A 221,287-nucleotide genomic window follows, 5' to 3' on the forward strand; every position below is an offset into this window, starting at 1 on the left:
TCCGAGCAGGGCATCGCGGGCGCCGAGGGGCAGCAGACGGCGCTGGACGACTTCGTCGACTGGTGTGTCAAGGACATCGCCTGCCCGCTGGGCCAGGACGCGCGGCGCGCCGGTGAGCAGGTCGTGCAGCTGGTCCACTCCCTCGACGAGGATCCCGTGTCGACCGACCTGGGCCAACAGTTCACCGGCCAGGACCTCGTGGGCGCCATCGGACAGGGCCTGTACAGCGAGGAGTTGTGGCCCTCGCTGGAGCGGGCCCTGGCCCAGCTCGTGGAGGACGGCGACACCCGCGGTGTCATGGCGTTCGCGCATGGCGGCTTCTCGCCCTCCGCACCCCACGCGGGAAACGGCGGCCTGGTCGACGAGGACGACGTCCCGCTCGACAATCTCCCCGCGGCGCTGATGGCGATCAACTGCGCCGACGATCCCGACCGCCCCAGCGCCGAGCAGCTCACCAAGGACCTGGTCCGGCTCCGGGCCCAGTACGAGGAGGCCTCCCCCGTCTTCGGCCGCTATCGGCTCACCCAACTGCTCATGTGCTACGGCCGCCCCAAGGGCACCGACTACATCCGCGACGAGGTGCGCGACCTCCACTCGGCCAGGATGCTCCTGGTCGGCACCCGCGGAGACCCGGCGACCCCCTACCGGTGGACCGTGGAGACCGCGAAACGGCTCGGCTCCTCGGCCGTGGTCCTCGACAACAGGGGCGAGGGTCACACCGGTTACGGCTCCTCCAAGTGCGTGCACCGGAAGGTCGACGACTTCCTGCTCTACGGCTCCCTGCCCCCGAGCGGCAGCTCGTGCGGGGCGGACGAGGACGACTGACGAGGACGTCACTCGTCCCAGTGGGCGAGCCGGTGCAGCGCGCCGGCCGTGCGGACGAAGCCCTCCTCGCCGAGGAGGGCTCGCAGTTCGGCGTTGAAGGCGTCGATCTCCGGTTGCGCGGCCCGCAGGGCGTCCGCGCCCATGTCGGTCAACTCCAGCACCACGGCCCGGTGTTGGCGTGGATGCGGTCGCTTGCTCAGCAGGCCCGCGGAGCTGAGCCGGGTGACCAGCGCGGTGATGGCGGACTCGCGCAGCCCGAGGGTGCGGGCGAGTTCCTGCTGGGTGGTGCCGGGCCGGTCCCGCACGGCGAACAGCGCCCCCAGCTGGGCCGTGGTGACTCCGGCCGCGGCCACGCAGCGCCGGTCCGCCGTGGTGCGCAGCCGGTGTGCGGCGCGTTGCAGCAGGAAGAACAGGCGCTGGTCGGGCTCGGACATGGGCCGATGTTGACAGAGGACACCGTCGCGCGCCACCCTCACTTCACTGGTGAACTGAGGCTGGAGGTGCGCGGCGATGGATCTTGAGCTCGCCCGGAAGACCCTCGCGGAGCAGCCCTTCAGCCGTCTGCTGGGCGCCCGCCTGACGGCCTTCGGGGACGGTGAGGCCACGCTGGAGCTGGACATCCGCGAGGACCTGCTCCAGCAGTACGGCTTCGTCCACGGCGGGGTCCTGTCCTACGCCGCCGACAACACGCTGACGATCGCCGCGGCCACGGTGGCCGGGCCCGGCCTGATCACCTCCGGTTTCACCATCGACTACCTGCGCCCCGCCACCGGCGAGACCCTGCGCGCCCATGCCCAGGTGATACGGGCGGGCCGGACCCGGATCGTGTGCCGCTGCGACCTGACGACCGTCGACGGCGCCGGGGCGCGGACCCTGTGCGCGGTGGCACAGGGCAACATCGCGGTGACCGCGCCCCGCTAGTGATCGCGCCGGTTCGGCATCAAGCGGCACCTCCGAGGGCGACAAGGTGCCGGGCCGTGCCGGCCGGGTCGACCAGCTGGTGGAGGTGGGCGCCGGGCAGGTGGACCACCCGCCAGCCACGTCCGCGTGCCTCGGCGGCGAGGTCGTCGTACGGAGGTCCGAACAGCAGGTAGGAACAGGGGTGGTCGTCCCAGCCGGCCGGGACCGGGATGCGCTGCTCGTAGTAGGACAGCGGCAGGGTGGGCTGCTCCTGGACGACCGCCCTGCGCACCTCGGGATCGGGGAGCATCGGCGCGACGTCCGCCTCCTCCCACCAGTCGGTCCAGCGGGGCAGTCTGCCGCCGACCGCCATCGGACGCAGGAAGCCGAGCAACTCCGGTGACGCGACCGGGGTTGCCCCGCTCCGGGCAGGCAGCGCGGCGTCGACGAAGACCGAGGCGGCGACCGGTCGCTCGAGGCCGGCGCGGATCATCGGAAGGAACAGGCCCGCGTTGCTGTGGGCGACCAGCGTGACGGGGCTGTCCGTGGGGACCTGCCGCAGGTCGTCGCGGACGGCGGCGGCGACGCGCGGCCAGAAGGGCGGGCCACCGGCGCCGACGTGCAGCAGGGACGGCACCCGTACCTCATGGCCCGCGGCCGTCAGGTGGTCGGCCACCGGACGCCAGGTCGAGGGGCCCACGGACGGACTGTGCACGAGAACGAAGATCGACGGCATGGGACGATCCTGTCCCTCGTGCCGGACGGGGCGCGAGCACCTTGGCCGACAGCAGAACGCGACCCGCCCTGCTGCCACCCCGTACATCCACCCCGTGCATCCTGTTCGCCCGCCTCCTTGCCCCTAATGCCCCATCCGCGAAACGGTCCTATGGTGCTTGTTATGGAGCACGACCTGAGTCCCGCAACCCTGTCCGAGCTCCGGCGCCCACGGCCCTATCCGGCCGTGTCCGTGCTGACGCCGACGCATCGTCGGGAGCCCGACAACGCCCAGGATCCGGTCCGGCTGCGCAATGTGGTGGCCGAGGCCAAGAAGCAGCTGGAGTCCGATCCCGCGGTCACCCGGGAGCGGCGCTCCGACGTCGTCCACCAGCTCGACCAGGCCCTCGCCGAGGTGGACCTGGCGCACGCCGAGGACGGTCTGGTGATCTTCGCCGCTCCCGGTGAGCACCAGGTGTGGTCGCTGGCCCGTGCGGTGCCGGAGCGTGTGGTGCTCTCCGACACCTTCCTGACCCGCAACCTGGTCTCCGCGCAGGCCGCCGAACGGCCGTTCTGGGTGCTGTCGGTCTCCGCCGACCGGGCCACCCTCTGGAGCGGCGGCACGGACCGGGTCGTGGAGGACCACTCCGGCGGCTTCCCGATGACCAGAAGCCTCGAGAACTTCGACGCCGAGCGCCAGGAACGCATCGGCGACATGCCGAGCACCTTCCGCGACGAGGGCACCCGGCACTTCCTGCGCGAGGCCGACGCGACGCTGGGCATGGTGCTGCGCGAACAGCCCCGTCTGCTGTACGTCACCGGCGAACAGGCCGCCCTGTCGCTGCTGGACGAGGTCGGCAGCGTGACCAAGGAGGCCGTGCACATCCCGCACGGCGGTCTCGCGCACGGCACACCCGAGGCGGTGTGGCAGGCGGTACGGCCGATGGTCGCCGCCCAGGCCCGCAAGGGCACCGACGCCGTGGCCCGCGAGCTGGAATCGGCCCGCAGCCGCAAGGCGTTCGCGGCCGGCGTCGACGAGGTCTGGCACAGCGCCCGCGAGGGCCGGCTGCGGCTGCTGGCCGTCGAGGAGAACTACCGCGTCACGGTGAGCGATGTCCTCGGCGACCACCTGGTCCCGGCCGCGGGCGGTGACCTCGACGCCCGTGAGGACATCGTGGACGAGATCGTCGAGCAGTGCCTGGAGACCGGCGCGGAGGTCCGCTTCGTCCCGGACGGCATGCTCGGCGACGCGCACGGGATCGCGGGCGTCCTGCGGTACTGAACGGCCCTACCGGCTGCCTCCCTTGACGACCAGGAAGACCATGAAAAACCCTGGCCGTCGAGGGAAGGGAGCCGACCGATCGTGTCTGAAGTGCTGGGAGTGGCCGTCCTGGGTGCGGGCCACATGGGTGCCGATCACATACGACGCCTCGACCGGGTGGTGAGCGGAGCCAGGGTCGTCGCGGTCGCGGATCCCGATGCCGGCCGGGCCGAGGATGCGGTGGCGGGCATCGACGGGGCCTGGGTGCACACGGATGTGGCGGGCGCTCGCGACGCCCCGGGTGTCGCGGCCGTACTGATCGCCTCGCCCGGTCCGGCGCACGAGGAGGCACTGCTCGCCTGCTTCGCCCGCGGGCTGCCGGTGCTGTGCGAGAAGCCCATGGTGCCCGACTCCACCGGCGCCCTGCGGGTCGTGGAGGCGGAGGCCCGCCTGGGGCGGCGGCTGGCGCAGATCGGCTTCATGCGGCGGTACGACGCCGGGTACCGCCGGCTCAAGTCCCTGCTGGACGACGGCCGGATGGGACGTCCGCTGATGCTGCACTGCACCCACCGCAATGTGGCGTCCCCGCCCGGGTTCACCTCGGCCATGCTGATCAACAGCTCGGTGTCGCACGAGATCGACGCGGCCCGCTGGCTGCTCGGCCAGGAACTCACGGCGGTGACCGTGCTGCGCCCCCGCTCCTGCGCCGGTGCGCCGGACGGCCTGCTGGACCCGCAGTTCGTCGTCTTCGAGACCGCGGAGGGAGCCCTCGTCGACGTCGAGGTCTTCGTCAACTGCGGTTTCGGCTATCAGGTGCGCTGCGAGGCCGTCTGCGAGGCGGGCAGCGCCCGGATCGGCGACGAGCAGGCGATGCGCGTCACCGCGCGGGGCACCGAGGCCCGGGAGGTGCCCCAGGACTACCTCGTCCGGTTCGCCGACGCCTACGACCGCGAGGTGCAGAGCTGGGTCGACGCCACCCGGCAGGGCAGGGTCACCGGTCCGAGCGCCTGGGACGGCTACGCGGCATCCGTCGTCGCCGAGGCGGGGGTGAGGGCGCTGGAGAGCGGCGCCCGCGTGGCCGTCGACCTCGCACCGCGCCCGGATCCGTACACCGGGCCCGGACACTGACGCGCGGGAGCGACCGGCTCAGACGTTGCCGAACAGGGAGCTCAGTCCGCGGTCGACGACCTCGCCGAGGTCCTCCTCGCCGACCCCGACCACGGCGTAGGTGCGCAGCAGGAACCGGCGCAGGGCCGAGGTGTCGAACTGCAGCAGGGCCAGGCCGTAGGGCGAGTGCAGCTCCAGGACCGTACGGGCCCGGCCGCACGGCCAGATGTGCACGTCACCGCCGCCGGCCGGGCCGCGCAGCCCGTCCTCCAGCAGCGCGCGGCCGAAGGTCCAGGTGACGCCGGTGCCGTCGAGGGAGACCTCCGGCGGGAAGTCCAGGTGCACGGCCAGCGGGTCCGTGGAGACGTACCGCAGGGTCGTCGGTACGGGCAGTTCCTGCTCGTCGGAGGTGATCAGGCGGCCGCGGGCGGGCTGCTCGAGGGTGATGTCCATGGTCGGTCTCCCCTGCGGTCGGAGGTCGGCCGGTGTGCCGATCTGTTGTTACGACTCCGCAGGAACCGATCGCATTACGTGGAAGCGCTTTCCAGTTTGTGTGACCTGCGTCACTACCGGTTGAGGCGTGGCGCACGCCGGGCATGCTCGAACAAGCACCCGTCGAACAAGCGGCTGAGCACCCGCTCGAGCTCGGCTACGATGCCCCAAGTCACGTACGTCACCTACGACTTGACCCACCCGGCGCGGTAGGCGATACGCGCAGCCGGACCGGTTCGTGGAGACGCTGGCATATGCCAGAAGCACCACCGTATCGTGTGTTGCCAAATCCCTTACAGCGCGTCGCGGGCTGTGCAACAGTCGTAACGGTCCCTCCATCCGCCTTGGTCGTACCGTCCCCGCATCGGAGTGCGTCATGCCGTCCCACCTCTCTGCGGATCACCCAGCCGCCCAGCCGCCGGGGCGCGGCTCGGTCGACGCGCTGATTACGCAGACGCGACGGCTGAAGGGCGACGTGGACGCCGTACGGCGGGACACCCACGGCGACGGTTCGGACCCCGAGGAGCGGTGGCAGCGCGCGCTCTGCGATCTGGCGCTGCATCAACTCGACGACCTGGGTGCCCACTTGGCACAACTGCGGGACGGCCCGGCCCCCCTCGCCCCCGTCCAGGAGACGGCCTCCCCCGCCGCAGCCGTGCCGTCCGCTCCCCGGCGCGGCTCGCTGCTCAGCAGGGTCGGCAGCGCCGAATGGAATCTGCTGACCGACGAGGCCAGTTGGTCCGGCGAGCTGTACCAGATCCTGGGCCGCCACCCCGCCGCTCCTCCACTCACCCTCGACGAACTGCCGTCCCTGGTGCTGGACGAGGACCGCACGAAGCTGACGGCGATGGTCACCGACTGTCTCGTGGACGCCAAGCCCATCGACGGGGAGTTCCGCGTCGTACGCCCGGACGGCGAGACGCGGACCGTGCACATGATGGGCGAGCCCGTGCTCGACGCCGACGGCAGCACCGCCTCCATGTGGGCCGTGCTGCGGGACGTCAGCGAACTGCGCCGCAGCCAGCGGGCGGTGAGCGAGACCCGTGACTCGCTGCACCGCCACCAGCAGCGCGCACAGACCGAGCACCGGCTCGCGGTGGAGCTGCAGGAGGCCGTGCTGCCGCCATGGCGTGGCTCCCTGCGGCTCCCGCACCAGGGCCCCGAGACCCTGGACCTCGCGGCCCACTATCTGCCGGCGTCCCGGAGCGCGCTCATCGGCGGCAACTGGTACGACGCCCTCGAACTGCCCGACGGCCAGACCCTGTTGAGCGTCGGCGACCTCACCGGTCACGGCGTCACCGTCACCTCCGGCATGGCGATGCTGCTCGGCGCCCTGCGGGGCATGGCGATGGCCGGCACCGATCCGGGCCATCTGCTGTCCCTGCTCAACCAGTTACTCGACGCCACCGTGCAACCCGCCCTCGGCAGCGCCGTCTGCTGCCGCTACCGGCCCGAGACCCGCACCCTGACCTGGGCGCAGGCCGGACACCCCGCCCCGCTGCTGTTCCGCGACGGGACGGGGCGCAGGCTGCGGGCACCGGGCGGTGTCCTGCTGGGCGCGACCGCCGGTGCCTCCTACGAGCAGACCGAACAGACCCTCCAACCAGGCGACCTGTTACTGCTGCACACGGACGGGCTGGTGCCCGCGGACAGCCGTGACGAGGCCGTGGGCCGTCTCCTCGACCTGGCCCCGCGCTTCGGCGAGGCGCGCACCGCACAGGACTGCGTGCGGACGGTCATGGAGGAGTTCGGTGGTGAGACCGAGCGCGAGGACGACGCGTGCGTGCTCGTCGCCCGAGCGATGTAGTACGAAGCGATCGTCCCGCTACACCCGTGCGCTGCCGCCGCCCTTCGCCGGCTTGGGCAGGGCCAGTTTGATCTCCTCACGCAGCTCGTGGATCTTCGGGTAGCTGGAGTACTCGGCGGTCAGCCGGTACATCTGGCGCAGCCGGTCCCAGGTGCGGTGGGAGGAGTTGGATCCCATCGACATCAGGGCCAGCCGTGCGTACCGGTCGGCCTGCTCGGGGTCGTCGGCGATGAAGCAGGCCGACGCCATGGACAGGAAGTCGAAGATCTTCGACCGCTGACGGCCGTCGACCCGGAGCGCCAGGGCCTTCTCCGCGTAGTGCTGGGCGTGCACGGCCGCGCCCGGCTCGTGCTCGGCCAGCGTGCGGTAGGCCAGGGCCTGCATGCCGTAGAGGTCCTCCTCGCGGAACATCTGCATCCAGCTCGGCGGCGGCACGTCCCCCTTGTCGGAGACAAAGAGGTCCTCCGCCTGGCCGAGAGTGCGCCGCATCGCCTGGCCCTTGCCCATGGAAGCCTGCGCCCAGGCCTCGATGGTGTAGAGCATGGCCCGGGTGCGCGGCAGCACCTCGTCGCCGGAGCCGGACCGGGCGAGCTTCATCAGGTCGAGCGCGTCGTCGGGCCGGCCCAGGTGCACCATCTGGCGCGCCGCCCGGGAGAGCGCCTCCCCCGCGCGGGGCCGGTCGCCGCCTTCTCTGGCCGCGTGGGCGGCGATGACGAAGTACTTCTGGGCCGTGGGCTCCAGGCCGACGTCGTGCGACATCCAGCCCGCGAGGACGGCGAGGTTGGCGGCGACGCCCCACAGGCGCCGCTGCAGATGGTCGGGGTGACGGTAGGCGAGCATGCCGCCCACCTCGTTGAGCTGCCCCACGACTGCCTTGCGCTGCAGCCCGCCGCCGCGGGCGGCGTCCCAGGCCCGGAACACCTCGACCGAGCGCTCCAGTTCCTCGATCTCCTGCGACCCGATGGGGGCGGCCTCATAGCGGTCGAACCCAGCGGGGTCGGCGTGCAGAGGGTCGTCGAACTGGGGGGCGTCGGCCTTGAGGGCCGGGTCGGTGTGCAGCCAGTCGTGCATGGCGCTGCTGAGTGCGGATCCCGCGGTGAGCGCGACACCCGCACCCACCAAGCCGCGTCGGTTGAGCATGAGGTCCATTCCCGTGAATTCGGTGAGGACCGCCGCTGTCCGCTCGGGCGCCCACGGCACACCGTCGGGATGCTCCACACTCCCGCCGTCCTGCCGTTTCCCCGTACGCCCGTGCCGGACCAGACCGAGGTCCTCGATGGTCACGACACGGCCGAGACGCTCGGTGAACAGAGCCGCCAGCACCCGCGGCACCGGATCGCGGGGGATCTCCCCCGTGTCGATCCAACGCCGCACCCGGGAGGTGTCGGTCGACAGCTGGGGGTGGCCCATGGCCGCCGCCTGCCGGTTGACCAGCCTCGCGAGTTCACCCTTGGACCAGCCGGCCAGGCCGAACAGGTCCGCAAGGCGGGTGTTGGGTTGTCCGCTCACGTCAAGCCCCCAGGTTCTCGGCTGAGTTGACAGTAGCCCGGGGAGAGTTGCCGGGCGACTATTCGCCAGGGTTCGCCAGGGTGCGCCAGATGGTGTGCCACTGGACGACGGGTGTCAGGTAGGAACGCGCCACCCCGACCCGGTCGCCCTTTCGCAAGAACGGCCGCATTCCCCAGGATGCGTCCGAGCGGCCGGGCCGGGCAGCGCACTTGAGCAGACAGGCACAGCAGGCACACGAAGGGATCTGTTTCGCCCATGTACGCAGCATCGTCCTCCGTGTCCGCCCCGCCCCGGTCGCTGTACCCCCGCCCGGCGGGCAGCGGCCCCTACCTCGACCCCGCCGCCCGGCAGGCGGCCCCCGTGCTCGGTGCGGGTCGGCCACGGCGTCCGGCGGGGCTCGGCACCCAACCGCTCAGCGGGAGACTCGACTTGTCCGGCCCCCAGGGCGCCCAGCTGCGTACGGCGATCGCGTCGGTGCACCGCATCTGCCCGGAGTTCGCTCCGGTGCAGGTGCTGCGGCGCAGCGGACGGTCCGTGCTCCTGGTCGGTACGACCGGGCGCAGCACGGCCGTCGCCAAGTGTTTACTCGATCACTCCCCCGCGTGGTCCGAGCGGATCCGGCACGAGATAGCGGCTTACCGCTCGTTCGTCCGGCACCGCCCCCCGGTGCGGGTGCCGAGACTGATCGCGGCGGACCCGGACAACTGCACCCTGGTCATCGAGCGGATGCCGGGACGGGTGGCGGCGCTGCAGCGGCACCCGGCCGAGGCCCCGCCGCGGGCGGACATCAGGGCGGCCCTCGGCGCGATCTGCCGGCTCAACGCCTGGCGACCGCCGGCGGGCACCTTCGACGCCCCGCTCGACTACGCGGCCCGCATCTCCCGGTATCACGAGCTGGGGCTGCTCACCGACCGGGACATGGGCGATCTGCAGAAGCTGCTGCACGGCATCGCGGCGACCGCGGGCCGGCAGGGCATGGGCCAGTTCTGCCACGGCGACGCACTCCTGTCGAACATCCTGTTGTCCCCGGCCGGTCCAGTGCTGGTGGACTGGGAGCACGCGGGCTGGTACCTGCCGGGCTACGACCTGGCGGTGCTGTGGTCGGTCCTCGGGGACGCGCCGGTGGCACGCCGTCAGATCAGCCAGATCGCCCAGTCGGCGGGCCCCGCCTCGAGGGACGCGTTCCTGGTGAACCTGATGCTCGTCCTGACCCGGGAGATCCGTACCTACGAGACGGCCGTGCAGCGTTCGATGCACGACGCGACCCCGGCGGCACCGGGAGCGGCCCACCCGGGTGCTGCGCCGTCCGGCGAGGAGCAACGGCTGCTGCTGCGGCGGCTGCACGACGACTGCCAGCTGGCCCGCAAGGCCGTGCGCGCGGCGGTCGGCACTCGCTGACGGGGACGGCGGTCCGCGGTGCGCCACCGACGGCGCACCGCGGATCTTCGTATGTCCGGGGCCGGTGCGGACACGGCCATTGGTGTGGGCCACTGACGCCCCGCAGGCCCGCACACCGCCCCCGCGAAACTCCGCCGCCCTCGTGTTGACATGGGAAATCTCCCGCCTCTGGGCATGATTGACGGATCGTCGGCCAGCGGGTACCACTGACCCACCGCTCGGCCCGGAGGGCACCGTGTGTCACAGCCCTGCACGCCCCGTCACGCTCGTCCGTCCCAGGAGGCTGCGTTGAGAGGATCCGTCACCGACCCCGCGTCCACCCCCGGCCACAGACGCGCCCGCACGGTCGCGGGCGCCCTCGCCTCGGCGGCCCTGCTGCTGCCGCTGCTCGGCGCGGCCCCGGCCGCCGGCACCCCCGCGTCGTCCGCGGGATCACTGCAGCGTGCGTTCGCCGCCGCGGCCGCCGAGTACCACGTCCCGCCGAGCGTGCTGCTCGGCGTCTCCTACCTCCAGTCCCGCTGGGACGCGCACGACGGCGCGCCGAGCGTGAGCGGCGGTTACGGCCCGATGCACCTCACCGACGCGCGCACCGCGCTCGCCGCCACCTCGCACCACAGCGAGGGCACGGAGGACGCCCGCGGCGACGGCGCCCGCCGCGCCCTGCACCCCACCGCCACCGTGCCGGCCGGGTCCCGGCTCCCCGCACGCCTGGAGACGCTGCCGAAGGCGGCCGCACTGACCGGCATCCCGGCCGGGCGGCTGCGTACCGACGAGGCGGCCAACGTCGCCGGCGGTGCCGCACTCCTCGCCGCGGCCCAGAAGGACCTCGGCGAGCCGCTGAGCGGCGACCCGGCGGACTGGTACGGAGCGGTCGCCCGCTTCTCCGGCGCGGACGACACCGCGACCGCGGCCGCCTATGCCAACGATGTCTTCGACGTGCTCCGCACCGGCGAGCAGCGCACCACGGACGCCGGTCAGCGGGTCGCCCTGGCCGCCGAGCCCGGCCTCGCCCCCGACACCGCGCAGATCGGAAGGACGGGCCTGCGCACCCTGTCCGGCGACGGCACCGAGTGCCCGAAGTCGGTGTCCTGCGAGTGGATCCCGGCGCCGTACCAGCAGTTCGGCGACAACGACTACGGAAACCACGACCTGGGCGACCGCCCCGCCTCGCAGAGCATCAAGTACATCGTCGTCCATGACACCGAGGGCGCCTGGGACGGTGTGCTCAACCTGGTCCAGGACCCCACCTATGTGTCGTGGAACTACACCATCCGCTCCACCGACGGTCTCATCGCCCAGCATGTGAAGGCCAAGGACGTGGCCTGGCACGCGGGCAACTGGTACATCAACGCCAAGTCGATCGGCATCGAGCACGAGGGCTTCCTGGCCGCGCCGGACGCCTGGTACACGGAGGCCATGTACCGCTCCTCGGCCCGGCTGGTGCGCTATCTGGCCGCGAAGCACCGCATTCCGCTGGACCGCCAGCACATCCTCGGCCACGAGAACGTGCCCGGCCCGACCACGTCGACCATCCCCGGCATGCACACCGACCCGGGCCCCTACTGGGACTGGCGGCACTACTTCGAGCTGCTGGGCCACCCCTTCAAGCGGACCGCGGGCAAGAGCGGCGCGCTGGTGACGATCCTGCCCGACTACGCCGCCAACCGGCCGGTGTACACCGGCTGCGTCGCCTCGGGCGGGGCGTGCGCGGCGCACGGTTCCGGCGAGGTGCGGCTGTACTCCGACCACGACGAGAACTCCGCCCTGATCAAGGACGTCGGGCTGCACAAGGGCGCGGACTCCACGATCGACGTCAACGACGTGGGCTCACGCGTCTCCACCGGCCAGCAGTACGCGGTCGCCGGGCACTACAAGGACTGGACGGCGATCTGGTACCTCGGGCAGAAGGCCTGGTTCAAGAACCCGAAGAAGCACCCGACGGCGGTGCCGGCCTCGGGTCTCGTCGTCACGCCGAAGGCCGGCCTGGACAGCGTCCCGGTGTACGGACGCGCCTACCCGGAGGCCGCCGCGTACCCGGCGCGAGTGCCGGTCCAGGCGGTGTCCCCGCTGCCGTACACCCTGCCGAAGGGGCAGAAGTACGTGGTCGGGGATCTGGTGCCGGGTGAGTACTACTACGCGGTCACCTTCACCACCGACACGCACCGGGTCGTCAGGGGCAAGGACCTGTACTACGAGATCCAGTTCGGCCACCGGGTGGAGTTCGTCCGGGCGGCGGACGTGCGGCTGCTGCCCGCGGGCAAGTAGGCGAGCCGCGTCAGCCCTGCTGGAAAAGCTCCGCCGGGAGCGGCTTCAGCAGGGCGTACAGGTCGTCGGTGATGGGCCGGTCCCAGGCGGCGATGGTCACCAGGACGTTGTCACTGCGGTCGAACTGGACGCAGGAGATCCGGCTCTCCGACAGCTTCAGGCGGCGCACGATCAGCAGGTTGTCGCCCTGCATGACGGGCATGTCCTCGACGCCGACGACGGTGACCTCCTCCTCGTTCTCCAGCGCGAGCAGCAGCTGGGCCACCTCGAAGGGGATCTCGCCCTCGCCGACCTCGCGGGCCGGGGAGCCCTCGGGGAGGTTGCCGATGATCATCGCGGGGCCGCGGCCGCCGAAGAGGTCGTAGCGCAGGAAGACGCCCTGGCAGGTGCCGTCGGGGGCGGGCAGCAGACCGGCGCCGAGGTTGCCGGGCCAGTCGCCCGGGTCCATGGCCAGGACGTCGAAGTCGGGGCCGGCGGGGGTGGCGTTGCGGCGGCGGAGGAACGACATGCGCCCATGGTAATGGGACGGGGGGCCGTACCGCGGGCGCGGGTGCGGGCGGGACCCAAGCCCCTCTCAGGTCGTCCTCAGCGCGGCCGGCAGTCCGGTGATCTCCGTGCCCATCTTGCGGCAGACCGCCGAGAGCAGGCGGACCGCCATCGGCTCGTCGATCTGCATCTCCCGGGCGATCTCCGCCTCGACGAGTCCCTCGGCCGCCAGGTTCGCGGCGGTGCGTTCGCGGGCCGTCAGGGTGTCCGTCTCCGTGCTGTGCAGACGGCGGGGACGCAGCCCGGCCGCGGTGAGTTCCTCGCGGGCCGACTCGACCAGTCCGTCGGCGCCGCACTGGACCGCCGCGTCGAGACCGCGGTAGAGGTGTTCGGCGGCTTCGCGGGGGCGGCCGGTGCGGCGGAGTTCGGTGCCGAGGGCGACCAGGGCGCAGGCGAGTTCGTAGGCGGCCGGGGAGCGCTCCAGATGGGTGACCGCCTCCTCCAGGTACTTGACGCGGGCCGATCCCGAGGAGACCTCCGCCGCGGTGCGCAGGGCCTGGCCCACGGCGGACGGGGTGCCGTACTGGCGGGCGCGGGCGAGCGCTTCGAGGGCGGTGGCGACGGCCCGCTCGGGGGTCTCGTGGGCCTCGGCGCGGGCGAGGTGGAGCTGCCAGGGGCACCAGGCCGGGTTGCGCATGCCGCGCGGTTCCAGGCGGCGGCCCGCGGCGGCCAGTTCCTCCGCCGCCTCCTTGGTCAGGCCGCGGGCGAGCAGGAGCTCGCCGTGGACGGTCTGGGCGTCGGGGAAGACGACGGCGGCCGGGAAGGGCGCGCAGAAGGAGTAGTCCTCGCCGACATGGGTGGCCTCGGTGAGCCGGCCGCGGGCGAGCAGGACCTCGATGAGGATGCCGACGGCGTACCAGTGGGCGGGGGTGCCGGGGCCGACGCGCTCGGCGAGGCGGAGGCCGGCGCGGACGAAGTCCTCCGCCTCGGCGAGCCGGCCGCGTCGGTAGCGGACGTAGGCGAGGAGGGTGTAGGCGAAGGAGAGGTGGGCGCCGCGCCAGCCCTGGCGTTCGAAGTCGGCGATGCCGGCCGCGAAGAGTTCCTCGGTGCGGCCGGGCCGGTCGGCGTACATGAAGGCGAGGGCGACCAGGACGGGCACCTCGAAGCCGCGGTCGGGCTCGGCCCAGCCGAGGCCGCCGTCGAGGGCGCGTTCGGCGTGCTGGAGGGCGATGTGGGCGGGCTCGCCGCGCAGGGTGGCGTCCCAGGCGCGCAGGCCGATGATGTACCGCTCGGTGAGGTCACGGCCCTTGAGCCGGTCGGCGAGCTTGGTGAGGCGGCGGGAGCGCGAGGGGTGGTCGGGTTCGTCGGCGCGGAAGGCGTCCCACATGAACTCCTCCGACACCATGCGCAGCTTGACCCGGGCGTCGTCGGTCACCCGGATCTCGCGGGCCAGGGTGTCGGAGGCCTCGGCGAGGCGGTCGCTGTGGGCGAGGACCTGGGAGAGCCGGTAGACGATGCGGTGGCGCAGGCCGGCGTCGGCGATGGGCTCCTCGAGGGCGGCGCGCAGATGGTTGACGGTGGTGGCGGGCTCGGTGAGCAGCGAGGCGGAGCCCAGTTCGTACAGGACGGCGGCGCGGTCCTCGGCGTTCGGGGGTTCGCGCAGGGCGCGGGCGAGGTAGCTGCGCGCGGCGTCGGGGGCGCCGGCGCGCAAGGTCTGCTCGGCGGCGGCGCGCAGCTGCTGCACGACCCAGGTGTCGCCCTCGGGGTGGGTCTCCAGGAGGTGCCGGGCGGCCGCGGCGGGGCCCAGTCCCGCGTCGATCACGCACCAGGCGGCCTGGCCGTGCAGGGCGACGCGAACGCCGGGCGGGATGGCCCGGTAGACGGCGGTGGCGATCAGGGGGTGGACGAACTCCAGGGTCTCGCCGCCGGTGAGGATGCGGGCTCCGCGCAGGGCGTCGGCGGCGTCGGCGGCCTCCTCGTGGCCGAGGCCGGCGACGGCGGCGGCGAGCAGCGGATGGATCTCGGTGCCCAGAACGGCGCAGGCCCAGGCGAAGCGGACGGTCGAGGCGCCCAGACGTTCGAGGCGGGCGACGAGGCCGCTGCCCTTGACGGCGGCGGCCAGATCGCGCAGCAGATGAGCGCTGTTCTCGGTGGGGGTGAGACCGCGGTCGCGCACCTTGGCGATCAACTCGACCGTCTCGAAGGGACTTCCGGCGGTGACGGCCCAGCACTCGCGGCAGAAGGCGTCGTCGGCGTGCGGCCCGAAGGTCTCGCGCACCAGGCGGGCGACCGCGGCGGAGCTGAGCGGCTCCAGGTCCAGGGGGCGTCCGCCCGCACGGCCTGGCAGTCCTCGTAACGGCTCGGCGTGGTCGGGGAGTTCGTCGGGCCGGTAGGCGACGACGACCAGCAGCGGCAGCTGTTCGGCGCGTGGGGCGAACGCGGCGAGCCAGCGCAGGGATTCGGGGTCGGCCCAGTGGGCGTCGTCCAGCACCAGCACCATCGGGGCGCGCAGCACGGCGAGATGGGTCAGCACCCAGTCCATGCCGTCGCGCAGGCCCTGCGGGTCGGGCGGGGCGGCGGCGGTCGGCGCGCACAGTCCGAGGGCGGGGCCGACGATGTCGTACCAACTGCCCAGCGAGGTCCGCAGATCGCTCTCGCCGGAGCCGGCGAACTCGGGCTGCAGCAACTGGCGTGCCACGTGGAAGGCGACCCGCTGCTCCTGGTCGCCACCGCGCGCGGAGAGCACGGTGCAGCCCCGCGCGGTGGCGCGCCGACGGATCTCGGCAAGGAGGGTGGTCTTGCCGATGCCGGCGCGTCCGGCGACGGCCAGCAGCGCGCCCCGGGGACGCTCGGCCGCCTCGGCGCCGTCCGTGCGCAGTCCGGCCAGCTCGTCCAACGCCTCGTCGACAGCGGCGAGTTCGCTCTCGCGCTCGAAGAGGGTGCGCTTGCTCCGTACGATGCGCTGCACCATGTGTACCCCCCGCCCCGGTGGTGCGCCCGCGCGGGGAGCGAGCGCGCACCGTGGCCTACAGGCTGCTCAGAGTACGCCTCACGGGGACACCGCGCCCCGGTCTGACCGTTACTGCCGGACCCGGAAACACTTCCTTCATGCGGGAAGTATTTAGGGGTAACGCCCTCTGCCTAGCCTCCCTTGCGCCCCCCACGGCATCCCCCCAACCCCCGGCAAGGAGGCCCGGCGTGAGCACCGAGCCACGACTGGCAGACGTCACCGATCCGCAGGCCCCACAGGCGGCACCGAGCGACGACCAGGCCGTCAAGGAGACGCTGGAGGACTACACCCTCCGTTTCGCGCCCCGCAGTTACCGCCGCTGGACCCCGATGGTCGTGGCGACGACCGCGCTCGGCGGGATCGCCTACATGGCCCACTTCTCCATCGGCGCCGGCATCGGGCTCGCCCACGGCACCGGCAACGCGCTGCTCGCGATCCTCGTCGCGGCCGCCGTCATCTTCGTCACCGGATTCCCGCTGGCGTACTACGGAGCCCGCTACAACATCGACCTGGACCTCATCACCCGTGGTTCCGGCTTCGGTTACTTCGGATCGGTCCTCACCAGCGTCATCTTCGCCAGCTTCACCTTCATCTTCTTCGCCCTCGAGGGCTCGATCATGGCGCAGGGCCTGAAGCTGGGACTCGGACTGCCGCTGTGGCTGGGCTACTTGGTCTCCACGTTCATGGTGATCCCGCTGGTGATCTACGGCATGAAGGCGCTGAGCAAGCTCCAGGTGTGGACGACGCCGGTCTGGCTGCTGCTGATGGTCGGCCCGCTCGTCTACCTGATCGCCGAGGACCCCGGCACCGTCGACCGCTTCCTCGCCTACGCGGGCACCGACGGCGACGGCGGCGTGAACACGGCCTCGGTGCTGCTGGGCGCCGGCGTGTGTCTGTCCCTCATCGCGCAGATCGGCGAGCAGATCGACTACCTGCGCTTCATGCCGCCCAGGACCGAGGCGAACAAGCGCACCTGGTGGACCGCGGTCGTGATGGCGGGGCCGGGCTGGGTGGTGCTGGGCGCGCTGAAGCAGACCATCGGGGTCTTCCTCGCGGTCTACATCATCGGCGAGGTCGGCGCCAGCGCGGCGCCCGAGCCGATCCAGCAGTTCAAGGGCGCGTTCGACGCGATGATGCCGTCCTGGCTGGTCGTCCCGCTCGCTGTGGTCCTCGTGGTGATCAGCCAGATCAAGATCAACGTGACCAACGCCTACTCCGGCTCCCTGGCCTGGACGAACTCCTTCACCCGGGTCACCCGACACTACCCCGGACGCATGGTCTTCGTGCTGGTCAACCTCGGCTTCGCGCTCGCCCTGATGGAGGCCGACATGTTCAGCTTCCTCAACAGCATCCTGGGCTTCTACTCGAACTGCGCGATCGCCTGGGTGGTCACCGTCGCCACCGACATCGGGATCAACAAGTACGTCCTCGAACTCTCCCCGCGTCGGCCCGAGTTCCGCCGCGGCATGCTGTACGCCGTCAACCCGGTCGGCGTCGTCGCCTTCGTCGCCGCGTCCGGGCTGTCGATCGCGATGTACTTCCACGCGCTGGGCGACACCCTGCAGCCGTACTCGCCCGTCGCCGCCGCGGTCATCGCCTTCGCGCTCACGCCGCTGATGGCGGTCCTCACCAAGGGCCGGTACTACCTGCGCCGCACCGACGACGGCATCGCCGAGCCGGTCCTCGACGCGGACGGCAACCCGAGCGCCGTCGGGTTCGAGTGCCATGTGTGCCGTCAGCAGTTCGAGCGCCCGGACGTGGCGGCCTGCCGGACGCACGACGCCGTCGTCTGCTCGCTGTGCCTGAGCACCGACAACCTCGGCGACCACGTCTTGCCCGCCGCGCCGGCCGTGCGGCCGGATCAGAGGGTGAGCAGCTCCTCGTAGAACCCGCCGAACTCCCGCTCCCGGTCGACCAGATGGATCTCCAGGATCCAGTGGCAGCGGCGCCCGGCCTTGTCGGTGCGCCGCAGCGGGGTGTCGTTGGCGGGGGTGATGTACGACTCGGTGTGCGCGCCCTCGATCGTCTCGTGGGGGAACTCCCCGACCAGATGCCCGGCGTGCCAGCCGCCCAGCTCCCAGCCGGCGTCCTTCGCGAGCCGCTCGACCTCGGCGTACAGCCCGGCGCCGGTGATGTCCGGGTCGGCCGCGAAGAACCGCTTGCCGGCGTCGAAGATCTCCGCCAGGTCGTCGCGCAGGCGGTGCTTGACCGGGTCGTCGCCGAGGACGAAGGTCCGGCCGAAGTCGGACTCGTACTCCTCGAAGATCGGGCCGAAGTCGGCGAACACGATGTCGTCCGCGCCGATCGTCCGGTCCGGCGGATTCTCCCGGTACGGCATCAGGGTGTTCGGCCCGGAACGCACGATCCGTTTGTGCCAGTGCCGGGTCGTGCCGAACAGGTCGTTCGCCAGATCCCGGATCCGGTCACTGACGGCCCGCTCCCCCTCGCCGGGCGCCACGAGTCCGCGCACCTCGATCTGTGCGAAGAGCCGCTCGGCCTTCGCCTGGGCGTCCAGCAGCCTCGCCGCGCGCGTGATCTCGTCATCCGCCATGCGGCCGACCGTAATCACCGCGATCGTGTACGGCAACGCGATTCTGGGGGCCTCGGGTGCGCCCCCCCTGGGCTGATCCTCATCGAGGGCGGGGTCACGGGTGTCACGTCCACCTGGGGTAGTCGCCGTCCACCCGGATCGCGTCGATGCCGCTGATGTGCCGGGCGCCGCAGCGGTCCTGCGGCAGGACGAGTTGGGGTCCCGTGCGGTCGAGCGGGGTGCGGTCGATGGTCACCGCGAGCAGGACGGGTGCCTGGCCGAATTCCGGGTCGATCTCCGCCCGGGACAGCAGGGCGTGGTGGCCGTCCGTACCGGACGCGGCGATCAGGAAGCGCAGGCGGTCCTTGCGGCGGGCGGGGTCGAAGACGGGTCCGGCCGCTGTCAGTACGTCGTGCAGCAGCGCCCCGGTGAAGCGGTGGTGCTGGACGCCGCTGGTGGCGCACTCGAAGCTCACCTCGGCCGTGTGCTGCGGCCAGGCCGGCAGGTCGGGCACCGTCAGCCGGGCCGGACGGGTCAGATCGCCGGTGAGGGCGAGTTCCGCCACCGGTGCGGCGGCTGGGAGGGACTGGCTCACGGGCTACCACCTCCTGGATGACCGTACCCGGCCGCACTCCCCGTACAAACGCACATGCCAACCTGGCAGATCACAATTCCGGCTCATGCGATGTGACAGGATACTTTTCCCTCGCATCTGCGGCACTATCCTCTGTGTATGCACACCTACCGGATCGGAGACGCCGCCGTGTTGCTCGGCGTCAGCACCGACACCGTGAGGCGTCTGGTCGACGGTGGCAGACTCACCGCCGACCGGGACGAGATGGGCCACCGGATCATCCCCGGGCCCGCTCTCGCGGCCTACGCCCGGCGGTTGCACGGCACGGAGCGGGAGACCACCGGCTCCTCGGCCCGCAACCGCTTCTCCGGGATCGTCACGGACGTGATCCTCGGGGACGTGTCGGCGCAGGTGGAGATCCAGGCCGGGCCGTTCCGGGTGGTGGCGACGGTCAGCCGGGAGTCGGCCGAGGAGCTGACGCTGGAGCCGGGGGTTCCGGCGGTGGCCGTGATCAAGTCGACCAACGTGGTCGTCGAGAGGCCGTGACTGGTCCGCCCGGACCAGACGTGATGTTGTGTCCGTGAGGACCAGAGGGAGTGGACCCGTGATGACCCGTACCGCGCGCCGGAACCGCCGGACCCTGCAGGTGGCCGGCGTGGGCGCCGCAGCGCTGCTGGCCCTGAGTGCCTGCTCGTCGTCCGACTCGGACTCCTCCTCGGGGAAGTCGGACTCCTCCGCGTCCGCCTCCGGCTCCGCCGCGACGAAGATGTCCGGCACGGTGACCGTCTTCGCGGCCGCCTCGCTCCAGGAGAGCTTCACGGCCCTGGGCAAGGAGTTCGAGAAGGAGCACCCGGGCACCAAGGTCAATTTCAGCTTCGGCGGCAGCGACACCCTCGCCGCGCAGATCACCGGCGGCGCGCCCGCCGACGTGTTCGCCGCGGCCAGCCCTAAGACGATGAAGATCGTGACGGACAAGGGGGACGCGGTCGGCACCCCGGCCACCTTCGTCCGCAACCAGCTGGAGATCGCCACCCTGCCGGGCAACCCCGACAAGATCTCCTCCCTGAAGGACCTCACCAAGTCCTCGCTGAAGGTGGTGCTGTGCGACAAGACGGTGCCGTGCGGCGCCGCCGCCCAGAAGGCGCTGACGGCGAGCAAGCTCACGCTCACCCCCGCCTCCTACGAGCAGGACGTCAAGTCCGCGCTCAACAAGGTGGTGCTGAAGGAGGCCGACGCCGCCGTCGTCTACAAGACGGACGTGAAGGCGGCCGGCAGCAAGGTGCAGGGCGTGGAGTTCCCCGAGTCGGCGAACGCCATCAACGACTACCCGATCACCCTGGTCAAGAACGCCCCCGACTCCGTGGCGGCCAAGGCGTTCATCGCGCTCGTGCAGTCCGCCGAGGGCCAGAAGGTCCTGACCGGGGCCGGGTTCCTCAAGCCGTGACCAAGGTGGACGCCTCCGACGCCGCGCCCGAATCCCTGGTGGCCGGGGCGCGGCGGCGGCGCGCGCGGTGGTGGGGCCGCGGGGTGCCGCTGCCGCTGCTGGTGCCGGCGCTGATCGGCCTGGCCTTTCTGCTCGTACCGCTCGTCGCGCTGCTCGTGCGGACCGAATGGCACGACCTGCCGGACCAGTTGAGCAGTCCCGCCGTGTGGCAGGCGCTCAAGCTGTCCCTGCTGTGCGCCACCGCCGCGACCGCTGTGAGCCTGGTGCTCGGCGTCCCGCTGGCCTGGCTGCTGGCCCGCGTGGAGTTCCCCGGCCGTGGCCTGGTCCGGGCCCTGGTCACCCTGCCGCTGGTGCTGCCGCCGGTGGTCGGCGGAGTGGCGCTGCTGATGGCGCTGGGCCGCAATGGGGTCGTCGGGCGGTTGCTGGACTCCTGGTTCGGCGTCACCCTTCCCTTCACCACGGCGGGCGTGGTGGTGGCCGAGGCGTTCGTCGCGATGCCGTTCCTCGTCATCAGCGTCGAGGGCACGCTCCGGGCCGCAGACCCGCGCTACGAGGAGGCCGCGACCACCCTGGGCGCCTCCCGCTTCACCGCGTTCCGCCGGGTCACGCTGCCGCTTATCGCGCCGGGCATCGGGGCCGGCGCGGTCCTCGCGTGGGCCCGCGCCCTCGGCGAGTTCGGCGCGACCATCACCTTCGCCGGGAACTTCCCCGGCCGTACCCAGACCATGCCGCTGGCCGTCTATCTCGCCCTGCAGAACGACCCCGAGGCGGCCATCGCCCTCAGTCTGGTGCTGCTCGCGGTGTCCATCGCGGTGCTGGCCGGGCTGCGAGACCGTTGGATGAGCGCCGGATGACCGGGACCTACGACGTGCGCGCCGACAGCGCCCTGGACGGGCTGGACGCCCGCCTGGTCGTCGAGCGGGGCGCCTTCCGCCTGGACGTGACCCTGCGCGTCGCGCCCGGCGAGGTGGTCGCGCTGCTCGGTCCGAACGGGGCGGGCAAGACGACCGCGCTGCGCGCCCTCGCCGGTCTGACCCCTTTGACGGGCGGGCATCTGCGGCTGGACGGCGAGGAGCTGGACCGTACTCCGCCGGAGTCCCGCCCGATCGGCGTGGTCTTCCAGGACTATCTGCTCTTCCCCCACCTCACGGCCCTGGACAACGTGGCCTTCGGCCCGCGCTGCCAGGGTGCCGGCAAGGCGGAGGCGCGGGCGCGGGCCGCCGAGTGGCTCGACCGCATGGGGCTGGCGGACCACGCGGCCGTGAAGCCGCGCCGGCTCTCCGGCGGCCAGGCCCAGCGCGTGGCCCTCGCCCGGGCCCTGGCCACCCGTCCCCGCCTGCTGCTCCTGGACGAGCCCCTCGCCGCCCTGGACGCCCGCACCCGTCTCGATGTACGGGCCCAACTCCGCCGTCATCTGGTCGGGTTCGAGGCCGTCGCCGTGCTCGTCACGCACGATCCGCTGGACGCGATGGTCCTGGCCGACCGTCTGGTCGTCGTCGAGCACGGCTCGGTCGTCCAGGAGGGCACCCCGTCCGGTATCGCCCGGCACCCGCGCACGGAGTACGTCGCGCAGCTCGTCGGCCTGAACCTCTACCGCGGGCAGGCCCGCGGCCACACCGTCCGCCTCGACACCGGCCCCGCCATCACCACCACCGAGGACCTCACCGGCCCGGTGTTCGTGGCCTTCCCGCCCAGCGCCGTCACCCTCTACCGGGACCGCCCCACCGGCTCCAGCGCCCGCAACCTCTGGCGCTGCGAGGTCGCCGGACTGGAGACGCACGGCGACCAGATCCGCGCCGACCTCACCGGCGAACTCCCGCTGGCCGCCGACCTCACCACGGTCGCCGCCGCCGAACTCGACCTGCACCAGGGCGCGTCGGTGTGGGCGACGGTGAAGGCGACACAGACACACGCCTATCCGGTCTGAACACACCTTTGACAGCGGCGGAGCCGCCGTGCCGACAGGTCACGGGCTTTTCGGACAGGCCGACCGGTCACAGGGCTTCCGAAGGGGCCGACCGGCACCCGGAGCGGGTCGACCGGGTCCTCCCGTCGGCGCGGGGCCCGTTCCAGTCTGGAGGCAGGAGATCCTCGGGGGACTCTCGGGGAGGGGAAGGTCATGGCGTCCGTCATCTTCGACAAGGCGACCCGTCACTTCGCGGGGATGGACCGACCGGCCGTGTGCGAGCTCGATCTCGACATAGCCGACGGTGAGTTCATGGTCCTGGTGGGTCCTTCCGGCTGCGGCAAGTCGACCAGCCTGCGGATGCTCGCCGGGCTCGAGGAGGTCGACTCCGGGACCATCCGCATCGGCGACCGGGACGTGACACACCTGCCGCCCAAGGATCGCGACATCGCGATGGTGTTCCAGAACTACGCGCTGTACCCGCACATGACCACGGCCGACAACATGGGCTTTGCCCTGAAGATCGCGCGGATGTCGAAGCCGCGCATCCGGCAGCGGGTGGAGGAGGCGGCCGCCGTCCTCGATCTGCGGGACTACCTGGACCGCAAGCCCAAGTCCCTCTCGGGCGGCCAGCGGCAGCGCGTCGCGATGGGCCGCGCCATCGTGCGCGAACCGCGGGTGTTCCTGATGGACGAGCCGCTGTCCAATCTGGACGCCAAGCTGCGGGTGCAGACCCGGACACAGATCGCCGTGCTGCAGCGGCGACTGGGCACCACCACCGTGTACGTCACCCACGACCAGGTGGAGGCCATGACCATGGGAGACCGGCTGGCCGTGCTCAAGGACGGCGTGCTGCAGCAGGTGGGCACACCCAAGGACGTGTTCGAGCGGCCCGCCAACACGTTCGTCGGCTCCTTCATCGGCTCTCCGGCGATGAACCTCTTCCGGCTCCCACTCGCTGCGGACGGCGTCGAACTGGGCGGATTGGTGGTTCCGTTGACGCGCGACACAGTGCGGGCCGCCGGTGCCGCCGGTGCCACGGAGATCATGCTCGGCGTCCGTCCGGAGCAGTTCGCCGTCCTCGCCCCCGAGGATCTGGAGACGCCCGCGCTGGACCTCGTGGTGGACGCTGTGGAGGACACGGGTGCCGTCGCCTACCTCCACACGACCGCCAAGATCGGCCCTGAGCTCGTCCCGGTGGTCGTCCGTCTCCCCGGACGGCCGACCCAGGACAAGGGCGCCCAACTACGCGTCACCGTACGCCCGGACGCGGTGCACTGCTTCTCGGCCGGGACCGGCCTGCGGATCGACACGACGGACGGATCGACGCCGATCCACGTGCGCTTTCCGGAGGACTCCGGCTCTCGGCCCCGGTAGGGCCGTGCCATGGTCGTCGTCGCCGTGATGCTCCAACTGCTCATCTTGGTGGGCATGTTGTACGACACCGCCCAACTGTCGGCGCGGGACGCGGGGCACCCTTCCCGGCGGCGCCGCGAGCACACGGAACGGCGGCTCGTCCGGCGCCGGTTGGCGGGCCGGATCGACGCCGCCACCTATCGGGCGCGCATGCACGCCCTCGCCGACGACGAGGACGTGCCGCGCCCCGGCCACCCCACGTAGGGCCGCGATACAGGGAAGCACCCGCGGCGCAAGGGTCTCAATGGCCTTCATGTCGGGTCCCCCGTCCCTACAGGAGCGCAGTTCTCGGAGTGATCATCGAAGTAGGCGCAGGCGTCGGCCACGGCACCGTCTGGGGCTCCCCCGTCCCCAGCCGTACCGGCGTCTGCGCCACGGTGCGGCTGGTCGCGAAGGTGTCCGCGCCGAGAGGGACGAACGGCCCCTGCCGTGACGATCGCGTCCACCGCACGCTGGAGAAGTGGCGGCCGAGCGGTCCCCCGATGGAGGCGGTTGCCGGCATGAACGCGGACGGCAATGGTGCGGACAGGGAAACGCGGGTGCTGGTCGTCGAGGACGACCGCGGCATCGCGGAGTCCCTGGTGCGCGGACTGCGCCAGGCCGGTTACGTCGTCGACGGCGTCGGTACGGGCCGCGCCGCCCTGTCGTCGCCCACACCCGACGTCGTCCTGCTCGATCTGGGGCTGCCCGACATCGACGGCGTCGAGGTGTGCCGGATGCTGCGTGCCCGCTCCGACGCCGTGATCATCGCGGTGACCGCGCGCGGGGAGGAGGCGGACCGGGTGGTGGCCCTGGACGAGGGGGCCGACGACTACCTGGTCAAGCCGTTCGGGCTGGCCGAGCTGCTGGCCCGGATCCGGGCCGTGCTGCGCCGCAGGCGTCCGGCCGGCCCCGAGGTCGTACGGCACGGTCCGCTCGCGCTGGACCTGCGCACCCGGCAGGTCTCGGTGGACGGCCGCGCGATCGCTCTGACGCCGAAGGAGTTCGGCATCCTGGAGTGTCTGGCCGCCGACCCCGGACGGGTGGTGAGCCGGCAGCAGATCCTCGAGCGGGCCTGGGACGCCCACTGGTACGGCCCGACGAAGGTGCTGGACGTGCACATCGCCGCGCTGCGCAGGAAGCTCGGCGTGCCGGGCCTGGTCGAAACGGTCTACGGACACGGTTTCCGGCTCGGCGCTCCCGGGGACCCGCCATGACCCGCCGTATCGCCTGGACGCTGCTGATCCTGACCTCCGTGCTGCTGGTCCTCGCGGTCGTCCCCCTGGGGGTGCTGCTGACGGCACGCGAACGGGTCGCCTTCCGGGACGACCAGCGGGCGGCCACGCGGGTGATCGCGGCGGCTGCCGAGGAGCATCTCTCCGACCACAAGCCGGCAACCGCCATGCGCCGGGAGCTTCGCGCCGCGGCCCGGGCGGGTGACTGCGCCGCCGTGTACGACTCCGCCGCTCGCCTGGTGGCCGCAACCCCGTGTTCGGCGGCCCGGGGCGGGGAGGCCTCGGAGCTGGTCGCCCGGGTGCTGGGCGGGCACGAGCCGGAGCCTCCGGAGGACGAGGGACGGCTGCTGACGGCGGAACCGGTCGGCGAGGTGCGCCGGCCGGTCGGCGCGGTCGTCCTGGCCCGGTCCGCCGCGCCGCTCGACTCCAGGATCACGGCCGTGTGGGGCTGGTCGGCGGCGATCGGCGCCGCGGGCCTGGGCGCTTCCGTGCTGCTGTCCGTCCATCTGGCGCGCTGGGTGGGCCGTCCCCTGTCGAGGCTGGACGACAGCGCGCGGCGGCTGGGCGAGGGCGCTCTCGACGAACGGGCCGACGTCGGCGGCGGTCCGCCGGAGGTACGACGACTGGCCGCCACCTTCAACACCATGGCGGCCCGTACCGAGGCGCTGGTGCACGGTCACCGGGCCGTGATCGCGGACGTCTCCCATCAGCTGCGGACCCCACTGGCCGCCCTGCGGCTGCGGCTCGATGTCCTCGCCGCCGGAGCCCGGGGCGACACCGCCGAGGAACTGGCCGGAGCGCAGGAGGAGATCGCCCGGCTGTCGCGGCTGGTCGACGGACTGCTGGCGGTGGCGCGCGCCGAGCAGGCCACGCCCCGTCCGAGCGCCGTGCGGGTCGTGGAGACGCTGACCGAGCGGGTCGCCGCCTGGTCGCCGGTGGCCGAGGAACGCGGTGTGCGTCTGACCAGCGTCTCCGGGCCCGCTCTCACCGCCGCGCTGGGCGCCGGTCACCTGGAGCAGGTCCTGGACAATCTGATCGCGAACGCGGTGGAGGCCGTGTCCGAGGGCGGGAGTGTGACGCTCGACCACGCTGCGGTCGGCGGCTCGGTCCGGGTCCGGGTGCGGGACGACGGACCGGGAATGCCGGCGGAGGCGAAGGCGGTCGCGTTCCGCCGGTTCGGCAACCCGGAGGCCCGGGGCACCGGGCTGGGGCTGGCCATCGTCCACCGGCTCGTCACCGCCAACGGCGGAACGGCGGCGCTGGAGGACACCCCTGGCGGCGGGCTGACCGTCGTACTGGAATTGCCGCTGTGGTCCGAGCGGGGCCATGGGCGGCCGGGGCCGAGATCTTTACCGGTTCTGAAGAAGACGTGAGCGAGTTCCCGGGAGCCGGGACCGGAGCCTGGAGGTGAACGCGGCCGCTCAGGGCCGCCGATGCCCCAGGAGCCGCCGCCATGGTCTCCCCGCCCGACGACTTCCGGCACAGCGAAACTCCTGCCGGATCGCCACGAGCACGTGATCACGGTCTGCGCCGGACCAATCGGTTGACCCGCTGGATCGCCGTCGGCGCCGTGGCCGCGACGGCGGCTCTCGGCGGCGTCTACAGCCATCTGCTGCCGGGCCATTCCGCGGCCTCCGCGCCCCCGACCTCGCCCGCGCGCCAGAACCAGACCCCCTCCGCCACCACGAACAAAACCCCCTCCGCCACCACGAGCACGCAGCACGGCGAGGCGGACGACGAAGGCGGCGACGACGGCGCCGCCGCCCCCGCGCCGCAGCCTCCCGCCCACCCGCCGGCCGCCACCCACCAGCAGCCGCAGACCACCACGGGGGCGTCATGACCACGAGCGCCCCCGCACCGTCTCCCGCCGAGGTCTCCTTCCCGGCCCTCGGCACCACGGCCGCCCTGCTCGTCACCGACCCGCGCGCCCTGCCCGCGGCCGAAGCGGTCCTGCGCGAGGAACTGACCGCTGTCGACCTCACATGCAGCCGCTTCCGGCCCGACTCCGAACTCACCCGCGTCAACCTGTCCGCCGGCACGCCCACGACGGTCGGCGAACGCTTCGCCGAGGCCCTGGGCACCGCTCTGCGCGCCGCCCGTCTCACCGACGGTGCAGTGGACCCGACCGTGGGGAACGCTGTGATCGCCCTCGGTTACGACCGTACGTTCGTCTCCCTGCGTCCCGACGACGCTCGCCCACTGCCCGTCGCCCGCCCCGCCACCGGCTGGCGGAGCATCGCCTGGAACCCGCGCACGCGCCGACTGCTCCTGCCCCCGCACACACGCCTGGACCTCGGTGCCACCGCCAAGGCCCTGACCTCCGACCGCGCGGCCCGGCGCGCCGCCGCGGCCACCGGCTGCGGAGTCCTGGTCAACCTGGGCGGCGACCTCGCGACGGCCGGCCCCGCGCCCGAAGGCGGCTGGCGGATCGCCCTGGCCGACGATCACGCCCGGCCCTCCGTCGACGGACCCGCCGTCACGATGAGCAGCGGCGCGCTGGCGACCTCCGGCATCCGTGTGCGCACCTGGCGGCGCGCAGGACGCACCCTGCACCACATCGTGGATCCGGCCACCGGCGAACCGGCCGCCCCCGTCTGGCGCACCGCCACCGTCGCGGCCGCCGGCTGCGTGGACGCCAACACCGCCGCCACCGCGGCGATCGTGCTGGGGGAATGTGCCGTCGACTGGCTGCGGGGCGCCGGCCTCCCCGCGCGTCTGGTGCGCCTCGACGGCACGGTCGTACGGCTCGGCGGCTGGCCCCTCGACGGAGGTGCGCGATGACGGCCCTGGCCCTGGCCGGCAGCCCATTGTGGTATGCGAGCCGTGCGGGCGGCACCCTGGCGCTGGTCCTGCTCACGGCGACCGTCGTGCTCGGCATCGCCTCCGGTGGGCGTGCGGCGCCCCGGCGCGTCGGCCGGTTCGAGATCGGTCTGCTGCACCGCAATCTGTCCCTGCTCACCCTGGTTTTCCTCGTCGTGCACGTGGTTACCGCGGTGCTCGATCCGTTCGTCCACCTCGGCTGGGCCGTCGCCGTGCTGCCGTTCACCGCCTCCTACCGCCCGCTCTGGCTCGGGCTCGGCACGGTCGCGCTCGATCTGCTGCTGGCCGTGCTCGTCACCAGTGCCGTGCGCAGTCGCCTGGGGGTGCGCCGCTGGAAGGCCGTGCACTGGCTGGCGTACGCGGCTTGGCCCTTCGCCCTTTTCCACGGTGCGGGGACGGGCACCGACACCCGTCTCTCACTCCAACTGTGGCTGTACGCCGGGTGTCTTGCCGTCGTGATGGCGTCCGTGTGGTGGCGCCTGGCGAAGGCGGGGCCCGGCCGGGTCGTCGGACGGCTGGTGGCAGCCCTGACCGCGACCGCCGTTCCGCTGGTGCTCGGCGCGTTCCTCGCCACCGGCCCGCTGCAGCCAGGCTGGTCCCAGCGCGCCGCCGCCACCGCGATGCTTCTCGGAGGTGGCCGGTGACCTCCGCGACCATGACGGGCTTCCGTCTGCCGCCCGCGCCCGACGCGCCGCGACTGCTGGCGGGCTGGTACGCGACCGGGCGGCCGGCGTCCCTGTCCGATCACCTCCGGCACTACGGACCCTCGCCCGTCACCCGGACCATCGGCACGCGCGCGGCGATGCCGTTGCTGCACGCCGTGGAGGCGGCCGGGCTCACCGGGCGCGGCGGAGCCGGCTTCCCCACCGCCCGCAAGCTGCGGACCGTGGCCGGCGGTCGCCGTCGCGCCGTGGTCGTCGTCAACGCGATGGAGAGCGAACCGGCCAGCCGCAAGGACGAGTTCCTGCTCGCCGTGGCTCCCCACCTCGTCCTCGACGGCGCGGTACTGGCAGCGCTGGCCGTCGGCGCCGACAGCGTCCATGTGTGCCTGCCCCGTACTCGTCGCGCGCAGTACCAGCAGCTGGATGCGGCCCTGGCGGAGCGTCGCGGTGCGCGCGTCGACGCCGTACGACTGCGTCTGCACGATCTTCCGCACACCTACGTCTCCAGCGAGTCGACGTCGTTGGTGCGCTGGCTCGACGGAGGGCCCGCCCGGCCCCGGGGCGGGCCGCCGCGCATCGAGGAACGCGGGGTGGGCCGGCGCCCCACCCTTCTGCACAACGCCGAGACCCTCGCCCATGTCGCGCTCGTCGCACGCTACGGGCCGGCCTGGTTCCGGCAGGCCGGAACCGCCGAGGAACCCGGCACGGCACTCCTGACCGTCTCCGGGGCCGTCTCGGTCCCCGGCGTCATGGAGGTCCCGCTCGGCACGCCGCTCACCACGGTCCTCGACCTCGCCGGCGGACCCACCGAGCCTCTGCGGGCTGTACTCGTGGGCGGCTTCGCCGGGGCCTGGCTAGGGGCGGCCCATCTGAACGCGCCCCTCTCCCGGCGCGGCCTGGCTCCGCTGGGTGCCGCGCCGGGCGCGGGCGTGCTTATAGCGCTCCCTCACTCCGCCTGCGGGCTGGCCGAAACCGCTCGGATCCTGGGCTACCTGGCCGCCCACAGCGCCCGCCAGTGCGGCCCCTGCCACTTCGGACTGCCCGCCGTCGCCGCGGACTTCGCCGCCCTGGCCGCCGGCCGAGCGGACGCCGTTCTCCTCGACCGGCTGCGCCGTCGAACGGCCCTCCTGCCGGACCGTGGCGCCTGCCGTCACCCCGACGGTGCCGCCCGTCTCGCCACCTCGGCCCTGGACACGTTCGCCGACGACGTCGACCGGCACCTCGAGGACGGGGCCTGCCCCGCCGCGCACCGGCCGCCCCGCCTGCCCGTACCGCCCGCCACACCACCGGAGACCTGGCGATGAACCGCACCCGGACCCTGCGCGTGGACCGTATCGCCTGCACCGGCGAGGGCCTGTGCGCCGAACTGCTCCCCGAACTCATCGGCCTCGACGAGTGGAGCTATCCGATCGTCAGGGACCGCATCGTCCCCGCGCACCTGCGGGGCCACGCCCGCCGGGCCGTCGCGGCCTGCCCACGCCTGGCCCTGCACACCGATGCCTGAAGGGTGTCGACCTCCGATCGTCCGGGCCGCACGTCACCACCGGGACGGGCCACTTGGCCCTGCTGCCGCGTCCGTCCCCGGTGGCACGGTGACATCAGGCCGCTTCCGGCCACTGCCGCTCTCCCGAGGAGGTCCTCGCCATGCCCCGTTCCGTGACCGTCGGAGTGGACGGCTCCCCCGAAAGCCTGGCCGCGGCGCGGTGGGCCGCCCGTGAGGCGGAGCGGCGGGACCTGCCCCTGCGCCTGGTGCACGCCTGGGACTGGCAGCCGTACGCCGGGCCGGTGCCCGAAGACGCCACGCACCGGCACTGGGGCGGGCGCGTGCTGAGCGAGGCGACCGAGGAACTGCGCGCCACTCACCCGCAGTTGGAGATCATCGCGGAGCAGGTGCGGCAGCCGCCCGTCACGGCTCTGCTGGCGGCCTCCGCCGAGGCCGACCCGCTGGTCGTCGGCTCCCGGGGTCTCGGCGGTGTGGTCGGCTTCCTGGTCGGTTCGGTCGGGCTCGCACTCGCGGCGCAGGCCGACCGTCCCGTCGTCCTCGTCCGTTCCGGCACGGGTCCCGAGGACGAGCGCCGGCCGGATGCGGACGGCCGCCCCTCGACCCGCACGCCATACCGGGACGTCGTCCTGGGCCTCAACCCCGAGCAGCCCGACGACACGGTCATCGCGTACGCGTTCGAGGCCGCGACCCGTCGCGCCGCTCGGCTGCGGGTCGTCCACGGCTGGAGCCTGCCGCCGTACCTCGGCTACGGCCTTCCGCTGGATCCGGCGCTCGGCGAGGAACTCGCCGACCAGGAGACCAACGCCGTCGAGAAGGTCCTGGCGCCCTGGCGGGAGCGGTTTCCCGGCGTGGAGGTCGTCGAGCAGACCGCGGTGGGCAGCGCGGGGGCCCATCTCGTGGACGCGGCGGCCGACGCCTCACTGGTGGTCGTCGGTCACCGCGTCCGGCACACCCCACAGGCCTTCCACCTCGGCCCCGTCATCCACGCCGTACTGCACCACGCCACGGCACCGGTCGCGGTCGTGCCGCACGGCTAGAGACGGCCACCTGGAACGCCGTCATGTCACGTCCCGGATCTCCATACCGCCCGGCTCCGGGCCGCCCAGGTCGAGGCGGAAGGGGGGATAGGCGTCCGTCATGAGGGCGACGTAGGCGGCGACCCGCAGGATCCAGCGGTTGAGGCCGAGGATGAAGTCGAACAGGCCCTTGGGGTACTTCTCGGTGAAGGTCAGGATCACCGCGGCGATCAGGGCGAGTACGGCGACGAGCCCGCCCTCCCACCAGCCGACGCGCCAGCCGCCGAGGAAGAACCCGATGACGATGTAGTGGGGTATGGCCAGCAGCCACCACTTCACCAGCACCAGTCCCCGGGAGAGCCGCTCGGGATAGGCGATCTCCAGCCGCGCCGGATAGCCGGGCTCCTCGCCCAGGCTGAACGGCGGATACCGGTCGGTGCCCAGAGCGCCGTACGAGTAGTACCCGACCCGCCAGGACCAGCGCAGCACTCCCAGGTTGAAGTCGAACAGGGCGCGTGGGTAGCGCTCGGTGAACAGGATGCTGAAGAACGCGATCACGCTGACGACGGTGAAGGCGATCCACAGGAAGAACAGCGCCACGTAGTGCGGAATGATCAGGATCCACTTCACCAGCCACAGCCACCGTGACAGTGGCGCGTCGAGCACGGCGTCCACCCGGACCGGTCGGTCGGGTACTCCGGCGAGCGTTGTCATGGCAATCAACTCCTTCGGCCCCCGGCGCCGAAGGCCGTCAGGGCCCTCACTACCAGACTGAACCCCATGCGCGTCCCGGGCATGAGGGGCTGTTCGGGCCGCCCATGGGGCCCACCGGCCCCGAAGAGGCGAGGGGACCGAAGGTCGGGCCCTTCGGCCCTGCCGGCCGCGGTGCGGGCCGAGGTTGTATGGGGGTGGCGGAAAGGACCGGAAAAGGCGCGAGAGACGAGCGGCCGACACCGCGCACCGCGCGATCAGGATCCGCGAGAAGCGGGTGGTCCTCTCCGCCGCTCTCTTCCCTGCCAGGCGCCGGCTGGGCTCAGGTCCCCCCGGTCGCCCGTACCGTGCGGGGTGAGGCGCCCAGTTCCCGGTGGCAGGTCTTGTTGAAGGCCTGCAGGTCGGGGATGCCGACCGTGGCCGCGATCGCCGGGATCGCGAGGGTCGAGGCGATCAGCAGGTGCCGGGCGCGCTCCATGCGGCGGCGCCGGATGTAGGCGACGACCGTGTGCCCGGTGCCGTCGCGGAACAGCCGGGTCAGATGGGTGTGCGAGACGCCGGCGGCCCGGGCGATGTCCGGGATGGTCAGGGGGCCGGCCAGCTGCTCCTCGATGTACGCCATGGCGGTGCGCAACGCGGGGTGCCGGACGCCTGGGCGGTGCTCGGCCGCGTCGGCCAGGGCCGTCGTACGCCACAGCACCGTCCACAGTTCCGCCGAGGCCCGCGCCGGGGACTGGGTGCCCGCGGCGACCGTCTGCCGCAGCAGCCCGCTGAGCACGGCCGCCTCCGCGCCCGCGTCCTGCATCGCCGGCACCCGGCGCCGCTCGCCCTCGCCGGGGAGACGAAAGTGTGCGTACAGGTGTTCGCAGCGGGGAGCGTCGTAGTGGAAGTGGACCTCCGTGTCGGGCGGTACGAGGCTGATGTGGCCCGGGCGGATGGGATGCCGGGTGCCGCCGAACTCCAGGACGCCCGAGTAGCCGTACAGATGCACCTGCCACAGGCGCGGGAGGCGGAAGACCTCGTGCGGGCCGGCCGATCCGTGGACGCCGACGCCCGCGTTGACGACCTGCGGCGGCAGGTCGAGGGCCAGGTCCACGTGCTGAAGCATGGTGGAAATTTACCAGTGCTCGCCGAATACAGCCCACGACAGGCGGACCAGGGCTTTCTACGGTTGCCGTATGCCAACCACACGACAGCTGCTGAACTCCGTCCAGGTGGCGCGGTTCGTGGCCCACGGTTTCCTGCGTCTCGACGCGGTCGTGCCCCCGGAGATGAACGAGGAGGCCCTCGGCGTCTTCGACACCGGGCTCGACCCGGTGCCGTACGGCTCCGAGGTGCCGAAGGCGTTCCCCGAGGGCTCCTTCGCCCGCCGGCTCGTCGAACTGCCCGCCGTCGCGGGCGCGCTGGAGAGCCTCGTGGGGCCGGACCCGGCCGTGGACCACCACTTCGTGCACACCCGCGAGCCGCACCAGGGCAGCGCCCAGCCGCTGCACGCGGATGCCCTGATCGACCTGCGCACCGACGCGTTCGACGTGCAGCTCATGTACTACCCGCAGGAGGTCACCGCGGACATGGGCGGCACGCTCATCGTCCCGGGCAGCCACCTGCGCCGCACCAACGAGAGCGACACCGGCCGCTACCAGAACCTCCTCGGCCAGACCCGCCTGACCTGCCCGGCCGGCACGGTCGCCCTGCTGCACCACGGCATCTGGCACGGCGGCCGGCGCAACGACAGCGACACCGTCCGCCACATGTACAAGATCCGCTTCAACCCGACCGTGCCGCAGGTGCGGCTGTGGGACACGGCCGACCTGGACGACCCGGCCGTCCGGGAGGAGCTGCGGCGGGTCTTTCCCTGGTACGAGACCGCCACCGGCCGCCTGGAGCTCCACAACCGCGTCCTGCTGTGGCGCTCGCTGACCGGCGACATCGGCTTCGACATCGACCACTGGGCCACCCGGATCTCCAACCGGCCCGCCTCGCGAAGGAGCACGGTGTGACCACCCGACAGCAGGTCCTCGTCCTGTACCTGGGCACCTCCGCCCTCGACTCCGACGTCGTCGGCTGGGCCCGCTACGACGGCACGGGCGGCAGCCGGCCCACGACGGGCGACAGCGACGAGCCGCCGTACAAGACGGGCGTGGCCGCCCTGGAGGACGGCTGGCGGCTGTTCCAGGCGGCCCAGCTCGTCCCGCCGTACCCGGGGGCGGAGCACGAGACGTCGTTCCTCAAGCACGAGTTCTTCTTCGAGAAGCTCGTCGAGGTGTGAGCACCCGGGAGGGTGCTGAGAGGTGACCACCGGGAGGGTGTCACTCCTCCGCCGGCGTCGGCGGCACCACCGCGACCGGGCTGACCGCGTGCAGCAGGACCGCGTGGGTGACCGAGCCCAGCATGCGGGCCGGGGCCAGCAGTCGCCGGCGGTGGCGGCCGACCACGACCAGGTCGGCGTCGCGGGAGGCGGCGACCAGCAGGCCCGCCGCGTCGCCCGGCATGGCGTACGCCTCGGCGCGGACGTCGGGGTGGTTCTTGCGATGGGGGGCGAGGAAGCCCTCGGCGAGGGTCCAGGTGTCGCGCTCGACGGCCTCCTGGTCGACCATCAGCGGCATGAGCTCCGAGGGGGCGGCCCAGGACTGCACCGGCCAGGCGTAGGCGGCGATCACCTGCAGGCGGGCGCCGCGCAGCGCGGCCTCGGTGAAGGCGAAGTCCAGGGTGGTCTCGTCGGGGCTGTCGACCTGCAGCCCGACGACGACACGGGGGCCGGGCTCGGCGGGCGCTTCGCCGTGCACCTCGCGGCCGGGCCGCGGGATCACCACCACGGGGCACTCGGCGTCCCGTGCGGCGGCCATGCCGTTGGAGCCGAGCAGCAGACTGGCGAAGCCGCCGCGCCCCCGCGAACCCAGCACCAACAGCTGTGCGGTGGACCCCAGTTCGGGCAGCAGAGCGGTGGGCGCGCCCTCCAGACCCACGTACTCGATGTCCGGCCGGTCCGGGACTCCCGCGACATACGCGTGGACCTGGTCCAGCACCGAATCGGCATCCGGGTCCGGTGGCCCCGCGACCAGGACATCGGGCTGCGCCCAGACGGCGTACTGCCGCACATGGACCACCCGCAGCGGCGCCCCGCGTCTGCGGGAGGTGTCGAGGGCCCAGTCCAGGGCGCGCAGGCTGTCGTCCGAACCGTCGACCGCCGCGATGACCGGCAGGGTGCTCATGGGTTCCTCACCTCCGGAGTACGACCGTCCCCCGGGGCCAGCCTCGCTCAGGCGGCGGTCCCGGGGACGTGCTCACGGTCGCGTGTCCGGAAAAACCGGCGAAACGCACCTCCGACGGTTCACCCGGGCCGCCCCGCCGTTCGGCTTGACGGGGTTCGGGCCCCCGCGGTTCAGGTGAGGTCGAACTCGCCCTCCCTGGCACCCGACACGAACGCACCCCACTCCGCCGGGGTGAAGATCAGGGAAGGGCTCTCCGGGCGGCCGCTGTTGCGCATCGCGATGAATCCCTCGACAAAGGCGATCTGGACATCCCCCAGACCACGGCTGCTCGAGTGCCAGTCGGCGTTGCTGAGGTCCAGCTCCGGCTTGTCCCAGCCCGCGAACGGGTGCTGCTGGATGGTGCTCTCGGCCACGTCCGTGCTCCTCCCGATTTCGTCGTCCGCGGTCAGCCTAGCGATCGGGTCCGACCGCCGACAGGCCACGTGAGGAGGACCTTTCGGGAACCTTTCAGGACTCGGGGGGTTCGGAGCCCACCAGCCACATCGAGAAGAACTGCGATCCGCCGCCGTAGGCGTGCCCGAGCACCCGCCGGGCCCCGTCCACCTGGTGCTCTCCGGCCTGCCCGCGCGCCTGGAGCGCCGCCTCGGCGAAGCGGATCATGCCCGACGCCCCGATCGGATTGGTCGACAGGACCCCGCCCGACATGTTGACGGGAAGATCGCCGTCCAGCTCGGTGACCCCGGACTCGGTGAGTTTCCACCCCTCGCCCTCGTCGGCGAAGCCGAGGTTCTCCAGCCACATCGGCTCGTACCAGGAGAACGGCACGTACATCTCGACGGCGTCGATGTCCCGGCGCGGATCGGCGATGCCGGCCTGCCGGTAGACGTCGGCGGCGCAGTCCTTGCCGGCCTGGGGCGAGACGAAGTCCTTGCCGGCGAAGAGGGTCGGTTCGCTGCGCATGGCGCCGCCCAGCATCCAGGCGGGCGGCCGGGGCGCCCGCGCGGCGCCCGCCCGGTCGGTCAGCACCATCGCGCAGGCGCCGTCGGAGGACGGACAGGTCTCCGAGTACCGGATCGGGTCCCACAGCATGGGTGAGGCCTGGACCTTCTCCAGGGTGATGTCGTGCTCGTGAAGATGGGCGTAGGGGTTCTTCAGCGCGTTGCGCCGGTCCTTGTACGCCACCAGGGAGCCGACCGTGTCCGGGGCGCCGCTGCGCCGCATGTACGCGCGCACGTGCGGGGCGAAGAAGCCGCCCGCCCCGGCCAGCAGCGGCTGCTGGAAGGGGATCGGCAGGGACAGGCCCCACATGGCGTTCGACTCGGACTGCTTCTCGAAGGCCAGCGTCAGCACCGTGCCGTGGACGCGGGCCGCGACCAGGTTGGCGGCGACGAGGGCCGTCGATCCGCCGACGCTGCCCGCGGTGTGCACCCGCAGCATCGGCTTGCCGACCGCGCCGAGGGCGTCGGCGAGGTACAGCTCGGGCATCATGACGCCCTCGAAGAAGTCGGGCGCCTTGCCGATGACGACGGCGTCGACGTCGGCCCAGGTCAGCTCGGCGTCCTCGAGCGCCCGCGCGGCGGCCTCGCGGACGAGGCCCGCGATCGACACGTCCCGGCGCGCCGCCACGTGCTTGGTCTGGCCGATCCCTACGACGGCCACGGGCTCCTTGCTCATCGCGGATCCCCTTCGAGTACGGCGACCAGGTTCTGTTGCAGACAGGGGCCCGAGGTGGCGTGGGCCAGTGCCCGGTCGGACTCCCCCCGGTGGATGCCGGCCGCGGCCTCACCGATGCGGATCAGGCCGGCGGCCATCATCGGGTTGGCGGCGAGGGCGCCCCCGGAGGGGTTGACGCGCACGCTGTCGCCGAGCCGCAGCGCCTTGCGCAGCACGACCTCCTGGGAAGTGAACGGCGCGTGCAACTCGGCGGTGTCGACGGGCCGTTCGAAGGCGCCCGCCCTCTCGGCGGCCAGCCGCGTGGACGGCGAGTCGGTCAGGTCCCGCACGCCCAGGCTGTGCGCCTCGATGCGGTGGTCGATGCCCCGGATCCACGCGGGGCGCTCGCACAGTTCCCGGGCCCGCTCCCCCGCCGCGAGGACGACGGCGGCGGCGCCGTCGCCGATCGGCGGGCAGTCGCCGGTGCGCAGGGGCCGTACCAGATACTCGCCCTGCGGCACCGAACCCCTCAGCTGTGCGTGGGAGTTGGCGGTGGCGTCCGCGCGGCTGCGGGCGGCGACGGCCGCGAGGGCCGGCTCGTCGGTCTCACCCGCGTCGATGAGGGCCTGCGCCTGCAGGGCGGCCAGGGCGACCGAGTCCGGCCACAGGGGCGCCACGTAGTACGGGTCCAGCTGCCGGGTCAGGACGTCACGGACGGAGCCGGGCGAGGACTTGCCGTACGAGTAGACGAGCGCGGTGTCCGCGTCGCCCGTGAGCAGCTTGGTCCACGCCTCGTACAGCGCCCAGGCGCCGTCCATCTCGACGTGCGACTCGGAGATCGGCGGCCAGGCGCCGACCCCGTCGAGGGCGAGGGTGAAGGAGAAGGCGCGGCCGGCGAGGTAGTCGCTGGAGCCGGAGCAGGTGAAGCCGATGTCGGCGGTCTTCAGGCCGGTCCGGTCCAGCACCTCGTGCAGCACGGGCATGAGCATCTCCACCTCGGAGAGCTCGTCGGTGGTGCGCCGGTGGTCGGTCTGGGCGAAGGCGACGACCGCGATGTCCCGGGTCACAGCAGCTCCTTGTAGGTGTCGTACTCCGCGTCGGGCTCGCCGGTGGGCCGGTAGTGGTCGGGGTAGCGGGCGCCCTCCGTCCACACCGCCTCGACGCGCAGTCCCATGCGCACCTGGTCGTAGGGGATGCCGCCGATCCGGCCGTGCAGGGCGAGGTCGGCGCCGTCGAGGGCGATGTGGGCGTAGACGTAGGGCACTTCGATGTCGAGGTTCTTGGCCTTGATGTTGACGATGCAGAAGGTGGTGACCGTGCCGCGCGGGCCCACTTCGACGTGTTCGGCCGTGGCGACGCCGCAGGTGGGACAGGCGCCCCTCGGCGGCACGTACACCTTGCGGCAGGAGGGGCAGCGCTCGCCGACCGTGCGCCGCTCGGAGAGGGCGTGGATGTAGTCGGACTGCGCGCGTCCCGGGGAGTAGGTGTAGTCGAGGCGGGCGAAGGCGACGATGCCGCTGATCGAGTCCGCGAACTCGCCGCTGTGGCCGGTCGGCCCGGCCGGCTCGCCGTCGTACGGCTCGAAGCAGGCGATGTCGGTGATGGCACCGGAGCGCTCCTCGGCCCAGCGGACGCGGACGCGCATCCCCGTGTGCACGGCGTCGGGGCCGGGGGCGTCGAGGGCGTGCAGGAGAGCGGTGTCGGCGCCGTCGAGGCGGACCAGGACCCAGGCGAAGGGCGTGTCGAGGGGCTGGCCACGACGGGGTTCGTGGTTCCAGGCCCAGGTGGTGACGGTGCCGGTGGGGGCGACCTCGACGAGATCGCGGATCTCCTCGGCGGTGACGGGGTCGTACTCGACGGGTGGGACGAGGGTGCGGCCGTCCTTCGCCTTCACGCCGAGGACGACGCACTCGCGCAGACCGGTCAGGAAGGCGCTCTGCACCGGGCCGAGGGAGCGGGTGAAGGGGAATTCGACGGCGAGGGGGGCTTTGAGGACTTCGGGCATGCCCGGTCTCCTTCGGTGGGGTCAGGCGCGTTTGTAGACGGGCTGCCGTTTCTCCGCGAAGGCTCGGGCGCCTTCCTTCGCGTCGGCCGTGTCGAAGATCGGCCAGCCGCGCTTGAGTTCGGAGGCGAGGCCGTCGGTCTCCGTCATCTCGGCCGTCTCGTAGACGGAGGCCTTGATCGCCTCGACCGCCAACGGCCCGCACGCGTTGACCTGTTCGGCGATCTCCAGTGCCCTGTCGAGTGCGGTGCCGTCCGGTACGACATGGCCGATCAGCCCGATGCCGGCGGCCTCGCGGGCGGTGTAGGGGCGGCCGGTGAGCAGCATCTCCAGGGCGTGGGTGCGCGGGATCTGCCGTTGCAGCCGGACGGTCGACCCGCCGATCGGGAACAGACCGCGTTTGACCTCGTAGAGCCCGAAGGTCGCCGACTCGCCCGCGACCCGGATGTCGGTGCCCTGGAGGATCTCGGTGCCGCCCGCCACGCAGTAGCCCTCGACGGCGGCGATCACCGGTTTGCGGGGGCGGTGATGGCGCAGCAGTGCCTTCCAGTGCAGGTCCGGGTCGGCCTTGAGGCGGTCCCGGTAGTGCTCGCCGTCCGTGCCCCGGCCCGCGAGGGCCTTGAGGTCCATGCCGGCGCAGAACGAGTCCCCGGCGCCGGTGAGCACGATCGAGCGCACCGCTTCGTCCTCGTCGGCCTCCACCCAGCCGTCGTACAGCCCGATCAGCATCGGCAGCGAGAGCGCGTTCTTGGCTTCGGGCCTGTTGAGCGTGAGCACCAGTGTGGCGCCTTCGCGCCGCACGGTGAGGTGTTCCGTCCCACCCATGGCCAACTCCCCTCTCCTGGAACGAGAACAGGTTGCAGTAGCCGGGGAGGCACTTCAAGAGTTTTCTGACAGTCAGTCAGATTTCTTCGCGCGAACCCTTCACAGTTGCCGCGCCCTTTGCTCTGATGACCGGCGAACCGAGGGATGCGCCTTTCTTGGTCATGGCTGCCGGGGTCAGGAGGAGCGGTGGAGTACAACCTTGCGGACCTGTTCGAGTCGGTCGTCGACGCGGTGCCGGACCGCGAGGCCCTGGTGTACATCGACCACCCCGGCACGGGCGCCGAGCGCCGGCTGACGTACGCGGAGCTGGACGCGGCGGCGAACAGGATCGGCCACCATCTGATCGACGCGGGGATCCGGCCGGGCGAGCACCTCGGCCTGCACCTCTACAACGGGGTCGAGTACCTGCAGACGGTGCTCGGCTGCCTCAAGGCGCGGGTCGTACCGGTCAACGTCAACTACCGGTACGTCGAAGAGGAGTTGGTGTACCTCTACCGGGACGCCGACCTCGTCGCCCTCGTCTTCGACGCGGAGTTCGGCGACCGGGTGGCGGCCGCGCTGCCCCAGTGTCCGAAGCTGCGGCATCTCGTCCGGGTGGGGGAAGCGGCCGACATGGCCTCCGTGCTGTCCTTCTCCGAGGCGGAGGCGGGCAGTTCGGCCGAGCGCGGGTTCCCCCCGCGGTCGGGGGACGACCAGTTCATCATCTACACCGGCGGCACGACCGGGATGCCCAAGGGTGTGATGTGGCGCCAGGAGGACCTGTTCTTCTCGGGGCTGGGCGGCGGCGCGCCGACCGGTGAGCCGGTCAAGAAGCCGGAGGAGCTGGCCGAGCGGGTGGCTGCCGGGGGCAGCGGGATCACGTTCTTCCCCACTCCCCCATTGATGCACGGCACCTCCACCCTCACCTCCTTCATCGGCTTCAACTTCGGCCAGCGGGTGGTGATCCACCGCAAGTTCGTGCCCGAGGAGGTGCTGCGGACCGTCGAGAAGGAGAAGGTCACCAGCATGTCCCTGGTGGGCGACGCCATGCTGCGGCCGCTGATCGACGCGCTCAAGGGGCCGATGAAGGGTACGGACTGCTCCTCGGTGTTCAGCGTCTCCTCCTCCGGCGCGGTGATGTCGGAGACGGTGCGCCGGCAGTTCCAGGAGCTGCTCCCGGGCGCCATGCTGCTCAACAACTACGGCTCCTCCGAGTCCGGCTTCAACGGCACGGCGACGGCGGACTCCGGGGCCGGACAGAGCTTCCGCATCCGCGTCAACGCCCGTACGCAGGTCGTCGATCCGGCCACGCACGAGGCGGTCGCGGTGGGTGAGGTGGGCCGGGTCGCCCAGTGCGGCCATGTGCCGCTCGGCTACTACAACGACCCCCGGAAAACCGCCGAGACCTTCTTCGAGAAGGACGGCCGGCGCTGGGTGCTGCTCGGCGACATGGCCACGGTGGACGAGGAGGGCGTGGTCACCGTCCTGGGCCGTGGCTCGCAGTGCATCAACACCGGGGGCGAGAAGGTGTACCCGGAGGAGGTCGAACAGGCGCTGAAGTCCCACCCGGACGTGTACGACGCGCTGGTGGCCGGGGTGCCGGACGCGCAGTGGGGCAACCATGTGGCGGCGGTGGTCCAACTTCGCGAGGGCGCGTCGCGGCCGTCCCTGGAGGACATCCAGTCGCACTGCCGCACCCATCTCGCCGGCTACAAGATCCCACGCCAGCTGGTGATCGCCGAGACGATACGGCGCTCACCCAGCGGCAAGGCGGACTACCGCTGGGCCAAGGAAGTGGCGGTGGCGGCGGATCGTTAGGGGGCGTGGGGCAGCGGGAGTCGAGGGGCTCGTGGGACGGGGGCGCGGGCAGGGCACCGTGTGGTGACCGGTTCGCGGGGGTGATGCGGGGGGCAGGGCAGCGGGGTCGTCGCGGGCGGGCGTAGTCTTTGCGCGCGGTTGACCCGGGCGCTTGAACGCGGGGTTACGTGGGGCCGTACGCGAGGTTGGTGGCCCTGGCCTGCAGGTCCGGTCCGCCGTGTCATCACCGCGCTCCGCATGGAAGGACCCTCGGGTGTCGCACCTCACGCCCCCTCGCCAACTGCCGACTGCCGATCCCACGGCACCGGACCCGGCGGAGGAGGCCTCGACCGCCCCGACGGCGACCGACCCGGAGCCGGGTGCCGTGGCCGACGTACGGACGAGGGACGAGCGGGTGCCCGAGACGACGGACGACGCGCCCGCAGCGGACGCGGAGACGGAGAGGGAGAGGGAGAAGGCGCGGGAAGAGGCCGAGCCGGGAACGGACGACGCAGCGGAGGAAACGGCAGACCGGGCAGAGGACGGAGAAACCCCGTCCGCCGAGGGAGCCGTCCCGCCCACGACCCCCACCAGCGCCGCCAAACCCGAGAAGTCCACCGGCGGGACGACCGCCGCATCGGCCGCCGTGACCGCCGACGCATCCAGTGCCGAGCCGAGCGACGAATCCGTCGCCGCGACCGAGGCCGAAGTCGCCACCGCGGCCGACGACGATCCTCCCACCGAGACGACGGCCGCCCCCGCCGCAAACGTGGCCGGCCCCGACCCGGATCCGGACCTGGCAGCCTCCTCCCCCGGCACTCGCCCCGGCTGGTTCGGGTGGCGGCGGCGTTACCCCCGTGCCGCGGGTGTCGTGCGGGTGGCGACGACCGTGTTGGCCGGTGTGTTCGTGATCGTCGCGGATCTCGTGCCGGACAGGCTCGACCGGATCACCCTCCAGTCGGTCGTCCGACTCCCCGTCGAGCCGATCCTCCTCGCGATCGTGCTGCTCGCCCTGCCCGCGAAGGCGCGGCGCGTCGGGGCCGTCGTCGCGGGCACCTTCCTCGGTCTGACCACCGTGCTGAAGTTCATCGACATGGGCTTCTACCAGACCCTCGCCCGGCCGTTCGACCTGGTCTTCGACTGGACCCTGCTCAGCGACGGCGCGGACTGGGTGAAGGACTCCTTCGGCCGCTCGGGCGAGGTGCTCGCCGTGATCGGCGTGATCGTCCTGTTCATCGCCGTGCTCGTGCTGAGCGCGCTCGCGGTGCTGCGGCTGGCGGACACGATGGGCCGGCACCGCTCCACGGCCGTCGGCACCACGCTCGTCCTCGGCACCGTGTGGATCACCTGTTTCACGCTGAGCGTGGAGTTCGGCAGCGTTCCGTTCGCGACGAAGGGCTACAGCCAGTTCCTCGCCCACCGCATGCAGTCCGTCAGCGACGGACTGGGGGACGCGAAGGTCTTCGCGAAGCAGCTCCACGTCGACAAGTACGCCAACACCCCGTCCGACCAGCTGCTGACCGGGCTGCGCGGCAAGGACGTGATGTTCACCTTCATCGAGAGCTACGGGCGGGTGGCCATCGACGATCCGGCGATGGCACCGGAGATCGACGCGACTCTCAAGCAGGGTGACGCCAGGCTGAAGGCGGCCGGCTTCGCCTCCCGGAGTGGCTGGCTGCGCTCGCCGGTCACGGGCGCCGGCAGCTGGCTCGCGCACTCGACGTTCCTGTCCGGACTGTGGATCAAGAACCAGGAGCGGTACCGGACGCTGACGACCAGCGACCGCGCGACCCTGACCAGCTACTTCCAGAAGACCGGCGCCTGGCGCACGGTCGGCATCGTGCCGGGTGTGCGCAAGTCCTGGCCGGAGGGCAAGTACTTCGGCCTCGACCACATCTACGACTCCACGCACCTCGGCTACCAGGGGCCGTACTTCAGCTGGACGCCGGTGCCGGACCAGTTCAGCCTGGAGGCCTTCCAGAAGCTGGAGCACGGCAAGAAGAACCGTGACCCGATCATGGCGGAGATCATCCTGGCCTCCAGCCACAACCCCTGGTCGCCCATCGCCCACATGATCGACTGGAAGGACCTCGGGGACGGCAAGGTCTTCTACAAGATCAAGAAGGAGGGCACGAACCCCACGGAGGTCTGGAAGAGCGCGTCACGCGTGCGGACCGAGTACCGCAAGGCGATCCAGTACTCCCTGGACAGCCTGACCGAGTGGATGCAGCGCTACGGCGACGACAACACCGTCCTCGTCTTCCTCGGCGACCACCAGCCCGTCCCGACGGTCACCCGGGGCACCGCCAACAGGGACGTCCCGGTCACCATCGTCGCCCGCGACCCCAAGGTGCTGGACCGCGTCGCGAACTGGGGCTGGACGGACGGCCTCAAGCCCGCGCCCAACGCCCCCGAGTGGACCATGGACACGTTCCGCGACCGCTTCATAGCGGCATACGGCCCGAACGGCGGCTGACACCCCGGGCAGGAAGCCTCCGGACGGCGTAGCAGGACGCGCCCGGGCGGGGCGGGGTCCCTAGGGTCGGATCACGGTGACGGAGGTCACCGCGCCCGAAGGGACCCCCCATGAACGCAGGCATACGCGCGCTCACCACCGCCGCGCTGACGATCCTCGTGACCACCGGTCCGGCGGCCGTGGCCGCCCACGCTCAGAACAACCTGAACTGCGGTGACTTCGCCACGCAGGAGGACGCCCAGGCGGAGTTCAACCGCGATCCCAGCGACCCCAACCGCCTGGACGCGGACAACGACGGCATCGCCTGTGAGGACCTGCCGCGCCGAGGTGCCACCGCCATCCCCTCCACCCTGCCGCCCACGCGAGGCGTCAACGGGGGTGTCGGCGGTAGCCAGGGGCCGTCCGGCTTCGAGGTGGCGGGCGGGGTCGGGCTGACCGCGCTCGGGGTGGGGCTCGCCGCCGGTCATGTTCTGCTTCGGCGCCGCCGCGCAACGGCCTGGGCTCAGCGGCGTCACTGAGTCAAGGAGTCTCCTTCCGGCTGGACGGACGGCCGTGCGGGCACTCGCCGCCCGTCCAGGAAACGCGTGACCCGGCCGGCGAACCAGTCGGGGTCGTCCAGCCACGGGTAGTGCCCCGCGCCGGGCTGGACGGTGAAGTCGGCGTTCGGGAACGCGTCGGCGGCGGCCCGGGCCAGTTCGGGGCGTGGGCCGCCGTCGAGTTCTCCGGCGAGGACCAGGACCGGAGCGGTGAGGCGGGCGAGTGCGGCACGGGTGGCGGGTGGGTCGTAGGCGCCCTCCGACCCGTACCTCTCGGACGCCTCGTCGTTGAACTGCTCCTCCGCGCGCGCCTCGTGCCGCCGAGCCGTGTCGTCCCAGCGGCCGTAGAAGAAGGGCGCGCATGCGGGGTCGTAGTCGGACCGCCCCGCCAGCCACCGCTCGAGGGCCGGGAACGCCTCCGGGAACCACGGCTCGCCGCTCCTCAGCCGTGCCGCCGCCAGCCGCTGCTCGGCGGTCGCCGGCAGGCCCAGCGCCCACGGAATGGCGGTCACCAGCACCAGCCTCGCCACCCGCTCCGGGTACCTGGCCGCGTACAACATCGCGAGGCTGCCGCCCGCCGAGTGGGCGAGGACGTCCATCCGGTCGAGTCCCAGGTGCGCGCGCAGGGCCTCCACGTCGGCCACGAGCCGGTCGCAGCGGTACGAGCCCGGATCGGCCGGTGTCGCGGAGTCGCCCGTGCCACGCAGGTCGAGCAGGACCAGGCGCCGGTGCGCGGAGAGACCGCCCAGGTCACCGAGGTAGGCGGAGGCCTGCATGGGGCCGCCGGGCAGGACGACGAGCGGGGCGCCCTCACCTCGCAGGTGGTAGGCGAGCTCGGTCCCGTCGGCGGCGGTGAAGGTCGGCATGCGCCGATCTTCACCGGCGGCGGAACGGCGCCGCAACGGAGTTCCAGAAAATGCGGCCAGACCTCTTGCCTGCGCCTGGACGGCCTGAATTACTGATCCCGAACATCTCGACCGAATGATCGGTCGTCCGTATTGATGCGGTTGGTTAGGGAGAAGTCCCGATGGCTGATGTGACGGAGCTGCTGGACGCGGGGGAAAGGCTGGACGCCGGGGCGTTGCGGACGCTGCAGCTGGAACGGCTGCGGTCCTCACTGCGGCACGCCTACGAACACGTGCCCTTCTACCGGGAGTCCTTCGACAAGGCCGGCGTCCACCCGGACGACTGCCGGTCCCTGGAAGACCTGGCCCGCTTCCCGTTCACCACCAAGGCCGACCTGCGCGAGAACTACCCGTACGGCATGTTCGCCGTACCCCGGGACCGCGTCCGCCGCATCCACGCCTCCAGCGGCACCACCGGCCGCCCGACCATCGTCGGCTACACGGACAACGACCTCTCCCTGTGGGCCGACATGGTGGCCCGCTCGATCCGCGCCGCGGGCGGCCGAGCGGGCGACACGGTCCATGTGGCGTACGGATACGGCCTGTTCACCGGCGGCCTGGGCGCGCACTACGGCGCCGAACGGCTCGGCTGTACGGTCGTCCCCGCGTCCGGCGGCATGACGGCCCGTCAGGTGCAGCTGATCCAGGACCTCGCACCGCGGATCATCATGGTGACGCCGTCGTACATGCTGACGCTGCTCGACGAGTTCGAGCGGCAGGGCGTCGATCCGCGCTCCACCTCGCTGCGGACGGGCGTGTTCGGTGCCGAGCCCTGGACGGAGGAGATGCGGCGGGAGATCGAGGAGCGGTTCGCGATCGACGCCGTGGACATATACGGACTGTCGGAGGTGATCGGCCCGGGCGTGGCGCAGGAGTGCGTGGAGACCAAGGACGGGCTGCACATCTGGGAGGACCACTTCTATCCGGAGATCGTCGACCCGATCACGGGTGAGGTGCTGCCGGACGGCGAGGAGGGCGAGCTGGTCTTCACCTCGCTGACCAAGGAGGCCATGCCCGTCGTGCGGTACCGCACGCGCGATCTGACCCGGCTGCTGCCGGGGACGGCGCGGGTGTTCCGGCGCATGGAGAAGGTCACCGGCCGCAGCGACGACATGGTGATCCTGCGCGGGGTGAACCTCTTCCCGACACAGATCGAGGAGATCGTGCTGCGCACGCCGGGCGTGGCGCCCCACTTCCAGCTGCGGCTGACCCGTGAGGGACGTCTGGACGCGCTCACGGTACGGGCCGAGGCCCGCCCCGACGCCGCGCCGGAGGTCCGTGACGCGGCCGCGCGGGCCATCGCGGCGGCCGTGAAGGACGGCATCGGTGTCTCGGTGGCCGTCGAGATCGTCGAACCGGAGTCACTGGAACGGTCGGTGGGCAAGATCCGCCGGATCGTTGACCTCCGGCGCGGATGACCGGGGGACGGAGTCCCTGCCGGCCCGCGCCTCGGTCGGCGGAGGCCCCTGCAACCCCCGCCCGCACGCCCCCGCACGCCGGGCACAACACAGCCCCCTGTCGGCCCAGCCACCCGCGCGCCAGGCCTGCGGAGACTGCTGTCAACCCGCCGCGCCGGTCGCGCCCAAGGACGCCAGGGACGGCCGGGTGATCCCGGACAGGTCGCGGTAGACCACGCTGTTGCGGTCGGTGACGGAGCGGCCGAGCGCGTGGTGCGGCCACAGGCCCCCGGCCATGCGCCGGCTGCGCTCGCCCCACTCCAGGGCCTCGGCGCCGCGCGCCTTGAAGAAGTTGAGGGCGTAGCCGCCGGTGTGGACGCGCAGCAGGCTGAAGCCGCCGGGGTACTCCTTGGCGGCGCCGACCTCCTGCAGGGCCACGTGCGGTGCCTGTGGCAGCACGGTGCGCTTGTTGCGGTGGGTGTGGCCGGCGTGGTGGAGGAAGACGCCCGGGGTGGCGGCATAGGCCTCCAGGATGGCCCGGGCCTGGCGTCGGCCCAGGCGCTGGCCCGCGCCGACGGGGAAGAGCGAGTCCCGTACGGTCAGCGGATGGTGGCCGAAGACGACGGTGGGCTGCTCCCGCTGCTCGCGCAACCGGCTGCGGAACCAGGCCAGTTGCTCGGCGCCGAGCCCGCCGGAGTCGGCGCCGTTGCCGCGCTTCTCGTAGGTGTCGAGCCCGATGATGCGCAGCCCGCCCAGGTCGCGCTCGAAGTACCCCGGCTCGTCCGGCCGGCCGAAGCCGCGGCGGAAGGTGTCGCCGTCGGACTCCTCGACCGCTCCGGGCCGGTCGTGATTGCCCCGGACGACGAAGTAGTCCCGTCCGTGCGTCCCGAAGCCGTCCAGGATGCCCCTGGCCCGCGCGAGATCGGCGGCCGAGCCGCCGGCCGAGATGTCGCCCGCGGCCAGCAGTACGTCGGCCCCTCGTCTGCGGGCCTCCTGCACCAGGGCCCGGGTCATGAGCTCCGGGTAGGGCGCGAGCCCCGGCTGCTGGGAGATTCCGCGCATGAAGGGGATGCCGCCCACGAGCCCGGCGGTGGTCTCGCCGAGGTGCAGGTCGTTGCAGAGAGCGAGGGAGATCAGATGCCGGCCGGGCGGGGGCAGGGGCGTGGTGAAGGAGTACGGGCCGCCGTGCGAACCCAGGCCGTGCAGGGAGGTGCCGGCGGCGTTGCCGCGGATCAGGTGCAGCGCGGTGGGCCGGGCGGCCACGCCCCGGGAGCGGGCCTGGTAGTAGTACGTCTGCCCGGGCTCCAGGCCGGTGAGTTCCACGTGGTGGTGGGCCGTGGGCAGGTCCTCGCCGGCGACCCGGTTGAGCCGGCCGGGATGGGTGCCGTAGACGACCTCGCCCTCGGTGAGGGCGGGCAGCATGTGCCCGAAGCCGTCGTCGGTGCCCGGGATGCCGGTGTACCAGGTGATGATCGCGCGGTCCTCGATCAGGGTGACCAGTTCCAGATGGACGGCGGCGATCGGGTGGTGGTGCGGCAGTCGGGTGCGGGCGGCGGAGACGGCGCGCAGCAGCGCCGGGGCGAGCAGTGCTCCGGAACGCAGCACCTCACAGGGGCCGGGGACTCCGGCGAGGGCGGCGAGAGGAGCGGGGAAGCAGCAACGCATGCCTGGTTTGTGTCCTCCTGCCATGAACAGGAGCCATGCTACTGGCGGCCGTGCCGGGTACGAAACGGGTCTTTCCTGTGCATCGCATCACGTGCCCGGGAAGGGGCACGTCGGGTACCCGGGCCGCGCCGCATCATGCACCGAGGCTGTCCCGCAGCTCCCGTTTCAGGATCTTCCCGCTGGCGTTGCGCGGGAGTTCGTCGACGAACACCACCCGCTTCGGGGCCTTGAAGTGCGACAACTGCTCGCGGGTGTGGGCGATGAGCTCTTCCTCGGTGACCTCGCCGCGTGGTACGACGACCGCCGTGACGGCCTCGACCCACCGCTCGTCGGGCAGGCCGATCACGGCGACCTCGGCGACCGCCTCGTGGGTGTAGAGGACGTCCTCGACCTGGCGTGAAGCGACCAGGACGCCACCGGAGTTGATGACGTCCTTCACCCGGTCGACGATCGTGTAGTAGCCGTGCGCGTCGCGCACCGCGAGGTCGCCGGAGTGGAACCAGCCGTCCCGGAAGGCCTCCGCGGTCTCCTCCGGCTTGTCCCAGTAGCCCTCGCACAACTGCGGCGAGCGGTAGACGATTTCACCGGGCGTGCCGTCGGGGACGTCCTTGCCGTCCTCGTCGACCACGCGGGCGTCGACGAAGAGCACGGGCCGGCCGCAGGAATCCATGCGGCCCTTGTGCTCGTCCGGGGCGAGGACGGTGGCCAGGGGGCCGATCTCGCTCTGGCCGAAGCAGTTGAAGAAGCCGAGCTTCGGCAGCCGTTCGCGCAGCCGCTCCAGGACGGGCACCGGCATGATCGAGGCGCCGTAGTAGGCCTTGCGGAGGCCGCTCAGGTCCCGGGTGGCGAAGTCGGGGCGGTTGGACAGACCGATCCAGACCGTCGGCGGCGCGAACAGGCTGTCCACGCGGCCCGCTTCGATCAGGTCGAAGAGGCGGTCGCCGTCGGGCGCGTCGAGGATGATGTTGGTGGCGCCGACGGCGATGTACGGCAGCAGGAACACATGCATCTGCGCCGAGTGGTAGAGCGGCAGGGAGTGCACCGGCCGGTCACCGGCGGACAGGTCCAGGGCGGTGATGGCGCTGAGGTACTCGTGGACCAGCGCGCGGTGCGTCATCATCGCGCCCTTGGGCAGGGCGGTCGTACCGGAGGTGTACAGCAGCTGGACCAGGTCCTCGGTGCGCGGCTCGGGGCCGTCGTACGCGGGCGCGGTCGTGAGCCGGGCGAGCAGGGAGTCGTCGGTGTCGCGCAGCGGCAGGGTCCGGACGTCGTGGGCGAGCCGGTCCGCGAGGTCGGGATCGGTGAGGACGAGCGAGCTGCCCGACTGGCCGACGATGTAGGCGAGATCGTCGCCGGTCAGGTTCTGGTTGACCGGGACGTGCACGAGGCCGGCGCGGGCGCAGGCGAGGAAGGCGATCAGGTAGGCGTCGGAGTTGTGGCCGTAGGCGCCGACCCGGTCGCCCGGCTCCAGCCCCTGGCCGAGCAGGACGCTCGCCGCGCGGGAGACGGCCTCGTCGAGTTCGCCGTACGTCCATGACCGCTCGCCGTACTCCACCGCGACCCGCGCGGGGGTGCGCCGGGCGCTGCGCCGCAGCACCCCGTCAACCGTGCTGCCGTGTCCCTGCGTCATGACTCATGATCCTCGGTCCGTGACCGGGGCAGGTCAAGCACGTTCGTACGGCCAATCGCAGCTTCCCCCGATGACGTTGGGAGACACCCTTGCGCATCCGCCCGAGACGACTGCTCATCGCGGCGTTAGCCCTGCTCACCGCATCCACCGCGGTGCCCGCCGCCGCGGCGGACCGGCAGGCCCGTCAGGAGAGTCCGGCCCGCGGCGGACTGTCCGCCGTGATCCGCTACACCGAGTACGGCATTCCGCACATCGTCGCCGAGGACTACCCGGACCTCGGCTTCGGCACCGGCTGGGCGCAGGCCGCCGACCAGGTGTGCACGCTCGCCGACGGCTTCGTGACCGTGCGCGGTGAGCGTTCGCGCTACTTCGGAGCCGACGCGTCGACCGACTTCTCGCTCTCGTCGGCCGCCGACAACCTCTCCAGCGACCTGTACTTCCGTGGCGTGCGGGAGTCCCGCACGGTGGAGAAGCTGCTCGCCGAACCGGCACCGCTGGGCCCGAGCAGGGACGCCAAGGACCTGATGCGGGGCTTCGCCGCCGGGTACAACGCCTGGCTCGCGCAGAACCGGATCAATGACCCGGCGTGCCGCAGTGCCGCCTGGGTGCGGCCGGTCACGACCACGGACGTGGCCGCCCGCTTCTACGCCATCTCGGTGCTCGGCGGCCAGGGCGGCGCCGTGGACGAGATCACCGGCGCGCAGCCGCCCACCGGCACCGGCACCGGCACCGGCACCAAAGCCATGCTCGACGCCCAGGCCCTGATCAGGGCCGTGCGCGCCCGGACCGCCGACTCGGACATGGGGTCGAACGCCGTCGCCTTCAGCGGTGCCACCACGGCGAACGGACGGGGTCTGCTGCTGGGCAACCCGCACTACCCGTGGCACGGCGGGCGCCGCTTCTGGCAGGTGCAGCAGACCATCCCGGGCGAGCTGAACGTCGCCGGAGCCTCGCTGCTGGGCTCGCCGACCGTCTCCATCGGCTACAACTCCCGTGTGGCGTGGAGCCACACCGTCGCGACCGGGGTTCCGTTCAACCTCACCCGGCTGACGCTCGACCCGGCCGACCCCACCGTCTATCTCGTCGACGGCAAGCCGGAGCGGATGACCGGGCGGACCGTCACGGTGGCGGTCAAGGACGGCGCCCCCGTGACCCGCACCCAGTGGTGGACCCGCTACGGCCCCGTCGTCGCCGACCCGCAGGGCGATCCGCCGCTGCCCTGGACGGCCACGACGGCCTACGCGCTCAACGATCCCAACGCCGCCAACCTGCGGTTCGCCGACACCTCGCTGGGCTTCGGCAAGGCACGCGGCACGGCGGACATCCTCACGTCCCTCGACCGGCACCAGGGGCTGCCGTGGGTGAACACCATCGCCGCGGACTCCTCGGGGCACTCCCTCTACACCCAGTCGCAGATCCTGCCCCGCATCACCGACGACCTCGCGGCGCGCTGCTCCACGGACCTCGGCAAGGTCACCTACGCGCAGGCGGGCCTGGCGGTCCTCGACGGCTCGCGGGGCGACTGTGCGCCCGGCAGTGACAAGGACGCCGTGCAGCCCGGCACCTTCGGGCCTTCCCGGATGCCGACGCTTCTGGACGCCCCCTACGCGGAGAACTCCAACGGCAGTCCCTGGCTGACGAACGCCGACCACCCCCTCACGGGATACGAGCGCGTCTTCGGGGACATCGGCACTCAGCGTCAGTTGCGGACACGGGGTGCGATCGAGGACGTGGCGGCGCTGGCGAAGCGGGGCGGGCTCACGGTCCGGGACCTGCAGCGGCAGGAGTTCGCCAATCGGGCGCCCGCGGGCGAGCTGGCGGCGGCCGACACGGCGAAGGCGTGTGCCGCGCTGCCCGGCGGCACGGCAACGGCCAGTGACGGGAAGGTGGTTGACGTCGCCGAGGCCTGCGGGACGCTCGCGGCCTGGGACCGGACCATGAACACCGACAGCCGGGGCGCCCTGCTCTTCGACCGCTTCTGGCGCAGGCTGACGGCCACGGTGCCGGCGGCCCGGTTCTGGAAGGTGCCGTTCTCGGCGGCCGACCCGGTCCACACACCGAACACGCTCAACACCGCCGCTCCCGGCTTCACCACGGCCCTCGCGGACACGGTCGGCGAGCTCCGGGCGGCGGGCATCCCGCTCGACTCCCCGCTCGGCGAGCACCAGTTCGTGGTGCGGGGCGGCAAGCGCATCCCCGTCCCGGGCGGTACGGAGAGGCTGGGTGTGTGGAACAAGATCGAGCCGGTGTGGGACGCGGCGCGGGGCGGCTACACGGAGGTGACGACGGGCTCCAGCCACATCCAGGCCGTCGGCTGGGACGGCAGCGGCTGCCCGGTGGCCCGCACCCTGCTGACGTACGCCCAGTCCGAGAACCCGAACTCGCCGCACTACAGCGACCAGACCCGGCTGTTCTCGGGCGAGAAGTGGGTGACCGCCCGCTTCTGCGAGAAGGACATCCGGTCCTCGCCGGTCCTCAGGGTGATCCGGGTCCGGTCGTGACGGCCGCTCACACCGGACGGGTGCGGCCCTCCCAGTAGGGGTCCCGCAGCCGGCGTTTGTACAGCTTGCCGTTGGGGTCGCGGGGCATCTCGGCGATGAAGTCGACGCTCTTGGGCCGTTTGTAGCCGGCGAGTTGTCCGGCGCAGTGGGCGAGGAGGTCGGCGGCGAGGTCCGGTCCGGGTTCATGGCCCGGGGCCGGTTCCACGACCGCCTTGACCTCCTCGCCCCAGTCGTCGTGCGGGATGCCGAAGACGGCGGCGTCGGCGACGGCCGGGTGGGCGAGCAGGGCGGACTCGATCTCCGCGGGGTAGATGTTGACTCCACCGGAGATGATCATGTCGATCTTGCGGTCGCGGAGGAAGAGGTAGCCGTCCTCGTCGAGGTAGCCGAGGTCGCCGACGGTGAAGAAGTCTCCGATGCGGTTCTTCTTCGTCTTGGCCTCGTCCTTGTGGTAGGCGAAGCCGCCGGTGTTCATCTTCATGTAGACGGTGCCGAGTTCGCCGGGCGGCAGCCGGTTGCCGTCGTCGTCGAACACGGCGAGTTCGCTGATCGGCCAGGCCTTGCCGACCGTGCCGGGCTTCTTCAGCCAGTCCTCGGCGGTGGCGAAGGCGCCACCGCCCTCGCTGGCCGCGTAGTACTCCTCGACCGAGTCGCCCCACCAGTCGATCATGGCCCGCTTGACGTGGTCCGGGCAGGGGGCCGCGCCGTGGATGGCGTGCCGCATGGACGAGACGTCGTAGGACCGCCGTACCGGCTCCGGCAGGGCGAGCAGGCGGTGGAACTGGGTGGGGACCATGTGCGTGTGGGTGCACCTGTGGGTGTCGATCAGACGGAGCATCTCCTCGGGCGTCCACTTGTCCATCAGCACGAGGCGGTGCCCGATGTGCAGCGACGCGCCCGCGAACTGCAGTACCGCCGTGTGGTAGAGCGGCGAGCAGACCAGGTGGACGTTGTCGTCGAACGGTTTGATGCCGAAGATGCCGAGGAAACCGCCGAGATACGCCTCCTCGGGGCGCTTTCCGGGCAGCGGGCGGCGGATGCCGCGGGGACGGCCTGTGGTGCCCGAGGTGTAGTTCATGACCCAGCCGAGCTCGCGGTCGGAGGGCGCCGACTCCGGCTGTCCGTCGAGGAGTTCGGCGTAGGGCCGGAAGCCCTCGACCGTGCCGACGGCGTAGCGGTGGCTCGCCGGTAGCCCGGCCTCGTCGGCCGCGTGGCGGGCGGGGGCGGCGAAACGCTCGTGGGAGATGAGCACCTTGGCGCCCGAGTCGGCGACGATCCAGCCGATCTCCGGACCGACGAAGTGGTGGTTGACCGGGACCAGGTAGAGGCCCGCCTGGCTGGCGGCCAGGTACGCGGTGAAGAACTCGGGGCCGTTCGGGAGGACGACCGCGAAGGCGTCCCCGCGTTCGAGGCCGGCGGCGCGCAGGCCATGGACGAGCCGGTTGGTTACGGCGTGCAGGCGTCCGGCGGTCCACTCCTCGCCGTCGGGTGCGATCAGCACCGTGCGGTCGGGGTCGTGGGTGGCCTGGGCCCAGAATCCGGCGGGGGGCGTGCTGGTCACTTGCCGCTCCTTCCGGCGATGCGGTTGACGCGGTCGACGGCTTTCTCGAAACCGCGGGTGAGGTCGTCGAAGACGGCCTGGACACTGCGTTCGCTGGTCATCCGGCCGACGATCTGCCCGACGGGCGTGCCGAGCAGGGGCGCGACCTCGTACTTCTGGATGCGGGTGAGGGCTTCGGCGACGAGCAGGCCCTGCAGGGGCATGGGGAGGGTGCCGGGGCCGTTCGGGTCGTCCCAGGCGTCGGTCCACTCGGTGCGCAGTTGCCGGGCCGGTTTTCCGGTCAGGGCGCGGGAGCGGACGGTGTCGCCGGATCCGGCGGCGAGCAGTTTCCTGGTCACCGCGGGCGAGGACATGTCGGCCTCCGTGCAGGTCAGCCAGAGGGAACCGAGCCATACGCCCTGGGCGCCGAGGGCGAGCGCGGCGGCGACCTGCTGTCCGCTGCCGATGCCGCCGGCGGCCAGCACCGGAAGAGGGTCGACGGCCTCGACGACCTCGGGGGTGAGCACCATGGAGGCGATCTCGCCGGTGTGCCCGCCGGCCTCGTAGCCCTGGGCGACGACGATGTCGATGCCGCCCTCCTTGTGCTTGACCGCGTGCCGGGCGCTGCCCGCGAGGGCGGCGACGAGGACGTCGTGCTCGTGGGCGCGGGCGACGACGTCGGCGGGCGGGGAGCCGAGGGCGTTGGCGAGCAGCCGTATCGGATAGTCGAAGGCGACGTCGAGCTGGGTGCGGGCGACCTGCTCCATCCACCCGGTGATGCGCCACCCGGACGCCTCCCCCTCGGCCAGCTCGGGCACGCCGTACTTGGCGAGGGTGTCCTTGACGAACTGCCGGTGCCCTTCGGGGATCATCGCCTCGACGTCGGCCTCGGTGACGCCCTCCACCTTCTTGGCGGGCATGACGACGTCGAGGCCGTAGGGCTTGCCGTCGACGTGGGCCTCGATCCAGTCGAGGTCGCGTTTGAGGTCGTCGGGGGCGGTGTAGCGGACCGCGCCGAGCACACCGAAACCGCCGGCCCGGCTGATGGCCGCGGCGACGGCGGGGAACGGCGTGAAGCCGAAAATGGCGTGCTCGACTCCCAGTGTGTTGCTCAGCTCCGTCTGCATGGGCGCAGGATGCCGCAGTCCTCCGGCCGACGGAAGACTTTTTCTGACGCTCCATCAGACTTCTGCGGCGCCGGGCCCCTTGGGGGGCGCCGGCGCCGGTCCGCTGCCGACGGATCGTCAGATGTCGTGCCCCGGGCGCTCGAACGGGTCGAAGGACTCGTCGTCCTGCCGGACCACGCACAGGGCCCAGATGATGAATCCCGACATCGCGATCATCACGACCGACCACACCGGGTAGTACGGCAGCGAGAGGAAGTTGGCGATGATGATGAGCGCGGCGATCCCCACTCCGGCGACCCGCGCCCACGTCATGGCCTGGAACAGCCCGAAGCTGACGAGCACGCCGACCGCGCCCAGGATCAGGTGGATCCAGCCCCAGCCGGTGAGGTCGAACTGGAAGACGTAGTTGCGGGTGTTGACGAAGATGTCGTCCGAGGCGATCGCCATGATGCCCCGGAAGACGTCCAGCAGTCCGGCGATCATGAGCATCACGGCCCCGAAGGTCATCAGCCCGCCGGCCCAGGCCTGCCTGGTCGCGTGCGCGTGTGCGGGGTGTGTGGCGGTCATGGTGCTGCCTCGATTCCTGTCGTCCGGTGTGCCTCAGAGGTGGCCGGCGGACGAGCCGACGCCACCCGCGCGGTCGGGGGCCCCTGAACCGCTGAGGACCAGTTCCTTGGCCCGGCGGTAGTCGTCGTCCGTGATGTCGCCGCGGGAGCGCATCTCGGACAGCTTGGCGAGATCGTCGACACTGCTGGTGCCGCCGCCCTTGGCCGTCTCCCGGACGTAGCTGTCGAAGGCGTCCTGCTGTGCGCGCGCCTGTGCGATCTCCCGGCGCCCCATGTTCTTGCCCCGCGCGATCACGTAGACGAAGACGCCCAGGAAGGGCAGGACGATGACGAACACCAGCCAGCCGGCCTTGCCCCAGCCGCTCATCTCGTCGTCGCGGAAGATGTCGACGACGATCCGGAAGAGCAGGACGAACCACATGATCCACAGGAAGAACACCAGCATGGACCAGAAGACGCTCAGCAGCGGATAGTCGTACGCGAGGTACGTCGGCGCGTTCATGGCTCTCCTTCGTCCCGGGCGGCCGCCCGGCCGCCGGTTTGTCTGCTTTCAGCGTGGGCACGGCAAGCCGGTCGGGCATCACCCCGCGCGGGTGAGTCCGGAGGGCGCGTCGGCCGCCGGAGCCACGGCGGCGGCGACCCGCACGGCGAAAAGGACGGCGAGCACGAGGCCGAGCACGAGGATCACCCCGCCGACCGTGGGGTGGTTCCACAGCACCAGGGCCAGGGCTCCGGCGCCGATCACCAGGCCGGTGATCCACTTCCCGTGGGTGTCCAGCCACCGTCCCGTGCCGCCCGTGCGCACTCCGGCCCGGCCCAGCGCCCGCCCGGTGGCGGTGGTGCCGCGCCGGGCGAGCCCCCGCAGTCGGCGGGCGACCCGGCCAGGGCCGTGCAGATAGGCGGCGAGCGCCGTGATCACGGCGACGACCAGAAGCGTCCGGGTGCTGTCGCGCAGGAAGCGGACGAAGGTGTCGTAGATCGCCGCGGCGGCGTCGGTGGGCAGCGTGTCCGAGGGGACCGAGTCCAGGTAGACGCGTCGCAGGACGGCCAGCGCGACGAGCAGCACCACCGTCATCACGCCGATGCCCGAGGCCGTGATCAGCAGCATCAGCCGGTGCGCCGGAGCGGCCCACACGGCGCAGGCGGCCGTGACCAGGGTCAGTACGGGCAGCCAGGTGCCCAGGACGTCCAGCAGCCGCATGCCGTCCTGGGCCCTGCCGAGCTGCTCGGTGCGGAACAGGGTGATCGTCCGGTCGCTGTCCGGGATGGCGGCGGCCTTCTCGAAACCGGCGTCGACGAGCCGCTGCCGTACCTGGTCGACCACCGGGCCCAGGTCGAGCTGGACGGTGTCGCCCTCGGCACGCAGCGCACCGCTCCTGTCGCCGGTCAGCATGCGCACGACGGCGGCGTGGGCGCGGCGGTTGGAGCCCTCCCATGCCTGCCGGAAGGCGTCACTGGTGATCACGCGGCTCACGTTGCGGTGGACGACGCCCGTGACCGCGGAACGCAGAGGGCCGGCCAGCGCCGTGGAGCTCTCGACGACACGGGGCGGGGCTCCCGACTTCCGCAGAGCGGTGGTGAGCGAGGCCGTGAGCGCGTCGACGTCGAGGTTGGAGACGACACGGTGGGTCAGCCGGTCGATGAGGACGTCCTGCACGGCCGGGTCGGAGGCGAGGGGCGCCACCGTCCGGACGTAGCGGGCGGTGTCGGCGACCTCGTCGTGGACCCAGGCCGCCACCAGGGCCAACGGTGTGAGCAGCATGGTCAGCACCAGCAGGACCGTGGCCACGGCGTGGCGGAGATGCCGGTGGCGGACGGTGGCCGCTCGGCGCAGCCGCCGGTACTCGGCGTGCTCGTCGGCGGTCAGGACGTGAGCGGCTTGCGCGGTGCCGCTGTCGGCATGTGGTGCGGAGACCTTGTCGGTACCCATGGGTCCCCCCCTGTCGTATGCGGCGGGGGCTCCTGGGACGAGGAGACCGGCCCGCGGGCCCCCGACTGTTGTCAGTCAGGTGCGGCGGGCCCGCCCCGGTTCGCCGCCAGGGCCCTGTGCAGAGCGCTTCGCCAGGCCAGGGCGAGGGCGAGTTCGGCCACGCCGAGCAGGACCAGCCACACTCCGAGCAGCCGGGTCAGGGCGCGGGCCGAGTCGGTGGGCGTGGCCAGCACCAGGATTCCGGCTACGCAGGCGAGCGCCGCGGCGCCCAGGACGAAGCCGCGGTGCGGGAGGTCCCGGGCGGCCAGCGCGGTGTACGCCGTCAGGATGCCGCCGACCAGCCAGACCGCCCCGACGATCAGGGACAGCGTGGCGACGGTCTGCAGCGGGTGGCGCAGGCACAGCACACCCGCCAGCACGAACAGCACCGCCACCAGCAGGGCGGGCAGGCGTTCGCCGTGCTCGCGGCGGGAGAAGGCCGTGACGAACCGGAACACCCCGCCCACCAGCAGGTACAGCCCGATCAGCACCGCGAGGACGTGCAGTGTCTCGTCCGGCCACACCAGGACGATGACGCCGGGCACCAGAGTGGCGATCGCCGAGGCGAGGATCCAGGTCCACGATCCGCCGAGACCCGCGAGGACGTCCGCCGGGTCGCCGGGCGGGGCGGGCCGCGCCTGCTCGCCGGGCGGGTACCCCGGTGCGGTACGGGGTGCCGGGTCACGCGACACGGTCATGGCGCCTCCTCGCGTGATCGGGTGGACCGCGACGGCCGCCGGCGAGGCCGTGCGCGCGGGACTCCCACCCGGCCAGCGTCCCGCCCGCCACCGGTCGCCGGGTCACCCCTCGCGGGTGATCCCTGTGCGCGGGTGCGGCGGTGAGGTGGGGTGAGAACCCGTTCCGGAGGTGTCACCATGTCCGCACACAGCCCGTTCACGTCCACCCTGTCGGTGCCGGACAGGGTTTCCTACGGCAAGAGCGAGCGCGGCCGTCTCCCGCGTTCGAGCCACGGCCGGTTCGACCCCGGGCCGGAGCGGCCGGACCCGATCGCCGTGATAGAGCGTCAGTCCGCCACGCGGGTGCCCGAGTTGGTACCGATCCGCTACGGCCGGATGCTCGAGTCGCCGTTCCGCTTCTACCGCGGCGCCGCCGCCATCATGGCGACCGACCTGGGCGCACTGCCCCACAGCGGTCTGCGCGTGCAGCTGTGCGGGGACGCCCATCTGCTGAACTTCCGGATGCTGGCCTCTCCGGAACGGCACCTGGTGTTCGACATCAACGACTTCGACGAGACGTATCCCGGCCCCTTCGAGTGGGACGTCAAGCGCCTCGCGGCCAGCTTCGTGATCGCGGCCCGCGCCAACGGATTCCCGACCGCGGAGCAGGACCGCGCCGTCCGGGTCTGCGTGCGCACCTACCGGGAGCGGATGCGGGAGTTCGCCGGCATGCGCACCCTCGACATCTGGTACGCCCTGGACGACGTGGACAAGCTGCGCGGACTGATGGCCTCCTCGATGGACAAGAAGGAGCGCCGCCGCACGGCACGCGCGGCGGAGCAGGCCCGCACCCGCACCCATATGCAGGCCTTCGCCAAGCTCACGCATGACACCCCCGAGGGCCGGCGCATCGCCCCGGACCCGCCGCTGATCACCCCGTTCGAGGACCTGCAGACGGAGCCGGGCGAGGAAGGGCGTGAGAAGGAGCTGCACACCCTGGTCGAGGACTACGCGCCGACGCTGTCCTCCGAGCGCCGGCACCTTCTGCGCCACTACCGCCTGGTCGACATGGCCCGCAAGGTGGTGGGCGTCGGCAGTGTCGGCACCCGCTGCTGGATCCTGCTGCTGCTCGGCCGCGACGACGACGATCCCCTGCTGCTGCAGGCCAAGGAGGCGCAGGAGTCGGTCCTCGCGGCCCACGCGGGCGGCGAGCGGTTCGACAACCAGGGCCGCCGGGTGGTGACCGGGCAGCGGCTCATCCAGACGACCAGCGACATCTTCCTCGGCTACACCCACGTCGTCGGCCTCGACGGCCAGGAGCGGGACTTCTACGTACGACAGCTGCGGGACTGGAAGGGCATCGCCCGGCCCGAGACCATGGACCCGGACATGCTGAACCTGTTCGCTCAGGTGTGCGGGGCCTCGCTGGCCCGGGCCCACGCCCGTTCCGGCGATCCCATCGCGATCGGCGCCTACCTGGGCTCCGGCGACGGCTTCGACCGCGCGCTCGTCGGGTTCGCGCAGGCCTACGCCGACCAGAACGAGCGGGACTACGCGGCGCTCCGGGTCGCCGTGGACTCCGGCAGGGTCACCGCCGAGACACTCTGACACCGCAACCGGTCACTCGGGCACCTGACACATCTCGACCACACGCAGCCCAAGAGACTGGCAGCGGGTCAGCAGCCCGTACAGCTGTGCCTCGTCGACGACCGGGCCGTACAGCACGGTCTGATCCGACATCACCACGTGATCGAGTTCGGGGAAGGCCGCGGTCAGGGTCGTCGACAGCTGACCGTCGATGCGGATCTCGTAGCGCTGCATGAGCCGGCCTCTCTCTGAACGGATGATCCCGGTGGGGCGGGCGTTCAGTGCGTCAGAAAGATCTTGAGCATGATGATCAGCAGACCGAGCACCAGGTTGACCACGGCGGTCGCGGTCACCAGCGGCCAGCCGGCGCCGGCGCGCCGGGCCGCCGCCATCGACCAGCCAATCTGACCCGCGACGGCGACGCAGAGCGCCAGCCAGAGTGCGCCCTGGATGTCCAGGCCCAGCAGCGGGCTGACCGCCACCGCCACGGCCGGCGGCACCGCCGCCTTGACGATCGGCCACTCCTCCCGGCAGACCCGCCAGACGACCCGGCGGTCGAGGGCCTGCCGGGCCAGCCGGGCGCCGAACAGCTGGGCGTGCACATGCGCGATCCAGAACGCCAGGCCGGTCAGCAACAGCAGCAGCACCAGTTCCGGGCGCGGGAACGAGTCCTGCGTGGCTGCCCCGACCACCACGGACGCGGCGAGCATGGAGCCGTAGACGCCGCCCGTGTAGTCGGAGGCGGCCCGGTGCTCCACGCTCCGAGCCCCCGGCATGATCCGGTCCGTGCGGGACATGACGGCCGCCCCCTTCTCAGCTCGTGCCGCCGACGGCCTGCGCCGCCGTTCCTGCCTTGGGCTGCCGGGCCCGCGCGGCCGGGGCGCCCGGCAGGCCCGGGGTGACCAGGAAGCTCGCGAGGGTGATGCCGCCGGCGGCGAGGATCGCCGCCTTCAACCCCTGGAGCTGGGCGGCGGCGTACGAGTCCGTGAGCGCGTCGACCTCGCCGGGTGGCAGTCCCGCGCGTTCGGCCGCCGTGTGCACCTGGTCGGTGGAGACGAAGCTGATGCCGGACTCGAGGGCCACGCTCGTCTCGTGACGGGCCTGGTCCGACAGCTGCGGGTTGTTCTCCACCTGGGTGGTGAAGGCGTGGGCCAGTGCGCCGATGAGCAGCGAGCCGATGAGCGCGGTGCCCAGCGCCGAGCCCAGGTTCTGGGCCGTGAACTGCAGCCCGCCGGCCTCACTGCGCTCCTCCTCACCGGCGCTGGACTGCACGACGTTGCCCAGCTGGGAGGCGAGCAGCCCCATGCCGATGCCCAGCACGGCCATGGCGCCGGCGAACTGGGCGTCGTCGATGTCCGGGTCGATCGTGGCCAGCAGCCAGATGATCGCCCCGGTCAGGGTCAGCAGCGCCAGCCGGACCACCCGGCGCGGGCCGATGACGCGCCCCAGCCGGGAGGCGACCGTGGAGGACGCGAGCATGGTGATGGAGACCGGCAGCAGGCGCAGCCCGGTCTGGAACGCGTCGAAGCCCTGCACCACCTGCAGATACAGGGGGATGGCGAAGAACAGGCCCAGCAGGATGAGGTTCTGGCTGAGCAGCGTCAGCAGCCCGGACCGCAGGGCCGGCCGGCGCAGCAGCACCAGGTGGACGAGGGGATCGGCCGCACGGGCCTCCCTCCGGTGCTCCCAGCGCACGAAGACGCCCAGGACTCCCACTCCGGCGCCGATGACGAACAGCGTCGGCGCGAAGCCGAACACGGTGAAGGGCGGGTTGCGGGGCTGCACCCAGCCCCAGGAGCCGCTCTGCAGCACGCCGAGCACGCCCAGGCCGAGGCCGGCCGCAGACAGCACGGCGCCGACGACGTCCAGATGCGGGCGCGGCCCGCTCCGCGGGACCTCCGCGATCGCCTTCCGGAAGAGCAGGACGGCGATGACGACCACGACCTCCCCGGCGAAGACCAGCCGCCAGGTCAGGTACGTCGTCACCCAGCCGCCCAGCAGCGGGCCTACCGCGATCCCCGCGCCGGCGAGTCCGCCGATGACCCCGTAGGCGACGGCCCGCTCGCGTCCCCGGTACGACTCCGCGACCAGGGCCGCCATGGCCGGCAGCACCATGGCGGCACCGAGCCCTTCGATCACCGACCAGCCCACGGCGAGGACCCACAGGGTGGGCGCCAGAGCGGTGATGAGGGATCCGGTGCCGTAGACGGTCATGCCGAGCAGGAACACGCGACGGCGGCCCCACATGTCCCCGAGCCGACCGCCGATGATCATGAATGCGGCCATGACCAGGGCGTACAGCGTGATGACCGCCTGGATGGCGGTGACCTCGGTGTCGAAGTCCTTGACCAGCTGGCTGATGGAGACGTTCATGACGGAGGTGTCCAGCACCATCAGGAACTGGGCCGTCCCCAGAACGATCAGAGCGCGCCAGTGTCGCATGATGTCCACCTCGCCGAAGTCGGCCCCCGGGCGCAGGTTCCGCCCCTCCCATGGGAGCCGGTGGACCGCCCCGCCGCCTCACCCGCTGCGGGCGAGACGCGGTGGTCACGGCAGGTGGACGCTTCGCCCTGTCGTCGCGCGCGCCGTCAGGACGGGCTGGTAATAGCCGCTGCTCCCGGGGGTGTGCCAGGTGACGTCCGTGAAACCGGTCCGGGTCGCCGCGTCCGCCACCTCGTCCCGGGTCGCCGCCCGGGAGGTGGTCCGCCGTACCCGCACCTGCCAGCCCCCTCCGTCGGGTACCAGCTGGAAGTACTCCTGGTCGTAGCGCTCGCCGTCCTCGTGCCAGTGCCAGAGCTGGAAGGTGATCGACCGGCCGTCCGGACCGCGGGAGACCTGGGGCGGCGAGGAGGCGGGACGGGTGCGGCGCAGCTCGTCGTAGTCGCGGAGGGTGAGCAGGAGCAGGCCGTCGTCCCTCAGGACGCGCCGCATGGCGCCGAGTGCCGCCGTCACGTCGCGGGCGGTCAGCAGGTGGGCTAGGGAGTTGTCGGCACAGACGACGACATCGAAGGCGGCCGTCCTGAAAGGGAGTTGCCGCATGTCCGCCGCCACGGCCGGAAGGTTCGTCCCGCGGGACTCGGCCTCGGTGGCGGCACGAGCGGCGGCCACCGGGCTCAGGTCGCTGCCGACCACCCGGTGTCCGGCGCGGGCCAGGCCGATCGCCTGGGTGCCGATGCCGCAGGCGCAGTCCAGCAACCGGTGCGGACCCGGACCGAGTTCGCGACGGATCATGGGGTCCAGCACGGCCGCCTGCCGGGCCATGCTCGCCTCCCAGTCCGGGAAGACGCGGTGGTAGTCGGCGGCGAGCGAGTCGTAGAAGTCCCGTGCCGAACCGGTCACTCGCCGGTCGCCCCCAGCACCGCCATCGCCGCGTTGTGCCCCGGCACACCGCTCACTCCCCCGCCGCGCACCGCCCCCGCACCGCACAGCAGCACGTTCGCGTGCCGGGTCTCCACACCCCAACGTCCGCTGTCCGTAGCGGAGTAGGGCCAGGAAAGCTCCCGGTGGAAGATGTTGCCGCCGGGCAGCCGCAGGTCGCGCTCCAGGTCCAGCGGGGTCTTCGCCTCGATGCAGGGGCGGCCGTCGGCGTCGGTGGCGAGGCAGTCGGCGAGGGGTTCGGCGAGGTGGGCGTCGAGCTGGGCGAGGGTCGACTTGAGGAGTTCCTCGCGCACGGCGTCGTTGTCCCGGTCGAAGAGCCGGGCCGGGGTGTGCAGGCCGAACAGGGTGAGGGTCTGGTAGCCCCGCTCGACGAGGTCGGGGCCGAGGATCGTGGGGTCGGTGAGCGAGTGGCAGTAGATCTCGGAGGGTGGCGCGAGGGGCGGTCGGCCGGCGGCGGCCTGGGCGTGGGCGGTGGCCAGCTGCCGGTAGCCCTCGGCGATGTGGAAGGTGCCGGAGAACGCCTCGCGGGGGTCCACCGACTCGTCCCGCAGCTTCGGCAGCCGCTTGAGCAGCATGTTGACCTTGAGCTGCGCGCCCTCGGCGGGAGCGGGCGGCGCGTCGCCGGTCAGCTCGGCGAGGGCCTGCGGGGAGGCGCCCACCAGGACGTGCCGGGCGGCGACGGTGCCCTCCCCGTCGGCCGTGCGGTAGGTGATCTCGGCGGTTCGGCCGTCCGTGTCGATCCGTACCGCCTCGTGCCCGGTGGCGAGGACGGCACCCGCGTCGCGGGCGGCGCCGGCCAGGGCGTCGGTCAACGCGCCCATGCCGCCGACCGGCACGTCCCAGGCGCCCGTGCCGCCGCCGATGACGTGGTAGAGGAAGCAGCGGTTCTGTACCAGGGACGGGTCGTGGGCGTCGGCGAAGGTGCCGATCAGGGCGTCGGTGAGGACCACGCCCCGCACCAGGTCGTCGGCGAAGCGATCCTCGATGGCCACGCCGATCGGTTCCTCGAACAGGGTCCGCCAGGCTTCGTCGTCGTCGATGCGCCGGCGCAGCTCCTCCCGGTCCGGCAGCGGCTCGGTGAGCGTGGGGAAGACCCGCTCGGCGACGCGGCCGGTCATGCCGTAGAAGCGCTGCCAGGCCTCGTACTCCCGCTCGGAGCCGGTCAGCCGGGCGAAGGCCTCGCGGGTGCGCCGCTCCCCGCCGCCCACCAGGAGTCCGGTCGCCCTTCCGTCCCGTTCGACGGGTGTGTACGAGGAGATGGTGCGGGCGCGGACCCGGAAGTCCAGACCGAGATCCCGGACGATCTTCTTCGGCAGCAGGCTGACCAGGTACGAGTAGCGCGACAGGCGTGCGTCTACCCCGGCGAACGGACGGGTGGACACCGCGGCTCCGCCGGTGTGCTCCAGCCGCTCCAGGACCAGCACGGAGCGCCCGGCCCGGGCCAGGTAGGCGGCGGCGACCAGGCCGTTGTGCCCTCCGCCGACGATCACGGCGTCGTAGGTGCGGTGCGTCGCGGGTCCCTCGTGTGCAGACATGCTTCTTGGTAACACGCGATGATCGTCAGCGGCCAGGGGTGTACGGCGATACGGACCCCGGAGCGCTCAGCCTCCGTGGGAGGCCCGCTGCTGGCGCAGTGCCGCCACCCGGCGGTACAGCTCGACGGCCTCGGCGCCCCGGCCGAGTTGTTCCAGGCAGTGTGCCTCGTCGTTACGGCTGGCGAGGGTGTCGGGGTGGTCGGGGCCCAGGACGCGCTCCCGGGCGGCGGCCACCCGGCGGTATTCGGTCAGGGCGTCGGCCCAGCGGCCCAGCCACCCCAGACCGACGGCCACCTCGCGGCGGCTGACCAGGGTGTCGGGGTGCTCGGGGCCGAGGACGCGCTCGCGGATCGCGCAGACGTCGCGGGACTCGGCGAGGGCCTCCTCCCAGCGGCCGAGGCGGCCGAGGTTGACGCCGAGGCCGTGGCGGGCGCGCAGGGTCTCGGGGTGGGTGGGGCCCTGGACGCGGGTGCGGTCGTCGATCAGCTCGCGGTACAGGGTGAGGGCCTCCGCGCTGCGGCCGAGGCGGCCCAGACTGATGCCGACCTCGTAGCGGGCGGCGAGGGTGTCGGCGTGGTCGGGGCCGAGGGCCCGGGCGCGGGCCTCGGCGACCTCGCGGTAGGTCTGCAGGGCCTCCGGCCAGCGGCCCAGCTGGCCGAGCGCGTAGGCGACCTCGTAGCGGGTGACCAGGGTGTCGGGGTGGTCGGGCCCGAGCACCCGGGCGCGGGCGGCGGCCACCTCGCGGGCCATGCGGTAGGAGTCCTCCAGGCGCCCGAGTCTGCTGAGGTTGAAGGCGAGGTTGTGGCGGCAGCGCAGGGTGTCGGGGTGGTCCGCGCCCATCCCCCGCTCACGTGCGGCGAGCACCGACTTGTACACCTCGTGGGCGTCGAAGTGGCGGCCCAACTGGCCCAGCACGTACGCCATTTCCTGGCGGGCGGCGAGGGTGTCGGGGTGGTCGGCGCCCAGGGCGCGGGTTCTCGCGGCGGCCACGTGCTTGTACTCCTGCAGCGCCTCCGCGGCGCGGCCGGTGCGGCTGAGGGTGAAGGCGACCTCGTAGCGGCTGGCGAGGGTGTCGGGGTGGTCGGGGCCGAGCAGGTGGGCGCGTTCGGCGGCGACCGCCCGGTGCACCTCGCCGGCCTCCGCCCAGCGTCCGAGTCTGCCGAGGCTCAGTCCGGCGTTGTGCCGTCCTACCAGGGCGGCGAGCGTCTGCGGGGACGGAGCGGAGGGCCGGTCGGGCGCCGGCTCCTCCACGTGGCCGGTAGCCGGCCGGGCGATCCACTCGCCGGTCAGCCCGGCCCCGGCGTCCGGCGGGGTGGTGCTCAGCCCGGCTCCGGTGGCCTTGTGGCCGGTGGTCATGCCGCGCGTCCAGGACGGCAGGCGGGCCTCGCGGGAGGGGGCCTGCTCGGGCGGCCGGAGCACCGGCTGCGGGGTCACCACGGTGGGCACGTACGCCGGTGTCGTCCGGCCCATGTTGATCCGCCGGCCCAATTCGCGGGCGTCGTGCGGGCGTTGTTCGGGGCGTTTGGCCAGCAGGTCGAGGATGACCTTGTCGAGGTACTCGGGCAGTTCGGGGCGCCGGCTGCGCGGCGGGCGGGGCGGGGTGTCGCGGTGGCCGACGAGGATGGCCCAGGCGTCGTCGAGGTCGAAGGGCGGGGCGCCGGTGGCGATCTCGTAGAGCACGCAGCCCAGCGAGTACAGGTCGCTGCGCTGGTCGACCTCGGAGCCGCCGATCTGCTCCGGGGACATGTAGTGCGGGGTGCCCATCGCGATGCCGGTGCCGGTGAGCCGGGAGGTGAAGCCGATGTCGTGGCCGAGGCGGGCGATGCCGAAGTCGCAGATCTTCACCGTGCCGTCGGTGAGCCGCATGATGTTGGCGGGCTTGAGGTCGCGGTGCACGATGCCCTGCCGGTGGGTGTAGGCGAGGGCGGCGGAGACCTGGTCGGCGATGTCCACGACGTCGGCCACCGGCAGCGGGTGGTGCTGGTTGTCCTCCAGGAGCTGGCTGAGGTTGCGGCCCTCCAGCAGCTCCATCACGAGATAGAGGACGCCGTCGTCCTCGCCGAAGTCGTGCACCACCGTCACCCCGCGGTGTTGCAGCGCGGCGGCCACGCGGGCCTCACGCCGGAAGCGTTCCCGCAGGACCCGGGTGAAGGCCTGGTCGTGGTGGGGGCCGAGAGGCTTGAGGCACTTCACGGCGACATGCCGGCCCAGCGACTCGTCCCGGGCCCGCCACACCTCGCCCATCCCGCCCCGCCCGATCAGGTCGAGCAGCCGGTACCGGCCGTGGATCAGCCTGCTGTCCCCCATCTCCCGCGATCGCCCCCCGTACGGTTCGCCCCACCCACCCCTGGCTCGTCCAGTATGGCCAGCTGTCGTCCGAGTTTGTACGGTGCGGGGCGCGCGCCCGGGCCGAGGCGTGCCATGGCGCGCAGGATGTGTTTGGGCGGGAGTTGCCAGCGCACACGTGCGGGAACGCAGCGCAGCAGGGTGCCCGTGGCACGCAGGCGCAGGGTGACGGTGGCGGGTTTCGGGGCCGGTCTGCCGTACAGCTCGTGGGCGTACGGCGGCAGGGCGGCGTACGCCAGGTGCGCCACGCGCCGCCACAGCACCTCGCGCGCCGGGACGAGAAGGGGATGCGTCGGGGGGCGGAGCAGGAAGTCGTCCACTTCGCGTGCCTCGGGTCCGACGGCGAGCTCGGGCCGGACCTTCTCGAAGTAGGCGTTCATCTCTTGCTGGTTGGCGGGTACGGCGTCGGGGTCGAGGCCCACCAGGCGGGCGCTCGCCCGGTGTTCGCCGATGTAGCGGTCGGCCTCGGCGTCGGTGAGCCGGAACCCGGAGCGGCGCAGGACCTGGAGATAGGAGTCGATCTCGGCGCAGTGCACCCACAGCAGCAGCGCTGGTTCGTCGACGCCGTACCGCTCACCGGTGTCCGGGTCGGTGGCCGACAGCATGCTGTGGATCTTGCGGACGCGGGCGCCCGCGCGTTCTGCGGCCTCGGTGGTGCCGTAGGTCGTCGTGCCCACGAAGTCGGCGGTCCGCATCAGCCGCCCCCAGGCGTCCTTGCGGAAGTCCGAGTTCTGCATGACGCCGCGCACCGCGCGCGGATGCAGGGCCTGGAGGTACAGCGCGCGGATGCCGGCGACCCACATCATGGGGTCGCCGTGCATCTGCCAGGTCACGGAGTCGGGGGTGAACAGCCCGGGATCGCCCATGACCGCAGGCTAACGCCGTACACGCGGCATCCCCAGGCCGATCCACGAGATGATCTCCCGCTGGATCTCGTTGTTGCCGCCGCCGAAGGTGAAGATGACCGCCGAGCGGTAGCCGCGCTCCAGTTCGCCGTGCAGGACCGCGCCCACCGAGCCCTCCTTGAGCTCACCGGCCGCGCAGACGATCTCCATCAGCCAGGCGTAGGCGTCGCGGCGGGCCTCGGAGCCGTAGACCTTGACCGCGGAGGCGTCCTGCGGGGTGAGGGTGCCGTTCTGCACGGCGTTGACCATCTGCCAGTTGAGGAGCTTCATCGCGTCCAGCCTGGTGTGGGTCTGGGCCAGGCGGCGGCGCACCCAGGGCAGGTCGACGACGCGGCGGCCGTCGGCGAGCTTGGTCTCCATGGCCCAGCGCTGCACGTCGTGCAGGGCGCGGATGGCCATGGTGCCGTGGGCGGCGAGGGTGACGCGCTCGTGGTTGAGCTGGTTGGTGATCAGCCGCCAGCCCTGGTTCTCGGCGCCGACCCGGCGGGAGACGGGCACGCGGATGTTCTCGTAGTAGCTGGCGGTGGTGTCGTGCGAGGCGAGGGTGGTGATGACGGTGCAGGAGTAGCCGGGGTCGGTGGTCGGCACCAGCAGCATGGTGATGCCCTTGTGCGGCGGGGCGTCCGGGTCGGTGCGGGTGGCCAGCCACACCCAGTCCGCGGTGTCGCCGTTGGTCGTCCAGATCTTCTGTCCGTTGACCACGTACTCATCCCCGTCACGAACGGCGCGCGTCTTCAGTGAAGCGAGGTCCGTGCCCGCGTCGGGCTCGCTGTAGCCGATGGCGAAGTCGATCTCGCCGGAGAGCACCTTGGGCAGGAAGTAGGCCTTCTGCTCGTCCGTGCCGAACTGCATGATCGTCGGGCCGACCGTGTTCAGGGCCATCAGCGGCAGGGGGACGCCCGCCTGGGCGGCCTCGTCGAAGAAGATGAACTGCTCCATCGCCGTGAGGCCCCGCCCGCCGTATTCCTTGGGCCAGCCGACCCCGAGCCAGCCGTCCGTGCCGAGGCGGCGGATGGTCTCGCGGTAGAAGCGCTTCTGGGCGGCCGGGTCGCCGTGCCGGGCGTAGGCGTTGTCGGGCACCAGCTCGGCGAAGTACGAGCGCAGTTCGGTGCGCAGCCGCTGCTGCTCGGGCGTGTATTCGAGGTGCACGGCGCCTCCAGGCTCCCAGTCCGGTCCTGACGGCGCACACCGTAGAACGTGTTCCAGAAATTGGGAATGCCGAGGACCGGGCCGGTGCCCGGGTGCCTGCCGCCGAGCCGCCCGCGTGCCGGGTCGTGGGGTGGGTCAGTTCAGCGTGGCGAGGAAGTCCGTGCACGCCTGCGCGCACTCCCGGCAGGCCTTCGCGCCGTCCTGGCCGCCTGGGTAGCCGTCGAAGACATGAGCGGCCTCCAGGCACACGGTGCGGCACCATTCCACCTGGATGCGCATGCCGGCCTCGTCGAGCCGGTTCTGCTCCGACAGGACACGGCAGGTCGCGTCGCACACCTCCGCGCACATGATGCCCTTGCGTCGTACGAGTTCCTGCTGTTCCGTCCCGTCCGGGTCCACCAGGCTGGCGCGCAGCGCACACGAGCGTGCGCACTCGGTGCACGCCTGCGCGCAGGCGAAGCGGTCCTCCAGGAACCGGAAGAGCTCCTCTTGTGTCGTCGTCGTTGTCACACCGTGCGGGTAGCCGGTGGCCCGTGCGTCAAACACCGTGCCGGGAGCCGCTTTCGCAGGTGAGTCGGTTCATGGCGGAGGTCGGGGGTACCCGCGTGCCATGACCAACGCATCGATGGACATCGCCGCGAGCAGCGCCGCCGCCATGGGGCTGATCGCGGCCGGAGTGGTGATCGTGCTGGTGCTGATCGGCGCCTTCGTCCTGGGTGCCCGCGTCCGGCGCCGCGAGCCCGCGCCGCCGAAGCCGCACGAGCAGCCTCGGGTGCCGGACGGGGGTCCGGTGCGCGAGGTGCAGGAGAACCGCGAGCCCGACGAGGTGCCCCGCAGTGACCGGCGGCTGACCCCGCACGAGCTGCCGAACCACGGCAACTCCCCGTCCCGGACGGCCTCCTCGAAGGAGCGGCCGCGCTGGAGCGAGGGCAGCAGCGGTTCGTTCGGCAGCGGCGGCCCGGGCGGCTGACCCAGGGCCCCGGGCACGCCCGCGGGAGGACCGGCACCCCGCACGCCCGAGGGAGGAAGCGAGAGCCATGACCGACCCCGCCCGCAACACCCTGCCCCTGCCCGACTACGACCATCTGCCGATCGGCGGTCTGGAGAGCCGCGTACGGTCACTCTCCGCCGACGAGGTCGAGGACCTGCTGGCCTACGAGCGCTCGCACGCCGGCCGGCTGCCGGTGACCGAGCTGCTGTCGGCCCGCCTGGAACAGCTGCGCTCGGGCGCCGAGCCGACCTCGGGGAACCCGGGCGCCCTGCGTCCCGAGCAGCACGGCGGCCGGTCCCGCTCGCCGGTCTCGCCCGCGACCTCGCCGCAACCCTCCAGTCCGCCCCCGCACGGCACCCCCGACCAACGGGGCAAGCCGAAGGGCGACCGCACCTGATCCGCGTCCGTCGACCGTTCCCGGGCGTTTCCGGCCAGGGCGCCCGGGCACTCGTGGGCCGTGCTGAGCAGGAAGAGTACGGCCCGGACCCGGCCGGCGGCGGAGCGCGCCGCCGACGCGCTGGACGCCCGCCTCCCCGTGTACGACGGCGGCAAGCTGCTGCGGAAGGCCTTTCCGGACCACTGGTCCTTCTTCCTGGGCGAGATCGCCCTGTACAGCTTTGTCGTCCTGCTGCTGACGGGCGTCTGGCTGACCCTGTTCTTCCACCCGTCGATGACGGAGATCGTCTACAACGGCTCCTACCGGCCGCTGGACGGGGTGCGGATGACGGAGGCGTACCAGTCGACGCTGCACATCAGCTTCGACGGGCGCGGCGGCCTGCTGATCCGTCAGCTCCACCACTGGGCGGCGCTGGTCTTCCTCGCCGCGATCGGCGTGCACCTGCTGCGGATCTTCTTCACCGGCGCCTTCCGCCGCCCCGCGAGGTCAACTGGCTGATCGGCGTGACCCTGTTCGTGCTGGCGCTGGCCGAGGGCTTCGCCGGCTACTCCCTGCCGGACGACCTGCTGTCGGGGACGGGCCTGAGGATCGCGCAGGGCATCATGCTGTCGATCCCGGTCGTCGGGACGTACATCAGCATGTTCGTCTTCGGCGGCGAGTACCCGGGCCACGAGCTGATCCCGCGGCTGTACTCGCTCCACATCCTGCTGATCCCCGGACTGCTGCTGGCACTGGTCGCCGTCCACCTGATGCTGGTGGTCTACCTCAAGCACACCCAGTGGGCGGGCCCGGGCCGCACCAACCGCAACGCCGTCGGCAAGCCCATGGTCCCGCAGTTCTCGGCGAGTTCGGGCGGCCTGTTCTTCATGGTCTTCGGTCTGCTGACGGTCCTGGCCGGGCTCGCGCAGATCAACCCGGTGTGGGTGTACGGCCCCTACCGTCCGGACGTGGTGTCCACCGGTTCCCAACCCGACTGGTACGTCGGCTTCCTGGAGGGCTCGCTGCGTCTGGTGCCGCCCTGGGAGACGGCGGTGGCCGGGCACACCGTGATGTGGAACGTCCTGCTGCCCGCCGTGGTGCTGCCGCTCGCCCTCTTCGCGGTGCTGTACGCCTACCCGTTCCTCGAACGCTGGGTGACCGGTGACGACCGGGAACACCATCTGTGCGACCGGCCCCGCGACAACCCCGCCCGCACCGGTCTGGGTGTCGCCGGCATCTGCTTCTACGGCGTCCTGCTCCTGGCCGGCGGCAACGACATCATCGCCCACACCTTCAAGATCTCCCTCAACACGCTGACCTGGGTCTTCCGCATCGCCGTGCTGGTGCTGCCGCCGCTGGCCCTGATGGTCACCCGGCGCGTGTGCCTGGCCCTGCAGGAGTCCGAGCTGGAGAAACTGCACGAGGGCGAGGAGACCGGCGCGGTGCGCCAGACGATCACCGGCGGCTACGTCGAGGCCCATGAGCCGCTCGACGAGGAGAAGCAGTACGTACTGCGCGCACGCCGGCTGCCCGAGCCGCCGCCCTCGGCGGAACCCGACGGGCACAGACCGCAGTTGGAGCGGCTGCGGGCCACGCTGAGCTCCTGGTACTACGGCGACCGGGTCCACGAGCCGGGCGACGGCGAGGTCCCAGAGCGGGAGTCCGGGAACGGCGAACTCGCTCAGCGGGACCGCGAGTTGGAGGGCTGACCGGGCCGGGCCCGCGGACCCGAGGGCTCGGAGCCCGGGTCCGGACGGTCGGCGTACTGGAAGACCATCCCGAAGACACCGAGCCCGAGGACGCCGAACCCCAGCAGCACCAGCCACAGTCCGAAGACGACGCCGAGGGCGAGCAGGACCGCGCCGAGCGCGACGACGATGGGCCAGGGGCTGTGCGGGGAGAAGAACTCCAGCGGGCCCGCCGTGTCGATGATCTCGGCGTCCGGCCGGTCCTGGGCCCGCCGACCGCGCCTGCGGTACTGGACGTGCAGGAAGAACGCGACGAGCGCGGCCATCAGGAAGGCGATCCCCAGGGCGGCCGTACCGGCGGGCTCGCGGGAACGCCACCCGTAGCCGGCGGCGGTGACGGCGAAGAAGAGGGCGACGCCGGCGAAGAGTCGGGACTCGGTGCGCATCAGCTCTCCTGTTTCGTCTCCTGCCGACCCGCCGCCACCTGCTCCGCCACCTCCGGGTGGTGCAGGTCGAAGGCCGGGGACTCGGAGCGGATCCGGGGCAGGGCGGTGAAATTGTGGCGCGGGGGCGGGCAGGAGGTGGCCCACTCCAGGGAACGGCCGTAGCCCCAGGGGTCGTCGATCTCGACCTTCTCGCCGTACCTGGCGGTCCTCCAGACGTTGCAGAGGAACGGCAGGGTGGACAGGCCCAGCAGGAAGGCGCCGATGGAGCTGACGGTGTTCAGCAGGGTGAAGCCGTCGGCGGCCAGGTAGTCGGCGTAGCGGCGGGGCATGCCCTGCTCTCCGAGCCAGTGCTGGACGAGGAAGGTGGTCTGGAAGCCGACGAACAGCGTCCAGAAGTGGATCTTCCCGAGGCGTTCGTCGAGCATCTTGCCGGTGAACTTGGGCCACCAGAAGTAGAAGCCCGCGAACATCGCGAACACCACGGTCCCGAACAGGACGTAGTGCAGGTGGGCGACGATGAAGTAGCTGTCGGTCAGATGGAAGTCCAGCGGCGGCGACGCGATCAGGACACCGCTCATGCCGCCGAGCAGAAAGGTCACCAGGAAGCCGCACGACCAGAGCATGGGTGTCTCGAAGGACAGCGATCCCTTGATCATCGTGCCGATCCAGTTGAAGAACTTCACCCCCGTCGGCACCGCGATCAGGAACGACATCAGCGAGAAGAACGGCAGCAGGACCGCGCCGGTGGCGAACATGTGGTGGGCCCACACCACCGCCGAGAGCATGGTGATGGCGATGGTCGCGCCGACGAGCGTGACGTAGCCGAAGATCGGTTTACGGCTGAACACCGGGATGATCTCGGAGACGATCCCGAAGAACGGCAGCGCGACGATGTAGACCTCGGGATGGCCGAAGAACCAGAACAGGTGCTGCCACAGCAGGGCCCCGCCGTCGGCCGCCTCGAAGACCCGCGCCCCGAACTTGCGGTCCGCCTCCAGCGCGAACAGGGCGGCGGTCAGCACCGGGAACGCGGGCAGCACCAGGATCGACGTGAACAGCACGTTCCAGGTGAAGATCGGCATCCGGAACATGGTCATGCCGGGGGCGCGCAGGCACAGGATGGTGGTGATGAAGTTGACCGCGCCGAGCGTGGTGCTGACGCCGGTCACGATCAGCCCCATCACCCACAGGTCGCCGCCGGCGCCGGGGCTGTGCACGGAGTTGTTGAGGGGCGCGTAGGCGAACCAGCCGAAGGCCGCCGCTCCCCCGGGCACCAGGAACCCGGAGACGACCATCAGCCCGCCGAACAGATACAGCCAGTAGGACAGGGCGTTGAGTCTCGGGAACGCGACGTCCGGGGCACCGATCTGCAGCGGCATCACGGCGTTCGCGAACCCGGCGAACATGGGCGTCGCGAACAGCAGCATCATCACCGTGCCGTGGATGGTGAAGAGCTGGTTGTACTGCTCCTGGCTGACGATCTGCAGCCCGGGGCGGGCCAGTTCGGCCCGCATCAGCAGCGCGAGGATCCCGCCGAAGAGGAAGAACGAGAAGGCGGTCGTGATGTAGAGATGGCCGATCACCTTGTGGTCGGTCGTGGTCGCCCAGCGCAGCAGCGCCCGCCCCAGCGACGACCGCGTGCGCGGCCGTACCGGCGCCTGGCGCGGCCGCGCCGTCCTCCTGTCCACCGCCATGCGCCGCCGGGTACCCGGGGGCGGCGGGCTCACTCACCGTCCCCGGGGGGGCGCTCACCTGCTGTCACTCGCCCCGGCGGTCTCCGTCAGAGCGGCGCGTCCGGCCTCCAGGCGGGCGGCCGGGATCCGGAACGGCGAGCAGGAGACGTAGTCCAGTCCCGCCCGGTCGAAGAAGTGGATCGAGGCGGGGTCGCCGCCGTGCTCTCCGCACACGCCCGTCTCCAGCCGGGCGTTGACCGTGCGGCCGGCCTCGACGGCCAGTTCCACGAGCCGTCCCACACCCTCCTGGTCGATCGAGTCGAACGGCGAGACCTCGAAGACGCCCTTGTCCAGGTAGAGCGGGAAGAAGGAGGCCTCCGCGTCGTCCCGCGACAGGCCCCAGGTGGTCTGGGTGAGGTCGTTGGTGCCGAAGGAGAAGAAGTCGGCGGCCGTGGCGATGCGGTCGGCGATGAGGGCGGCACGCGGCAGCTCGATCATCGTGCCGATCGGGCAGTCCAGTGCGACGCCGGTCTCCTTCGTGACCTCGGCGAGGACGCGTTCCGTCTCGGCGCGGGCCAGGCGCAGCTCCTCGACCGTGCCGACGAGCGGGATCATGATCTCGGCGCGGGGTGTGCCGCCGTCCCGCAGCCGCCGTACCACCGCCTCCGCGATCGCCCGGACCTGCATGGCCATCAGGCCGGGCACCGCCAGGCCCAGACGTACACCGCGCAGGCCCAGCATGGGGTTCTGCTCGTGCATGCGCTCGACGGCGGCGAGCAGTTCGACGTCGTGCGGGTCGGGGTGCTCGGTACGGGCGATCCGGACGGCCAGCTCGGTGCGGTCGGGCAGGAACTCGTGCAGCGGCGGGTCGATCAGCCGGATCGTCACGGGCAGCGCGTCCATCGCGGCGAGGATGCCGGTGAAGTCCTCGCGCTGCAGCGGCAGCAGGGCGGCCAGCGCCTGCTCGCGGTCGGTGTCGTCGCGGGCCAGGATCATCGCCTCGACCAGGGCCCGGCGCTCGCCGAGGAACATGTGCTCGGTACGGCACAGCCCGATGCCCTGCGCCCCGAGCGCACGGGCGCGGACGGCGTCCTCGGGCGTGTCGGCGTTGGCCCGCACCTCCAGGCGCCGTACCGCGTCGGCGTGGGCCAGGGCGCCGAGCACGGCTTCGGTGAGCGGGCCGGTGGAGGTGCCGGACTCCAGGGCGCGGCCGACGTCGGACGCGGTGAGCGGCAGTTCGCCGAGGTGGACGGTGCCCGCGGTGCCGTCGACGGAGACCGTGTCGCCCTCGCGGACGACGACTCCCGCCTCCGTGGTGAAGAGACGTCCCGCCGGGTCGACGGTGAGGGCCTCGGCGCCGCACACGCACACCTTGCCCATGCCGCGGGCGACCACGGCCGCGTGGCTGGTCTTGCCGCCCCGGCTCGTGAGCACGGCCTGGGCGGCGATCATGCCGGGCAGGTCGTCGGGCGTGGTCTCGCGGCGCACCAGCACCACCCGTTCGCCGGTGGCGGCTCGGCGTACCGCCTCGGCGGAGTCGAACACGACGGCTCCCACGGCGGCGCCGGGTGAGGCGGGCACGCCGTGGGCGAGGGGCCGGTCGGCGGACTGCACGTCGAAGCGGGGGAACATCAGCCGGGTCAGTTCGGCGCCGTCGACCCGGACCAGGGCCTCGTCGTCGGTGATCGTCCCTTCCTCGCGCAGGTCGTGGGCGATGCGGAAGGCGGCCTCGGCGGTGCGCTTGCCGACCCGGGTCTGCAGGATCCACAGCTTGCCGCGCTCGACGGTGAACTCGACGTCGCACAGGTCGCGGTAGTGGCTCTCCAGGGTGCGCAGGTGGTCGCCGAGTTCGACGTAGGAGCGCGGGTCGAGCGTCTTGAGCTCGCTCAGCGGCAGCGCGTCGCGCACGCCGGCGACGACGTCCTCGCCCTGGGCGTCGGGCAGATAGTCGCCGTACATGCCGCGTTCGCCGGTGGCCGGGTCGCGGGTGAAGGTGACTCCCGTGCACGAGTCGTGCCCCAGGTTGCCGAAGACCATCGCCTGGACGTTGACGGCGGTGCCGAGGTCCTCGGGGATGTGCTCACGGTGGCGGTAGACGCGGGCGCGTTCGGTGTTCCAGGAGTCGAAGACGGCGCGGATGGCGCGGGAGAGCTGTTCGGCCGGGTCCTGGGGGAAGTCCTCGCCGGTCTCCTTGCGGATGATCGCCTTGAACTCCTCGGTGAGCCGGGCGAGTTCGGCGGTGTCGAGGTCCGCGTCATGCGCCTTGTGCGCGGCGATGGCCTGTTCGAACAGGTCGCCGTCCACGCCCATCACGGTGTGCCCGAACATCTGGATGAGCCGCCGGTAGGAGTCCCAGGCGAACCGCTCCTGTCCGGACGCCTTGGCGAGCCCGGTGACCGAGCGGTCGTTGAGGCCGATGTCGAGGATGGTCTCCATCATGCCGGGCATGGAGAAACGGGCGCCCGAGCGTACGGACACCAGCAGCGGGTCGTCGGGGGCGCCGAGGGCGCGGCCCATGGCCCGCTCCAGGCCGGCCAGCGCCTGCGCGGCCTCGATGCCGAGCTCGGGCGGCTCCTCTCCGGTGGCCAGATAGACCTTGCAGGCGTCGGTGGTCACCGTGAACCCGGGCGGGACGGGCAGCCCGATCCGGGTCATCTCGGCGAGTCCGGCGCCCTTGCCGCCGAGCAGGGCGGCCATGTCCCGGTCGCCCTCGGCGAACGTGTACACGTACTTCGTCGGCTTGCTCATGACGACCTCTCAGTCGTGGGGTACGACGGCCACGGGGCAGCCGACGTGGTGGATGGCGGCGTGGGTGACGGGGCCGGTGCGCGGACCCGCGGGCCGGTCGGTGACGCGGCGGCCGACGACGAGCAGGCCCGCACCGGAGGCGGCCCGCAGCAGCGCGGACCGGGCCCGGCCCTCGGTCACCGTCTCGAGCGCCTCGACGCCGGGATACTTCTCGCGCCACACCTGCAGCACGGCGCTCAGGAAGCCGAGCCACTCCTCGGCCCGCCGGGGACCGGCCAGCAGGCCGATGTCGCCGGTACCGAGTCCGATCGGGGACGGCGGCTGCCAGGCGTACACGGCCCGCAGCCGCGCGCCGCGCGAGCGGGCCGCCTCGAAGGCGAACTCGATCACCTCGTCGCAGGGACCGGTCGGATCGATGCCGAGCACCACGTCCCCGACACCACCGGTGTCGCCGGCAAACCGCTCGTCGGCCGCCCCCTCGTCCGCGCGGACGAGGACGACGGGACAGGCGGCCCGCGCGACCACGCCCAGCGCGACGGAACCGACCAGGAAGCCGGTGAAGCCGCTCAGTCCGCGCGAGCCCAGCACGAGCAGGTCGGTCTCTTCGGCCGCCTTCAGCAGCGCGGCCGTCGCGGGCCCCTCCATCTGCTCGTCCTCGACCCGGACGCCCGGGCAGGTGCGCCGGACGCGCTCCTCGGCCTGACGCAACGCGCGCCGCGCCAAGTGCCGTTGGGCGGCCGTGGCGGGTTCGCCCTCGTCCTGACGCGGATGCCAGTTCCAGACGTGCACCAGACGCAATAGCCGCTCACGGCGGACCGCCTCGCGGGCGGCCCACTCCGCGGCGGCGAGACTCTCGGCGGATCCGTCGACGGCCGCGATGACGGGCGGCAGCATGCTGCGCACCTCCTGCGCTCGGTCTGCTCCTCGCTGCCAGCGTCCGCCCCGCGCCTACCGGCGGGTATGGGCCGCCAGGTCTGTGCCCGGGTCCGTTCGGCCCTGCACCGCGGGCCGCCTTCCGGGCACAGTGGAAACCCCGGCCCGGAAGGCGGCACGCCATGGAACGAGTGATCATCGCCTGTGTCGACGAGTCGCCCCAGGGCCGGGCCGCGGCCGCCTGGGCCGAACGGGAGGCCGCGCTGCGCGCGCTGCCCCTGCGCGTGGAGCAGGGCCCGCCGCCCGGTGACGGCGCCTGGCCCGACGCGGAGTTGATCGTGCTCGGCCTGGTCCAGGGATTCCGGCTTCCCCCGATCCGGACGGCTCCGCTCGTGGTCGTCGCGTGGACGCCGTACCGCCTCCCCGAGACCGTGACGGTGGGCCTCGACGCCCGCAACCCGGCGAGCGGCGTGCTCGCCTTCGCCTTCGAGGAGGCCCGGCTGCGCGGGGTGCCGCTGCACGCCGTGCACTCCTGGGCGCTGCCCGCGCAGGCGGCCGAGCGTTCGCCGCTGCCGGTGCTGGAGGAGGACCGTGCCACCTGGGAGGACCAGGAGGTGCAGGTCCTGTCCGACGCCCTGCGGCCGTGGCGGGGCAAGTACCCCGACGTCGACGTCCTGGAGGATGTCGTCCTGCTCGCTCCGGCCGAGGCACTGGTCCACGCGGCCGGCACCTCCGGGCTGGTGGTGGTCGGCCGCCGCACCGGCGACACAGCCCTCGACGTGCTGGAAGAGGTGCGGTGCCCGGTCGCCGTGGTGCCGGGTTAGCGGCTCGAGCCCTGGGGCCAGGCGGGGACGCAGGTGGGCGGGGTGCCGTCGATCCGGCCGGCCGTGATGACGTACGCGGCGCGGCCGGGATCGGTACGCACCAGCGGGAAGGCGACCAGCAGGTGCTGCCCGGCGGCGATCCTGTCGGGGCGGACGGTGAGGACCGGCTTGCCGCCCTTGGCCAGTTCGATGCGCCAGGTGGCGGAGGGCGCGTCGTCTCCTGAGCTGGTCGGCGTCACCGTGCACGCGGGGTCCCCGGCGTAGACGACGGCCGGGACGCCGAGGCGGTTGAGGTCGCGTTGCAGCCGGGCCGTGTCCAGCAGTCTGCCGTCCGGTCCGCTGATGGCGAGCCTGACCCGGCCGTCGGCTTCGCGCTGCAGGGTGTACGCGGCGGTGGTGATCCTCTGCGGCTGCTGTACGGGGGTGGCACGGGCCGGTGTGGCGGGCCGGTCGACGGCCACGGTGGTCAGGGCGGCACCGACCGCGGCGACCCCGGCGAGGGCGAGCGGCAGCCGGTGGCGAGCCACCCAGGAGCGGCGCCGTACCGGGGCGGGAGCGACGGCTCGTTCCGCGGCGAGGGCGGTGAGCCGGTCGCCGAGGCGCTGCTGGAAGCCGACGGGAGTACGAGTGGTCATGATGCGTTCTCCAGGGCGGTGTCGGGCAGTCTTGGACGATCGGCGTCCTGCTCGGGGGCGCCCGCTTCCGGGTGGGCGGCGCGCAGGGCGCGGCGGGCCCGGTGCAGCCGGACCCGTACGGTGGCCTGGCTGAGGCCGAGGGCCTGGGCGGCCTCGCGGGGTGTCAGCCCGTCGACGGCCACCAGGTCGAGCACCGCCCGCAGCGGTTCGCTGAGGGCGCCGTGCCGTTCGGCGAGCTCCCGCACGGCCCGTTCGGCGTCGATGCGCTCCTCCAGGGCCGCGATGTCCTCGCTCCCCAGCAGCCGCCGTCCGGTCAGCCGGGCCACCGCCCTCAGCTCACGGACCGTGCCGCGGCCGTGGGAGGACATCACGTTGCGCGCGATGCCGTACAGCCAGGCGATCGGCGCTCCCTGCCGGGCGTCGTAGCGGTCGGCGGCCTCCAGGGCGGCGACGAACACGTCGGCCGTGAGGTCGGCCGCCAGGTGGGGGTCGGCGGTGCGACGGGTCACGAACGTGAGCACCGCCTCGAAGTTCTCCTCGTAGAACGCCGAGAATCCGGCGGGATCGGTTCTGGGCGGTGCGGGTCGCCGTCGGCCGCCGCGCTCGGGTGTGTGCACCCGTTCCTCCAAAGGGGTCGGTCGTCCTTGCACCCGTTCTTGGCCGCAGCGCGGCGCGGCGTTACATCCTGGCCGCCCGGTCCCCCGCGGGGCGGACCGGCCCCGCCGGTCAGGCCGTTCGGCCCATGTGACCTTCGGCTCCGGCGGGCCACGGTGAGCAGCATGAGGACCCGTACGCGGATCGCGGTCATCGGTGTCGGCAACGAGTTCCGGCGCGACGACGGCGTCGGCTGGGCCGTGGTCGCCCGGCTGCACCGGCGCGCCGAGGACCGGCCGCTGCCGCCTGACACGGTGCTGGCCACCTGCGACGGTGATCCCGGCCGGCTGATCGGCCTGTGGGAGGGCGCGGCCCTCGCCGTGGTCGTGGACGCCGCCCACGCGCATCCCGGCACCCCCGGCCGCGTGCACCGCCTGGAACTGGATGCCGGCGTCCTGGCCCCGGCGTCCGCCACCAGCTCGCACGGGCTGGGTCTCGGCGAGGCGGTGGAGCTGGCCCGGGTCCTGGACCTGCTGCCCGAGCGGCTCGTGGTGTACGCGGTGGAGGGCGCCGACGGCGACTTCGGCACCGGCCTCTCCCCCGCCGTCGAGGCCGCCGTCGCCCCGCTGGCCGAGGCCGTCGAGGGCGAGATCGCGCGCCGCGCGGACGTCGTGGCCCGGAGGCGGCCATGACGGTACGGCGCTTCCATGTCGAAGGGATTGTGCAGGGCGTCGGCTTCCGGCCGTTCGTGTACCGCACCGCTTCCTCGCTGGGCCTGGACGGCTGGGTGGCCAACGTCAACGGACATGTGGAGGGCGAGGTCGCGGGGCCGCCGCGGGCCGTCGAGGAGTTCGCGGCGCGGCTGCGCGCGGACGCCCCGGCGCTGGCCCGGGTGCGCCGGGTCCGGCTGAGCGAGGCCCCGCCGGTCGACGTGGGCCGCGGTTTCCGGGTCCGGCACAGCACGCCCGCCGACGCCGGCCCGGCGATTCGCGAGATCCCGCCCGACGCGGCGATCTGCGACGCCTGTCTGCGTGAACTGCGCGATCCGCGCGACCGACGGCACCGCTACCCGTTCGTCAACTGCACGGACTGCGGCCCGCGCGCCACGATCATCGAGGACCTCCCCTACGACCGTGTCCGCACCACCATGCGCCGCTTCCCGCTGTGCGCCGCCTGCGCCGCCGAGTACGCCGACCCCGCCGACCGCCGCTTCCACGCCGAGCCCGTCGCCTGCCCCGCCTGCGGGCCGTGGCTGGCCTGGGAAGACCTGCGGGGCGAGGAGGCCCTGCGAGCCGCCGTGAAGATCGTCGGCGACGGCGGGATCGTCGCGCTGAAGGGACTCGGCGGCTATCAACTACTGTGCGACGCGGGTGACTCGCGAGCGGTCCGGGAGCTGCGGCGGCGCAAGCACCGTCCGACGAAACCGTTCGCCGTGATGGTGGCCGACCTGCGGACCGCGTCCCGCCTGGCCCGCGTCGGCGCCGCTGAGGAGCAGACCCTGACCTCCCCGGAACGCCCGGTCGTACTGCTGGCCCGGAGCCGCGGGCACGGCCCGGATCCGCTCGCGCGCGAGGTGCACCCCGGTCTCGCGCGGGTCGGCCTGTTCCTGCCCACCACCGGCCTGCACCACCTCCTGCTGGACGATGTGGCCCGGCCCCTGGTGGTCACCAGCGGCAACCTCAGCGACGAGCCGATCGCCGTGGACGACGACGCCGCCCGCCGCGCTCTGGCAGGGGTCGCGGACGGGTTTCTCACCCACGACCGGGAGATCCGCTCCCGCTATGACGACTCGGTCGTGCAGTTCACCGGCCGCACCCGCGTCACCGTCCGACGGGCCCGCGGACTGGCCCCCGCTCCGCTGCCGCTGGCCGTCCGGGAACCGGTCGCCGGGGCCGGCGCCCAGCTCAAGCACACCTTCACCCTGGCCGCCGACGGCCACGCCCACATCGGCCCGCACACCGGAGACCTGGCCGACCTGTCGAGTCACGAGGCGTTCCTGGCGTCGTACGACCATCTGCGGCGGCTGACCGGCATCGCGCCGGGTGTCGTCGCCCACGACCTGCATCCCGGCTACCTGTCCACGCAGTGGGCCGAGGCCCAGCCGGTGCGGCGCATGGCGGTGCAGCACCATCACGCGCACGTGGCCGCCTGCGCCGCCGAGCACGGGGTGCGGGGAGCGTTCCTCGGGATCGCCTACGACGGGCTCGGGCTCGGCGACGACGGCACGCTCTGGGGCGGTGAGATCCTCCTCGCCACCCTGAGCGGCTACCGGCGGGTGGGCCGGTTCGCCACGGCGCCCCTGCCGGGCGGGGACGCGGCGGTGCGGCATCCCTCCCGTGCGGCGCTCGGGAGGCTGCTCGCCGGCGAGACCCTGGGCTCCCCCCGCCCGTACCCCTGGCTCATCCGGCACTTCACCGAGCGGCTCGATCCGCGCGAGGTGGCCACCGTGCGGGCCATGGTGGCCCGGGACGTCAACTGCCCGCGCGCCTCCAGCGCAGGACGGCTCTTCGACACGGTCGCGGCACTGCTCGGGCTCGCCGACCGGGTGAGTTACGAGGGCGAGGCGGCCGTCCTGCTGGAGGCGGCGGCGGGCGACGAGCACGCCGTGCCGCTCGGCCACCGGATCGTGCGGGCGCAGGGACTGTGGGTGTACGACCCGACACCGACGCTTGTCGATCTGCTGACCCGGCAGCTCGGCGGCGAGTCGGTGGCCCGGCTGGCGGCGGCCTTCCACACGACGGTCGCCATCGTGACGGCGGAGCTCGCCGCACGGGCCGTGGCCGACGGCGCGCCGCGCACGGTGTGTCTCGGCGGGGGCTGCTTCGTCAACCGGCGGCTGCTGACCGAGGTGCGGCGGCGGCTGCACGCGCACGGGCTGCGGGTGTTCGTCGGCGGTCAGGTTCCCGTCGGGGACGGCGGTGTCAGCTACGGGCAGGCGGCGGTCGCGGCGGCGCGGCTGGCCGGGGAGGAGTGAGCGGGGATGTGTCTTGGCATTCCGGGACGGGTGACGGAGGTCCACGACGACGCGGGCCTGCGCATGGCGACCGTCGACTTCGGGGGGATCCGGCGGGAGGTGTGCCTGAGCTGCACGCCCGAGGCGGACGTGGGGTCGTACGTCATCGTGCACGTGGGCTTCGCGATCACCCTGGTCGACGAGGCGGAGGCCGAACGGACCCTCGACGTGCTGCGCGCCATGGCGGGGGCGGTCGAGAGCGAACTGGGCGAACCCCTGCCCTAGGGATGTCACGAAAGTCCCGCCTGCCCCGCGACGCCCGGAACGTTGCCCAGAGGTGGACCCCCACTCGCCGCACCGGGCACGAACCCAGGTGCGTCCGGCACGAGTGCTTGCACCAGGCACGCCGAGAGCACGCTCCGGACTTCCATGACGCCGCAGGACCCGCTCTCCGGGCGGACGGCGGCACTTTCACCGCAGGCCCCAGCCGCCCCGCGTCATGAGATCCGGTCGACTCCGGTCCCAGGGCCGGTTGGCCCATGCACCCGGCGCAGGACGCGTCGCAAGCTGAGGGTGGACGAGCACGATCAGCCCTGACGAGGAGCACCGTTTGACTTCTCCCCCAGCTGAAGCCGGGAGATTCTTCCCTCGCGGGTTGAGGCCCGGCCAGCTTGGTTATCGCCGACCGGACGCCACAGAAGCTACCGCTTCCTGCGGGTGGTTGGGGGTGAACGCCGATCCGCCCTGGCGGCGCATCGGCTTTCCCTGCCCTGCTCCGCAGGAGTCCGTTTCCTCCCCGCCTGAAGGCGGGGGTATCCACGGAGGAATCCCGATGAGCGTCACCACAGCGTCTGCCGTGCTCGACCGGGACGGGTTGGACGCCTTGGTCACGGCTCTGGTCGGGCAGGGGCGCACCGTCGTCGGACCCACGGTGCGGGACGGGGCGATCGTGCTGGCGGAGCTGACGTCGGCCGACGCGCTGCCCTTCGGGTGGGGTGTGGAGCTGGAGGCCGGGCGGTACCGGCTGGTGCGACGCGAGGACGGGGCCGCCTTCGCGCACAGCGCGGGACCCCAGTCCTGGAAGAACTTCCTGCATCCGGCGCGGCAGAGGCTGTGGAGTGCCGACCGGACGCCGGAGGGGGAGGTGTCCTTCACCCCGGAGGAACCCACCGCGCCCGACTACGCCTTTCTCGGGGTGCGGCCCTGTGATCTGCGGGCCATCGCCATCCAGGACCGGGTGCTGACCGGTGGCCGGTTCGAGGACTCCGGGTACGGGGCACGCCGGCGGCGGGCACTGCTCATCGCCGTCGAGTGCGTGGAGCCCGGCGCGACCTGCTTCTGCGTGTCCGCCGGGGGCGGGCCCGCCGCCGATCCGGGCTACGACCTGGCGCTGACCGAGGTGGTGGACGGTGACGGACACCGCTTCCTGGTGCGTGTGGGCAGCGACGAGGGTGCCCGGCTGCTGGAGCTGGTGCCGCACCGCCGCGCCGACACGGGCACCGAGACCACGGCCCGGGCCTCGGTCGACGCGGCGCGCGACCGCATGGGGCGCTCGCTGCCGCCCGTCGACCTGCGCGCGCTGATGGGGGCGAGCCTGGACGCCGAGCGCTGGGACGAGGTCGCCGAGCGCTGTCTGACCTGCGGCAACTGCACGATGGTGTGTCCCACCTGCTTCTGTGTCACCACCGAGGAGGTCACCGACCTCACCGGCGACCACACCGAACGCTGGCAGCGCTGGGACTCCTGCTTCGACCTGGACTTCTCCTTCCTGCACGAGGGGCCGGTCCGCTCGTCCGGCAAGGCCCGCTACCGGCAGTGGCTCACCCACAAACTCTCCACCTGGCACGACCAGTTCGGCAGCTCGGGCTGTGTCGGCTGCGGCCGGTGCATCGCCTGGTGCCCGGCCGGGATCGACATCACCGAGGAAGTCGCCGCGCTGCACACCGAATCGGAGACGGAGCGATGACCCCCTCGATCACCCTGCGCCTGGAACACGCGATGCCCGTCGAGCACCGGGAACGGCTGCTGCGCGTCGCCCGCGAGGTCGACCTGAAACCGGACACCCGGCTCTTCGAGGAGGGCGGGCGGGCCGACCGGTTCTGGATCGTCCGCGACGGCACGGTCGCTCTCGACATGCATGTCCCGGGCCACCGCACGCCCGTGATCGAGACCCTCGGCACGGGCGATCTCGTGGGCTGGTCCTGGCTGTTCGAGCCGTACGTCTGGCAGTTGGGCGCGGTCACGATGACCCGGGTGCGGGCGTACGAGTTCGACGCGGTCGCGGTGCGGCTGATGTGCGACGACGACGCCGCCTTCGGGCGGGCGGTCGGCCGCTGGGTGGGCCGCGTGCTCTCCCACCGGCTGAACGCGGCGCGGGCCCGGCTCGTCGACCTGTACGGCTCCCCGGCCGCATTCCTGAGCGGTGGTGTGGAATGACCGCCGTACCCCTCCCCCATCGCGTGGTCGACCGGCACAGGGACACCGCGGAGACGGTCACGCTGCGGCTGGAGCCGGTCGGCGAGCCGCTGGCGGAGTTCGCGCCGGGGCAGTTCGCGATGGTGCACTGCTTCGGGCGCGGGGAGATTCCGCTGTCGGTGAGCTCCGTGCAGGCTACGGGCGGGCTCGCGCACACGATCCGCGGCGTGGGCGCGGTCTCCGACGGGTTGTGCGCAGCCCGCGTGGGCGACGTGGTCGGACTGCGCGGCCCGTACGGGACGAGCTGGGAACTCGAACGGGCGTATGGACAGGACGTGTTGGTGGTGGCCGGCGGCATCGGCCTTGCGCCGCTGCGGCCGCTGATCCTCGGCGCGCTCGCCGAGCCCGCGGCGTACGGACGGGTCAGCGTGCTCGTCGGCGCGCGGACCCCGGCCGACCTCATCTCCCGCAAGGAACTGGAGCAGTGGGCCACGGCGTACACCGGCGTGACCGTGGACTGGCCCGACACCGGATGGCACGGGGACGTCGGGGTGGTCACCCAGCTGCTCGGCCGGGCGCCCTTCGATCCGGACCGCACCTGGGCGTTCGTGTGCGGTCCCGAGCCGATGATCCGCGCCACCGCCCGGGATCTCGCACACCGCGGGGTGCCGCCGGAGCGGATCCGGGTCTCGCTGGAACGGAACATGCGCTGTGCGACCGGGCACTGCGGGCACTGCCAGCTCGGACCGCTGCTGGTGTGCCGGGACGGGCCGGTCGTCGGCTGGGACCAGGCCCAACCTCTGCTGTCGGTAAGGGAGTTGTGAGATGAGCGCGCCCAAACTCGCCGTGTTCAAACTGGCCTCCTGCGACGGCTGCCAGCTCACCCTGCTGGACTGCGAGGACGAACTCCTCGCCCTGGCCGGCACGGTGGAGATCGCCCACTTCCTGGAGGCCACCAGCACCGTCCTGCCCGGCCCCTACGACCTGACCCTCGTCGAGGGTTCGGTCACCACGGCCCAGGACGCCGAACGCATCCGCACGATCCGTGCCAACTCCCGTCACCTGGTCACGATCGGGGCGTGCGCGACGGCCGGCGGCATCCAAGCCCTGCGGAACTTCGCGGACGTGGACGAGTTCCGGCGGGTGGTCTACGCCCACCCCGAGTACATCTCCGCCCTCGCCACCTCCACCCCCGTCTCGGCCCACGTCGACGTCGACTTCGAGCTGCGCGGCTGCCCCGTCGACAAGCGGCAGCTCATCGAGGTGATCACCGCCTTCCTCGCCGGGCGCAGGCCGGACGTGCCGAACCACAGCGTGTGCTTCGAGTGCAAACGGCGCGGCACGGTCTGCGTCACGGTCGCCGAGGGCAAGCCCTGCCTGGGCCCGGTCACACACGCCGGGTGCGGGGCGCTGTGTCCGGCGTACCGGCGCGGCTGCTTCGGCTGCTTCGGCCCGTCCGGGTCGGTCAACCTGCCCGCCCTCATCCCGGTGCTGCGCCGCGACGGGATGGACGACGAAGCCGTCGTCCGCTTCCTGCACACCTTCAACGCCGCCGCCTTCGACAAGGAGCTGACGCCGTGACCCACCGCGGATCCCGCGTACTGCACGTCGGCTCGCTCTCCCGGGTCGAGGGCGAGGGGGCGCTGAGCCTGCACGTCCACGACGGCACCGTCACCGCGGCCCGGCTGGAGATCTACGAACCGCCCCGGTTCTTCGAGGCGTTCCTGCGCGGACGCTCCTACACCGAGCCGCCCGACATCACGGCCCGGGTGTGCGGGATCTGCCCCGTGGCGTACCAGATGAGCGCCTGCGCGGCGATCGAGGACGCCTGCGGGGTGACGGTCGATCCGGTGATCCGCGACCTGCGGCGGCTGCTGTACTGCGGGGAGTGGATCGAGAGCCAGGCCCTGCACATCTATCTGCTGCACGCCCCGGACTTCCTCGGCCGCCCGAGCGCGATCGACCTGGCCCGCACCCACCGGGCCGAGGTGGAGCGGGGGCTGCGGCTGAAGAAGGCGGGCAACTCGCTGATGGAGCTGCTCGGCGGACGGGCCGTGCACCCCGTCAACGTCCGCCTCGGCGGCTTCCACCGGGCCCCCACCCGCGAGGAACTGCGCCCGCTGCGCGAGGAGTTGAAACGGGCCCTGGACGACGCCTGGGCCACCGTGCGCTGGGTCGCCGGCTTCGAGTTCCCCTTCGCCCACACCTCCGCCGACCTGCTCGCGCTGGCCGCCCCCGACACGTACGCCATCGAGAGCGGCACCCCGACCGTGCTGCGCGCCGACGGCGGCACCGAGTCCTTCCCCGTGGCCGCGTTCACCGACCGGGTGCGGGAGATCCATGTGCCGCACTCGACCGCACTGCACTCGCGCCTCGACGGCCGGCTGCATCTGACCGGGTCGCTGGCCCGGTTCGCGATCGGCGGCCGGAAGCTGTCGCCGGTCGCGATCGAGGCGGCGATCGAGGCGGGGCTCGGCGATCCGCGCGAGGGCGCCGTGTGCCGCAACCCGTACCGGTCCATCCTGGTGCGGGCGGTGGAGACGCTGTACGCCGTCGAGGAGGCGCTGCGGATCATCGACGGGTACGAGCCGCCCGCACGCCCCTACGTCGACGTGCCGCCGGTCGCGGGGGTCGGTCACGGCGCCACCGAAGCTCCGCGCGGCATGCTCTACCACCGCTACGAACTCACCGCCGACGGCACGGTGACGAGCGCCCTGATGGTGCCGCCGACCGCGCAGAACCAGGGCGCGATCGAGGACGACCTGTTCCGTCTGGCCCAGCGGGCGATCGGTGAACACGACCCCGGCGACGACGAGTTGACGGCTCTGTGCGAGCGGGCGATCCGCAATCACGACCCGTGCATCTCGTGCTCCACCCACTTCCTCGACCTCAAGATCGTCCGCACCTCGGGAGCGATCCCGGACGAGACCTCGGGAGGCTGCGATGCCTGAATCGCCGTTCACCGTGAGCGATGTGATGACCCAGACCGTCATCGCCGTCGGGCGTGACGCGCCCTTCAAGGAGATCGTCGAGCTGATCGACCAGTGGAAGGTCAGCGCCCTGCCCGTGCTGGAGGGCGAGGGCCGCGTCGTCGGCGTGGTCTCCGAGGCCGACCTGCTGGCCAAGGAGGAGTTCCGGGACACCGAGGAGGGCGACCCGGCCGAGCGGACCAAGGCCGGTGCCGTGACCGCGGGCGAGTTGATGAGCACGCCCGTCGTCACCGTGCACGCCGACGCCTCGCTCGCCGAGGCCGCCCGGATCATGGCACGCCGGCACGTCAAGCGGCTGCCCGTGGTCGACGGAGTCGGCATCCTTCAGGGCGTGGTCAGCCGCAGCGACCTGCTCAAGGTCTTCCTGCGCGACGACGAGGAGATCGCCGAGGAGATCCGGCACGTCATCCTGTCCCAGCTGCCCGTCACCACCGGCGCCCTGACGGTCTCCGTCACCGAAGGCGTGGTCACACTGGGCGGCGTCCTGCCCGACCGGACGCTGGTGCCCGTGGTGGCGCGCGCGGTGCGGGCGGTCGAGGGTGTGGTCGACATCCGGCTGGATCTGACGCACCGATGAAGTACCTCGACGAGTACCGCGATCCCGTCCTCGCCAGGCGCCTGCTGGACGAGCTGGGCCAGGCCGCCACCCAGCCCTGGCGGATCATGGAGGTGTGCGGCGGTCAGACCCACACCCTGGTCCGCCAGGGCATCGACGAGCTGCTGCCGGCCGGCATGCGCATGATCCACGGTCCCGGCTGCCCGGTCTGCGTGACCCCGCTGGAGACCCTGGACCGGGCCATGGCCGTCGCCGCCCGGCCCGGCGTGATCTTCACCAGCTTCGGCGACATGCTGCGCGTGCCCGGCACGGACACCGACCTCCTGTCGCTGCGGGCGCGCGGCGCCGACGTCCGCGTGGTGTACGCCCCGATGGACGCCGTACGCCTGGCCGCCGCCCACCCCGACCGTGAAGTGGTATTCCTGGCCGTCGGGTTCGAGACCACCGCACCCGCCAACGCCATGGCCGTCCTGCACGCGGCCCGCCTCGGACTGACGAACTTCTCCCTCCTCGTCAGCCACGTCCTGGTCCCCCCCGCGATGACCGCGCTGCTCGACGACCCCGAGTGCGAGGTGCAGGCCTTCCTGGCGGCCGGGCACGTGTGCGCGGTGATGGGCTGGCGCGAGTACGAGCCGATCGCCGCCCGCTACCGGGTCCCGATCGTGGTGACCGGCTTCGAACCGCTGGACCTGCTGGAGGGCATCCTCATGGCGGTACGGCAGCTGGAGTCCGGCCGCTTCGAGGTCGAGAACCAGTACGTACGGGCGGTGCGCCGCTCGGGCAACACCGCGGCGCAGGACGCGGTCCGAGAGGTCTTCCAGGTCACCGACCGGGCCTGGCGCGGCATCGGGGCGCTGCCCGACAGCGGCCTCGAACTGGCCGACGCCTACGCCGCGTTCGACGCCGCCCGCCGCTTCGAGGTGGGCGGGCTGTGCCCGGTGGAGGACGCCGACTGCATCGCCGGCGCGATCCTCACCGGTGCCAGGCTGCCGACCGACTGCGCGGCCTACGGCACCCGCTGCACGCCCCGTCACCCCCTCGGCGCGCCCATGGTGTCGTCCGAGGGCACGTGCGCCGCCTTCCACGCGGCCGGACGCACCGCCGCATCCGACGTCGCCGCGAGGAGCACACCATGACCGTCCAATGCCCCACGCCGAACCACGAGGACGAGGTCGTGCTGCTCGGCCACGGCGCCGGCGGCCGCCTCACCGGCGAGCTACTGGACCGGCTGGTGCTGCCCGCGCTGGGCGGCGCACCGGGGCCGCTGGAGGACGCGGCGCTGCTGCCGGGCCACCCGGACCTGGTGATCAGCACGGACAGCTTCGTCGTCAGCCCCCTGTTCTTCCCGGGCGGCGACATCGGTTCCCTCGCCGTCCACGGGACGGTCAACGACCTGGCCATGCGGGGTGCCCGGCCGCTCGCGCTGTCCGTGTCGCTCATCATCGAGGAGGGCCTGGAGCTGGCCGAACTGCGGGCCGTGATGGACTCGTTGGGCAAGGCGGCCGAGGAGGCGGGGGTGCCGGTCGTGACGGGTGACACCAAGGTGGTGGGACGGGGCGCCGCCGACCGGCTGTTCGTCAACACCACCGGCGTCGGGCAACGCCACCCCGCCCTGTCCCCGTCCGCCGCCTCGGCCCGCCCCGGCGACGCGGTCCTGCTGTCCGGCCCGATAGGGCTGCACGGCACGACAGTGCTGAGCACCCGCGAGGGGCTGGGCTTCGAGAGCGACATCGCCTCCGACACCCGTCCCCTGCACCGCCTCGTCGAGACCCTGACCCCGCTCGGCGCCGCCGTCCACGTCCTGCGCGACCCCACCCGGGGCGGTCTGGCCGCGGCCCTGAACGAGATCGCGCGGGACTCGTCCGTCGCCGTCGAGATCGAGGAGAACGCCGTCCCGGTGCCGGAGGCGGTGGCCTCGGCCTGTGACCTGCTGGGCCTCGATCCGCTGATCGTCGCCAACGAGGGCTGCATGGTCGTGTTCGTCGACGCATCCGCCGCCGAGGAGGCCCTGAACGGCCTGCGGTCACTGCCGGAGGGCGCGCAGGCGGTTCGGATCGGCGAGGTCCTGGAGCAGGGCCCGGGCGGCCGGGTCACCCTGCGCACCCTGGTGGGGGCCCGGCGCATCGTGGACATGCCGCTGGGTGAGCAGCTTCCACGGATCTGCTGACGCCGCGGGGGCTGTGTCGATTCCCTCCCCTGTGGAAGTCTGGGCCAGGAAAGGACGCTGAGGCCCGGCGAGGTGCGGGAGGCGGTGTGAGTCCTGACGAGCAGGGAGCGCACGTCCCGGACGGTCCGGAGGCCTCCTTGGGACGCAGGCGCTTCCTGCAGGTGTGCGCCGGCGTCGGGGCGGGATCGGCGGCCGCCGCCGCATGCGGTCCCGCGTCGAGGAGCGGCCGTCCCCACCGCCGTACGAACAGGGCCGCGAACCACGGCCCGTCTGCCGAGAACGACCGCCCCGGCACCTCCGACTGGCGGATTCGCTCCCTGGGGCCCCCGGACGCCGTGACGGGCTATGCCGACCGGGTGAGCGTGGCTCCCGGGGAGGAATGCGGGCTGTACGTGTCGACCACCGCGTCGGCGTTCCAGGTCTCCGCCTTCCGCGTCGGCTGGTACGGCGGCGAACAGGCCCGGCGGGTCTGGTCCTCCGGGCGGGTGCCGGGCCGCGTCCAGCCCGCCCCGCGGTTCCTGCCCGACACCCGCACCGTCCGCGCCGACTGGCAGCCCACGTTGACCTTCACCACCGAGGGCTGGCCGGAGGGCGCGTACCTGCTGCGGCTGAAGGCCGACAACGGCCATCAGCGCTACATCCCGCTGATCGTGCGCTCGGTCCAGGGCCGTGGGCGTACCGTGCTCGTGCACGCGCCGGCCACCTGGCAGGCGTACAACCGGTGGGGCGGCTACAGCCTCTACGGCGGGGCCGACGGCTCCTACTTCACACGCTCCCTCGCCGTCAGCTTCGACCGGCCCTACGACTCCGTCGGCGCCGAGAAGTTCCTGGTGTACGAGCGGCCGTTGGTGGTGCTGGCCGAACGGCTCGGCATACCGCTCGCCTACACCACCGGCGCGGACGTCCACCGCGATCCCAGCGTGCTGCACGGCGCCAGAGCCGCCGTCTGTCTGGGCCACGACGAGTACTGGACGCCCCAGCAGCGCCTGTACGTCACCGAGGCGCGGGACGCCGGAACCAACATCGCCTTCCTCGGCGCCAACACGTGCTTCCGCCGGGTGCGCCTGGAGGCGGGCGAGACGGCGCCGGACCGGACGGTCGTCTGCTACAAGTCGGCCTACGACAGGGACCCTTACGTCCGGTCCCGGCCCGCCCTGGTCACCACCGACTTCCGCGCGCCTCCCGCGCCCGACCCCGAGTCCTCCCTCACCGGTGTGCTCTACGAGGGCTATCCGACCGACGCCCCGTATGTCGTACAGGCCGCGGACCACTGGCTGTACGAGGGGACGGGCGTGCGCCCCGGCGACGGCTTCGAGCATCTGGTCGGTGTCGAGTACGACCGTGTATCGCCCGGCTATCCCGTCCCCGAGCCCCTCGAGATCACCGCCCACTCGCCGCTGCTGTGCAAGGGCAGCGCCGGCCACAGCGACTCGGCGTACTACACCGTCGGCGGCGGCGCGGGTGTCTTCGCCACCGGCACCATGCGCTGGGTGGAGGCGCTGATGGCCGGCACCGCCGACGGCGGCCGCGACCACGGCATGGACGCCCGCACCCGCGCCTTCGTCACCCGGACCACGGAGAACCTCCTGCGCGCCTTCGCCGAGGGCCCCGCCGCCCGTCACCGCCCCGAGCCCCGCCCGAACGTGAGCGAGGTGTACGGCTGAGCGGCCCGGCCCACCGAGGTGCGCCCGGCGCCCCTCACACCCCGACCGCTCCGTCGATCCGTTCGCGGATCAGGTCGGCGTGTCCGTTGTGCCGGGCGTACTCCTCGATCATGTGCAGGAGCACCCAGCGCAGGGAGACCGTGCCGCGCCAGGCGTCGTGGCCCTGGACGTCGAGATGCGGTGCCCCGGCGACGAACGCCTCCGCGAAGGCGACTTCGTCGTGCCAGGCCGCCCAGGACTCCGCGACGGCCTCGGGGGCGGCGCCGTCGAAGTCACCCTCCGGGGCGGCCGCCGACGAGAACCGCAGCTCGACGTCGTCACCGGCGAGGACGGCCCGGAACCAACGGCGTTCCACATCGGCGAGGTGCCGTACCAGACCGAGCAGGGAGAGCGAGGACGGTGACACGGAGCGCAGCGCCAACTCCGGCCCCAAGCCTGAGCACTTGAGTTTCAGCGTGGCGCGCTGGGCGTCGAGCATCGCCACGATCATGGCCCGCTCGTCACCGGTCGCCGGGCCGCCGAACCGGTCCTCGCTGCCGGTGCCGGTGAACAGTTCGATCCGTCGGCCGGGAATCCTCATGCTCACATCATCGATGAACAGGTCCCCGCGCCCCAGGAAATACGCGGTCCAGGGTTTTGCTCCGGAATTGCTTCCTCATGACCTTTTGACTGCACAGCTGTGGTCATGATGGTCCGCGTCTAGTTAGGTATGCCTACGCTAATGAACCTGATCGGTGGCGGAGGCGGGCCAGGGAGAGCCGCATGTGGGATGACGCGTTTCCGAGCTTCCTGATCGGGTTGCGGGAAGGACTGGAAGCCGGACTCATCGTCTCCATCCTGGTCGCCACCCTGGTCCGGGCCGACGCCCGCTCCCGGCTGCCGCAGGTGTGGACGGGCGTGCTCGCGGCGATCGCGCTCGCCATGAGCTTCGGCGCGGTCCTCACCTTCACCGCCGCGTCCCTGTCGGCGACCGCTCAGGAAGCCTTCGGCGGCACCCTCGGCGTGATCGCGGTCGCGTTCGTCACCGCGATGGTGTTCTGGATGCGCCGCTCGGCCCGCAGCCTGTCCGGCGAGATCAAGGAGAAGGTGACGGGGGCGCTCGGCATGGGCGCGGGAGTCCTCATCGTCACCTCGTTCCTCGCCGTGGGCCGGGAGGGCCTGGAGACCGCCCTGTTCCTGTGGACCACCGCCCAGGCCGCCGGCGAGTCCGCCGGCCCGGTGACCGGCGCCGCGATCGGCCTCGTACTGGCCGCCGGCCTGTGCTGGGGCCTGTACCGGCGGGTGCTGAAAATCAACCTGACCAAGTTCTTCACCGCCACCGGCGCCGTGCTGATCGTCATCGCGGCCGGCGTCCTCGGCTACGGCCTGCGCGATCTGCAGGAGGGTGGCGTCCTGCCGGGGAAGACCGCCTTCGCCTTCGACCTGAGCGGCAGCGTCGACGCGGGTTCCTGGTACGGCACCCTCGTGCAGGGCGTGTTCAACCTGACGCCGGCCATGACCTGGCTCCAGGTGGTCGGGTACGGCGGTTACCTCGCCGTCGTCATGACGCTGTTCGTGCGCGGTGTGCGGGCGACCGAACCGAAGCCGGCCCGTGAGACCCGCGAGGCCGGCGAGAAGACCGCCCCGGACCAGGATGCCCCGCGGCCCGTCCGGCACCGTCCCGGCTGGGTGGTCCCGGTCGCCGTCGTCACCGTGCCGGCCGTGATCGCGGGCCTCGCCGTCGCCCTCGGCCGGCCCAAGCCCGCCGCGGCACAGACCGTGGCCGTCTCCGAGAAGGAGTGCGGCAAGGGGTTCTCGGCGCCCGAGCCAGGGCGGCAGACCTTCCAGATGCACAACACCGGTGACAAGACCTCCGAGGTGTACCTGGTCGATCCGGCCACCAACGCGGTCTACGGCGAGATCGAGGGCCTGGCCCCGGGCACGACCCGCGCGCTGGTCGCCACGGTGGGCGGCGGCACGTACGCCTGGCGGTGCGTCCCGACCGGCGGCGCCGCGGTCACCTCCAAGGCGGTCCGCGTCGCCGGCTCGGGATCGGCGAAGGCGGTCGTACCCGTCTCCGCGCAGGACCTCGCCGGCCCGCTCACCCGGTACAAGGCGTACGTCGACCAGGGCCTCGCCACGCTCGTCACCCAGACCCGCGCGCTCGCGGCCGACGTCAGGGGCGGCCGTCTCGGCAAGGCCCGCACCGACTGGCTCACCGCGCATCGCACCTACGCCTCGCTCGGCGCCGCCTACGGCACCTTCGAGAACTTCGACCAGAAGATCGACGGCCGGGCCGACGGGCTGCCGGGCGGCGTCCACGACAAGGACTTCACCGGTTTCCTGCGCGTCGAGTACGGCCTGTGGCACGGCGAGGCGGCGACGTCGCTCACCGGTCCCGCCGAGCAACTGGCCGTCGACGCCGCCGGGTTGCGCACGGCGTTCCCGCACCAGGACTTCGACCCGGGCGACCTGCCGCTGCGCGCCCACGAGATCCTCGAGAACACCCTGCAGTTCGAGCTGACCGGCGACACCGACGAGGGCAGCGGCACCAACCTCGCCACCGCCGACGCCAACCTCGCGGGCACCCGTGAACTGCTCACCGTGCTCAGGCCGCTGCTGACCACCCGCTCCCCGCACCTGCTGACGACGGTCGACGCGGACATCGCACGGCTTCAGGCACTTCTCGACGCCGCCCGTCACGGCACCTCCTGGACCCCCGTCGAGCGGCTCGACCAGACCACCCGCGCCCGTCTCGACGGAGCCACCGGCCAGCTCCTGGAGGACCTCTCCCCGGTCCCCGACCTGCTGGAGATCCGGAAGTCCGCCTGATGAACCACGCACAGCACGAGCCCGAACGCAGTGAAGGGAACGCCCCCATGCCGTCCGCCGCATCCCCCGTCCCGCAGGGCGGCTGCCCCGCCGGTGCCGGCCGCCGCTCCTTCGTGAAGACGGCCCTGGGAGCCGGAGCCGCCTCGGCGGTCCTGGCGGGCGGCGGTCTCGCGCTCGCGCAGAGCGGCGGCGGCACCGCCCAGGCCGCCACGCGGACGCCCGGCGCCGCCGCCAAGGTCCCCTTCCACGGGGTCCACCAGGCCGGCATCGTCACACCCGCCCCCGCGGCCGCCACCTTCGTCTCCTTCGACGTCATCGCCGGCAACCGGACCGAACTGGCCGAGCTGCTCAGGACGATCACCGCCCGCGCCCGTTTCCTCACCTCCGGCGGGACCCCCGCCGACCTCGGCGTGGGCGCCCCGCCCTCCGACAACGGCATCCTCGGCCCGACCGTGCCCGCCGACGGGCTCACCGTCACCGTCGGTGTCGGCGCCTCCCTCTTCGACGACCGTTACGGTCTCGCCAAGGCCCGGCCGAGCCGGCTGACGGCGATGCGCACCTTCCCCAACGACAACCTCAAGCCGGCCGAGTGCCATGGCGACCTGTCCCTGCAGATCTGCGCCGACCGCCAGGACACCGTCCTGCACGCGCTGCGCGACATCGCCAAGCACACCCGCGGCGCCATGCAGATCAAGTGGCGCATCGACGGCTTCCAGAACACACCGCGGCCCACCGGGGCCCAGCGCAACCTGCTCGGCTTCAAGGACGGCATCGCCAACCCCGACGTCACCTCGGCGCGCGAGACCAGCCGGCTGGTCTGGGTCGGGGACGGCGACGGCGAACCCGCCTGGGCGAAGGGCGGCAGCTACCAGGTGATCCGGATCATCCGCATGCTGGTGGAGTTCTGGGACCGGGTCTCCCTCACCGAGCAGGAGAAGATGTTCGGCCGCCGCAAGGACACCGGCGCCCCGCTCGACGGCGCCGTGGAGACGGACATCCCCAACTACGCCAAGGACCCGCACGGCACCGCGATCCCCCTGGACGCGCACATCCGGCTGGCCAACCCGCGCACCGCGAAGACCGACAACACCCGTATCCTGCGCCGCGGTTACAACTACGACCGGGGGATCGACGACATCGGCAACCTCGACATGGGCCTGGTGTTCTGCTGCTACCAGCAGGACGTGAAGCGGCAGTTCGAGGCGACCCAGACCCGCCTCATCGACGAACCCCTCGTCGACTACATCTCCCCCACCGGCGGCGGCTACTTCTTCGCCCTGCCCGGCGCCCGCGACTCCGCCGACTGGCTGGGCCGCGGGTTGCTCTCGGCCTGAGCGGCAGGGACCGCGGGGGGCGTCCGGCGCCTCATGTCCGAACGCCCCCCGGAGCGGCTGTGGTCAGGGGCTGTCCTCGCCGCCCTCCGTGCCGCCGTTGGCCAGCCACTGCGCGTAGGCGATCGCGGCCAGGCGGGCCGAGAAGACGTTGTCCCGGACGGTGGCGGTCGTGACGGGGGCGGTGCCGGCGGCCGCGGTCAGACCCGACGCCGGCGCGTACATCGCCTCGTTGAAGACCGACCCGCTGGGCGCCGACGCCACGGCGAAGACGGGATGGGCCGTACCGCCGGAGAAGGACGTGGAGATGTAGTCGCCGACCATGGTGCCCTGCGTGGTGCTCGCCAGCCAGGAGTGGCTCATCGGGCCGGCCAGCTGGGTCGGCGCGGTCCAGGTGCTGCCGCCGTTGGTCGAGGAGACGTACCCGACGTCCAACTGGCACGTGGAAGCGGTGCAGTTGGCCACCGGGTGGTAGTAGTACGTCAACGCCAGATGCGCCGTGCCGCCCGATGTGGCCGGATCGACCGCGAGCCCGGGGATGAAATGGTCGACGGTGCTGGTCGTCGCGTCGATCGGGATTCGGGTCACCGAGGACCAGGTGGTGCCGTTGCTGCTGGTCGCCATCACGATGTCGTTGGCGGTGCAGGAGCCCCCGCCCGCGCGGAACCGGCAGTCCTGCCAGACCACGTACACCTTGCCGGCGGCGTCGATCTCCGCGGAGGGCAGCGGGCCGCTGCGCAGGCCGCCGCGCACGGTGAAGGTGCTGACGGTCGCCACGGTGGTGGCGTTGGTCCAGGAACTGCCGCCGTTGGTGGACGTGAAGGCGCGGATGGCGGTCTCGGAGGCGTTGGCGATCGGCACGACCACGGTGCCGTTCGGCTGGACCACGGGCTGGCCGCCGAGGCCCGTGGCGTTGTTGCCGGTGTTCTTCGACGCGCCCCAGGTGAGGCCGCCGTCGGAAGAGGTGGTCATCTTGATGCGGTCACCGTCGCCGTTGTTGTCGTACTCGGTGTAGCAGTTGCCGTAGAAGGCGCTGGTGGCGGTGTTGTCGCAGACGATCCAGTTCTTGTCGAGGCTCGAACCGGTGGCGGTGACCACGGGGTTGCTCCAGGTCAGTCCGCCGTCGGTGGAGCGGCTGGTGAACACCTCGGGCACGGAGACGGACGAGGTGATGGGGATGCTGGAGATCAGCCAGACGTTGTGCCTCGCGTCGTAGGCCACCGACGCGTCGCTGACCCGTTGGAAGGTGCCGCCTGCCTGGGTGGTGATCCCCGGCAGGAATCCCTGGGTCCAGGTGGCGCCGCCGTCCTTGGAGGTCGCGAATCCGACGTTCGAGCCACCGCCGTCGGTGAACCGGCCGACCTGGAAGGCGGAGACGATCGTGGAGCCGTAGGAGAAGGTGTCCGGCTCGACCTCGGTGGCGTGCTGGCTGGTGGAGTTGGTGTACGGGTCGGAGCTGATCCGGGTGAGGGTCGGCGCGGCGGTCGCGGTGCCCGTCGACAGGACCAGCGCGCCGGCCGCGAGAGCCGCCGTCACCAGGCCGGGTCTCGCCAGGCGGTGGAGCAGTGAATTCAGGGCCATGATCCGTTCCCTTTCCGAGAAGGGGCACGTCCGGCATCGGGACGCCGACACTGTTGCGGCTATTACATGGTCATGTCAACGCAATCCGCATCAACTCCCGACGAACCATGGAGAATTGACACCAGCTTGACTCGCACGCACAAGGGCGGTGACCCCGGAAGCCGGGATCACCGCCGTGTGCCGCTGTCCGACGACGGTCAGTCGCAGTCGCGGACCTTGATGGTGTGGATGCCGCGGCCGTGGGTGGCCGCGTACAGGGTGCGGCCGTCGGGGCTCAGCTTCAGCTGGAGAACGGCGACGGCCGGAAGGGAGCCGACGCGCTGCCACTTGGTGTGGCCCGGGGCACGGTAGACGACACCCAGGTCGGTGGCGACGGCCAGGCCGCCGCCCGGCAGGACGATCGCCGAGTTGGTCGGCACGTCGGGGAGGTTGGCGGAGACGTCCTTCCAGGTGGTGCCGCCGTCGGTGGACTCGAAGACGTGGCCGACGCCGGCGCCGGGGCCCTCGGTCCAGTGCCGGGAGAAGCCGTTGACGGCGAGGAAGACGTGGTCGGCGTTCTTCGGGTCGATCGCGAAGCCGCTGAGGTAGCGGTTGGGCACCGTACCGGTCACCGGCAGGGTGATGTCGTGCCAGCCTGTGCCGTCCGCGTTGCCGACGGAGATGCCGCGGGCGAAGCCCTGGTTGTTGCAGGGGCCGCACCAGGCCGCGTACACCTTGCCGCCGGAGGCGGCGACGGCGGTCGCGGCGCGTCCGGCGCCGAGGTCGTACACGCTCTTCCACTCGGAGCCGCTGCGGATGGCGTAGCCGTGGGTCTGCACCCAGATGTGCCGGCCGCCCGCGATCCAGGTGTTGCTGTCCTTGGCGTCCGCGGCGAGCGGGGCGATGAAGCGGGCCTCGCTGGTGGCGTTGTCGGCGGGGGCGACGTTGTACGACGTCGCCTTGCTCGCGTCGGTCACCCAACTGCCGTCGTTGACAGCGCAGTTCTGGGTCACCTGGACGGAGAGGTAGACGTACTCCTCGGCGATGTCGCAGCCGTTGGCGGGGTCGGTGAGCGTGTCGCCGCCGTCGCCGCCGAAGTTGGAGCCCATCTCGGTGTCGTTGCCGCGCAGCACGGACTGGCCGTTGTCCTGGAGGCCGCCGGTGACGGAGACGCCGCCGTGGTCGAGGTCCTTGCCGACGCCGACCGAGTAGTACTGCAGGGTGTCGATGGTGCCGTCGTTGAGGGAGGTCCAGTCGGTGGCGTGACCGGAGGCGTCCTGCGAGCCGCCCACGGGCCGCTTGTAGACGCCGCCGTCGTTGCCGACGTACACGAAGCTCTTGCCGTGGTAGCGGCCGATGGCGACGCCGTGCTGGTCGGAGTGGGTGGTCTGGTTGCAGTCACCGGTCTGCTTGGCCGGGTCGATGCTCCAGCAGGAGAAGCCGAAGTTCCAGTACGGGCCGACGGTCGACCAGGTGGTGCCGCCGTCCTTGGACTCGAAGACCTCCTCCAGACCCGCGTACACGTGCTTGGGGTTCGCCGGGTCGACGGTCAGGAACTGGTTGTACCAGGCCTGCACGCCGGGCATGAAGCCGCTGGAGGTCAGCGCCGAACCGTCAGCGGCCAGCTGCTTGTAGTCGGCGACCTTCGTCCACGGCCCGAACGGCGAGGCGGCGCTGTAGATGCCCATGAGGCCGCTGTCCGGGTTGGACGCCATCTGCTCCGGCGACTCGTCGATGGCGTAGTAGCGCGAGCCGTCGGCGGCGCGGGCGAAGGTGACCGTGCCGACGTTGTCCGCGTCGGTCGGCAGGTCGCCGAAGCCACTGGTGATCCGCGTCCAGGCGCCCTTGGCGTTCTTGGTGTAGAAGCCGTTGTAGTCGTCGCCACTGCGCCAGCCGACGGCGAGGATCACCTTCGAGGGATTCTTCGGGTCGAAGGCGATGTCGTTGGTGATGTTCTTGTACGCGGCCGAGTCGTCGTTCGCCTTCGAACCGCCCGGCAGATAGTCGGGGTTGGGCGCGAACTCCAGCTTCCAGGCGCCCTTCAGCGTCTTGGTGGAGTGGCTCCACACGCCCTCGCTGGTCGCCGCCCACACCTTGCCCGCGCCGAAACGGAGTTGGCGGACGGTGGTGGACTCCAGTTCGTCACCGCCGACCCGGCTGCGGGTGGAGAAGCTGCCGTGGTGCGGGTCGGACAGCACGTACACGCCGCTGCCGAGGTAGGCGTCCGCGTTGGTGTTCGCCTCACCGGTGCCCAGCCACAGCCGACCGGCCCCGTCCAGCGCGAGCGCGCCGGTCGACTGCGAGGACAGCTTGTCGCTGATGGGCTTCCAGTGCCCGCCGCCCCGCTTCGAGCGCCACACACCGCCGCCGGCGCTGCCCGCGTACACGTATCCGTCGTCGTCGGCCGCGATCGCGGCCATACGGCCGGTGACATTCCCCGAGCCGCCGCTGGAGTTGGAGTCGATGTCCCGGTAGCGGGAGTCGTCGGAGTTGTAGGGCAGGTCGGTGATGTCACGCCAACTGCCCCCGGTGGCGGGCAGCTTGGACAGGCTGCTCCAGGCGGCGCCGTACGCGCCGGGTGCGACGATGCCGGGCGAGGTGCGGGCCTCGGCGTACTGGTCGGCACCCTCGGCGATCTCGTCGGCCTCGTTGCCGCCGTCGGGGTCGCCGTCCTGCGCCTTCGGACTCATGACACCCGCCGACTGGCCACGTTCGGCGGCCAGTTGCTTGAGCGCGCGGACCCCGAAGGGGCTGCTGTTCCCGCCGGGCGCTGCGCCTGCGGGTATCGCGACGAGGCCGGCGGATGCGGTGATGGCACAGATCGTGAGCCACCGTCTTCTACGGGTCGGTGCTGGCACCAGGTCCTCCCAAACGGGCATCGGAAAGCCGTCGGGAGAGACCTGATCATGACCGGAAGGAGTCGTCCGGCGCTTGGGCAATCTTTGACCAGAACCTGTCACCACGTGGGTTTCGGTGAGAACCGCCGCCGGTGGAGAGGTGACGGCCGACCGCTTTCAGCCGACTCCGCCGTGCCGTGGTCCTACGTCAGTTTCGTTGTCCGGCGCGGCATTCGGCCCGCCGGTCCGCGGCGTCGTTCGGGACCGTGGCGGGAGCCGATGCCCTCGTCCTCGCAACCGACCCACATCGAGAGGTCGTACGGCGCGGGAGGAATGAACACGACATCGGGCCGTGCGGGCGCCTCAGCCGGTTCCCCGGCCGCCGCGCTCTGTTCCAACAGCTCCAGGTCCTCCCGAAGATGGTCGGCGTCCGCGCGAATCCGGCGAACGTCCAGCCCGTCGCCCAGGCAGGTCTGCAGCCGGCCCACCGACCGGACGAGGTCGTCGAGAGCGTGCCGCGCGTGCGCCAGCTCGTTGTGAACGGTCATCTGGCCCCTCACCTCCGGAGGAGATCCGCGTGACAGGGTGTGCCACGGCCTGCGACGGCGCGAGCAAGCGCCGTACACCCCATGCTCGGCAGGCCGACGACCTCCGCACAGGGGCCGTCAGGCCCCCCGACCGGGGCCGAACAGCAGCGGCGAGGGTGAACCGCTCGCCATCGGTTCGGCCGGACCGACGACACCCGGAGTGAGGCATCCCCGTCCACGGGGCCGCCCACCTGCCGCCGGCCCTCGCACGGGACGTTCGGCACCTGCCGGACGCGCGCGCGGAGGCGCCCGATGGAGTCATGACCAACGTGCGTGAGATGCCGCAGGCGGCTCCGGCACCCGAGGCGCGCGGCGCGAGAAACCGTTGGACCGTCCTGGTGATGCTGTGCGTATCGCTGCTGATCGTGACCTTGGACAACACCATTCTGAACGTGGCCCAGTGGATCGTGGACGCCTACGCGCTCGCGTTCGCCGGACTGATGCTGGTGTCCGGCAGCAGTGCCGACCGGTTCGGACGGCGGCGCGTCTTCACCGGTGGCCTCGCGGTGTTCGGAGCCGCCTCCGCGTGGGCGGCGTACTCCGGCTCGGTGGGGATGCTGATCGCGGCGCGGGCCGGCATGGGGGTCGGCGCGGCGATGATGATGCCGGCCACCCTGTCGATCGCGGCCGGTGCCGCCCTGGTCTTCGCGGCCCTGCCGGCACGGCCGCGGGCCGACGCCCCGGATCAGGCGGGAACGCGACGTAGAGAATGACGGAGCGCGGCTCGGACCGCGCGGACGCTATACCTGGCGGGCCGACGACACCGTCGGCGGCCGGTCCCGGAAGGCGGCGGTCGCGTCGGCGACCGCCAAGGGGCCGGCGGAGGCCCGATAGTGATGGCCGCAGAGGTAGAGGTCGACCGTACGATCGTCGTCCACCGGCCCGGCTGGACAGTACTGGCCCCTCCCGGACGGGGCGCCGACCGTGAAGGACGAGACCGCCCGTCGGCTCGTCCACGGGGACCACCGATTCCCGACATGGTCTCCGGGGGCACGCCGCGCCGTCGACATCGGAGCCGCCGAGGCGCTGGGTTTGCTCGGCAGCGTCTCCCTGGGCCGCGTCGTCTTCACCCACCGGGCACTGCCCGCCATCCGTCCCGTCAACCACGTCCTGGAGGACGGCGACATCCTCATCCGCACGCACGACGGCGCCGCACTGATCGCCCACGCCTCTCAGGGCGGCACGGGCGGTGTGGTCGTCGCCTTCGAGGCGGATGACATCGACCCCGCCACCCACCTCGGCTGGAGCGTGGTGGTCACCGGCTACTGCCACCTCGTCACGGATCCGGAGACGGTGGCCCGCTGCAGGTCGAGACTCCTCTCCTGGGCCGATGGGCGGATGGACCATGTCGTCCGCATCCACCCCGATCTGGTGACCGGCGTCAGGCTCGTCGCCTCCGGCCCCTGGCGTTGAAGGGGACTCCGGCTCTCGGCCATGGGCCACAGCCCGTGCCGCCACGCGGGGGAGACGGCGGTGCGGTCGGCGAGGGGCGGCACCGGGAGGCGGCGGCTGGATCCGCCCGGCCCAGGCCGCTCCGTGATTCCTCAGGCCGCCCGCCGGAGGGCGCGGTGCAGCGAGGGGGTCCTCTGTTGTGGGGTACGGGATGGCGCGGGCCGTACGGCGGCTTGTACCTCCACGTCACGACCTCGCTCCCCGGCCCGCAGGGGCCCACCCTTCGGACGCCGACAGGTCCCGGTCACGGGGCCGAAGGTCCTCTGTTGCAGGTCCGAGCGGAGTCGCTCCCCCGGCTCCGGGCGCTCATGATGGGGAGGAGACGCCTGGCTCTCCGGGTGATCGGGGGCCGCCCTCCGCCCGGGGAAAGGGAGGAAAGCCATGAAGATCGGAGTGCTGACCGGCGGCGGCGACTGCCCCGGTCTCAACGCCGTGATCCGCAGCGTCGTGCGCAAGGGCGTCCAGGAGTACGGCTTCGAGTTCGTCGGCCTGCGCGACGGCTGGCTCGGCGCGCTCCGCGGCACGGTGATGCCGCTCGACATCGCCGCCGTGCGCGGGATCCTGCCGCGCGGCGGAACCATCCTCGGTTCCTCCCGTACCAACCCCCTCAAGCACGAGGACGGCCTGCGCCGCGTCCAGGACACCCTGGCCGCGCTCGAGATCGACGCGCTCGTCGTGATCGGCGGCGAGGACACCCTCGGCGCGGCCACGGAACTGAGCCGCCAGGGGGTCAGGCTGGTCGGCGTGCCCAAGACCATCGACAACGACGTGGCCGGCACCGACTACACCTTCGGCTTCGACACCGCCGTCGGCATCGCCACCGAGGCCATCGACCGGCTGCACACCACCGCCGAGTCGCACATGCGCACCCTGGTGGTGGAGGTGATGGGCCGTCACTCCGGCTGGATCGCCCTGCACGCCGGCATCGCGGGCGGCGCCAACGTGATCCTCGTCCCGGAGCGGCCCTTCGACGTCGACCAGGTCTGCGCGTGGGTGAAGAACCGCTTCAAAATCCATTACGCGCCGATCGTCGTCGCCGCCGAGGGAGCCGTCCCGAAGGAGGGGCAGATGGTTCTCAAGGACCGCTCACTGGACGAGTACGGCCATGTGCGGCTGTCCGGCATCGGCGAGTGGCTGGCGCAGGAGATCGAGGGGCGCACGGGCACCGAGGCACGCACCACGGTGCTCGGGCACGTCCAGCGCGGCGGCACCCCGAGCGCCTTCGACCGATGGCTGGCCACGCGGTTCGGACTGCACGCCGTCGACGCGGTCAGGGACGGCGACTTCGGCACGATGGTCGCCCTGCGCGGCACCGACATCGTCCGCGTCCCCCTCGACGACACGCGCGGCAGGATCAAGGTGGTGGACCCGGCGCTGTACGACGAGTTCGGGGTGTTCTTCGGCTGAGACGCCCGAGGGCCGTTCGACCCCCGTGCGGGGTCCAACGGGCTCTGCCGGGCCGGCACGGGTGCACAGCACGGTGGCAGTGGGCCGAGAGACGGCCCCGCGAACCTCCTGGGGGTGCCCCCATGACCGACATCCAAGGTCTGCTCGGCGACGACGCGAAGGATCTGCTGACCCACACCGCCCAGGGGATTCCCCGGGAGAGCCTGGTGCTGCCCGGCCACGACTTCGTCGACCGGGTGGTGGCGGCCACCGACCGCTCGCCCCGCGTGCTGCGCAACCTGCAGTCCCTCTTCGACCACGGCCGACTGGCCGGCACCGGGTACGTGTCGATCCTGCCGGTCGACCAGGGCATCGAACACTCGGCGGCCTCCGCGTTCGCCGCCAACCCCCGTTACCTGGACCCGAAGAACATCGTCGAACTCGCCGTGGAGGGCGGCTGCAACGGCGTCGCGAGCACCCTGGGAGTCCTCGGGGCCGTCTCCCGGCGCTACGCGCACAAGATCCCCTTCATCGTGAAGCTCAACCACAACGAACTGCTGACCTACCCGAACCACTTCGACCAGATCATGTTCGGGGACGTGCAGCAGTGCTTCGACCTCGGTGCGGCCGGCGTCGGCGCCACCGTCTACTTCGGCTCGGAGCAGGCGGACCGTCAACTGCGCGAGACCAGCGAGCTCTTCGCACGAGCCCACCAACTGGGCATGTTCACCGTGCTGTGGTGCTACCTGCGCAACCCCGCGTTCAAGAAGGACGGCGTGGACTACGCCGTGTCGGCCGACCTCACCGGCCAGGCCAACCACCTCGGCGTGACCATCGAAGCCGACATCGTCAAGCAGAAGCAGGCCGAGAACAACGGCGGTTACCCCGCGCTCGGTTTCGGCAAGAGCGACCCGCTGGTGTACGACACCCTCACCACGGACCACCCCATCGACCTCACCCGCTGGCAGGTCGCCAACTGCTACATGGGCCGCGTCGGCCTGATCAACAGCGGCGGGGCGTCGGCCGGCCAGGGCGACCTCGCACAGGCCGTCCGCACCGCGGTGATCAACAAGCGGGCGGGCGGCACCGGTCTCATCACCGGCCGCAAGGCCTTCCAACGCCCCACCGCCGAAGGCGTCGAACTCCTCCACGCCGTCCAGGACGTCTACCTCGACGACAGCGTCACCATCGCCTGACCCCCTGCCGGACCGGGACGCTCACACCGACGTCACCGCGCCGCTGTCCGCCAGGCTCGGATGTGAGTCGGTCCCGGCGTGCCGCAGCCGCTGCTCGGCCTGTTCCGGGGAGGGCGGTTCACGGGTGAAGACGTCCTGCCCGACGGACGTGGCCTCCCAGGTGTTGGCCACGGTCGCGGAGGCCGTCAAGAGCCAGGTGGCGCAGATCCGCTCCTCCCCCTCGTCGTAGTACTGTCCGCTCCAGCTGGTCACCGACCCGGCGTCGGTCCGCCCGTTGCGCCAGGCCACCGTCCAGCCGAGCGGGGTCCCGTGCTCCGGGACGGCGGCCGCCTCGCACCGGCCGACCAGCGGGTACGTCCCCACAGCGTGGCCGGCGGCCAAGACGTAGGCACCCCTGACGCTGCCGGTCGGATCCGCCGTGATCCGCATGTGTGAGCCGATCTCGTTGTACCAGTCACCGCTGATGCTCATCGTGGGTCCTCCTCCGCTTCGGAACCCGGCCCCGTCGCCGCCGTTGCGCGGGCCGCCGACGTTCGCTGGGGCGCACACCGGCTCCCTGCGCCCTTCTCCTCCACTGCAGGCGGGCTGTGGCCGCACCACCGAGGCCGAACAGGCCGCGTCCCCTTCCGGTCGCGCCCGCCGCCTCGTTGTCCGCCGACGCGTGTCCGTGTTCACATGTGGCCGGACGCCTCGGGGACGGAACGCGGCCGAGCGGTGTGCGGACGGTGGGTGAGCCGGCTGGTGACCGCGACGACCCCGTCCACATGGCCGGCGATCCGCACCGCGAGTTCGACGTCGTCGCGCCGCTCCAGAAGCCCCCTCAGCGTGACCACTCCGGCGTCGACCCCGACGTCCACCACATAGCGGGGAACATCGAGCCCCTGAGTCACCCGTCGGGTCACATCGCGGCGGATCTCCTCGTCCGTGCGCAGGAAGACCCGCAGCAGGTCGCCCCGGGTGACGATGCCGACCAGACGGTCCTTGTCGTCGACGATGGGCAGCCGCTCGACCCGGTGCTCCCGCATGGTCCGCGCGGCCTCCGTGACGTAGTCCTCCGGGGTGGCTGTGATCGCGGGCCGGGTCATCAGGTGCTCCGCCGTCATGGCGCGGGCCTTCGCCGCGGTCGTGCGGGCCGAGCGGGTCAGCCTCGGCCGACGGACGGGTCGGCGTCCTCGGTCCTCGACCTGGTGCGCCTGGCGCTGCAGGAGATCGGTCTCGGAGATCACGCCCACGACCTTCTCCTCGGCGTCCACGACGGGCAACCCACTGATGCGGTTGTCCGACAGCAGCCGGGCGACCTGCTTGAACGGCATCTCCCCGTCGGCGCGCACAACCTGCTGGGTCATGACGTCCTTGATCCTGCAGTACCTCATCGTCCTTCCTCCCCATCGTCTCGGGTCACGGCCCCCGCGGCCGTGTTCAGCCGGGGGGTCAGTACGACTTGCCGCGCCGCTCCACACGGTGTCCGTCCGTACGCCGACGTCCGGGAACCTCTCCCGCAGCGCGGCGACGACTGTCCGTGGCACCGCTTCCTGCCTGCGCGGTTCCGTCTCCGGCCCAGCGGCGGGAGGTGCGTGCAGGCCGTTCGCCGGACGCACTGGGGCGGCCACGTGCAGGGCCCACACCTGTGCGCCTCCAGGAACTTCTGCCGTTTCATCACGTCCACCCCTTCGGCTCGGCGCGGTCGAGCGGTCACAGAGCGTCGGCCCGGCACGATCCCGGGCACGGGACCGACGGGCGCTCCGGTGCCCGAACGGCGCGCGGGCGCGTCGCCGTGCCAGTCGTCCGCGAGGACGTCGGCTGTGAAGCGGCGGATGCCCGCAGGTCGGGCCGCCCCGCCAAGTAGTCGATAACCGGTTGCGACTGACGCTCGGTCAATTCCTCATTCACATCCAGGCTTTCACCGCAGCGCCGCCCGCGCCATGAGCCCAACGGGTCACAGACCACGCCCACCGGCCCATTACCACGGTTTCCACGGTTCTCCCTACGGAGACCCGGTGCCGAGGGGTGGTATGGAGCTGCCCGGCGTCGTCAGCGCCGAGCCGCGAGCGGGTCCTGCTTGAGCACCTTCGTGGGCGGGCGGCGCGGTGTGCAATGGACGACCATGGGGTGGCCCAGGCGCAGCACCATCTGCGGGTAGCGGCGGGCGGCGACGTTCCTGCGGAACTCGGCACGCAGCGCGGGGTGCTCCAGGGGCTGGGTGTGGAAGCCCGCCATGACACCATGGTGGGCCGCGTACAGCAGGACGCGCTGCAGCGCCTGTCCGGCCAGCAGCCACTCGGCCCGGTTGTCGTACGGCGTGGAGAGGACGGCGACCGTTCCCGTGCCGATGCCCTGGCGACGCGCCGAGACGGTGAAGCGGCGGGACAGGCCGAGGTAGTCGCGGGCCGCCAGCAGCGTGAGGTCGGGGTGCGGACGGCACGCGTCGACGGGCACACCGGACGGTCCCACGCAGCGGCCGAGCTCCACGGTGTGCCAGAAGTCGGCCCGGTCTGCCTCCTCCGCGGTGCGCACCAGGTTCGTCAGGGCCTCCAGCTTCTCGGAGCTGTCGATGACTTGCAGGAGGGCGCCCTCCGCGCGCGCCTGTTCCCGCAGCGCGTCCAGAAGTTCCTCGGACACCGGCTCGGGTCCGAACGGGCCTCGGTGGGTGTGCCGGTGGAACATCGCCCCGGCCAGCAGCTCCTCTTCGTCGGTGACCGGCGCGTGGGCCCCGAATCCGACGCGGGCCAGGTAGTCCGGGTCCCCGGGGTCGGGCAGTACGTCGACGACGGGCCGGAAGCCCAGGTGGCGTACCGCGATCCGTACGTTGAACAGAGCCGCCCCGCAGGCAATGACCATCTCGCGTCCGCCGGGGTCGGTGAGCACCATCCGGCGGCCTCCGTCTGCATGCAGCTCGAACCCGTGGTCGTGGCCCTCCTCGACGAAGAACCACGGCTGGCTGTTGTGCGGCGAGGGAGCGGAGGCGGCGGCGCGAGCCAGGTGCAGGGCAGCGCGTCCGGGCTTCTCGTGGGTGACGGACATGGTCGGTACCGCCCTTCGTGAACCGTGCATCTTCAGCGTCCTCGCCATGGGTCACCCCGGCGATGGGTCCCGCGTCTGCCTTCTGTTGCCGAACGGCCCTCGCCCGCCGTGCCGTTCGGGCCACGACCAGGGCCGGACAGCTCTGGAGGGCGTGCGGCGCGCGCGGTTCTCTGGAAGTGTCGGAGGAGACTGCCATGAACAGCGAACCCCTGCGTGTGGCCCACGCGTCCGGACACCGCACCCTCGTGCTGTCTGCCGCACTGACGGTGCCGCTCCTCGCCCTCGCCGGCTGCGACACCACCACGTCGACCGGCTCGAACGGCGCCGGTCAGTCCACCACTCCATCCACGGCAACGGGTACGGGGACGGGCACGTCCGGGGGCACCTCGGGCGCACCCACCACGCCCCGCTCGACCGATCCGCAGCCCTCGACGGCGTCGGCCTCGACCGGCGCCGGCGCCACCCCGGCGGCCAGGCCGGTCCGAACGGCCGTGTACTTCCTGCACGGCGGCAAGGTCTCACCCGCCCCGCGCACGGTCACGGCCCCCGCGACGACCGCCGGTGCGCTGGGCGCCCTGCTGGCCGGGCCGAGCAGCTCCGAACGTCACCAGGGCCGCACCACCGCCATCCCGTCCGGGACGCGGCTGCACTCCGTCGTCATCCATGACCGCGTGGCCACGGTCGACCTCTCCGGCCGCTACGACGACGGGGGCGGCAGCCTGTCGATGCGGGCGCGCCTCGCGCAGGTCGTGTTCACCGCGACCCGCTTCTCCGGTGTGCAGAAGGTCCGCTTCGAGATCGACGGCAAACTGGTGAAGCACCTCGGCGGCGAAGGCGTCGTCCTCAACGGGCCGGTCGGACGGGCCGACTTCGAGGACGTCTCCCCGGCCGTCCTGGTGGAGTCCCCGCTGATCGGCGACACCGTGCGGACGCCCCTGCGGGTCCGGGGTACGGCCAACACCTTCGAGGCCGTGTTCCGGCTGAAGGTCACCGACGCCTCGCAGCACACCGCGGCCGACGTCCGGGTCCGGGCGACGTCCGGGACCGGCACCCGGGGCAGCTTCGACGTCACCATCCCCTACAAGGCGACCCGCTCGGGCCCCGGCCTGCTCACTGCGTACTTCGTGTCGCCGCAGGACGGCCGGCCCGTGACGGTCGACACCGTGCCGGTGACCGTGAACCGCTGACTCCGGCTCGCGACACGGAGCGGTCCCGGCGCACCGTGCGCCGGGACCGCTCCGTGTGATCGTGCCGGGAGCTACATCGCGGGTCCCTGGTGTCCCCGGTGCAGGCGCCGGGCCAGCAGGACCAGTGCCACGACGGCCGGGATCAGCAGCGGGACCAGGGGCAGGCCGATCAGCGAGGCGGCCAGCCCGAGGCAGAAGACGGCCAGGACCGCGGCTGCCAGGTACAGCACCGTCTCGGCCGTGAGCTCGGGAACCTGACGGATGATGTTCATGACGCACCTCCTCGTGGAGGTCGTGCTCAGGGGTTCATTTCTACCGGGGCGCCCCCGTCAGTTCGTCGGCGACGGACGCCGCCCACGTCTCGATCGCGGTGAAGTCGCGGAAGTCACCGCCCTTTCCGTTGCGGACGATCATCCGCGCGATGCGTCCCTTCGCGCCCTCCTGGAGGCAGCCGCCGAAGGTGACGTGTCCCCGCGCGTCGAGCCGGGTCATGGTGCGCCGTACGCCGGGCACGGGCGGGATGTCCCGTTCGGAGGCCGAGGCGTCCAGCGGTCCGCTGCTGAACAGCCACAGGGGCCGTTCGGCGAGGGCCCGGCGGTGCCGGCGGACGAAGCGCCGGGCGTCCTTGTGCCAGCGTCCGGCGTACAGCCCGCCGCCGACCACCACGGCGTCGTACGGTGTCACGTCGGCGACCGATGACGCCGGGGCGGTCTCGACCGTGAGGCCGTCCTTGCGCAGGACGTCGGCCACGGCCTCGGCGATCTCGGCGGTCGATCCGTTCGTCGTCCCGTAGGCGACCAGTACCTTGTCTGTCATGGTGTCCCGCCTCCTGTCAGATGCGGCGCAGCCAGTCGTCGGCCACGCCGTGCAGGGCCTGTTCGTCCGGGTGGATGTGGGCGTCGTCCAGCCGGAAGGTGAGCTTGTCGACGACCGCGACCACCCCGTCGATCTGACGGGTCATCGAGACCGCGATCTCCGTCTCGCTCTTGCGTTCCATGTGACCGGCGAGAGTGACCACGCCCTCGGTCACGGAGACGTCGATGCTGCGCGGTGGCAGCCACAGCGCGCGCACCAGTACCTCGTCGACGACCTCGGCGCGGATCTCCGCGTCCGGCCGCAGGAAGACCTTCAGCAGGTCGCGGCGGGTGACGATGCCGACGAGCCGGTCCTCCTCGTCGAGGACGGGCAGCCGCTCCACGCGGTGTTCGGCCATGGTGCGGGCGGCCTCGACGATGGTGTTGTCGGCGTGGACCGTGACCGGCGGTTCGGACATCAGCTGCCCGGCGGTGCGTGCTCCCGCCTTCACGGTCTGCCGCCTGCCGTTCGCGGTGAGGGCGGCGAACCGGAAACGCCTCTTCGGTTCGAAGGGGTCGGGCGTGTCCGCCTGTCGGGCCATCAGATCGGTCTCGGAGATGACGCCGATGACCTTGTCGTCCTCGTCGACCACCGGTAGTCCGCTGATGCGGTGCTCACCGAGCAGCCGCGCCACCTCCTTGAACGGGGTGCCGTACGCGGCGCGGACGACCTCCGTGCTCATCACGGAGCCGACCTTGTTGTGCTTCATGGTGTTCCCTCCTCAGCGGAGTCGGCGCAGATACGGGTCCTGGGGCCTGCGGGGCAGCAGGCGCACGCGTGCATCGAGCACGGTGACTGCGCCCGGTGTCGCGAGTACGGGGTTGAAGTCGGCCTCGGCGAGCTGCGGCAGGTCGCTCGCCATGCGGGACAGCCGCAGCAGGAGTTGTTCGAGGCCCTGGAGATCGACGGGCCCGCCGCCCTGGACGCCGAACAGCAGGGGCGCGCAGCGCGGGGTCGTGATCAGGTCGTGCACGTCGTGGTCGGTGAGCGGCGCGAGGCGGGCGGCGTGGTCGGCGAGCACCTCGGTGGCGGTGCCGCCGAGGCCGAAGAGCACGAGCGGGCCGAAGACCTGGTCCTGGACCACGCCCGCGAACAGTTCGGTGCCCCGGTCGGCCAGCGGCTGCAGGACCACTCCGGTGAGCAGCCCGGCGAACCGGGTCTGCAGGTCCCGGAAGGCGGCGCGCACCTGGTGCTCGCCCCGCAGGTCGAGGTGGACGGCGTGCTGGGCGCTCTTGTGCAGCACGCCCGGCCAGTGTCCCTTCATCACCACCCGGCCGTCGGCGCCGTGCAGCCGCTCGGCGGCCAGGACGGCGTCCTCCTCGGTCTCCGCCCAGGCCCACGGCAGCTGGGGGATGCCGTAGCAGTCGAGGAGTTCGGCGCAGGCGCGCGGCTCGAGCCAGCCTCCGTCGAGGTGGGCGTCGAGGTAGGTCTCCACGATCGCGTGGGCCCGGTCGGTGTCCACTCCGTCGAGGTCGGGCACGGTGCCGGCGGGGCGGGCGAGCCAGGCGGCACGGTGGGCCGCGTGGGCCAACGCCCGGGCGGCTGCCTGGGGTTCGGCGTACGAGGGGACGGTGGAACCGTCGGTCGCCGGCAGCAGTTCGACGGGCAGCGCCTGTTCCAGCCGTATGGCCATGACGGGCTTCGGGCGGGGGCCGGACAGCCGGGTCACGGCGCGTACGAGGTCGTCTCCGGTGGCGGCGGCCACGGCCGTGGGCACCAGGGCGACGAGCACGGCGTCGATGCCGGCATGCCGCGTCAACCGGTCGACAGCTTGGGTGAGTTGGTCCTCGGAGACGGCGGCGGTGGCATCGATGGGGTTGCCGACGGCGGCACCCTCGGGCAGTACGGCGAGCAGGTCGTCGATCAGTTCGGGGGTAGGCGCCGGCAGGGTGAGCCCGGCCTCGGCGCAGGCGTCGGCGGCGAGGACTCCGGCACCGCCCGCGTTGGTGACGACCGCGACGCGGGCTCCGGTGGGCAGCGGCTGGGAGTGCAACAGGGCCGCGGCTTCCAGGAGTTCGCCCACCGAGCGGGTGGCGGTGATGCCGGCCTGGGTGAAGAGGGCACCCCTGGTCATGGTGCGGGTGGCGGCGGCCGCGGTGTGGGACGCGGCGGCGCGGCGGCCCGCGTCGGTGCGTCCGGCGTCGACGGTGAGGACCGGCATGCGGCGGCTGACGCGGCGGGCGGTGCGGGAGAAGGCGCGCGGGTTGCCGAAGGACTCCAGATGCAGCAGCGCCAGCTCGGTGCGGCCGTCGCTCTCCCACCACTGCAGCATGTCGTTGCCGCTGACGTCGTACTTGTCCCCCAGGGACGCGAACGAGGAGACGCCGATGCCCAGCCGGGACAGCCCGTCCAGCAGCGCGATGCCCACCCCGCCAGACTGCACGGCCACACCGGCCGTACCCGGGCTCGGGTGGTTCGCGGCGAAGGTCGCGTCCAGGCGCAGGTCCGGATCGGTGTTGGACAGGCCGAGGCAGTTGGGTCCGACGAGGCGCATGCCGTGGTCGCGGCAGGTCGCCATCAGGGCCTGCGCCTGGTGGGGGTCGAGCCCGGCGGTCACCACGAGCAGGGCGTGTACGCCCGCCTTGCCGCACTCCTCCGCGGTGGCCGGCACCGCGGCGGCGGGCACGGCGACGACGGCGAGGTCGGGGGTCCTGGGCAGGGCGCTGACCGAGGGATACGAGGGCACGCCGAGGATCGAGGTCGCCGCGGGGTTCACCGCGAACAGGCGGCGGGTGAAGCCGCCGGCCTTGAGGTGGTGCAGGACCGCCCGGCCGACGGAGCCCGGCTTGCGTCCGGCGCCGACCACCACGACCGCCTCGGGCCGCAGCAGCGGTCGCAGGCTGCGGACGTCGGCGGCCCGGCCGCGTTCCTCCACGGCCGTGAGGTAGGTGTCGTCCTCGGCGAGCGAGATGGTGCAGCGCACTTCCGGGCCCTCGAAGTGCCGGGCGGTGCGCAGACCGAGGTCGGCGAAGAGGCCGAGCACCTCGCGGTTCTCGCTGAGCGCGTCGGCGGTGAAGTCGGTGACGCCGGCCGCGTGGGCGGCCGAGACGAGGTGTTCGACGAGGAGGGTGCCGACACCGCGGTGGTGCAGGCCGTCGGCGACCGCGATGGAGATCTCCGCCTCGGTGCCGGCGCCCCCGGTGTCGTACTCGGCGAGCCCGATCACCTGGCCGGACCGCTCGGCCAGCAGCGCCCGGTATCCGGGGCGCCGCGTGCAGGCGCGGTCGGCGGCCAGCTCGGCGGAGCGGCGGCTCGCGCCGAAGAACCTCAGCCGCAGGTTCTCCGGGGACATCTCCTCGTACAGGCCCTGGAGCTGGTCGTGGTCGGCCGGCGCCACGGGCCGGATGCGGACGGTGGTGCCGTCCGCCAGCAGGGCGTGGACCCGCGGCCCACTGGTCGTGTCGTCGGTCATCGCGGTTCTCCTCCGGGTTTCCTTACACTTCGAGCGTCCAGCGGATCGGGGCGAGGTCCCATGGGCTGACCGGCGGTGATCCGAGGGCCGGTCGGCCCTCGGTGTCCGCACGCAGGCGACGGAAGGGGCGACGGCATGGCCGGCAAGAAGACGGCGACGGCTCTGCCGCGCAAGACGTACGAGCGGGAGCTGCTGCGTCTGCAGACGGAGCTGGTCAAGCTCCAGGAGTGGGTGCGCGCGGAGGGCGCCCGACTGGTCGTGATCTTCGAGGGTCGGGACGCGGCGGGCAAGGGCGGCACCATCAAGCGGGTCGCCGAGCACCTCAATCCGCGCGTGGCGCGCATCGCGGCGCTGCCCAAGCCGACCGAGCGCGAGCAGACCCAGTGGTACTTCCAGCGGTACGTCGAGCATCTGCCGGCCGCCGGGGAGATCGTGCTGTTCGACCGGTCCTGGTACAACCGGGCCGGGGTCGAGCATGTGATGGGCTTCTGTACGAAGGAGGAGTACCAGCTCTTCCTGCGCCAGTGCCCGATCTTCGAGCGGATGCTGGTGGAGGAAGGGATCCTGCTGCGCAAGTACTGGTTCTCGGTGAGCGACACCGAGCAGCAGGAGCGGTTCCGAAAGCGCCTGGAGGATCCGCTGCGGCGCTGGAAGCTCTCGCCGATGGACCTGGAGTCGATCACCCACTGGGAGGCGTACTCCCGGGCGAAGGACGAGATGCTGGTGCACACCGACATCTCCGAGGCGCCCTGGTACGTCGTGGAGAGCGACGACAAGCGCCGGGCCCGGCTGAACATGATCGCCCACCTGCTGGGCTCGCTGCCGTACCACGACGTGCCGCCCCCGGTCCTGGAACTGCCGAAACGGCCCGCGTCGACGGGCTATGTGCGCCCGCCGCGCGATCTGCAGAACTACGTTCCCGACCACGCGGCGAGCCTGTGACTCACGCGTCGTGAGGTACGACCGCCACCGGGCAGGCGGAGTGGTGCAGCACCGCGTGAGCGACCCGGCCGAGATGTCCGTGCGGCCGCTTCGTCCCGACGACCAGGAGGTCGGCGTGGCGCGAGAGGTCGGCCAGGACCCGGCGGGCGTGCCCCTCGACGGTGCGGCGGTGCACGTCGACGTCGGCGGGGGCGTCCCGCAGCGCCGCCTCCAGTGCCTCGACGGCCCGCTCCTCGTGCAGCCGGGCCGGCTCGCCGGCCAGCAGGGGATGGTCGGTGGTCTCGTGCGCGGGCCACCGCCAGGCGCGTACGGCCTCCAGGGGCACCGCGCGCAGCCGCGCCTCCTCGGCGGCGAAGCGCAGGGCCGCGCCGCCGTCGTCCCCCACGCCGAGCAGGACCCGGCCGCCCACCGGCCGACGGGCCTGGTTGTCGTGGCTGCCGCGCACCACGATCACCGGGCTGTGCGCATGCGCGGCGACGGCCAGGCTCACCGAGCCCAGCAGCGCCTCGGCCAGTCCGCTGCGGCCGCGGGTGCCGACCACCACGGCGGTGGCGTCGCGGCTCAGCCTCGGCAGTACGTACTCCGGCTCCTCGGGGACGACCTCGGCGCTCACCTTGAGGTCCGGGTGCCGGTCGCGGGCCCGGCCGGCGGCGCCCTCGACGATGGCCTCGGCGAGCCCTTCGTCGCGCACCCCGGCGAACTCCCCGACCAGGGAAGCGCCTTCGTACCGTTCCCACAGCGAGGCGTAGACGACCCGCAGCGGCACCCCGCGCAGGGCGGCCTCGTCGGCGGCCCAGTCGACGGCGCGCAGACTGGGCTCGGAGCCGTCCACGCCCACCACCAGGGGCAGTTCCATCGTCGTCACCGCCCCGCGTCCAGGTCGAAGACGATGCGGGCCTTGACCTCACCCCGCAGGACGGCGTCGATGGACTCGTTGACGGCGGCCAGCGGGCGGGTCTCGTGGATGACCTTCGTACGCCCGGCGGCATGCAGCTGGAAGACCTCCGCGAGGTCCTGCCGGGTACCGACGATGGAGCCGATCACGCTGGTGCCGTTGAGGACGGTGTCGAAGATGGGGACCTGGACCGTCCCGTGCGCGGGCAGCGCCACCATGACGAGCTTCCCGCCGCGCCGCAGACCGGAGTTGACGGCCGAGAAGGCGGCCTCGTTCACGGCGAGCGCGATGGCGGCGTGGGCTCCGCCGTGCGCCTTGAGGACCTCGCCCACGTTCTCCTTGCGGGCGTCGATGACCAGGTCGGCGCCGAGTTCGGCGGCGAGCTCGAGCTTCTCGTCGGTGACGTCGATCGCGGCGACGGTGGCGCCGGCGATCTTCGCGTACTGCACGGCGAGGTGACCGAGCCCGCCCACGCCGGAGATGGCCACGAGCTGCGCCGGCCTGACGTCGGCGACCTTCAGCGCCTTGTACGTGGTGACGCCGGCGCAGGTCAGCGGGGCGGCCTCGAAGGGGGTGATGCCGTCGGGCACCGGCTGGGCGAAGTCGGCCCAGGCGAGCATCTTCTCGGCGTACCCGCCGTCGCAGCCGTAGCCGGTGTTGATCTGCTGCTCGCACAGCGTCTCCCAGCCGGACAGGCAGTGCTCGCAGCGCCCGCACGCCCTGCCCAGCCAGGGCACGGCGACCCGCTGGCCCACCGTGAGGTGGGTGACGCCGTCGCCGAGCTTCTCGACGAGGCCGACGCCCTCGTGGCCGGGGACGAACGGCGGGTTCGGCTTGACGGGCCAGTCACCGTGCGCCGCGTGGATGTCGGTGTGGCACAGCCCGGAGGCCTCGACACCGATACGAACCTGGCCGGGGCCGGGTTCCGGGTCGGGGCGCTCCTCGATCACCAGGGGCTCGCCGAAAGCTCGTACGACGGCTGCCTTCATGGGGTCAACTCCTCGAAAAAGGGGACGGGTCAGCCGTGCGAGACGACGGCGACGGGGGCGGTGGCGTGGTGCAGGACGGCGTGGGTGACGGGGCCGATGTGCGCGCCCACCGGGCTGCGCCGGATACGGCGGCCGACCACGACGAGGGATGCCTCGTGGGAGGCGTCGACGAGGTGATTGGCGGCACTGCCCGCGCGGGACTCGGCGCTCACCTCGACGGCCGGGTACTTCGCCCGCCAGGGGACGAGCACCGCGGCCAGGGCGCGGGCCTGCTGTTCGGCGATCTCGTCGTGGAACTCGGGGTCGCCGGCCAGGCCGTAGGCGTAGTACGGCGGCAGGTTCCAGCCGTACACGACCCGCAGGGAGGTGGCGCGCCGGGCGGCCTCCTCGAAGGCGAACTCGATCACCGAGGGGTCGGGGCCGGTGACGTCGAGGCCCAGGACGACGGGGCGGTAGCGGGTGGCGGCCGACGGGATGCCCGTCGGGTCGGGTTCGTGCTCGCCGGCGGCCTGCTCGCCGGCCCGGACCAGGACGACGGGGCGTTCGGCGTGGGCGACCACGGACAGGCCGACGGAGCCGATCATGAAGCCGCCGACGCCGCTGAGTCCACGGGAGCCGAGGGCCAGCAGTTCGGCGTCCTTCGCCGCGTCCGTCAGGGCGTTCGCGGGCGTGCCGACGACCTGTTCGGTGACGACGTCGAGGCCGGGATGGCGCAGTCGGACGCCCTCTCCGGTCTCGCGGGGGATCTTCTCGCTCCAGTGCTGGAGGGTCTCGCCGCCGACGAGGGGTGCCTGGGCGATCGGATCGGGTACGGGCTCCCAGGCGTGCACGATCTTCAGTGGCAGGCCGCGCAGCTCCGCCTCGCGGGCCGCCCACTCCACCGCGGCGCGGCTCTCGGCCGAGCCGTCCAGACCTGCGACAACGTTGCGGACCATGGTTCTGCCTCCTCATCGGGGGATCTGCTTCCAGCCTCGTGACATGCGGTTCGCCGCTGCAGGGGCCGCTCTTCCCCCACGGGGACCGACCGGCCCAACCGGCGCGGCGCGGCGGGCCCCGTTACGGAGCCCGCCGGACCTCCCGCCGTTACTGGAGCCAGGGGTTGCGGCTGACGAAGGGCAACCTTGCCCAGGCCCGGCCCAGCCCCCAGGTCGCGCCCGCGCCCAGGGCCGCCAGGGCGATCAGCACCACCGCGTAGATGAGGTGGTAGTCGACGAACGGGTTGGTGGACATGCTCAGCGATCCGTCCGAGAGGTGCTTGGCCGGCGGCCACTCGGCGATCCACATCAGCGCCATCATCGCCGTGCCCGCGACCGCGGCCAGCCGCAGCGCGACACCGGACATGACCGCGAGGCCGATGCCCAGCAGGCCCAGCATGAACAGCCAGTCCGCCCAGGTGTCCCCGGCCCAGCTGTGGAACGTCGACTCCATCGGGCCGGCGGCCACCGAGCTCAGGAAGCCCTTGGTGGGCGAGCCGCCGTCGGTCCATCCCTTGCCGGACTGGGTGGCGTAGCCGAGGCCGAAGGTCTTGTCGAGGAACGCCCACAGGAAGACGAACCCCGTCAGCAGACGCAGCCCGGCAAGGACGTACGCGCTCACTGCCGTCGTGGAAGCGGCGGTGGCCTCGGCCGTCCCCGTCCGCCACCGCAACGAAAGACGCATTCCCGCATGCCGATGCGGGTGCTCGTGGACTGCCATGATCGTGATCCCTTCAGGGAGTCGGTGCTTCCGGCTGGTTCCTTGCACCGCTCAATCTGCTCTCGGCGGGCGAGCGGCGCGGGATGCCGAAAGGCGGTGGCCGCTGGGCTGAAAGGCCCCTTCCTGCGGGCCTGTTGGGCCGCGGCGGCAGGTCGGTTCACGACGGGGGCGGCGGCCGGGAGATCCTGTACGCACCCTGCGGAAGGAGTGCCGTGTCACAGAGCACAGGGCGTCCCGCGCCGGCCTGGCGCCGCCTGCTGCCCGGTGTCGCCGCGCTGGCCGGATACCGGCGCGCCTGGCTGCGCGGCGATCTGCTGGCCGGAGCCACGGTCGCCGCGTATCTGGTGCCGCAGGTGATGGCGTACGCGGGCGTGGCCGGGCTGGCGCCGGTCGCCGGGCTGTGGGCGATCCTTCCCGCCCTCGCCCTCTACGCCCTGCTCGGCTCGTCACGGCTGCTGTCGGTGGGGCCCGAGTCGACGACGGCTCTGATGACGGCGACCGTGGTCGCCCCGCTCGCGGGCTCCGATGCGCACCGGTACGCCGTGCTGGCCGCGACCCTCGCCGCGACCGTCGGCCTGCTGTGTCTGGCGGCCCGGCTGCTGCGCCTGGGCTTCGTCGCCGATCTGCTCTCCCGCCCGGTGCTGATCGGCTACCTGGCGGGCGTGGCCCTGATCATGGTGGTCGACCAGCTGACCAAACTGACCGGGGTACCGATCAAGGGTTCGCTCTTCTTCGCCCAACTGTGGTCGTTCCTACGGCACTTGGGGCAGGTCCACCTGGCCACGGTGCTGTTCTCCACCGCCATGCTGGCGCTGCTGTTCGCGGTGTCCCACTTCTTCCCCACGCTGCCCGGGCCGCTGCTGGCCGTGGTGCTGGGCACGGTGGCCGTGACCGTCCTCGACCTGGACGACCGGTACGGCATCAAGGTCATCGGCGATGTCCCGGCGGGCCTGCCCTCCCTCGCCCTCCCGGATCTCGGCGAGGTGCCGCATCTGGTCCTGCCCGCCCTCGGCGTCCTGCTCGTCGCCTACACCGACTTCATCCTCACCGCGCGCGCCTTCACCGGGCACGACGACGAGGCGGTCCTGGACGCCAACCAGGAGTTCCTGGCTCTGGGCGCGGCCAATCTCGGCGCGAGCGTCGTGCACGGCTTCCCGGTCAGCAGCAGCGCCAGCCGTACCGCGCTCGCCACCTCGGCGGGCGCCCGCAGCCAGGTGTACTCGCTGGTGGCCGGAGCCCTGGTGCTCGCCGTCCTGCTGTTCCTGAGCCCCCTGCTCAGCCGCACCCCCTCGGCCGTCCTCGGCGCGCTCGTCGTCTACGCGGCCACCCGCATGATCGACCTGGCCGGCTTCCGCCGCCTGGCCTCCTTCCGCCGCCGCGAACTGCTCCTCGCGCTCGGCTGCCTGGCCGGGGTGCTCGCGCTGGACATCCTGTACGGGGTGATCGTCGCCGTCGGCCTGTCGGTGGCCGAGCTGCTCACCCGGGTCGCCCGTCCGCACGATGCCGTCGAGGGCCTGGTGCCCGGGGTGGCCGGCATGCACGACATCGACGACTACCCGACCGCCCGCACCATTCCGGGCCTGCTCGTGTACCGCTACGACTCCCCTCTCTTCTTCGCCAACGCCGAGGACTTCAGGCGGCGCGCGCTGGCCGCCGTGGACGAACAGACCGAGCCGGTGCGCTGGTTCGTCCTCAACACCGAGGCCAATGTCGAGGTCGACATCACCGCCCTGGACGCGGTGGACGAACTGCGCCGCGAACTGACGCGGCGGGGCGTCGTGTTCGCCCTGGCCCGGGTGAAGCAGGACCTGCTGGACGACCTGGCGGCCTACGGTCTGGTCGACTCGGTCGGCGACAACCTGATCTTCCCTACCCTGCCGACGGCCGTCGCGGCCTACCGGAAGTGGAGCGACACGCGATAGCCGGACGGCCCCGGCCTGGGGCCGGGTGGCCCATGGTCCCTGACATTCCGGGCGCACACGCTGGAACTGGCAGTTCCGTACGCGTCCTCCGGGAGGCCAGCCATGAACGGTCCCGTCACGACCAGCCTGCCGCGGGCGCTGCCCGCCGAGCACCGGGAGAGGCTGATGAAGGTGGCCCGGGAGGTGTCGATCCCCGAGGGCACCCGCCTCTTCCACGAGGGCGGCCACGCCGACCGCTTCTGGATCATCCGTACCGGCACGGTCGAGCTGGACATGCATGTACCCGGCCGCCGGGCCGCCGTCATCGAGTCCCTCGGGCACAACGACCTCGTCGGCTGGTCCTGGCTGTTCACTCCGCACACCTGGCACCTCGGCGCGGAGGCGGCGACGCCCGTGCGGGCGTTCGAGTTCGACGCCGTGGCCGTGCGCGAGATGTGCAAGGAGGATCCGGCGTTCGGCGAGACCGTCGCCCGTTGGGTGGGCGAGGTCGTGGCGGACCGGCTGCGCGCGGCCCGTACCCGCCTGCTGGACCTGTACGCCCCCTACGGCAGCGGGAGCATGCGATGACCACGCCGCACACGGCACCCCACATCGTCGGTGATGTGATGACCCGCTCCGTGGTCACCGCCCGCCGCGGGGACGCGTTCAAGGACATCGTGCGGACCATGCAGGACCACCGGGTCAGCGCGCTGCCCGTGGTCGACGACGGCGGCCATGTCGTCGGGATCGTCTCCGAGGCGGACCTGCTGCCCAAGGAGGAGTTCCGCGACAGCGACCCCGACCGCTACACGCAACTGCGCCGGCTGTCCGACCTCGCCAAGGCGGGTTCGCTCACCGCCGAGGAGCTGATGACCGCCCCCGCCCTCACGGTGGAGGCCGGCGCGACCCTCGCGCAGGCCGCCCGGACGATGGCCCGGGCCAGGGTGAAACGGCTGCCGGTGGTGGACGGCACCGGGCGGCTGGAGGGTGTCGTCAGCCGGGCCGACCTGCTGAAGGTGTTCCTGCGCGAGGACGAGTCCATCGCGGAGGAGGTGCGACGCGAGGTGGTGGCCTACCTCTTCCCGGCCCCGGCGTCCGCGGTGCGGGTCGAGGTCCACGAGGGCGTGGTCCTGCTCGCCGGGCGGGTCAGGGACCGGTCCCTGGTGCCCGTCGCGGCGCGGCTGGTGCGGGCTGTGGAGGGCGTGGTGGACGTACGGTTCGAGCTTGGCGAGGAGACTCCGGCGGCAGAGCTGTCCCGCAAACGCCCGGCCACGCGCTGACAATCCCCCTGCAGCTTCCTCGTTCCCCTTCCGGACCTGGTCGACGTAAGTTCGGCAGTAGGGCCGGTCGGCCCTAGTGCGACCGTCCCCGGCGCGTCATGATCGCGTCAGGGGCGGCCCGTAGTCCGCCACACAGGGGAACGAGAGGCCGATATGAGCGAGGCACGCACCTTCACGGCGGAGAACCCCATCCGCGTCTTCCTGCTCGACGACCACGAGGTCGTCCGGCGCGGTCTCGCCGATCTGCTGGACGCAGAGCCGGACATCTCCGTGGTGGGGGACGCCGAGAACGTCGAGCACGCGCTGGTGCGGGCGCCCGCGGTGCGTCCGGACGTGGCCGTCCTGGACGTGCGGCTGCCGGACGGCGACGGCATCTCCGTCTGCCGTGACCTGCGCAGCCGGATGCCGGAGCTGGCGGTGCTGATGCTGACGTCCTTCGACGACGAGGACGCGCTGTTGGACGCGATCATGGCCGGGGCGTCGGGCTATGTGCTCAAGCAGATCCGCGGCTCGGACCTGGTCTCGGCCGTCCGCACGGTCGCCTCGGGCCAGTCGATGCTGGACCCGGCGACCACGGCCCGGCTGATGCGCAGCCTGCGCACCGAGCCCGCCGAGGCTCCGGAGCTCTCCCCCGAACTGGCGAGCCTGTCGCCGCGCGAGCGCGAGATCCTGACGCTGATCGGCGACGGACTGACCAACCGCGAGATCGGCAAGCGGCTTTATCTGTCGGAGAAGACCGTCAAGAACCACATCTCCCGGCTGCTGGCCAAGCTCGGCGTGCAGCGCCGGGTGCAGGCCGCGGTACTCGCCTCGCAGCTGGAGCAACCGGAGGCCGGCGAGCATCCCGTGCGCCGCTGACGCACGGAGGGCCGTCCGGCGGGTCCCGAGGCCGTACGGCCCCTCCCCCGCCGACCCGCCCAGGGCCACCGTGGATGGGGTCACCATCGGCACGGTCGCCGCAAGGCGGGGAGGAGGCTCCCATGACCACCACGGTCCTGGACGTCACGACCCTGGAGAAGCTGGTCTCGGCAGCCGTGGCCGCGCCCTCCGTCCACAACACCCAGCCCTGGCGGTTCCGGCTCGATCCGGACACCGTCACGCTGGAGATCCGGGCGGCGCCCCACCGCACCCTGCGCCACGCCGACCCGGCGGGACGCGCGCTGCACGTCTCCGTGGGCTGCGCGGTGTTCAACCTCCGGCTCGCGGTCGCCCACTTCGGCTGGGAGCCCGTCACCCGCCTGCTGCCCCGCCCCGGCGAGCCGGACCTGCTGGCCACCGTGCGACTGGCCGGCGCCGCGCGCTCCACGGCTCCGCCGCAGCTGTACGAGGCCGTGTGGCACCGGCACAGCAGCCGCTTCCCGTACTCGGACCGGCCCCTGCCCACCGCCCTGCTCACCGAACTCACCGAAGCCGCACACGCCGAAGGGGCCCAGCTGGGCGTTCCCGGACCGGCCGACGTCGACCGCGTACTGCGGCTGACGCGCGAAGGCGAACTGCGCAACACGGCGGACGCGGACCGGTCCGCCGAGAGCCGGCAGTGGGTGCGGGAACCGGACCACACCGCGCTCGGGATCCCGCCGACAGCCGTCGGACCGCAGGACTACCACGAACGCATCCCCATGCGGGACTTCGGCGCCCACCGCCACCCCTCAGTCCTGCCCGCCCGCCCCTTCGAGAAGCGCCCCTCGCTCGCCGTGCTGTCCACCACGCACGACCGCCGCACGGACTGGCTGCGCGCCGGACAGGCCCTGGAGCGGGTCCTGCTGGTCGCCACCGCCCACGGCGTCCGCGCCTCCCTCCTGCACCAGGCGGTCGAATGGCCCGACCTGCGCGAGCAACTGACCTCCTCGCCGGACGAGCGACGCGCCAACGCCCAGATGGTCCTCCGACTGGGCTACGGCCCCGAGGGACCGCCCTCACCACGGCGCGCGGTGTGGCGGGCGCTGCAGGACGCCCCGCTGTCGGCGACTTCCTGAGTCCGGATCGCAGTGGGCCGTACGGGCCCGAGCGCACACCGTCCGGCCCTCGTCGCGCGCTGATCGGACGACCAGCCTGGAGATGGGGAGGCATACGTGCGGCACGCGCCGCGCCAGCATCGGAGGTGCGTGATGAGCGGACCCGCGGTCGTCGGATTCGACGGCTCCAGCGCGAGTGCGGCGGCGGTGTGGTGGGCCGCGCAGGAAGCCGTCGACCGGCACCTGCCCCTCCTGCTGCTGCACTCCTGGACCACCCGGCCGCTCGATGTGCCCGTCGCCCAGGAGGCACTGCAGAAGCAGAGCTACGGCGGACGGGTGCTGCAGCGGATGGAGGCCGAACTCCTGCATCACCACGGCGATCTCACCCTGGTCACCGAACTCGTCTCGGCCTCCGCGGCACAGGCCCTCGCGGAGCAGAGCGAGGGGGCCTCGATGCTGGTGCTCGGCTCCCGCGGCCGCGGCTCGGTGGCCGGTTTCCTGCTCGGCTCCATCGGCCTGCAGGTCCTGGGCCGGGCCCTCTGCCCCGCCGTGACCGTGCGCGCGGACGACCCGGCCGTGCCGGTGGGACCGCGGCGGCCGGCCACGGCCGACCGGCGGGAGGTCGTCGTCGGCGTGCCCGAGGCCGGCCCCGCCGTCGACCCGCTGCTGGAGTTCGCCTTCACCACCGCCGACCTGCGCGGCGCCCGTCTGCGCGCGGTCCGGGCGCTGCCCCTGACGTCCTGGGTGACGCATCCGCCCGCCGGCCGCCCCGACGAGGGATACATGACCGACGAACAAGGGCGGCTGGCCGCCGCCGTGGCACCGTGGCGCGAGAAGTTCCCCGACACGGAAGTCGTGTACGACGTCGCCCGGGGCTCCGCGGCGCAGGTGCTGCCCGCCGCGTCCACCCACGCCCTGATGACCGTCCTGGGCCGCAGGCGCCGCCCCTCGGCACGAGCGTGGAACCTCGGCCCCGTCACCCATGCGGCCCTGCGCCACGTCGCATGCCCCGTCGCCGTCGTCCCGCACGACTGAGCCGCACCGAACGCTCCAGTGAGGACCGTCATGGACCGAGTCACCGCAAGGAAGCGCCTGCGTGGCCTGCGCACGGCGCTGCTCATGCCGCCGAGGATCGAACCGCTGCTGCTGGCCGTGACGGCCGTCGCGCTCGTCGTCGGCGGGGTCTGCCGCCTCGTGGGTGCCTCCCAGCTGGCCGATGTCTGCTGGGCGCTGGGTACCGTCGCCGCCGTGGTCCCTGCGGTCGGCTGGGTGCTCGCCGACCTGCGGCGCGGTCACGGCGGCGTCGACGTGATCGCGATCCTGGCCCTCGGCGGCACGCTGGCCGTGGGCGAGTACCTGGCCGGAGCGCTGATCGCGCTGATGCTCGCGACCGGGCGCACGCTCGAGGCGACGGCGCAGCGCCGGGCCTCCCGTGATCTGCGCGCCCTGCTGGAGCGGGCGCCGCGCACGGCGCGGCTGCTGACCCCGGACGGGGTGCGCACGGTGCCCTCGGCCGAGGTCACCACCGGTGACCTGCTCGTCGTGGGGCCCGGTGAGGTCGTGCCCGTGGACGGCCGGGTGACCGGTGCGCAGGCCGTGCTGGACGAGTCCGCGCTCACCGGCGAGCCGCTGACCGTGCGGCGGGGTCAGGGCGAGACGGTGCGCAGCGGCGTGGTCAACGCGGGCGGCGCCTTCGAACTGCGGGCCACCGCCACCGAGCGGGACAGCACCTACGCGGGGATCGTACGGCTGGCGCAACAGGCCGGGGCTGAGTCGGCGCCCGTGGTGCGGCTGGCCGACCGGTACGCGGCCTGGTTCCTGCCGCTGTCCCTTGCGGTCGCCGGCGCGGCCTGGCTGCTGAGCGGATCCGCCGTGCGCGCGGTGGCGGTCCTGGTGGTGGCGACACCCTGTCCGCTGCTGCTGGCGGCGCCGGTGGCCGTGGTCTCGGGTCTGTCCCGGGCCTCCCGGCTCGGCGCGGTGATCCGGGACGGCGGGGCGCTGGAGAACCTGGGCCGGGCGCGGACGCTGCTGCTCGACAAGACGGGCACGCTCACGGCCGGCCGCCCCCGCGTCCTCGACGTGGTGGCCGCGCCCGGCCGGCAGCAGGCCGAGGTGCTGCGGCTGGCCGCCTCGCTCGACCAGTACTCGCCGCACGTCCTGGCCCAGGCCGTGGTGGACGCGGCCCACGAGCGGGGACTGCGGTTGTCGACGCCTGCGGACGTGTCGGAGGAACCCGGCCGGGGCGCGGCCGGCACGCTGGGCGGACGCCGGTTGACGATCGGCCGGCGGGACGACGGCGGTGAACTGCCGCAGTGGGCGCGGTCGGTGGACAACCGGGCGCTTCTCGACGGGGCGGCCGTGGCCTGGCTCTGCGTGGACGGCGATCCGGCCGGCGCCGTACTCCTGCGCGACCCGTTGCGCGCCGACGCCCCGCGCACCCTGCGTCGGCTGCGCGCGGCCGGCATCCGGCGGCTGGTGATGCTCACCGGTGACCGTGCCGAGCCCGCGCGCGAGGTGGGTGCCGTCCTGGGTCTGGACGACGTGCGCGCCGGTCTGGCACCGGCCGACAAGGTCGCCGCGGTGCGCGCCGAACGCGAGCGCGCCGTCACGGTGATGGTGGGCGACGGCGTCAACGACGCTCCCGCCCTCGCGGCCGCCGACATCGGCGTGGCCATGGGGGCACGGGGTTCCACGGCGTCCTCCGAGGCCGCCGACATCGTCCTGACCACCGACCGGGTGGACCGTCTGGCCGACGCGGTCGCCATCGCCGTGCGCGCGCGGCGCATCGCCGTGCAGAGCGCGCTGGGCGGCATGGTGTTGTCGCTGGTCGCGATGGTCGCGGCCGCCTTCGGGCTGCTCGCGCCGGCCGTCGGCGCGCTGCTGCAGGAGGCCATCGACGTCGCCGTGATCCTCAACGCTCTGCGGGTACTGCGCGACGACGGGCACGGCCGTCCCGTGGTGCCGCCCTCGACGGAGGCCCTCATCCACCGCTTCGCGGCGGAACACGACGATCTCCGGGACGTCCTCGACGCCGTGCGCGACGCCGCCGACCACCTGTCGGACGGTGCCGGACCGGGCGGCCTCGCCGCGGTGGCCGAGGTGCACCGGCTGCTGACCGAGCGGCTGCTGCCGCACGAGTACGCCGAGGAGCACCAGCTGTATCCCGCGCTCGCCCCCACACTCGGCGGCCCCGAGGCGACGGCCACCATGAGCCGCGCGCACGCCGAGATCGACCGGCTCGCCCGGCGCGTGGCCACCCACCTCGCCCTGGCCGGCCCCGACGGCACCCTGTCCCCCGAGCAGCTCGACGACCTGCGGGCCTGCCTCTACGGTCTCAACACCGTGCTGCGCCTGCACTTCACACAGGAGGAGGAGAGCTACTTCTCCCTCGCGCCCTGAACCCGCCCGGATGCGTTCAGCCGACCGGGAGGTCCGGGCGTACGAGGGTTCCCGCGCGGCCGTGCAGCATCTCGTAGGCGGCGTCCAGGGAGCCGATCGCTGCCAGTGCGCCCGTGCGCTCGACGAAACGGGCCGCCGCCTCGGTCTTGGGCCCCATCGAGCCGGCCGGGAAGGCGCCGCGGCGCAGCGAGGTGGGGGTCGCGTCGTGCAGGGGGCGTTGACGGGGGGTGCCGTAGTCCTCGTAGACGTTGGGAACGTCGGTGAGGACGAGCAGGAAGTCGGCCTTGAGGTCCTCTGCGAGGAGGGCGGCGGTCAGGTCCTTGTCGACGACGGCCTCCACCCCGCTGAGCTCTCCGCTGTCGCGGTCGGCGACGACCGGGACTCCCCCGCCGCCCGCGCAGATGACGAGCGTGCCGCCCGCGAGCAGTTCGTGGATCGTGTCGGTCTCGACGATCCGTTCGGGCAGCGGCGAGGCGACGACACGGCGCCAGCCGGTGGTGTCCCGGGCGATCCGCCAGCCGTACCGGCGGGCCAGGAGCTGGGCCGTCTCCCGGGGATAGATCTGGCCGACGAACTTGGTGGGGTGGTGGAAGGCCGGGTCGTCGGCCCGGACGAGGGTGTGGGTGACCAGGGCGGCGACGCGGTGCCCCGGCAGGGTGTTGTACAGGGTGCGCAGCAGCAGGGAGCCGATCATGCCCTGCGTCTGGGCTCCCAGGAGGTCGAGCGGGTACGGCGCGCTCAGGGCCGGGTCGGAGGCGCTCTCGACGGCGAGCAGCCCGATCTGGGGACCGTTGCCGTGGGTGATGACGACCTCGTGGTCGATGGCGAGAGCGGCGACCGCCGTGGCCACGCGGTCGATGTTGGCGCGCTGGACGGCGGCGTCGGGGCGCTCGCCCCGGTGCAGGAGGGCGTTGCCGCCGAGGGCGACGAGGATGCGCATGGTTTCAGTCCTCCAGGGTGGCCACGAGTACGGCCTTGATGGTGTGGAGCCGGTTCTCCGCCTGGTCGAAGACGATCGAGGCGGGTGAGGAGAAGACCTCGTCGGTGACTTCGAGCGCGTCCAGGCCGTAGTTGCGCAGCACTTCCCTGCCGAGGCGGGTGTCGTGGTCGTGCAGGGCCGGGAGGCAGTGCATGAACCTGACGTCCGGGTTGCCGGTGGCCGCGAGGGTCTTGTCGTTGACCTGGTAGGGCAGCAGCAGGTCGATCCGCTCGCCCCAGTGCTCGGCCGGCTCGCCCATCGACACCCATACGTCGGTGTGCAGGAAGTCGGCGCCCTGTACCGCCGTCTCGACGTCCTCGGTGAGGGTGACGCGTGCCCCGCTGTCCTCGGCGCGCGCCCGGCAGGCGGCGACCAGGGCGGGGTCGGGCCACAGCTCCCTGGGCGCGGCGACGCGTACGTCCATGCCGAGCAGGGCGCCCATCGACAGCAGGGAGTTGCCCATGTTGTTGCGGGCGTCCCCGAGGTAGCAGTAGGCGATGTCCCGCAGGGGTTTGCGGCTGTGCTCGCGCATGGTGAGGACGTCGCACAGGCTCTGGGTGGGGTGCGCGCTGTCGGTGAGGCCGTTGTAGACGGGGACGCCCGCGTGTGCGGCGAGTTCGGTCACCAGGTGGTGGGCGGATCCCCGGTATTCGATGGCGTCGAACATCCGGCCGAGGACACGGGCGGTGTCGGCGATGGACTCCTTGGCCCCGATGTGGGTGTCGCCGGGGCCCAGGTAGGTGGTGGTGGCGCCCTGGTCGGCGGCGGCGACCTCGAAGGCGCAGCGGGTGCGGGTGGAGGTCTTCTCGAAGATGAGGGCGAGGTGCCTGCCGGTCAGCCGGGGCCGTTCCGTACCCGTGCGCCGGGCGGCCTTCAGGTCGGCGGCCAGGTCGAGCAGGTGGTGGATCTCGGGGGCGGTGAAGTCGAGTTCGCTCAGGTAGGAGCGGCCTCGCAGGTCGACGGTCATGGTGGTCTCCTGGCCTGTCAGACGGCCGGGCCGCGCTCGACGGGGCAGCTCATGCAGCGCGGTCCGCCGCGGCCCCGGCCGAGTTCGGCGCCGGCGACGGTGACGATCTCGATGCCCTGCTTGCGCAGGTAGGTGTTGGTGGTGACGTTGCGCTCGTAGCCGACGATCACGCCGGGCTCCAGGGCGAGGAAGTTGTTCCCGTCGTCCCACTGCTCGCGCTCGGCGCCCCGGACGTCCTGCGGCGCGCACAGCATCCGCACCTTGTCCAGGTCGAGTGCCTCGGCGAGCGCGGTCGCCAGGTCGGAGTTCGGGCGGACGTCGAAGCCGGTGTCGTGTGCGGTGCTGGGGGTGAGCGTCCAGGAGCGCAGCGCGTCGGCGAGACCGGGATACACGGTGAACGCATCCCGGTCGACCATGGTCAGCACCGTGTCGAGGTGCATGTAGGCGCGGGTGGCCGGGAGTTGGACGGCCACCAGCCGGCGTGCGGTGCCGGTGGCGAACAGGCGGGTGGCCAGGTTCTCCACCGCCTGGGCCGTGGTGCGCTCGCCCATGCCGACCATCACGGCCCCGTTGCCGAGGACGTGCACGTCGCCGCCCTCCAGGGTGCCGACGGGCCCGTCCAGCAGCGGGTCGAACCCCGTGTCGGCGAACAGGGGATGGAACCGGTAGATGGCCTCGGCGTGCAGGCTCTCGCGGCGGCGGGCGGTCTTGGCCATCGGGTTGACCGACACCTTGTCGTACACCCAGCAGGAGGTGTCGCGCGGGAAGAGGTGGTTGGGCAGCGGCGCGAGGGCGAAGTCCTCGGCGTCGAGGGCGCTCCACACCAGGCTGTGCGGGGCCGCCAGCCGCAGGTCGCTCTTCAGCAGGCCGCCGATCAGGTAGCCGGCCAGGGTCTCCCCGTCGAGCCCGGCGCACAGCTCGCGCACCGGGTCGAGCAGGGCGGGACCGACGGTGGCCGGAGTGATGACCCGCTCCAGCAGCCAGGTGCGGGCCTCGGCGAGATCGAGGGTCTGCGCCAGGAGGTCGGTGAAGTAGTGGACGCGGGTGCCGTGGTCGCGCAGCACCTGGGCGAAGGCATCGTGCTCCTCGCGGGCGCGCTTGGCCCACAGGACGTCGTCGAAGAGCAGGGCGTCGACGTTGCGCGGGGTCAGCCGGGACAGTTCGAGTCCGGGGCGGTGCAGGATCACCTGGCGCAGCGGGCCGACCTCGGAGTCGACGTGGAAGCGGGTCATGACATGCCTTCCCTGAAGGGTCAGTCGTGGTGGCGGAGGAAGGTCCGGCGCGGGCCGCGGGGCCCCGGTTGCCGCGGGACGCGGGCGACCGGCGGCGGTGTCTCGGGCGCCCTCGCCCGCGGAATGTCGGAGCCGGCGGGCGTCTCGTGGCCGTACTCGCCGTGGTCCCGCTTGAGCCAGATGTAGACCGGCAGGCCGAGCAGCAGCACGAACAGGCCGTAGTAGACGGTCTGGTAGCCGCTGCCCTGGATGGACCAGTACGAGAAGGCCATGGCGAGCGCGGCGACGGTCACGTCACGGGCCAGGCGCCGGGGGGCCAGGCTCCGCCGGCCGTGGGTGAGCAGCCAGTACAACTGGGCCGCCGCGGAGAACAGGTAGGGGATGACGGCCGTGAGCACGCTCAGCAGCACGATCCGGGTGAAGACGTCCTCGAAGCGGGTGTAGCTGAACACGGTGATCAGCGAGGCGAGGACGGTGGAGGCGACGATGCCGAAGGCCGGCACGCCGCTCGGGCCCCGCAGCCTGGCGAAGGACCGGGGGAAGAGCCCGTCGCGGGCGGCGGCGTAGGGCATCTCGGCGCACAGCATGGTCCAGCCGTTGAGGGCGCCGATGCCGGAGACGATGGCGGCCACGGCGACGGCGTCGCCCGCCCAGCTGCCGCCGACGATGTTGTTGGCGGCGTCGGTGAACGGGGCGGTGGATGAACCGAGTTCGCCGTGCGAGACGGTACCGAAGACGGCGAGGGTGCCGAGGATGTAGATGACGGCGCAGGCGAGGGTGCCGTAGACGGTGGCGCGGGGCACGTTGCGCTCGGGGTCTCGGACGCGGCCGGCGACCACCGAGGCGGCCTCCAGACCGAGGTAGCTGAACAGGGCGATGGCACCGGCGGCCGAGATCGCGCCGAGCGCGGACTGGTGACTCGCGTTGAAGGCGCCGAAGTTGCGCGGATCGACGAACAGCAGCCCCACGGTGGCCATGAGGACGAGCGGCACGAACTTCAGCACTGTGGTGACGACTTGGAAGGCGCCGGTGTTGCGCACCCCGCTGAGGTTGATCGCGGCCGGGATCCACAGTCCGACGAGTGCGATGGCCACCGAGATCCCGGTGCGATGCCCGGTGTTGACAAACACCTCCACATACCCGACCCAGGCCACCACGATCGCCGCGTTCCCGGCCCAGGCGGTGATCCAGTACGACCACGCGTTCAGAAATCCGGCGAACTCGCCGAACGCCTCGCGGGCGTAGACGTACGGGCCGCCGCTCGCCGGGACCCGTCCGGACAGTGCGCCGAACGTCACGGCCAGCGCGAGCGCGCCGAGGGTGACGGCGCCGAACGCGACCAGGGCGATGGGCCCGTAGGGTGCGAGCGCCGACGGCAGGGCGAAGACGCCGGTGCCGATGATGCTGCCGATGACCAGAGCGGACGCGGCCGGCAGACCGAGTCGGGCTCCGGGAGCGGGTTTCGCCGCGCTCCTCGTCGAGCTGGGCATGGTGATGCTCCTCGGGCTTGACGCTGCGGAGGTTTCCTTTGCTTCGATCTTGCTCGGCGGCGTCGGCCCGGGTGAGCGGCCGCTGGTCCCGGGTGCGGTCCATTGGTCCCGTTGCGCGGTGCCCGGTCGGCCCGTGCTCAGACCGTCTCCAGTACGTCGGAGACCGGCCGGCGCGGCGTCGCAGCGCCCGCGGGCCCGTATCCCAGGCGCAGCACCATGTGCACGAACCCCATCGCCGACCTGGGGTCACGGGCCAGTGCGCGCAGGTCGGTGCGTTCCAGGGCGTGGGAGGTCAGTGCCGTGGCCAGTCCGTGCAGCGTGGCCAGCAACAGGACCCGTTCCAGTGCCTGTCCGGCGCGCAGCCAGTCGGCGGGGCGGTCATGGGCGGTGCCCAACAGGGCCAGGTTGGGAGCGGTCTCGAAGGCGACGGCCGGACGGTCGGGCAGGTGGCCGCGCCCGGCGAAGTCCCGTACGGGTGCGCGGCCCGATCTGCTGCGCGGTCCGAATGCGGAGGCGGGAATGCCGTCGGGGTCCGCCTCACCGGCCCGGGTCCAGCGCCGTACCTCCTCCAGGCGTCCGGGCTCCAGCGTGTCGCGTCCCTCGGCGTCGCGGACGTGGTCGAGCAGCGCCTCGACATGCCATTGGTCGGGGAAGACCAGTTGCGCGTCCTCCTGTTCGGCGGCCTCTCGCAGCGCCTCCTGGACGTCGGCCGGGAGGGTCTTCTCCTCGAAGGGGTGGCGGCTGGTGTGCCGGCGGGGTATCGCCGGGAACAGCGGGGCGAGTTGACGGTCCGGGCGGTCGGTCCCGGTCAGGTGGACGGTGGCGAGCAGGTACGGGTCGGACGGATCGGGCAGGATGCCGGTGTCGGTGTGCAGGCCGTGGTGCGCCGCGGCGACCCGCAGGTTGAACAGGGCCGCGCCGCAGCCGAGGTGGAGGGCCCGGTGGTCGGGGTCCGTGCGGGGCATGGTCCGGCCGAGGTCCGGCCGCAGTTCGACGGTGTGCGCGGCCGAGTCGTGGCGGAAGCGCCAGGGCTGCGCGTTGTGCAGGGAGGGTGCGGCCGTCGCGGCGGACACCAGTGCCGCGACGGTCCTGTCGTCGAGTGGTCGCGCCGGCATGGGGCGCACCTCCTCAGTGTTTCGTCAGGCTCGGGCCGTCCGTGCGCAGCACGGCGAGACGGCGCCGGTACTCCTCCTCGTCGATCTCGCCGCGGGCGAACCGCTCGGCGAGCAGTCGCTCGGGCGAGGCGTCGGCGGGGGTGTGCGGACGGTCGGAGCCGCGGCCCAGGGAGCGGTAGAGGAGCACGCCGACAGTGATGAGCACGGTCCAGAACAGGAGCGTGCCGATCGACATCGTGAACCAGCCCCAGGCGTTCATTCCGTGGTGGTACCAGTACACAGCGGGTCACCTCGCTCAGTAGTGCGGGACCACGGCGACCGGGCAGGCGACGTGGTGGATCACGGCGTGCGTGACGGGACCGGTGAACGGTCCCAGGGGTCGCTCGGCGACACGGTGGCCGACGACCAGCAGACTCGCGGGGCGGGCGGCCCGGATCAGCACGGGCTGGGCCCGGCCCGGTACGACGGTTTCCGCCACCTCGACGCCGGGGTACTTCTCCCGCCACGGCCGCAGTACGTCGGTGAGCAGGCCCTCCCGGTCCGCCGCGTCCCACGGGCCGTCGACCGCCGCGCGCGCCGGACAGGCGTGGACCGCCCGCAGCCGCGCGTGGCGCAGCCGGGCCTCCTCGAAGGCGAAGCCGATCGCCGCCTCGGCCGGGTCGTCCGCGTCGACGCCCAGCACCACGTCCCGGTAGCGGGTCCGCGTGGAGAGGCAGCCGTCGGAGGCGGGCATGTGCTCGTCCTCGGCCCGCTCCGCGGCCCGGACGAGGACCACGGGCCGCGTGGCCCTCGCGACCACGCCGAGCGCCACCGACCCCACCAGGAAGCCGGTGAACCCGCTGAGTCCGCGAGTGCCGAGCACCAGCAGGTCCGCCTGTCCGGCCGCCCGCAGCAGCGCGGCGACCGCCGGCCCCTCGACCTGCTCGTCCGTGAGGCGCATGCCCGGGCTGGTCGCGCGGACGTACTCCTCCGCCTGCCGCAGGGCCCGCCGCGCCAGATGGCGCTGAACGGCGCCGCCCGGACTCTCCCGCCCCGCGGGCGGGCTCCATTCCCAGGCGTGCAGCAGCCGCAGCCCCCGGCCACGGCGTTCCGCCTCCCGGGCGGCCCAGGCCGCCGCGGCAAGGCTCTCGGCCGATCCGTCCACCCCCACGATCACCGGCGCCGGCATGGGCCCGCACCTCCCTCGCTCGACCCGCTCCTACGACCAGACTCGGGTCCGTGCTCCGGCGCGGACAGGGGCCGCCAGGGCTGTCCCGGGGGGCCGATGGGCCCAAGCCGCCGACTCAGCCCTGCCCGGCGAGCAGGAGATGTCCGGTCTCCCCCGGCCGCAGACACACCACGCGGTCGGGCAGCCGTACGTCGATGGGCGACTCGTCCGACGCGGGTACGGCGATCTCCAGCCGCCCGTGCGCGAGTCGCAGCCGTACGCCCCAGTGGCCCCGGTAGCGCAGTACGAACCCGTACGACGACAGCTCCGGCAGCGGAACCGGGTCCAGCCAGAGCGCACCCTCGCGGGTCTCCAGGCCGGTCAGTCCGCGCTGGACGAGGTCGAGGGTGCCGGCCATGGCGCCGAGATGGATGCCTTCGCCGGTGGTGCCACCCTGCAGGTCGGCGATGTCGCCCCGGAGCGCTTCCTGGCAGTACTTCCAGGCCTCGGCGCGTCGGGCGCGGGCGAGCACCCAGCCGTGGACGAGACCGCTGAGGGTGGAGCCGTGGCTGGTGACGGCGCAGGTAGTAGTCGACGGTGCGCTGCCAGGTGTCCTCCTCCAGCCGCAGCCCCAACCGCTTGAACAGGGACCGGAGTTCGTCCGGTGAGAAGAGGTAGCCGAGCATCAGGACGTCGGCCTGCTTGGAAACCTGGTACCGGTTGACGCTGTCGCCCTCCGCCTCCAGGATGCGGTCCAGTCGGCGGATGTCCCCGTAGCGCTCGCGGTAGCCGTCCCAGTCGAGTTCGGCGAGGTCGCCGTAGCCCTCGAACTGGCTGATGACGCCTCGGTGGAAGGGCACGTACAGGGTGCGCGAGACGTCCTCCCACAGCTCCAGCTCGCCCCCGTCCAGGCCGGTGCGTTCGACGAGTTCGCGGCGACGGGGCTCGGGCAGGGAGTCGAGCAGCTCCAGGGTCCGGGTGAGCACCCAGGCGGCCGTGACGTTTGTGTATGCGTTGTCGTCGAGGCCGGGTGATTCGGCACCGGGATAGGCGTCGTGGTACTCGTCGGGTCCCATCACGCCCTTGATCCGGTGCCGTTCCATGCGGTCGTCGTAGACGGCCGCATCAGCCCAGAAGCGCGCGATCTGCAGCAGCATCTCCGCGGCCTTGGTGTGCAGGAACTCCGTGTCCCCGCTGGCCTGGCAGTACTGCCACGCGTTGTACGCGATCGCCGAACCGACGTGGTACTGCAGCCGGGAGTGGTCGGGCAGCCAGCGGCCGGAGCGCGGGTTGAGATGCAGACGCTGGCTCTCCTCACGGCCGTCGCTGCCGCTCTGCCAGGGGTACATGGCGCCCCTGCGGCCGGCCTCGCGGGCTGCGGTGCAGGCCTGTTCCAGGCGGCGGTGGCGGTAGCGCAGCAGGGCGCGGGCGACCTCGGGGAAGTGCAGGTCGAGGTAGGGCAGGACGAACAGCTCGTCCCAGAAGACATGGCCCCGGTAGGCCTCGCCGTGCAGGCCGCGGGCCGGCACCCCGACGTCGAGGTCGGCGGTGTGCGGCGACACGGTCTGCAGGACGTGGAAGAGATGCAGGCGCAGGATGCGACCCGGCTCTCCCGGAACGTCCAGTTCGGCCCGGCGCCACAGCTGGTCCCAGGCCGTCAGGTGGGACTCCAACAGCTCGTCGAAGCCGGGGGCACGGCTGACCCGCTCGACGGCGGCGTACAGCGGGTCGCTGATGGCGGGGTCGCGTGAGGTGTGCAGGGCGACGGTCTTGTCCAGGGTGGTCGTACGGCCGGCCGTCAGCCGAAGCCGGACCCGCTGGACGGCGCGGGGTTCCTCGTGCCGCGTCGTGACGGGCGCGTCGACGGTGAGCCGGGCCGCGATGCCGATCCGGATGTCCGAGGTACGGGTGCGGCAGCGCAGCCAGACCGTGTCCGGAGCGGCGGTGCCGGTGTGCACATGGGTGAGATGGCGGCCGTCCAGGTCGCGGTAGCGCGGCACGCCCGCGTTGGTGACGCCACCGTCGAGGGCGGCTTCGACTTCGAGGTCACCGGAGAAGCCCTCCGCCGTGAACTCGGTCCGCAGGGCCGCCAGATGGGGATCGGCCATGTGCACCAACCGTTGCTGACGCACCGTCAACTCACGGCCGTCGCCCAGCCCGTACCGGGTCCGGCGCTCCAACACCCCGGAGGCCAGGTGCAGACGCATCCGGTGGTCGAGCACGGGCGCGGCGTCCGGCGTCAGCCACGGTCCGCCGGGCAGCCGGAACCGCAACGGCAGCCAGTTCGGCACATTGACCATGTCCTCGTTCTCGACCCGGCGCCCGGCCACGTCGGAGGGGAGCCGGTTGTAGCAGCCCGCGACATAGGTGCCCGGGTAGTGCACCTCGTCCGCGGCGCACTCCGGCAGCGCGCCCCGGGTGGCGAAGCAGCCGTTGCCCAAAGTGCACAGGGACTCCCGCAGCCGTTCGTCCGCGGGGTCGTAGCCCTCGTACTCCCAGATCCAGTCCGTCACCTCGGGCCTCCCCGCACCCTCGCGCTCACACGCGTTGCGGCACGATCGCCACGGGGCAGTCCGCGTGGTGCAGCAGGGTGTGGCCCACCCGGCCGAGCTGGAACCCGAAGTGGCCGGCCCTGCGACGCGCTCCGATGATCACCAGGTCGGCGGCGGCGGAGCGGTTCAGCAGCACCGAGCGGGCCGGGCCCTCCACCGTGTTGCGGCGCACCCGGACCGACGGGTGGTCGGCCGTCGCGTCGTGCAGCAGGGCGTCGATCAGGGCGGACGCCTGCTGCTCGTGCTGATGCGCCGGGTCTCCGGCCAGCTGGGGGTGGTCGGCGCCCTCCAGCGCGGGGCAGCGCCAGGCGCGCACGACGTCGAGCACGCCGCCGCGCGCCTCGGCCTCACGGAACGCGAACCGTACGGCCTCGGCGCCGGTCGCGGGGTCCCCCGCCCCGAGCACGATCCGCTCATGCGTGCCCGCGAGCCCCGCTTTGTCGCCCCGGACCACGATCACGGGGCAGTACGCCCGGGACGCCACCGTCAGGCCGACGGAACCGAGGAGCAGCCCCTGGAGCTCACCGCGTCCCCGCGAGCCGGTCACCACGGCGGAGGCGTTGTTGCCCTCGCGCAGCAGCGCGTCGGCCGCCTCCTCGGGGACCACCTCGGCGGACACCTTCACCTCGGGGTTGCGCAGCCGGGCCCGGTCGGCGGCGGATTGGACGATGGTCTCCGCCATCACCTGCTCGGAGGGACGGTCACGGCTCGTGGACGGCGCCACGCCCTCGTAGCGCTCCCACAGGGAGGCGTACACGAGCCGCACCGGCAGCCCGTGGCGGGCGGCCTCGTCCACCGCCCAGTCGACGGCGGCCAGGCTCGCGTGCGATCCGTCGACACCTACGACAAGGGGCAGCTCCATCATCGTCCTCACCGCCTTCCTGGACCGCACGGGCGTGCGGCGCGGGGCTCACCCTCACGGTCGCACCGCCGGCCGGGGCGCACGAGGGGTGGTTCGGCCCCGGGCGGGGCCGTTCGGCCCATGCGGCGGTCCGCGCGCAGCGGGCGAGGGCCGCTCGGCCCGGCTTCCGGCCCGGTCAGCCCCTGGGGCGCCGGCTGCCCGGGGCGGACGCTGAAGGCGAGACGTGGAGAGAGGTGTGCCATGACGGACGTCCGGCAAGCACCGGTGCACGCGCTGCTCACCGACGGCAGGACCGTCCGCATCCGGCGGGCCGACTACCGTGACCGTGCCGCGGTGCGGCGGCTGTACGAGGAGATGTCGCCCGAGAACCTGCGACAGAGGTTCTTCACCGTGGGCCGGGCCTCCGCCGCACAGGCCGCCGACCGGGTGGCCGACGCAGGTCCCGCGCGGCCGGGCTACTGTGCCCTGGCCGCAGAGCACGCCGACCGGCTCGTGGGCCTGGTCGAGTATGAGGTCGTACCGCCCGGCACCACAGCCGAGATCTCCCTGGCGGTGGCGGAGGGCTGGCACCACCGCGGTGTCGCCACCCTGCTGGTGGAGCACCTCGCCGACGCCGCCCGCGCGGCGGGTGTCACCGCGTTCACGGCGGACGCCCTCTCCGACAACCACGAGCTGAGGACGGTCTTCCGCGACCTCGGGCTGCACGTCCTGCCCCACTACGACGGCCCCGAGGTGTCCTGGACGGTCCGTCTCACCGAGGACGAGGGGTACTTGAGCGCCGTCGACACCCGGGGCCGGACCGCCGACGTCGTCAGCCTGCGCCCGCTGCTCCAACCCCACTCGGTCGCGGTGATCGGCGCCGGCCGCAAGCCCGGGTCCCTGGGCCGTGCCATCCTGCGCAACATCTGCCGGGGGTCGTTCGGGGGCCGTGTCTTCGCCGTGCATCCGGAGGTCTCCTCGATTTCCGGGGTGCACGCGTACCCGTCCGTGACGGCGCTGCCCGAGGTCCCCGACCTTGCCGTGATCGCCGTGCCCGCGCCGGCCGTCCCCCAAACGGCCGAGGCCTGCGGAAAGGCGGGTGTACGGGCGCTGCTGGTCGTCTCCTCGGGGCTCGACGCCCACCAGGCCGGCGGCCTGACGGGTGCCTGCCGCCGCTACGACATGAGGCTGGCAGGCCCCGAATGCCTGGGTCTGGCCAACACGGACGAGTCCGTCCGCCTGGACGCGACCTTCGCCGCGAACCACCCGAGCCCCGGGACCGCGGGTGTGGCGGTGCAGTCGGGCGGGGTGGGCATCGCGCTGCTGGACGGGCTGTCCCGGCTGGGCATCGGCGTGTCGTCGTTCGCGTCCCTGGGGGACAAGTACGACGTCAGCGGCAACGACATGCTGCAGTGGTGGGAGAGCGACGGCCGCACCGAGCTGGCGCTGCTGCACCTGGAGTCCTTCGGCAACCCGCGCGCCTTCTCCCGCACCGCCCGCCGGGTCAGCCGCCGCATGCCGGTCCTCACCGTCGACGCCGGCAGGTCCGAGACCGGGCGGCGCACCGCCCCCACCGTGACCCGGCAGGCCCTGTTCACCCAGGCCGGCATCACCGCCACCCACTCGATGGCCGAACTCCTCGACACGGCAGCCCTGTTGCACTCGCAGCCGCTGCCGAGCGGCACAAAGGTCGCCGTCGTCTCCAACACCGCGGGAGGAGGCGTGCTGGCCACCGACGCCTGCGCGGACATGGGCCTCAGCGTGCCTGCGCTGGGCACGAACCTCATCGACGAACTCCTCACCCTGCTGCCCGCGGGCGCCACCGCCACGAACCCGGTGGACACCACGGCGGCCGTGAGCGAGAAGCAGTTGCGTGCCTGTGTGGAACGCCTCACGGCGCACGGAGCCGTGGACGCCGTCCTCGTGACCCTGGTGCCCACCGCCGTCGCCGCCGCGACCGGCGACGACCTGGTCCGCTCCCTGACGGCCGCCCCCGGTCCGCTCCCCCGTCCGGTCGTCGCGGTACTGCCCGCCCAGGCCGCCCGGGTGGAGCTGCTCGCCGCCCGCGACGAGCACAAGGTCCCCGCCTACTGCGACGCCCAGGACGCCGCACGCGCCCTGGCCCATGCCGCGGCACGGTCCCGCTGGCTGGCTCAACCACCTTCTCCAATACCGGAGTTGGCGGACGTGGAAACGCACCGGGCCAGGGATCTGGTCGCCGCCTTCCTGGACGACAACCCCGAGGGCGGCTGGCTGGACCCGCAGGCCATCGCCACCCTGCTCGGCTGCTACGGCGTCCCGCAGCTCCCCTGGGCGTGGGCGCGGGACGAAGACGAGGCGGTCGCCGCCGCGCAGCGCCTGGCAGGCAGTGACGGCCGGGTCGTCATGAAGGCCCACTGGCCGGGTCTGCTGCACAAGAGCGAGCAGCACGCCGTCCACCTCGATCTGCACAACGCGGCCCAGGTGCGGGCCGCCCACCGCGACCTGGTCGCCCGTTTCGGCGACCGGCTCACCGGCGTGGTGGTCCAGCCGCTGGCCGAGCGCGGCACCGAGTGGTTCGCGGGCGTCAAGCAGGACGAGGTCTTCGGCCCGCTCGTGGCCTTCGGACTCGGCGGTACGGCGACCGAACTGCTCGCCGACCGGACCGCACGGCTGGCCCCGCTCACCGACCACGACGTGCGCGAACTCATCACGTCTGCGCGCACCACCCCGCTCCTCTTCGGCTACGCCGGCAGCCCGACCGCCGATGTCGAGGCCCTGGAGCAGGTACTGCACCGGCTGTCCCGGATGGCCTGCGACCTGCCGCAGCTGGCACAGGCCGACCTCAATCCGGTCTTGTCCGGGCCGCGGGGCGTGAGCGTCCTGGACGTCCGGGTGCGGCTCGAGCCGCGGCACGCCCATGACCCGTATCTGCGCCGGCTGCGCTGACCCACGGCCGGCTGCAGGGAAGGAGGACCAGGGCGACCGATCTCGTGCTGCACCAGTCCCGGCCCGAGCCGGGCTTCCCCGGCGGGTGGCTGGGTAGGGTGCGTCACGGCATCCGGCACGGCGGCGCGAAGAGCCGCGCACGCACCGCGGGTGAGCTGATGTCGAAGCCCGCCGTCACCGTGCACACCGACGCGACGGCCACCGAGGCCGCCCGCGTCATGATGCGGCACGGCGTCGAAAGGCTTCCCGTGGTGGACGAGGAGGACCGGCTCGTCGGCATCGTCACCCGGCACGACCTGCTGCGCGTGTTCCTGCGCTCGGACGACGCCATCCGGCGCGAGGTCCGCCAGGAGGTCTTAGTCAACGCGCTCCGGCCGCACATCGTCCAGGTCGGCGTGCGGGACGGCGTGGTCGCCCTCAGGGACCGCCTGGAGCGGCGCAGCGACAAGTCCGTCGCGCTCTCCCTGACGCGCCGCCTCGACGGTGTCGCCGTCGTCGACCGGCTCACCTACCGGTACGACGACACCCGCCACCAACCCGCCGCACAGGCCGTGCACGGGGTCTCGGAGGACTGGCTGCGCAAGTTGTGAGCTGTCGGTGCCCCACCGGGCGCCGTGAAGCGAGGAGGACGACCATGCGCACCGCTGATGTTCATGGCCACCGTGGCCGGCCACCAGCGGCCCGGCGACAACGAGACCGTCATCGAGGAACGGCACTGCTTCGGCCCCGGTGACGACCACCGGCACTACCGGCACTGAGTGCCGACGACGATCACCCGGAGAAGCGGCCCCCGTCCCGACCGTGGGACAGGGGCCGCTCGGCACCAGCCCGGTCCCGGTGGGCCCACGCCGTCGGGTCTCGGGACGGGGCACGGTGGAGGAGGGAAAGCCGTCCGGGGAGGCAACCGTGAGCGAACGTGTCAGTGACAAGGGCATCGTGGTGGGCGTCGACGGATCCGATGCGTCACGGGCCGCACTGCGCTGGGCACTGGAGCAGGCGTGTGCCCTGGGCACACGGCTGGTGGTCGTACACGCGTGGGAGCCGGCCACGGCAGGCATGGCGCCCTATGCTCCCGTCGCCGCGCGCCCCACGGCCGCGGAGCAGCGGGAGCGAGCGGCCGAACTCCTCGCCCACACGGTGCGCGACACCTTCGGCCCGCGCGTCGACCCGGCCATGCACGCGGTGCTGGTGGAGGGGCCGCCGGTCCGCGTCCTGCTCCAGCAGGCCCACGGGGCCCTCCTCCTCGCTCTGGGCCGTGGCTCCCACCCGCAACGGCAGCTGACCGGCGTGGGTGCGGTGGGCCGTGAGTGTCTGCGCCACGCGACGGTCCCCGTGGTCACGGTGCCCGCCCCCGTCGGCGTCCGTAGCGGTGCCGCATAGATCACATGCCGAGGTGACGTCATGGACGTCCTGGTCGGATACGCGACCGTCCACGGATCGACGCGCGAGACGGCCGACCGCGTCGTGGCCGGCCTGGCCGGGGCCGGGCTGAGAGTCGAGGCCAGGGATCTGCGGACGGTGGACGACGCCGACGCGTACGCCGCGTTCGTCCTGGGCAGCGCCGTGCACGGGCAGACCTGGCTCGAGCCCGCCAAGGACTTCGTCCGCGACAACCTCGACCTGCTCGGCGCACGGCCGCTGTGGATCTTCAGTGTCGGGATGCCGGCCGCCCTGCGCGGCCCCTGGAGGCGTCTGGCGCCGAGAGAGGCATCCGTGATCGTGGAGAGCCTGCCCGGCGAACTGGTGCCGCGGGAGCACGCCCTGTTCTCGGGCGTCATCGCGCCGGCTCATCTGCCCCTGACCGGACGGATCATGTTCCGCCTGGTGGGCGGCCGCTTCGGGGACTACCGCGACTGGGACGCCGTGGACGGCTGGACGGCCCGGATCGCCGAGGTCCTGACGCGCTGAGCGCGCGCCACGGGCCTCAGCAGCCGACGGGCGTACGGTGGTCCGTGCCCGCGGGCGGGTGGGGCATCCGCGTCGGCGGCACCGAAGGCGGCGGCGCGGGCGGGGTCTGGCCGCGCCGCCGCGCCAGCCGCAGCGCGAGCGCGTCGAACAGCATCGTGAGGACGAAGGTCACGCCCATCGCTGCGACCAGCAGCAAGGCGAACCTTTCGTAGAACTCCGGTGTGAGACTCGTACCCACTGTCCTCTCCCCCTCTCGGGTGGGCGTCGTTCCTGTCATCTCCAGCCAACTCCGTTGCGGAGCAGGGCACATGAGCCGATCGTCCCGAACAGAGGTCTCGAGCGGCCCTTGTCCCGGGTCCTGCGGCGCCCGCCGCCCACGGGATGGGCCGACCGGCCCCGGTGCCGAGGCCGGCCCGGCCCATGATCGGGGGTCGGTGGCCTCATGGCGACGGGTCCGGCGGCGGACGAGGCTTGTCGGTGGCGGTGTTCCGAGTCACCGGAACCTCCCCCCTTCCCGCAGGAGGCGACGGTCATGAAGCGGATTCACGAAACCCGTCGCCCCGGGACGCCTCGCCGCCCCGAGCCCCAAGACCTGCGCAGCCCGTCGGGGCGCCCGATGCCCTACTGAGCGCTCAGCGGACCAGCACCCGCTCTCCGGAGCGCGGCACGACGGCGGTCCAGCCGTCCACGAGGTCCCTGGCCCGGGTGCCCGCGGCGGCAAAGCCCACCACGACGACGGCGTTGCGTGGGTCCGGCAGCACGCGCCGCAGATGGTGCAGCACACGCCCTCCGGTGGCCATGCCGGACGCCGAGACGATGACGGCCGGCCCTCCCGCATGCCCCAGCTCGACGGACTCCTGCAGTGACCGCACGGCACGGAACGGATCGGGACTCAGCGCCGCCGGGCCCTCGGCCAGCACCTCCGGGCGCAGTTCCGGAGCCCGCGTCGCCAGAGCGTCACGGTAGACGCCGAGCGCGGCCAGGGCCATCGGACTGTCGACGTACACCGGCACGGTCGCCGGTATCCGGCCCGCCCGGCGGAGTTCGGTGAGCTCGGGGTCGGTCATGCCCTGCCTTGGGCCGAAGGACCCCGTGGGAGGGCCTGGGTGGCCCGGTGCGCACGGGCGCGTGGCCCCCGTGCCGGGGACCCGGGCGGCGGGACGATGGAAGTGGAAAGGGACCCTCGCGCCGCCGTGTCGGCGGTGCGCGCAGGAGGAGGTGGCCCGTGCGTTTCCAGGACCGGAGGGATGCGGGGCGCCGGCTGGCCCGGCGGCTGGAACACCTGCGCGGCCGGGACGTCGTGGTGCTGGGCCTGCCGCGGGGCGGGGTGCCCGTGGCCTACGAGGTGGCGCGGGAGCTCGGCGCCGAACTGGACGCCCTGGTGGTGCGCAAGTTGGGCGTGCCCTGGCAGCCGGAGCTGGCTTTCGGTGCCGTCGGGGAGGCCGGTGTGCGCGTGCTCAACGACGACGTCCTCCAGGGGACCCGGCTGGGGCAGGACTCTCAGCGGACAGTCGAACGGGCGGAGCGCGCGGAACTGGAACGGCGGTCGACTCTCTACCGGCGCGACCGTCCTGCCGCTCCTGTGACCGGACGGACGGTCGTGGTGGTGGACGACGGTCTGGCCACCGGTGCCACCGCCGAGGTCGCGTGCCGGATCGTCCACGACCGGGGCGCGGGCCGAGTGGTGCTGGCCGTACCGGTCGGTCCTGAGCGGACGGTGCGCCGCCTGCGGGGATCCGCGGACGAGGTGGTCTGTCTGCAGTCCCCGCGCTTCTTCGGCTCCGTCGGCGCCTGGTACGACGCTTTCCCCCAGGTCGACGACACGGAGGTGGCCGACCTGCTGGCACGCGCCACGCGCCCGGTGCCGGACGGCGACGTCGACGTGCCCGCAGGGCGAGTTCGGCTGGCGGCACGGTTCACGCTGCCCGACGGGGCGCCGGCCGTCGTGGCGTTCGCGCACGGCAGCGGCAGCGGCCGTCACAGCCCCCGCAACCGCTACGTCGCCGACGTACTCAACCGAGCCGGACTCGGCACCCTCCTGCTGGACCTGCTCAACGAGGAGGAGGAACGCGATCGGCACAAGGTCTTCGACATCGTGCTGCTCGCCCGGCGGCTCGGCAAAGCGGCACTGTGGCTGCGCAGTGAGACCGGACTGCCGGTGGTCTACTTCGGGGCCAGCACCGGTGCGGCCGCCGCACTGGAGGCGGCTTCCGTGGACTTCGACATCCGTGCGGTCGTCTCCCGCGGCGGCCGTCCCGACCTGGCCACGCCTGCCGCACTGGCCCACGTGCGGGCCCCCACCCTGCTCATCGTGGGCTCGCTGGACACCCGGGTGCTGGGCCTCAACCGGCTGGCGGCCGACTGGATGCGCTGCGACCACCGGATCACCGTCGTCCCCGGCGCCACCCACCTCTTCGAGGAACCCGGCACGCTGTCCACGGTCGCGGACCTGGCCCGGGAGTGGTTCACGGCCCACCTCGCACTGCCGCCGTTCGGCACACCGGCGCGCCGGTCGGCGTAGGGACCCAGCGGGAAGGCCGGTCCCCGTCACAGGGCGGGTTCGCCCTGTGACGGGGACCGGGTGGCCCATGGCGGCTCCACCTTCCGGGGCGAAGGGTGGAGCGAAGAGTCGTCCCACCTTCTGGGGGTCCCGTGCCGAGTCATCTCGCCGCGAGTGCTCCGGCCGGCCGCGCCGCGAAGCCGACGGCCACGCCGCCCGCCGACTCGGCGCCGCCCGTGCAACAGTTGCGCGCCGACGAGGTGTTCACCGCGTTCGCCACATCACCGCGCGGACTGTCCGAAGGTGCCGCCGACACACTGCGGGAGCGATACGGGCCCAACGAGCTGCCCCGTCCGCGCCGCAAAGGGGTGTGGCGGCGTTTCCTGGCGCAGTTCACCGACCTGTTCGCGCTCGTCCTGATCGCGGCGTCGGCGCTGACGTTCCTCGCCTACGCCCTGCAGGACCCGCGCGACGTCGGGAACCTGCAGTTGGCCTTCGCGATCCTGGGCGTCGTCGTGCTCAACGCGGTGATCGGATTCGTGCAGGAGTACTCGGCCGAGCGCACCGCCGAGACCTTGCAGGCCATGGTGCCGCACACCTGCCGGGTGCTGCGGGACGGCGAACGCCTGGAGCTGCCGTCCGGCGCGCTGGTCCCCGGGGACGTGGTCGTCCTGGAGGCGGGGGACGCGGTGTCGGCGGACTGCCGGGTGGTCGAGGCCCACGGCCTGTCCGTGAACAACGCGCCGCTGACCGGCGAGAGCGCGGCCGTGGCCCGGGTCGGCGAGCCGACCGCCTCGGACACCGCGCTGGACTCCCGCAACTGCGTCTTCATGGGCACCACGGTGGTCTCCGGCTCCGGCAAGGCCGTCGTGTACGCCACCGGCGCGACGACCGAGTTCGGAAGGATCTTCCGGCTCACCGATCAGGCACCGCGCCAGAAGACGCCCCTGCAGCGCGAGGTGGCCGTCATGGCGCGGCGGGTGGCGGCGCTGGCGGTGGCGATCGGCGCCGGCATGTTCGCGCTGCGCCTGCAGACGGGCCAGTCCCTGGTGTCGGCCTTCGTGTTCGCGCTCGGGGTCATGGTCGCGATGGTGCCCGAGGGACTCCCCGCGACGCTGTCCGTGTCGCTGGCCATCGGGGTACGGCGGATGGCCCGCCGTCAGGCGTTGGTCAAGCGGCTGCTGGCGGTGGAGGCACTGGGCTCGACCACCGTCATCTGCACCGACAAGACCGGCACCCTCACCCAGGCCGAGATGACGGTCACCCGCGTCTGGAGCGGCGGGATATGGCACGAGGTGTCCGGCGTGGGGTACGCCCCGGTGGGCGAGGTGTCCGGTGCGGAGGAGCTGCGCGAGCTGCTGCGAAGTGCCGTGCTGTGCACGGACGCCCGGCTCGTGCCCCCGTCGGGCTCCGAGGGCTGGCGGGTGCTGGGCGACACCACCGAGGGCGCGATCCTCGTCGCCGCGGCCAAGGCCGGCCTGCACCCGGGTACGGAGAAGGAGGCGGCGCCGCGGATCGGCGAGTTCCCCTTCGATCCCGTGCGCAAGCTGATGAGCACCGTCCACCGGACACCCGAGGGCGAGGTCCTGTGCGTCAAGGGCGCGCCGCAGGAGCTGCTCGCCCGCTGCATCCGGATACGGGTGCACGGAGCGGAGCAGGACCTTACCGCACCACTGCGGGACGGTGTCGTCGGCGCCAACGACACCATGGCGGGGAAGGGACTCCGCGTCCTGGGCGTCGCCGTCCGCCCGGTCGGCGAGGCGCCGCGCACGGCGGAGCAGGCCGAGGCCGGTCTCACGTTCCTGGGACTGATCGGCATGCTCGACCCGCCCAGGCCCGAGGTCGCCGAGGCGGTCCGAGCCTGCCGACGGGCCGGCATCCGGATCGTGATGGTCACCGGGGACCACCCGCTGACCGCGGAGGCGATCGCCCGCCGCGTCGGCATCGTCACCGCCCCTCATCCGACCGTGGTGACCGGCTCCCGCCTGGACGGCATGGACGCGGCGGAGCTGGACGGGCTGCTCGCGGAGCAGGGCCAGCTGCTGCTGTGCCGGGTCAGTCCCGAGCACAAGATGCGCGTGGTGGCGGCGCTGCAGGCGCGCGGGGAGGTGGTGGCCGTCACCGGGGACGGGGCCAACGACGCGCCCGCGCTCAAGCACGCCGACATCGGCGTGTCCATGGGGGCCACCGGCACCGACGTCGCCCGCGAGGCCTCCGAGATGGTGCTGCTGGACGACTCTTTCGCCTCCATCACCGCGGCAGTGGAGCTGGGCCGGTCGGTCTACCGCAACATCCGCAAGTTCCTCGCCTACCTCTTCAGCCACAACATCGCCGAGCTCGCCCCGATCCTCGCGGCGGCCTTCGCCGGCTTCCCGCTGGTGCCGCTGACCGCCGTGCAGATCCTCGCCATCGACCTGGGATCGGACGTGCTGCCCGCGCTGGCCCTGGGCGCGGAACCGCCCGAGCCGGACACCATGGACCGTCCGCCCCGCTCCCGCCGCGAGCGGCTGTTCTCCGCCGAGCTGGTGCGCAGGTTCCTGTTCCTGGGTGCCGTGCAGTCCATCGGCGTATGCGCGGTGTTCTTCTGGCAGATCCACGCCTCGGGGATCCCGTACGCCGACTTCACCAGCTCCGCCCCCGCCTACCGCAAGGCGATCACCCTCACCCAGGCGGCGATCGTGGTGAGCCAGTTCTTCAACGCCCTGGCGGTGCGCACGGACCGGCAGAGCGTGTTCAGCGTGGGGCTGTTCTCCAACCCGCGGCTGATCGCGGCCGGCTGCTTCGGCATCGGTCTGATGGCGGCGATCAGTTACGTGCCGCTGCTGCAGGACGTGTTCAACACGGCGCCGCTGGCCGCCGCCGACTGGGCCGTCCTCGTCGCCTTCGGCGTGCTGCTGCTGGGCGCGGAGGAGGTCCGCAAGTGGTGGGTGCGTCGCAGGCCCGTCCCCGCCACGACAGGAGCCCCGTCAGGAGCCCCGACAGGAAAGGAGGCCGCGCGATGAGGGTCATCGTGGTGGGCTGCGGCCGGGTCGGTTCCGCGCTCGCCGTCCAGCTGGTCAACGAGGGCCACGACGTGCGCGTCATCGACCGCGACCCGAGAACCCGGCGACTGCTGCCGGCGGGCTTCACCGGTCAGGTCCTGCACGGCAACGGTTTCAACCGCGCGCTGCTGGAGTCGGCCGGCATCGAACTGGCCGACGCGTTCGTCGCCGTCACCTCCGGCGACAACACCAACATCGTCAGCGCCCGCACGGCGAAGGAGACGTACCGGGTGCCGATCGTGCTGGCCCGCATCTACGATCCACGGCGCGCCGACATCTACCGTGACCTGGGCATCCCGACGATCGCCAGCGTGCGCTGGACCGTGCACCAGCTCCATCAGATGCTGCTGCACCGCCATCTCACCCCGGAACTCGACTTCGGCAACGGGGAGACCGTGCTGCTGCGTTCCCGGCTGCCCGCCTACCTCACCGGCCGCGGTATGGGCAATCTGGAGGTCGACGGCGAGATCAGGGTCGTCGAGGTGACCCGCGGCGGACGGTCGTTCCTGCCCACCCCGCACACCCCGGCGGAGGCGGACGACCTGGTCACGTTCGCCGTCGCGGCCGATGCCCTGGGCCGGCTGCGCGACTTCCTGGACAAGGAGCTCGGCACATGAGGATCATCATCGCCGGGGCGGGCCGCCTCGGCACCCAGATCGCCCAGGTTCTGGGCGGGACCGGCAACCGGGTCACGCTCCTGGACCAGGACGACGACCGTGTGGCCGCGCTCGGGGACCGCCTCCCCGCCGAGGTGCTCGCCGGTGACGCGTGCGAACCGGGCGTGCTGGAGGACGCGGGCGCGCACGCGGCGGACCTCGTCGTCGCCACCACCGGCGATGACGAGGACAACCTGGTGGTCAGCCTGCTCGCCAAGCGCCAGTTCAAGGTGCCCCGGGTCATCGCCCGCGTCAACGACGACGACAACGCCTGGCTCTTCACCCAGCACTGGGGCGTCGACACCGCCGTACCGGCCGCCGCGCCCCTGGTCTCCCTCGTCGAGGAGGCCACCAGCGCCAGCGACACGGTGGCGCTGCTGCGGCTGAGCAAGGCGGGCGTGAACGTGATCGAGACGACCATCGGTGAGCGCTCCCGCGCCGCCGGGCGCGCCCTCGGCGAGCTGGCCGTCCCGCCGGGCATCGTCGTGGCCGCCGTCGTCCGGGGCGGGGATCCGCTGACTCCCGCGCCGGACCTGGAGCTGCGGGAGGGCGACGAGATCCTCGTGCTGTCCCACACGGCCACCGAGGGCGAGGTCCACGCGGTCTTCCAGTGAGGGGGCACGCCACCGCGAGGTCACGTGGCCGGCGGTGTCAGCCGTTCATCTTCTTGCGCCACTGGGGGTCGACCTGTGCCCACTCGGTCTCCCAGTCGCGCAGCCGCCGCCGGTCGAGCCGGAGCCGTACCACCCAGCCGCAGCCCACCACCGCGCCACCGGTGCCGGCCGCGACCAGGACACCGGCCAGTTCGGACTGCAGGCGCGCCTCCGTGGCGCTGGGCGGGCTGGAGACCAGCTCACCCCGGTGGTCGATCCAGACGCCGACCGTGGAGCCCGCCTTGCTTCGCGGCTCGACCCGAGTCAGGCCGGTATGGCTGGACCCGTCGGCGGCCGTCCAGCGCACCTTCGCCCAGACCACCCCGTCACCGCCGTCGCCGGTGGACACAGGCGGGGTCTTGTCCGCGTCCTGGGTGAGCACCGCCGACACGGTGGACATTGTCGCCCGTCGAGCCGCGAGGCTGTCCTGCATGGCGGCGTCGGCGGCCTGGCCGGCGAACACGCCACCGGCCAGGGCGACGGTCCAGGTGCCCAGGACGATCCACGCTTCGGCGGTGTCGCTGGGGCGGCGCAGCGGATTGTGCCGCCAGCGCCAGAACCGCACCTTCTTCACCCGGGTGGGCCGCGTGTCCGCCATGTGCCGACACCCCCTTGCCTCTCAACTCGAACGTCTCACGGCCGGGGCGCGGTCTGCAGGGGCCGACCAGGCAGCATCGCGGGCCGAGTGGTCAGGTCCCGGGACCGCACGGCTCAGCCCCGGGCTCCGCTGCCGTAGGGGGCGTACAGATCGAGCAGCCGGGTGCGGGCGGCACCGAGCCGGCACACCATGGACTCGCCGACCCACAGGGCGATCGAGCGCCCCATGTCCGGATCGGCCTCGCACATCCGCCGGACGGCCTCGGCGTCGAACTCGTGCGCGCACACGGGCCCGGTCGTCCTGGCACCGAACCGCCAGGTGTACGGCCGGTACAGCCAGGAGCAGCCGAGGAGTTCCCCGGCGCCCAGGGTCTCGATCACGGCGGCCTGGCGTCCGGGCACCCGCATGTCGAGGGCGACGGTGCCGGAATCGATGATCCAGAAGTGGTCCGCGCGCCCGCCCTCACTGAACAGACGGGTGCCCGCCGGGTAGCGCACCTCGTGCGCCAGGCTCATCAGTCTGCCCCGGTACACGGCGGGGAGTTTCCTGGCGGAGCGGGGTGTGGTCTCGGTGGTCATGGCTGCGCCTCCTCCTGCGCGGGGCCGGTGCGGCGGCCGCCACGGGGGAACACCGCCTCCTACCAGGCTCGGTCACAGACGCAGAGATCGCATGGGCCGATCGGTCCTCGTCGGGGAGCCCACCGGGGTACGGGTTCCTCCGTCGCCGTCTGGCGGGGAGTCGCGGTCCGGACGCGGTGGACGATGTGGGTTACGCGAGATGGCCGACGAGGGCGCTCCAGACGTGGACGAGGCGGGTGAAGGGCCCGGCGGTCAGGTACAGGCTGATCTTGCGCCGCAGGTCGAATATTTCTCCGGCCGCCGCCGACGGTGGCAGGGCCGCGACTGCGTCCGCCGACCTGGGCCTCTCGTCGGCGAGTTCGCTGGCCCTGTCCCCGCCGCAGATCAGTCACCGGCGCCGCCTCGCGCACCCGACCATGGCGAACACACAGGCTGCCGTCCACCGCCCGCACCCCGCCCCGCTCCCACCAGCGCACGCGGGCACGGCCCACCCGACGTCGCCCGGGCCCGTCCCAGGGCCGGCCGTCAAGGGCGGCGGCCCCTGACGTCCGGGGCCCGAGTCGGCCGGGCCCTTCGGCCCTCGGGCCGGGGCCCAGCAGCCCCTGCCCCGGTGGGGGTGTCGTGCGGACGCTGGAAGCATCGAGTCCGCCGGCCCTCGCGCGGGCGCGACGTGGGAGGTGTTTCACGTGCGGCGACCCGTTGTCGTAGGACTGGACGGTTCAGCCGAGAGCCTCGCCGCCGCCGACTGGGCGGCAAGGGAGGCCCTGCGGCGCGGGCTCTCGCTGCGCCTCCTGTACGCGTTCGAGGGGCTGCCCGCCGAGGCCTCGGACCTTCCCGAGCTCGCCGCGCCTCGGTACTGGGCGGGCCGCGTGCTGCGCGGCGCCATGGACCGGCTCGCGGAGACCTACCCCCAGGTGCCGCTCGGCGCGGAGCAGATCGCCCGGCCGGCACCGGAAGCCCTTCTCGCCGCCGAGGCCGAGGTGCTGGTCCTGGGCAACCGCGCCTTCAGCGGTTTCGCCGGTCTGCTCGCCGACTCCGTGGGGCTGGCGACCGTGGCGCGGGCACAGGGGCCCATCGTGCTCGTGCCGGCCGGGTACGAGCAGGGGCCGGAGAGCGGGAGCCCGAACCAGCCCGTCGTGGTCGGTGTGGACACGGCGCATCCCTGCGACGAAGTGCTCGAGTTCGCCTTCGACGCCGCCGCCCTGCGCCGAGCGCCTCTGCGCGCGGTTCACGCCTGGCATCCGCGCCGCGTCCCTTCCGGACCCACCTCGCGGGAGGACGCCGAGCGGGCCCTGGACCTGGCGCTCGGGCCGTGGCGGGAGAAGTACCCGAACGTCGACGTCCACAGCATCGTCGACGTCGGCCGCGCCGCGCAGCGCCTGCTGCACGCCTCGGCCGACGCCGGTCTGCTCGTCGTGGGCCGCCGGATCCGCCCGGCCAGGCTCGGCCCGCACACCGGCCCGGTGGCGCACGCGGTGCTGCACCACGCCCGCTGCCCGGTCGCCATCGTCCCGCACGCGTGAGGAGAACGGCATGTTCCAGGTGCGCATCCACGGACGGGGCGGCCAAGGGGCCGTCACCGCGGCGGAGTTGCTGTCGGTGGCGGCGTTCGTCGAGGGCCGCCACGCGCAGGCGTTCCCGAGCTTCGGCTCGGAGCGGACCGGGGCGCCGGTCGTCGCTTTCTGCCGGATCGACGACCGGCCGATCCGCGTACGCGAACCCGTCACACGGCCGGACGCCCTGGTGGTGCAGGACGCGACCCTGCTGCACCAGATCGACGTCCTCGGCGGACTGCGCTCCGGAGGGTCCGTCCTCATCAACTCATCACAAGCAGTCGAGGAGTTGGGTCTTCCTGCGCTCACGGCCGCCGGCCGTGCCCTGACCGTCCCGGCGACCGCGATCGCGCTGCGCCGCTTCGGCCGCCCGGTCCCCAACGCGGTTCTGCTGGGCGGTCTCGCCGCCCTCACCGGATGTGTCCTGCTCGACTCCCTGACGGCGGCCATCGCGGAACGCTTCCCGGGCGACCTCGGCACGGCCAACGCGGCCGCGGCCCGGGACGCCTTCGACCACGTGAGCGCCCGCACAGGGGAAGCGCTCCGGGAGGAACACGCTCATGCTCAAGCAGACTGAGGGCTCAAGGGCCGTCGCCGAGACAGTCGGGTACTGCCGGCCCGAGGTGATCGCCGCCTACCCGATCTCCCCGCAGACCCACATCGTCGAGGAACTCAGCAGGCTGGCGAAGTCGGGCGCGCTGAAACCGTGCGAGTACGTCAACGTCGAGTCCGAGTTCGCCGCCATGTCGATGTGCATCGGAGCCTCGGCGGCCGGCGCGCGCACCTACACGGCGACCGCCAGCCAGGGGCTGCTGTACATGGTGGAGGCCCTGTACAACGCCTCCGGGCTCGGCCTGCCGATCGTGATGACGGTCGCCAACCGGGCCATCGGAGCGCCCATCAACATCTGGAACGATCACAGCGACTCGATGTCGCAGCGCGACTCCGGCTGGATCCAGCTCTACGCCCGCGACAACCAGGAGGCCGCCGACCTGCACCCGCAGGCCTTCAGGCTGGCCGAGGAGCTGTCGCTGCCGGTGATGGTGTGCATGGACGGCTTCGTCCTCACCCACGCCTGGGAGCGCGTCGACGTCCCCGAGCAGGCACAGGTCGACGCGTTTCTGCCGCCGTACGAGCCCCGTCAGGTGCTGGATCCCGAGGAGCCGCTGTCGATCGGGGCGATGGTCGGCCCGGACGCCTTCACGGAGGTGCGCTATCTGGCGCACGCCAAGCAGATGCAGGCACTCGACGCGATCCCCCGGGTGGCGGACGAGTTCCGGCGGGTCTTCGGGCGGGCCAGCGGCGGACTGGTGCAGCCGTACGCCTGCGAGGACGCCGACATCGTCGTCGTGGCGCTGGGTTCGGTGTTCGGCACGGTGTGCGACGTCGTCGACGAGATGCGCGAGAGCGGGGTGCGGATCGGGGCGCTCGCGATCACGTCGTTCCGGCCCTTCCCGCTGAACGCGGTGCGCACCGTGCTCGGCCGGGCACGTCAAGTCCTGGTGCTGGAGCGGGCGTTGGCGGTCGGCATCGGCGGGATCGTGTCGGCGAACGTCCGCACCGCGCTGTCCGGGATCCAGCTCGACGGGCACACCGTGATCGCCGGGCTCGGCGGCCGGGCGATCACCAAGGACTCGCTGCACCGGCTGTTCGACGACGCGATCGCCGGGCGGCTCGGGGAGCTCACTTTCCTGGACCTCAACCGTGATCTGGTGGAGCGGGAGTTGGCGCGGATGGAGGAGACCAGGCGCTCCGGTCCGTCCGCGGAGAACATCCTGCGCGATGTGGGGAGCAACCGATGACTGGCGCACCCGAGGTCAAGTTCTACCAGGTGGGCAGCTTCGCCGCCGGGAACCGGCTGCTGGGGCCGGAGTTGCAGTCCGACCAGGCCGACCCGGGCCGCTCCAACGCGCTGACCTGCGGTCACCGCGCCTGCCAGGGCTGCGGCGAGGCGCTGGGCGCCCGCTACGTCCTGGACGCGGCGCAGCGGGCGGCCGGCGGCAAGGTCATCGCCGTCAACGCGACCGGCTGTCTGGAGGTGTTCTCCACACCGTATCCGGAGACGTCCTGGCAACTTCCGTGGCTGCACTCGCTGTTCGGCAACGCCCCGGCCGTCGCCGCGGGCGTGGCCGCCGCGCTGCGCGCCAAGGGCCGCACGGACGTCCGGGTGGTCGGGCAGGGCGGAGACGGCGGCACCGTCGACATCGGACTGGGCTGCCTGTCCGGGATGTTCGAGCGGGGCGACGACGTGCTGTACATCTGTTACGACAACGAGGCGTACATGAACACCGGCGTGCAGCGCTCCGGGGCGACTCCCCCGACCGCGCGCACGGCGACGACCCAGGCGGTCGGCGACGAGCCGGGCGCGCCGTTCGGCCAGGGCAAGAACCTGCCGCTGATCGCGATGGCGCACGAGATCCCGTACGTCGCCACGGCCACCGTCGCCGGACTGCGCGACCTGGAGGCCAAGGTGCACCGCGCGATGGGCCTGCGCGGTGCCCGCTATCTGCACGTGCTGGTGCCCTGTCCGCTGGGCTGGGGCACGGCGTCCCACGACACGGTGCGCATCGCCCGGCTGGCCGAACAGACCGGGCTGTTCCCGGTGTTCGAGGCCAGGGACGGCGAGGTCACCGACGTCACCCCCATCCGGCGCCGGGTGCCCGTCGAGGAGTACCTGCGTCCGCAGAAGCGGTACGCGCACCTCTTCGAACCGGAGCCGCACACCGAGGTCATCGCCCGTCTGCAGCGGACCGCCGACCGCAACATCGCCCGTTTCGGGCTGCTCGCCGAGGAGGAGGTGCCGTCGTGAAGGAGAAGCCGTTCGCGATCACCCTGGACGTCGGGTCCAGCCTCGCCAACCGCACCGGCGCCTGGCGGACCGAGCGTCCCGTCTACGTAGACCGGATGCCGCCGTGCAACCAGGCGTGCCCGGCCGGCGAGAACATCCAGCAGTGGCTCTTCCATGCGGAGAGCGGTGACTACGAGGCCGCGTGGCGGCAGTTGATGCGGGACAACCCGCTGCCCGCCGTCATGGGCCGGGTCTGCTACCACCCTTGTGAGACGGCCTGCAACCGCGTCCAGGTCGACAACGCAGTGGGGATCAACTCCGTGGAGCGCTTCCTGGGCGACCAGGCGATCCGGCACGGCTGGACGGTGGCGCCCCCGGAGACGACGTCCGGCAAGCGTGTCCTGGTGGTCGGCTCGGGACCGGCCGGGCTGTCGGCCGCCTACCATCTGCGGCTGCTCGGCCACGAGGTGACGATCCGGGAGGCGCAGGAGAAACCCGGCGGCATGATGCGTTACGGCATCCCGCACTACCGCCTGCCGCGCCGGGTGCTGGACGCGGAGATCGAGCGCGTCGTGGCCCTGGGGGTGCGGCTGGAGACGGACACCCGTGTGGACGACGTGCTCGCCGCGCAGCGGGACGGCGGCTTCGCCGCCGTGTTCCTGGCAGTGGGCGCCGGCATCGGCAAGCGCGCCTACATCCCGGCCGGGGACACCGCGCACATCCTCGACGCGGTGTCGCTGCTGGGCAGCATGGAGGGCGAGGGCCCGCCCATGCTCGGGCGGCGGGTAGCGGTGTACGGCGGCGGCAACACCGCCATGGACGCGGCACGCACCGCCCGCAGGCTCGGCGCGAGCGAGGCCGTGGTCGTGTACCGGCGCACCCGGGACCGGATGCCCGCGCACGACGAGGAGGTCGAGGAAGCGCTGGAGGAAGGTGTGCGGGTGAAGTGGCTGTCGACCATCAAGCACGCCGACGGCGGCCGGATCACCATCGAGCGCATGGAGCTCGACGAGAGCGGATTCCCGCAGCCCACCGGCGAGTTCGAGGAACTCGAGGCCGACTCGGTCGTCCTCGCCCTGGGCCAGGAGTCCGACCTGTCCCTGCTGCGGGGCGTACCGGACCTGACCGTGGACCACGGCACGGTCCAGGTGGCCGACGGACTGATGACCGGCCATGCGGGCGTCTTCGCGGGCGGCGACATGGTGCCCGCCGACCGCACGGTCACCGTCGCCGTGGGGCACGGCAAGAAGGCGGCCCGGCACATCGACGCCTATCTGCGCGGAGAGGCCTACGAGCCCGGCCCCAAGCACGCCCAGGCCGACTTCGACCGTCTCAACACCTGGTACTACTCTGACGCGCCCGCCTCGGTCCGGCCGCAACTGGCGCTGGCGCGGCGCGTGTCGACGTTCGACGAGGTGAAACAGGGGCTGGACGAGTCCACCGCGCTGTTCGAGGCCCGACGCTGCATGTCCTGCGGCAACTGCTTCGAGTGCGACAACTGCTACGGCGTCTGCCCCGACAACGCGATCACCAAGCTGGGCCCGGGCAAGGGTTTCACGATCGACCTCGACTACTGCAAGGGCTGCGGCCTGTGCGCGGCCGAGTGCCCGAGCGGAGCGATCGACATGGTGCCCGAGGAGTAGGGCCGTACGTGAGTGGGCCCCCGCCGAGCCTGGCGGGGGACCACTCACCTATCAGATGTCAGCTGACGAACTCCCCCACGGCCGCCTTCAGTTCGGCCAGTCCCTTCTTCGCGTCGGTGAAGAACATGCCGGTCTTGGGTTCGGTGTAGAGCTCGTTGTCGATGCCCGCGTAGCCGTGGCCCATGGAGCGCTTGATGACGACCACGCTCTTGGCCTTGTCGACGTCCAGGATCGGCATGCCCGAGATCGCGTTGCCGGGGCGGCGGGCGATCGGGTTGGTGACGTCGTTGGCGCCGATCACGAGGGCGACGTCGGCCTGGGGGAACTCGGGGTTGACGTCGTCCATCTCCTTCAGCTGGGTGTAGGGCACGTTGGCCTCGGCCAGCAGCACGTTCATGTGCCCGGGCATCCGGCCCGCGACCGGGTGGACGGCGTAGCTGACGTCGATGCCGTGGTCGGCCAGCAGCTTGGCCAGGTCGCCGAGTTCGTGCTGGGCCTGGGCGGCGGCGAGGCCGTAGCCGGGGACGAAGATGACCTTGCCGGCGTAGGCCAGCTGGATCGCCACGTCGTCCGCGGAGACGGACCGCACCTGGGCCGCCCCGCCCGCCGTCACCGCCGGGGCGCTGTCGCCGGTGCCGAAGCCGCCGACGACGATGTTGGCGATGGAGCGGTTCATGGCGTCGGCCATCAGCTTGGTCAGGATGCCGCCCGAGGAGCTGACGAGCATGCCCGCGATGATCAGCGCGGTCTCGTTCAGGACGAAGCCGGCCATCGCGACCGCGGATCCGGTGAAGGCGTTCAGCAGGGCGATGACGACCGGCATGTCGGCCCCGCCGATCGGCAGCACCATGGTCACGCCGAACAGCAGCGCCACGGCCACCAGCCCGTACAGGGCGGTGCGGGAGTCCGGTGACAGCACCAGCCAGACCGTGCCGCCCACGAAGGCGGCCGGCAGCAGCACGTTGAGCAGCCGGGCCCCGGGGAACACGACCGGTGCCCCGGAGACGACCCCCTGCAGCTTGCCGGCCGCGATCAGCGAGCCGGAGAAGGTGACCGCGCCGATGACGATGTCCAGGGCGCCCGGGAGGGAGACACGTGCGCCGAGCCCGGCCGGGTTCTCGGCCTGGAGCAGGTCGTTGACGGCGATCAGCGCGGCCGCCCCACCGCCGACCGCGTTGAAGAGGCTGACCAGTTGGGGCATGGCGGTCATCTTGACCTCGCGGGCCGCGTACAGCCCGAGGGCCGCGCCGACCAGGCCGCCGGAGGCCAGGACGAGCCAGCCGGTGGTGGTGATGGTGCTCTGGTGGATCACCAGCCACACGGTGGCGGCGATCGCGACGGCCATCGCGCTCGCGGAGACGGTGTTGCCCCGGCGGGCGGTACGCGGGTGGTTCATCAGGTGCAGGCCGAGCACGAAGCAGGCGGCCGTGGCCAGGAAGACGTAGTGGACGGCGTTGGAGACGGTGTCCATGACGGTCACACCTCCGCCTTCTCGTTCCCGGCCGTCTTCTCGGCGGCGGGCTTGGCCTTGAACATCTCCAGCATCCGGTCGGTGACGACGTAACCGCCGACGACGTTCATCGCGCCGAACACCATCGCCACGAAGGCCAGGACGTAGCCGAGCCAGGTGTGCGACTCGGCGGCGATCAGCATGGCGCCGATGACGACGATGCCGTGCACCGCGTTGGAGCCGGACATCAGCGGGGTGTGCAGGGTCGCGGGCACCTTGCTGATGACCTCGACGCCGACGAGGACGCTGAGCACGAACACGGTGATCGCGGTGAGCAGATCGAGGTCGTTCATGACTGGCCGCCTCCCATCAGGGCGCCGGTGATCTCGTCCGCCGGGTCGAGGACGAGTTCGCCGTCCCGCACCAGGTGGCGCAGGAGGGCGACGAGGTTGCGGGCGTAGGCGGTGGACGCGGCGGTGGCCATCGCGGACGGCAGCCGTCCGGCACCGATGACGGTGACACCGTTGTCCAGGACCTGCGTCTTGTCGGGCTCGGAGCCCTCGACGTTGCCGCCGAGGTCGCTCGCCCCGAGGTCGACGACGACCGCGCCGGACTGCATCCGTTCCAGGACGGCCGCGCTCACCAGCAGCGGCGGCCTGCGGCCCGGTACCTGGGCGGTGGTGATGACGACGTCGGAGCGGGCGATGTGCGCGTCCAGCGCCGCACGCTGGGCCCCTTGCTCCTCCGGCGTCAGCTCCCTTGCGTAGCCGCCCTGTCCGGCGTCTCCTTGCGGGCTCTGGACGTCGAGGAAGCGGGCGCCCAGCGACTCCACCTCTCCTCGCGACTCGGGGCGTACGTCGTACGCCGATACGACGGCGCCGAGGCGGCGGGCCGTGGCGATGGCCTGCAGTCCGGCCACGCCGGCGCCGAGGACGAGGACCTGCGCCGGGCGCATGGTGCCCGCGGCGGTGGTCAGCATCGGGAAGAAACGGTCGTAGGAGTCGGCGGCGAGCAGGGCCGCCTTGTAGCCGGCGACGTTCGCCTGGGAGGTCAGCGCGTCCATGGACTGGGCGCGGCTGAGGGTGCGCGGCAGCAGATCGAGGCTGACCGTGTGCACCCCGCGCCGGTACAGGTCCTGCACCAGGGCGGGCTGCCGCAGCGGCTCCAGCAGGCCGATCAGGGTCTGTCCGGCACGCAGGGCGCGCGCGGTCTCCTGGTCGGGCGGCCCGACGCACAGCACGACGTCTGCGCGCAGGTACAGCTCGTCCGGCGGTACGACGGTCGCGCCGGCGTCGGTGTAGTCGGCGTCGGCGAACCAGGCGCCGGAGCCGGCACCGGTCTCGACCAGGACGTCGATCCCGGCGCGGTGCAGAAGGGTGACGGCCTCGGGGACGAGGGCCACCCGGCGTTCGCCGGGTGCCCGCTCCCGTAGGGCAGCCACAGTGACGTTTGCCATGATCCGCTGCCTCTCTACCGAGGTCCGGGGGTCGCCCGGGCCTCAGAACTCGAAGACGAGACGCGCCTCGGCTCGTCCGCCGAGTACCTCGTCGAAGGAGTCGTTCACCTGGTCGAGGCGCCGTGGCTCGGCGATGACCTGGGTGCGCCCCGCGGCGTGCAGCGCGAACACCTCGGCCAGGTCCTGCCGCGTGCCGACGATCGAGCCGATGACGGAGATCCCGCCGAGGACGGTCTCGAAGATCGGGACGTCGATGGCAGCATTGTCCGCGGGCAGCGCGACCATGACCAGCCGTCCGCCGCGGTTGAGCGAGCGGAAGGCCTGCTCGAACGCCTTGGGCGCGGCGGCCAGCACGACGGCCACGTCCGCGCCGCCGGCCTTCCTGATCTCCTCGACCGGGTCGTGGGTGCGCGCGTTGACGAGCTGGTCGGCGCCCAGTCGGTGGGCCAGGCCCAGCTTGTCGGGTTCGAGGTCGACCGCGGTGACCAGGCCGCCGACCAGGCGCGCGTACTGCAGCGCCAGGTGGCCGAGGCCGCCGATGCCGAACACGGCGACCCGCTCGGCGGGCACCACGTGCGCGACCTTGATCGCCTTGTACGTGGTGACGCCCGCGCAGGTCAGCGGTGCCGCGTCGAAGGAGCTGACGCCCTCGGGCACCTCGACGACCGCACCCGCGTTCGCCACGGCGTACTCGGCGTAGCAACCGTCCACGGAGTAGCCGGAGTTGACCTGGGACTCGCACAGGGTCTCCCAGCCGGAGACGCAGTAGCGGCAGGTGCCGCAGGACGAGCCGAGCCAGGGGACGGCGACCCGCTTGCCGAGCAGGTCGGCCGGGACGCCGGTGCCCAGGGCCTGGACGGAGCCGATGCCCTCGTGGCCGGGGATGAACGGGGGCCGGGGCTTGACGGGCCAGTCGCCGTGGGCGGCGTGGATGTCGGTGTGGCAGAGCCCGGAGGCCCGCATCTTCACGAGCACCTGGCCGGGGCCGGGCTCGGGGATGGGCAGGTCCTGGATCTCCAGGGGCTTGCCGAAGTCGGTGACGACCGCTGCCTTCATGGTGTGCTCCTCAACTGGCTTGCTGTCGGGCCGCCTTGGCCCGGGTTACGAACCGCAGCCCGTCTCCGGCTGCGAGGGAGAAGCCGCCCGGCATGCCCGGTTCGACGTCCAGTACGAAGAAGGGGCGGCCGAGCGCCTCGTACTGGTCGGCGTCCATGTGGAACGTGCAGCCGTCCACCACGCCGACGAGCATGTCGCCCTCTCCCAGGGCGAATTCGCCGCTCGGGAAGCACATCGGGTCGCTTCCGTCGCAGCAGCCGCCGGGCTGGACGAACATCACCGGGCCGCGGCCGGCCCGCAGGGCCGCGATGGCCCTGCGCGCCGCACGTGTCGCGGTGACGCGCCCGACGGTGCCGTACTCGGTCCTCGCGGGCATGACCGCTCACTCCTCCTCAGAACAGCCCGAGCGGCTGGGTGCCGTAGCTGACCAGGAGGTTCTTGGTCTGGCTGTAGTGCTCGAGCATCATCTTGTGCGTCTCACGACCGATGCCGGAGACCTTGTAGCCGCCGAAGGCGGCACCGGCGGGGTACTGGTGGTAGCAGTTCGTCCAGACCCGGCCGGCCTTGATCGCGCGGCCCATGCGGTAGGCGAGGGAGCCGTCGCGGCTCCACACGCCGGCGCCCAGGCCGTACAGCGTGTCGTTGGCGATCTCCAGGGCCTCGGCCTCGTCCTTGAAGGTGGTGACCGCGAGGACGGGTCCGAAGATCTCCTCCTGGAAGACCCGCATCCTGTTGTGGCCCTTGAGGACGGTCGGCTCGAAGAAGAAGCCGTCCTTGAACTCGCCGGCGAGCGCGGGCCGGTGGCCGCCGACGAGCAGCTCGGCGCCCTCCTTCAGGCCGATCTCGACGTACGACGCGATCTTCTCGACCTGCTGGCGGGAAACCTGGGGGCCGATCATGGTCGCGGTGTCGAGCGGGTCGCCCTGCTTGATGGCGCGGATCCGGTCGAGGCAACGGCCCATGAACTCCTCGTAGATGTCCTCCTGGATCAGGGCGCGGGAGGGGCAGGTGCAGACCTCGCCCTTGTTGAACGCGTAGAGCACCAGGCCCTCGACCGCCTTGTTCAGGAAGTCGTCGTCCTTCGCGGCCACGTCGTTGAAGAAGATGTTCGGCGACTTGCCGCCCAGCTCCAGGGTGACCGGGATGATGTTCTGCGCCGCGTACTGCATGATCAGGCGGCCGGTGGTGGTCTCACCGGTGAAGGCGACCTTGGCGATGCGCTTGTTGGCTGCGAGGGCCTTGCCGATCTCGGCGCCGGGTCCGTTGACGACGTTGAGGACGCCGGGCGGCAGCAGGTCGCCGACGACCTCCATCAGCTTCAGGATCGACCACGGTGTGGGCGAGGCCGGCTTGATGACGGAGGCGTTGCCCGCGGCGAGCGCCGGGGCGAGCTTCCACGCGGCCATCAGCAGCGGGAAGTTGAAGGGGATGATCTGCCCGACCACGCCCAGCGGCTCGTGGAAGTGGTAGGCGATGAGGTCCTTGTCGATCTCGGTGATCGAGCTCTCCTCGGCGCGGATCGCGGCCGCGAAGTAGCGGAAGTGGTCGGCGGCGAGGGGGATGTCGGCGGCCAGTGTCTCGCGGACCGGCTTGCCGTTGTCCCAGCTCTCGGCGACGGCGAGTTCCTCACGGTGGGCGTCGATGGCGTCGGCCATCTTGTTGAGGACCGCGGCCCGCTGGGCGGCGCTCGCCTCGCCCCACGCGTCCTTGGCGGCGTGCGCGGCGTCGAGGGCGAGTTCGATGTCCTCGGGGCCGGACTTCGGGATCTCACAGATCGGCTTGGCGGTGGCCGGGCTCGGGTTGGACGTGTACTCGCCGGTGGTGGGCGCCTGCCACTTGCCGCCGATGAAGTTCTCGTAGCGGGGCGCGACGTCCACGGGGCTGCCTGCCCTGCCCGGAGGCTGGTACTTCATGACCGTCCCCTTTCCTCTCCCATCACGACGATCGTGGTGATGCCCAGCACGCTAGGAGCAGCCACGCTGCAACACCGCTGCATGCCTCCTGGCCTGCGGAAAGGAGATGGTGCCCGGGGTCAGTGCGCGGGCGCGTGCGGCGGCTGCCGCGCGCTGCGGCGAGCCGGCCGGCAGCTCCCTGGCCAGCTCCGTCCACGCAGGGCCGTCGTCAGCACCCCAGCTCGCGTCGACCCAGCGACGCAGCAGGCCCGGGTCGCCGCTGCCGAGGACCGCCCCGCGCAGCTGCTGCTCCAGACAGCGGCGGTGCTCGACGACGACCGGAGCCTCGGAACGCGGCAGCGGCGGGCCCGGGTAGCGGGCCAGGGCCTCGCCGACGCGGCCCTGGGCGAGCAGGTCGGAGACGGCCGTCACGTCGGTGAACACCGGCCGCAGCAGGGCGTAGGGCCGGGAGCCGAGCAGGTCGGCGCCGAGCACGGCGCGCAGCCGGGTCAGCTCGGCGCGCAGGGTCGAGGCCGGTATCTCCCGGTCCGACAGGTCCACGGCGAGCCGCTCGCCGGTCACGCCCCCTCCGGCCAGGGCGAGCGCCAGCACGATCTCGCTGTGCCGTGGGCTGAGTCGGCGGACGTGCTCCGCGCACTCCAGCAGGGCCTCGTCGCGGCCCAATACCCACAGGTGGGCGGCCTCGAGCCGGGGTTTCGCACTCCGGAGCGCCTGGCCGTCGGGGCCGAGCAGGGGCGGGGCGGGCATCCGGGCCAGCTGTCCCTCCGCCGCCAGCGCGGCGGCCCGTACGGCGGCCAGGGCGGGCGGCGTGGCGATGGTGCCGCCGCCCGAGAGGTCGACGACGCCGAGCACGCGTCCGGTAGAGGGGTCGCGGACCGGAGCGGCGGCGCAGGACCAGGCGTGCACGGCGGCGCTGTAGTGCTCACCCGTCACGATCTGCACCGCACGGCCCAACTGCAGTGCCGTCCCGGGGGCGTTGGTGCCCGCCTGACGCTCCGCCCAGCCGGCTCCGGCCATGAAGTGCATGCGCTCGGCGCGTGCCATGGTGCGGGTGTCGCCCTCGACCCAAAGGAGGGTTCCGTCGGCGTCCCCGACGGCGAAGACATGCCCGTCGTCAGCGGCTCCGGCCCCCAGCAGCTCGCGGAACAGAGGCATCAGCGGCGCCAGCGGATGGGTTTCGCGGTAGGCGGTCAGTTCGTCGGAGGCCCAGCGCAGGGGAGGCAGGCGGCTGCCGTCGGGCCGTATGCCCTCGCGGGCCGAGCGCCGCCAGGAGTCGGCCACCAGGCTCCGCACACCGCGCTCGGGTTCGGGCGCGGTCGCGTACCGCTCGTGCGCGGTGCGCGGTGCGGTCGTGACGTGCGACATGGCGCTCCCCTCTGCCGTCCCGCCGGGCCGGTCGCTCCAGCCTCACCCGCGCGTGTCGGTGGGCGCAGAGGCCGAAGGACCCGGGTGGCGAGGCCGGTCGGACCCGGCAGGCGGTCCTGCTTCCAGGGTCGTCGGGGAGACAGGGCGGGGGGATGGGCCGCCCGGTCACAACGGACGGCCACTGGGCCCGTCTCACGGCGGACCGCGCGGGGAGTCAGGCTCCCAGCGGCACCCGCCACACCAGCTCGGCGCCGCCACCCTCGGGACGGTTGAGTTCCAGCCGTCCGCCGAACTGTTCGGCGCGCTCGGCCATGTTCTTCAGCCCGCTGCGACGGCCCTCGTCCGGAATGCCCACGCCGTTGTCCGACACGGTGAGCCGCACCTCGCGCCCGTCGGTCTGCAGGACGACGTCGGCGTGGTCGGCGCCGGAGTGCCGCGCGGTGTTGGTCAGGGCCTCGGAGAGGACGGCGATCAGATGGTCGGCGATCTCCCGCGGTACGTCGGTGTCGACCAGGCCCTCCATCCGGACGCTGGGGGCGAACCCCAGCACGGGCGCGGCCTCGCCGACCACCCGGACGGTGCGGGCGCGCAGTCCGGCCCCGGCGCCGCCCTCACGGGCGCGCAGGCCGAAGATCGTCGACCTGATGATCTTGATGGTCTCGTCCAGGTCGTCCACGGCGCGCACGACGCGTTCCGCTGCCTCCGGGTGCTCGATGAAGCGGCCGGCGCTCTGCAGGGTCATGCCGGTGGCGAACAGCCGCTGGATCGCCAGGTCGTGCAGGTCGCGGGCGATGCGGTCGCGGTCCTGCAGCACCGCGATCTGCTCGGCGTCCCGGCGGTGTTCGGCCAGCTCCATCGCGATGGCGGCCTGGGCGGCGAAGGCCCGCAGGGGCTCGATCTCCGTCTCGGAGAACACCGGTCGGCCGATCTGACGGGCCAGCAGGAGCACACCCCGTGGGCCCTCGGCGCCGGTGCCGATGGGTACGGCCACGGCGGGGCCCAGCCCCTTGAAGCGGGGAGGTTCCAGGGAGATCCGCTCGTCCTGTGACGCATCCTCGCTGGTCACCGGGGCGGCGCCGGAGAAGGCCAGGCCCATCAGGCTCCGGTCCATGGGCAGCACGAGCCCCCGGTGGGCGTCGGCCTCCAGACCGACGGCGATCTCCACGGTGAGGGAGTCGGTGCCCTCCATGGGCAGACCGACCGCCGCCAGGGCCGACCCGGTGATCTCACCGGCCCGCTCGGCGATCAGGCCCAGAACCTCCGGGCCCTCACCGTCCGACATCAGACTGTGGGTGATCTCCGCGTTCGCCCTCAGCCACCGCTCGCGCAGCCGGGTCTCCTCATACAGGCGGGCGTTGTCGATGGCGACACCGGCGGCGACGGCGAGGGTGGACAGCACCGACTCGTCCTCCTCGTCGAACTGCGCCCCGCCCCGCTTCTCGGTGAGGTACAGATTGCCGAAGACCTGGTCGCGCACCCGGATCGGGACGCCCACGAAGGTGTTCATGGGCGGGTGGTGCGGCGGGAAGCCGTACGAGGCCGGATGCTGAGAGATCTTCGACAGGCGCAGGGGCTCCGGATGCTTGATGAGTTCACCGAGGATGCCGTGCCCCTCGGGGTAGGGGCCGATCTGCCTGATCTGCTCGGTGGTGACGCCGACCGTGTGGAAGGCCGACAGCCGCCTGCCGTCGGGGCCGATGACGCCGAGGGCCGCGTATTCGGCGTCCACCAGCGCGGCCGCCGCCTCCACGATGCTGTACAGCGCCTGCTCCAGATCCAGTTCCCGGCCGACCGAGAGCACCGCCTCCAGAAGGCTGTGCACCCGGTCGCGGGTGCCGCGGGCCGCGTCGAGGCGTGCCTGCAGCTCCTCCAGCAGCTCGTCGAGCCTGAGCTGCGGCAGCCGTACACGGGCTTCCCCGGTGTGTTCCGAGCCTGCCACCCGTGGTCCTCCACATTCCCTCGACCGGTCGGCCACATGCCGTCATGTGCCACGGTAACGGTCCAGGGGGAGGTGGGATACGGGACCAGGGCAGGTTGCCCCCGTCACGGCATCCGTCGGCCACGACTCAGGCGCGCGGCAACCGGGCGGCCACGTACTCGGTGAGGTCCAGCAGCCGGTTGGTGTAGCCCCACTCGTTGTCGTACCAGCCGAAGACCTTCACCAGCTCGCCGTGCGCCTGGGTCAGCGGGGCGTCGAGCACGCAGGAAGCGGGGTCGCCCACCACGTCGCGGGAGACGATCGGCGCGTCCGAGACCCGCAGGACGCCCTTGAGCGGTCCGTCGGCGGCCTCCCGGTAGGCGGCGTTGATCTCGTCGGCCGTCACCGGCCGGTCCAGGACGACACTGAGGTCGGTCAGCGAGCCGTCCTCCACCGGCACCCGGACGGCGATGCCGTCCAGCGTCCCGGCCAGCTCGGGCAGGACCAGTCCCACGGCGCGGGCGGCGCCGGTGCTGGTGGGAATGATGTTGACGGCGGCGCTGCGGCCGCGGCGCAGGTCCTTGTGCGGCCCGTCGAGGACCACCTGGTCGTTGGTGTAGCCGTGGATGGTGGTCATCAGGCCCTTGACGATGCCGAAGTGCTCGTCGAGCACCTTGACCATCGGCGCCACGCAGTTGGTGGTGCAGGAGGCGTTGGAGACGACGTGGTCCTCGTCGGGGTCGTAGGTGCCCTCGTTCACGCCCATCACGACGGTGGCGTCGACGTCCTTGCCCGGCACGGACAGCAGGACCTTGCGGGCCCCCGCCTTCAGGTGGAGCCCGGCCTGTTCGCGGGTGCGGAAGCGGCCGGTGGACTCGATCACGACGTCCACGCCGAGGTCTCCCCAGGCCAGGGCGGCGGGGTCGCGCTCGGCTGTCACCGCGACGCGGTGTCCGCCGACCGTGAGGGACTGGTCGTCGTGCTCGACGGTGCGGCCCAGCCGGCCGTACGTCGAGTCGTACGCCAGCAGATGGGCCAGCGCCGCCGGTGAGGTGATGTCGTTGACCGCCACGACCTCGACGGGGGTGCCGGCGGCGCTCTCCGCGCGTTCCAGCACGCACCGCAGGTAGTTGCGTCCGATACGGCCGAATCCGTTGATGCCCACGCGCACGCTCATGCCCGTCGCCCTCCCAGGTCGATGTCTTCGCGGTGTCTCGCTGTCAGCCTCTCGTCCGCGGGGGCGGCGCGGCTTGGGCCGGGCGGGGGCGAGCCGGGGGACGACCGGCCCAACCGGGCGGGGAACAATCCGGGTTCGGCAGACGCTGGCATACATACCCCGTTGGGTATGGGTGCTTCAGCTGCCGAGGAAGTGAGATCGATGACGACGACCGGACCCGACCCCTCGTTCACGGCAGGGGTTCCGCCTCTCGTGACCACGTGCGGCCGTCGGATCGCGGTCCGCCGCCTGACGCTCGCCCCCGCGGACCGGCCCATCACCAGGGTCGCCCTGGACGTCGGCACGGTCACCGGCGGTGAGCCGGGCACCTGGGCGGCGCTGACCGCCGGCGAGGCCCGCCGCCTGGCCGGTCTGCTGCTGGCCCAGGCCGACCTCGCCGACCGCGAGGGCACCGGGCCGAGCCGGACCCACCGGTAGTTCCCGCCGAGGGCCTACGACGCCTGCGTGTCAGTGGTCCTGCTGCCTGATCCGGTCCTGGGCCTGGGTGGCGATCACCGCGGCCTGGATGCGGCGCTCCACGCCGAGTTTGGCCAGCAGCCGAGAGATGTGGTTCTTCACCGTCTTCTCCGCGAGGAACAGGCGCTGGCCGATCTGACGGTTGGTCAGGCCTTCGCCGATGAGGGCGAGGATCTGCCGTTCCCTGTCGGTCAGACCGGGCAGCGCCTCCGGTTCCTCTTCCTCCGGCTGCCGGCCCTGGCGCAGCCGGGCCATGAGGCGTGTCGTGGCACTGGCGTCGAGCAGCGACTGGCCGGAGGCGACGGTGCGCACCGCCGACACCAGGTCCGAGCCCTGGATCTGCTTGAGGACATAGCCGGCCGCACCGGCCATGATCGAGTCCAGCAGCGCCTCCTCGTCGTCGAACGAGGTCAGCATCAGACAGGCCAGCTCCGGCATCCGCGAGCGCAGCTCCCTGCAGACGCTCACCCCGTCGCCGTCCGGCAGACGTACGTCGAGGACGGCGACCTGGGGACGCAGGGCGGGGACGCGCACCAGGGCCTGTTCGGCGGTGGCGGCCTCGCCGACGACGCTGATGTCCGGCTCGTCGTTCAGCAGGTCGTGCACTCCGCGCCGTACCACCTCGTGGTCGTCCAGCAGGAAGACCCGGATCGGTCCGTCGGGGCCGGGCCGCTGGCTGTCCGCCATCAGACGCTCCTCGTCGTGTGTTCCGCGTCGGGGAAGGGTTCCTGTCCGAGATCCAACGCCTTTCGAGGCCGTGGGGCCAGGGCCGGTCGGCCCTGATTGGCCGGTCGCCCGGGCCGACGGCCCCATGCCGGTGCGTCGCGCGGCCGGGCCAGAGAGGGACCGCCGGGCCACGCCCGGGGCCGGGCGGCCCCTGGGGCCGGTGGGGCACCGGCGCCAGGCTGAAGGTCGACAAGCGATCAAAGGAGTGGAGCACATGACTCCCAGGGACACCGGGGCCGGTGACACCGTCACGTCGTTGCGGGTGCGCGCCGAGGGCGACGTGGGCGAGGAGGCCCTCGCCTACGTCCGGGCCAAGGTGCGGGCGGCGCTCGAACGGCCGGGGCTGCCTGCCGCCGACGGCGAGGTGCGGATCTCCCGGGCGGTCGCGCACCACGACGAACGGCCGTGGTCCGCGGGCGGGGAGATCCGGGTGGGAAGCGTCGTGGTGGTCGTGCACGCCCGCGAGGCGAGCGCGCACGAACTCGCCGACCGGATCCAGGACCGTCTGCGGGGCCAGGTGGAACGCCTCACACACCGCGGCGACACGGCCCGCAGGACGGCCGCACCGCCCCCGTGGCGCGGCGGCCCTGGCGCGGGCCGGCAGGGCCAGGGGCATGACCAGAAGCAGGACCAAGAGCAGGACCAAGGGCAGGACTAGAACGACCACGGGCCCCTCGCCGCTCGCGAGGGGCCCCTTCCCACGGGGGCGAGGAGGTGGGTGCCGTGGGACCACGCACCATCGGTGAGGTGATGACCAGTGAGGTCGTCCACGCCCGACGGGCGACACCGTTCAAGGAACTGATCAGGCTGTTGGACCGGCACCGCATCAGCGGGCTGCCGGTCGTCGACCACGACGACAAGGTGATCGGCGTGGTCTCCGGCACCGACCTCGTGCGCGCGCGGACCACCGTACGGGCCGGCACAGCCGGAGAGCTGATGTCGAGTCCGGCGATCACCACCCACCCCGAACAGCCCGTGCCGGACGCCGCCCGGGTGATGGAGCGGCACGGCGTCGACCGGCTGCCCGTGGTGGACGAGGAGGACCGGCTGATCGGCATCGCCACCCGCCGTGACCTGTTGCGGATCTTCCTGCGCCCGGACGACACGATCCGACGTGAGGTGATCGAGGAGGCCGTCGTCGGCACGCTCGGTCTGCCGCCGGACGCGGTCGGCGTGCTCGTCCGGGACGGCATGGTCACCCTCGCGGGACGGGTGGCCGACGGTACCGACATCGGGTCCGCGGTGTGGGCGACCTGGCAGGTGGACGGGGTCGTCGGTGTCGTCAACGCTCTGGGCCTCGGCAACGGCTTCGGCGCGGTCGACGCTGTCGGCGCCGTCGAGGCGAAGGGTCCGGCGGGCACCGTGTGAGGGCCGACCGGCCCTAGCGGCTCGGCGGTGAACTCGGTTCGAATGATCCGATCGGACACATGGCCCACCAGGCCCACCAGGACGTACGGAAACCCGCCATGACCCTTGACCACGCCGAGGCGGCCCCGGCCGGCCCCCGTCAGAGCATCGAGCTCGACAGCGCCGAGGCCATGCGCCTGCTGGGCGGCGTCTCCTTCGGGAGAATCGTCTTCACCCAGCACGCGCTGCCCACGATCCGGCCCGTCAACCACATCCTGGTCGACGGCGACATCGTCATCCGTACGCACGAGGGAGCCGCCCTGACCCGGCACGCCGGGGACCCGGGAGTCGTCGTCGCCTACGAGGCGGACGTCATCGACCCGGCCACGCATCTCGGCTGGAGCGTGGTGGTCACCGGCTACGCCCGTCTGGTCACCGACCCCGACGAGCTGGCCCGCTACCAGTCCCTGCTGCGCCCGTGGGTGAGGCAGACCATGGACTACGCGGTCCGCATCCGCCCCGACCTCGTCACCGGCATCCGCCTGACCGTCGCCGACGCGCCCTGAGCATCAACTAGACGACTGGTCTACTCCGATGCTACGGTGCACCGCATGCCGGTCACCACGCGCACCAAGGACACCCGCCGGGTCATCCTCGACGCCGCCCAGCGGATCATGGCCCACAAGGGCTACTCGGCCGTCGGCATCAATGAGGTGCTCGCGGAGGCCGGCGTGCCGAAGGGCTCCTTCTATCACTACTTCGCCTCGAAGGACGCCTTCGGTGAAGCGATCCTCAAGAGCTATTTCGCGGACTACCTCACGGACATGGACCGCGTCCTCGCCCGCTCCGGCCAGTCGGCGGCCGAACGGCTGATGACCTATTGGCAGCAGTGGCGGGAGACTCAGAGCCTCGACGAGTGCCAGGGCAAGTGCCTGGCAGTGAAACTCGGGGCCGAGGTGGCGGACCTGTCCGAGGCGATGCGTCTGGCGTTGAAGGAAGGAACGAGCGCCGTCGTCGACCGCATCGAGCGGACCATCACCGAAGGCCTGGAGGACGGCTCTTTCTCGGTCGACGGCGAGGCCCACGAGGTCGCACAGGCCCTGTACGACATGTGGCTCGGCGCCAGCGTGATGGCAAAGATCCATCGCAGTCTGGCCCCGCTCGACACCGTCACGGCGGTGACCCGCGGGCTTCTGCACCTGTAGAAGTCCGCACTCCCATGACCGGTCCGGCCGTGGGAGGCCCCTGTCAGTCTCGATAGTAGACTGGTCTACTTAATCAAGGAGCGTGTCATGAAGGTCCTGATCGTTCTCACCTCGCACGACGAGCTGGGCGACACCGGCGTCAAGACCGGGTTCTGGCTGGAGGAGCTGGCGGCGCCCTACTACCGCTTCAAGGAGGCCGGTTGGGACATCACCCTCGCCTCGCCGAAGGGCGGACAGCCGCCGCTGGACCCCAAGAGCAACGAGCCCGGCTTCCAGACCGACGACACCCGGCGCTTCGAGGCCGATACGGAGGCGAGCGCGGCACTGGCGAACACCGTGCGCCTCGACTCCGTCTCGGCCGGCGACTTCGACACCGTCTTCTACCCCGGCGGGCACGGACCGCTGTGGGACCTGGCCGAGGACACCGTCTCCGCCCGTCTGATCGAAACCACCCTCCGCTCCGGCAAGCCCGTGGGACTTGTGTGCCACGCACCCGGCGCGCTGCGGCACACCGTCAACGAGGACGGCACCCCGCTGGTCGCGGGCAAGAAGGTCACCGGATTCGCCAACTCCGAGGAGGCGGCCGTCCAGCTCACCGACGTCGTCCCCTTCCTGGTCGAGGACGAACTCACCAAGCTCGGCGGCCTCTACTCCAAGACCGACGACTGGCAGCCCTATGTCCTGACGGACGGTCTGCTGATCACCGGACAGAACCCGGCCTCCTCGGCCCCCGCGGCCGACGCCCTGATCGAGCTGGTCACCAAGGCCGGCTGATGAGCCCCTACGTGACCGACCGGCCGAGCCGGCTCTCCACGCCGGCTCGGCCCGGACCGGTCACGAGGTGACACCCGTCGTCGGGTACGGGGTCTGCGCGGGCCCCCGCTTCCGGCTCAGCCGTCCCAGGCCCAGTCCGCGACCTCCGGCAGGTCGGTGCCGTGGACGCGGATCCAGTCGTGGTGGCGCAGCCGGGCGTCCTCCATGCGCTGCCGTACCGTCGCGGCGCGCACCGCAAGGCCGGGCACGCGGTCGATGACGTCCATGACCAGGCGGTAGCGGTCGAGGTCGTTGCGGACCACCATGTCGAACGGGGTGGTCGTGGTACCGATCTCCTTGTAGCCGCGCACATGCAGATTGCGGTGGCCGGTGCGGCGGTAGGCGAGCCGGTGGATCAGCCACGGGTAGCCGTGGTAGGCGAAGATCACCGGCTTGTCGGCGGTGAACAGGCCGTCGTACTCGAAGTCGTTCATCCCGTGCGGGTGTTCCTCGGTGGGCAGCAGCCGCGCGATGTCGACGACGTTGACCACGCGCACCGCCAGCTCCGGCAGATGCCGGCGCAGCAACTGCGCGGCGGCCAGCACCTCCTGGGTCGGTACGTCACCGGCGCAGGCGAGCACCACGTCCGGCTCCCGGGTGCCGTTCTCGGTGCCGGGCCAGTCCCAGATCCCGGCGCCGCGCGCGCAGTGGGCGCGGGCCTGCTCCATGCTCAGCCAGTCGAAGCAGGGCTGCTTGCCGGCCACGATCACGTTGACGTAGTCCTTGCTGCGCAGCGCGTGATCCGCCACCGAGAGCAGGGTGTTGGCGTCCGGCGGCAGGTAGACCCGGACGACCTCGGGGCTCTTGTTGAGGATGTGGTCGACGAAGCCGGGGTCCTGGTGGGAGAAGCCGTTGTGGTCCTGGCGCCACACGTGCGAGGTCAGCAGGTAGTTGAGAGAGGCGATGGGGGCGCGCCAGGGCAGTCGGCGGGTGGTGCGCAGCCACTTGATGTGCTGGTTGACCATGGAGTCGACGATGTGCACGAACGCCTCGTAGCAGGAGAACAGCCCGTGCCGGCCGGTCAGCAGATAGCCCTCCAGCCAGCCCTGGCAGGTGTGTTCGGAGAGGATCTCCATCACCCGGCCGTGCCGGTCGAGGTGTTCGTCGACCGGCAGGGTCCCGGCCTGCCAGGCCTTGCCGCTGGCCTCGTAGACGGCCTGGAGCCGGTTGGAGGCGGTCTCGTCCGGGCCGACGAGACGGAAGTCCCGGCGGTCGGCGGTGGATCGCATCACGTCTTCGAGCAACTCGCCCAGCACCCGGGTGGGTTCGTGCAGGCTCGCGCCCGGCTTGTCGACGGATACGGCGTACTTCTCCAGTTCGGGCAGCGGGAGTTCACGCAGCAGCAGTCCGCCGTTGGCGTGCGGGGTGGCCCCGAGGCGGCGGGTGCCGTCGGGGACGCAGGCCAGGACGTCCGGGCGGGGCGCCCCGTACTCGTCGAAGAGTTCCTCCGGGCGGTAGGAGCGCAGCCACTCCTCCAACTGCCTCAGGTGGTCGGGGTTGTCGCGTACGGCGGCCATCGGAACTTGGTGGGCACGCCAGGTGCCCTCCACGGGCAGCCCGTCGACCTCGGCCGGGCCGGTCCAGCCCTTCGGGGTGCGCAGGACGATCATCGGCCAGCGGGGGCGCTCGGTCGCGCCGTCCTCGCGGGCGGCGCGCTGGAAGGCGGCGATGCGGTCCAGCGCGGTGTCCATGGCCTCGGCCATGGCCCGGTGCACGGCGGCCGGGTCGTCACCGGTGACGTGGATCGGGTCGTGGCCGTAGCCGCGCAGCAGTTCGTCGAGTTCCGCCTCGGGGAGGCGGGCGAGCACCGTCGGGTTGGCGATCTTGTAGCCGTTGAGGTGCAGGATCGGCAGGACGGCGCCGTCGTGGACGGGGTCGAGGAACTTGTCGGAGTGCCAGGAGGCGGCCAGCGGGCCGGTCTCCGCCTCGCCGTCACCGATGACGCAGGCGACGACCAGGTCGGGGTTGTCGAGCGCGGCGCCGTAGGCGTGGGACAGCGAGTAGCCGAGCTCGCCGCCCTCATGGATGGAGCCGGGCGTCTCGGGCGCGACATGGCTGGGCACCCCGCCCGGGAACGAGAACTGCTTGAACAGCCGCCCCATGCCCTGGGCGTCCCGCGAGACGTCCGGATAGGTCTCGGAGTACGAGCCCTCCAGCCAGGCGTTGGCCAGTACGGCGGGTCCGCCGTGGCCGGGGCCCCAGATGCACAGGGCGTTCAGGTCGCGGGCCTTGATGATCCGGTTGAGGTGCGTGTGCACCAGGTTCAGGCCCGGGGACGTGCCCCAGTGGCCCAGTAGCCGCGGTTTGACGTGCTCGGGACGCAGCGGCTCGGTGAGCAGCGGATTGGCCATCAGATAGATCTGGCCGACGGACAGGTAGTTCGCGGCGCGCCAGTGGGCGTCCAGCGTCCTCAGCTCGTCGTCGGTGAGCCGAGCGGACGCCTGCTGCGTGTCGACGGACATCAGGGGGTTCCCTTCCGGATCGGATTCGGATCGGAGGTGCTTGCCGGTCCGCACCTCCTCACCCTCTCCCGCCCGCTGGGTACCCAACAGGGCCGAGCGGCCCATCCGGCCTAGGAGATACGGTCATTCGGTGCCCGGGACCAGCACCACCGGGCAGTGCGAGCGGTGCAGCAGGGTGTGCGCCACCGGGCCGAGGTGCCGGTGGCGGCCGATGACGACGACCGCGCACTCACGGGTGGCCGCCAGCAGCGCGTGGGCCGGGCCGGTGCGCACCGACCCCGTGTCGACGGTGACCGCCGGGTGTGCCTGCCGCAGCCGGGCGATACCGAACCGCGACACGGCCTCCTCGGCCCGCTCCTCCTGGGCCTGCCGGCGCTGGCCGGGGCTGGTCGCGGGGATCAGCGAGGGCAGTTCGGGGGTGGTGTGCCGGTGTGCCGGGGTGTGCAGGACGCGCAACCGCACCGCGCGCCGCTCCGCCTCCTCAAAGGCGTGGGCGGCCGCTTCCGCGTCGGCGTCGCTCTCCAGCCCGAGCAGCACCGCCCGGTCGTCGCCGCAGGGGTGGTCGCCGCGGACGATCATCAGCGGCCCGTGTGTGTGCGCGGCCAGCCGCAGGCTGACGGAGCCGAACAGGGTGCCGCCGACCGTGCCGAGACCCCGGGTGCCGACGACGGTGAGGGCCGCGCCGGTGCTCTCCCTGGCCAGGGCGCGGACCGGGTCGTCCTCGGCGGCCTCGGTCTCGAAGGGCAGCTCGGGGTGACGGTCGCGGATCCGTTCGGCGGCCGCGGCGAGGATCGGTGGGGCTTCGTCGCGGTCGGACACGGCGTAGACCACGCGCAGGGGCGCGCCGCGCCGGACCGCCTCCTCGGCGGCCAGGTCGAGCGCTCGTACGGCGATGAGCGAGCCGTCGACTCCGACGGCCACGTGCTGGGCGGTCATGACCCTGCTCCTCCCGTGGGTCCGGTCTGACGGTGTCATCGTGGGCCCGGGTGCCGGGGGCGGTCAGGGGCCATCGGTCCCGCCCGTACGGAAAGCGACCCCGTTCCGGACACGACCCCGTACCGGAAGCGACCCCGTACCGAATGGCGATAGCGGAAACCGACCGCGCATCGGGAAGCGACCCCGTGACGTTCAGCCGGTGGTGTGTCCCCACTGGCGGCCGACGCGCTCCCACTCGGCGCCCCACCGCTCGGTGGCGCGCCGCTGCACCCGCAGCCGTACCAGGCCACCGGCTCCCAGCGCCGTCAGCCCGGCGCTCAGGGCGGCTCCGGTGCCGGCCAGGACCACGCGGGTCGTCGCCTCGGCGGAGTTCATGGGCGCGGCCACCAGCCGGCCCCGGCCGTCCGTCCACACGGTCAGCGCGCTGCCCGGTTTCACGGTCGTCTTCACGTCCGTCACACCCGTGTGCGTGACTCCCTTCGCGTCGGTCCAGCGGACCGTGGCCCGGACCCGGTCGTACTTGAAGCCGGTGACCAGGTCCCGGCCGCCGGGCACCGCCTTCACCAGCACGGCGGACACGGGCAGACGTCCCGCCCGGTCGTGCGCCACCGCTCTATGCGCGATCTGCGAGCCGATCACCCCCGCGACGACCGCCCCCACGATCGCGACCGTCCAGGCGACCAGCACGATCCACGCCTCGACCACGTCACTCGGCCGACGCAGGGGGTTGCGGCGCCAGCGCCATCCCAGGACCTTCCCCCGGCGGAGCTTCCGCATCGGTCACACCCCCTTACGGGCGCAATGGGACGGACCCTCCTAAAGGGACCCACCTAAACGGTCTCACTCCATCGCGGCGGAGGGGAGGGTCGAGCGGTCCCTCGCGTCGGTCACCGGTCGGCCGCGGGCACCAGGGCGACAGGGCAGTGCGCGTCGCGCAGGATGGAGCGGCCTTCGGATCCGGGCAGCACGGCCGTCGTACCGCCGCGCGGCACGCCGACCACGACGAGCTGCGCGTCGACGCTCGCCTCGACCAGGGCACGGTGATGACGGCCGCGGACCGCAGGGGTGCGCACGGTGACGTTCGGATACTTCTCGCGCAGTGCGGACAGCGCGTCGGCCGTCGTACGACCATTGCGCCTCGCGCGCAGCACCACCAGGTCGGCGCCGCGCTCGGAGGCCTCGGCGAAGGCGAACCCGGCGGCTTCCCGGGCCCTGGGCGACTCGTCCGCCGCCAGGACGACGGGACCGGTCCGCGTGTGCCTGCCGCGGACGACCAGCACCGGGCAGCCGGCCCGGGCGGTCAGGCGGCCGGCGACCGAGCCGTGCAGACGGCCGCGCGCTCCGTCGATCCGGTGGATGCCCACGACGGTGAGGCAGGCGGCGCGCGACTCGGACCCCAGAACAGTCTCCGGCGCGCCGACCTGGACCTCGCGCGTGATCACGAGGTGGGGCGCGACCCGGCGGGCCCGGTCCTCGGCGTCCGAGAAGGCCTGGTTGACCCGGTCCCGGGTGCCGGCACCGTCCGGGTCCCAGGGCGCCACACCGGCCGGCACGTCCGGCGAGACCCACGTCAGCGCGTGCGCGAGCCGAAGCGCCGCACCGCGCCGGTCGGCCTCCCACGCCGCGGCCTCCACGGCGGCCAGACCAGCCGCCGTACCGTCCACTCCCACCACGACCGGACCGCAACCGTTCATGACACCCCTCCCTCATCCGGATCCGCACTACGCCCTCCAGCGTCGACCGCCGGCCCACACCCCGCACGGGGCCGACCAGCCCCGCCAACGCCCCCGACCGGCCCCCGTACGGCCCGGCCGGTCCCGTTGCCCGTCGGCCGGCGGACAGACGTGTGCGCGGTCGGCGTACCGACCGCGCACTTCTTGGTCAGGCCGTGTACGGCGTCGTACTCAGACCTGCCGCACGGGGATGGTCTTCGTGCCCGTCTTGATCTCGGGCACCGGGATCGTGACGGTCAGGACACCGTCCCTGTACTCGGCGGTGGCCTCGTCACCCGCTGCCCCGGCCGGCAGGCGGACGGAGCGGGCGAAGGTGCCGTAGCGGAACTCCGTGCGGTGCTTCTGTGTCGTCTCCTCACTGCGCTCGGCCCGCAGGGTCAGAACGCCTTCCGTGACGGTGATCTCGACGTCCTTGGCGGGGTCGATGCCCGGGAGTTCGGCCCGCAGCACGTACTTCTCGTCCGCCAGGTGCTCCTCGATCCGGATGCCGTGCAGACCGGGGACCGTGTGCGCCCCCGGGAAGCCGGACTCGACCCATCCGAACAGGTCGGGGAACGCCGGCCAGCCCGGCAGCCGCTCGATCATGCCAGTCATGTCTCCCTCCTCCTCTTCTTCTTCGCCGCTTTCAGCGTCCCGCCGGGCGCCGGGGCGCGCGTGGGCCGACCGAGCCCGACATGCGCCCGGTCGGCCCTGGCGTCCAAGGTCCGCCGAACTCCCGCCTGTTCGGCGCCGCCTCAGCCGGCGCCGCCGGTTCCCGGGGGCCGCGCGATCGAGGCGGTGTCCGGCAGATCGGGGTCGAGGTCGGGGTGCCGACGTGGGCCCAGCAGGGCGCAGTCCACGTCCACGACGCCTTCGACGGCACGTGCCAGCCGGGTGGTGACGGGGACCAGGGTGGTGTCGGTGACCCGTCCGGTGATCCGCACGACCCCGTCCCGGACCGCGACATCGATCGGTCCGGCCGTTTCGGGGAACAACGCGGCGACGACGTCGCGGCGGACCTCCTCGGCGATGTCCTCGTCGTCCCGCAGGAAGACCGTGAGCAGGTCGGAACGGCTGACGATGCCGCGCAGCGCGCCGTCCTCGTCGACGACGGGCAGTCGCTTCACCTTGTGCAGCGCCATGATCCGCGCGGCCTGGGCGAGGGAGGCGGAGGCCGGCACGGTGACGGGCGGGCTGCTCATCAGGTCCCCGGCGGTACCCGCGCCCGCCTTCACCAGGTCGGCCAGACGGTGCAGTTGGGTGTACCGGCCGGGGTCGCCGTCGCGGAACTCCTCCTTGGGGAGCAGGTCCGCCTCGGAGACGACCCCGGCCACCCGGTCACCGTCTTCCAGCACCGGCATGGCACTGACGTTCCAACGCCGCATGGTCCGGACGATCTCCTTGAACGGCGCACCTCGACGCAGGGCGACGACGGTACGGGTCATCACATCGCTCACGAGATACGGAGTACCGGTCATGGCGACCTCCCGAGGACTCACGTCACGCGTCCCCATCCATCGCGTGACACCTCCATGCTCGGCCGCACCCGCGACACGTGAAGGGGCCGAACGGTCCACCGCGGGGACCCGGCGGACTCCCGTCGACGCGTCCACGGGACACCGGCCCACGCACCAGCCGATTGCCCCGCGGGCAGCAGCGAACCCGTGTATGTGCCGACCCGGCGAACAGCCACGCACAAGCCCCTTCGCGCCGGAGGTCCTCGCCCGACGCCGGTCCGAGCCACGCGCGGCGGAGGGCCACCTCGTCCCACGCCCACGCACCGTCACCCGCAATGCCAGTTCGGGCGGCATGCGGCGTGGTCCGCCTTTTCGGAAAGCGGTGACGGACAGGTTCGGTCAGTGCGCGGACAGTAGGGGACATCCGGTGGCGGGGCCGGGGTGGGTGCGCTGGGATGGCCCGACCCACCGCGCGGTGAACTGGGGGTTGGCATGAGTGAGTTCGCAGGAGTCGGGATGACCACTGCCGCCGGGGTGGCCGAATGGGACGGCTGCCGGTGTGGTGCGGAGCTCCGGGAGAGCGGGTCGGGGGCCGCCGAGGAGCGGTTCAGGGGACTTCTGGAGGCGGCCCCGGACGCCATGGTGATCGTCGACGACACCGGGACCATCCGGCTGGTCAACGCCCAGACCGAGGCACTCTTCGGCTACCGGCGCGAGGAACTGCTCGGCCGCCCCGTCGAGTTGCTGATGCCGCACCGCTTCCACGAGCAGCACACCAGGCACCGCCACGGCTACACCGCCAACCGTCAGGTCCGCCCGATGGGCGCCGGCCTGGACCTGCACGGACTGCGCAAGGACGGCACCGAGTTCCCCGTCGAGATCAGCCTCAGTCCGCTGGAGACGACCGACGGACTCCTGGTGTCGGCCGCCGTACGGGACGTCAGCGACCGCAAGGCCGCCGAGGCCCGCATCAACGAACTGGCCGCGCTCGTCGAGTCCTCCCAGGACGCCATCCTCGCCAAGACCCTCGACGGATACATCACCTACTGGAACGCCGCCGCCCAGAGCCTGTACGGCTACACCGCCGAGGAGGCCATCGGCCGGCACGTGTCGCTGCTCGCTCCACCGGAACTGCGGGAGGAGGTCAGCTCGCTGCTCAAACGGCTGCGACACGGGGAGAAGGTCGAACACTTCGAGACGCTGCGGCTGACCAACACCGGCGACCTGCTGGACGTCGACGTCACGCTCTGGCCCACCCGCGACACCGACGGCACGGTCGTGGGCGCCTGCGCCATCGTGCGGGACATCAGCGACCGCAAGCGCGCGGAGGCCGAACTCACCGCGCTCTACGAGCAGCAACGGCACATCGCCCTGACCCTGCAGCGCAGCCTCATGGGCGCCCCGTCCGCCATCCCGGGCCTGGCCACGGCGAGCCGCTACCGGCCCGCCACCCAGGGCGCCGGTGTGGGCGGCGACTGGTTCGACCTGATCCCGCTGGGCGCCGACAGGGTCGGCGTGCTCATGGGCGACGTGATGGGCCGCGGCCTCGAAGCGGCCGCCGTGATGGGCCAGTTGCGCTCGGCCGCCCACGCCCTCGCCAAGACCGGCATGCAGCCGCGCCAGCTGATGCAGGCCCTGGACACCTGCGTGACCGACCTCGACGTCCCCGACCAACTGGTCACCTGCTGCTATCTGGTGATCGCCCCGGACGCCGGGACGGTGACCGTGTGCTCGGCCGGCCACCTGCCCACCCTGGTCGCCCTGCCCGGCGAGGGCGTCAGCAACCTCGACTCGCCCGTCAACGCGCCGCTCGGCGTCGGCGGCGTCCTCTACCAGCAGTCCTGCACGGCCATCCCGCCCGGCGCGACCCTCGTCCTCTACACCGACGGACTGATCGAGACCCCGGGCAGCGACATCGAGGGCAGGATCGAGGAACTCACCACCGTTCTGGGCCGCTCCTTCGCCGAGGCCCCCGGTCTGGAGGCCGTGGCCGACCGGGTGCTGGCGAGCCTCCTGCCCGACGCTGACAGCCACAACGACGACGTCACCCTGCTGCTGGCACAGCTGCCCGCCGCCCCGCTGGCGTCCATCAGCGCCGACCTGCCCGCCATACCGTCGTCGGTGCCCGAAGCGCGCGCCTTCCTGCACAAGGCACTCGAGGCCTGGGACTGTGCCACGGCCACGGACGACGCGGTCCTGCTCCTGTCGGAGACCCTCACCAACGCGGTCCAGCACGCCGTCGGCCCCATCGGCCTGCACCTGCGCCGCACCGACACCGACCTCACCGTCGAGGTCAGCGACCACAGCCCGCACCTCCCCCAGCCCCGGCTGGCCGCCGACGACGAGGAGTCCGGACGAGGCCTGCTGCTGGTGCGGGCACTCGCCGACGACTGGGGGGTACGGCCCACCGACGAGGGCAAGACCACCTGGTTCACGCTCAAGCTGTGACGAACCGCGGGCAGGGGGGCCGACGGCACAAAACCGGTGCCGCCGTAAAGCCCTTGAGCGACTGTTCAAGCGCGATGGCTGACCGGGCGTTCAGGGGGCCAGCTGCACCCCGTACAGGCTGCGTCCGCCGACCAGTTCGCGGCCGGTGACGAGTTCCGGCTCGATGCGCACGAAGACCTCCCGGGGCGAGGGCACCCAGGACCGCGGGCCGGTCCGGGTCAGGCGCTCGTGCTCCGCGGGGTCCGTCACCACCATCGCCGGGCCGGTGACGACCACGCTCCAGCCCGAGTGGGTGGCCGCGTCGACCTCGTCGACCTCGAAGGCGACGACCACGCCGTCGACCGCGCGGGCCAGCTCCGAGGCCGCCGAGGTACGCAGCAGAACCGCGCCGTCGCCGTCCAGGGTGAAGTTGACGGGCAGCACGGCGGGCAGGGCCTGCCGGGTGTGGACGATCCGCCCGACGGGCACCTTCGCCAGCAGACGCAGGCACTCCGGCCGTTCGAGTTCGCGGAAACCGTCGTTCGGATACATGGGCCAGCCCGTCTCTCACCTGGGTACATCGCTGGAGCGTTCCGTCCATCCTGCGCCGGGCGAGCCCTCGGGGTGAGGGACCATCGGTCCTCGTCCGCGGGCAAAACGTCCCGGATCACACCGTGATGCGGCGCCCGGTGACGGCGAGGGGATCGACGCGCACCCACTGCTCGCGCCGTCCGCCCGCCCAGGGCGTGCTGTGCGCCAGCTCGGCGAGCCGGCCCGCCTCGGCGGGATCCGTCACGATCTCGGCGTACCCCCGCACCAGCACGCTCCAGCCGCTGCTGAAGGCGTCGTCGATGCGGTCGACCTCGAAGGCGACCCGGTGGCCGGAGGCCCGTGCGGGCGTGGTGCCCGGTGCGGTACGGAAGACGATCGCGCCGTCGACGACGCTGTAGTTGACCGGCACGACCAAGGGCCCGGAGGCGGTGGGCACCGCGATCCGTCCCACTCCGTGCGTGTCCAGCAGGGCCCGGCACTCCGTGGCGCTCAGCTCGACGAAGTCCGGCTCGCGCACCGCGCGCCCCGGGCCCGGCGGTTGATCGGTGTCACCGCCGGTGAGGTCCCGCACGGTGGTCTCCAGGGCCTCCGCCAGCCGCAGCAGGACGCCCGGTCCGGGGGCGGCGCCGGGGTGCTCCTCGACGTAGCGCAGATAGCCCGGGGCCATGCCGGCCCGGTCGGCGGCCTGCTCGCGGCTCAGTCCGAGTTCCGTACGCCGTGCGACGAGCCGACGCCCGAGATCACCCGGCGCGTGCGCCTCGACGGCCTGGGAAGGTGCGTTGTCCGCCATGGCTCGTCACTCCCTCTCGACTCCCTCTCGTCGGATCGGCCGCCCGTACCCGGACGAACGCGTGCGACGCACGGATGGCCCTCCACCCCCATGGTGTCCGGGACGCCATGTCCGCACTTGGGCCGGTCGGCCCTGGTTGCGGGGGCCGTTCATATACGCAACCAAGTGGTTGCACATTCCGCGCTCGACGTGCAACCTAGTGGTAGCGCATCCACACGAAACGAGGTTGCGATGCTTCCCGACGTCATCGAACGCGACATCCTGATCAACGCGCCCGTGGAACGGGTCTGGACGGTCCTCACCGAACCCGCCTTCCTGGGCCGCTGGTTCGGCAACGGCGACCCGGTCAAGGTCGAGCTGCACCCCGACGGCCTCCTGCTCTTCGATCACGGCGTGCACGGCACCATCCCGGCCCGCATCCAGACGGTCGATCCGCCGCACACCTTCTCCTGGCGCTGGTCCCAGGGCGCCGCGGGCGAGGAACCGACCGATGCCAACGCCACCCTCGTCACCTTCACGCTCGCCTGGGACGAGAGTGCGGGAGGCACCCGGCTCACCATGGCCGAGAGCGGATTCACCCGGCTCGGCCTGCCCGCCGACGAGGCCGCCGATCGCCACCGCGCCAACAGCCGGAACTGGCCCGGCAAGCTCGGCCAGCTGCGTGAGCAGTGCGAGCGGCCCGCAGCATGACCGGAGCGGACGGCGGCGAGCACGCGCCCGAGGACGTCCTGCTGGCGCTGGCCGATCCGGTCCGCCGCCGGATCATCGCCACACTCGTCCGCGACGGCGACGCGACCTCCACGTCCCTCGCCGCGCCCCTCCCGGTCACACGGCAGGCGGTGGCCAAGCATCTGGCCGTCCTGGAGCGCGCGGGGCTGGTGCGTGGGCGACGGAGCGGGCGCGAGGTCCGTTACGCCGCGGACCTCCAGCCACTGCGGCACGCCACGCGTTGGCTGGACACCCTGGCGGAGCAGTGGGAGGGCCGTCTGCGGTCGATCAAGGCACTGGCCGAACAGGACGCCGAGCCCGGAGGCGATGCCAGCGACGGACCGTGACCGACGGTCCGCGAAAGGGCCCGATCGGCCCATCCGCATCTCGCCACTGGTTCCGGTCGGCCCCGGACCCGCCCCTGGTCGGCCCATCCCGCACCGCGCTCCCCGGCTGCCACCGTGCAGGTGGTGACGAGAGGGAGGTGCGGCCGATGCGCGCACACGGGCGGACCAGTCGGTGGCTGTGGCGGTGGCGGGCCAACCCGCTGCGGCGGCACGACGACGTTCTGGAGGCCTGGCTGGTGCTGGCCGTGTGGCTGATCGTCGCGGTGGGCGGCACCTTCGCCGGGTTCATGGCGGCCCGGTCCGCCGCCGACGTCTTCGCCCGCCAGCGCGCCGAGCGCGCCCCCGTTCAGGCCGTTCTGCTCACGGACGCGCCCCGGGCCTCACAGACCTATCGCCGAGCTCTGGTGACGGTCCGCTGGACGCCAGCGGGCGGGCCCGCACGAACCGGGACGGCTCTGGTGGACGCGGGCCGTACCGCCGGATCTCATGTCGTCGTCTGGACGAACACCCGGGGTGACCTGACCACCGAACCGCCGGGTCCGACCGAGTCGCTCGCCGAGGCCGTCCTCTTCGGAGCCGGTGCCGCGCTCGCGGTGACCGGACTGGGACTCGGTGCCGGGGCCGCCGGGAGGTGCCTGCTGGACCGGCGGCGGGTCGAGTCCTGGGGCCGGGAATGGGACCAGCTCGCGCCCCACTGAGACGGCCGCCCGGGCCCCCTGGAACGCAGCGGGATCCCGCCGTCCACGTGACCTTCGCCCTCCGAGCGCGGATACTTCCGAGAGTGGCAGCAGTACGGGCCCAGGAGCCGGACGCGCATCTCACCAGGAGGAACCCATGAAGATGTTGATCAACGTTCCGGAAACCGTGGTAGCCGACGCGTTGCGGGGCATGGCGGCGGCGCATCCCGAGCTGACGGTCGACGTGGAGAACCGGGTGATCGTACGGCGCGACGCCCCCGTGGCCGGAAAGGTCGCCCTGATCTCCGGCGGCGGCTCGGGGCACGAGCCGCTGCACGGCGGTTTCGTCGGCCCCGGCATGCTGTCGGCCGCCTGCCCGGGCGAGGTGTTCACCTCCCCGGTGCCGGACCAGATGGCGCGGGCCGCGGCGGCCGTGAACAGTGGGCCCGGTGTGCTGTTCATCGTGAAGAACTACACCGGTGACGTCCTGAACTTCGACATGGCGGCGGAGCTCGCCGAGGACGAGGGCATCCAGGTCGCCAAGGTACTGGTCAACGACGACGTGGCGGTCACCGACAGCCTCTACACGGCGGGCCGGCGCGGTACCGGCGCGACGCTGTTCGTGGAGAAGATCGCGGGCGCGGCGGCGGACGAGGGCCAGCCGCTGGAGCGGGTGGAGGCGATCGGCCGGCAGGTCAACGAGAACTCCCGCAGCTTCGGCGTCGCCCTCAGCGCCTGCACCACCCCCGCCAAGGGCAGCCCCACCTTCGATCTGCCGCCCGGCGAGCTGGAGTTGGGCATCGGCATCCACGGCGAGCCCGGCCGGGAGCGGCGCGCGATGATGACGTCCGGCGAGATCGCCGAGTTCGCGGTGGGCGCGATCCTGGACGACATGACCCCGCGCAATCCGGTGCTCGTCCTGGTCAACGGCATGGGCGCGACCCCGCTGCTGGAGCTGTACGGGTTCAACGCCGAGGTCCAGCGCGTGCTCACCCAGCGGGGTGTGGCCGTCGCCCGCACCCTGGTCGGCAACTACGTGACCTCCCTCGACATGGCGGGTGCCTCGGTCACCCTGTGCCAGGTCGACGAGGAACTGCTGCGCCTCTGGGACGCGCCGGTGAAGACGCCGGGGCTGCGCTGGGGGATGTAGCACCGCGGGCCGGGGTGTCAACGTACCTACCACGCAAGGAGATCCAGTGCTCGACGCCGAGTTCTTCCGCCGTTGGATGACGGCGACCGCCGCGTCCGTCGACCGCGAGGCGGAGCGGCTCACGGCCCTCGACTCGCCCATCGGGGACGCCGACCACGGCAGCAATCTGCAGCGCGGTTTCAAAGCCGTCATCGCGGCGCTGGAGAAGGAGGCGCCCCAGACCCCCGGTGCGGTCCTGACGCTCTCGGGACGGCAGCTGATCTCGACCGTCGGCGGTGCCTCGGGGCCGCTGTACGGCACACTGCTGCGCCGCACCGGCAAGGCACTGGGCGATGCCGCCGAGGTCGACGAGGGTCAGCTGGCCGAGGCGCTGCGGGCCGGCGTGGACGCGGTGATGGCGCTCGGGGGTGCCGCACCGGGCGACAAGACCATGATCGACGCGTTGGTGCCGGCCGTGGACGCGCTCGGCGACGGCTTCCCGGCGGCCCGGTCGGCGGCCGAGCAGGGTGCGCTGGCGACGACACCGCTGCAGGCCCGCAAGGGCAGGGCCAGCTATCTCGGCGAGCGCAGCGTCGGCCACCAGGACCCCGGCGCCACCTCGTCGGCGCTGCTGATCGCGGGGCTCGCGGAGGCGGCCGGTGAGTGACGACAAGACGGTCGGGATCGTGCTGGTGTCGCACAGCGCGGAAGTGGCCGCGTCCGTCGCCGAGTTGGCGAAGGGGCTGGCGGGCGGCGGGACGTCGGTGCCCGTCGCCCCCGCGGGCGGCACCGAGGGCGGCGGACTCGGCACGAGCGCGGAGCTGATCGCCGCGGCGGCCGCGTCCGTGGACCGGGGTGCCGGGGTGGCCGTGCTCACCGATCTCGGCAGTGCCGTGCTCACGGTGAAGGCGCTGCTCGCCGAGGGCGACGAACTCCCCGCGAACACCCGTCTGGTGGACGCGCCGTTCGTGGAGGGCGCGGTGGCCGCGGTCGTCACGGCGGCGGCCGGAGCCGACCTCGCAGCGGTCGAGGCGGCGGCAGCGGAGGCGTACACCTACCGAAAGGCCTGACCGACAACCGATCATGACCAGTACTCAGACGCTCTTACGGACCGCGGACGTCGGCGACGTGGAGGGAATCACAGAGCTGCACACCCAGGCCCGTACCGCCTACTACGCGGCGGGCGGAGTGCCGACGGCGGAGCTCGACTCGCCCGAGGCGTACGCCCGTCGGCGGGAAGGCTGGCTGCGGGCCGTGCGGGCCGACGACATGACCGTGGTCTGCGCCGAACAGGCGGGCGAGCTCGCGGGGATCCTGATGGCGGGGCCTCCCTACGAACCCGATGTGGACGCGGAGACCGTGGGCCAGCTCTACCAGATCCATGTCCGTCCGGGCTCCTGGGGCCAGGGCGTCGGCGGTCGGCTGCACGCCGAGTTCGTGCGGTTGCTGCGTGACGCGTCGCTGGCGACCGGCGTGTTGGAGGCCTGGGCGCGCAACAGCCGGGCCCAGGACTTCTACGTGCGGCACGGGTGGCGGCCGGACGGGCATCACCGGCCCGGGCCCGGGGGCGCCGACTATGTGCGGATGCGCCTGCATCTGGCCCAGCAGGGGCTCAGGTAAGGCCGCTCGCCACCGTCTCGAGGGCCGTGCGCAGGGTGGCCAGGAGCTCGGCCTCCGCGGTCGCGAGGCTGGGCTCCGTGTCCGCGGTGCGCCAGGCGTGGTGTTCGACCGCCGCGCGCAGCGCCGCGTTGAACATCGCCGCCTGGATGACCGGCCGCAGATCACCGGCCGGCAGTCCGGCCCGCTCGGCGAGGGCACCGGCGAACGCCGGCTCGGCCTCGTCGTACGTCTGCAGCCAGACGGCCCGTAGCCCCGGCTCGGTTCGGGTCAGTCGTACCAGCGCCCCCACGGTGGCCCGGTCGGGGCCCGCGACGAGTTGGAGGTCCGTCGTGTACTCGGGCGCGAAGATCTCCTCCAGCGGCTGTCCGGGCCGCCATTCCCGCAGACGGGCGGCGAGCATGTGGATGCCGGCCGTGAACAGGGGCCGTACGCAGGCCTCCTTGCTGGGGAAGTAGCGCCACACGGTCCGCGCGGAGACGCCCACGGCCTGGGCGATCTGCTCGCCGGTGGTGGCCGCGACGCCCTGGGTGACGAACAGGTCCACCGCGGCCCGGGCGATCTCCAGCCGGATCTCCGCCTTGCGCTCCTCCGTGAGCGGCGGTCGTCCCGTGCGTCCGCTGGCTGCGGTCATGTGTTCCTCCGGCTCCGTGATCGGTCCTCCGGAATTCTCCACCACCATTTTATGTCACTCGCCGACATTAAGTCGTAGGGTGGGCCCTGCCCCACCGGGCGACCCGCCCCGCACAACGACAGGAGCACCCCCATGGCCAGCGGACTCGACGGCAGAAGCGTCATCGTCACCGGAGCGGGCTCGGGCATCGGGCGCGCCACCGCCCTGGCCTTCGCGGCGGAAGGATCCCGGGTCCTGGTCGCGGACCTCAGCGAGGAGGGAGCGCACGCCACCGTCAAGGACATCGAGCAGGCGGGCGGCACCGCGGTCGCCGTCGTGGGCGACCTGAGCGAGCAGGCCGTGGTCGACCGGGTGACCGAGACGGCGGTGGAGCGGTTCGGCGGGGTGGACGTCCTCGTGAACAACGCCGGGATCATGGACCGTATGTCGGCGCTCGCGGACGTGAGCGACGCCGAGTGGGAGCGGGTGATCCGGATCAACCTGACGGCGCCGTTCCTGCTGACGCGGGCGGTGCTGCCGCACATGCTGGCGGCGGGCCGGGGCTCGGTCGTCAACACCGCCTCGGAGGCGGGCCTGCGCGGCAGCGCGGCGGGCGCGGCCTACACCGCCTCGAAGCACGGGGTGGTGGGGCTCACCAAGTCGCTCGCGGTGATGTACCGCAAGCAGGGCATCCGCGCGAACGCCATCGCCCCGGGCGGCACCGCGACCAACATCGCGGTGGACGCCGACCAGGCCGCGCACGGCCCGGCCGCGCTCGGCCCGCACTTCGTCAACCTCGGCCGTATCGCCCAGCCCGAGGAGCAGGCCGCCGCCATCGTGTTCCTCGCCTCGGACGCGGCGAGCAACATCAACGGCGTGGTGCTGCCAGTGGACGACGGCTGGTCGGCGGTCTGAGGCCCGGTCACTTGCCCCGTACGAACAGCCGCGCCAGCCGCCGTCCGGTGGCGACGGCGGCGGCGCGGTCCTCGATCGGCTTGACCTGCGAGTCCTTGAAGACGATGTAGGTGACGCCGGAGGCCGCGCCGCCGCCGCGCGGATCGGGGCTGATGCCGAGGCCGCGGGCGGTGGCGTAGGAGGCTTCACCGATGATCCCGCGGGGGCCGATGTCGCCGACGACCGCGTACTGCACCCGGTCGCGGTAGACGACGGCGGCGACCGAACCACCGCGCACCCCGTGGTTCCAGATACGGCTCACGGCCGGCACGACGATGTACGGCAGGCTCTCCGCGCTCAGATGGCGGCCGTCGGACTGCTGGAAGGCGGTGGCGGCGGTGAACAGCGGGTCGGTACGGCGGTTGCAGCGCGGGCCGGGCCGGCCGTCGCAGTCGATGTCCAGGTCCGCCTTCCAGAAGACGGCGTCCCGCGTGGCGCAGACCGGGACGGTGGCCGGGGCGCCCTCGTCGCTGCGGTAGCGGCCGCGTGAGATCTGGGCGCAGTCGCGCACCTCGGCCAGCAGGTCGGCGGCCCGGACCTCACCCTGGCGCCAGGCGACGGGCTCCTCGGCGATGCCGTGCAGGGATGCGGGCAGCGCGGCCGGGGCGAGCAGGGCGGCGCAGGCCACGGCCGGCGTCAGCGACGGGACACGCACGATGAGGGACCCTCTCCTGGGGAACACTGACGAACACTCAGCCCAATGTGTTGCCCATTTGATCGTGCGGCTACCGCTGAGGGGCCGTACGGCGCACGCGCCGAAGTACGGGCAGGGGCCGGGCACCTGAGCCCGCGTCGGCTCCGGCCGCCCGGCCACCCGCGTCCGGCGCGGGATCAGCGACGACAGCGGTCCGCGCCACCGGCATGAACTGACCGTCCCCCAAGGAGAGTTCAGCCGCGAGGACCTTCAGCATACGTAACGGCCACGGGCCCACGTCACCACCCCGGGCCGCTACGCGCCCTCTTGATGTACCTGCAACAACAGCGTCATATTGGTACGGACCATTGCCGTCCTGTCCCCGGGAGGCACAGCCGTGCCACGTGCCGCCGTACTCCCCCGCCGACTCCTGGCGCCGATCGCGGGCCTGGTCCTGGTCTGCTCCTGCGGCTGGGGCGGCGACGGGGACGACGGGCGGGCGCCGGGCGCTCCCGGGGGTGTCACCGCGGCGGCGGGCAGCTCCAGCAGTGTGCACGTGATGTGGGACGCGGTGTCCGCCCAGCCCCGGGTCCGCGTGTACGAGGTGTATCGCGGCACCACAAAGGCCGCGGAGGTGCCCGCTTCCGAACACATGGTGGACGTCACCAGGCTCAGGCCGTCCACCATGTACGTCTTCACCGTGCGGGCGCGCGACACACAGGGCCGCCTCGGGCCGCCCAGCGGGGAGGTCCGCGCGACGACTCCCGCCGCCGTCCCGGCCGACGACACCCCGCCGAGCCGCCCGGGCCGGACCAGCGGCCGGGCGGTCGGCGGCCGGGAGGTGCAGCTGGCCTGGTCCGCGTCGAGGGACGACACGGCCGTGCTGTCGTACGACGTGTACCAGGGGTCCGCGAAGATCCACAGTGTCGGCGGGAGTCAGACGGCGACCGTGGTCACCGGACTGCGGCCGGGCACCCGGTACGTCTTCACCGTCCGCGCCCGCGACGCGGCCGACAACCTCTCCCCGCCCGGGCCCGCCGTACGTCTCACCACGCCCGGCACCGACGACGGCCGCGGCACCGCGCCCACCGGCTTCAGCGTGACCGGTCACCGTGCCGACGGCGCGTACTTCCTGGACCTGTCCTGGAGCCCGCCGCGCACGGACGGCGTGGTCGGCGAGTACCAGATCCTGCTGGACGGGAGGACGGCGACCTCGCTCGTGTACGGCGCGAACGCGCCGCGCGAACGGGCGTCGTACTCGTTCTACGTGGGCCGCCGGGCGGGGGTGAGCCACCGGGTGCGGATCCGGGCACGGCTGCCCGACGGCAGCTGGGGCGGGTTCTCGGCGGAGCGGACCGTGACGACCGGCTGATGGGCCGGACGAAGGAATCCGTCACCTGAGCGGGGGCCGTCCGCATGCGCGGCGGGTCGGGGGCGCATTGGCTGCCCCTGAGGCAGCACGGGCGTTCCCCGACCCTCGGCGGCACCAGGGATGTACCGCCGACCGTGCCGCCGGAGGGCAGTCCTGATGCGCAACTCCCAGCTTCCGATCCGCTCCGGCCTGGCGGTGGCAGCCGTCGCCGCGCTGCCCCTGGCCCTGGCCGCCCCGTCCGCCTCGGCGGTGGGGACGGGCATCTCGGTGAGCACCAGCGGTTCGACCGTCTCGGTGACGACCACCGTGTGCAACCAGACCAGCAGCAGCGGCATGTGGGGCACGGCCTCGCTGCTCAACAGCGGCCAGTCGAACTTCGCCCAGGGGCGCCAGGTGGCGCTCGCCGGGACGACCAGCCAGCAGTCGGCGGCGTGGCAGGGCGTGAGCCCCGGCACCTACACCGTCATCGTGATGTGCTCCTTCAACAACACCACCGCGGGCACGCAGTCCATCATCGTCGCGGCCCCCTCGTCGCCGACCATCTCCGCCACCTCCTCGCCGTCCCGCGGTGTCATGGGCGGTCTCGGGGGTGCCGTCAAGGACTACGGCCCGGTCACCCTGGGCGTGGGCGGCGCGCTGGTCGGGGCGGGCGTCATCGCGTCCGGCTGGTTCCTGCGCCGCCGATCGAAGCCGTACCGCCTCTGACGGCGAACGGGCTCACGCCGGGCCGGAGTCCGGCAGTTCGCCGAACTCCTCCAGCGCATCGGTGAGCCACCGGGTCCAGAAGGTCTCCAGTTCGATGCCCGCCCGCAGGACCAGGTGGCGCAGCTTGTCCTCGGAGGTGTCCCGGCCGGGCGGGAAGTCGCGCTTCTCGATCTCCTCGTACTCCGCCAACTGCCGCCGGTGCAGGTCGAGATGGCGGCGCAGATCGGCCTCGATGCCCTCCGTTCCCACCACCGCCGACGCGCGCAGCCGCAGCAGCAGCGTGTCGCGGTGGGGCCTGGGGTCCTGGGAGGCGGCGGTCCAGCGGGCCAGTTCGGCGCGGCCCGCGGGCAGCACCTCGTAGCTCTTCTTCTGCCCGCGGGCCGGCTGCTCGGTGGGCAGCGCCCGGATGTGCCCCTCGGCCTCCAGCTTCCCCAGCTCGCGGTAGATCTGCTGATGCGTCGCCGACCAGAAGTAGCCGATCGACCGGTCGAAGCGGCGGGTCAGCTCCAGCCCCGAGGACGGCTTCTCGAGCAGGGCGGTGAGGATCGCGTGCGGGAGGGACATGGGCACATCCTAGGGAGGCTCTACAGGGCGGCCGCGACCTCGGTGCCCTGCAGGATCGCCCGCTTGGCGTCCAGCTCCGCGGCCACGTCCGCACCCCCGATCAGGTGCGCGTCGCGCCCGGCGGCGACCAGCTCGTCGTACAGGTCGCGGCGCGGCTCCTGGCCGGTGCACAGCACGACGGTGTCGACGGGCAGGACGGTGGACTCCTCACCGACGGTGATGTGCAGCCCGGCGTCGTCGATGCGGTCGTAGCGCACGCCCGGGACCATGGTGACGCCGCGGTGCTTGAGCTCGGTGCGGTGGATCCAGCCGGTGGTCTTGCCCAGGCCAGCGCCGACCTTCGACGTCTTGCGCTGGAGCAGGTGCACGGTCCGCGGCGGGGCGGTGCGCTTCGGTGCGGAGAGCCCGCCGGGCGCCCGGTAGTCCATGTCGACGCCCCACTGCCGGAAGTACGTCTCCGGGTCCTCGCTCGCCGCGTCGCCGCCGTCGGTGAGGAACTCGGCGACGTCGAAGCCGATGCCGCCGGCGCCGAGGACGGCGACGCGCTCGCCGACGGGCGCCTCGCCGCGCAGGACGTCGAGGTAGCCGACGACGCTCGGGTGGTCGACGCCCGGGATGTCCGGGGTGCGCGGGGTGACGCCGGTGGCGACGACCACCTCGTCGTAGTCCGCCAAGTCAGCTGCTTCGACGGGGGTGTTCAGACGTACGTCCACACCGTGGGCGTCGAGCTGGTGGCGGAAGTAGCGCAGGGTCTCGTCGAACTCCTGCTTGCCGGGGACCTTGCGGGCCACGTTCAGCTGACCGCCGATCTCGCTCGCCGCGTCGAACAGCGTGACGGTGTGGCCGCGTTCGGCCGCGGACACCGCGCAGGCGAGGCCCGCGGGACCGGCCCCGACGACGGCGACGCGCTTGGTCAGACGGGTCGGCGAGAGCACCAGCTCGGTCTCGTGGCAGGCGCGCGGGTTGACCAGGCAGGAGGTGATCTTCCCGCTGAAGGTGTGGTCGAGACAGGCCTGGTTGCAGCCGATGCAGGTGTTGATGGCCTCGGGCGTCCCGGCCGTGGCCTTGGCGACGAAGTCCGGGTCGGCGAGCATCGGGCGGGCCATCGACACCATGTCCGCGTAACCCTCGGCGAGCAACTCCTCGGCGAGTTCCGGGGTGTTGATGCGGTTGGTGGTGACGAGCGGGATCGACACCCGGCCCATGATCCGCCGGGTGACCCAGGTGTAGGCGCCGCGCGGCACGGAGGTGGCGATGGTGGGGATACGGGCCTCGTGCCAGCCGATGCCGGTGTTGATGATCGTCGCACCGGCCGCCTCGACGGCCCGGGCGAGCGTGATCACCTCGTCTAGCGTGGAGCCGCCGGGGACCAGGTCCAGCATGGACAGCCGGTAGACGATGATGAAGTCCTCGCCGACGGCCTCGCGCACCCGCCGGACGATCTCCACCGGGAAACGCATGCGGTTGTCGTAGGAGCCGCCCCAGCGGTCGGTGCGGTGGTTGGTCCCGGCGGCGATGAACTCGTTGATGAGGTAGCCCTCGGAGCCCATGATCTCGACGCCGTCGTAGCCGGCCCGCCTGGCCAGCCGGGCGGCGCGGGCGTAGTCCTCGACGGTCTGCTCGACCTCGTCGTCGGTCAGCTCCCGGGGCACGAAGGGGCTGATCGGCGCCTGTAGCGGGCTCGGCGCGACCAGGTCCTCGTGGTAGGCGTACCGCCCGAAGTGCAGGATCTGCATCGCGATCCGGCCGCCCTCGCGGTGCACGGCCTCGGTGATCACCGCATGCTGCTCGGCCTCCGCGTCGGTGGTCAGCTTCGCCCCGCCCCCGTACGGCCGTCCGGCCTCGTTGGGCGCGATCCCGCCGGTGACGATCAGGCCCACGCCACCGCGGGCCCGGGCGGCGTAGAACTCCGCCATCCGCTCGAAGCCGCGCTCGGCCTCCTCCAGGCCGACGTGCATGGAGCCCATGAGGACGCGGTTGGGCAGCGTGGTGAAGCCCAGGTCGAGCGGGTTCAGCAGATGCGGGTAACGGCTCATGGCGCCCCTCCGTCGCGGTGTGGTCCCTCAGTTGTAGAGGACCGCACCGCGTTTGTGCAACTAGTTGCACAAAGGAGGGGGAGGCCGAGCCTCAGCGGCTCCGGAGGGGCCGAAGCTCAGCGGCCCTCCAAAATCACATGCAGCTCCCGCTCCTGGTCGCCGGAGGCCGACGAGAGATCCCGCACCGTGAACAACGGCTCCAACGTGCTCCGCAGCCGCTCGATCGCCCAGTAACCCCCCTGCGCGTCCAACTCGACCGAGGACGACAGACGCGTCGGCACCGGACACTCGTGCGCGTCCGTCACCTCGAACGTGCCGAGCCACACCATCGGCCGCGTCTCGTGCAGCTGCTGCGGCACCTCGTCGGCGCCCCGGTCGGACTCGAAGCACGCGCACAGCGTGTCGAAGACGATCCGTGCGTCCTCCTTGCTGCATCCGCTGATCTCGAGGGAGACCGGCTCCTCGTGCAGTCGCTCACGGTCCATCGTGATCGCTCCTCTCATGGGCGGTGACGCGGTCCGGCGGGTTCCCGGCGAACCGCGTCACATCCCCAGAAAAGCACCACTGTCCGGGCCGTACCAGCGAGCGGCTCAGCCCTTCTTGAAGCGGTAGGTCTTGCTGTCCGTCAGCACACAGAAGCCCGGCGAGACGACGATCACGCGCAGGGTGCCGTCCCGGCGGTCGTAGTCGATGCCCTCCGCCTCGAAGGTGCCCGAGCAGCCACTGCGCAGGGGCAGCTGACGCAGGGCCGTGACATGGCCCAAGACGTCCGAGGTGCCGTTCGGCGCGGCGGACAGGTCGACCTGGAGCAGCGGCTTGGTGATGCCGAACAGGGTGCCCGCGGGGTCGTCGGAGGAGCACAGCAGGGTCGTGGGTCCGGAGAAGTCGCAGCCCTGCACGTCACGGACGGCGTGGTCGAGGTTGACGGTGGCGACCTGCGGGAGGTTCGCCGAGGGCGAGGTGCTCGCGTTGACGCCGGGTGTAGGGAAGACCAGGAAGCGGGTCATGGTGCCGTACTCCCCCGACAGCATCCACTGACCGTCGGGCGAGATCGCGTCCCAGGAGTTGTTCAGCGCCTCCCCGGGGCTCAGCGTGTGGACGTACTCGGACCAGCCGCCGCCGGGTGCCTGGACGCGGTACATCTTCGCGGTGCCGGAGTCGGCCTGGTAGGGCTCGACGTAGTAGCCGTTGTAGGAGGCGTCGGGGTCGCCGACGTGGTTCCAGCCGCGGCTGGAGACGCTGACCGGGATGGTGCCGATGCCGGTGTAACGGTTGGGGCTGCCGGCCGGGACCTCGACGGAGGTGAGGCCCTGGCTCTCGGTCAGCGGGTCGGCGCGGTCGGAGCCGACCTCGGTCCAGGTGTCGGCGGCGGAGGCCGGCGGGGCGGCGGACAGCAGGGCGGCGGTGGCGAGGGCGAGGGCCGCGGTCAGGGCCGCGTGACGACGTCGCCGGGCGCGCAGAGGCATGCAAGGGCTCCTCGGGGAGGGTGGGGGCGGGCCTGCTCGGCGGACAGTCTGGCCGCGTCAGATGGTCATGTACAGACCAGATCGGTAACGGGGGCCGTCGCTTCGGCGACGGTCCGTGGCCGGTACTGTCGTCACCACTTCGAGGACGCCGCCGCCTGTGTCGAGAGATGGTGGAGGTGGGCGACACAGGCGTCACAGCGACGGTTGAGCGCGGTAGAACAGGGGAGTCGGCACGGGGGAACGGCGTGCCGCGTCAAGGAACGAAGGCGGTGCGTGGAATGAGTGCACCTGGGTTTCCGGTGACCGACGGCGACGAGTCGGTGCGCCCGAGCGGTCTGCTCGACGTCCTGGGCGTGGCCTCGGTGGTCCTGGACGCCCAGGGACGGGTCGTGCTGTGGAGCCCGCAGGCCGAGGAGCTGTTCGGCTATCCGGCGAAGGAGGCCCTCGGCGAGTACGCGGCCCGGATCATGGTGCACGAGCAGCACCTCGACCTGGTCGTGAAGCTGTTCGCCGACGTGATGGTGACCGGCCAGAGCTGGGCCGGTGCCTTCCCCATCCGGCGCAAGGACGGCAGCACCCGCCTGGTGGAGTTCCGCAACATGCGGCTGCTGGACGACCGGGGCGACGTCTACGCGCTGGGCCTGTGCGCCGACCGGTCGACGGTACGGCAGCTGGAGCGGGACGTGGCGCTGTCCACCCGGATGATCGCGCAGTCCCCCATCGGACTGGCCGTCCTGGACACCGAGCTGCGGTACGTCTCCGTCAACCTGGCCCTGGAGCGGATGAACGGAGTGCCCGCCGAGGATCACATCGGCCGCCGTATCGCCGAGGTCGTGCCCAACCTGGAGGTCGAGGCGCTGGAGGCGGCGGCGCGCCGGGTGCTGGAGACCGGGCGGCCGCTCGTCGACCAGCGGACCGTGGGCCGCACCCCGGCCGATCCGGACGAGGAGCGCGCCTGGTCGATCTCGCTGTACCGGCTGGAGGACGCGTTCGGGCACGTACTGGGAGTGGCCGGGTCGATCCTCGACACCACCGAGGAGCACCGGGCGCGGGTGGAGGCGGAGGCCGCTCGGCGGCGGCTGACGCTCATCGCGGACGCCTCCGCCCGGATCGGCACCACGCTGGAACTGGACCGTACCGCCTGTGAGCTGGCGGAGGTCGCGGTGCCGGAGCTGGCCGACTGGGCGTCGGTGGACCTGCTCGAGGCGGTGGTCCAAGGCAGACGCAGCACACTGCGTCCCTCGGAGCCGGCCGACATACGGGCCCTGGCCGTGCGGGCCGACGACGACCCTCCGGTGCCGGCGGCCGCCGACCGGCCGGAAAAGGTGGCCCGGTACGGCCCCGACCTCCTGGTCACCGAGTGCGTGCGCACGGCCCGGCCGGTCATGGTCGCCGAGGTCGAGGCCGCCGACCTGCCCCGCATCGCCCGCTCCGAGGAGGCGGCCGGGCAGCTGGCCGAGGCGGGCGTGCACTCCTATCTGGCGGTACCGCTGATCGCCCGCGGCGAGGTGCTGGGCGCCCTGGAGCTGGAGCGCACCCGCAATCCCGTGCCGTTCAGCGAGGACGACCTGCTGCTCGCCCGCGAACTCGCGGCGCGGGCGGCGGTGCAGATCGACAACGCCCGCTGGTACCAGAACGCCCGTGACACCGCCCTCACCCTGCAACGCAGCCTGTTGCCCAGCCATCCGCCGGTCATCGGTGGCCTGGAGGTCGCCTCCCGCTACCAGCCGGCGGGCGCCACCAGCGAGGTCGGCGGCGACTGGTTCGACGTGATCCCGCTGGAGGACGGCAAGACCGCGCTGGTCGTCGGCGACGTGATGGGCAGCGGCATCAACGCGGCGGCCACCATGGGCCGGCTGCGTACCGCGACCAACACCCTCGCCTCCCTCGACCTCGACCCGGCCCGCCTCCTGGAGCACCTCGACCGGATCACCGAGGGCCTGGACCACTCCATCGCCACCTGCGTGTACGCCGTCCACGACCGCGAGCTGCGGCAGTGCCGCATCGCCAACGCCGGGCATCTGCCGCCGGCCCGGCTGCGTGAGGGGCACCCCCCTGAGCTGCTGGAGCTGCCCACCGGTGCGCCGCTGGGCGTCGGCGGGGTCGCCTTCTCCACCACCACGGTCGATCTGGAGCCCGGCGACCGGCTGGTCTTCTACACCGACGGTCTCGTCGAGACGCGCCAGCACCCCCTCGACGAACGCCTGGACGCGCTCCTGGCCCTGCTCGACGGCCCCGACCGCCCGCTGGAGGAGGTCTGCGACCTGCTGCTGCGCACCCTGCACCAGCCGGACAACTCCGACGACGTGGCCCTGCTCATCGCCCGGGTCCAGCAGCCGCACTGATCCGTACGCGTGTTCTCACAGGTACTGATTACCTGACCCTTATCGCGCCCATCGCACAATCACAGGTAGGTGTGGCATGGGGATGCCCGGTGCCTTGGCCGATGGGAGCGAGCCGTGACGGATCAGGAACCCACTGCCGGAGGAGCGCCGGACCGGCATGGCGAGACGACACCGGACTGGGAAGTGATGACGGGTCCGGGCGGGGCCGACCCCGCCTCGGGCGAGGCCTGGGACAGGGTCTGGCGGCGGCGTTCGGCCCGGTCCCGCGCGGTGATCGCGGCGGCCACGGTCGCCGTCCTGGCCCTCGGCGGCACCGTCGCCTACGCGACGACCTCCGGCGGCTCGGGCGGCGGCGCCACCCCGTCCGCGTCCGGCTCCGCGTCACCGTCCCCGAGCGGGCCCGAGGGCCGGCACGGCGGCCGGTGGTTCGACTTCGGCGGCATGGGCGTGCACGGCGAGGCCACGGTGAAGGACCAGGACACCGGCAAGTGGGTGGTACGGGTCTGGCAGCGCGGCACCGTCGAGAAGATCTCCGGCGACCAGGTCACCGTCAAGAGCGAGGACGGCGCCTCCTGGACATGGACCTTGAACTCGGACACCACGGTCCTGCACGACGGCGCCGAGGGTTCCGGTACCGACGGCATCAAGAAGGGCGAGACCGCGGTCCTGGTCGGCACCCGCGCGGACGACGGCACCCGCACCGCCACCCGCGTCCTGTCCGGAACCTTCGCCGACAAGGGACCCGGCGACGAGGGCCCAGGCGACAGGAACCCGGGCGGCTGGCACGGCGGCTTCGGCGGCCACGGCCCCCACGACTGGCGGATGCCGACCCCGTCACCGAGCCCATCGGGCAACGGGGCGACGACCTGACGAATCTCTCTGTTGAGCGTTCAGCTCGGCTCGTCCAGCGTCCACCGGGTCGCTATCGCCTGGTGCCGATCACCACGTGGGCGTTCCACTCCTCCGAGACCGCCAGACGGGTCGTCAGCCCGGCGCCGGTGAACGCCTCGACGGCCGCGGGTGCCTGTGCCTCGCTCGTCTCGATCAGCAGGCAACCGCCCGGTGCCAGCCAGTGCGGTGCCTCGGTCGCGACCCGGCGCAGGACGTCGAGTCCGTCCGTGCCGCCGTCGAGGGCGACCAGCGGTTCGTGATCGCGGGCCTCGGCGGGCAGCAGGCCCACCTCGTCGGTGGGCACGTAGGGGACGTTGGCGGCGAGGATGTCGACGCGGCCGCGCAGGCCGGCCGGCAGTGCGGCGAACAGATCGCCCGCGTGGACGTGTCCGCCGACGCCTGCGACATTGCGGCGGGCGCAGCGCACCGCGGCCGGGTCGATGTCGGCGGCGTGCAGTTCGGTGTCGCCGAGCGCGGTGGCCAGAGCGGTGCCGACGGCGCCCGAGCCGCAGCACAGGTCCACCACGACGGACGCACCGGGGACCTGGACAAGAGCCTGCTCGACGAGGAACTCGGTACGGCGGCGGGGTACGAAGACGCCGGGTTCGACGAGGATGCGCAGGCCGCGGAACTCCGCCCACCCCAGGACGAGTTCGAGGGGCAGACCGGCCACGCGGCGGTCGACCAGGGCGGTGAGTTCCCGCGGTGTGCGGGCCTGGGACAGGATCAACCGGGCCTCGTCCTCGGCGAAGACGCAGCCCGCCGAACGCAGGACGGCGGCGACGGATTCGACCGACGAGGACGACAAGGGAGATGAGGGCATGGAAGCCGAGAGCCTTTCGGTGGGGCGAAGGGCGCTCTCGCGGTCGCCTACCGGCGGCGATCCGCTTCGACCAGAGGAGAGAGCACCCGACCTGACACAGCGGTAATGGGTCTCACCTCCTCGTTCTCCGGCGGCCGGGACGTTCCCCGGCCGGACGGAAACACTACCCCAACCGTCGTACGCCGACGGTCTCCTCCTGATTGACTCCGTGAAGTTGTACCGTACAACTAGGGGGGCGGAGTGAGGAGGAGCCGTGGACGCGGATGAGGCCGTGGAGACGATTCAGCGCGAGATGACGGTGTTCGCCCGCCGCGCCCGGGCGTCGGCGGGACGGATGCACCCCGAGCTGTCCCTGGTGTCGTACACGTTGCTGGGGCATCTGGAGGAGAGCGGCGGTTGCCGGGCCACCGATCTGGCGGCCCACTACGCCCTGGACAAGTCGACGGTCAGCCGCCAGGTGGCCGCGCTGGAGCGGGCCCGGCTGATCGAGCGACGTCTGGACGCCGACGACCACCGCGTCCAGGTCCTGCAGCTGACCGACGCCGGCCGCGAGATCCTCGCCCAGGTCACCGACAGCCGCCGGGCGGCCTTCCGCGAGCGGCTGGAGGGCTGGCCGGAGGAGGACCTGGAGCGGTTCGCCTCCTATCTCGTGCGCTACAACACGTCGGGACGGGCGGACCGCGTCACCTCGCGGCCCTGATCCCGGCGTGCCCTAAGCGACCGTCACCGCCTGTTCGTCCGCGAGGTGTTCCGGTACGCGGGCCGCGCCGAACGTGGTGGTGCGCCGCAGTCGGAAGCCGAGGGACTCGTAGAGGCGGATGGCGTTCGTGTTGCCGGCGCCGGTGTGCAGGAACGGGGTCTCGCCGCGTTCCCGTATGCCGTGCGCGACGGCGCGGATCAGCCGGGTCGCGAGGCCCTCGCCGCGGAAGGCGGGGTCGGTGCAGACCGCGCTGATCTCGGTCCAGCCCGGCGGGTGCAGCCGCTCCCCCGCCATCGCTATCAGCGCGCCCTCCCGCCGTATGCCCAGGTAGGTGCCCATTTCGATGGTGCGGGGCAGGAAGGGGCCGGGCCGGGTGCGTTCGACCAGATCGAGCATCTCGGGGACGTCGGCGGGACCGAGGCGGACGGCCTCCGGCTCGGGCGCTGTCTTGAGACCGTCGTCGACCAACTGCACGCCCTCGACATGGAAGGTGACCTCCCAGCCGGCCGGCACCGCGCCGCTGAAGCCGAGCAGCGGCACCTCGGCGCCGGGGCCCGCGAGGGCCGCGAGGCCGGCCCAGTCACCCGCGTCGGGCTCGTCGGGCAGCGCCAGCCAGGGCGTCACGTCGACCGGGTAGCGCACCACCCGCCCGTGCCACTCGGCGAAGTGGGCGTGCGGGCCGGTAAGGGAGGCGAGGGCGGGGTTGTCCAGGACGTGGCTCACGCGGCGACCTCGATCACGATCTTGCCGCGCGCGTGGCCTTCCTCGACCTCGCGCAGCGCCTCGCCGGCCCGCTCCAGCGGATAGGTGCCGGTCACGTGCGGGTCCAGGTCGCCGTCGATCACCAGCTGGGCGACCGCGTCCAGGACCGCCGCGTTGCGGGCCCGGGCGACCCGGGCCCCGCCGAGTTCCTCGACGGTCGCGGGCGGCGCGGCGGCGGTGACCAGCTTCGTGCGGTCCTCGAGCAGTGTCGCCGCCTCGGTGAGCACCTCATCGCCGACGAGGTCGTAGACACCGTCCACGCCGTCGGGCGCCGCCGCGCGCACCCGCGCCGCCAGGTCCGGTCCCGAAGGGACGTGCACCGCGCCCAGCGCCTCCACGAAGTCCTTCTTCGCCTCGCTCGCGACGCCCACCACCCGCAGACCGAGGGCGCGGGCGATCTGCACGGCCGCGCTGCCGACCCCGCCGCCCGCGCCGGTGACCAGGACAGTCGCGCCGACGGGCAGGCCCAGCTGGTGGACGCCGTCGTACGCGGTCGCGGCGGCGACCGGGAGGGTGGCAGCGTCCCGGAAGGAGAGGCCGGCCGGCTTGTGCGCCGTGATGTCGGCGGGCAGCAGCGTGTACTCGGCATAACCGCCGGTCGCGGTGTTCCCGAAGACCTCGTCCCCCACGGCGAACCCCGTCACATCGGCGCCGGTCTCGACGACGACACCGGAGACCTCGTTGCCCAGCACCACCGGAAACAGCGGCTCACCGGTCTCGCCGGGGCGCCGGAAGCCGGTGCGCAGCTTCCAGTCGACAGGATTCACACCCGCGGCCCGCACCGCGACCAGCACCTGCCCGGGGCCCGGGCTGGGCCGGTCCAGGTCGACGAGGGCCTCGGTCTCCGGTCCCCCGAACCGCGTGTAGACGTACGCCTTGGGCATGCTCCACTCTCCTTCGCTGCCGCGTGGTCACCGGGTGTACGGGACACCGGTTCCGGCATCAGACGGCAAGGCGCGGGCGGGGGGCGCTATTCCCGGGGCCGGGGAGTGTTCATACGTCTTTAATGATCGACGGGCGGCCCGGGGCAGGGGCCGGTCCGGGCGGCACGTACGGTTGACCGGTAGGCCATCACTTCCGTCCCGCTGGATCCGTATGAACGTCACCCGAGGCTTCATCGGGCGCCCCCGCGCCCACCGTCCGGGCCTCCCGCCCGGCCAGTACGACACGGGCGACGACTGGCCCGTGCTGTCCGCGGAGGTCACCCCCGAGCTGGCGCCGGACGACTGGACCTTCCGCGTCGACGGGCTGGTCGAGCGGCCGTGCACCTGGGACTGGGACGCGGCGCACGCGCTGCCGGCGTCGGCCTACGAGGGTGACATCCACTGTGTGACGAGCTGGTCGAAGTTCGGGGTCCGGTTCGGGGGCGTGTCGCTGGACGCCTTCCTGGACGTGGTGCGGCCCCAGGCGTCCGCCACCCATGCCGTCGCCTACTCGCACACCGGGTATACCGCGAACCTGCCGCTCGCGGACCTCACCGGCGGCCGGGCCTGGATCGCGTTCACGTACGAGGGCGAGCCGCTCGCTCCCGAGCACGGCGGGCCGGCGCGGCTGCTGGTGCCGCACCTGTACTTCTGGAAGAGCGCCAAGTGGATCGCGGGCATCCGGCTTCTCGACCACGACGAGCCGGGTTTCTGGGAACGGAACGGCTACCACGAGCGCGGCAACCCGTGGAAGGAGCAGCGGTACTCCGGTGACTGAGCAGATGACCGCAGCGACCCCTTCCGCAGCAACGGCCCCTTCTCCCGCCTTCACTCCCCCGACGCGCTTCGCCGTGCCCGGCCGTGTCGCCGTGAGCGGCCAGGCCGCCGCGGTCTGGCAGACGGCCACGCTGACCGAGGTCCGCCGTGAGACGCCGTACGTCTCGACGTTCCGGTTCGCGGTGCCCGCCTGGCCTGGGCACCTTCCGGGGCAGCACCTGATGCTGCGGCTGACCGCCGAGGACGGTTATGTGGCCCAGCGCCACTACTCGATCGCCTCCGCGCCGGACAACCGCGGGCACATCGAGCTGACCCTGGACCACGTGGAGGGCGGCGAGGTCTCCGGCTGGTTCCACACGGTGGCCGAGCCCGGCGACGTGGTGGAAGTGCGCGGTCCGGTGAGCGGGTTCTTCGCCTGGCCCGGCGACCGGCCCGCCCTGCTCATCGGCGCGGGCTCCGGGGTCGTACCGCTGATGTCGATGGTCCGGCACCGCCGGGCGCGCAGCCTCGACGTGCCGCTGCGGCTGCTGGTGTCCGCGCGCAGCCCCGAAGAGCTCGTCTACGCACGGGAGTTGGGCGCCGAGACGACGCCCGTGTTCACGCGCCGCGCACCGCGGGGCGTGGCGGTGGGACGTATGGCCGCCGCACATGTGGCGCCGCTCCTGGCCGAGCCGCCCGACGGTGGGTGGGAGGCCTATGTGTGCGGCTCGAACGCCTTCGCCGAGCACGCCTCGCGGCTGCTGGTCGAGGCCGGCCAGCCGGTGGACCGGATCCGCATCGAACGCTTCGGCTGACGGCCGGACACCGGGGCCGTCACCGGCCGTTCACGGTGAGCGATCTTCGAGGCGCTGGGTACCCGATGTCCATGGGCACTCGCGCGCGCACATGGTCCGGGGGGACAATACGGACCAAGCAGGTACGGCTGAACGTATGGCCCCTCCGGTTTCGGTGACGGCGAGGAGGTCGACATGCGGACCCGGGTGCGCGGCTGGCGCTGGCGGCGCAATCCGCTGCGGCGCCGGTCGGACGTGGTGGAGGCGTGGACGACGCTGGTCGTCGCGCTCCTGCTGTTCGTCGGCGCGCCGCTCGCGGGGGCCGTCACGGGCTGGTGGGCGCACGACCGGGCCGGGGCCGCGGCCGCGGCGGAGCGCGCGGACCGGCATCGCACGCGTGTGGTGGTGGTCGGCGCGACGCCCGAGCGGGCGCCCGCGGTGCAGGGCGGCCGGGAGCACTCGTTCCTGGCGACCGTGCGCTGGACGGACCCCGTCACCGGGCCGCACACCACCGAGGCGCGCGTTCCCGCGGGCACGCGGCACGGGGAGACGGTGGACGCGTGGTTCGACGCCCGCAACCGGCCGGTGGGTCCGCCGCCGGGCCGGACGCAGATCTGGCAGCACACCGTCACCATGGGCGTCTGTGCCGCGGGCGGCGCGGTAGCGGTGATCCTCCTCGGCAACTCCGTCGTCCGGCGCGTGGCCATCGGGCATCGGCTGACCGAGTGGGAGCGGGAATGGGCCCGCACGGAGCCGCAGTGGACCCGCCGCCAGGCGGGCGGACCGTGACGGCCGCTGTGCGGATGTGATCGCGCGGGCGCCGTCCGGGAAAGATCTGGCCAGTGGTCCGATCGCACACGTACGGTGTTGATCATCCGCACGGTCCCTATGCGAAGGCGGTCCTGCATGGCCCTGTTCGACCTCCCCCTCGACGAACTCCACGAGTACCGCAGCGCGTCCGTCGAGCCCGAGGACTTCGACGCGTTCTGGTCCAAGACCCTGCAGGAGGCCCGCGAGCACGACCTGGACGCCCGCTTCGAGCCGGTCGACACCGGGCTGACGACGGTCGAGGTGTACGACGTGACGTTCGCCGGATTCGGCGGGCACCCGGTGAAGGGCTGGCTGACGCTGCCCGCCGGGGCGTCCGAACCCCTGCCTTTGGTGGTGGAGTTCATCGGGTACGGCGGCGGACGCGGCCTGCCGCACGAGCATCTGCTGTGGGCGTCCACCGGCCGGGCGCACTTCGTGATGGACACCCGCGGGCAGGGCAGCGCCTGGGGCGGCGGGGGCGGCACCGCGGACCCGGTGGGCGGCGCGCCCGCGTACCCGGGCTTCATGACCCGCGGTATCGACGCGCCGGAGAACTACTACTACCGCCGGGTGTTCACCGACGCCGTCCGTGCCGTCGAGGCGGCCCGCTCCCACCCGCTGACCGACGCCTCCCGCACGGTCGCGGTCGGCGCGAGCCAGGGCGGCGGCATCACCATCGCCGTCGCCGGTCTGGTCCCCGACCTGGTGGCGGCGGCCCCGGACGTGCCGTTCCTGTGCGACTACCCGCGTGCCGCGACTCTGACGGACCGTCACCCCTACCGGGAGATCGGCCTGTTCCTCAAGACGCACCGCGGCCGCTCCGAGGACGCCCTGCGCACCCTGTCCTACTTCGACGGCGTCCACTTCGCCGCCCGCGGCCGCGCGCCGGCGCTGTTCTCGGCGGCCCTGGAGGACCAGACCTGCCCGCCCTCGACCGTCTTCGCGGCCTACAACGCCTGGGCCCACGAGGACAGGACGATCGAGGTGTACGACTTCAACGACCACGAGGGCGGCGGGCCTTACCAGGAGGCGACGAAGCTGCGCTGGCTGCGGTCGTATGCCTGAGGAGGCCGGCCGTGGACACGCGTGAGGCCGCCGAGCGGTTCGTACGGGTCTGGGAGCGCGGCTGGGCCGCACACGACGTGGACGCGCTCCTCGACCTGTACGCCGTGGACTGCGTCCACCGCTCGATGCCCTTCCGCGAGCCGCACCGGGGGTGGGCCGAGCTCGCCGCCTATCTGCGCTGGTCGTTCGAGCGGGAGCGGGTGAGGGACGTACGGTTCTCGCCGCCCGTGGTCGGCCAGGACGGGATCGCGGTCGCCGAGTTCCGGGTGCTGAGCGAGGAGGACGGGGTGCCGTCCACCCTCGCGGGCTGCGTGTTCGTACGGTTCGACGCCGACGGCCTCGCGGTCGAGACCCGGGACTACTGGCACGGTGCGGACGGTCACCGGGAACCGGAGGACAAGCTGTTCCTTCTCTGACCTTCCCTCCAGTCCGACCAGTCGGTACGTTCAGGACGCCCGGGTCGCGACGGTGCGGCCCGGGGTTCCGGCGACGACGGAGGGCCCCATGGCGGAGCACGAGCCAGGTGTGGTCGGTTACTGCGACGAACGGTTCGCGGCGGTGCGGACGGCGTTCGCGGAGAACTTCCGGGAACGGGGCGAACTGGGTGCCGCGGTCGCGGTGAGCGTGGGCGGCCAGGTCGTGGTCGACCTGTGGGGCGGCTGGGCGGACGCGAACCGCACCCGGCCCTGGGAGCGGGACACCCTGGTCAACGTGTGGTCGACCACCAAGGGCCCGACGGCGCTGTGCGCGCACATCCTCGCCGACCGGGGCCTGCTCGACCTCGACGCGCCCGTGGCCAAGTACTGGCCCGAGTTCGCCGCGGCCGGAAAGGAGGAGGTGCTCGTACGGCATCTGCTGTCGCACCGGGCCGGACTGTCGGGGCTGCGTGAGCCGCACTCGGTCGAGCAGCTCTACGACTGGGACTTCACGACCGGGCGGCTCGCGGCGACGGAACCCTGGTGGGAGCCGGGGACCGCGTCCGGGTACCACGCGTTCACGTACGGCTTCCTGGTCGGCGAGGTGGTCCGGCGGGTCTCGGGGCAGTTGCCCAGCGCCTTCCTCGCCCGCGAGGTGACCGGTCCGCTCGGGATCGACTTCACCATCGGGCTGCCGGAGCAGGAGGCGGGCAGGGCGGCCGAGCTGGTGCATCCGCCGGTCGCGTCGAGCAGCGAACAGGCGGCGATCTTCAGTCAGTTGACGCCCGCGGCACTGGCGGCGCTGACCAATCCGGTGGTGGGTGCGGACGAGGCCAACTCGCCCGCGTGGCGGGCCGCCGAGATCCCGGCCGCGAACGGGCACGGCACGGCGCGGGCGGTCGCCGCGCTGTACGGGATCTTCGCGGGCGGGGGGACGTACGCCGGCCGTCGCGTCCTGTCCCCCGAGGCGGCCGAGCGGGTGCGTGAGGGGCAGGGCAGCTGCCGCGACCTGGTGCTGGGGGCCGGCCTCGACGCCGAGACGGAGATCGGGCTCGGCCTGTGGCTGAGCGGCGACAACGGCTCCTACGGCCCCAACCCGCGTGCTTTCGGACACGACGGGTTCGGCGGCTCGTGCGGACTCGCGGACCCGGAGGCGGGGGTGTCGCTCGGCTATGTGATGAACCGGATGGGGCCTCAGATCGCCAACGACCCCCGGAAGATGGCCCTGATCGAGGCCCTGTACAGCGCCCTGTGAACGCCGGTGCGGGCGGGCCGGTTTCGGCCGAACCGGCCGCCCGCCCTTCCCTGCTGGTTTAGACCAATGCTAGATCTGGTGGCGCACTGAGCCCGCACGGCTACGGCATGTCACCAACAGGAGGCGCGGCATGGCCCGCACCGACCATCCGGTCACCGATCAGCAGCCGCTGTACTGGCGTGTAGCGACCCGACTGCTCGGCGAGCTGCGCGACGGCACGATTCCGCCCGGCGAACGACTGCCGAGCGAACGGCGGTTGGCCGCACATTTCGAGGTCAGCAGGGAGACGGTCCGGCAGGCGCTGGAGGTGCTGCGCCGCGACGGGCTGATCGGCACCGACCGGCGCGGCAGCCACGCCACGCTGCCGGGCCTGCCGGTGGAGACCCCCTCCACGCCCGCCTTCCCGGTCGGCGCCCGGGCCGCGGACCCGCGCGCCGTGGACCGGGCCACGGTCACCTGGGAGGCGCCCCCGCCCGAGCACGCCGAGGCCCTCGGTCTCGCCCCGCACCACCCGACCCTGATACACCGCTACGAGTCGACGGGCGCCGACGGCCGCGGACGGCGTACGGCGGTGACGTCGTTCTCCGCGGTCGCCCTGGCGGAGGTCGAGGAACTGGCCCGCTACCGCGACCGCGCCGACGGCGCCGCCTCGGCACAGCTGCACCGCGCCTACGAGTGGATGCGCAAAGCCGGCCTGACCCTGCACCACCGGGACGCCATCACCCGGCTCCCGGACACCCCCTCGGTCCGGGTGACACGGCGGGTGCACGACCAGTACGCGCGACCGCTGGAGATCACGGACTTGCTGGTGGACGCCCAACAGGACGCCTTGGTCTACGAGTTCATGCTTCCGGCCGCGGGCTGAGCGAGGACAGCGGACGCCGGGCCACGACCATCCGCACCCGCGGGCTGCCGTCGCTCCGCCGTCCGAACTCCTCCAGCGCCTGCAACTCGACGACGAATCCGACGCGCTCCAACTCCCGCCGTACACCCGCGAGTCGGAAGGCGCGGTAGTACATGACGAACGGCGGACGCCACACGGCGTTGCGCACCCGCATCACCGCGTCGAAACCAAGGAGCATCCAGTACGCGGGCGACGAGGGCCGGGGCGGGGCCAGGACGGGGAACGCGAAACACCCGCCCGGCCGCAGCACCGAGTGGACCTCGGCGAACAGCCCCGGCACCTCCTGTGGCAGGAAGTGCCCGAACGCCCCGAAGCTGACCACGAGGTCGAAGGCGGACCGGAAGGGCAGCGCGCGGGCGTCCGCACGCACCCAGGCCACCCGCGAACCGGCCGGCCGGACCCGCTCCCGCGCCACGGCCAGCATCCCCGCGCTGAAGTCGGCCCCCGTGACACTGCGCCGGCACACCCGCGCCAGCACGTCGATGCCCGCGCCCGTGCCGCAGCACAGGTCGAGTCCGTCGTCGAAGGGACCCGTCCGCGCCAGCGCCGAGGCGACGGCCTCCAGCACGGAGTCGGGCGTCCGGAAGGGGGTGTGGTCGAACTTCGGAGCGAGCAGGTCGTATCCCCGCTCCACGGAGGACAGGGCCTGGACGGCGAGTTCTCGCAGGCTGGGGCCTTCAGGGCTGAACACCCACGTCAGCCTAGTGGACAGGGTCGCGGCAGCTGATTACCCTCATCCTCACCTACTCAACTAATTGACTATGAGGTGATCCGATGCGCGCGTTCCGCGAGGCGGTCGAGGCCGGCGATCTCGATGCCGTCGAGGCGCTGCTGGCGGAGGACGTCGTGTTCACCAGCCCGGTGGTGTTCAAGCCGTACCCGGGCAAGGCGATCACCGCGGCGATCCTGCGCGCGGTCTCCCAGGTCTTCGAGGACTTCCGCTACGAGCGCGAGCTCAGCGGCGGGACCGACGGCCGCGACCACGCTCTGGTCTTCGCCGCGCGCGTGGGCGACCGGGAGCTGACGGGCTGCGACTTCATCCACGTGGACGACAACGGCCTGATCGACGAACTCACCGTGATGGTGCGGCCGTTGTCGGGCGCCCAGGCGCTGGCGGCGGCGATGGGAGCCCGGTTCGAGGAGATCGCGAAGGAGGCGGAGGCTCGGTCCGCCTCCGCCTCCTGACCTCATGCCACGGTGAGGACGAGGGCGCCGGTGTAGGACGTACCGGGGGTGAGCGCTGTCCGCGTCCCGTCGACCGTCAGAGTCACCGTCCGGCCGCGCGGCGCCCGCACGGCCGCATCGGAGGCGAGGGTGAGCGCCGTCAGGTACGAGGTACCGGTGACCGTCCAGGTGGAGCCGCCCTCGAGCCGGACGACGGCGCGATTGTTCACGGCGGGCTGCGGGGTGTCGGCGATCACGAACGCACTCGACGGCGTGTGACGGCCACGGCCCGGACGGCCCCCGGGCGACGGGATGCGCCGAGGAGGGCGGCGGCGCAGGCCAGGCCCGCCGTCGCCAGCAGCGCACAGGCTGTGAACCCGGCGCGGTAGCCCGCCGTCAGGCCGGCGGGTCCGGGTCCGCCCGTGTGGGAGAGGGCGACGGAGGTGACCACCGCGACACCGAAGGCTCCACCGATCTGGAAGGCCGCGGTGTTGATGCCGGAGGCCACCCCCGACTCCCGCTCCCCGACACCGGTGAGGGCGGCGATCGAACCGGCCACCGCGCAGGCGCCGAGCCCGGGACCGAAGAGCAGCAGCCCCGGCAGCAGATCGCGCACGAAGCCGCCGTGGGCCGGGATCCGGGACAGCAGCAGGCTTCCCGTGCCGACCAGCGCCAGCCCGCCGACCGCGACCGCGCGGGCGCCGACGCGGGTGACCAGGGCCTGCCCGGCGTAGGAGCCGACGACCGCGCCGAGGGGCATCACGACGTTGCACAGACCGAACAGCAGCGGCGAGTAGCCGAGGACGCCCTGGCCGTACTGGGACAGCGTGTACGACATCCCGAAGGCGCTCGCGCCGAGCAGGAACACCACCAGATTGCCGCCGCTGACGGTGCGGGCGCGCAGCAGGGACAGCGGCACGAGGGGTGCCCGCGACCCGGCCTCCGCGCGGACGAAGAGGGCGGCGAGGACGACGGCGGCGGCCAGCAGGCCGCTCGTGCGCACCGACAGCCAGCCCGCCGTCGGCGCCTGGACGACGGCGTACACGCAGGCGACGAGCGCCGCGGTGGCGGTGAGGGCGCCGGCCGGGTCGTAGGAGCGGGCGCGTTCCGCCGAGCGGCTCTCGCTCAGCAGGACCGGGGTCAGGGCGAGCAGCGCCAGGGCGACAGGCACGTTGAGGAAGAACACCCACTGCCAGCCGAAGGCGTCGGTGAGGGGGCCGCCGAGCAGGAGGGCGGCGGTGGCGCCGAAGCCTCCGCTGCCGGACCAGACGGCGAGCGCCCTGTTGCGTTCGGGTCCCTCCGCGAAGGTGCTCACCAGCAGGGACAGCGCGCTCGGCGCCATGACGGCGGCCGACACGCCCTGTAGGGCGCGGGCGGCGACCAGCACCCCGCCCGTCCAGGCCAGTCCGCACAGCAGGGAGGACAGTCCGAACAGCAGGGTGCCGGTCATGAAGACCCGGCGGCGGCCCAGCAGGTCGGCGGTGCGGCCACCGAGGAGCAGCAGCCCGCCGAAGGTCAGCAGATAGGCGCTCATCACCCACTGGGCACCGCCCGCGGACAGACCGAGGCCGGCCGTGACGGACGGCAGGGCGAGCAGGACGATCTGCGCGTCCAGGATCACCATGAACCCGGCGACGCAGAGCAGGGCGAGGGCGTACCGGCGGCGGTCTCCGGTCATGGTGCGGCGCGTGCTCATGGGGGCCTCCCGGGCCGTGGGGCGGTTTCACCCCACCGACGAACGGCCGCTACGCCGATCGACACTCCGCGAGCCGCCTTCGCAGAAATCTCCGCTCGGCCTCGTTCTCCGCCAGCTCCAGCGCTCGGGCGTACGCCTCGGCCGCCTCGGTGCGGCGGCCGCTGCGCCGCAGCAGGTCCGCGCGGGTCGCGGGCAGGAGGTGGTAGCCGGCCAGATCGCCCTCGCGTTCCAGTTCGGCGACGAGGGCGAGTCCGGCGTCGGGGCCCTCGGACATGCCGACGGCCACGGCGTGGTTGAGGCGGACGACGGCGGAGGGCACGAAGCGGACCAGTTCGCCGTAGAGGCCGGCGATGTCCGCCCAGTCGGTGTCATCGGCCGTGGCGGCGGTCGTGTGGCAGGCCGCGATGGCGGCCTGGATCTGGTAGGCGCCGGGACGGCCGCGGCGCAGGGCCGTCTCCAGCAGGGCGGTGCCCTCGTCGATCTCGGCGCGGTCCCAGGCGGTGCGGTCCTGGTCCTCCAGAGTGATCAGTTCGCCGGAGGCGTCCACGCGCGTGTGCCGGCGGGCGTCGTGCAGCAGCAGGAGGGCGAGCAGGCCGAGCGCCTCGGGCTCGTCGGGCATGAGCCGGGCCAGCAGACGGGCGAGACGGACGGCCTCGGAGCACAGGTCCCTGCGGACCAGATCGGCGCCGGACGAGGCGGCGTACCCCTCGTTGAACAGCAGGTACAGCACGCCGAGCACACCCGTCGTGCGCTCGGGCAACAGGTGCGCGGGCGGTACCCGGTAGGGGATCCCGGCGTTGCGGATCTTGCGCTTGGCGCGCACCAGTCGCTGCGCCATCGTCGCCTCGGGGACGAGGAAGGCGCGGGCGATCTCCGGGGTGGTCAGCCCGGCGAGGGTGCGCAGGGTGAGCGCGACCCGGGCCTCGATGGGCAGGGCGGGATGGCAGCAGGTGAAGATCAGCCGCAGCCGGTCGTCCTGGACACCGCTGTCGTCCCCGTCGTCGTACGCCGTCTCGTCGCGCGCCAGCACGGCCGCCTCCCGCAGTTTCGCCGCCCCCACCGCCTCACGGCGCAGCACGTCGAGAGCGCGGTTGCGGGCGGTCGTCGTCAGCCAGGCGCCGGGGCGGCGCGGGACTCCGTCGCGCCGCCACCGGTCGAGGGCCTGGGCGAAGGCGTCCTGCGCGCACTCCTCGGCGAGGTCCCAGTCGCCGGTCACCCGGATCAGGGTGGCGACGACCTGGCCCCACTCCTCCCGGAAGGCGGCGGCGACGGCCTCCTCGATCCCTTCCGTGGAGCTCACTCCCAGACCGGCCGTACCTCGACCGAGCCGCCGTCGGCGGCCGCCGGATGCTTCGCGGCGAGGGCGACGGCCTCGTCGAGGTCCGGCACGTCGATGAACGCGATGCCCGCGAGGTACTCCTTGGTTTCCGCGAAGGGGCCGTCGCTGAGCAGGATCTCGTCGCCCCGCACGCGCACGGTGGTGGCGTCGGCGGGCGGCCGCAGCCGTGCGCCGCCGGTGACCCGGCCCGCCCGCACCTCGGCGAAGTAGGCGGCGAACCGCGGGTCGTCGGCGTGCTCGGCCGGGCTCCGCTCCTCATCCCGGACGGGCGAGGAGAACAGCAGGGCGTACTTCATCACGCCTCCCTCAGCGACACGGCCTGCTCGTGGGTGATCAGCCGGCGCAGTCCGATGTCACGGTAGCCGGTGATCACGCGCAGGGTGTCGGAGAAGGGGCTGCCGTCGGCGCGGGTGCCCGTCAGCCGTACGAGGGAGTGGGCGAAGCCGATGCTCTCGTCCACGTGGACGCGGAACTCCAGCACCTCGCGGGTCACGGGCCCGGACGCGAACACCTCTTGCAGGGCCTTGCGGTGGGCGTCGAGGCCCTGCCGCCCGTGCCCGCCGGTGAGGTGGAAGACGTCGGCGTCCGGGGCGTAACAGGCCAGCACCCCGTCGATGTCCCGGTCACGGTGGGCCTCGGTGAGGCGGGTGTCGAGGGCACGGATCGCGGTCTCGGGGTCCTCCTCGTCCCACATGGGCCAGAAGGGCCGTACCTCCATGGCCCCGATGGTGGCCACCGGGTGCCGGGCCGCCGCCTCGACGGCCTCCTCCAGGCTGTCGCACTCGAGGATGTCGTAGCCGGCGACGTACTCCTTGGTCTCCGCGAACGGGCCGTCCGTGCGCAGCACCTCGCCGCCGCGCACCCGGACGGTGACCGCCTCGGCGGGCAGGGCGAGCCGGTGGCCGTGCAGCCGGGCACCGCGGTCGCCGAGTTCCTCCACCCAGGGTTCGACGGGTGCCATGCCCGAGGCGTCGGCGGTGTCGTCGCCGCAGACGAGCAGCATGTACTTCATGATTCCTCCCGGTCGTCAGAGCTGGTTGCACCCCACCGACGAACGGGGGCGGAGCGAATCGACACCCTGGCGGACGGATTCCTCGGTCCCGCTCACGACGCGCCGTCGACCTCCCGTACCAGTTCGATCGCCCGCCCCAGCGTCGCCAGCCGCTCGTGCAGGGTCGTCCCGGCCGGATACAACCGTACGGTGGTCACGCCCGCGTCCCGCCACACGCGCAGCCGTCGGCGCACCATCGGCTCGGTGCCGATGAGGGTCGTGGCGAGCACCATCTCGTCGGTGACGAGGCCGGCCGCGCCGTCCCGGTCGCCCGCCTGCCAGCGCTCCCGCACCTCGGCGGCCACCTCCGCCCAGCCCTGGCGGCTGTAGGCGGCGTTGTAGAAGTTGGTCGAGGCGGAGCCCATGCCGCCGAGGCTGAAGGCGAGTTCCTTCTTCCGGCCGGCGGTCAGCGCGCCGAGGGCGTCCTCGTCGGGTGCGAAGGCGACCTCGGCGCCCTGGCAGACGTCGAGGTCGGCGCGGGTGCGTCCGGCACGGGCCAGCCCTTCGTCGAGGTGGGCGAAGTACGCCCCGGCCGCGCCCTCGGGCACGAAGCTGGTGCCGAGCCAGCCGTCGGCGACCTCACCCGTCAGCCGCAGCATGGCGGGCGACAGGGCGGCGAGATAGACGGGGACGGGGTGCTCGGGCCGGGTCGACAGACGCATGGGGACGGCCTCGCCACCGGGCAGCGGGATGCTGAACCGGCTTCCCCGGTACGACAGTTTGCCGCCGTCGAAGACCCGGCGCACGATCTCGACGGTCTCCCGCATACGCGCCAGCGGACGGGCGAACGGCACCCCGTGCAGTCCCTCGATCACCTGCGGACCGGAGACACCGAGGCCGAGCAGGAAGCGTCCGCCGGAGAGGTTGGACAGGGTGATCGCGGTCTGGGCCACGGCCACCGGGGTGCGGGTGCCGAGCTGCAGGACACCGGAGCCCAGCAGCATCCGGTCGGTCAGCGCGGCGTAGTAGCCGAGCGCGGAGGGCGCGTCGGAGCCCCAGGCCTCGGCCACCCAGCAGACGTCCAGGCCGAGTTTCTCCGCCTCCACGACGAAGTCGGCCTGCTGCGACCAGTGTTGACCGCCGGAGGCCTCGATCGTGGTCGCGGTGCGCATCAGCCGTTCTCCGCACGGTTCTTGAGGTGACGCAGGGTGGTGGTCATGGCCTGCTCCAGCTCCCGCAGCCGTACGAACACGATCTTCTGTTCCTTCTCCGGCATGCGGTCGATCGCCGCGGACAGTCCGGAGCGGCCGGGGCCCATCTGCATCCACTGCGACAGCTCGGTGCCGCCGTCGCCGGCGTGCAGACGAAAGCGCCAGACCGCCGACGGACGGTCGGGGTTCTGCACCGCCCAGGCGAGGACGCGGCACGGTTCGCACTCGATGACGTACGAGGTGGTGGTCCACTCGCCGAACGCCTCGTGCCGGTTGCGGCCGAGGAACCGCGCTCCGACCGCGGGCTCCTCGGCGCCGTCGAGCCACTCCACCGACTGGAGTTCGTCGCTCATGCCCGGCATCAGGCCGATGTCACGCACCAGCGCCCACACCCGCTCGGGCGGGGCGGCGATCCAGGTCCGCACCTCGACCGTCGGCTTGTCCGTGTAGCGCGCGCCCGTCCACCTCATGCCCGGCCGACCTCCCGCAGTCGAAGTTCAACTTTACGACTTTCCTCAAGCCTTGACGCGCACACGCCAGACTGTCATGGTCTGGACCTGTGTCCCCCACCAAGGTCCTCCTCAGCGCCCTGGGCGCCCTGACACTGCTCCTCGCGATCCCGACCAGCGCCCAGGCCGATGTCCTGCAGTTGCTGCCGCAGAACGCCGACGGCCTGGAACAGAGCTTCTCCCCGGCCTACGACTACGACAAGGACGGCTGCTACGCCACCGCCGCCATCGGCGCCGACGGCACCATCAACCCGGGCCTCAAACTCGGCGGTGACGTCAACGGCCACTGCCACGACTACGCCCAACTGGCCAACGCCAACACCTACTCACGCGAGAAGTGCGACAACGGCTGGTGCGCGGTGGTGTACGCCAGCTACTTCGAGAAGGACCAGGCGACGCTCGGTCCCGCGGCCATCGGCCACCGGCACGACTGGGAGCACGTCGTGGTGTGGATCAGCGACAACCAGGTCCAGTACGTGTCGGTGTCGCAGCACAGCGGCTACCAGGTGGCACCGCGCTCGGCAGTGCGCTTCGACGGCACCCACCCGAAGGTCGTCTACCACAAGGACGGCGTCTCCACGCACTGCTTCCGCTTCGCCAACGCCAACGACGAACCGCCGGAGAACGCCACCGGCGGCTGGTTCTACCCCCGCCTGGTCGGCTGGAACGGATACCCGGCAGGCTTCCGCGACAAGCTGCTGAGCGCGGACTTCGGCGCCGCCACGATCAAGATCAAGGACGGCGACTTCCAGTACGCCCTGGCCCACTCCATGCCCGCCGGGATCCCCTTCGACCCCAACGCCTGACCCGTCCGCGCACGAAGAGGCCGGGGCACCGGGCCCCGGCCTCCCGCTCCGCTCGTTTCCTACGCCGTCGCCGCCTGAACCGCCGCTTCGCCCGCGCCCACCACCGAACGGGCGGCGTTCTTGCGGACCAGCAGCAGGGTGACCAGGGCGCCCAGCAGGGAGGCGCAACCGCAGATCACCACGCCGACCGCCATCCCGTGCCCGAGGGCGCTCTGCGCGGCGGCCCGGGCGCTGTCGCTCCCGGCGTTGACGACGGGCAGCGGACCCGCGGCCGCCTCCATCCCGGCGTCCGCGCCGCTGAGCTTGCCCACCAGCACCGAGGACGCGGCACTCATCGCGACCGTGCTGATCACCGCGGGACCGAGCGCCTGGCCGAACTCGCGCACCAGGCTGGTGGCGCCGCTGGCCATGCCGGTCATGGTGATCGGTACGGCGTTGACGGCGGCGGAGGTGAGCGAGGAGACCACGCAGATGAAGCCGACGCCCAGCAGCAGCACCGGGCCGATGAAGGCGGCGAGGGACGTGGTGATGATCGGCAGGGCGGCGATCCAGAACTGGCCGGCGGCCATGGGCAGCAGACCGCCCATCAGCAGCCAGCGCGGTTCCACGCGGGTGAGCATCCTGCTCAGCACGGGGGCGAGCAGCAGCGGGATCAACTGGAGGATCACGAACGGCATGCCGGCCCGCAGCGCGCTCAGGTGCATCACGGCGCCGAGCCGGATGGAGACGCAGTAGGCGGTGCCGATGAAGCCGAACATGCCCGCCAGGGCGACGACGGCCGCGGCGGCGAAGGACGGGATGCGCAGCAGGTCCAGGTTGAACATCGGGGAGGCGGACCGCTTCTCCGCCAGGACGAAGCCGACGAGCGCGACGGCGGCGAGCGACAGGGCGCCGACGATGGCCGCGCTGCCCCAGCCTCGGTCGCCGCCCTCGACGATGCCCCACAGCAGAGCGGTCCGGCCGATGGCGATGGAGATCTGTCCGGGCCGGTCCAGGCTGCGGCCCTCCGGCGCCCTGGAGTCGGTGACCAGCACCCAGCAGGTGACACCGACGGCCAGGCCGAGGACGACCGGCGGCACGAACGCCCACCGGAAGTCGGCGACGGTGGCGAGGACACCGGAGGACAGCGGGCCGATCGCCGAGGCGAGGGAGATGCTCAGCGCCCACGTCGAGACGGCCTTCGCGCGGTCCTTCTCGCCCGGGGTGGCGGCGATCACGGCGAGCGAACTGGGGAAGAGCGCGGCGGCGCCCACGCCGGCGAGGGCCTGGCCGATCCAGAGCATCGTGATGTTCTGGGAGGTGGCGTCGAGGAGTTCACCGAGGGCGAGGACGAACCCGCCGAGCACCAGAATTGATCGGCGAGGGCACCGTAATGCACAGCTGTGCCGCGGCCACGGCGATACAGCACGCTATCAGCGTCCCCGTATCGAGCTTTTTCAACGAAATCGGTTCGGTCATCGCGCGTGCCCTCACTCTGCGTTCTTCTCTATGAGTTCGATGAGATTTCCCTCGGGGTCGCTGACCCAGGCCATGCGGACCCGGGCTCGGGAGAGGGCCCGGGATCCATGACCTCGCCCGCCCCGCGGGCCACCAGGGCCGCGTAGACGGGGTCGAGTTCGGGGGTGGTGACCGCGAAGTGCCCGTACCCCTCGGTGAGGGCGGCAGTCATCGGGTCCGGCGCCCGCGGGCCGGGCGTGGATCCCTCTCGGGCCAGCAGCTCGATGCGCCAGCCGTGCGGATGGGCGAGGACGACGCCGGTCGGTCCGGGGCCGTCCAGGTGGAACTCGAAGACGGACTTCAGTCCGAAGGCGTCCCGGTACCAGGCGGTCTGGGCGGCGAGGTCGCGCACATTGACGCCGACGTGGTCGAGTCGGGCGTGCACGGCCGCTCAGCCCGCCATCGCGCTGTCGCCGCCGTCGACCATGAGGTTGGCGCCGTTGACGAACGCGGCCTCGTCGGAGCAGAGGAAGGCCGCGGCGCGCGCGACGTCCTCCGGTTCGCCCACCCGCCCGACCGGGATGCGCGCCTCCAAGTGGGCCTTCGGACCGTCCGGGTCGTCGAGGAAGGGGGCGGTGGCGGAGGTGCGGGTCATGCCGGGGCGATGGTGTTGACGCGGATGCGGTGCGGGGCGCCGGCCGCGCACAGGTGCCTGCTCATCGCCAGCACCCCGCCCTTCGCGGCCCCGTGCGGCACCATCGGCAGGAACGGCGCGCCGCGTACGGCGGCCACGGAGGCGACGTTGAGGACGGCCCCGCCGCCGCGCGCGACGAGGTGCGGCCAGGCGGCCACCCGGCGTCGATCCACTCCCTCGCGCCGTCCTGCGTGGACAGGTCCACGGGTGCGAGGGACCGCATGACCCCACCGGCCTTCTCGACGATTTCCACGGTTTCCGCGGCGCTGTCCTCGTCGATGTCACAGCCGAATACGCTGGCGCCTTCCGCAGCGAATACCAGCGCCGCCGCCCTTCCTATTCCGGCTCCCGTTCCACTGATGAAAGCGATTTTCCCGGCGAGTCGCCCCACAGCGTAGGGAGGGGTACTGACCGGAACAAGAAACCGGTCAATCGGGCGTTCGTATGGCTGGTATGCGGGCGTCGGCCGCCGCCAGGGACCGGGCTGCGGTTGGATGTCGGCATGACCACCGACGAGCACGCGCGGTTCATGCGGGCCAACCAGGCCAACTGGGACGCCCGCACCCCCGTCCACCTCGCCAGCCGGTTCTACGGCCTCGACCAGGACCTCGACCCGGCGCGCTGGTTCGCCTCCTTCGAGTGGGACGATCTCGGCGACCTGTCCGGCCGCGACGTACTGCACCTCCAGTGCCATCTCGGCACCGAGACGATCGCCTTCGCCCAGCGCGGCGCCCGCGCCGTCGGCCTCGACTTCTCCGCGGCGTCGGTGGCCGCAGCACGGGACGTCGCGGCGCGGGCGGGCATGCCCGTGGACTACGTACAGGCGAATGTGTATGACGCCCAACAGGCGCTGGACGGACGGCAGTTCGACGTCGTGTACACCGGCAAGGGCGCCCTGTGCTACCTCCCGGACCTGGAGCGGTGGGCCGAGGTCGTCGCCCGGCTCCTGCGCCCCGGCGGTCACCTGTACATCGTGGAGTTCCACCCACTGCTCAACTCGCTGGGCCCCAAGCCCGCCCCCGGCGAGGGCCCCGAGCTGCTGCTGCGCCACGACTACCTGGGCGGCAGGGGCGCCGTGCACCGGGACGCGACACACACCTACACCGACGGTCCGGCGGTCGACGGCGCCACGGACAGTTACGAGTGGATGCACGGAATAAGCGAGGTCGTGAACGCGTTGGTCGGAGCAGGACTGACCATCCGGCGCCTCAGGGAGAGCGAGGAACTTCCCTGGCCGCGCTGGCCGCAGATGGTCCGTACGGCGTCCGGCTGGTGGCGCCTGCCGGAGCCACGGATTCCGCTCCTGTACGGTCTGCTCGCCTCCCGCTGACCGGTTTACGGCCGCACCCCCTGTGGTACTTTCCTGCTAGCACCTGAGTTCGCCCCCTGTCGTGGGCGCCGGTGCCGGTTCCCTCTCAGTTCGCCGCTCCGCCCGCCGTCTCCCGGCCGGCGCACCGGCTCTCCAGCACCACCTCGTGACCGGTACGGCCGTGTCGTACCCGAGGCGCTGTTCCCGCCGCCGAAGGCGCTGTCCGCCTTCCCGTCGCGGCTTCCACCCCTTCCTTCCGCATGTCTCATGCCATCCGTCCTCGAAAGGACACCCACCATGACCACCACTCTCGAACACCCCCCAGTCCGGCAGGAGCCCCAGGCCCAGATCGCCACCGGTGTCCTCGACATCGACGCGGGCGGCAAGGGGCACCTGCGCGCCGAGACCCTTCTCGCCTCGCCCTCCGACCTGCCCGTCTCCCCCGCGCTGATCCGCCGTCACGGCCTGCGCAAGGGCGACCTCGTCGAAGGCGTACGGGACGGCCGGCGCGCCCTGACCGAGGTCGTACGGGTCAACGGGCGCACGCCCGACGACCTGCGCGGCCGCCGTCACTTCCGTGACCTCACCCCCCTCCACCCCCGTCAGCGCCTGCGCCTGGAGCACCCGGCGTCCGGGCTCACGGGCCGGATCGCCGACCTGATCGCGCCCGTCGGCAAGGGCCAGCGCGGGCTGATCGTGGCACCGCCCAAGACCGGCAAGACCGTGCTGCTCCAGCAGATCGCGGCAGCCGCCGCCGGCAACCACCCCGAGTGCCGCCTGATGGTGGTACTCCTCGACGAACGCCCCGAGGAGGTCACCGAGATGCGCCGCTCGGTGCGCGGCGAGGTGTACGCCTCCACCTTCGACCGGGCGGCCAAGCAGCACATCGCCCTCGCCGAGCTCGTCATCGAGCGGGCCAAGCGGCTGGTGGAGGCGGGCGAGGACGTCGTCATCCTGCTCGACTCCCTGACCCGGCTGTGCCGGGCGCACAACAACGCGGCCTCCTCCGGCGGCCGCACCCTCAGCGGCGGTGTCGACGCGGGCGCGCTGCTCGGGCCGAAGCGGTTCTTCGGCGCCGCACGGCTCGCCGAGGAGGGCGGCTCGCTCACGATCCTGGCGACCGCCCTGGTGGAGACCGGCTCGCGGGCCGACGACTACTTCTTCGAGGAGCTCAAGAGCACCGGCAACATGGAGCTCCGCCTCAACCGCGAACTCGCCTCGCGCCGTGTCTTCCCGGCCGTCGACATCACCCCCTCGGGCACCCGCCGCGAGGAACTCCTGCTCTCCCCGGCGGAGTTGACCACCGTCCGTGGCCTGCGGCGCGCCCTGCAGACCCGCGACGCCCAGGGCGGTCTGGAGACCCTCCTGGAACACCTGCGGGCCACCCCCGACAATGCGACCTTCCTGCGGCGCGTCCAGCCGACACTGCCTGCCGAGTGACCCGTGACGGCCGCGAGGCCGAGCCGCCGACGGACACGCGCTGCGGCATACGGGTGCTGGCGCACCCCCTCCGGCCCGGTCATCGGCGCGTCCGGACGATCGATTCCTACGTTGATAAGTATGACCATCGGATTCTCTTCCCGGGCCTGTGTCACGGCCTGCGCGCTCTGCGCGGCGAGTGTCCTGGCGTTCGGCCCCGTCGCGGTGGCCGTCGGCGCGCAGCCCACGCCGAACGGCGGCACCCGGGCGGCGATGCCGCAGCCGTCGCTCCTCTACCGGTCCGGCACACTGGTCCGGGCCCCGCGCGGGGTACCCCGCCTCCCGGACGTCTCCGCGTTGTCGTGGCTGGTGGCCGACGCGGACAGCGGCGAGGTGCTGGCCGCCCACGACGCGCATCGCGGACTGCCGCCCGCCAGCACGCTGAAGACCCTGTTCGCCCTCACCGTGCTGCCGACCCTGCCCGCCGGCGTCCGGCACACGGTGAGCGAGGAGGAACTGGCGGGCATCGGGCAGGGCAGCAGCATGGTCGGTGTCGCCCCGGGGCGCACCTACGAGGTCGCCGACCTGTGGCGCGGGGTCTTCCTGAACTCCGGCAACGACGCCGTGCACGTCCTTGCCGCGCTCAACGGCGGCTGGCGGGTGACCGCCGAGCGGATGCAGGCCAAGGCGCGCGCCCTGGGCGCGCTGGACACCCAGGTGCGCTCGCCGGACGGCTACGACACTCCGGGGCAGGTGTCGTCGGCGTACGACCTGGCGGTGTTCGGCCGGGCCGGACTGCGCAACGCGGACTTCGCACGGTACTGCGGCACGGCCCAGGCACTCTTCCCCGCCGGGGACGGATCGTCGTACGGGATCCGGAACACCAATCGGCTGCTGAGCGGCACGGACGGCGTGGCCCGCTATCCGGGACTGATCGGCATCAAGAACGGATACACCACGCATGCCGGCAACACCCTGGTCGCCGCGGCCCGCCGGGGCGGGCGCACGCTGGTTGTGACGGTGATGAACCCGCAGACGGGCGGCGGGTTCACCGTCTACGAGGAGGCGCGGGAGCTGCTCGACTGGGGGTTCGGGGCGGCCGGGCGGGTGGCGCCGGTCGGGTCACTGGACGGGCTGCGGGTCAAGCCGCGCCCGGCGCCCGTCCCGGTTCCCGTGGCCTCTCCCGTGGAACGCGGGCGGGGGTGGGCGGAGACGGGCGCCATCTCCGGTGCCGCGGCGCTCGGCGCGGGAGCGGTGGCCTTGGTGCTGCGGGCCAAAGGTGAGCCCGTGGACGGGAGTTGACCGACCGGCAGCCACAACAGCAGGCCGAGGGTGATCCAGGCGTAGGTGTTGCTGCCGAGGAACCCGTCGATGCCGGACGCGTCGTGGAACCACAGCCACACCACGCTGGTGCACAGCACCGCGTACAGGGCGCCCGCGATCCGCAGGTGCCCGGCACGGACCAGGACGGCGAAGGACGGCAGCAGCCACACCAGGTGGTGCACCCAGGTGATCGGGCTGACCAGACACGCGGTCAGGCCGGTGAGGGCGAAGGCTGCCGGCCAGTCGTCGGAGGCGAGGGCGCGGCGGGTGCGGAACGCCCAGACGCCGAGGACCAGCAGCACCGCCGCCGCCCAGACGGGGCGGTCGGTCACCCCGAGGCGGGCGAGGATGCCCTGCAGGGACTGGTTGGAGACGTAGTCGAGACGGCCCACCCGCTTGGTGTCCCACAGGGCGTCGGTCCAGTAGAAGCGCGAGGCGTTCGGGGCCACCAGGGCGGCGAGGCC

General features: G+C 72.4%; 211 protein-coding genes and 4 pseudogenes (2 of these 215 only partly in view). 106 read left to right on the forward strand and 109 right to left on the reverse strand.

The window, feature by feature from the left end:
- Window positions 1-825, forward strand: partial view of an alpha/beta hydrolase gene (locus ACWCQ1_RS03210; protein ID WP_451025720.1) — the 3' portion only. It extends 750 nt beyond the left edge of the window; only the last 825 of its 1,575 coding nucleotides appear in the window; its start codon lies off the left edge, out of view; it ends in the stop codon at window positions 823-825.
- 8 nt (window positions 826-833) lie between these two features.
- On the opposite strand, the gene ACWCQ1_RS03215 is transcribed toward ACWCQ1_RS03210, so the two are convergent.
- Window positions 834-1,259 (reverse strand): MarR family winged helix-turn-helix transcriptional regulator, encoded by a 426-nt coding sequence (locus tag ACWCQ1_RS03215; RefSeq protein ID WP_133048481.1) that lies wholly within the window; start codon window positions 1,257-1,259, stop codon window positions 834-836.
- A gap of 76 nt (window positions 1,260-1,335) precedes the next feature.
- Between ACWCQ1_RS03215 and ACWCQ1_RS03220 the strand changes: the two genes are divergently transcribed.
- Window positions 1,336-1,746, forward strand: a complete 411-nt coding sequence (locus ACWCQ1_RS03220) for a PaaI family thioesterase (protein WP_133048480.1) — start codon at window positions 1,336-1,338, stop codon at window positions 1,744-1,746.
- A 19-nt stretch (window positions 1,747-1,765) separates the two neighbouring features.
- On the opposite strand, the gene ACWCQ1_RS03225 is transcribed toward ACWCQ1_RS03220, so the two are convergent.
- Window positions 1,766-2,461, reverse strand: a complete 696-nt coding sequence (locus tag ACWCQ1_RS03225; protein ID WP_358600173.1) for an alpha/beta hydrolase — start codon at window positions 2,459-2,461, stop codon at window positions 1,766-1,768.
- Between the two features lie 162 nt (window positions 2,462-2,623).
- Here ACWCQ1_RS03225 and ACWCQ1_RS03230 point away from each other — a divergent pair, with 162 nt between their 5' ends.
- Both ACWCQ1_RS03230 and ACWCQ1_RS03235 read left to right on the forward strand, forming a co-directional pair.
- On the forward strand, window positions 2,624-3,721 hold the full coding sequence (locus tag ACWCQ1_RS03230; RefSeq protein ID WP_358600176.1) for a baeRF3 domain-containing protein: 1,098 nt from the start codon (window positions 2,624-2,626) through the stop codon (window positions 3,719-3,721).
- Window positions 3,722-3,802: 81 nt separating this feature from the next.
- Window positions 3,803-4,828, forward strand: coding sequence for a Gfo/Idh/MocA family protein (locus ACWCQ1_RS03235; protein ID WP_451025721.1), 1,026 nt, complete (start codon window positions 3,803-3,805; stop codon window positions 4,826-4,828).
- Between the two features lie 18 nt (window positions 4,829-4,846).
- On the opposite strand, the gene ACWCQ1_RS03240 is transcribed toward ACWCQ1_RS03235, so the two are convergent.
- Window positions 4,847-5,260 carry an SsgA family sporulation/cell division regulator gene (locus ACWCQ1_RS03240; protein WP_133048476.1) on the reverse strand — a complete coding sequence of 138 codons (414 nt, stop codon included), beginning with the start codon at window positions 5,258-5,260 and terminating at the stop codon, window positions 4,847-4,849.
- Window positions 5,261-5,675: 415 nt separating this feature from the next.
- Between ACWCQ1_RS03240 and ACWCQ1_RS03245 the strand changes: the two genes are divergently transcribed.
- Complete coding sequence (locus tag ACWCQ1_RS03245; protein WP_358600183.1) at window positions 5,676-7,106, forward strand: PP2C family protein-serine/threonine phosphatase; 1,431 nt, start codon at window positions 5,676-5,678, stop codon at window positions 7,104-7,106.
- An 18-nt stretch (window positions 7,107-7,124) separates the two neighbouring features.
- On the opposite strand, the gene ACWCQ1_RS03250 is transcribed toward ACWCQ1_RS03245, so the two are convergent.
- Entirely contained in the window at window positions 7,125-8,615 is a 1,491-nt protein-coding gene (locus ACWCQ1_RS03250) for a DNA-binding protein NsdB (protein WP_133048474.1), read from the reverse strand.
- A 255-nt stretch (window positions 8,616-8,870) separates the two neighbouring features.
- Here ACWCQ1_RS03250 and ACWCQ1_RS03255 point away from each other — a divergent pair, with 255 nt between their 5' ends.
- Both ACWCQ1_RS03255 and ACWCQ1_RS03260 read left to right on the forward strand, forming a co-directional pair.
- Window positions 8,871-10,013 carry an aminoglycoside phosphotransferase family protein gene (locus ACWCQ1_RS03255; protein ID WP_451025722.1) on the forward strand — a complete coding sequence of 381 codons (1,143 nt, stop codon included), beginning with the start codon at window positions 8,871-8,873 and terminating at the stop codon, window positions 10,011-10,013.
- A 288-nt stretch (window positions 10,014-10,301) separates the two neighbouring features.
- A complete protein-coding gene (locus ACWCQ1_RS03260) occupies window positions 10,302-12,278 on the forward strand; it encodes an N-acetylmuramoyl-L-alanine amidase (RefSeq protein ID WP_451025723.1) in 1,977 nt (658 codons plus the stop codon).
- Between the two features lie 10 nt (window positions 12,279-12,288).
- Here the strand turns inward: ACWCQ1_RS03260 and ACWCQ1_RS03265 are convergent, their stop codons facing one another.
- On the reverse strand, window positions 12,289-12,786 hold the full coding sequence (locus ACWCQ1_RS03265) for a hypothetical protein (RefSeq protein WP_208781660.1): 498 nt from the start codon (window positions 12,784-12,786) through the stop codon (window positions 12,289-12,291).
- Window positions 12,787-12,852: 66 nt separating this feature from the next.
- On the reverse strand, window positions 12,853-15,735 hold the full coding sequence (locus ACWCQ1_RS03270; RefSeq protein WP_358600195.1) for an ATP-binding protein: 2,883 nt from the start codon (window positions 15,733-15,735) through the stop codon (window positions 12,853-12,855).
- Window positions 15,736-15,962: 227 nt separating this feature from the next.
- Between ACWCQ1_RS03270 and ACWCQ1_RS03275 the strand changes: the two genes are divergently transcribed.
- Window positions 15,963-17,660: a purine-cytosine permease family protein gene (locus ACWCQ1_RS03275; RefSeq protein ID WP_451025724.1), complete on the forward strand. Its 1,698-nt coding sequence runs from the start codon at window positions 15,963-15,965 to the stop codon at window positions 17,658-17,660.
- Here ACWCQ1_RS03275 and ACWCQ1_RS03280 read toward each other — a convergent pair.
- Both ACWCQ1_RS03280 and ACWCQ1_RS03285 read right to left on the reverse strand, forming a co-directional pair.
- A complete protein-coding gene (locus ACWCQ1_RS03280) occupies window positions 17,636-18,325 on the reverse strand; it encodes a M24 family metallopeptidase (protein WP_451025725.1) in 690 nt (229 codons plus the stop codon). The genes ACWCQ1_RS03275 and ACWCQ1_RS03280 overlap by 25 nt on opposite strands.
- Window positions 18,326-18,428: 103 nt before the next feature.
- The gene (locus ACWCQ1_RS03285; protein WP_358600204.1) at window positions 18,429-18,899 is read right to left on the reverse strand and encodes a molybdopterin-dependent oxidoreductase; all 471 of its coding nucleotides are present in this window, start codon (window positions 18,897-18,899) and stop codon (window positions 18,429-18,431) included.
- 138 nt (window positions 18,900-19,037) lie between these two features.
- Here ACWCQ1_RS03285 and ACWCQ1_RS03290 point away from each other — a divergent pair, with 138 nt between their 5' ends.
- The 14 genes from ACWCQ1_RS03290 to ACWCQ1_RS03355 all read left to right on the forward strand — a co-directional run bounded on the left by ACWCQ1_RS03290 (window position 19,038) and on the right by ACWCQ1_RS03355 (window position 30,881).
- Entirely contained in the window at window positions 19,038-19,424 is a 387-nt protein-coding gene (locus ACWCQ1_RS03290; RefSeq protein WP_358600207.1) for a TOBE domain-containing protein, read from the forward strand.
- 61 nt (window positions 19,425-19,485) lie between these two features.
- The gene (modA, locus tag ACWCQ1_RS03295) at window positions 19,486-20,322 is read left to right on the forward strand and encodes a molybdate ABC transporter substrate-binding protein (protein ID WP_358600210.1); all 837 of its coding nucleotides are present in this window, start codon (window positions 19,486-19,488) and stop codon (window positions 20,320-20,322) included.
- Window positions 20,319-21,176 (forward strand): molybdate ABC transporter permease subunit, encoded by an 858-nt coding sequence (modB, locus tag ACWCQ1_RS03300; protein WP_358600213.1) that lies wholly within the window; start codon window positions 20,319-20,321, stop codon window positions 21,174-21,176. The genes modA and modB overlap by 4 nt, the downstream gene beginning before the upstream one ends.
- The gene (locus ACWCQ1_RS03305) at window positions 21,173-22,249 is read left to right on the forward strand and encodes an ABC transporter ATP-binding protein (protein ID WP_358600216.1); all 1,077 of its coding nucleotides are present in this window, start codon (window positions 21,173-21,175) and stop codon (window positions 22,247-22,249) included. Before modB ends, ACWCQ1_RS03305 begins: the two co-directional genes overlap by 4 nt.
- A gap of 192 nt (window positions 22,250-22,441) precedes the next feature.
- Complete coding sequence (locus ACWCQ1_RS03310; protein ID WP_358600219.1) at window positions 22,442-23,605, forward strand: ABC transporter ATP-binding protein; 1,164 nt, start codon at window positions 22,442-22,444, stop codon at window positions 23,603-23,605.
- 9 nt (window positions 23,606-23,614) lie between these two features.
- Window positions 23,615-23,848, forward strand: coding sequence for a hypothetical protein (locus ACWCQ1_RS03315; RefSeq protein ID WP_358600222.1), 234 nt, complete (start codon window positions 23,615-23,617; stop codon window positions 23,846-23,848).
- 296 nt (window positions 23,849-24,144) lie between these two features.
- Window positions 24,145-24,840, forward strand: coding sequence for a response regulator transcription factor (locus ACWCQ1_RS03320; RefSeq protein ID WP_451025867.1), 696 nt, complete (start codon window positions 24,145-24,147; stop codon window positions 24,838-24,840).
- Complete coding sequence (locus ACWCQ1_RS03325) at window positions 24,837-26,231, forward strand: sensor histidine kinase (RefSeq protein WP_451025726.1); 1,395 nt, start codon at window positions 24,837-24,839, stop codon at window positions 26,229-26,231. The genes ACWCQ1_RS03320 and ACWCQ1_RS03325 overlap by 4 nt, the downstream gene beginning before the upstream one ends.
- 170 nt (window positions 26,232-26,401) lie before the next feature.
- A complete protein-coding gene (locus tag ACWCQ1_RS03330) occupies window positions 26,402-26,698 on the forward strand; it encodes a hypothetical protein (RefSeq protein ID WP_451025727.1) in 297 nt (98 codons plus the stop codon).
- A complete protein-coding gene (locus tag ACWCQ1_RS03335; protein ID WP_133048461.1) occupies window positions 26,695-27,639 on the forward strand; it encodes an FAD:protein FMN transferase in 945 nt (314 codons plus the stop codon). Before ACWCQ1_RS03330 ends, ACWCQ1_RS03335 begins: the two co-directional genes overlap by 4 nt.
- Window positions 27,636-28,322: a ferric reductase-like transmembrane domain-containing protein gene (locus ACWCQ1_RS03340; protein WP_133048460.1), complete on the forward strand. Its 687-nt coding sequence runs from the start codon at window positions 27,636-27,638 to the stop codon at window positions 28,320-28,322. The genes ACWCQ1_RS03335 and ACWCQ1_RS03340 overlap by 4 nt, the downstream gene beginning before the upstream one ends.
- Entirely contained in the window at window positions 28,319-29,644 is a 1,326-nt protein-coding gene (locus tag ACWCQ1_RS03345; protein ID WP_358600240.1) for an NADH-ubiquinone oxidoreductase-F iron-sulfur binding region domain-containing protein, read from the forward strand. The genes ACWCQ1_RS03340 and ACWCQ1_RS03345 overlap by 4 nt, the downstream gene beginning before the upstream one ends.
- Window positions 29,641-29,844 carry a ferredoxin gene (locus ACWCQ1_RS03350; protein ID WP_451025728.1) on the forward strand — a complete coding sequence of 68 codons (204 nt, stop codon included), beginning with the start codon at window positions 29,641-29,643 and terminating at the stop codon, window positions 29,842-29,844. The genes ACWCQ1_RS03345 and ACWCQ1_RS03350 overlap by 4 nt, the downstream gene beginning before the upstream one ends.
- Before the next feature lie 140 nt (window positions 29,845-29,984).
- Window positions 29,985-30,881 carry a universal stress protein gene (locus tag ACWCQ1_RS03355; protein ID WP_133048458.1) on the forward strand — a complete coding sequence of 299 codons (897 nt, stop codon included), beginning with the start codon at window positions 29,985-29,987 and terminating at the stop codon, window positions 30,879-30,881.
- A gap of 21 nt (window positions 30,882-30,902) precedes the next feature.
- Here the strand turns inward: ACWCQ1_RS03355 and ACWCQ1_RS03360 are convergent, their stop codons facing one another.
- Together ACWCQ1_RS03360 and ACWCQ1_RS03365 are read right to left on the reverse strand one after the other, a co-directional pair.
- Window positions 30,903-31,574 (reverse strand): DUF4389 domain-containing protein, encoded by a 672-nt coding sequence (locus ACWCQ1_RS03360; RefSeq protein WP_451025729.1) that lies wholly within the window; start codon window positions 31,572-31,574, stop codon window positions 30,903-30,905.
- A gap of 319 nt (window positions 31,575-31,893) precedes the next feature.
- The gene (locus ACWCQ1_RS03365; RefSeq protein ID WP_358600246.1) at window positions 31,894-32,679 is read right to left on the reverse strand and encodes an AraC family transcriptional regulator; all 786 of its coding nucleotides are present in this window, start codon (window positions 32,677-32,679) and stop codon (window positions 31,894-31,896) included.
- A 70-nt stretch (window positions 32,680-32,749) separates the two neighbouring features.
- Here ACWCQ1_RS03365 and ACWCQ1_RS03370 point away from each other — a divergent pair, with 70 nt between their 5' ends.
- Window positions 32,750-33,571, forward strand: a complete 822-nt coding sequence (locus tag ACWCQ1_RS03370; RefSeq protein WP_451025730.1) for a phytanoyl-CoA dioxygenase family protein — start codon at window positions 32,750-32,752, stop codon at window positions 33,569-33,571.
- Complete coding sequence (locus tag ACWCQ1_RS03375; protein ID WP_133048455.1) at window positions 33,568-33,840, forward strand: hypothetical protein; 273 nt, start codon at window positions 33,568-33,570, stop codon at window positions 33,838-33,840. Before ACWCQ1_RS03370 ends, ACWCQ1_RS03375 begins: the two co-directional genes overlap by 4 nt.
- 40 nt (window positions 33,841-33,880) lie before the next feature.
- Here ACWCQ1_RS03375 and ACWCQ1_RS03380 read toward each other — a convergent pair whose 3' ends face one another.
- From ACWCQ1_RS03380 to ACWCQ1_RS03405, 6 genes are all read right to left on the reverse strand, one after another.
- A complete protein-coding gene (locus ACWCQ1_RS03380) occupies window positions 33,881-34,783 on the reverse strand; it encodes a universal stress protein (RefSeq protein ID WP_358600251.1) in 903 nt (300 codons plus the stop codon).
- A 170-nt stretch (window positions 34,784-34,953) separates the two neighbouring features.
- A complete protein-coding gene (locus tag ACWCQ1_RS03385) occupies window positions 34,954-35,196 on the reverse strand; it encodes a DUF397 domain-containing protein (RefSeq protein ID WP_133048453.1) in 243 nt (80 codons plus the stop codon).
- 94 nt (window positions 35,197-35,290) lie between these two features.
- A complete protein-coding gene (locus tag ACWCQ1_RS03390; RefSeq protein ID WP_133048452.1) occupies window positions 35,291-36,457 on the reverse strand; it encodes a thiolase domain-containing protein in 1,167 nt (388 codons plus the stop codon).
- Window positions 36,454-37,503 carry a thiolase domain-containing protein gene (locus ACWCQ1_RS03395; protein WP_358600255.1) on the reverse strand — a complete coding sequence of 350 codons (1,050 nt, stop codon included), beginning with the start codon at window positions 37,501-37,503 and terminating at the stop codon, window positions 36,454-36,456. Before ACWCQ1_RS03395 ends, ACWCQ1_RS03390 begins: the two co-directional genes overlap by 4 nt.
- Complete coding sequence (locus ACWCQ1_RS03400; protein WP_358600258.1) at window positions 37,500-38,441, reverse strand: Zn-ribbon domain-containing OB-fold protein; 942 nt, start codon at window positions 38,439-38,441, stop codon at window positions 37,500-37,502. The genes ACWCQ1_RS03395 and ACWCQ1_RS03400 overlap by 4 nt, the downstream gene beginning before the upstream one ends.
- 21 nt (window positions 38,442-38,462) lie before the next feature.
- Window positions 38,463-39,263 (reverse strand): crotonase/enoyl-CoA hydratase family protein, encoded by an 801-nt coding sequence (locus ACWCQ1_RS03405; protein WP_358600261.1) that lies wholly within the window; start codon window positions 39,261-39,263, stop codon window positions 38,463-38,465.
- A gap of 186 nt (window positions 39,264-39,449) precedes the next feature.
- On the opposite strand from ACWCQ1_RS03405, the gene ACWCQ1_RS03410 reads away from it, so the two are divergent.
- The 3 genes from ACWCQ1_RS03410 to ACWCQ1_RS03420 all read left to right on the forward strand — a co-directional run bounded on the left by ACWCQ1_RS03410 (window position 39,450) and on the right by ACWCQ1_RS03420 (window position 44,033).
- Window positions 39,450-41,060: an acyl-CoA synthetase gene (locus ACWCQ1_RS03410; protein WP_358600264.1), complete on the forward strand. Its 1,611-nt coding sequence runs from the start codon at window positions 39,450-39,452 to the stop codon at window positions 41,058-41,060.
- A 748-nt stretch (window positions 41,061-41,808) separates the two neighbouring features.
- Window positions 41,809-43,515 carry a sulfatase gene (locus ACWCQ1_RS03415; protein ID WP_451025868.1) on the forward strand — a complete coding sequence of 569 codons (1,707 nt, stop codon included), beginning with the start codon at window positions 41,809-41,811 and terminating at the stop codon, window positions 43,513-43,515.
- 110 nt (window positions 43,516-43,625) lie between these two features.
- Entirely contained in the window at window positions 43,626-44,033 is a 408-nt protein-coding gene (locus ACWCQ1_RS03420) for an excalibur calcium-binding domain-containing protein (protein ID WP_358600267.1), read from the forward strand.
- Here the strand turns inward: ACWCQ1_RS03420 and ACWCQ1_RS03425 are convergent.
- The gene (locus ACWCQ1_RS03425) at window positions 44,027-44,917 is read right to left on the reverse strand and encodes an alpha/beta fold hydrolase (protein ID WP_133048446.1); all 891 of its coding nucleotides are present in this window, start codon (window positions 44,915-44,917) and stop codon (window positions 44,027-44,029) included. The genes ACWCQ1_RS03420 and ACWCQ1_RS03425 overlap by 7 nt on opposite strands.
- A 161-nt stretch (window positions 44,918-45,078) precedes the next feature.
- On the opposite strand from ACWCQ1_RS03425, the gene paaK reads away from it, so the two are divergent.
- Entirely contained in the window at window positions 45,079-46,374 is a 1,296-nt protein-coding gene (gene paaK / locus ACWCQ1_RS03430; protein WP_451025731.1) for a phenylacetate--CoA ligase PaaK, read from the forward strand.
- Window positions 46,375-46,515: 141 nt separating this feature from the next.
- On the opposite strand, the gene ACWCQ1_RS03435 is transcribed toward paaK, so the two are convergent.
- Window positions 46,516-48,018, reverse strand: a complete 1,503-nt coding sequence (locus ACWCQ1_RS03435) for a purple acid phosphatase family protein (RefSeq protein ID WP_133048444.1) — start codon at window positions 48,016-48,018, stop codon at window positions 46,516-46,518.
- A gap of 133 nt (window positions 48,019-48,151) precedes the next feature.
- The gene (locus ACWCQ1_RS03440; RefSeq protein WP_451025732.1) at window positions 48,152-49,648 is read right to left on the reverse strand and encodes an acyl-CoA synthetase; all 1,497 of its coding nucleotides are present in this window, start codon (window positions 49,646-49,648) and stop codon (window positions 48,152-48,154) included.
- Between the two features lie 89 nt (window positions 49,649-49,737).
- Here ACWCQ1_RS03440 and ACWCQ1_RS03445 point away from each other — a divergent pair, with 89 nt between their 5' ends.
- A complete protein-coding gene (locus tag ACWCQ1_RS03445) occupies window positions 49,738-52,149 on the forward strand; it encodes a penicillin acylase family protein (protein ID WP_451025733.1) in 2,412 nt (803 codons plus the stop codon).
- Window positions 52,150-52,156: 7 nt separating this feature from the next.
- On the opposite strand, the gene ACWCQ1_RS03450 is transcribed toward ACWCQ1_RS03445, so the two are convergent.
- From ACWCQ1_RS03450 to ACWCQ1_RS03475, 6 genes are all read right to left on the reverse strand, one after another.
- Window positions 52,157-53,710: an acyl-CoA synthetase gene (locus ACWCQ1_RS03450; RefSeq protein ID WP_451025734.1), complete on the reverse strand. Its 1,554-nt coding sequence runs from the start codon at window positions 53,708-53,710 to the stop codon at window positions 52,157-52,159.
- Window positions 53,707-54,816, reverse strand: a complete 1,110-nt coding sequence (locus ACWCQ1_RS03455) for an NAD(P)H-dependent flavin oxidoreductase (protein WP_133048440.1) — start codon at window positions 54,814-54,816, stop codon at window positions 53,707-53,709. The genes ACWCQ1_RS03450 and ACWCQ1_RS03455 overlap by 4 nt, the downstream gene beginning before the upstream one ends.
- Before the next feature lie 117 nt (window positions 54,817-54,933).
- Complete coding sequence (locus ACWCQ1_RS03460) at window positions 54,934-55,383, reverse strand: DUF7144 family membrane protein (protein WP_358600285.1); 450 nt, start codon at window positions 55,381-55,383, stop codon at window positions 54,934-54,936.
- Window positions 55,384-55,416: 33 nt separating this feature from the next.
- The gene (locus ACWCQ1_RS03465) at window positions 55,417-55,884 is read right to left on the reverse strand and encodes a PLD nuclease N-terminal domain-containing protein (RefSeq protein ID WP_133048438.1); all 468 of its coding nucleotides are present in this window, start codon (window positions 55,882-55,884) and stop codon (window positions 55,417-55,419) included.
- A 78-nt stretch (window positions 55,885-55,962) separates the two neighbouring features.
- Window positions 55,963-57,312, reverse strand: a complete 1,350-nt coding sequence (locus tag ACWCQ1_RS03470; RefSeq protein WP_358600288.1) for a hypothetical protein — start codon at window positions 57,310-57,312, stop codon at window positions 55,963-55,965.
- Between the two features lie 71 nt (window positions 57,313-57,383).
- On the reverse strand, window positions 57,384-58,049 hold the full coding sequence (locus ACWCQ1_RS03475) for an HdeD family acid-resistance protein (protein WP_358600291.1): 666 nt from the start codon (window positions 58,047-58,049) through the stop codon (window positions 57,384-57,386).
- A 177-nt stretch (window positions 58,050-58,226) separates the two neighbouring features.
- On the opposite strand from ACWCQ1_RS03475, the gene ACWCQ1_RS03480 reads away from it, so the two are divergent.
- Window positions 58,227-59,636, forward strand: coding sequence for a DUF2252 domain-containing protein (locus ACWCQ1_RS03480; RefSeq protein WP_358600294.1), 1,410 nt, complete (start codon window positions 58,227-58,229; stop codon window positions 59,634-59,636).
- Between the two features lie 12 nt (window positions 59,637-59,648).
- Here the strand turns inward: ACWCQ1_RS03480 and ACWCQ1_RS03485 are convergent, their stop codons facing one another.
- The 9 genes from ACWCQ1_RS03485 to ACWCQ1_RS03525 all read right to left on the reverse strand — a co-directional run bounded on the left by ACWCQ1_RS03485 (window position 59,649) and on the right by ACWCQ1_RS03525 (window position 69,438).
- Window positions 59,649-59,849, reverse strand: a complete 201-nt coding sequence (locus ACWCQ1_RS03485; protein WP_133048434.1) for a hypothetical protein — start codon at window positions 59,847-59,849, stop codon at window positions 59,649-59,651.
- 44 nt (window positions 59,850-59,893) lie between these two features.
- A complete protein-coding gene (locus ACWCQ1_RS03490) occupies window positions 59,894-60,412 on the reverse strand; it encodes a hypothetical protein (protein WP_358600297.1) in 519 nt (172 codons plus the stop codon).
- A gap of 16 nt (window positions 60,413-60,428) precedes the next feature.
- The gene (locus ACWCQ1_RS03495; protein ID WP_133048432.1) at window positions 60,429-62,057 is read right to left on the reverse strand and encodes an MFS transporter; all 1,629 of its coding nucleotides are present in this window, start codon (window positions 62,055-62,057) and stop codon (window positions 60,429-60,431) included.
- A 105-nt stretch (window positions 62,058-62,162) separates the two neighbouring features.
- Window positions 62,163-62,954 (reverse strand): class I SAM-dependent methyltransferase, encoded by a 792-nt coding sequence (locus ACWCQ1_RS03500; RefSeq protein WP_451025735.1) that lies wholly within the window; start codon window positions 62,952-62,954, stop codon window positions 62,163-62,165.
- The gene (locus tag ACWCQ1_RS03505) at window positions 62,951-64,528 is read right to left on the reverse strand and encodes a phytoene desaturase family protein (RefSeq protein ID WP_207929978.1); all 1,578 of its coding nucleotides are present in this window, start codon (window positions 64,526-64,528) and stop codon (window positions 62,951-62,953) included. Before ACWCQ1_RS03505 ends, ACWCQ1_RS03500 begins: the two co-directional genes overlap by 4 nt.
- 66 nt (window positions 64,529-64,594) lie before the next feature.
- Window positions 64,595-66,835 carry a tetratricopeptide repeat protein gene (locus ACWCQ1_RS03510; protein WP_451025736.1) on the reverse strand — a complete coding sequence of 747 codons (2,241 nt, stop codon included), beginning with the start codon at window positions 66,833-66,835 and terminating at the stop codon, window positions 64,595-64,597.
- Window positions 66,817-67,740: an oxygenase MpaB family protein gene (locus tag ACWCQ1_RS03515; protein WP_133048429.1), complete on the reverse strand. Its 924-nt coding sequence runs from the start codon at window positions 67,738-67,740 to the stop codon at window positions 66,817-66,819. Before ACWCQ1_RS03515 ends, ACWCQ1_RS03510 begins: the two co-directional genes overlap by 19 nt.
- Before the next feature lie 9 nt (window positions 67,741-67,749).
- Window positions 67,750-68,928: an acyl-CoA dehydrogenase family protein gene (locus tag ACWCQ1_RS03520; protein WP_358600313.1), complete on the reverse strand. Its 1,179-nt coding sequence runs from the start codon at window positions 68,926-68,928 to the stop codon at window positions 67,750-67,752.
- A 135-nt stretch (window positions 68,929-69,063) separates the two neighbouring features.
- Window positions 69,064-69,438: a ferredoxin gene (locus ACWCQ1_RS03525; RefSeq protein WP_133048427.1), complete on the reverse strand. Its 375-nt coding sequence runs from the start codon at window positions 69,436-69,438 to the stop codon at window positions 69,064-69,066.
- Window positions 69,439-69,538: 100 nt separating this feature from the next.
- Between ACWCQ1_RS03525 and ACWCQ1_RS03530 the strand changes: the two genes are divergently transcribed.
- The 3 genes and pseudogenes from ACWCQ1_RS03530 to qcrB all read left to right on the forward strand — a co-directional run bounded on the left by ACWCQ1_RS03530 (window position 69,539) and on the right by qcrB (window position 72,004).
- Window positions 69,539-69,898 carry a DUF6479 family protein gene (locus tag ACWCQ1_RS03530; RefSeq protein WP_133048426.1) on the forward strand — a complete coding sequence of 120 codons (360 nt, stop codon included), beginning with the start codon at window positions 69,539-69,541 and terminating at the stop codon, window positions 69,896-69,898.
- A gap of 67 nt (window positions 69,899-69,965) precedes the next feature.
- Complete coding sequence (locus ACWCQ1_RS03535; RefSeq protein ID WP_358600317.1) at window positions 69,966-70,316, forward strand: hypothetical protein; 351 nt, start codon at window positions 69,966-69,968, stop codon at window positions 70,314-70,316.
- 60 nt (window positions 70,317-70,376) lie between these two features.
- A pseudogene (gene qcrB / locus ACWCQ1_RS03540) lies at window positions 70,377-72,004 on the forward strand (cytochrome bc1 complex cytochrome b subunit).
- On the opposite strand, the gene ctaF reads toward qcrB, so the two are convergent.
- Genes ctaF through ACWCQ1_RS03560 form a run of 4 tightly spaced genes read right to left on the reverse strand, consistent with a single transcriptional unit; the run spans window position 71,977 to window position 77,744 of the window.
- Window positions 71,977-72,429 (reverse strand): aa3-type cytochrome oxidase subunit IV, encoded by a 453-nt coding sequence (ctaF, locus tag ACWCQ1_RS03545; protein ID WP_451025737.1) that lies wholly within the window; start codon window positions 72,427-72,429, stop codon window positions 71,977-71,979. The pseudogene qcrB and the gene ctaF overlap by 28 nt on opposite strands.
- Window positions 72,429-74,123, reverse strand: coding sequence for an aa3-type cytochrome oxidase subunit I (gene ctaD, locus ACWCQ1_RS03550; RefSeq protein ID WP_358600323.1), 1,695 nt, complete (start codon window positions 74,121-74,123; stop codon window positions 72,429-72,431). The genes ctaF and ctaD overlap by 1 nt, the downstream gene beginning before the upstream one ends.
- 54 nt (window positions 74,124-74,177) lie before the next feature.
- On the reverse strand, window positions 74,178-76,850 hold the full coding sequence (ppdK, locus tag ACWCQ1_RS03555) for a pyruvate, phosphate dikinase (protein ID WP_451025738.1): 2,673 nt from the start codon (window positions 76,848-76,850) through the stop codon (window positions 74,178-74,180).
- 9 nt (window positions 76,851-76,859) lie between these two features.
- On the reverse strand, window positions 76,860-77,744 hold the full coding sequence (locus ACWCQ1_RS03560) for a universal stress protein (RefSeq protein ID WP_358600329.1): 885 nt from the start codon (window positions 77,742-77,744) through the stop codon (window positions 76,860-76,862).
- Between the two features lie 161 nt (window positions 77,745-77,905).
- Between ACWCQ1_RS03560 and ACWCQ1_RS03565 the strand changes: the two genes are divergently transcribed.
- Window positions 77,906-78,547: a universal stress protein gene (locus tag ACWCQ1_RS03565; protein WP_451025739.1), complete on the forward strand. Its 642-nt coding sequence runs from the start codon at window positions 77,906-77,908 to the stop codon at window positions 78,545-78,547.
- Here the strand turns inward: ACWCQ1_RS03565 and ACWCQ1_RS03570 are convergent.
- Together ACWCQ1_RS03570 and ACWCQ1_RS03575 are read right to left on the reverse strand one after the other, a co-directional pair.
- Entirely contained in the window at window positions 78,544-79,182 is a 639-nt protein-coding gene (locus tag ACWCQ1_RS03570; protein WP_358600336.1) for a hypothetical protein, read from the reverse strand. The two genes, ACWCQ1_RS03565 and ACWCQ1_RS03570, sit on opposite strands and share 4 nt — an antisense overlap.
- A complete protein-coding gene (locus ACWCQ1_RS03575; protein ID WP_358600339.1) occupies window positions 79,179-79,799 on the reverse strand; it encodes an RNA polymerase sigma factor in 621 nt (206 codons plus the stop codon). The genes ACWCQ1_RS03570 and ACWCQ1_RS03575 overlap by 4 nt, the downstream gene beginning before the upstream one ends.
- Before the next feature lie 162 nt (window positions 79,800-79,961).
- On the opposite strand from ACWCQ1_RS03575, the gene ACWCQ1_RS03580 reads away from it, so the two are divergent.
- From ACWCQ1_RS03580 to ACWCQ1_RS03635, 12 genes are all read left to right on the forward strand, one after another.
- Entirely contained in the window at window positions 79,962-80,468 is a 507-nt protein-coding gene (locus tag ACWCQ1_RS03580) for a hydrogenase maturation protease (RefSeq protein WP_133048416.1), read from the forward strand.
- Complete coding sequence (gene hypF / locus ACWCQ1_RS03585) at window positions 80,465-82,750, forward strand: carbamoyltransferase HypF (RefSeq protein WP_451025740.1); 2,286 nt, start codon at window positions 80,465-80,467, stop codon at window positions 82,748-82,750. Before ACWCQ1_RS03580 ends, hypF begins: the two co-directional genes overlap by 4 nt.
- Window positions 82,751-82,756: 6 nt before the next feature.
- Entirely contained in the window at window positions 82,757-83,014 is a 258-nt protein-coding gene (locus tag ACWCQ1_RS03590; RefSeq protein WP_358600346.1) for a HypC/HybG/HupF family hydrogenase formation chaperone, read from the forward strand.
- A gap of 547 nt (window positions 83,015-83,561) precedes the next feature.
- Window positions 83,562-84,695 (forward strand): 4Fe-4S dicluster domain-containing protein, encoded by a 1,134-nt coding sequence (locus ACWCQ1_RS03595; protein ID WP_358600349.1) that lies wholly within the window; start codon window positions 83,562-83,564, stop codon window positions 84,693-84,695.
- Window positions 84,692-85,165 carry a Crp/Fnr family transcriptional regulator gene (locus ACWCQ1_RS03600; RefSeq protein WP_133048412.1) on the forward strand — a complete coding sequence of 158 codons (474 nt, stop codon included), beginning with the start codon at window positions 84,692-84,694 and terminating at the stop codon, window positions 85,163-85,165. The genes ACWCQ1_RS03595 and ACWCQ1_RS03600 overlap by 4 nt, the downstream gene beginning before the upstream one ends.
- Entirely contained in the window at window positions 85,162-85,968 is an 807-nt protein-coding gene (locus tag ACWCQ1_RS03605; RefSeq protein ID WP_358600352.1) for an FAD/NAD(P)-binding protein, read from the forward strand. Before ACWCQ1_RS03600 ends, ACWCQ1_RS03605 begins: the two co-directional genes overlap by 4 nt.
- 1 nt (window position 85,969) lies before the next feature.
- Window positions 85,970-86,725, forward strand: a complete 756-nt coding sequence (locus tag ACWCQ1_RS03610; protein WP_358600355.1) for an NADH-quinone oxidoreductase subunit B family protein — start codon at window positions 85,970-85,972, stop codon at window positions 86,723-86,725.
- On the forward strand, window positions 86,722-88,095 hold the full coding sequence (locus ACWCQ1_RS03615) for a Ni/Fe hydrogenase subunit alpha (RefSeq protein WP_358600358.1): 1,374 nt from the start codon (window positions 86,722-86,724) through the stop codon (window positions 88,093-88,095). Before ACWCQ1_RS03610 ends, ACWCQ1_RS03615 begins: the two co-directional genes overlap by 4 nt.
- The gene (locus ACWCQ1_RS03620; protein WP_358600361.1) at window positions 88,088-88,711 is read left to right on the forward strand and encodes a CBS domain-containing protein; all 624 of its coding nucleotides are present in this window, start codon (window positions 88,088-88,090) and stop codon (window positions 88,709-88,711) included. Before ACWCQ1_RS03615 ends, ACWCQ1_RS03620 begins: the two co-directional genes overlap by 8 nt.
- Window positions 88,708-89,826 (forward strand): hydrogenase formation protein HypD, encoded by a 1,119-nt coding sequence (gene hypD / locus ACWCQ1_RS03625; RefSeq protein ID WP_358600364.1) that lies wholly within the window; start codon window positions 88,708-88,710, stop codon window positions 89,824-89,826. Before ACWCQ1_RS03620 ends, hypD begins: the two co-directional genes overlap by 4 nt.
- Window positions 89,823-90,857 carry a hydrogenase expression/formation protein HypE gene (gene hypE, locus ACWCQ1_RS03630; protein ID WP_358600367.1) on the forward strand — a complete coding sequence of 345 codons (1,035 nt, stop codon included), beginning with the start codon at window positions 89,823-89,825 and terminating at the stop codon, window positions 90,855-90,857. The genes hypD and hypE overlap by 4 nt, the downstream gene beginning before the upstream one ends.
- Window positions 90,858-90,943: 86 nt before the next feature.
- Window positions 90,944-92,521 carry a N,N-dimethylformamidase beta subunit family domain-containing protein gene (locus tag ACWCQ1_RS03635; protein WP_358600369.1) on the forward strand — a complete coding sequence of 526 codons (1,578 nt, stop codon included), beginning with the start codon at window positions 90,944-90,946 and terminating at the stop codon, window positions 92,519-92,521.
- 34 nt (window positions 92,522-92,555) lie between these two features.
- Here the strand turns inward: ACWCQ1_RS03635 and ACWCQ1_RS03640 are convergent, their stop codons facing one another.
- Window positions 92,556-93,101: a DinB family protein gene (locus ACWCQ1_RS03640; RefSeq protein ID WP_358600372.1), complete on the reverse strand. Its 546-nt coding sequence runs from the start codon at window positions 93,099-93,101 to the stop codon at window positions 92,556-92,558.
- Between the two features lie 182 nt (window positions 93,102-93,283).
- Between ACWCQ1_RS03640 and efeU the strand changes: the two genes are divergently transcribed.
- Together efeU and efeB are read left to right on the forward strand one after the other, a co-directional pair.
- Window positions 93,284-95,332, forward strand: a complete 2,049-nt coding sequence (efeU, locus tag ACWCQ1_RS03645) for an iron uptake transporter permease EfeU (RefSeq protein WP_451025741.1) — start codon at window positions 93,284-93,286, stop codon at window positions 95,330-95,332.
- Window positions 95,333-95,379: 47 nt separating this feature from the next.
- Complete coding sequence (gene efeB / locus ACWCQ1_RS03650) at window positions 95,380-96,666, forward strand: iron uptake transporter deferrochelatase/peroxidase subunit (protein ID WP_451025742.1); 1,287 nt, start codon at window positions 95,380-95,382, stop codon at window positions 96,664-96,666.
- A gap of 63 nt (window positions 96,667-96,729) precedes the next feature.
- Here efeB and ACWCQ1_RS03655 read toward each other — a convergent pair whose 3' ends face one another.
- The 3 genes from ACWCQ1_RS03655 to ACWCQ1_RS03665 all read right to left on the reverse strand — a co-directional run bounded on the left by ACWCQ1_RS03655 (window position 96,730) and on the right by ACWCQ1_RS03665 (window position 101,608).
- A complete protein-coding gene (locus ACWCQ1_RS03655; RefSeq protein ID WP_451025743.1) occupies window positions 96,730-98,244 on the reverse strand; it encodes a sialidase family protein in 1,515 nt (504 codons plus the stop codon).
- A gap of 197 nt (window positions 98,245-98,441) precedes the next feature.
- Window positions 98,442-101,081, reverse strand: a complete 2,640-nt coding sequence (locus ACWCQ1_RS03660) for a glycosyl hydrolase (protein ID WP_451025744.1) — start codon at window positions 101,079-101,081, stop codon at window positions 98,442-98,444.
- A 182-nt stretch (window positions 101,082-101,263) separates the two neighbouring features.
- Window positions 101,264-101,608: a hypothetical protein gene (locus ACWCQ1_RS03665; RefSeq protein WP_358600387.1), complete on the reverse strand. Its 345-nt coding sequence runs from the start codon at window positions 101,606-101,608 to the stop codon at window positions 101,264-101,266.
- Between the two features lie 299 nt (window positions 101,609-101,907).
- Here ACWCQ1_RS03665 and ACWCQ1_RS03670 point away from each other — a divergent pair, with 299 nt between their 5' ends.
- Window positions 101,908-102,360 carry an MFS transporter gene (locus tag ACWCQ1_RS03670; protein WP_451025745.1) on the forward strand — a complete coding sequence of 151 codons (453 nt, stop codon included), beginning with the start codon at window positions 101,908-101,910 and terminating at the stop codon, window positions 102,358-102,360.
- A 27-nt stretch (window positions 102,361-102,387) separates the two neighbouring features.
- Here ACWCQ1_RS03670 and ACWCQ1_RS03675 read toward each other — a convergent pair whose 3' ends face one another.
- A complete protein-coding gene (locus ACWCQ1_RS03675; RefSeq protein ID WP_451025746.1) occupies window positions 102,388-102,525 on the reverse strand; it encodes a hypothetical protein in 138 nt (45 codons plus the stop codon).
- A gap of 46 nt (window positions 102,526-102,571) precedes the next feature.
- Between ACWCQ1_RS03675 and ACWCQ1_RS03680 the strand changes: the two genes are divergently transcribed.
- The 3 genes from ACWCQ1_RS03680 to ACWCQ1_RS03690 all read left to right on the forward strand — a co-directional run bounded on the left by ACWCQ1_RS03680 (window position 102,572) and on the right by ACWCQ1_RS03690 (window position 105,681).
- On the forward strand, window positions 102,572-103,060 hold the full coding sequence (locus tag ACWCQ1_RS03680; RefSeq protein WP_451025747.1) for a pyridoxamine 5'-phosphate oxidase family protein: 489 nt from the start codon (window positions 102,572-102,574) through the stop codon (window positions 103,058-103,060).
- Window positions 103,061-103,480: 420 nt separating this feature from the next.
- Entirely contained in the window at window positions 103,481-104,506 is a 1,026-nt protein-coding gene (locus ACWCQ1_RS03685) for a 6-phosphofructokinase (protein ID WP_133045312.1), read from the forward strand.
- A 122-nt stretch (window positions 104,507-104,628) separates the two neighbouring features.
- Window positions 104,629-105,681, forward strand: a complete 1,053-nt coding sequence (locus ACWCQ1_RS03690; RefSeq protein ID WP_133045311.1) for a class I fructose-bisphosphate aldolase — start codon at window positions 104,629-104,631, stop codon at window positions 105,679-105,681.
- A gap of 21 nt (window positions 105,682-105,702) precedes the next feature.
- On the opposite strand, the gene ACWCQ1_RS03695 is transcribed toward ACWCQ1_RS03690, so the two are convergent.
- The 3 genes from ACWCQ1_RS03695 to ACWCQ1_RS03705 form a co-directional block, all read right to left on the reverse strand.
- Window positions 105,703-106,152, reverse strand: coding sequence for an avidin/streptavidin family protein (locus tag ACWCQ1_RS03695; protein WP_451025748.1), 450 nt, complete (start codon window positions 106,150-106,152; stop codon window positions 105,703-105,705).
- Between the two features lie 200 nt (window positions 106,153-106,352).
- Window positions 106,353-107,054 (reverse strand): CBS domain-containing protein, encoded by a 702-nt coding sequence (locus ACWCQ1_RS03700; protein WP_451025749.1) that lies wholly within the window; start codon window positions 107,052-107,054, stop codon window positions 106,353-106,355.
- 658 nt (window positions 107,055-107,712) lie between these two features.
- Window positions 107,713-108,702 (reverse strand): Acg family FMN-binding oxidoreductase, encoded by a 990-nt coding sequence (locus ACWCQ1_RS03705; RefSeq protein WP_451025750.1) that lies wholly within the window; start codon window positions 108,700-108,702, stop codon window positions 107,713-107,715.
- Window positions 108,703-108,896: 194 nt separating this feature from the next.
- Between ACWCQ1_RS03705 and ACWCQ1_RS03710 the strand changes: the two genes are divergently transcribed.
- Window positions 108,897-109,889, forward strand: coding sequence for a GerMN domain-containing protein (locus ACWCQ1_RS03710; protein ID WP_358608234.1), 993 nt, complete (start codon window positions 108,897-108,899; stop codon window positions 109,887-109,889).
- Window positions 109,890-109,960: 71 nt separating this feature from the next.
- Here the strand turns inward: ACWCQ1_RS03710 and ACWCQ1_RS03715 are convergent, their stop codons facing one another.
- The 4 genes from ACWCQ1_RS03715 to ACWCQ1_RS03730 are packed head-to-tail and all read right to left on the reverse strand — an operon-like array spanning window position 109,961 to window position 114,156.
- Window positions 109,961-110,161: a hypothetical protein gene (locus ACWCQ1_RS03715; protein WP_358608237.1), complete on the reverse strand. Its 201-nt coding sequence runs from the start codon at window positions 110,159-110,161 to the stop codon at window positions 109,961-109,963.
- A 40-nt stretch (window positions 110,162-110,201) separates the two neighbouring features.
- A complete protein-coding gene (locus tag ACWCQ1_RS03720; RefSeq protein WP_358608240.1) occupies window positions 110,202-110,705 on the reverse strand; it encodes a flavodoxin domain-containing protein in 504 nt (167 codons plus the stop codon).
- Between the two features lie 16 nt (window positions 110,706-110,721).
- Entirely contained in the window at window positions 110,722-111,453 is a 732-nt protein-coding gene (locus ACWCQ1_RS03725; RefSeq protein ID WP_358608243.1) for a CBS domain-containing protein, read from the reverse strand.
- A gap of 12 nt (window positions 111,454-111,465) precedes the next feature.
- Window positions 111,466-114,156, reverse strand: a complete 2,691-nt coding sequence (locus tag ACWCQ1_RS03730; RefSeq protein WP_451025751.1) for a bifunctional acetate--CoA ligase family protein/GNAT family N-acetyltransferase — start codon at window positions 114,154-114,156, stop codon at window positions 111,466-111,468.
- A gap of 135 nt (window positions 114,157-114,291) precedes the next feature.
- Here ACWCQ1_RS03730 and ppk2 point away from each other — a divergent pair, with 135 nt between their 5' ends.
- A complete protein-coding gene (gene ppk2 / locus ACWCQ1_RS03735) occupies window positions 114,292-115,098 on the forward strand; it encodes a polyphosphate kinase 2 (RefSeq protein ID WP_358608249.1) in 807 nt (268 codons plus the stop codon).
- Window position 115,099: 1 nt separating this feature from the next.
- On the opposite strand, the gene ACWCQ1_RS03740 is transcribed toward ppk2, so the two are convergent.
- The 4 genes from ACWCQ1_RS03740 to ACWCQ1_RS03755 all read right to left on the reverse strand — a co-directional run bounded on the left by ACWCQ1_RS03740 (window position 115,100) and on the right by ACWCQ1_RS03755 (window position 118,677).
- Entirely contained in the window at window positions 115,100-115,954 is an 855-nt protein-coding gene (locus tag ACWCQ1_RS03740) for a universal stress protein (RefSeq protein ID WP_358608252.1), read from the reverse strand.
- Window positions 115,955-115,959: 5 nt separating this feature from the next.
- Entirely contained in the window at window positions 115,960-116,982 is a 1,023-nt protein-coding gene (locus tag ACWCQ1_RS03745; protein WP_451025752.1) for a zinc-dependent alcohol dehydrogenase, read from the reverse strand.
- A gap of 29 nt (window positions 116,983-117,011) precedes the next feature.
- Window positions 117,012-117,917: a universal stress protein gene (locus ACWCQ1_RS03750; protein ID WP_358608257.1), complete on the reverse strand. Its 906-nt coding sequence runs from the start codon at window positions 117,915-117,917 to the stop codon at window positions 117,012-117,014.
- Window positions 117,918-118,065: 148 nt separating this feature from the next.
- Entirely contained in the window at window positions 118,066-118,677 is a 612-nt protein-coding gene (locus ACWCQ1_RS03755) for a hypothetical protein (protein WP_358608260.1), read from the reverse strand.
- 212 nt (window positions 118,678-118,889) lie between these two features.
- Between ACWCQ1_RS03755 and ACWCQ1_RS03760 the strand changes: the two genes are divergently transcribed.
- The 7 genes from ACWCQ1_RS03760 to ACWCQ1_RS03790 all read left to right on the forward strand — a co-directional run bounded on the left by ACWCQ1_RS03760 (window position 118,890) and on the right by ACWCQ1_RS03790 (window position 127,212).
- Window positions 118,890-120,599: a SulP family inorganic anion transporter gene (locus ACWCQ1_RS03760; RefSeq protein WP_451025753.1), complete on the forward strand. Its 1,710-nt coding sequence runs from the start codon at window positions 118,890-118,892 to the stop codon at window positions 120,597-120,599.
- Between the two features lie 102 nt (window positions 120,600-120,701).
- Window positions 120,702-121,166: a cyclic nucleotide-binding domain-containing protein gene (locus ACWCQ1_RS03765; protein ID WP_358608266.1), complete on the forward strand. Its 465-nt coding sequence runs from the start codon at window positions 120,702-120,704 to the stop codon at window positions 121,164-121,166.
- Window positions 121,163-121,858, forward strand: a complete 696-nt coding sequence (locus tag ACWCQ1_RS03770; RefSeq protein WP_451025754.1) for a CBS domain-containing protein — start codon at window positions 121,163-121,165, stop codon at window positions 121,856-121,858. Before ACWCQ1_RS03765 ends, ACWCQ1_RS03770 begins: the two co-directional genes overlap by 4 nt.
- Window positions 121,859-122,011: 153 nt before the next feature.
- Window positions 122,012-122,716: a response regulator transcription factor gene (locus ACWCQ1_RS03775; RefSeq protein ID WP_358608271.1), complete on the forward strand. Its 705-nt coding sequence runs from the start codon at window positions 122,012-122,014 to the stop codon at window positions 122,714-122,716.
- A gap of 122 nt (window positions 122,717-122,838) precedes the next feature.
- Window positions 122,839-123,834, forward strand: coding sequence for an Acg family FMN-binding oxidoreductase (locus tag ACWCQ1_RS03780; RefSeq protein ID WP_451025755.1), 996 nt, complete (start codon window positions 122,839-122,841; stop codon window positions 123,832-123,834).
- Window positions 123,835-123,966: 132 nt separating this feature from the next.
- On the forward strand, window positions 123,967-124,848 hold the full coding sequence (locus ACWCQ1_RS03785) for a universal stress protein (RefSeq protein WP_358608277.1): 882 nt from the start codon (window positions 123,967-123,969) through the stop codon (window positions 124,846-124,848).
- Window positions 124,849-124,878: 30 nt separating this feature from the next.
- Complete coding sequence (locus tag ACWCQ1_RS03790; protein ID WP_358608280.1) at window positions 124,879-127,212, forward strand: heavy metal translocating P-type ATPase; 2,334 nt, start codon at window positions 124,879-124,881, stop codon at window positions 127,210-127,212.
- Window positions 127,213-127,228: 16 nt separating this feature from the next.
- Here the strand turns inward: ACWCQ1_RS03790 and ACWCQ1_RS03795 are convergent, their stop codons facing one another.
- From ACWCQ1_RS03795 to ACWCQ1_RS03835, 9 genes and pseudogenes are all read right to left on the reverse strand, one after another.
- Window positions 127,229-128,152: a carbamate kinase gene (locus ACWCQ1_RS03795; RefSeq protein WP_133045287.1), complete on the reverse strand. Its 924-nt coding sequence runs from the start codon at window positions 128,150-128,152 to the stop codon at window positions 127,229-127,231.
- Between the two features lie 4 nt (window positions 128,153-128,156).
- On the reverse strand, window positions 128,157-129,158 hold the full coding sequence (argF, locus tag ACWCQ1_RS03800; RefSeq protein ID WP_358608284.1) for an ornithine carbamoyltransferase: 1,002 nt from the start codon (window positions 129,156-129,158) through the stop codon (window positions 128,157-128,159).
- A 17-nt stretch (window positions 129,159-129,175) separates the two neighbouring features.
- Window positions 129,176-130,390: an arginine deiminase gene (locus tag ACWCQ1_RS03805; RefSeq protein ID WP_358608287.1), complete on the reverse strand. Its 1,215-nt coding sequence runs from the start codon at window positions 130,388-130,390 to the stop codon at window positions 129,176-129,178.
- A 20-nt stretch (window positions 130,391-130,410) separates the two neighbouring features.
- Entirely contained in the window at window positions 130,411-131,880 is a 1,470-nt protein-coding gene (locus ACWCQ1_RS03810; protein WP_358608290.1) for an APC family permease, read from the reverse strand.
- A 137-nt stretch (window positions 131,881-132,017) separates the two neighbouring features.
- Window positions 132,018-132,995 (reverse strand): Acg family FMN-binding oxidoreductase, encoded by a 978-nt coding sequence (locus ACWCQ1_RS03815; RefSeq protein ID WP_358608292.1) that lies wholly within the window; start codon window positions 132,993-132,995, stop codon window positions 132,018-132,020.
- A gap of 13 nt (window positions 132,996-133,008) precedes the next feature.
- Window positions 133,009-133,254, reverse strand: a complete 246-nt coding sequence (locus tag ACWCQ1_RS03820; RefSeq protein ID WP_451025756.1) for an SHOCT domain-containing protein — start codon at window positions 133,252-133,254, stop codon at window positions 133,009-133,011.
- A gap of 36 nt (window positions 133,255-133,290) precedes the next feature.
- On the reverse strand, window positions 133,291-134,163 hold the full coding sequence (locus ACWCQ1_RS03825) for a universal stress protein (protein WP_358608298.1): 873 nt from the start codon (window positions 134,161-134,163) through the stop codon (window positions 133,291-133,293).
- Between the two features lie 115 nt (window positions 134,164-134,278).
- Window positions 134,279-136,655: pseudogene (locus tag ACWCQ1_RS03830) on the reverse strand (glycoside hydrolase family 65 protein).
- A 25-nt stretch (window positions 136,656-136,680) separates the two neighbouring features.
- A complete protein-coding gene (locus tag ACWCQ1_RS03835; protein WP_451025869.1) occupies window positions 136,681-137,556 on the reverse strand; it encodes a universal stress protein in 876 nt (291 codons plus the stop codon).
- Window positions 137,557-137,796: 240 nt separating this feature from the next.
- Between ACWCQ1_RS03835 and ACWCQ1_RS03840 the strand changes: the two genes are divergently transcribed.
- From ACWCQ1_RS03840 to ACWCQ1_RS03855, 4 genes are all read left to right on the forward strand, one after another.
- Entirely contained in the window at window positions 137,797-140,463 is a 2,667-nt protein-coding gene (locus tag ACWCQ1_RS03840) for a bifunctional acetate--CoA ligase family protein/GNAT family N-acetyltransferase (RefSeq protein WP_451025757.1), read from the forward strand.
- Between the two features lie 98 nt (window positions 140,464-140,561).
- Window positions 140,562-141,053, forward strand: coding sequence for a CBS domain-containing protein (locus tag ACWCQ1_RS03845; protein ID WP_451025758.1), 492 nt, complete (start codon window positions 140,562-140,564; stop codon window positions 141,051-141,053).
- A gap of 316 nt (window positions 141,054-141,369) precedes the next feature.
- The gene (locus tag ACWCQ1_RS03850; RefSeq protein WP_451025759.1) at window positions 141,370-141,843 is read left to right on the forward strand and encodes a universal stress protein; all 474 of its coding nucleotides are present in this window, start codon (window positions 141,370-141,372) and stop codon (window positions 141,841-141,843) included.
- 21 nt (window positions 141,844-141,864) lie between these two features.
- Window positions 141,865-142,371, forward strand: coding sequence for a flavodoxin domain-containing protein (locus ACWCQ1_RS03855; RefSeq protein WP_451025760.1), 507 nt, complete (start codon window positions 141,865-141,867; stop codon window positions 142,369-142,371).
- 16 nt (window positions 142,372-142,387) lie between these two features.
- Here ACWCQ1_RS03855 and ACWCQ1_RS03860 read toward each other — a convergent pair whose 3' ends face one another.
- On the reverse strand, window positions 142,388-142,609 hold the full coding sequence (locus ACWCQ1_RS03860; RefSeq protein WP_133045274.1) for a hypothetical protein: 222 nt from the start codon (window positions 142,607-142,609) through the stop codon (window positions 142,388-142,390).
- Between the two features lie 394 nt (window positions 142,610-143,003).
- Window positions 143,004-143,438: a hypothetical protein gene (locus ACWCQ1_RS03865; protein ID WP_451025761.1), complete on the reverse strand. Its 435-nt coding sequence runs from the start codon at window positions 143,436-143,438 to the stop codon at window positions 143,004-143,006.
- A 158-nt stretch (window positions 143,439-143,596) separates the two neighbouring features.
- Between ACWCQ1_RS03865 and ACWCQ1_RS03870 the strand changes: the two genes are divergently transcribed.
- From ACWCQ1_RS03870 to ACWCQ1_RS03885, 4 genes are all read left to right on the forward strand, one after another.
- The gene (locus tag ACWCQ1_RS03870; protein ID WP_451025762.1) at window positions 143,597-144,892 is read left to right on the forward strand and encodes a phosphoribosyltransferase family protein; all 1,296 of its coding nucleotides are present in this window, start codon (window positions 143,597-143,599) and stop codon (window positions 144,890-144,892) included.
- A gap of 131 nt (window positions 144,893-145,023) precedes the next feature.
- Window positions 145,024-147,873, forward strand: coding sequence for a cation-translocating P-type ATPase (locus ACWCQ1_RS03875; RefSeq protein ID WP_451025763.1), 2,850 nt, complete (start codon window positions 145,024-145,026; stop codon window positions 147,871-147,873).
- Window positions 147,870-148,529, forward strand: coding sequence for a potassium channel family protein (locus ACWCQ1_RS03880; RefSeq protein ID WP_451025764.1), 660 nt, complete (start codon window positions 147,870-147,872; stop codon window positions 148,527-148,529). Before ACWCQ1_RS03875 ends, ACWCQ1_RS03880 begins: the two co-directional genes overlap by 4 nt.
- The gene (locus tag ACWCQ1_RS03885; protein ID WP_358605733.1) at window positions 148,526-149,182 is read left to right on the forward strand and encodes a potassium channel family protein; all 657 of its coding nucleotides are present in this window, start codon (window positions 148,526-148,528) and stop codon (window positions 149,180-149,182) included. The genes ACWCQ1_RS03880 and ACWCQ1_RS03885 overlap by 4 nt, the downstream gene beginning before the upstream one ends.
- A gap of 37 nt (window positions 149,183-149,219) precedes the next feature.
- Here the strand turns inward: ACWCQ1_RS03885 and ACWCQ1_RS03890 are convergent, their stop codons facing one another.
- Both ACWCQ1_RS03890 and ACWCQ1_RS03895 read right to left on the reverse strand, forming a co-directional pair.
- The gene (locus ACWCQ1_RS03890) at window positions 149,220-149,819 is read right to left on the reverse strand and encodes an Rv1733c family protein (protein ID WP_358605736.1); all 600 of its coding nucleotides are present in this window, start codon (window positions 149,817-149,819) and stop codon (window positions 149,220-149,222) included.
- A gap of 113 nt (window positions 149,820-149,932) precedes the next feature.
- Complete coding sequence (locus tag ACWCQ1_RS03895) at window positions 149,933-150,397, reverse strand: cyclic nucleotide-binding domain-containing protein (protein WP_451025765.1); 465 nt, start codon at window positions 150,395-150,397, stop codon at window positions 149,933-149,935.
- A 686-nt stretch (window positions 150,398-151,083) separates the two neighbouring features.
- Here ACWCQ1_RS03895 and ACWCQ1_RS03900 point away from each other — a divergent pair.
- The 5 genes from ACWCQ1_RS03900 to ACWCQ1_RS03920 are packed head-to-tail and all read left to right on the forward strand — an operon-like array spanning window position 151,084 to window position 156,381.
- The gene (locus ACWCQ1_RS03900) at window positions 151,084-151,920 is read left to right on the forward strand and encodes a universal stress protein (protein ID WP_451025766.1); all 837 of its coding nucleotides are present in this window, start codon (window positions 151,084-151,086) and stop codon (window positions 151,918-151,920) included.
- Between the two features lie 10 nt (window positions 151,921-151,930).
- Window positions 151,931-152,527 carry a 2-oxoacid:acceptor oxidoreductase family protein gene (locus tag ACWCQ1_RS03905; RefSeq protein ID WP_358605744.1) on the forward strand — a complete coding sequence of 199 codons (597 nt, stop codon included), beginning with the start codon at window positions 151,931-151,933 and terminating at the stop codon, window positions 152,525-152,527.
- Window positions 152,511-153,752, forward strand: a complete 1,242-nt coding sequence (gene porA / locus ACWCQ1_RS03910; RefSeq protein ID WP_358605746.1) for a pyruvate ferredoxin oxidoreductase — start codon at window positions 152,511-152,513, stop codon at window positions 153,750-153,752. Before ACWCQ1_RS03905 ends, porA begins: the two co-directional genes overlap by 17 nt.
- Window positions 153,749-154,759 (forward strand): thiamine pyrophosphate-dependent enzyme, encoded by a 1,011-nt coding sequence (locus tag ACWCQ1_RS03915; protein WP_451025767.1) that lies wholly within the window; start codon window positions 153,749-153,751, stop codon window positions 154,757-154,759. The genes porA and ACWCQ1_RS03915 overlap by 4 nt, the downstream gene beginning before the upstream one ends.
- A complete protein-coding gene (locus ACWCQ1_RS03920) occupies window positions 154,756-156,381 on the forward strand; it encodes an NAD(P)-binding protein (RefSeq protein ID WP_451025768.1) in 1,626 nt (541 codons plus the stop codon). Before ACWCQ1_RS03915 ends, ACWCQ1_RS03920 begins: the two co-directional genes overlap by 4 nt.
- Before the next feature lie 58 nt (window positions 156,382-156,439).
- On the opposite strand, the gene ACWCQ1_RS03925 is transcribed toward ACWCQ1_RS03920, so the two are convergent.
- From ACWCQ1_RS03925 to gap, 9 genes are all read right to left on the reverse strand, one after another.
- Window positions 156,440-157,852, reverse strand: a complete 1,413-nt coding sequence (locus tag ACWCQ1_RS03925) for an NAD(P)(+) transhydrogenase (Re/Si-specific) subunit beta (protein WP_451025769.1) — start codon at window positions 157,850-157,852, stop codon at window positions 156,440-156,442.
- A 5-nt stretch (window positions 157,853-157,857) separates the two neighbouring features.
- A complete protein-coding gene (locus tag ACWCQ1_RS03930) occupies window positions 157,858-158,184 on the reverse strand; it encodes an NAD(P) transhydrogenase subunit alpha (RefSeq protein ID WP_133045249.1) in 327 nt (108 codons plus the stop codon).
- Window positions 158,181-159,287, reverse strand: coding sequence for an NAD(P) transhydrogenase subunit alpha (locus ACWCQ1_RS03935; RefSeq protein ID WP_451025770.1), 1,107 nt, complete (start codon window positions 159,285-159,287; stop codon window positions 158,181-158,183). Before ACWCQ1_RS03935 ends, ACWCQ1_RS03930 begins: the two co-directional genes overlap by 4 nt.
- A gap of 42 nt (window positions 159,288-159,329) precedes the next feature.
- Window positions 159,330-160,343 carry a zinc-dependent alcohol dehydrogenase gene (locus tag ACWCQ1_RS03940; protein WP_358605758.1) on the reverse strand — a complete coding sequence of 338 codons (1,014 nt, stop codon included), beginning with the start codon at window positions 160,341-160,343 and terminating at the stop codon, window positions 159,330-159,332.
- Between the two features lie 10 nt (window positions 160,344-160,353).
- Window positions 160,354-160,719 (reverse strand): DUF779 domain-containing protein, encoded by a 366-nt coding sequence (locus ACWCQ1_RS03945; RefSeq protein WP_451025771.1) that lies wholly within the window; start codon window positions 160,717-160,719, stop codon window positions 160,354-160,356.
- Between the two features lie 16 nt (window positions 160,720-160,735).
- Window positions 160,736-162,256 (reverse strand): aldehyde dehydrogenase family protein, encoded by a 1,521-nt coding sequence (locus ACWCQ1_RS03950; protein WP_133045245.1) that lies wholly within the window; start codon window positions 162,254-162,256, stop codon window positions 160,736-160,738.
- Between the two features lie 51 nt (window positions 162,257-162,307).
- Entirely contained in the window at window positions 162,308-163,621 is a 1,314-nt protein-coding gene (locus ACWCQ1_RS03955) for a GAF domain-containing protein (RefSeq protein WP_358605762.1), read from the reverse strand.
- 214 nt (window positions 163,622-163,835) lie between these two features.
- Window positions 163,836-165,560, reverse strand: a complete 1,725-nt coding sequence (locus ACWCQ1_RS03960) for a GAF domain-containing protein (protein WP_451025772.1) — start codon at window positions 165,558-165,560, stop codon at window positions 163,836-163,838.
- A 127-nt stretch (window positions 165,561-165,687) separates the two neighbouring features.
- Window positions 165,688-166,716, reverse strand: coding sequence for a type I glyceraldehyde-3-phosphate dehydrogenase (gene gap / locus ACWCQ1_RS03965; protein ID WP_133045242.1), 1,029 nt, complete (start codon window positions 166,714-166,716; stop codon window positions 165,688-165,690).
- A 201-nt stretch (window positions 166,717-166,917) separates the two neighbouring features.
- Between gap and ACWCQ1_RS03970 the strand changes: the two genes are divergently transcribed.
- Window positions 166,918-167,193 carry a hypothetical protein gene (locus ACWCQ1_RS03970; protein ID WP_451025773.1) on the forward strand — a complete coding sequence of 92 codons (276 nt, stop codon included), beginning with the start codon at window positions 166,918-166,920 and terminating at the stop codon, window positions 167,191-167,193.
- A 30-nt stretch (window positions 167,194-167,223) separates the two neighbouring features.
- On the opposite strand, the gene ACWCQ1_RS03975 is transcribed toward ACWCQ1_RS03970, so the two are convergent.
- Window positions 167,224-167,919 carry a response regulator transcription factor gene (locus ACWCQ1_RS03975; protein ID WP_358605771.1) on the reverse strand — a complete coding sequence of 232 codons (696 nt, stop codon included), beginning with the start codon at window positions 167,917-167,919 and terminating at the stop codon, window positions 167,224-167,226.
- 253 nt (window positions 167,920-168,172) lie between these two features.
- Between ACWCQ1_RS03975 and ACWCQ1_RS03980 the strand changes: the two genes are divergently transcribed.
- The 5 genes from ACWCQ1_RS03980 (at window position 168,173) to ACWCQ1_RS04000 (ending at window position 171,284) form a co-directional block, all read left to right on the forward strand.
- Window positions 168,173-168,616: a hypothetical protein gene (locus tag ACWCQ1_RS03980; RefSeq protein ID WP_358605774.1), complete on the forward strand. Its 444-nt coding sequence runs from the start codon at window positions 168,173-168,175 to the stop codon at window positions 168,614-168,616.
- 92 nt (window positions 168,617-168,708) lie between these two features.
- A complete protein-coding gene (locus ACWCQ1_RS03985) occupies window positions 168,709-169,326 on the forward strand; it encodes a CBS domain-containing protein (protein WP_451025870.1) in 618 nt (205 codons plus the stop codon).
- A gap of 98 nt (window positions 169,327-169,424) precedes the next feature.
- Window positions 169,425-169,871 carry a pyridoxamine 5'-phosphate oxidase family protein gene (locus ACWCQ1_RS03990; RefSeq protein WP_358605780.1) on the forward strand — a complete coding sequence of 149 codons (447 nt, stop codon included), beginning with the start codon at window positions 169,425-169,427 and terminating at the stop codon, window positions 169,869-169,871.
- 45 nt (window positions 169,872-169,916) lie between these two features.
- On the forward strand, window positions 169,917-170,510 hold the full coding sequence (locus ACWCQ1_RS03995; protein ID WP_358605783.1) for a TetR/AcrR family transcriptional regulator: 594 nt from the start codon (window positions 169,917-169,919) through the stop codon (window positions 170,508-170,510).
- Window positions 170,511-170,597: 87 nt separating this feature from the next.
- Window positions 170,598-171,284 (forward strand): type 1 glutamine amidotransferase domain-containing protein, encoded by a 687-nt coding sequence (locus ACWCQ1_RS04000; RefSeq protein ID WP_133045236.1) that lies wholly within the window; start codon window positions 170,598-170,600, stop codon window positions 171,282-171,284.
- A 116-nt stretch (window positions 171,285-171,400) separates the two neighbouring features.
- Here the strand turns inward: ACWCQ1_RS04000 and ACWCQ1_RS04005 are convergent, their stop codons facing one another.
- The 6 genes from ACWCQ1_RS04005 to ACWCQ1_RS04030 all read right to left on the reverse strand — a co-directional run bounded on the left by ACWCQ1_RS04005 (window position 171,401) and on the right by ACWCQ1_RS04030 (window position 177,911).
- Complete coding sequence (locus tag ACWCQ1_RS04005) at window positions 171,401-173,785, reverse strand: phosphoketolase family protein (RefSeq protein ID WP_451025774.1); 2,385 nt, start codon at window positions 173,783-173,785, stop codon at window positions 171,401-171,403.
- 123 nt (window positions 173,786-173,908) lie between these two features.
- Window positions 173,909-174,721 carry a universal stress protein gene (locus ACWCQ1_RS04010; protein ID WP_207929834.1) on the reverse strand — a complete coding sequence of 271 codons (813 nt, stop codon included), beginning with the start codon at window positions 174,719-174,721 and terminating at the stop codon, window positions 173,909-173,911.
- 192 nt (window positions 174,722-174,913) lie between these two features.
- Window positions 174,914-175,498, reverse strand: coding sequence for an Rv1733c family protein (locus tag ACWCQ1_RS04015; protein ID WP_133045234.1), 585 nt, complete (start codon window positions 175,496-175,498; stop codon window positions 174,914-174,916).
- 110 nt (window positions 175,499-175,608) lie between these two features.
- The gene (locus ACWCQ1_RS04020) at window positions 175,609-176,415 is read right to left on the reverse strand and encodes a universal stress protein (RefSeq protein ID WP_451025775.1); all 807 of its coding nucleotides are present in this window, start codon (window positions 176,413-176,415) and stop codon (window positions 175,609-175,611) included.
- Window positions 176,416-176,625: 210 nt separating this feature from the next.
- Window positions 176,626-177,048, reverse strand: coding sequence for an Hsp20/alpha crystallin family protein (locus ACWCQ1_RS04025; RefSeq protein WP_451025776.1), 423 nt, complete (start codon window positions 177,046-177,048; stop codon window positions 176,626-176,628).
- A 140-nt stretch (window positions 177,049-177,188) separates the two neighbouring features.
- Window positions 177,189-177,911, reverse strand: a complete 723-nt coding sequence (locus tag ACWCQ1_RS04030) for a CBS domain-containing protein (RefSeq protein WP_451025777.1) — start codon at window positions 177,909-177,911, stop codon at window positions 177,189-177,191.
- A gap of 495 nt (window positions 177,912-178,406) precedes the next feature.
- Here ACWCQ1_RS04030 and ACWCQ1_RS04035 point away from each other — a divergent pair, with 495 nt between their 5' ends.
- A complete protein-coding gene (locus ACWCQ1_RS04035) occupies window positions 178,407-180,338 on the forward strand; it encodes a PAS domain S-box protein (RefSeq protein WP_358605801.1) in 1,932 nt (643 codons plus the stop codon).
- Window positions 180,339-180,428: 90 nt separating this feature from the next.
- Here ACWCQ1_RS04035 and ACWCQ1_RS04040 read toward each other — a convergent pair whose 3' ends face one another.
- Together ACWCQ1_RS04040 and ACWCQ1_RS04045 are read right to left on the reverse strand one after the other, a co-directional pair.
- Complete coding sequence (locus ACWCQ1_RS04040; RefSeq protein WP_451025778.1) at window positions 180,429-180,869, reverse strand: pyridoxamine 5'-phosphate oxidase family protein; 441 nt, start codon at window positions 180,867-180,869, stop codon at window positions 180,429-180,431.
- A 115-nt stretch (window positions 180,870-180,984) separates the two neighbouring features.
- Window positions 180,985-181,659 (reverse strand): helix-turn-helix domain-containing protein, encoded by a 675-nt coding sequence (locus tag ACWCQ1_RS04045; RefSeq protein ID WP_358605807.1) that lies wholly within the window; start codon window positions 181,657-181,659, stop codon window positions 180,985-180,987.
- A 231-nt stretch (window positions 181,660-181,890) separates the two neighbouring features.
- Here ACWCQ1_RS04045 and ACWCQ1_RS04050 point away from each other — a divergent pair, with 231 nt between their 5' ends.
- The 7 genes from ACWCQ1_RS04050 (at window position 181,891) to ACWCQ1_RS04080 (ending at window position 186,140) form a co-directional block, all read left to right on the forward strand.
- Window positions 181,891-182,349: an SRPBCC domain-containing protein gene (locus ACWCQ1_RS04050; protein WP_451025779.1), complete on the forward strand. Its 459-nt coding sequence runs from the start codon at window positions 181,891-181,893 to the stop codon at window positions 182,347-182,349.
- The gene (locus ACWCQ1_RS04055; protein ID WP_451025780.1) at window positions 182,346-182,714 is read left to right on the forward strand and encodes an ArsR/SmtB family transcription factor; all 369 of its coding nucleotides are present in this window, start codon (window positions 182,346-182,348) and stop codon (window positions 182,712-182,714) included. Before ACWCQ1_RS04050 ends, ACWCQ1_RS04055 begins: the two co-directional genes overlap by 4 nt.
- A 146-nt stretch (window positions 182,715-182,860) precedes the next feature.
- Window positions 182,861-183,412: an Rv1733c family protein gene (locus tag ACWCQ1_RS04060; protein ID WP_451025781.1), complete on the forward strand. Its 552-nt coding sequence runs from the start codon at window positions 182,861-182,863 to the stop codon at window positions 183,410-183,412.
- Between the two features lie 136 nt (window positions 183,413-183,548).
- Window positions 183,549-184,541, forward strand: coding sequence for a dihydroxyacetone kinase subunit DhaK (gene dhaK / locus ACWCQ1_RS04065; RefSeq protein WP_451025782.1), 993 nt, complete (start codon window positions 183,549-183,551; stop codon window positions 184,539-184,541).
- 46 nt (window positions 184,542-184,587) lie between these two features.
- A complete protein-coding gene (dhaL, locus tag ACWCQ1_RS04070) occupies window positions 184,588-185,187 on the forward strand; it encodes a dihydroxyacetone kinase subunit DhaL (protein WP_451025783.1) in 600 nt (199 codons plus the stop codon).
- Complete coding sequence (locus ACWCQ1_RS04075) at window positions 185,180-185,590, forward strand: PTS-dependent dihydroxyacetone kinase phosphotransferase subunit DhaM (protein ID WP_356764856.1); 411 nt, start codon at window positions 185,180-185,182, stop codon at window positions 185,588-185,590. The genes dhaL and ACWCQ1_RS04075 overlap by 8 nt, the downstream gene beginning before the upstream one ends.
- Before the next feature lie 13 nt (window positions 185,591-185,603).
- Window positions 185,604-186,140, forward strand: coding sequence for an N-acetyltransferase family protein (locus tag ACWCQ1_RS04080; protein WP_451025784.1), 537 nt, complete (start codon window positions 185,604-185,606; stop codon window positions 186,138-186,140).
- On the opposite strand, the gene ACWCQ1_RS04085 is transcribed toward ACWCQ1_RS04080, so the two are convergent.
- Window positions 186,133-186,771, reverse strand: a complete 639-nt coding sequence (locus tag ACWCQ1_RS04085; RefSeq protein ID WP_451025785.1) for a TetR/AcrR family transcriptional regulator — start codon at window positions 186,769-186,771, stop codon at window positions 186,133-186,135. The genes ACWCQ1_RS04080 and ACWCQ1_RS04085 overlap by 8 nt on opposite strands.
- A 132-nt stretch (window positions 186,772-186,903) precedes the next feature.
- Here ACWCQ1_RS04085 and ACWCQ1_RS04090 point away from each other — a divergent pair, with 132 nt between their 5' ends.
- On the forward strand, window positions 186,904-187,665 hold the full coding sequence (locus ACWCQ1_RS04090) for an SDR family NAD(P)-dependent oxidoreductase (protein WP_358605826.1): 762 nt from the start codon (window positions 186,904-186,906) through the stop codon (window positions 187,663-187,665).
- 7 nt (window positions 187,666-187,672) lie between these two features.
- Here ACWCQ1_RS04090 and ACWCQ1_RS04095 read toward each other — a convergent pair whose 3' ends face one another.
- The gene (locus tag ACWCQ1_RS04095; protein WP_451025786.1) at window positions 187,673-188,359 is read right to left on the reverse strand and encodes a glycoside hydrolase family 75 protein; all 687 of its coding nucleotides are present in this window, start codon (window positions 188,357-188,359) and stop codon (window positions 187,673-187,675) included.
- Window positions 188,360-188,735: 376 nt separating this feature from the next.
- Between ACWCQ1_RS04095 and ACWCQ1_RS04100 the strand changes: the two genes are divergently transcribed.
- Together ACWCQ1_RS04100 and ACWCQ1_RS04105 are read left to right on the forward strand one after the other, a co-directional pair.
- Window positions 188,736-189,710 carry a fibronectin type III domain-containing protein gene (locus ACWCQ1_RS04100; protein ID WP_451025787.1) on the forward strand — a complete coding sequence of 325 codons (975 nt, stop codon included), beginning with the start codon at window positions 188,736-188,738 and terminating at the stop codon, window positions 189,708-189,710.
- Window positions 189,711-189,866: 156 nt separating this feature from the next.
- Window positions 189,867-190,415, forward strand: a complete 549-nt coding sequence (locus ACWCQ1_RS04105) for a hypothetical protein (protein ID WP_451025788.1) — start codon at window positions 189,867-189,869, stop codon at window positions 190,413-190,415.
- A gap of 12 nt (window positions 190,416-190,427) precedes the next feature.
- Here the strand turns inward: ACWCQ1_RS04105 and ACWCQ1_RS04110 are convergent, their stop codons facing one another.
- The 4 genes from ACWCQ1_RS04110 to ACWCQ1_RS04125 form a co-directional block, all read right to left on the reverse strand.
- Window positions 190,428-190,979, reverse strand: a complete 552-nt coding sequence (locus ACWCQ1_RS04110) for a PadR family transcriptional regulator (protein ID WP_133045215.1) — start codon at window positions 190,977-190,979, stop codon at window positions 190,428-190,430.
- Between the two features lie 20 nt (window positions 190,980-190,999).
- Complete coding sequence (locus ACWCQ1_RS04115; protein ID WP_451025789.1) at window positions 191,000-193,015, reverse strand: FAD-dependent oxidoreductase; 2,016 nt, start codon at window positions 193,013-193,015, stop codon at window positions 191,000-191,002.
- A gap of 116 nt (window positions 193,016-193,131) precedes the next feature.
- Window positions 193,132-193,500, reverse strand: a complete 369-nt coding sequence (locus tag ACWCQ1_RS04120; protein ID WP_133045213.1) for a hypothetical protein — start codon at window positions 193,498-193,500, stop codon at window positions 193,132-193,134.
- Window positions 193,501-193,605: 105 nt separating this feature from the next.
- Window positions 193,606-194,481, reverse strand: a complete 876-nt coding sequence (locus ACWCQ1_RS04125) for a hypothetical protein (RefSeq protein WP_358605842.1) — start codon at window positions 194,479-194,481, stop codon at window positions 193,606-193,608.
- 278 nt (window positions 194,482-194,759) lie between these two features.
- Here ACWCQ1_RS04125 and ACWCQ1_RS04130 point away from each other — a divergent pair, with 278 nt between their 5' ends.
- Together ACWCQ1_RS04130 and ACWCQ1_RS04135 are read left to right on the forward strand one after the other, a co-directional pair.
- Window positions 194,760-196,826 (forward strand): SpoIIE family protein phosphatase, encoded by a 2,067-nt coding sequence (locus tag ACWCQ1_RS04130; RefSeq protein WP_451025790.1) that lies wholly within the window; start codon window positions 194,760-194,762, stop codon window positions 196,824-196,826.
- A gap of 114 nt (window positions 196,827-196,940) precedes the next feature.
- Window positions 196,941-197,696 (forward strand): hypothetical protein, encoded by a 756-nt coding sequence (locus ACWCQ1_RS04135; RefSeq protein WP_133045210.1) that lies wholly within the window; start codon window positions 196,941-196,943, stop codon window positions 197,694-197,696.
- Between the two features lie 52 nt (window positions 197,697-197,748).
- On the opposite strand, the gene ACWCQ1_RS04140 is transcribed toward ACWCQ1_RS04135, so the two are convergent.
- Complete coding sequence (locus ACWCQ1_RS04140; protein ID WP_358605851.1) at window positions 197,749-198,540, reverse strand: putative protein N(5)-glutamine methyltransferase; 792 nt, start codon at window positions 198,538-198,540, stop codon at window positions 197,749-197,751.
- A 292-nt stretch (window positions 198,541-198,832) separates the two neighbouring features.
- Between ACWCQ1_RS04140 and ACWCQ1_RS04145 the strand changes: the two genes are divergently transcribed.
- On the forward strand, window positions 198,833-199,240 hold the full coding sequence (locus tag ACWCQ1_RS04145) for a MarR family winged helix-turn-helix transcriptional regulator (protein ID WP_133045336.1): 408 nt from the start codon (window positions 198,833-198,835) through the stop codon (window positions 199,238-199,240).
- Between the two features lie 12 nt (window positions 199,241-199,252).
- Here the strand turns inward: ACWCQ1_RS04145 and ACWCQ1_RS04150 are convergent, their stop codons facing one another.
- Window positions 199,253-199,963: a GNAT family N-acetyltransferase gene (locus ACWCQ1_RS04150; protein ID WP_451025791.1), complete on the reverse strand. Its 711-nt coding sequence runs from the start codon at window positions 199,961-199,963 to the stop codon at window positions 199,253-199,255.
- Complete coding sequence (locus ACWCQ1_RS04155; RefSeq protein ID WP_451025792.1) at window positions 199,960-200,886, reverse strand: NADP-dependent oxidoreductase; 927 nt, start codon at window positions 200,884-200,886, stop codon at window positions 199,960-199,962. Before ACWCQ1_RS04155 ends, ACWCQ1_RS04150 begins: the two co-directional genes overlap by 4 nt.
- Before the next feature lie 211 nt (window positions 200,887-201,097).
- Here ACWCQ1_RS04155 and ACWCQ1_RS04160 point away from each other — a divergent pair, with 211 nt between their 5' ends.
- The 7 genes from ACWCQ1_RS04160 (at window position 201,098) to ACWCQ1_RS04190 (ending at window position 206,886) form a co-directional block, all read left to right on the forward strand.
- Window positions 201,098-201,703: a sulfite oxidase-like oxidoreductase gene (locus ACWCQ1_RS04160; RefSeq protein ID WP_451025793.1), complete on the forward strand. Its 606-nt coding sequence runs from the start codon at window positions 201,098-201,100 to the stop codon at window positions 201,701-201,703.
- A gap of 4 nt (window positions 201,704-201,707) precedes the next feature.
- A complete protein-coding gene (locus ACWCQ1_RS04165) occupies window positions 201,708-202,496 on the forward strand; it encodes a ferredoxin reductase (RefSeq protein ID WP_451025871.1) in 789 nt (262 codons plus the stop codon).
- Window positions 202,497-202,670: 174 nt separating this feature from the next.
- Window positions 202,671-203,264 (forward strand): Rv1733c family protein, encoded by a 594-nt coding sequence (locus ACWCQ1_RS04170; RefSeq protein ID WP_451025794.1) that lies wholly within the window; start codon window positions 202,671-202,673, stop codon window positions 203,262-203,264.
- A 117-nt stretch (window positions 203,265-203,381) separates the two neighbouring features.
- Window positions 203,382-204,350, forward strand: a complete 969-nt coding sequence (locus tag ACWCQ1_RS04175) for an acetylxylan esterase (protein WP_133045204.1) — start codon at window positions 203,382-203,384, stop codon at window positions 204,348-204,350.
- Between the two features lie 11 nt (window positions 204,351-204,361).
- Window positions 204,362-204,766, forward strand: coding sequence for a nuclear transport factor 2 family protein (locus tag ACWCQ1_RS04180; RefSeq protein WP_451025795.1), 405 nt, complete (start codon window positions 204,362-204,364; stop codon window positions 204,764-204,766).
- A gap of 88 nt (window positions 204,767-204,854) precedes the next feature.
- Window positions 204,855-206,021 (forward strand): serine hydrolase domain-containing protein, encoded by a 1,167-nt coding sequence (locus ACWCQ1_RS04185; protein ID WP_451025796.1) that lies wholly within the window; start codon window positions 204,855-204,857, stop codon window positions 206,019-206,021.
- Window positions 206,022-206,151: 130 nt separating this feature from the next.
- Window positions 206,152-206,886, forward strand: coding sequence for a GntR family transcriptional regulator (locus ACWCQ1_RS04190; RefSeq protein WP_451025797.1), 735 nt, complete (start codon window positions 206,152-206,154; stop codon window positions 206,884-206,886).
- Here the strand turns inward: ACWCQ1_RS04190 and ACWCQ1_RS04195 are convergent.
- On the reverse strand, window positions 206,864-207,616 hold the full coding sequence (locus ACWCQ1_RS04195; protein WP_451025798.1) for a class I SAM-dependent methyltransferase: 753 nt from the start codon (window positions 207,614-207,616) through the stop codon (window positions 206,864-206,866). The two genes, ACWCQ1_RS04190 and ACWCQ1_RS04195, sit on opposite strands and share 23 nt — an antisense overlap.
- An 83-nt stretch (window positions 207,617-207,699) precedes the next feature.
- Here ACWCQ1_RS04195 and ACWCQ1_RS04200 point away from each other — a divergent pair, with 83 nt between their 5' ends.
- The gene (locus tag ACWCQ1_RS04200; RefSeq protein WP_451025799.1) at window positions 207,700-208,110 is read left to right on the forward strand and encodes a nuclear transport factor 2 family protein; all 411 of its coding nucleotides are present in this window, start codon (window positions 207,700-207,702) and stop codon (window positions 208,108-208,110) included.
- Window positions 208,111-208,112: 2 nt separating this feature from the next.
- Here the strand turns inward: ACWCQ1_RS04200 and ACWCQ1_RS04205 are convergent, their stop codons facing one another.
- From ACWCQ1_RS04205 to ACWCQ1_RS04235, 7 genes are all read right to left on the reverse strand, one after another.
- Window positions 208,113-208,346, reverse strand: a complete 234-nt coding sequence (locus tag ACWCQ1_RS04205; RefSeq protein ID WP_358605878.1) for a hypothetical protein — start codon at window positions 208,344-208,346, stop codon at window positions 208,113-208,115.
- Window positions 208,343-209,785 (reverse strand): MFS transporter, encoded by a 1,443-nt coding sequence (locus ACWCQ1_RS04210; RefSeq protein WP_451025800.1) that lies wholly within the window; start codon window positions 209,783-209,785, stop codon window positions 208,343-208,345. The genes ACWCQ1_RS04205 and ACWCQ1_RS04210 overlap by 4 nt, the downstream gene beginning before the upstream one ends.
- Window positions 209,786-209,834: 49 nt before the next feature.
- On the reverse strand, window positions 209,835-211,085 hold the full coding sequence (locus ACWCQ1_RS04215; RefSeq protein WP_451025801.1) for an RNA polymerase sigma factor: 1,251 nt from the start codon (window positions 211,083-211,085) through the stop codon (window positions 209,835-209,837).
- A complete protein-coding gene (locus ACWCQ1_RS04220) occupies window positions 211,082-211,420 on the reverse strand; it encodes a YciI family protein (protein WP_133045197.1) in 339 nt (112 codons plus the stop codon). The genes ACWCQ1_RS04215 and ACWCQ1_RS04220 overlap by 4 nt, the downstream gene beginning before the upstream one ends.
- Complete coding sequence (locus ACWCQ1_RS04225; protein ID WP_451025802.1) at window positions 211,420-212,136, reverse strand: YciI family protein; 717 nt, start codon at window positions 212,134-212,136, stop codon at window positions 211,420-211,422. The genes ACWCQ1_RS04220 and ACWCQ1_RS04225 overlap by 1 nt, the downstream gene beginning before the upstream one ends.
- A gap of 92 nt (window positions 212,137-212,228) precedes the next feature.
- Window positions 212,229-213,287, reverse strand: coding sequence for an LLM class flavin-dependent oxidoreductase (locus tag ACWCQ1_RS04230; RefSeq protein WP_451025803.1), 1,059 nt, complete (start codon window positions 213,285-213,287; stop codon window positions 212,229-212,231).
- Window positions 213,287-213,796, reverse strand: coding sequence for an SRPBCC family protein (locus ACWCQ1_RS04235; protein ID WP_451025804.1), 510 nt, complete (start codon window positions 213,794-213,796; stop codon window positions 213,287-213,289). Before ACWCQ1_RS04235 ends, ACWCQ1_RS04230 begins: the two co-directional genes overlap by 1 nt.
- Before the next feature lie 89 nt (window positions 213,797-213,885).
- On the opposite strand from ACWCQ1_RS04235, the gene ACWCQ1_RS04240 reads away from it, so the two are divergent.
- The gene (locus tag ACWCQ1_RS04240; RefSeq protein ID WP_359015060.1) at window positions 213,886-214,641 is read left to right on the forward strand and encodes an NPP1 family protein; all 756 of its coding nucleotides are present in this window, start codon (window positions 213,886-213,888) and stop codon (window positions 214,639-214,641) included.
- Window positions 214,642-214,700: 59 nt separating this feature from the next.
- Here the strand turns inward: ACWCQ1_RS04240 and ACWCQ1_RS04245 are convergent, their stop codons facing one another.
- The 4 genes and pseudogenes from ACWCQ1_RS04245 to ACWCQ1_RS04260 all read right to left on the reverse strand — a co-directional run bounded on the left by ACWCQ1_RS04245 (window position 214,701) and on the right by ACWCQ1_RS04260 (window position 217,346).
- Entirely contained in the window at window positions 214,701-215,987 is a 1,287-nt protein-coding gene (locus ACWCQ1_RS04245; protein WP_451025805.1) for an MFS transporter, read from the reverse strand.
- 140 nt (window positions 215,988-216,127) lie between these two features.
- Window positions 216,128-216,523 (reverse strand): VOC family protein, encoded by a 396-nt coding sequence (locus ACWCQ1_RS04250; RefSeq protein ID WP_451025806.1) that lies wholly within the window; start codon window positions 216,521-216,523, stop codon window positions 216,128-216,130.
- Between the two features lie 6 nt (window positions 216,524-216,529).
- A pseudogene (locus ACWCQ1_RS04255) lies at window positions 216,530-216,870 on the reverse strand (SDR family oxidoreductase).
- The gene (locus tag ACWCQ1_RS04260) at window positions 216,795-217,346 is read right to left on the reverse strand and encodes an SDR family NAD(P)-dependent oxidoreductase (protein ID WP_451025807.1); all 552 of its coding nucleotides are present in this window, start codon (window positions 217,344-217,346) and stop codon (window positions 216,795-216,797) included. Before ACWCQ1_RS04260 ends, ACWCQ1_RS04255 begins: the two are co-directional and overlap by 76 nt.
- Here ACWCQ1_RS04260 and ACWCQ1_RS04265 point away from each other — a divergent pair.
- From ACWCQ1_RS04265 to ACWCQ1_RS04275, 3 genes and pseudogenes are all read left to right on the forward strand, one after another.
- Complete coding sequence (locus ACWCQ1_RS04265) at window positions 217,275-218,102, forward strand: methyltransferase (RefSeq protein ID WP_451025808.1); 828 nt, start codon at window positions 217,275-217,277, stop codon at window positions 218,100-218,102. The two genes, ACWCQ1_RS04260 and ACWCQ1_RS04265, sit on opposite strands and share 72 nt — an antisense overlap.
- Before the next feature lie 276 nt (window positions 218,103-218,378).
- Entirely contained in the window at window positions 218,379-219,521 is a 1,143-nt protein-coding gene (gene rho / locus ACWCQ1_RS04270; RefSeq protein WP_451025809.1) for a transcription termination factor Rho, read from the forward strand.
- 252 nt (window positions 219,522-219,773) lie between these two features.
- Window positions 219,774-220,475: pseudogene (locus tag ACWCQ1_RS04275) on the forward strand (D-alanyl-D-alanine carboxypeptidase family protein); the annotation flags it as partial.
- A gap of 80 nt (window positions 220,476-220,555) precedes the next feature.
- On the opposite strand, the gene ACWCQ1_RS04280 reads toward ACWCQ1_RS04275, so the two are convergent.
- A protein-coding gene (locus ACWCQ1_RS04280) for a glycosyltransferase 87 family protein (protein WP_451025810.1) crosses the window boundary here: on the reverse strand, window positions 220,556-221,287 show its 3' portion. The gene runs 615 nt beyond the window's last position; 732 of the gene's 1,347 nt are visible here — the last part of the coding sequence; its start codon lies beyond the right edge, outside the window — the gene reads right to left on this strand; the stop codon is at window positions 220,556-220,558.

It is taken from the genome of Streptomyces sp. NPDC002144 (assembly GCF_053593695.1).

Bases quoted from the DNA above. Each gene is read 5' to 3' on its own strand.
- ACWCQ1_RS03795 (WP_133045287.1), bottom strand. From the start codon at position 128,152: ATGCGCATCCTCGTCGCCCTCGGCGGCAACGCCCTCCTGCACCGGGGC.
- ACWCQ1_RS03720 (WP_358608240.1), bottom strand. From the start codon at position 110,705: ATGACAGACAAGGTACTGGTCGCCTACGGGACGACGAACGGATCGACC.
- ACWCQ1_RS03740 (WP_358608252.1), bottom strand. From the start codon at position 115,954: ATGGAACTGCCCCTGGTGGTGGGCGTGGACGGCTCCGAGCCCAGTCTG.
- ACWCQ1_RS03340 (WP_133048460.1), top strand. From the start codon at position 27,636: ATGACGGCCCTGGCCCTGGCCGGCAGCCCATTGTGGTATGCGAGCCGT.
- ACWCQ1_RS04230 (WP_451025803.1), bottom strand. From the start codon at position 213,287: ATGCGCACCGCGACCACGATCGAGGCCTCCGGCGGTCAACACTGGTCG.
- ACWCQ1_RS03610 (WP_358600355.1), top strand. From the start codon at position 85,970: ATGAGCGCGCCCAAACTCGCCGTGTTCAAACTGGCCTCCTGCGACGGC.
- ACWCQ1_RS03400 (WP_358600258.1), bottom strand. From the start codon at position 38,441: ATGCCCGAAGTCCTCAAAGCCCCCCTCGCCGTCGAATTCCCCTTCACC.
- ACWCQ1_RS04235 (WP_451025804.1), bottom strand. From the start codon at position 213,796: ATGAGGTGGACGGGCGCGCGCTACACGGACAAGCCGACGGTCGAGGTG.
- ACWCQ1_RS03805 (WP_358608287.1), bottom strand. From the start codon at position 130,390: ATGACCCGCTTCCACGTCGACTCCGAGGTCGGCCCGCTGCGCCAGGTG.
- ACWCQ1_RS03535 (WP_358600317.1), top strand. From the start codon at position 69,966: ATGACCGACCCCGCCCGCAACACCCTGCCCCTGCCCGACTACGACCAT.
- ACWCQ1_RS03570 (WP_358600336.1), bottom strand. From the start codon at position 79,182: ATGACCACTCGTACTCCCGTCGGCTTCCAGCAGCGCCTCGGCGACCGG.
- ACWCQ1_RS03915 (WP_451025767.1), top strand. From the start codon at position 153,749: ATGACTGGCGCACCCGAGGTCAAGTTCTACCAGGTGGGCAGCTTCGCC.
- ACWCQ1_RS03865 (WP_451025761.1), bottom strand. From the start codon at position 143,438: ATGACCGACCCCGAGCTCACCGAACTCCGCCGGGCGGGCCGGATACCG.
- ACWCQ1_RS03815 (WP_358608292.1), bottom strand. From the start codon at position 132,995: ATGCCGGCGCGACCACTCGACGACAGGACCGTCGCGGCACTGGTGTCC.
- argF (WP_358608284.1), bottom strand. From the start codon at position 129,158: ATGACCGTCGACCTGCGAGGCCGCTCCTACCTGAGCGAACTCGACTTC.
- dhaK (WP_451025782.1), top strand. From the start codon at position 183,549: ATGAAGATGTTGATCAACGTTCCGGAAACCGTGGTAGCCGACGCGTTG.
- ACWCQ1_RS03245 (WP_358600183.1), top strand. From the start codon at position 5,676: ATGCCGTCCCACCTCTCTGCGGATCACCCAGCCGCCCAGCCGCCGGGG.
- ACWCQ1_RS03780 (WP_451025755.1), top strand. From the start codon at position 122,839: ATGACCACCACGGTCCTGGACGTCACGACCCTGGAGAAGCTGGTCTCG.
- ACWCQ1_RS03560 (WP_358600329.1), bottom strand. From the start codon at position 77,744: ATGCTGCCGCCCGTCATCGCGGCCGTCGACGGATCCGCCGAGAGTCTC.
- ACWCQ1_RS03390 (WP_133048452.1), bottom strand. From the start codon at position 36,457: ATGAGCAAGGAGCCCGTGGCCGTCGTAGGGATCGGCCAGACCAAGCAC.
- paaK (WP_451025731.1), top strand. From the start codon at position 45,079: ATGGCTGATGTGACGGAGCTGCTGGACGCGGGGGAAAGGCTGGACGCC.
- ACWCQ1_RS03225 (WP_358600173.1), bottom strand. From the start codon at position 2,461: ATGCCGTCGATCTTCGTTCTCGTGCACAGTCCGTCCGTGGGCCCCTCG.
- ACWCQ1_RS04115 (WP_451025789.1), bottom strand. From the start codon at position 193,015: ATGAGCCGTTACCCGCATCTGCTGAACCCGCTCGACCTGGGCTTCACC.
- ACWCQ1_RS03485 (WP_133048434.1), bottom strand. From the start codon at position 59,849: ATGCAGCGCTACGAGATCCGCATCGACGGTCAGCTGTCGACGACCCTG.
- ACWCQ1_RS03940 (WP_358605758.1), bottom strand. From the start codon at position 160,343: ATGAAGGCAGCGGTCGTCACCGACTTCGGCAAGCCCCTGGAGATCCAG.
- ACWCQ1_RS04030 (WP_451025777.1), bottom strand. From the start codon at position 177,911: ATGACCGGTACTCCGTATCTCGTGAGCGATGTGATGACCCGTACCGTC.
- ACWCQ1_RS03855 (WP_451025760.1), top strand. From the start codon at position 141,865: ATGGACGTCCTGGTCGGATACGCGACCGTCCACGGATCGACGCGCGAG.
- ACWCQ1_RS03810 (WP_358608290.1), bottom strand. From the start codon at position 131,880: ATGCCCAGCTCGACGAGGAGCGCGGCGAAACCCGCTCCCGGAGCCCGA.
- ACWCQ1_RS03990 (WP_358605780.1), top strand. From the start codon at position 169,425: ATGACCCTTGACCACGCCGAGGCGGCCCCGGCCGGCCCCCGTCAGAGC.
- ACWCQ1_RS03240 (WP_133048476.1), bottom strand. From the start codon at position 5,260: ATGGACATCACCCTCGAGCAGCCCGCCCGCGGCCGCCTGATCACCTCC.
- ACWCQ1_RS04045 (WP_358605807.1), bottom strand. From the start codon at position 181,659: ATGGCGGACAACGCACCTTCCCAGGCCGTCGAGGCGCACGCGCCGGGT.
- ACWCQ1_RS03380 (WP_358600251.1), bottom strand. From the start codon at position 34,783: ATGAGCACCCTGCCGGTCATCGCGGCGGTCGACGGTTCGGACGACAGC.
- ACWCQ1_RS04140 (WP_358605851.1), bottom strand. From the start codon at position 198,540: ATGCCCTCATCTCCCTTGTCGTCCTCGTCGGTCGAATCCGTCGCCGCC.
- ACWCQ1_RS04010 (WP_207929834.1), bottom strand. From the start codon at position 174,721: ATGACCGCCCAGCACGTGGCCGTCGGAGTCGACGGCTCGCTCATCGCC.
- ACWCQ1_RS03725 (WP_358608243.1), bottom strand. From the start codon at position 111,453: ATGAAGCACAACAAGGTCGGCTCCGTGATGAGCACGGAGGTCGTCCGC.
- ACWCQ1_RS03690 (WP_133045311.1), top strand. From the start codon at position 104,629: ATGACCGACATCCAAGGTCTGCTCGGCGACGACGCGAAGGATCTGCTG.
- ACWCQ1_RS04085 (WP_451025785.1), bottom strand. From the start codon at position 186,771: ATGACCGCAGCCAGCGGACGCACGGGACGACCGCCGCTCACGGAGGAG.
- ACWCQ1_RS03425 (WP_133048446.1), bottom strand. From the start codon at position 44,917: ATGCCGACCTTCACCGCCGCCGACGGGACCGAGCTCGCCTACCACCTG.
- ACWCQ1_RS03325 (WP_451025726.1), top strand. From the start codon at position 24,837: ATGACCCGCCGTATCGCCTGGACGCTGCTGATCCTGACCTCCGTGCTG.
- ACWCQ1_RS03785 (WP_358608277.1), top strand. From the start codon at position 123,967: ATGAGCGGACCCGCGGTCGTCGGATTCGACGGCTCCAGCGCGAGTGCG.
- ACWCQ1_RS03320 (WP_451025867.1), top strand. From the start codon at position 24,145: ATGAACGCGGACGGCAATGGTGCGGACAGGGAAACGCGGGTGCTGGTC.
- ACWCQ1_RS03995 (WP_358605783.1), top strand. From the start codon at position 169,917: ATGCCGGTCACCACGCGCACCAAGGACACCCGCCGGGTCATCCTCGAC.
- ACWCQ1_RS03420 (WP_358600267.1), top strand. From the start codon at position 43,626: ATGAACGCAGGCATACGCGCGCTCACCACCGCCGCGCTGACGATCCTC.
- ACWCQ1_RS03980 (WP_358605774.1), top strand. From the start codon at position 168,173: ATGACTCCCAGGGACACCGGGGCCGGTGACACCGTCACGTCGTTGCGG.
- ACWCQ1_RS04105 (WP_451025788.1), top strand. From the start codon at position 189,867: ATGCGCAACTCCCAGCTTCCGATCCGCTCCGGCCTGGCGGTGGCAGCC.
- ACWCQ1_RS03710 (WP_358608234.1), top strand. From the start codon at position 108,897: ATGAACAGCGAACCCCTGCGTGTGGCCCACGCGTCCGGACACCGCACC.
- ACWCQ1_RS03925 (WP_451025769.1), bottom strand. From the start codon at position 157,852: ATGGACACCGTCTCCAACGCCGTCCACTACGTCTTCCTGGCCACGGCC.
- ACWCQ1_RS03355 (WP_133048458.1), top strand. From the start codon at position 29,985: ATGCCCCGTTCCGTGACCGTCGGAGTGGACGGCTCCCCCGAAAGCCTG.
- ACWCQ1_RS03365 (WP_358600246.1), bottom strand. From the start codon at position 32,679: ATGCTTCAGCACGTGGACCTGGCCCTCGACCTGCCGCCGCAGGTCGTC.
- ACWCQ1_RS04155 (WP_451025792.1), bottom strand. From the start codon at position 200,886: ATGCCCAAGGCGTACGTCTACACGCGGTTCGGGGGACCGGAGACCGAG.
- ACWCQ1_RS03755 (WP_358608260.1), bottom strand. From the start codon at position 118,677: ATGGCAGTCCACGAGCACCCGCATCGGCATGCGGGAATGCGTCTTTCG.
- ACWCQ1_RS03460 (WP_358600285.1), bottom strand. From the start codon at position 55,383: ATGACCGCCACACACCCCGCACACGCGCACGCGACCAGGCAGGCCTGG.
- ACWCQ1_RS03765 (WP_358608266.1), top strand. From the start codon at position 120,702: ATGAACGGTCCCGTCACGACCAGCCTGCCGCGGGCGCTGCCCGCCGAG.
- ACWCQ1_RS03580 (WP_133048416.1), top strand. From the start codon at position 79,962: ATGAGGACCCGTACGCGGATCGCGGTCATCGGTGTCGGCAACGAGTTC.
- ACWCQ1_RS04185 (WP_451025796.1), top strand. From the start codon at position 204,855: ATGGCGGAGCACGAGCCAGGTGTGGTCGGTTACTGCGACGAACGGTTC.
- ACWCQ1_RS04000 (WP_133045236.1), top strand. From the start codon at position 170,598: ATGAAGGTCCTGATCGTTCTCACCTCGCACGACGAGCTGGGCGACACC.
- ACWCQ1_RS03565 (WP_451025739.1), top strand. From the start codon at position 77,906: ATGGAACGAGTGATCATCGCCTGTGTCGACGAGTCGCCCCAGGGCCGG.
- ACWCQ1_RS03595 (WP_358600349.1), top strand. From the start codon at position 83,562: ATGAGCGTCACCACAGCGTCTGCCGTGCTCGACCGGGACGGGTTGGAC.
- ACWCQ1_RS03975 (WP_358605771.1), bottom strand. From the start codon at position 167,919: ATGGCGGACAGCCAGCGGCCCGGCCCCGACGGACCGATCCGGGTCTTC.
- ACWCQ1_RS03255 (WP_451025722.1), top strand. From the start codon at position 8,871: ATGTACGCAGCATCGTCCTCCGTGTCCGCCCCGCCCCGGTCGCTGTAC.
- ACWCQ1_RS04220 (WP_133045197.1), bottom strand. From the start codon at position 211,420: ATGAAGTACGCCCTGCTGTTCTCCTCGCCCGTCCGGGATGAGGAGCGG.
- ACWCQ1_RS04225 (WP_451025802.1), bottom strand. From the start codon at position 212,136: ATGAAGTACATGCTGCTCGTCTGCGGCGACGACACCGCCGACGCCTCG.
- efeB (WP_451025742.1), top strand. From the start codon at position 95,380: ATGCCGTCCGCCGCATCCCCCGTCCCGCAGGGCGGCTGCCCCGCCGGT.
- modA (WP_358600210.1), top strand. From the start codon at position 19,486: ATGACCCGTACCGCGCGCCGGAACCGCCGGACCCTGCAGGTGGCCGGC.
- ACWCQ1_RS03230 (WP_358600176.1), top strand. From the start codon at position 2,624: ATGGAGCACGACCTGAGTCCCGCAACCCTGTCCGAGCTCCGGCGCCCA.
- ACWCQ1_RS03515 (WP_133048429.1), bottom strand. From the start codon at position 67,740: ATGGGCGATCCCGGGCTGTTCACCCCCGACTCCGTGACCTGGCAGATG.
- ACWCQ1_RS03620 (WP_358600361.1), top strand. From the start codon at position 88,088: ATGCCTGAATCGCCGTTCACCGTGAGCGATGTGATGACCCAGACCGTC.
- ACWCQ1_RS03455 (WP_133048440.1), bottom strand. From the start codon at position 54,816: ATGCAGACGGAGCTGAGCAACACACTGGGAGTCGAGCACGCCATTTTC.
- ACWCQ1_RS03885 (WP_358605733.1), top strand. From the start codon at position 148,526: ATGAGGATCATCATCGCCGGGGCGGGCCGCCTCGGCACCCAGATCGCC.
- hypE (WP_358600367.1), top strand. From the start codon at position 89,823: ATGACCGTCCAATGCCCCACGCCGAACCACGAGGACGAGGTCGTGCTG.
- ACWCQ1_RS03770 (WP_451025754.1), top strand. From the start codon at position 121,163: ATGACCACGCCGCACACGGCACCCCACATCGTCGGTGATGTGATGACC.
- ACWCQ1_RS03730 (WP_451025751.1), bottom strand. From the start codon at position 114,156: ATGACCGACGACACGACCAGTGGGCCGCGGGTCCACGCCCTGCTGGCG.
- ACWCQ1_RS03880 (WP_451025764.1), top strand. From the start codon at position 147,870: ATGAGGGTCATCGTGGTGGGCTGCGGCCGGGTCGGTTCCGCGCTCGCC.
- ACWCQ1_RS04015 (WP_133045234.1), bottom strand. From the start codon at position 175,498: ATGCGGAAGCTCCGCCGGGGGAAGGTCCTGGGATGGCGCTGGCGCCGC.
- ACWCQ1_RS03495 (WP_133048432.1), bottom strand. From the start codon at position 62,057: ATGCGACACTGGCGCGCTCTGATCGTTCTGGGGACGGCCCAGTTCCTG.
- ppdK (WP_451025738.1), bottom strand. From the start codon at position 76,850: ATGAGCAAGCCGACGAAGTACGTGTACACGTTCGCCGAGGGCGACCGG.
- ACWCQ1_RS03890 (WP_358605736.1), bottom strand. From the start codon at position 149,819: ATGGCGGACACGCGGCCCACCCGGGTGAAGAAGGTGCGGTTCTGGCGC.
- ACWCQ1_RS04165 (WP_451025871.1), top strand. From the start codon at position 201,708: ATGACCGCAGCGACCCCTTCCGCAGCAACGGCCCCTTCTCCCGCCTTC.
- ACWCQ1_RS04050 (WP_451025779.1), top strand. From the start codon at position 181,891: ATGCTTCCCGACGTCATCGAACGCGACATCCTGATCAACGCGCCCGTG.
- ACWCQ1_RS03655 (WP_451025743.1), bottom strand. From the start codon at position 98,244: ATGGCCCTGAATTCACTGCTCCACCGCCTGGCGAGACCCGGCCTGGTG.
- ACWCQ1_RS03270 (WP_358600195.1), bottom strand. From the start codon at position 15,735: ATGGTGCAGCGCATCGTACGGAGCAAGCGCACCCTCTTCGAGCGCGAG.
- ACWCQ1_RS04190 (WP_451025797.1), top strand. From the start codon at position 206,152: ATGGCCCGCACCGACCATCCGGTCACCGATCAGCAGCCGCTGTACTGG.
- ACWCQ1_RS03305 (WP_358600216.1), top strand. From the start codon at position 21,173: ATGACCGGGACCTACGACGTGCGCGCCGACAGCGCCCTGGACGGGCTG.
- ACWCQ1_RS03505 (WP_207929978.1), bottom strand. From the start codon at position 64,528: ATGTCTGCACACGAGGGACCCGCGACGCACCGCACCTACGACGCCGTG.
- ACWCQ1_RS03315 (WP_358600222.1), top strand. From the start codon at position 23,615: ATGGTCGTCGTCGCCGTGATGCTCCAACTGCTCATCTTGGTGGGCATG.
- ACWCQ1_RS03835 (WP_451025869.1), bottom strand. From the start codon at position 137,556: ATGGAGCTGCCCCTTGTCGTAGGTGTCGACGGATCGCACGCGAGCCTG.
- ACWCQ1_RS03510 (WP_451025736.1), bottom strand. From the start codon at position 66,835: ATGGGGGACAGCAGGCTGATCCACGGCCGGTACCGGCTGCTCGACCTG.
- ACWCQ1_RS04055 (WP_451025780.1), top strand. From the start codon at position 182,346: ATGACCGGAGCGGACGGCGGCGAGCACGCGCCCGAGGACGTCCTGCTG.
- ACWCQ1_RS03465 (WP_133048438.1), bottom strand. From the start codon at position 55,884: ATGAACGCGCCGACGTACCTCGCGTACGACTATCCGCTGCTGAGCGTC.
- ACWCQ1_RS04080 (WP_451025784.1), top strand. From the start codon at position 185,604: ATGACCAGTACTCAGACGCTCTTACGGACCGCGGACGTCGGCGACGTG.
- ACWCQ1_RS03700 (WP_451025749.1), bottom strand. From the start codon at position 107,054: ATGAGGTACTGCAGGATCAAGGACGTCATGACCCAGCAGGTTGTGCGC.
- ACWCQ1_RS04200 (WP_451025799.1), top strand. From the start codon at position 207,700: ATGCGCGCGTTCCGCGAGGCGGTCGAGGCCGGCGATCTCGATGCCGTC.
- ACWCQ1_RS03840 (WP_451025757.1), top strand. From the start codon at position 137,797: ATGACGGACGTCCGGCAAGCACCGGTGCACGCGCTGCTCACCGACGGC.
- hypD (WP_358600364.1), top strand. From the start codon at position 88,708: ATGAAGTACCTCGACGAGTACCGCGATCCCGTCCTCGCCAGGCGCCTG.
- ACWCQ1_RS03950 (WP_133045245.1), bottom strand. From the start codon at position 162,256: ATGAAGTACCAGCCTCCGGGCAGGGCAGGCAGCCCCGTGGACGTCGCG.
- ACWCQ1_RS03945 (WP_451025771.1), bottom strand. From the start codon at position 160,719: ATGCCCGCGAGGACCGAGTACGGCACCGTCGGGCGCGTCACCGCGACA.
- ACWCQ1_RS03440 (WP_451025732.1), bottom strand. From the start codon at position 49,648: ATGACGCAGGGACACGGCAGCACGGTTGACGGGGTGCTGCGGCGCAGC.
- ACWCQ1_RS04090 (WP_358605826.1), top strand. From the start codon at position 186,904: ATGGCCAGCGGACTCGACGGCAGAAGCGTCATCGTCACCGGAGCGGGC.
- ACWCQ1_RS03930 (WP_133045249.1), bottom strand. From the start codon at position 158,184: ATGAACGACCTCGATCTGCTCACCGCGATCACCGTGTTCGTGCTCAGC.
- ACWCQ1_RS03405 (WP_358600261.1), bottom strand. From the start codon at position 39,263: ATGGGTGGGACGGAACACCTCACCGTGCGGCGCGAAGGCGCCACACTG.
- ppk2 (WP_358608249.1), top strand. From the start codon at position 114,292: ATGGCCGGCAAGAAGACGGCGACGGCTCTGCCGCGCAAGACGTACGAG.
- ACWCQ1_RS03530 (WP_133048426.1), top strand. From the start codon at position 69,539: ATGACCAACGCATCGATGGACATCGCCGCGAGCAGCGCCGCCGCCATG.
- ACWCQ1_RS04210 (WP_451025800.1), bottom strand. From the start codon at position 209,785: ATGAGCACGCGCCGCACCATGACCGGAGACCGCCGCCGGTACGCCCTC.
- ACWCQ1_RS04040 (WP_451025778.1), bottom strand. From the start codon at position 180,869: ATGTATCCGAACGACGGTTTCCGCGAACTCGAACGGCCGGAGTGCCTG.
- ACWCQ1_RS03985 (WP_451025870.1), top strand. From the start codon at position 168,709: ATGACCAGTGAGGTCGTCCACGCCCGACGGGCGACACCGTTCAAGGAA.
- ACWCQ1_RS03605 (WP_358600352.1), top strand. From the start codon at position 85,162: ATGACCGCCGTACCCCTCCCCCATCGCGTGGTCGACCGGCACAGGGAC.
- efeU (WP_451025741.1), top strand. From the start codon at position 93,284: ATGTGGGATGACGCGTTTCCGAGCTTCCTGATCGGGTTGCGGGAAGGA.
- gap (WP_133045242.1), bottom strand. From the start codon at position 166,716: ATGAGCGTGCGCGTGGGCATCAACGGATTCGGCCGTATCGGACGCAAC.
- ACWCQ1_RS03590 (WP_358600346.1), top strand. From the start codon at position 82,757: ATGTGTCTTGGCATTCCGGGACGGGTGACGGAGGTCCACGACGACGCG.
- ACWCQ1_RS04110 (WP_133045215.1), bottom strand. From the start codon at position 190,979: ATGTCCCTCCCGCACGCGATCCTCACCGCCCTGCTCGAGAAGCCGTCC.
- ACWCQ1_RS03665 (WP_358600387.1), bottom strand. From the start codon at position 101,608: ATGACCGTTCACAACGAGCTGGCGCACGCGCGGCACGCTCTCGACGAC.
- ACWCQ1_RS03935 (WP_451025770.1), bottom strand. From the start codon at position 159,287: ATGGCAAACGTCACTGTGGCTGCCCTACGGGAGCGGGCACCCGGCGAA.
- ACWCQ1_RS03825 (WP_358608298.1), bottom strand. From the start codon at position 134,163: ATGCCGGCGCCGGTGATCGTGGGGGTGGACGGATCGGCCGAGAGCCTT.
- ACWCQ1_RS03360 (WP_451025729.1), bottom strand. From the start codon at position 31,574: ATGACAACGCTCGCCGGAGTACCCGACCGACCGGTCCGGGTGGACGCC.
- ACWCQ1_RS03745 (WP_451025752.1), bottom strand. From the start codon at position 116,982: ATGAAGGCAGCCGTCGTACGAGCTTTCGGCGAGCCCCTGGTGATCGAG.
- ACWCQ1_RS03685 (WP_133045312.1), top strand. From the start codon at position 103,481: ATGAAGATCGGAGTGCTGACCGGCGGCGGCGACTGCCCCGGTCTCAAC.
- ACWCQ1_RS03470 (WP_358600288.1), bottom strand. From the start codon at position 57,312: ATGGGTACCGACAAGGTCTCCGCACCACATGCCGACAGCGGCACCGCG.
- ACWCQ1_RS03290 (WP_358600207.1), top strand. From the start codon at position 19,038: ATGCACACCTACCGGATCGGAGACGCCGCCGTGTTGCTCGGCGTCAGC.
- ACWCQ1_RS03350 (WP_451025728.1), top strand. From the start codon at position 29,641: ATGAACCGCACCCGGACCCTGCGCGTGGACCGTATCGCCTGCACCGGC.
- ACWCQ1_RS04145 (WP_133045336.1), top strand. From the start codon at position 198,833: ATGACGGTGTTCGCCCGCCGCGCCCGGGCGTCGGCGGGACGGATGCAC.
- ctaF (WP_451025737.1), bottom strand. From the start codon at position 72,429: ATGCGCACCGAGTCCCGACTCTTCGCCGGCGTCGCCCTCTTCTTCGCC.
- ACWCQ1_RS03220 (WP_133048480.1), top strand. From the start codon at position 1,336: ATGGATCTTGAGCTCGCCCGGAAGACCCTCGCGGAGCAGCCCTTCAGC.
- ACWCQ1_RS03480 (WP_358600294.1), top strand. From the start codon at position 58,227: ATGTCCGCACACAGCCCGTTCACGTCCACCCTGTCGGTGCCGGACAGG.
- ACWCQ1_RS04020 (WP_451025775.1), bottom strand. From the start codon at position 176,415: ATGAACGGTTGCGGTCCGGTCGTGGTGGGAGTGGACGGTACGGCGGCT.
- ACWCQ1_RS03820 (WP_451025756.1), bottom strand. From the start codon at position 133,254: ATGAACGCCTGGGGCTGGTTCACGATGTCGATCGGCACGCTCCTGTTC.
- ACWCQ1_RS03265 (WP_208781660.1), bottom strand. From the start codon at position 12,786: ATGTCGTTCCTCCGCCGCCGCAACGCCACCCCCGCCGGCCCCGACTTC.
- hypF (WP_451025740.1), top strand. From the start codon at position 80,465: ATGACGGTACGGCGCTTCCATGTCGAAGGGATTGTGCAGGGCGTCGGC.
- ACWCQ1_RS04130 (WP_451025790.1), top strand. From the start codon at position 194,760: ATGAGTGCACCTGGGTTTCCGGTGACCGACGGCGACGAGTCGGTGCGC.
- ACWCQ1_RS03775 (WP_358608271.1), top strand. From the start codon at position 122,012: ATGAGCGAGGCACGCACCTTCACGGCGGAGAACCCCATCCGCGTCTTC.
- ACWCQ1_RS03905 (WP_358605744.1), top strand. From the start codon at position 151,931: ATGTTCCAGGTGCGCATCCACGGACGGGGCGGCCAAGGGGCCGTCACC.
- ACWCQ1_RS04035 (WP_358605801.1), top strand. From the start codon at position 178,407: ATGACCACTGCCGCCGGGGTGGCCGAATGGGACGGCTGCCGGTGTGGT.
- ACWCQ1_RS03335 (WP_133048461.1), top strand. From the start codon at position 26,695: ATGACCACGAGCGCCCCCGCACCGTCTCCCGCCGAGGTCTCCTTCCCG.
- ACWCQ1_RS04170 (WP_451025794.1), top strand. From the start codon at position 202,671: ATGCGGACCCGGGTGCGCGGCTGGCGCTGGCGGCGCAATCCGCTGCGG.
- ACWCQ1_RS03215 (WP_133048481.1), bottom strand. From the start codon at position 1,259: ATGTCCGAGCCCGACCAGCGCCTGTTCTTCCTGCTGCAACGCGCCGCA.
- ACWCQ1_RS04265 (WP_451025808.1), top strand. From the start codon at position 217,275: ATGACCACCGACGAGCACGCGCGGTTCATGCGGGCCAACCAGGCCAAC.
- ACWCQ1_RS03955 (WP_358605762.1), bottom strand. From the start codon at position 163,621: ATGTCGCACGTCACGACCGCACCGCGCACCGCGCACGAGCGGTACGCG.
- ACWCQ1_RS03435 (WP_133048444.1), bottom strand. From the start codon at position 48,018: ATGCGTTGCTGCTTCCCCGCTCCTCTCGCCGCCCTCGCCGGAGTCCCC.
- ACWCQ1_RS04160 (WP_451025793.1), top strand. From the start codon at position 201,098: ATGAACGTCACCCGAGGCTTCATCGGGCGCCCCCGCGCCCACCGTCCG.
- ACWCQ1_RS03715 (WP_358608237.1), bottom strand. From the start codon at position 110,161: ATGAACATCATCCGTCAGGTTCCCGAGCTCACGGCCGAGACGGTGCTG.
- ACWCQ1_RS03640 (WP_358600372.1), bottom strand. From the start codon at position 93,101: ATGAGGATTCCCGGCCGACGGATCGAACTGTTCACCGGCACCGGCAGC.
- ACWCQ1_RS03370 (WP_451025730.1), top strand. From the start codon at position 32,750: ATGCCAACCACACGACAGCTGCTGAACTCCGTCCAGGTGGCGCGGTTC.
- ACWCQ1_RS03310 (WP_358600219.1), top strand. From the start codon at position 22,442: ATGGCGTCCGTCATCTTCGACAAGGCGACCCGTCACTTCGCGGGGATG.
- ACWCQ1_RS03670 (WP_451025745.1), top strand. From the start codon at position 101,908: ATGACCAACGTGCGTGAGATGCCGCAGGCGGCTCCGGCACCCGAGGCG.
- ACWCQ1_RS03280 (WP_451025725.1), bottom strand. From the start codon at position 18,325: ATGGCGGATGACGAGATCACGCGCGCGGCGAGGCTGCTGGACGCCCAG.
- ACWCQ1_RS04005 (WP_451025774.1), bottom strand. From the start codon at position 173,785: ATGTCCGTCGACACGCAGCAGGCGTCCGCTCGGCTCACCGACGACGAG.
- ACWCQ1_RS04025 (WP_451025776.1), bottom strand. From the start codon at position 177,048: ATGACTGGCATGATCGAGCGGCTGCCGGGCTGGCCGGCGTTCCCCGAC.
- ACWCQ1_RS03475 (WP_358600291.1), bottom strand. From the start codon at position 58,049: ATGACCGTGTCGCGTGACCCGGCACCCCGTACCGCACCGGGGTACCCG.
- ctaD (WP_358600323.1), bottom strand. From the start codon at position 74,123: ATGGCGGTGGACAGGAGGACGGCGCGGCCGCGCCAGGCGCCGGTACGG.
- ACWCQ1_RS04125 (WP_358605842.1), bottom strand. From the start codon at position 194,481: ATGCCTCTGCGCGCCCGGCGACGTCGTCACGCGGCCCTGACCGCGGCC.
- ACWCQ1_RS03490 (WP_358600297.1), bottom strand. From the start codon at position 60,412: ATGTCCCGCACGGACCGGATCATGCCGGGGGCTCGGAGCGTGGAGCAC.
- porA (WP_358605746.1), top strand. From the start codon at position 152,511: ATGCTCAAGCAGACTGAGGGCTCAAGGGCCGTCGCCGAGACAGTCGGG.
- ACWCQ1_RS03600 (WP_133048412.1), top strand. From the start codon at position 84,692: ATGACCCCCTCGATCACCCTGCGCCTGGAACACGCGATGCCCGTCGAG.
- ACWCQ1_RS04120 (WP_133045213.1), bottom strand. From the start codon at position 193,500: ATGGACCGTGAGCGACTGCACGAGGAGCCGGTCTCCCTCGAGATCAGC.
- ACWCQ1_RS03790 (WP_358608280.1), top strand. From the start codon at position 124,879: ATGGACCGAGTCACCGCAAGGAAGCGCCTGCGTGGCCTGCGCACGGCG.
- ACWCQ1_RS03705 (WP_451025750.1), bottom strand. From the start codon at position 108,702: ATGTCCGTCACCCACGAGAAGCCCGGACGCGCTGCCCTGCACCTGGCT.
- rho (WP_451025809.1), top strand. From the start codon at position 218,379: ATGACCACCACTCTCGAACACCCCCCAGTCCGGCAGGAGCCCCAGGCC.
- ACWCQ1_RS04060 (WP_451025781.1), top strand. From the start codon at position 182,861: ATGCGCGCACACGGGCGGACCAGTCGGTGGCTGTGGCGGTGGCGGGCC.
- ACWCQ1_RS03695 (WP_451025748.1), bottom strand. From the start codon at position 106,152: ATGAGCATCAGCGGTGACTGGTACAACGAGATCGGCTCACACATGCGG.
- ACWCQ1_RS04175 (WP_133045204.1), top strand. From the start codon at position 203,382: ATGGCCCTGTTCGACCTCCCCCTCGACGAACTCCACGAGTACCGCAGC.
- ACWCQ1_RS03895 (WP_451025765.1), bottom strand. From the start codon at position 150,397: ATGACCACCGAGACCACACCCCGCTCCGCCAGGAAACTCCCCGCCGTG.
- ACWCQ1_RS03970 (WP_451025773.1), top strand. From the start codon at position 166,918: ATGACGACGACCGGACCCGACCCCTCGTTCACGGCAGGGGTTCCGCCT.
- ACWCQ1_RS03750 (WP_358608257.1), bottom strand. From the start codon at position 117,917: ATGGTCCGCAACGTTGTCGCAGGTCTGGACGGCTCGGCCGAGAGCCGC.